The following is a 222,730-nucleotide window of genomic DNA, read 5'->3' on the forward strand; positions in this document are numbered from 1 at the left end:
GCGAAATGCGGCTGATAGACGATGGCGATGGCGATCATCGCATTGGTCAGACCGGGGCCGAGGATGGCCACCAGCACCAGCGCCAGCAGCAGCGACGGGAAGGCGAGGATCACGTCCATCACCCGCATGATGACGCTGTCGACCCAACCACCGAAGAAGCCCGCAAGCAGGCCGACGACGATGCCGCCCACCAGCGCGATCGACACCACGACGATGCCGATGAACAGCGAATACTGTGCGCCATAGATCAGTCGCGAAAGCATGTCGCGTCCGACGGCATCGGTGCCCAGAAGGAACTCGGCCCGACCACCCTCTTGCCAGACCGGCGGCACCAGCAGGGCGTCGCGGTATTGCGCAGTCGGGTCATGGGGCGCCAGCACCGCAGCAAAGACCGCGATCAGCACGAGCAGGATGAAAACCACAAGTCCGGCTACAGCGCCGCGGTTCTGGCTGAAGTAGAACCAGAAATCGGCCAGCATGCGGCGACGGATCGCGGCGTCGGAAAGTTTGACGACTTGTTCGCTCATTTGTGGCGGATCCTTGGATTGATCAGGCCATAGGTCAGATCGACGATCAGGTTCACCATCATGACAAGGCCTGCGATCAGCAAAAGCCCTGACTGCACGACCGGATAGTCACGGCGCGAGATGGAATCGATCATCCACTTGCCGATGCCGGGCCAGCTGAAGATCGTCTCGGTCAGAATGGCGCCTGCCATCAGCACACCGATCTGCAGACCGATGGTGGTGATGACCGGAATCATCGCATTGCGCAGCGCATGCACCCCCACGACGCGCGAGGGCGGCAGGCCCTTGGCGCGGGCGGTGCGGACATAATCCTCGCCCATCACCTCCAGCATGGCCGACCGGGTCTGGCGCGCAATCACCGCAAGCGGGATGGTGGCCAGAACGATGGACGGCAGGATCAGGTGTGAGAGCGCCGAGGTGAACGCGCCCTTTTGCCCCGAGATCAGGCTGTCGATCAGCATGAAGCCCGTGACCTGCGGGAAGAAATAAAGCAGCGAGATCCGCCCTGACACCGGCGTCCATTGCAGGATACCCGAAAACAGGATGATCAGCAGCAGACCCCACCAGAAGATCGGCATCGAAAAGCCGACCAGCGCGGCCGTCATCGAGAACTGGTCAAACCACGATCCGCGCTTGATTGCGGCGATGACGCCCACCGGCACACCGATCACCGTGGCGATGATGATGGCCACAAGACCAAGCTCGACCGTCGCCGGAAACAGCGCCAGGAACTCGGTCAGGACCGGCTTCTTGGTGACCAGCGAATTGCCGAGGTCTCCTTGCAGCAGCCGCCCCATGAAATCCAGATATTGCTGCCATATCGGCTTGTCGAAGCCGAATTGGGCGGCAAGCTCGGCATGGCGTTCGGCCGAGACGCCGCGTTCGCCCGCCATCAGAAGAACCGGATCGCCGGGCAGGACCCGCACGAAGCCGAAGGCGATGATGGTGATCCCGATAAAGGTCGGGACCAGATAAAGCAGTTTGCCGAGTATGAACCGGATCATGCGCTATCCCATGAAAGGACGCGCGGGGATTGCCCGCGCGTCCGGTTGCCCCAACGGGGATTATTCGGCGATGTCGACGCTCTCGAAGGTGAAGTCGCCAAGCGGGCTCATGGTGAAGCCCGAAACCTTGGCCGACATCGGCACGAACTGGGTCGAGTGCGCGATGGTTGCCCAAGGGGCCTGATCCTTGAAGATCATCTGGGCCTCTTCATAAAGCTTGGTGCGTTCGGCTACATCGGTGGTCTGCTTGGCTTTCGACAGCAGCGCCGAGAAGTCTTCGTTGCACCATTGCGCGCGGTTCGCACCACCCTCGCCGGTGGCAGCGCAAGAGAGCAGCACGCCCATGAAGTTGTCCGGGTCGCCATTGTCGCCGGTCCAGCCCAGGATCACCGCGCCGTCGCGGCCCACCTCGGTCGACTTCTTCAGATACTCGCCCCATTCGTAGCTGACGATCTCGACCTTGACGCCGATCTTGGCGAAGTCTTCCTGCATCAGTTCCGCCGTGCGGCGCGCGTTCGGCATGTAGGGACGCTGCACCGGCATCGCCCAGACCTTCATCGACAGATCCTTGACGCCCTCGGCCTCAAGCGCGGCCTTGGCGGCTTCCGGATCATAGGCGTCGTCCTGCACCGCATCGTTGTAGGACCACATGGTCGGCGGGATCGGGTTCTTGGCAGCCTGACCTGCACCCTGGAACACGGCGTCGATGATGGCGTCCTTGTTGATCGCCATGTTCAGCGCCTTGCGGACCTTCGGATTGTCAAAGGGCGCAACGGTCGTGTTGTAGGCGAGGTAGGCCACGTTCAGGCCGGGCTGTTCGTCGAGCTTGAGCGTGCTGTCCGCGCGGATCGCCTCAAGGTCGGCCGGGGCGGGATAGGGCATCAGGTGGCACTCGCCAGCTTTCAGCTTTTGCAGGCGCACGGCCGCATCCGGGGTGATCGCGAAGATCAGATCGTCGATCTTGGGGGCCTCGCCCCAATAGTCGGCGTTCTTGGCATAGCGGATGACGGCATCCTTCTGATAGGCCACGAACTTGAAGGGGCCAGTACCGATCGGCAGGTTGTTGAAGTCTTCCTTGGTCCCTGCGGCTTCCAGCGTATCGGCATATTCCTTCGACACGATCGAGGCGAAAGGCATCGCGATATTGGCCAGGAACGGGGCCTCAGGACGGGTCAGCACGAACTTGACGGTGTGGTCGTCAACCTTGACCACTTCCTTGATCAGCGAGGGCATCTCCATCGAGTTGTAATACTCGTAGGTGATGCCAGCGATATACTGGTTCCAGGGGTTGCCGGTGTTGCCCTGACGGTCAAAGCTGAAGATCACGTCATCGGCGTTGAAGTCACGGCTGGGGGTGAACTTCTCGTTCGAATGCCACTTCACGCCCTGACGCAGCTTGAAGGTGTATTCCAGACCGTCAGCCGACACTTCCCAGCTTTCTGCCAGACCGGGGACGACCTCGGTCGTGCCCTTCTTGAACTGGACCAGGCGGTTGAAGATCGGGTGGGCCGAGGCGTCGAAGGTGCCGCCAGCGGTGTAGGGCGCGGGATCGAAGCCCTCGGGCGAGGCTTCCGAGCAGTAGACAAAGGTTTTTGCCAGTGCAGGCACTGCCGAAACCATTGCCAGTGCCGAAGCGGCGATCAGGCTGCGGGTCAGGATCTTCATGTCTCCAGTCCTTTCAGTCTTGGTTGAACTCTGTTCCGGCCTTGGGCGGGCCGGTGCGCCATGGGCCGGGTAGACCGCCCGGCCTCGGTATTGCTTGTCCGGGCGGGATCAGCCCGGCGCGGGGGCAAAGGGATCGTCGGGTCGCGTGGCAGGCGCGGTGAACCAGCGCGGGCCGTCCTCGGACATCCAGACGATGTCCTCGAGCCGCACGCCGCATTCCCCGTAGACGCACAGCATGGGCTCGATCGAAAAGCACATGCCGGGGGCAAGCAATGTCGAATTGCCTGCAACGATATAGGGTTCCTCGTGGATGTCGAGGCCAAGCCCGTGTCCGGTGCGGTGCGGCAGGCCCGGAACGGCGTAGCCGGGGCCATAACCCGCGTCTGTCAGGGTGTTGCGCGCCGCCGCATCCACGTCGGCGCAGGGCGCCCCGATCCGGGCAGCGGCAAAGGCTGCGGCCTGGGCGCGCTGTTCCAGATACCAAAGCGCGCTCTGGCGGGCAGTCGGGGTGCCGAACACATAGGTGCGGGTGATGTCCGACCGGTAGCCCTGCAGGGTGCCGCCCAGATCAACCAGAACCATATCCCCTTGCGACAATGTCTGCGGATAGGGGACGCCATGGGGATAGGCGGTCGCTTCGCCGAACTGCACCGCGACGAACAGGGGATCAAGCCCAAGCGCCCGGTGCGCGGCGTTGACAAAAGCGCTGACCTCGGTGGTGGAAATTCCAGGGCGCAAACCTGCGTGGACGGCCTTGTGCACTTCAAGGCTTGCATCCATCGCGGTCTGGATCAGTGCGAGTTCGGCGCGCGACTTGATTTGGCGCCCGGCCACGATCAGCGGCTGTGCTGGCACCACTTGGGCACCCGCCGCCATCAGGCCGGTAACAAAGCGGAACGGGGTCAACGGATCAACGGCCAGCGTGCCGCCTGCCAGACCGGTGATCAGGGCGAAGGGGTCCTCGTCCTCTTCCCATTGCGCGATTGCGCCGGGGATTCGCAGCAGCGTGCGCAGTTTCGGCACCTCGAACGTGGGCGAGACATAGGTGATCTCGCCCCGAGCCGGGATCAAAGCCCCATGGATGCGCTCGGACAAACCCAGCGACAGACCGGTGAAATAGGCAAGCGAGGAGGAGGCATCGAGCCACAATGCGGAAATCGCTGCGCGCTGCATGCGGCCCTGAAGGCTGGCAATCCTTGTCCGAAGCTCAGCATCGGTGATCGGCGCGGCCTCGACCGGGGTGAAACGCGCGAGGGCGGTATCCAGGCTGGTCATGCGCGGCCAAAGGGGCGCGCGCCTGCGCGGCAAGCCGTGGAATCGCTCATGTCTTCCCCCCAGAAGTGAACAGCCACTTTGGTAACGCAGATAGGATACAATATACAACATGGAATCTTGCGCGGGCTTCGTCCATGATGGCCCCGACGGGGAGAGGGAACGGAATGGCGCTGACCGGAATTGACGTTTCGCAAACGGCCTCGGCCGCGCGCATCGTGTTTGAGGCCTTGCGCAAGGCCATCGTGACGGGAGAGTTGAAGGACGGCGATCCGCTGCGGCAGGATGCGATTGCACAAGTCTTCAATACCAGCCGAATCCCGGTGCGCGAGGCGCTGGCGATGCTTGAACAACAGGGCCTCGTGCGGAACCAGCGCTACAAGGGTGCGGTCGTAACGGGCCTCTCCATCGAAGAGGCCGGCGAGATCTTTGAGTTCCGCTGCCTGGTCGAGGCACATGTGATGCGTGCCGCAGTGCCGCGCATGACGCCCGAGATTATCGCCACAGCGCATGCGATTTGCGAGGAATTCGCAGTCGAGCAAGACCCGATGCGGTGGGGTGATCTGAACCGGGCCTTTCACGGCACGCTTCTCGCGGCGAGCGGACTTCCGTTCCATGTGTCTACCCTCGACAGCGCGATGGACCGGCTTGACCGCTATCTTCGGGCACAACTGCTGCTCACCGATGGCCAGAACCGGGCAAATGGCGAACATCGGGCGATTCTCGCGGCTTGCGCGCGGGGCGATGCGGATGCTGCGGCAGAGCTTGCCGTGGCCCATGTGCGCGGCGCAAACGCTGCCTTGCGCGTGCATCTGGCGCGCATCAAGGCGGGCTTCGGCCAAAGCTGACGGCAAGGCCCCGGCGCATCTGCATCAGGCCTGTTCTCCGCCCGCGCACATCAGGACGGCCCAGAGCCTTGGCATCGGATGCGCGTCAGCCCCAATCCAGTTCCGAAGGGCCGCGAAGCGGCGATCGCATTTCCGGGCGTGGTTCTGCGCAATCACTGCGATACGGTGGTCGAGGAACAGGTTTCCGAAACGATCCAGCGGGGTGGCAAGATAGGCCTCGACCGCCGGTTCCATCCCCTTGGACGCAAATCCGGGTAGAACCTCCTCGGTGTAGATCTGGCGCAAGGTCTCGCCGTCGCGCCCGGCCATCGCCTCGCGCACCAGCGCCCTCGGTCGCGCCCCGAGCGTGGCGGGCGGCAGATGAAAGAGCGTTGCCGGAAAGCTTGTGGCCTGTCGGGGGGCGACAGGTCGACCGTCTGTGCCTGCCCGCCTGCGTCTGAGGTAAACGAGATCAACACCTTAACCGCTTCGCTGAAGATGCGCGCCGATCACCAGACGATCGATCATCGGCGCAGCCTGTGGTGTCAGGCCGTGCGCGGAATAAAGGTTCCCCGTCGGGCGCCACGATCTTGCGCACATTCCGCCGTCGGTGTGCTCGCCCAGAACGGCGATCCGCACGCGAATATTGCCGGGACGGCCCTCGGGGCGCGGGCGCTTGGCGTGCTCGAAACGGCTGGGTTCGACGCAGGCCAGGGCTTCCATCGTGCGCATCGACTACCCTTTGAATGTGACGGCTGTGCCGTGGCACGGCAAGGTGCTCACACCTTTCCGCTAGCTATGCTCTTTTCTATAGAGGATGGCTTTGGTCCATTCCTTTGCGAGGGGCGCAAGGGAAGACCATGGCATCAGCGTCAAGTTCCAGAGCAATCAGCTTGGTGGCCACAAGTCGCTGAAATGATGCAATGGGCCATGGCCGTGCCCCACATCCAGCCGGTCAGCGGCGGCGATTGCGGCAAGGGTGTAGTCGCGTGCCATGGAAGCCGCGATCTGCAGATCAGCCGACTGTGCCAGACGGGTGGCAAGCGCCGACGAAAGGGTGCAGCCGGTGCCGTGTGTGTTGCGGGTGGGCAGTCGCCGCCCTTCGAACCAGGCCTCTGCCGTGGGGGTGACCAACAGGTCGGGACTGTCGTTTCCGCCCAGATGCCCGCCCTTCAGATAGACCGCCCCACAGCCCGAGGCCAAAAGCGCGTGGGCTTGTGCCCGCATCTCGGACCGGGATGCGGCGTGGTCCATCTCCAGCAGGTCCGCCGACTCGGGCAGATTGGGGGTGATGATGGTGGCAAGGGGCAGAAGCTCGGCGCGCAATGCCTCTACCGCTTCGGCCAGCAGCAGCCGGTCACCCGCCTTGGCGACCATGACAGGGTCAAGCACGATGGGCGCATCAAGACCGCGCAGCGCGCCCGCCACGGCCGTGACCGTTTCGGCATTTCCCAGCATGCCGATCTTGACGGCATCGATGCGGATATCTTCGCGGATCGCGGTGATCTGTGCCGCGACGAAATCTGGCCGGATGAACTCGACCCCGGTAACTCCGATCGTGTTTTGCGCCGTAAGCGCAGTCAACGCCGCCATGGCATAGCCGCCATTGGCCGCAATTGCCTTGATGTCTGCCTGTATGCCCGCCCCGCCCGAGGGGTCAGAGCCGGCGATGGTCAGGATATTGCGGATCATGCCTGTTCCCGTCGCGGACAGTGCGGTTGAGCGGGGAAAAGGTGGTGTCCGAAAGCTCTCATGTTGCCTCCCGTGACGTGAGAGGCCGAAGACCGGTGGGCGTTAAGTCGATACCCCAGTACCGGTTCGCGGACTTCCTACGCCAGCATGATCTGGTTCAGGTTCAAAGGGTGCTTCTCAGCCCGCCGGATGCGGACGCCCCTGTCGCCACGGCACCTGATCACGGAGCCCCGCGCTTGTCCAGTCCGGGTCTGCCGGATTTGTCGAAGGCGCAGGGGTGGATCGCAGAATGGGCAAGTGCCCTGAAAATAATCATTACTGGCTGGGTGGCGCACGGCAATTGCGCGAACGGAAAATCTGTGCTTCCATCAGAGCATGTGCCAAACACGCAGTTTTTCGGCCGGAGTGCCGGGGCGTGACGCCTAAGCGTCACGGACGGTTTTCTGTTTCCGACGAAATGCTCCCAATGTGAAGGAAGGTGACCGATGGCAGAGCGCCCGGCCCCACCCAGCAAGGCAGAGGAACGCAACACATTCCTGTTTCTCGCGGTTTTCCTCGCCCCGGCGCTGGCCGTGGCGGGGGTGGGCTCCCTTGGGCTCGGGATCTGGATCTGGCAGATGATCTTCGGACCCCCGACGGGTTGAGGGGGGCATCCGATGGCACAGGACCACGCACCGTCGCGGCGGCAATTCCTGACCGCTCGCCCGAGCCGTCCCGCCGCCGAGTTCCGCCCACCCTGGACGGATGAGCGGTTGCTCGCCAGCCGTTGCACTGGCTGTGGTGATTGCATTGCCGCATGCGGGGAACGCATCCTTGAGCCCGGGCCGGGCGGCTTGCCGCGCGTGAGCTTCAATGGGGGCGAATGCACCTTTTGCGGGGCCTGCGCGGCGGCATGTGATGAAGGCGCATTCCTTGTGGATCTGGCCAAGCCGTGGCCGGTGACAGTCGTCATGGCGAACCCGTGCCTCTTGTCGGCAGGCATCGCCTGTGGGCTCTGCACCGATGCCTGCGCCCAAACGGCGCTGCGCCTTGACCTGAGCGTGCGTCCTGTGGGCGCCATCCACATCGACGCCGATGCCTGCACCGGCTGTGGCGCCTGCCTTTCGGCCTGCCCGAACCAAAGCCTTGCGCTGCATGACCCCAGACGGGGGGGCGCATGACGACCGAACTGCATATCGCAAGCCTTGTCGTGCGCATCGACCCGGCCCGCATGGCCGAGGTGCTGCCACGCCTGAATGCCCTCCCGCAAATTGAGGTCGCCCTTCACGACCCTTCGGGAAAACTGGTCCTGATGATGGAGACGACCGATGAGGCCGCCATCGCCGGGACCCTGACCCGCATCCAACTGATGGACGGCGTGGCCAGTGCCGCGCTGGTCTATCACCACAATCTTGAGCCCGATGAAGCCGCACAAACGGAAGGAAACGCGCGATGACCGATCTTACCCGGCGTGACGTGATCAAGGCGCAGGCGTTGATTGCCGCGGCAACGGCCGCTGGCCTGCCGATCCCGGCAGCCGCGCAGAACCTTGTAACCGAGGCGGACCTTACGCAGCTCACCTGGACCAAGGCTCCCTGCCGTTTCTGTGGCACCGGCTGCTCGATCATGGTCGCGACCAAGGCGGGCCGGGTTGTCGCCACCCACGGCGACAGCAAGTCCGAGGTCAATCGCGGCCTGAACTGCGTGAAGGGCTATTTCCTGTCGAAGATCATGTATGGCGAGGACCGTCTGACCACGCCCCTGCTGCGCAAGCGCGACGGCCAGTACCACAAGGATGGGACCTTCGAGCCGGTCACCTGGGACGAAGCCTTCGACATCATGGCCGAGAAATGGAAGAAAACCCTGGCCGAAAAAGGGCCCAAGGCCATCGGCATGTTCGGTTCCGGCCAGTGGACGGTCTGGGAGGGCTATGCCGCCGCCAAGCTGATGAAGGCAGGCTTCCGGTCGAACAACATCGACCCCAATGCGCGGCATTGCATGGCCAGTGCGGTTGCGGGCTTCATGCGCACCTTCGGCATCGACGAGCCGATGGGCTGCTATGACGATTTCGAGGCCGCCGACGCTTTTGTGCTGTGGGGCTCCAACATGGCCGAGATGCACCCGATCCTGTGGACGCGCGTCTCGGACCGCCGCTTCAGCCATCCGCATGTGAAGGTGGCGGTGCTGTCCACCTTTACGCACCGCAGCTTTGATCTGGCAGACATCCCGATCATCTTTACCCCGCAGACCGACCTCGCGATCCTCAACTACATCGCGAACTACATCATCCAGAACAACGCGGTGAATCAGGATTTCGTGGCGCAGCATGTGAACTTCAAGCGCGGCGTCACCGACATCGGCTATGGCCTGCGCCCAGAAGACCCGCGTGAGGCAAATGCCGCCAATACCGAAGACCCGAACGCGGCTGAGCCGATGAGCTTTGACGAGTTTGCGGCATTCGTGGCGGAGTACACGCTGGAAAAGACCGCCGCCCTTTCGGGGGTCCCGGCCTCGCGGCTTGAGGAGCTGGCGAAGCTCTATGCAGATCCGAACGTCAAGGTCATGTCGCTCTGGACCATGGGGTTCAACCAGCACACCCGCGGGGTCTGGGCGAACAACATGATCTACAACATCCACCTGCTGACCGGAAAAATCGCGACGCCCGGCAACTCGCCCTTCTCGCTGACGGGGCAGCCCTCAGCCTGCGGTACTGCCCGAGAGGTGGGGACCTTCTCGCACCGCCTGCCCGCCGACCTGGTGGTGACGAACCCCGAACACCGCGCCCATGCCGAAGAGCTGTGGAAGCTGCCGGCCGGCACGATCCCTGATTGGCTGGGCTCGCATGCCGTAAAGCAGAACCGTGACCTGAAGGACGGCAAGATCAACGTCTATTGGGTGCAGGTGAACAACAACATGCAGGCTGCCCCGAACATGATGCAGGAGGGGCTGCCAGGTTACCGTAACCCCGACAACTTCATCGTCGTGTCGGATGCCTATCCGACCGTCACCTGCGAGGCAGCGGACCTTGTCCTGCCCTCGGCCATGTGGGTGGAGAAAGAGGGCGCCTATGGCAATGCCGAACGGCGCACGCAGTTCTGGCATCAACTGGTCGATGCCCCCGGCGAGGCGCGGTCGGACCTGTGGCAAGTCGTGGAGTTCTCGAAACGCTTCACCACCGACGAGATTTGGCCGCCTGAACTGCTGGAGGCCAATCCCGACTACAAGGGCAAGACGCTGTTCGACGTGCTCTTTGCCAACGGTCAGGTGAACCGGTTCGGGCTCGAAGACATCAGCCCCGATCACAACAACCCGGAAGCACAGGATTTCGGCTTCTACATCCAGAAAGGCCTGTTCGAGGAATACGCCAGCTTCGGGCGCGGCCATGGCCACGATCTTGCGCCGTTCGACACCTATCACGAGGTGCGCGGCCTGCGCTGGCCCGTGGTCAATGGTCAGGAAACCCGCTGGCGCTTTAACGGCGAGCATGACCCCTATGTGGCCGAGGGCCGGGATTTCCAGTTCTACGGCAACAAGGACGGCCGGGCGAACATCTTCGCACTGCCCTATGAGCCTGCCGCAGAGTCACCCGACGAGGAATATCCGTTCTGGCTATCCACCGGCCGCGTGCTGGAGCACTGGCACTCGGGGTCGATGACGCAACGCGTGCCGGAACTCTATCGCGCGGTGCCAGATGCGCTGTGTTACATGCACCCCGACGATGCCCAGGCGATGAACCTGCGGCGGGGGTCAGAGGTGAAGATCATCTCGCGGCGCGGCGAGATGCGGGTGCGGGTGGAAACGCGCGGGCGCAACAAGCCTCCGCGCGGGTTGGTGTTCGTGCCGTGGTTCGACGCCCGCCGCCTGATCAACAAGGTGACGCTGGACGCCACCGACCCGATCTCGAAACAGGCGGATTTCAAGAAATGCGCCGTCCGCATCGAAGCCGTGTGAAGGGGGCCACGACCATGAAACGCATCCTTCTTGCCGCCAGCCTGATGCTCGCCGGAAGTCTGGCCCTTGCCGAGAACCAGCTGGGGGGCATTCGCCCCGTCACGCCGCTTGACGAGGAATCAGAGGCGAGGCAGATCCCGAATGTGGTCAATTCCGACGTCAGACAGGTGCGCAACTACCCCGACCAGCCACCGGTCATTCCGCACAAGATCGACAACTACCAGCTGGATCTGAACGCCAACAAATGCCTGACCTGCCACAGCCGCACCGCGGTAGAGGTGAGCCAGGCGCCGATGATCTCGGTCACGCATTTCATGGACCGCGAGGGGCAGACGCTCGCCTCGGTCAGCCCGCGCCGCTACTTCTGCACCCAATGCCATGTGGTCCAGCATGACGTGGAGCCCGTCGTGGTGAACGGGTTTGTCGATGTGGACCGCGTGCTCGATTTCATGCGCGGCAAGAAGGAGGGGGGGCAGTAATGCTGAACTTCCTCAAGCGGCTGTGGTTCATCATCCGGCAACCGGCCACCCATTACAGCCTTGGGTTCCTGACGATGGGCGGCTTCATCATGGGCATCATTTTCTGGGGTGGCTTCAACACCGCGCTGGAGGTGACAAATACCGAAGCCTTCTGCACCAGCTGCCACGAGATGCGCGACAACGTCTATCAGGAGCTGAAGCCTACGATCCACTACACCAACCGGTCCGGCGTGCGCGCGACCTGCCCGGATTGCCATGTGCCGCATGACTGGACCGACAAGATCGCCCGGAAAATGCAGGCCAGCAAAGAGGTCTGGGGCAAGATCTTCGGCACGATCAACACGCGCGAGAAGTTCCTCGAAAAGCGGCTGGAACTCGCCCAGCATGAATGGGCACGGCTAGAGGCGAATGACAGCCTGGAATGCCGCAACTGCCATTCGGCTGAATCGATGGACGTCACACGGCAAAGCAAGCGCGCGGCCGAGGCGCATGAACGCTTCCTCTTTACCGGCGAGCGGACATGCATCAATTGCCACAAGGGCATCGCCCACCACCTGCCCGACATGTCGCAGCAGGCCTTCGTTGAACCACTGACGCCCACCACTGGCCAGATCGCGCGCGGCCCGGTCAGATTGGCCGAGATCGAGGCCTATCTGCAGTCAGCCCGACCCTGATGGTGTCGCGCCGGGGTGAACCGGCGCGCATCAGACGATCCGCAGCACAGGCTGATCGGTCGGGTCCAGCACCCGCCCGACGGTTGCGGCCCCGGAAAATCCCTGCGCCTTGAAGATATCCAGCACCTGATCCACAGCCTCTGGGGCGCAGGCGACCAGCAGGCCGCCGCTCGTCTGCGGATCTGTCAGCAGCGCGCGGTCGACATGTGCGAAGCCATCGGGCAAGACGATTTCGGCACCGTAGCTCTCCCAATTGCGGCCAGAGGCGCCGGTGACGCGGCCTGCCTCTGCAAGATCGCGGGCCCCTGCCAGAAGCGGGACCCGGGGCCAGCGAATCTCCACATCGCAACCGGCGCCGCGCGCCATTTCCAGACCGTGTCCGCCAAGGCCAAAGCCGGTCACATCGGTCATCGCGTGAACGCCCGGCAATGCGGCGAGCGCCGCACCTGGCGTGTTCAGGCGCGTGACCGTATCGATCATCCGCCCGTAGCCTTGCGCGTCCAGATCGCCTGCCTTCAATGCGGCCGACAGGACGCCCACACCAAGCGGTTTGCCCAGCACTAGTGCGTCGCCGGGCCGTGCGCCGGCGTTTGTCTTGATCTGATCGGGATGCACCAGACCCAGGACCACCAGCCCATAGATCGGCTCGACCGAGTCGATGGTGTGCCCGCCCGCAATCGGAATACCGGCCGACGCGCAGACCTCGGCGCCGCCGGCAAGGATCGAGGCGATGGTCGTCTCGGACAAAACCTTGACCGGCATGCCCACCAGCGCCAGCGCCATGATCGGCCGCCCTCCCATGGCATAGACGTCACTGATCGCATTGGTCGCGGCGATGCGCCCGAAATCGCGCGGATCATCGACGATCGGCATGAAGAAGTCGGTGGTCGCAACAAGCGCCTGTGTGTCGTTCAGCCGCCAGACGGCCGCGTCATCGGCTGTCGCGGTGCCCACCAGCAGCTCTGGCGGAACCGGCAGGGCAGGGGCTTGCGCCAGCAGGCGTGAGAGCACGCCGGGGGCAATCTTGCAGCCACAGCCGCCGCCATGCGACAGCGAGGTCAGGCGGGGTTCGGTCTGGGTCATCCGTTGGCTCCGTTCAAAGTGGCAAAGGGCGGATCGTCAGGCTTGAAACCAGCCCTTGTAGGTGTCGCGCAGCACGTTCTTTTGCACCTTGCCCATGGTGTTGCGCGGCAGGCTTTCAACCACCACGGCGGCCTTGGGCTGCTTGAATCTGGCCAGCTTGTCGCGGATCACCTCAAGCACGGCGCCAGCATCGAGCGTGCGTCCCTTCTGTGGCACCAGAACGGCCAGCACCGCCTCGCCGAAATCAGGGTGGGGCACGCCGATCACAGCGCTTTCCAGAACGCCCGGCACCTCGTCGAGCAGCAGTTCAACCTCTTTCGGATAGACGTTGAACCCGCCCGAGATCACCAGATCCTTGGCACGGCCCACGATGGTCACATATCCGTCGGCATCAACGAACCCCACATCGCCGGTGATGAACCAGCCATCCTCGCGCAGTTCCTCACGCGTCTTTTCGGGCATCTGCCAGTATCCCTTGAAGACGTTGGGGCCGCGCACCTCGATGACCCCCACCTCTCCCTGCGCCACCTCGGCGCCCTCGGCCATGATGCGCAACTCGACCCCCGGCAGGGGCAGACCCACGGTGCCCGCACGTCGGTCACCCTCATAGGGGTTGGAGGTGTTCATATTGGTTTCGGTCATGCCGTAGCGTTCGAGGATGCGATGGCCCGTGCGCTCTTCAAAGCTGCGGTGGGTTTCCGCAAGCAGGGGGGCCGAGCCCGAAACAAGGAGCCGCATCCCCGCCACCAGATCGCGGGTGAGCCGCGCATCGTCCAGAAGGCGGGTATAGAAGGTAGGCACGCCCATCATCGTCGTGGCCTGCGGCAGGGCGCGGATCACGGCCTCAAGATCAAAGCCCGGCAGGAAGATCATCTGCCCGCCAGTCAGCAGGCTGATGTTCGAGGCGACAAACAGGCCGTGTGTGTGAAAGATCGGCAGCGCGTGCAGCAGTACATCCCGCGCGTCAAAGCGCCAGAGGTCTGCCAGCACCTCGGCGTTGGACAGAAGGTTGCGATGCGTCAGCATCGCGCCCTTCGACCGGCCCGTTGTGCCCGAGGTGTAGAGGATCGCCGCAATGTCATCCGGGCCGCGATCCGCGGGTGTGATCGTGCCCGGCTGGCCAGCCGCCGCATCCGTCAGGCTGCCTGATCCATCGCCATTCAGCGTCAGCACTTGCGCGTGGTTTTTCGATGCCACCCCGGCCAGTTCAATTTGGCGAGCGCCGTCACAGAGGAAGATCCGGGGGGTGGCGTTGCCAAGGAAATAGTCCACCTCGTCGGCGGTATAGGCCGTATTCAGCGGCAGGAAGATCGCGCCCAGTGCCACCGCTGCGCCATAGACCGCCAGCGCCTCAGGGCTTTTTGCGACCTGCGCGGCGATGCGGTCACCGGGGGTCAGACCATGCGCGCGCAGGGCATGCGCCTGACGCGCGACCAGCGCAACGAACGCCTTCCCGCTGATCGATCCTCCGTCAGCCAGATTCAGGAATGGGCCCGTGCGGTCTGCGAGCGGGGCGAAGAGCGAGTCAAACAGCAAGTTGGGCATTTCTGGCACCTTTTCCACGGATACTGGGCAATTCCTGCCATGAAAGCTCATTGTCCCTCAACTGGTAACGGGCTGGTAAGACATGCGGCCTATACGCTTCAAAATGCCCCGAAACGGTGCGCCATGCGACTCGACACTGCCGCATTTTCGCCCCGCTTGAAGGACAACCTGAACATGTAGCCAAGAAGAGGGGATCCTCCGATGACGTTCCTGAAAACGCTGATCGCACGTCTCAACAAGTCGTCGGTCGAAGCCGGCCCGAAGGCCGAAGTCGAAGACATCTTCACCGCCCGCCTGCGCAAGATGCAGGGGCGTCAGCGTCAGGCTGCGCAGACCACGCCGTTCAAAAGCTCACGGCAACAGCAGGCAGCTTGAGTTCGGCGATCAAGTCCCGAACCTCTTGCCGCGCGGCAATGTTTGACATGTTCAACTGATCGACGCCGGTATCTTTAAGGTCCAGCAGGGTCAGGCCGCGCGGAAACAATTCGCGAAAGATCACGCGCTCGGTAAAACCGGGCGCCACGCGAAAGCCGATGCGGCGGGACAATTCCTCCAGCGCGGCCCCCACCTTTTTCTTGTTGTGCATCTGCTGGGCACCAAGGCGGTTGCGCAGGACGATCCAGTCGATGGGCTTGAGCCCGGCCTGCGCCCGCAGTTGCCGCGCGCTCCACACCATTTCGGAATAGATTGAGGGGCCCTTTACCTTGTTGGTTTCCGGATCGATCCGGGCCAGAAGGTCAAAGTCCACGAAACTGTCGTTCAGCGGCGTGATCAGCGTGTCGGCGAGGCTGTGCGCCACCTGGCTGAGCCGGGTGTGCGAGCCGGGGCAGTCGATCACGATAAAGTCGCTGACCGGCTCCAGCGCCGAGACGGCCGCCGAGAGGCGCGCATCAAAAGCGTTCTCGCCGGGCTGCAGGGTTGCCGGATCCACTTCGGGCAGTTCGCGGTAATCGGGGGAGGGCAGGTCTTTCCCGGCCTTCGCCATCCAGGCGCGACGGTTCTCGACATAACGGCCAAAGCTGCGCTGCCGCAAGTCAAGATCCAGCGCGCCGACGCGGTGCCCCATGCGGGCCAGCGCGGTTGCGACATGCATGCAGGTGGTCGATTTGCCCGATCCACCCTTCTCGTTGCCGACAACGATGATATGCGCCATGCCTGATGTCCCCGGATGCCTTGTCTTCTGGCCTTCATAAGCGGCGATCCGCGCAGAGGGAAGCCGGAACGCGCGGGTCGGCGCGTGCCGTGGCGATCAGGCGGGGGTGTGGCGCCTAGCTTCCGCAAAAGCGGCGGCGGGCTTCCTGCTCCATGTCGAGCCGCAGCTGCAGGTCGGCCAGTTTCGCCGTTTCCCGCCTGCGGGCTTCGTCGCCATTGGTCTTGCGCAGGATTTCGGTCTGCGCCTCGATCGCCTTGCGCAGGGCGATTTCGCGCGGCACCACGCCTGCTTCGGCCATGATCCGAAAACCGACAGCATCCGTGCTGCCATCGCCGCTAAGGTCCAACGGCTTGCCCGCGCCCTTGAGGTTGTCGAACTGGCCCTCGGCCTGCGCCTTCCGGATCTGTCGTTCGGAAAGTTCAGAGAACTTCATTGCCAGCCTCCCCGGCTGTTGGGAATGCAAGGAGAGCCTAGCAGGGATCGCAAAGTTTGTCCTCTGTCGCGCAAAGAAAAAGCCCCGCCGGTGGCGGGGCTTTCCTCGAACCTTGTGGTTTGGATCAGAAACCCAGACCAGCGTATTTGTTCTTGAACTTCGACACGCGGCCGCCGGTGTCCATCAGCTTGGCGGTCTGGCCGGTCCAGGCGGGATGCGAAAGCGGATCGATGTCGAGCGACAGCGTGTCGCCTTCCTTGCCCCAGGTGGTGCGGGTGCGGAAGGTGGTGCCGTCGGTCATCTTCACTTCGACGAAGTGATAATCGGGGTGGATGCCTTGTTTCATGGCGCCAGTCCTCACACAGCTTTTTCTTTGTAGTTGGTGACTTCCGCGATACGGGCCGATTTGCCGCGACGCGAGCGGAGGTAGTACAGCTTGGCGCGACGGACGCGGCCACGACGGACGACCTCGATCGAATCGATGTTGGTCGAATACAGCGGGAACACACGCTCCACGCCTTCGCCGAAGGAAATCTTGCGCACGGTGAACGAGGCCGAGATGGTCGCGCCGCCCTTGCGGCTGATGCAGACGCCTTCATAGGCCTGCACGCGCGAACGGGTGCCTTCGGTCACTTTGTAGCCAACGCGAATGGTGTCGCCGGCCTTGAAGTCGGGAATGTTCTTGCCAAGCGCAGCGATCTGCTCGGCTTCCAGTTGTGCGATCAGGTTCATCGCCAGTCTCCTGTCTGCCTGCGGTGTTCCGCAGAGGTGATGTCGTCTCAGAGCTTCTGGTCTTCAACCGGGTCCGCGCCGGATGCGCGCCCGCCAGAGATGAACCGACGTTTTTCGAGGCCTCTTTCCTTCGTCATCGGCCCGACGAAGAAAACCGGGCGCAAAACAAAGGGAATCGGGTCCAGATGGCCATAGCCCCGGACAGGCGGCGTATAGGCGCAGCGGCGGTCCCGGTCAAGGGGCCGCCGCCGTGTTGACGGTTATGGACGTGCCGGCACGTTCAACCCGCGCTGTACCGCCGGGCGGGCGAGGAAGCGGTCGACATAGGCGGGCAGGTTGCTCAGATCAGCCCAGCCGACCTGATCGCCCGCCTTGTAGCGATTGATCAGGTTGTTAAGCCAGGGCGCAATCGCCATGTCGGCGATCGAATAGTCGCCCGCGATCCAGTCCTGCCCGGCCAGTGCGTTGTCGAGCACCTTCAATAGACGCGCGCTTTCGGCCCGGTAGCGTTCTTTCGGGCGCTGATCTTCGATCTCCTTGCCCGCAAAGACGTGGAAGTAGCCGAGCTGCCCCAGCATCGGGCCAAGACCACCCATCTGGAACATCAACCACTGAAGCACCTGATAGCGGTTCTCTTGCGGCAGAAAGCGGCCAGTCTTCTCGGCAAGGTAGATCAGGATCGCCCCGCTTTCGAACAGGGGCAGCGCCTTGCCGCCCGGGCCGTTCGGATCGATCATCGCCGGGATCTTGTTGTTGGGGTTCAGGCTCAGAAACTCGGGCGTGAACTGGTCATCCTTCGAGATGTCAACCAGATGAGCCTCGTAAGGCAGACCCATCTCCTCAAGTGCCACCGAGACCTTCACGCCGTTCGGCGTCGGCAGCGAGTAGAGCTGGATCACATCAGGCCGTGTGGCCGGCCAGCGATGGGTGATGGGATGGGTGGACAGGTCGAACATGCGCGAACTCCGGTTCTGTATCCTTGAAAGCTAGTTGCGTTTTCCCCGTCACAAAAGGTGCTGATATGTGCGATAGTGACTCCGCGTCTGTGCACGCATGGGCGGTGGACTTCCGCGGCAGACGGTGCCCCCGCCAATGGGACATGTTAAAAGGAAGTCTAAATGCTGAATGAATTCAAGGCGTTTATCGCCAGGGGGAATGTTGTTGATCTGGCGGTCGGTATCATCATCGGCGCGTCATTCACGGCGATTGTCAACTCGCTGGTGGCTGATCTGGTGAACCCGCTGATCGGCGTGGTGACCGGCGGTATCGACTTTTCGAACCTCTTCATCAATCTGGGTGAGGGCGACTTCACCTCTCTGGCCGCCGCCCGTGCGGCTGGCGCGCCGGTCTTTGCCTATGGGTCTTTCATTACCGCAGTGATCAACTTCCTGATCATCGCCTGGGTGGTGTTCCTGCTGGTGAAGGCGGTCAACAAACTGCAGGAGACCCTGAAGAAGAAGGAAGAGGCTGCCGCAGCTGCCGCTGGTCCGACCGAACTGGATGTCCTGAAGGAAATCCGTGACGCCCTGAAGAAGTGATCTGAAGCCGGATGTAGAAAAGGCCCCCGAGACGTTCGGGGGCCTTTGTCTTTTCGGGGGTGCTGCTGTCAGAGTTGCAGCGCATCCGCCGCCGCAATGGTCGGCAGACCAAGGGCTGCGCCGACGGCTGCGTAGGTCAGTTTGCCGCGATGGGTGTTGAGCCCCGCCAGCAGATGCTTGTCCTCGGCGCAGGCGCGTTTCCAGCCTTTGTCGGCCAGCGCCAGCATGAAGGGCATGGTCGCATTGCCAAGCGCGAGCGTCGAGGTGCGGGCCACCGCGCCCGGCATGTTCGCCACGCAGTAATGCATGATGCCGTCAACCTCGTAGACCGGGTCCTGGTGGGTGGTCGCGCGCGAGGTCTCGAAACAGCCGCCCTGATCGATCGCCACATCAACCAAGGCCGCGCCGGGCTTCAACTCTGCCAGTTGCGCCCGGCTGATCAGCTTGGGTGCAGCCGCGCCGGGAATCAGCACGGCACCGATGATCATGTCAGCCTCGCGGGCAAGCGCGATGGTGTTGCCGGCGCTGGCATAGGCGTTCTTGAAGTCGCGCCCGAAGACGTCATCCAGATAGCGCAGACGGTTGATCGAGCGGTCGATCACGGTGACATCGGCGCCCATGCCGGCTGCGACCTTGGCCGCATGCGTGCCGACCACGCCGCCGCCGATCACCAGAACCTTGGCCGGTGCCACGCCTGGCACGCCGCCCAGCAGTACACCGCGACCACCATTGGCCTTCTGCAGCGTCCAAGCGCCGACCTGCGGAGCCAGGCGGCCCGCGACTTCGGACATCGGCGCAAGCAGCGGCAGGCCGCCGCGATCATCGGTCACCGTTTCATAGGCAATCGCCGTCACGCCCGAATCGAGCAGATCACGCGTCTGCTCCGGATCGGGGGCAAGGTGCAGATAGGTGAACAGCACCTGACCTTCGCGCAGGCGCTTGCGCTCTACCGCCTGCGGCTCCTTGACCTTGACGATCATCTCGGCGGTCTCAAACACCTCTTCGGCGGTGCCGAGGATCTTGGCGCCCGCCGCGACATAGTCATCATCAGAAAAACCCGCGCCAGCGCCGGCACGGGTTTCAACGAATACCTGATGGCCATGACCAGTGGCCTCTCGCACCGCGTCGGGGGTCATCCCGACGCGAAATTCCTGCGGTTTGATTTCTTTCGGGCATCCGATCTTCATGTCTCTCTCCCTTGCGGCCGCGGCTTTCTTGCGCGGCTTGTGAGACCAGCCTGAGGCAGAATCGATGGCAGCTTTTCGATTTCTGTGGCGGTGCTGTGGCGCTGAATGGTAGAAATCACCAAAGAAGCGCAACTTGTTCGAAGATTTCATCGCCGCAATGCAGCTAGACGCAACAGACCGCCGTATCCTTACCGTGTTGCAGAAGCATGGCCGTATCACCAATGCCGAACTGTCGGAACAGGTGAACCTGTCCGCATCCGCCTGCCACCGACGCGTTCAGCGTCTGGAAGAAGAGGGGTTCATCGCAGGCTACGTCGCCCTGCTGGACCCGCGCCGCCTTGGTCGGCAGACGACGGTCTTTGTCGAGATCACTCTGCAGGGGCAGGCGGATGAACTGCTCGACGCCTTTGAACGCGAGGTCGCGCGCGTGCCTGATGTTCTTGAATGTCATCTGATGGCGGGCAGTGCCGACTATCTGCTGAAGGTCATGGCCGAGAATACCGAGGACTTTGCGCGCATCCACCGTCAGTACCTGAGTCGTCTGCCCGGTGTCGCGCAGATGCAAAGCTCTTTCGCGCTGCGTACTGTCGTCAAGACGACTGCGCTGCAGGTCTGACCAAAGAAAAACCCCCGACCGGAAGGGCGGGGGTTGATCTTGTCAGGCGGGTTGCCCCGCCCAGCTTTCAGACACGTCTTAAAGACCGCCTTCACGCTGCGCCTTTTTACGCGCGAGTTTGCGCGCACGGCGGACAGCTTCGGCTTGCTCACGGGCTTTTTTGACCGACGGCTTCTCGAAATGTTGCTTGAGCTTCATTTCGCGGAACACGCCTTCGCGCTGGAGCTTCTTCTTCAGGGCGCGGAGCGCCTGTTCGACGTTATTGTCACGAACGCTGACCTGCATGTGGTTGTCACCACCTTCCTAAGCTAGAGTTGCACTGATGTGCAGGCTCGCGCCCCATAGCAAAGCGCGCCGCAGTTGTCTAGCATCAGCCAGGAAAGGAGACCGCAATGCCCAAAGCAAATCCAAAGGCAGCGCCGATTTCTGCCGCAACCGACGCTGTACTTGATGCCGCGCTGCCGCATGTACCCTTCGATGGCTGGACGGACCGCACGCTGCAGGCGGCGCTGGCTGATTCGGGCACTGCATCCTCGCTGGGCCCCGTCCTCTTTCCACGGGGGGCGCTCGATCTGGCGCTGGCCTATCACCGCCGGGGCGATCGGCGCATGGCCGAGCGGCTGGCGGCGATGAACCTTGGCGACTTGCGTTTCCGCGACCGGGTGGCGGCCGCGATCATGGCACGCCTCGATCTGGTCGAGGACAAAGAGCTCGTCCGCCGTGGCATGGCCTTCTTTGCGCTGCCGCAGAACGCGGTCGAAGGCACGAAGGCCTTGTGGGGGACAGCGGATGCGATCTGGACCGCACTTGGCGATACCTCGGACGATCTCAACTGGTACACCAAGCGCGCCACGCTCTCGGCGGTTTATTCGGCGACGGTGCTCTATTGGCTGGGAGACGACAGCCCCGGCCATGAGCGCACGCGCGATTTTCTCGACCGCCGCATCGCCGAGGTGATGGAGTTCGAGAAGTTCAAGGCCTCGGTCCGGCAGAACCCGCTGGGCCGGGTGTTGACCAGCCCGCTCCGGCTGCTCGATGGCATCCGGGCGCCGAAACGACCCGACGATCTTCCCGGAACGCTGAAGGACCCTGCATGACACTTCCCCCGCCCCATGTGATGACGGCCATCGAGATTTCCGAACCCGGTGGCCCCGAGGTGCTGCGCCCGGTCGAGGTGACGGTCCCCGTTCCCAAGCATGGCGAAATCCTGATCCGTGTCGCCTATGCCGGGGTCAACCGCCCCGATGCGCTGCAGCGGGCAGGACTTTATGCACCGCCCCCCACCGCCTCGCCCCTGCCGGGGCTTGAGGCTTCGGGCTGGGTTGCCGCCGTTGGCCCGGGTGTAACGCGTTGGCGTGAGGGCGATGAGGTGACGGCACTTCTTCCCGGCGGCGGATATGCCGAATATGCGATCACCCCCGAAGATCATGCCCTGCCGCTGCCCGAGGGGATCGGGTTGCGCGAGGCCGCCTGCCTGCCCGAGACCTGCTTTACGGTCTGGTCGAACGTGATGCTGCGCGGCGGGCTGCGTGCGGGCGAGCGGTTTCTGGTGCATGGCGGTGCCTCTGGCATCGGCACGACCGCAATCCAGATGGCCCGCGCCCTTGGCGCCCGCGTCTTTGCGACCGCCGGTTCGGCCGAAAAATGCGCGGCCTGCGAGGCCCTTGGGGCCGAGCGCGCAATCAACTACCACACCGAGGATTTCGTCCCCCTGATGCGTGCCGAGGGCGGGGCGCATGTGATCCTCGACATGGTGGGCGGCGACTATATGCCCCGCAACGTCAAGGCGTTGGCAGATGAGGGGCGCCTGGTGCAGATCGCATTCCTGAAAGGCACAAAGGCCGAACTGAACTTTGCCGAAGTGATGATGCGCCGCCTGACGATCACCGGATCAACCCTGCGCCCGCAAAGCGATCTGGCCAAGGCACGCTATGCCCGGCACCTTGCCAAGCACGTCTGGCCCATGGTCGAACGCGGCACGCTGCGCCCGGTCATTGACAGCGAATTCTCCCTGGTCGATGCTGCCAAGGCGCATTGGCGCATCGAAAGCAACGGCCATATCGGCAAGATCGTGATGAAGGTGGCCTGACGGGCGGCGACGATCAGTCGCCCAGCTTGGCGTGGATCTCGTCGAGGTCCACTTCACCCTTGGGCATCTTGTTCCCCGGATTGTCGAAATCATAGCGGAAGAGCTGAAAGTCCTTGCGGTAGATTTCCCACATCAGGTGACGTGACAGGTCGTCGAAATAGTCTTCGACCGGGTGGGCGCGTGTAGGGCCGTGGCCCTCGCTTTCGTTGAAGCGCGGGATTTCGGCCAGATTTACGGCGTGCGGTGTCTCGATCCGGTCCAGCACCGTCTGCATGCCTTCGTTGAACCTTTCGGTGAAGACGACATGGTCGTAGCGCCCGCCGTTCACGATAAAGGTCGAGACATGGCCAGACATGGCCGACCAATGGATGTCAGGCTCCATCGGTTTGCGAAAGCGGATGCTGTCGCGCGCGAACAGCAGGAAACGGCGGAAGCTTGCGATCTGATCGAAGTCCTGCTTGCCGTCGTCGCCACCGACCTCAATCCCGTACTTCTGGATCAGCAGCGGCACCATATTGCCGCGATACCGACGTCCGTTGCGCTGGATGCCGCAAATCTTGTCGAAGAAACTGGAGAGGATGCGCGTGTAAGGGTTGCGCACACAGGTAAAGGCAAAGGACCGGTGCGCCCGGACATTGGCATGGATCAGGGGCTGGCTCACGTCCTGGCTCCACTTGTGCAGGCCGGTGGTGGAATCGTGGATGTCACCGTCGAAGAAGCGCCCATGGTCCGAATAGTACATGATCTGGCCGATGGTCGAGCAGGCGCATTTCGGGACTACCCGATACACCACGCTTTCGCTCTCGGTCATCCATGTTCCGGGAAATCCCATAGGTTACACTCCACCAGTATCTGCGGCCAAAATCTGCGGCACGAACGCCACGGGACGGATCATCGCGGTAAAAGTCAAACAAAGTCTGTCTTTTCAACGACCCGCATTGCACTTTATTCAGGCCGCAGTTGCAAGGGGGCGTCGGCTGCACGGGCATGGCAAGAATTGCCTACATACTTCTGTGCCACAAGGATCCGGCCGGCATCATCGCCCAGGCCGAACGTCTTGTGTCGGGTGGGGACTATGTCTCGATCCATTTCGACGCCCGCGCGCCGCGCGCCGATTATGATCGCATCCGCGAGGTGCTTGGGGCAAACCCCTCAGTGACATTCGCGCGGCGACGGCTGAAATGCGGGTGGGGGGAATGGAGCCTCGTCGATGCCTCGCTCTCCGCCATCCGCGCGGCGGTCGAGGCGTTTCCCCATGCCAGCCATTTCTACATGCTGTCCGGCGACTGCATGCCGATCAAGTCAGCCGAATATGTGCATGACTATCTTGACCGCCACGATGCCGACTTCATCGAAGCCTTCGACTTTTTCGCATCCGACTGGATCAAGACCGGCATCAAGGAAGAGCGGCTGATCTATCGCCACTGGTTCAATGAGCGCACGCAGAAGGGGCTCTTCTACGCCTCGATGGCGCTGCAGGCCCGGCTGGGGTTGAAGCGCCCGGTGCCAGCCGATCTGTCGGTCCAGATCGGCTCGCAGTGGTGGTGTCTCAGGCGAAGCACTGTGGAATCAGTGATTGCCTTCTGCGATCGGCGCCCAGATGTGCTGCGGTTCTTCCGCACGACATGGATCCCGGACGAGACCTTCTTCCAGACCCTGGTGCGGCATCTGGTGCCGCAGATCGAGATCCGCACCCGGCCCCTGACGTTCCTGATGTTCACCGACTACGGCATGCCGGTGACCTTCTATAACGACCACTACGACCTGCTGCTGGCACAGGACTATCTCTTTGCGCGCAAGATCTCGGCCGACGCGATCGAGCTGAAGCAGAAACTGGGCGAGCTTTACACAGAGGTCGGGCGCAGCTTTACCATTTCGGACGAGGGCCGTGGCCTGTTCCGTTTTCTGACAGGGCGGGGCAGGGTCGGGCGCCGCTTTGCCCCCCGCTTCTGGGAGACCGAAACCAGCCTCGGGCGCGAGCGCACATTGCTCATCGTCATCTGCAAGAAATGGCACGTTGCCAAGCGTCTGGCCGAGAGGGTGCGGCAGGTGACCGGGATCGCGGCAGTTGACTATCTGTTTGATGAGGACGCGACACCGCTGCCCGATCTGGGCGGGATCCAGTCCTCGGTTGAAAAGCGAACCCGGCATCGGCGCGCTCTTCTTCGCATGCTGTTCGATGTCTGGCAGACCGACCGGCTGCTTCTATGCGTCGATCCTGCGCATGTCGATCTGATCCACGATCTGTGCAGCGACCGCGCCAGCGTCCGGTTGCTGGAGATCGGCTGCGACTTCTCTGATGACTATCTGGTGGGCCATGCACGGCGGGTAGGGCTTGCGCGCGAGAACACCTCGGCCGAGACGCTGGCCCGGCTTCTGCCGACCATCCGCTTTGACATACGCTTTGAAAGCGACCGGCTGCGCGATTCCGATTTCGAGAACTTCCATCGCATTCGGCAATCTGCCACCGTGGCGCAGAACACCGAGCCGCTCGCGGCGTTTCTTGGGGTTGCCGCTGATGCGGCCGAAGAGATCGCAGCAACGCATTACCTTTTCGTGGATTGAGACGGGATTGACCGATGCCCTATGCCTATGACCCGCAGAACATTTTCGCCCGCATCCTGCGCGGCGAGATCCCCAACAAGACGCTTCTGGAAACCGAGCATACGCTGGCGTTTCACGACATCGCGCCACAGGCCCCGGTGCATGTGCTGGTGATCCCGAAAGGGGCCTATGTCACCTACGACCATTTCGCGCGTGACGCCTCGGATGCCGAGATTGCAGACTTCCATCGTGCAGTGGCAAAGGTCTGCGAGCTGACCGGTGTGCAGCCGGGCGAGGGGGGAGAGGGTTTCCGCGCCATCACCAATGCGGGCGACCATGGCGCGCAAGAGGTGCCGCATTTCCACCTTCACATCCTTGGCGGTCGCCCGCTGGGCCGCATGCTGGCGCGCGCCGAATAAGGTTTGCGCAGGTTTCGGGTCGTGAGGACGTCGCCGCACATCGCATGATGCACCCAAACGGAGGTGCATCATGTCGATCAACTACACAGCGATACCAACGGCAGAGGCGCGGCACTATCAGGCGGGCGGCGCAGATGCCTATGGCCTGCCACCTGAACGGGCGGTTGCGGATGGCGAGGGCAATCCCTGCCGCCATTGTCTGGGCATGATCCCGAAGGGTGCGGGGATGCTGATCCTGGCGCATCGCCCGTTTCCGGCACCGCAGCCCTATGCCGAGACCGGACCGATCTTCCTTTGTGCCGATCAGTGCGCACAAGGGGCAGGGACGGCGACCCCCGCGATGCTCGGCTCACCCGAGTACATTCTGCGCGGCTATTCTGCGGATCATCGCATTGTCTACGGCACCGGTGCCGTCGTGCCGACGGACCGACTGGCCGATGAGGCCGAGGCGCGGTTCCGCGACCCGCGCGTGGCCTATCTTCACGTCCGGTCCGCCCGGAACAATTGCTACCAGTGCCGGATCGACCGCGCCTGAACGGCGGGACAGGGCAGATACAAACCGGGGCAGGCGGTCAGTGTGCCGCCGCCCAGTTCAGCCCACGCCCGGCATCGGCCACAAGGTGCACGTCGAGTTTGACGGCGGGTTCGGCTGCGCTCTCCATCACGTCGCGCGCGGTCTCGATCAGGCGGTCAACATCACGTTCGGCCACCTCGAACAGCAGTTCGTCATGCACCTGCAGAAGCATCTTCGCATCGATCCCCGCGATGGCCTTCGGCATGCGGATCATCGCGCGCCGGATGACATCGGCGGCCGTGCCCTGAATAGGCGCATTGATCGCCGCGCGCTTGGCAAAGCCCGCACCGGGGCCCTTGGCGTTGATCTCGGGCGTGTTGATCTTGCGCCCGAACAGGGTTTGCACAAAGCCGTTCGCCTTGGCGAAGCTTACCGTGTCGTCCATATAGGCGCGAATGCCCGGGAAGCGCTCGAAGTAGCGGTCGATGAAGCCCTGCGCCTCGGCCCGCGGGATGCGCAGGTTGCGCGCAAGACCAAAGCCTGAGATGCCGTAGATCACACCAAAGTTGATGGCCTTGGCCTGCCGCCGCACCATCGGGTCCATCCCCTCGACCGGCACGCCGAACATCTCGGATGCGGTCATGGCGTGGATGTCCTTCCCCTCACGAAACGCCTGCTTCAGGGCGGGGATATCCGCGATATGTGCAAGGATGCGCAGCTCGATCTGGCTGTAGTCGAGGCTGACCATCACCCGCCCCTCGGGCGCGACAAAGGCCTCGCGGATGCGGCGCCCCTCGTCGCTGCGCACGGGGATGTTCTGCAGGTTCGGGTCCGTCGAGGCAAGCCGGCCCGTATTGGCGCCCGCGATGGAATAGGAGGTATGCACCCGCCCGGTTTCCGGGTTGATATGGTCCTGCAACGAGTCCGTATAGGTCGATTTCAGCTTGGCGATCTGGCGCCAGTCCAGAACCCGCGCGGCAAGCTTCGCGCCCTGCGGATGGCTGTCCTCCAGCGTGGTCACATCCTCCAGCACATCCGCGCCGGTGGCATAGGCGCCGGTCTTGCCCTTTTCGCCGCCGGGCACCTGCAACTGGTCAAACAGCACCTCGCCCAACTGCTTGGGGCTGCCCACGTTGAATTTGGTGCCCGCAAGCCCGTGGATCTCTTCCTCAAGCTGGACCAGCTTCTGGGCAAAGGCGTTCGACATGCGCGAGAGCACGTCGCGATCGACCTTGACGCCCGCCATCTCCATCTCGGCCAGCACCGGAACAAGCGGGCGTTCAAGTGTCTCATAGACCGTGGTCACCCGCGCCCGGTGCAGTTGCGGCTTGAACAATTGCCACAGGCGCAACGTCACATCGGCGTCCTCGGCCGCATAGCGCACAGCATCGGGGATGGCGACGCGATCAAAGGTCACCTGCGTCTTGCCTGAGCCGATCATCTCTTTGATCGGGATCGGACGGTGGTTCAGATAGCGCTCTGACAGCTCGTCCATGCCGTGGCTGTGCAGCCCCGCATGCATCGCGTAGCTCAAGAGCATCGTGTCCTCGATCGGTGCCAGGCGGATACCGTGGCGGGCCATGATCTTGAGGTCGTATTTGATGTTCTGGCCGATCTTCAGGATGGCGTCATCCTCAAGCACCGGCTTCAGCGCGGCGAGCGCCAGATCCATCGGCAACTGTCCCTCGACCAACGTATCGCTGGCGAAGAGATCGCCGCCCCCCTGCCGATGGCCCAGCGGGATATAGCAGGCCTTGCCCGGATCGACGGCCAGCGAGATGCCCACCAGATCGGCGCGCATCTCGTCCAGGCTCGTCGTTTCGGTATCGAAGGCCACATGACCCACTTCGCGGATACGGGCAATCCAGCGGTCAAGATCTGCGGCGGTGGTAACGGCCTCGTATCCAGCATGGTCGAAGGGCAGCGCTGCGGGTTGGGGGGCGGCGCTTTGCGACGGGGCGGATGCAGGCCCGTGTACCGGATCGGGCAGGGGGGCTGCGATCTTCAGCTTGTCCGCGACCCGCTTTGTCAGGGTGCGGAATTCCATCCCGTTCAGAAATCCCATCAGCGCCTCGGGATCAGGCTCTCGCACTTCGAGGCTGTCGAGCGTGAAGTCGAGCGGCGTGTCGCATTTCAGCGTGACAAGCTGTTTCGATACGCGGATCTGGTCGGCGAAATTCACCAGCGTTTCCCGTCGCTTGGGCTGCTTGATCTCGTCCGCGCGCGCGAGCAGCGTTTCCAGATCACCGTATTCCTGGATCAGCAGGGCCGCCGTCTTGATGCCGATGCCCGGCGCACCCGGCACATTGTCGACGCTGTCGCCCGCAAGGCTTTGTACATCGACCACCCGTTCGGGACCAACGCCGAACTTTTCCATCACTTCGTCGCGGTCGATGGTCTTTTTCTTGATCTCGTCATACATCACGACGCCATCGCCGATCAGCTGCATCAGATCCTTGTCGGATGAGATGATGGTGACCCGCCCGCCTGCGTCACGCGCCTGGCACGACAGGGTTGCGATGATGTCGTCGGCCTCAAACCCTTCGGTTTCGATGCTGGCGATGTTGAAGGCGCGGGTCGCTTCGCGCGTCAGGGGGAACTGCGGGCGCAGATCCTCGGGCAGTTCGGGACGGTTGGCCTTGTAGGCGGGGAACAGCTCGTTCCGGAAGGTCTTGGAAGAGTGGTCAAAAATCACCGCGACATGGGTGGGCATGTCGCCGTTCTTTGCCCCCTCGATGTAGCGGAACAGCATGTTGCAAAAGCCCGCGACCGCGCCCACGGGCAGGCCGTCGGATTTGCGGGTCAGGGGCGGAAGCGCGTGATAGGCGCGAAAGATGAAGGCCGATCCGTCGATCAGATGCAGGTGGCAGCCCTTGCCGAATGTCATGTCGTTCCTCCGCGCGTCATGGCAGAGGTATGGCATGAAGTGCCGCCGGGTGCTACCCGATGAAGAAGGCCGGGCCGATGCAGCAGGTTGGGCCGGTGCCCCAGATCAGGACGGGCGTCCCGGCTTGCCCGGCGGGGTCAGCACCGGCTCGATCGGCTCTTCGGTCAGATCAAGCGTGGCCCAGGTGCGGTGCGTGCCGGTGGGCGGCAGGATCGCCGGGTCTGCGTTGCGTGCAATCCAAGCCTTCGCGATGAAGTTGCAGGTGATCGGCGCCGTCAGAAACAGAAAGAGCGTGATCAGCAACTCATGCCAGCTCAGGCTGCCCTGTTTCAGCGCAAGCCCCATCGAGGCGAGCAGCGCCCCCCCCACCCCAAGGGTGGATGCCTTGGTCGGCGCGTGCAGGCGCGTCATGAGGTCAGGAAGCTTCACCAGCCCATAAGAGCCCACGAGGCCAAAGATGCCTGCGATGACCAGAAAGACAGAGATGATCAGGTCGAAAATCATGGGCCTACTCGATGATGTCGCCGCGCAAGAGGAACTTGGCATAAGCCACCGACGATACGAAACCGGTCATCGCAAACAGCATCGCCGCCTCGAAATAGAGCGCCGATCCGTGATACATGCCGAAGAGCACGATGATCGCGATCATGTTCACCACCAACGTATCCAGCGCGAGGATCCGGTCGGGCAGGGTAGGGGAGAAGGTGACGCGCCACATGCAGAGCAGCGCACCGATCCCGAAGCAGAGGAAGGCAAAGGCCAGGGCATAGTCGATCATGCGAAGATCCTTTTCAGCCGCGCCTCGTACCGGGCCTTGATGTCGTCGCGGACGGCATCAGGGTCGGGCGCATCAAGGCAATGGATCAGCAGCGCGCGCCCGTCGGCGGCGATATCGGCGGTGACAGTACCGGGCGTCATGGTGATGGTCCCGGCAAGCACGGTGATCGCCTCGGGGCTTGTCAGCTCGACCGGGACCGTGATCCAGGCGGGACGCAGGCCCGCACGCGGGCGGAACAGCACGATCATCGCCACGGTGATGTTCGACTTGATGATGTCCCAGATGACGATCAGCACATATTCGATGGCCGCAGGCCAGTTGCGGATCACGGGCCGGTCGGGCCAGTAAGGGGCGGTCAACAGCGGCAGGATCACCCCGAGCATGGTGCCAAACACCAGACTGCCCCACTTGAATTCATTCACCAGCATCAGCCAGGTCAGAATCAGCAGGACCGTCAGCCCCGGATGGGGAAGCAGCTTCCTCATTCCATGCCCTCCAGCCGGTTGGCGGCGATATAGGCCGCAGGATCTTGCAGCGCGGCGGCCGTATCGGCAAGCCAGCCTGTGATCGGCCCGGCAGCAACGGTCAGCAGGACAAGGCCGGCGAGCAGCGCGCCCACCGCGACAAAGGCCAGCGGCTGCGCGTCATGCGGCGCCGGGCGCGCGCCGTCTGCATGCGACTTCCAGAACAAGGTTGAGCCCGCCCGCGCCAGCCCGAGGATCATCACAAAGGACGACAGAAGGATTGCGGCCCAGACCAGCGTCTCGCCTCGGGACGCCGACAGGATCATCAGCTTGCCCAGAAATCCCGACAAGGGCGGCATCCCTGCGATGGCGATGGCACCCAGCATGAACAGCGCAGCGATCAGCCCTTGGTGCGCGATCGGAGCACGGGCCGATCCCAGATCGCCGCTGCCGCGCCGGTCGACCGTCAGGTCGGCGATCAGAAAAAGTGCCGCCGCCGCCAGCGTGGAATGCAGCGCATAGTAAAGCGCGGCCGAGATCGCCTCGGGCGTGAACTGCGCCACCGCCGCAAACAGCGTGCCCATCGACGTCACCGCAGCAAATGCGACCATGCCTTGCAGGCTGCGCGCGCCCATCACCCCCACAGCCCCGACGGCAAGTGTGATGACCGCCGCGGGCAGCAGCATATCGGCGAACAACGCACCCGTGGCGGGCAGGCTGATCGGAAAGATCAGCGTGAACACCCGGATCACCGCATAGGCGCCCACCTTGGTCATCACGGCAAACAGCGCCGACACCGGCCCCGGCGCCTCGGCATAGGTGGCAGGCAGCCAGAAGTGCAGGGGCACCAGCGCCCCCTTGATGGCAAAGACCATCAAGAGCATCGCCCCGGCAACCCGCATCAGGGCCATGTCACCCTGCGGCAGCATGGGCAGTTTGACCGCCAGATCCGCCATGTTCAGCGTGCCGGTCACCGAATAGACGGTGGCCAGCGCAAACAGGAACAGCGTCGAGCCGACCAGGTTGAAGACCACATATTGCACGCCTGCCTTCAGCCGGTCCCGACCCCCGGCATGGATCATCAGACCGTAGGAGGCGATCAGCAGCACCTCGAAGAAGACGAAAAGGTTGAAGGCGTCGCCCGTCAGGAAAGCCCCGCAAACGCCCATCAACTGGAACTGCCACAGCGCATGGAAATGCCGCCCGCGCAGGTCCCACCCTGTGCCGATGGCGTAAAGCTGCACCACCAGCGCCAGAGCGGCCGTCAGCGTGACCATCAGCGCCGACAGGCGGTCCAGCACCAGAACAATCCCAAAGGGCGCGGGCCAGTTGCCAAGGAAATAGGCCTCGGCCCCATGAACCGTGGCGCCGTGCAGCAGCCACAGCGAAATCGCCAGCAGAAGTGCGGTCGCCGCGGTCGAGATGCTGCGCGCCACCATGGGGGCGTCGCGCAAGGCGAGCAGCGTGAAAGCCCCCGTCACCGCCGGCAGGACAACCGGCGCGATGATCCAGTGCCCCATCATTCTGCCGAATCCCTTGCCGTGTCCGCCTTGAGGTCGATCCGGTCATCCCCGGCCTCGAAAAAGGCGCCAAGCGCCATCATCACCAGAACCGCAGTCATGCCGAACGAAATCACGATCGCCGTCAGCACCAGCGCCTGCGGCACCGGATCAGTATAGCCCGTTGCTGTCTTGGACAGGATCGGCGGCAGCCCCGCCACGATCCGGCCTGATGCAAAGATGAACACGTTGCAGGCGTAAGAGATCATGGTCAGGCCCACGATCACCGGAAAGCTGCGCATCCGCAGGATCAGATAGATCCCCACCGCCGTCATCAGGCCGACGCTGGATGCCACCAAAAGCTCCATCACCTGTCCTCCTTGACTGCTGCGGGTTCAAACTTGTCTTCCATGTCATAGGCCTCGACGTTGATGGTCTGGCCTGCGCGCACCGCGATGCGGGTCAGGGACGACAGCGCCAGCATCACCGCGCCCAGCACGGTCAGGAAGACGCCAAGGTCAAAGAGTGCGGCCGTGGCAAGCTCGAATTCCTCCAGCGGCCAGATGCGGAAGTAGCCGTAGTTCGAGGTCATGAATGGGCGCCCCGCCAGCCACGAACCTACGCCCGTCGCTGCCGCGACCAGAACGCCCGCGCCGATCAATCCGTGATAATCGATGCGCTGGCGGGCCTCGGTCCAGCCGAAGCCCGAGGCCATGTATTGCATCACCAGCGTGATCGCCACCACAAGCCCTGCGATGAAGCCGCCGCCCGGCACGTTATGCCCGCGCAGGAAGATGTAGATGCCGACCATCAGCGCGATGGGCAGCATGATCCGGGTCGCCACGACCATCATCAGCGGGTGCCGGTCGCCCGCATCCTGCGTGTCGCCCGTCCAGGTGCGCAGCCGGTCATTCGCCGGGCCTGGGCGCAACAGCGTTTCGGTCAGCGCAAAGATCAGCGTGGCGGCGATGCCCAGCACCGTGATCTCGCCAAAGGTATCGTAGCCGCGGAAGTCCACGAGGATGACGTTCACCACATTCGTGCCGCCACCCAACGTCTTGGCATTGGCGAGGTGATAGTCGGCAATCGTCGGAAAGGCGAAATCGCGCGTCATCAGCGCATAGATCAGGCCTCCCACGGCCAGCCCGCCAACACCCGCGATGGCCGCATCCCCGACCCGGCGCAGGCTTGTGCTTTCAATCGGCGTGACCTTGGGCAGGAAGTTCAGCGACAGAAGCATCAGGATCACCGTCGCCACCTCGACCGAGATTTGCGTCAGGGCGAGGTCAGGGGCCGAGAGATAGGCAAAGCCGACAGAGACGACCAGCCCGACCACACCCACAAGGATCAGCGTCAAGAGGCGCTGGCGGTGCAGCACCGCGATGGCAAGCGATGCGATCATCAGCGACATCCAGCCCACGGCGGCCACAGGCTCGATCGGTTGCAGCGCGCGGGTGCCGGGCAGATGGCTGCCGCTGCGGAAGGCATACCATCCCACGGCCAGAAGGGTCGCGACCGTGATCCACAGGTAGCGTCCCAGCGATCCGCCATGCAGTGCCTCGGTCACACGGGCAAAGAGGGCAGCCAGCCCCTCGATCACGGCGTCGAAAATGCGCTTTGCTTCTGGGCGCGGCGTGGCAAGCCAGATGCGGTCCAGACTGCCATGCAGGCCCAGCAGGACCAGACCCCCACCCACAGCAAAGACTGACATCCACAGCGCCGGGCTGTGCGCGCCATGCCAGTGCACGATATGGGCATGCACCGCCGCGCCGGTCACCGCGCCTGCCGCGGCATCGACCAGCCAGCCGGCAAAGGTCATCGGCATCAGGCCAATCAGCACCACGAGCGTCGCAAGCAGTGCCGGGGACGACCACATGCCAAAGCCCGGATCATGCGGATGATGCGGATAGTCGTTGCGCTCTGCCCCAAGGAAGGTGTGCGCGATCAGCCGGAAGGAGTACGCGACAGAGAAGGTCGCACCGATCACCACCAGCAGGGGGATGACCCAGGGTGCGGTATGGGCGGCCTGCTCGAGCATCATCTCTTTCGAGAGGTACCCGTTCAGGGGGGCAATCCCCGCCATCGACAGGCCTGCAATGGTGGTGATGATGAATGTCACCGGCATCAGACGGCGCAAGCCACCAAGGCGCTTGATGTCGCGTGTATGCGCCTCGTGGTCGACAATGCCCGCGCACATGAAGAGGGCGGCCTTGAAGGTGGCATGGTTGATGATGTGGAACACCGCCACCGTCGCCGCAGCCTTGGTGCCAAAGCCCAGAAGCATGGTGATCAGACCCAGATGGCTGACCGTCGAAAAGGCGAGAAGCGCCTTCAGATCATCCTTGAAGAAGGCGATCTTGGCCGCCATGACCATGGTGATCAGCCCTGCCGAGGTGACGATCCAGAACCATTCGGGTGTCCCCGCCAGCACCGGCCACATCCGCGCCATCAGGAAGATGCCCGCCTTCACCATTGTCGCCGAGTGCAGGTAGGCCGAGACCGGGGTGGGCGCTGCCATGGCATGGGGTAGCCAGAAGTGGAACGGAAACTGCGCTGACTTGGTAAAGCATCCGGCAAGGATCAGGATCAGCGCCGGCAGATAAAGCGGGCTTGACTGGATCGCCTCACGCGATTGCAGGATGATGGTCAGGTCATAGCTGCCCGCGATATGGCCCAGGATCAGCATGCCCGCGATCATCGCAAGCCCGCCGCCGCCGGTGACAGCCAGTGCCATGCGCGCGCCTTGTCGCCCCTCGGGCAGGTGTTTCCAGTAGCCGATCAGCAGAAACGACGACAGCGATGTCAGCTCCCAGAACACCAGCAGCAGCAGGATGTTGTCAGACAGCACGATCCCCACCATCGCGCCCTGAAAGAGCATGAGGTAGGTGTAAAACTGTCCCATCGGATCGCGCTCCGACAGATAGAAGCGGGCGTAAACGATGATCAGAAGCCCGATCCCAAGGATCAGCCCGGCGAACAGCAGGCCCAGCCCGTCGATGAAGAAGTTGGCGTTCAGGCCAAGCGCGGGCATCCAGTTGATCTGCGCCGTGACCACCTCGTCCCGCAGGATCGCCGGGATATGCAGTCCCAATCCAACCAGCGCCATCAGCGAGAAGAACCCCGCCATCACCGCGCAGGCATTGCGTCCGACCCGGATCATCAGACCGGGAAACAGGGCGCCGATGAAGGGCAGCGCGGCGATCAGGGCTGGGGACATTCCGTATGCGGTTCCGTTCTTCTGGCCGATGGGCAATCGCGGGCAAGCCCCTGACGGGGCGCCGAACCTTAGTCGGCCAAAGCTTCCGGCCCTGTCAAGGCCTTGGCGCCCGCAAGGGGATCACCCGTCCGTCAGAACGGCGCCCTGTTCCAGAAGAAATCTCTGCGCCAGCGGGATCGCCGCCGCACCCAGGGTACGGGCTGCAGAACCCACCGTCCCTTCGCGGATCACCGGCGGATCAATCCCCGCCAGATCCAGCCGGTGCAGGGCGGCATGGATCCGTGCCGTCAACTCTGCCCGCATTTCGGGTGGCATCCAGCCATCGATCAGCACCGCCCCGAGTTCGAGAAGCGAGGAGGCCGACAGGATGGCCGCCGCAATGCCTTCGGCCGCCTCATCATACCAGCGGTTAAGCACGGCTGCGCTGATCGTCCAGGGTCCGGGCCGCTCCCACAGGTCATCCGAATGCTCGCCCGCAGCCTCCATCGCGGCGGCGAGGGTTGACAGTGAGGCCACGGTCATCAGGCGCCGCATCCGGCCATCGGGGCCGGGCACCAGCATCGGACCCACGCCTGCTGCGTTGCCCGTCCGTCCCGTGAACAGCTGCCCGTTCAGAACCAGCCCACCGCCAATAAAGGTGCCGAAGTAGAAGTAGAGAAAATCCTTGGGCTTTTCGCCGGTTCCGAACACAAGCTCCGCGCCGCAGGCGGCGGTCGCGTCGTTCTGGATGGTGACCGGCATACCCGCGACGGCCGAAAGCTCGGCCTGGATATCACGCTTGCGCCAGGCGTCCATCTCTGCCTGCGGCGCGCCGATGTACTGCACCCAGCTCCACAGCTGAAACGGCATGGCGACCCCCATGCCCGCGATACGCGCCGCCTGATCCGCGCCGATCTCTGACGTGATCGCGGGCAGCGATTCCGAGACAAAGGCGATGACGGCGTCCGGCGTCGGGTAACGGTAGACGCGGCGCCGGGTCTGGCGGATCTGTCCGGTGAAATCGACAAAGCTGAGGTCAGCCGACCGCCGCCCGATCTTGAGGCCGAGGAAGAACGCGCCATCAGGGGCGAGTGACATCGGGACCGAGGGCTGTCCGATCCGCCCGCGCACAGGCTCGCCCCGCATCAGAAGCCCGTCCTGCTCAAGCGCGCGCATGATGACCGAGACGGTTTGCGCAGACAGGCCCGTCATCCGGGCAATATCGGATTTCGCCAAGGCGCCATGCTGGCGCAACAAGCTCAGGACGAGGCGTTCATTGTGGGCGCGCATGCCAGACTGGTTCGATCCGCGTGCCGACCCTGCGGGCAGCACCTCGGCCATTGTCCGGTCCTGTGTGTCGTCTGCGTTGCGCAACTCCTCCTCCCTTCGTCGCGCCGAGCCATGGCCGCAAACCGCGGCCATCGCAAGTGTCAGTGTGGCGTATCCGGCCGGACAACCCCCTTGCGCAGGATGACATTGGCAAAAAGCGCGCCTTCGGTCGTGGCAATGATCGTATGGGCAGCACGGATGCGCGGATACAGCTCGGCACCGGCGAGAGGCTGCACCTTCACCCCGGCCTCAACCCCAATGGCGTCAATCCGGTCGTGGAACGGGCCTCGTTGCGCGGGGTCGTTGTTCAGGCTTGCGCGCAGGATTGGTGCGGGCACGTCCGAATCCAGAGGCATCACGGCAAGGATTGCGCGCAGCACCGCCTCCACCCCATGCCCATCGGCCCGGATCAGACGTTGTGCATGGGCCTGTGCAGGATAGTTTCCGTCGACCAGCGCGATCTCGTCCCCGTGGCCCATGGCGCGCAAGGTAAAGAGCATTTCGGGCCCAAGCAGGGGTGGAATGCCGATAAGCATCGTCTTTGCCTTTCTTGCGGCAGCGGCGCCTTGTTTCTGGGCGACGCGGGAATTGGATCATGCCAGACTGCGACCGGGCGACGAGTCTGTCAATATTAATTCAGACTGATTTATTTATATTGACGGAAGGTCGAGAATCAGGCTTTCTTATCTCGATCGCGACGAGAGAGGCGGCGCGGTTCACTTGCACAAAAGGGGCTTGTCCCCGGTTTCCCTGGGAGGAACAGATGAAGATGAAAGCGAAAGCCCTTGTGGGCGTAGCGGCGCTTGCGCTGATGTCGGCGGCCCCTGCCATGGCCGAAGGCGTATCGGCCTGCCTCATCACCAAAACCGACACCAACCCCTTCTTCGTGAAGATGAAAGAGGGCGCCGAGGCGAAGGCCGCTGAACTGGGTGTGACGCTGAAGTCCTATGCCGGCAAGATCGACGGCGACCACGAAAGCCAGGTCGCAGCCATCGAGGCCTGCATTGCCGACGGCGCCAAAGGTATCCTGCTGACCGCCTCGGACACCAAGGCTATCGTCGATTCGGTCAAGGCTGCCCGCGACGCCGGTCTGCTGGTGATCGCGCTCGACACTCCGCTTGACCCGGTTGACGCAGCTGATGCGACCTTCGCGACCGACAACTTCCAGGCTGGTCTGCTGATCGGCCAGTGGGCGAAAGCCACGATGGGTGACAAGGCCGCTGACGCCAAGATCGCGCTTCTGGACCTTGCTATCTCGCAGCCGTCGGTTGACGTTCTGCGCGACCAGGGCTTCCTGCAGGGCTTTGGCGTCGATCTGGCCGACCCGAACAAATGGGGCGACGAAAGCGATCCGCGTATCGTGGGCAACGAAGTCACCTCGGGCAACGAGGAAGGCGGCCTGAAGGCGATGGAAACCCTGCTGGCCAAAGACCCGGACATCAACGTGGTCTACACGATCAACGAACCCTCTGCCGCCGGTGCCTATGAGGCGCTCAAGGCCGTTGGCCGTGAAAAGGACGTGCTGATCGTTTCGGTTGACGGCGGCTGCCCGGGCGTTGCGAACGTCAAGGACGGCATCATCGGCGCGACCTCGCAGCAGTATCCGCTGCTGATGGCCTCGCTGGGCATCGAGGCGATCGCCAAGTTCGCCGCCGATGGCACCAAGCCTGCCCCGACCGAAGGCAAGAGCTTCTTCGACACGGGCGTTGCGCTGATCACCGACAAGCCTGCCGCCGGGGTCGAGTCGATCGACACCGCCAAGGGCACGGAACTGTGCTGGGGCTGATCTGCCTTTGACCGAATCCCGGTCCTGATTGAAACTAACCCAAGGGCGGCCGTTCCAAGGTGCGGGCCGCCCTTGTCACAAGCAGCGGCGCCTTTGGGCGCGCGGGCATAGGGGGAATGTGACCATGGCATCCGACGCAAAGTCGGCGACGAGTTTCGAAGAGGGCCTTAAGGGCGCATCCGAGAAAGTTGCTGAATTCCACGAAGAGAAAAGCGCGCTGAAGCGCTTGCAACATTGGCTGCACCAGACGCCATCGGCCGTGCCGATGATCGTGCTGGTCGTGGCACTTATCATCTTTGGCTTCCTGTCAGAGAACTTTTTCAAGGCGACGACGCTTTCGACCATTCTGCAGCAGATCGCCATTGTGGGGATCATCGGCTGCGCACAATCACTGGTCGTTCTGACGGCCGGGATCGACCTGTCTGTCGGTGCCATCGCGGTGTTTTCCTCGGTCCTGATGGGGCAGTTCACCTTCCGCTACGGAATTCCCGCGCCGATGGCGATTGGGCTTGGCCTGGCACTTGGCACCCTGATGGGGTTCGTCAATGGCTGGCTGGTCGCCAAGATCAAGCTGCCGCCCTTCATCGTGACGCTGGGCACCTGGCAGATCCTTCTGGCATCGAACTTCATCTTCTCGGCCAACGAAACGATCCGGTCGTCCGACATCGCAGCCCAGGCACCGTCCCTGCAGTTCTGGGGGCAGTCGATCCAGCCGGGTGGGGTCAAGGTGCTTTACGCCGTGTTCCTGATGGTCGCGCTGGTTGCCATCATGGCCTACGTCCTGCGTCAGACGGCTTGGGGTCGCCATGTCTATGCCGTGGGCGACGACCCCGATGCGGCGGAACTGGCGGGCGTGCAGACGAAACGCGTGCTGATCCAGGTTTATGCGCTGGCGGGCTTTTTCTGCGCCATCGCTGGCTGGGTGATGATCGGCCGGTTCGGCTCTGTCTCGCCCACGGCCTCGACCGGTCAGCTTGGCAATATCCAGTCCATCACCGCCGTCGTGATCGGGGGCATCTCGCTCTTCGGGGGGCGTGGTTCGATCGTCGGCATGTTCTTCGGCGCGCTGATCGTCGGCGTGTTCGAGATGGGGCTGAAGATGGTCGGCACCGACCCGCAATGGACGTTCTTCCTTATCGGCCTGCTTATCATCCTCGCCGTGGCGGTGGATCAGTGGATCAGAAAGGCATCAGCATGACCGGACAAACCTCTGTGGAACCCATCCTCAAGGCGCGCGGACTGGTAAAGCGCTATGGCAAGGTGACCGCTCTCGATCATTGCGACTTCGAGCTTTACCCGGGCGAGATCCTCGCGGTGATTGGCGACAACGGTGCGGGGAAATCCTCGTTGATCAAGGCGCTGTCGGGGGCCGTTCAGCCGGATGAGGGTGAGATTACCCTCGAAGGCAAACCGGTCCACTTTTCCAGCCCGCTGGAGGCGCGTGGCCATGGCATCGAATGCGTCTATCAGACGCTTGCGATGTCACCGGCGCTGTCGATTGCCGACAACATGTTCATGGGGCGCGAACTTCGCAAGCCGGGGATCATGGGCAGCCTCTTCCGCCAGCTTGATCGTCCGGCGATGGAATCCTTCGCTCGCCAGAAGCTGAACGAACTGGGCCTGATGACCATCCAGAACATCAACCAGCCGGTCGAGACGCTTTCGGGCGGCCAGCGGCAGGGTGTGGCTGTGGCGCGTGCGGCGGCGTTCGGATCAAAGGTTGTGATCCTCGACGAGCCGACCGCCGCGCTTGGCGTGAAGGAAAGCCGCCGGGTGCTGGAACTGATCCGCGACGTGCGCAGCCGTGGCATTCCGATCATCCTGATCAGCCACAACATGCCGCATGTGTTTGAGGTGGCCGACCGGATCCACATCCACCGTCTGGGCAAGCGTCTCTGCGTCATCAAGCCCGGCGACTATACGATGTCGGATGCGGTGGCCTTCATGACCGGTGCCAAACTGCCCGAAGGCGTGACCGAGGCCGCATGACGCCCGTCGAGCTGGCGCAGGAGATCCGTCGCAGGGCGGATCCGATCATCAAAGGGGGAGGGCGGTTCATCACCGCCCTCGCCGGCGCACCGGGCGCGGGGAAATCAACCCTTGCGACCGATCTGGTGGCAGCACTTGGCACAGGCGCGCGCGTCGTGCCGATGGACGGCTTCCATCTGGACAATCCGGTGTTGGTCGCGCGCGGTCTTCTGCCGCGCAAGGGCTGCCCGGAAAGCTTCGATGCCTTGGGCTTCGTGCATCTCGTGCAGCGCCTCAGGGTCGAGACGGAGGTGGTGATCCCGGTGTTCGACCGCCATCTCGACCTTGCCCGTGCAGGCGGCGATGTGGTGGGGGCCGACGACCGGCTGCTGATCGTTGAGGGCAACTACCTTCTGCTCGATGCAGACCCCTGGGCCCTGGCCCGACCGATCTATGACCTGACCGTCGCGCTGGATGTCCCCGAGGCCGAGCTTGAACGCCGCCTGATCGCGCGCTGGCTCGAGCATGGTCATGATGCTGATGCGGCGCGGGCGCGGGCGCTGTCGAACGACATTCCCAACGCCCGCCGCGTGGTGCGGGAAAGCGTCCCGGCCCAGATCGTGATCCATCAGCCGGGCTAGGGGGGCAGTCGCCCCCTTTGGTTTCAGGCCGCGTCGAGCAGCCCGCGCCCCTTCAGCAGCGCCTCAACCCCCGGCATGCGGCCACGGAACTCCAGATATAGCTCTTCGGCCGGACGTGAGCCGCCTGCCGACAGGATGAACTGTTCAAGCCGCGCCGCGGTGGCAGGATCGAAGGGATTGCCTGTCTCCTCAAAAGCCGCAAAGGCATCGGCATCCATCACCTCCGACCACATGTAGCTGTAATAGCCCGAGGAATAGCCGTCGCCCGAGAACACATGGGCGAAATGGGGCGTCGCGTGGCGCATGCGGATGGCGCGGGGCATGCCGATGCCCTCCAGAACTTCGGCCTGCTTCTGCATCGGATCGGCGGGCGCGGCCCCCTCATGGAAGGCCAGATCGACCAGTGCCGAGGCGACGAATTCGACCGTGGCAAAGCCCTGGTCATATGTACCCGCATCCAGAAGTCGCTTGAGCATGTCAGAGGGCATCGCCTCACCGGTCTGCCAGTGCCGCGCATGCGTTTCAAGCACCTCGGGCACCTCAAGCCAGTGTTCGTAAAGCTGGCTCGGCAGTTCCACAAAGTCCCGCGCAACCGAGGTGCCCGAGATAAAGCCATAGGTCACATCGCTCAGCATCTGGTGCAGCGCATGGCCGAACTCGTGAAACAGCGTGCGCGCGTCGTCGTAGGACAGAAGGCAAGGCTCGGCCTTGGCAAAGTTGCAGATGTTGACGACCACGGGTCGCACATCCCGCCCGAGCTTTTTCTGTGACCGCATGGCCGAACACCACGCACCCGACCGCTTTGATCCGCGCGCAAAGTAGTCGCCGATAAAGACGGCGACATGCTGGCCCTTCCGGGTCACCTCCCATGCGCGGGCATCAGGGTGATAAAGCGGCACATCAAGCGGCCGGAACTCCAGCCCGAACAGACGGTTCGCGCAATCGAACTGCGCCGCGATCATCGCGTCGAGGCTGAGATAGGGCTTCAGCGCCGCCTCATCCAGATCATGCTCGGCCTTGCGCCGCTTCTCGGAATAGTAGCGCCAGTCCCAAGGTTCCAGCGGGCCGGCAATGCCATCTGCCCGCAGCATCGCCTCAAGCACGCTGGCATCCGCTTCGGCCTTGGCGCGGGCGGGCGTCCAGACCCGCATCAGCAGGTCGCGCACCGCATCAGGGGTCTTTGCCATCTCGGGCTCAAGCTTGAAGGCCGCAAAGCTTGGGTATCCCAGCAGGGCGGCCCGTTCGGCCCTGAGCTTCAGGATCTCGGCGGCAATGGTGCGATTGTCCTGCGCGTTCCCGTTCGCCCCGCGCGCCACCCAGGCCTCATAGGCTTTTTCGCGCAAGGCCCGGCGCGGCGAGAATTGCAGGAACGGCACGATCAACGACCGGCTGGTGGTGATCACCGGGCCCGCGCGTCCCTTCTCGGCCCCCGCCGCCCGCGCGGCATCGATCAGGAATTGCGGCAAGCCTTCCAGCTCATCCTCGGCAAGGTCCATGAACCAGCCGCGCTCTTCAGCCAGAATGTTCTGCGAGAACTCGGTGCCCAGTACGGCAAGGCGTGCCTTCACTTCGGTCAGCCGGGCGGCGGCCTCCCCCTCAAGCTGCGCGCCAGATCGGACGAACATCTGCCGATAGAGTTCCAGCACCCGTGCCTGTTCGGGGGAAAGGTCCAGGGTCTCGCGGTCCTGCCAAAGTGTCTCGATCCGGGCGAAGAGGGCCTTGTTGTTGGTCACTTCGGAGGAGAAGGCCGACATCTTCGGGGCCAGATCGCGCATCAGCGCCTCGCGTGCGTCCGTGCTGTCAGCGCCGGCCAGGTTGTAGAACACCCCCGCCACCCGATCGAGCGTCGCCTCGGCCAGCTCCAGTGCCTCGATCGTGTTGGCAAATGTCGGGGCATCGGCGTTCCCGGCAATGGCTGCGATGGCGGTGCGCGCCTCGGTCAGCCCGGCGTCAAAGGCCGGGGCAAAATCCTCATCCCCTATGGCCGCGAAGGGGGGCAGTTCGAACGGGGTATCCCATTGGGCAAGCAGCGGATTGGTCATCGGAGGTCTCCTTTGCGCCGACCCTAGCAAGCCGATGGCCGAGGTCCAGCCCCTTGCCCTTCATTCTGGTTCAAATACCTCGGGCACGGGGTGCGGGGTGCGGGGTGCGGGGGGCAGAGGCCCCGTTACCGGCTCTCCACCTGACGAAGCCGCCGTTCCAGTGCCCGTAGCGCGATCGACAGGCCAATCGTCAGCGTCAGATAGATCAAGGCCGCGATATTGTAGGTCTCGAAGTAGCGGAAGTTCCCGGCTGCCGTCACCTTGGCCAGCTGCGTCACATCGGCGACGCCCAGGACGCTGACGAGGCTCGAATCCTTTACCATCGCGACGAAATCATTGCCGAGGGGGGGCAGGATCGTCCGAAAGGCCTGCGGGAAGACGATCAACCGGAACCTTTGCCAGGGCGTCAGGCCAAGGGCCATCGCCGCCTCGATCTGCCCCCGGTCGACAGAGGCAAGCCCCGCGCGAAACACCTCGGCCAGAAAGGCGGAATAGGCAATGGTCAGGGCGATCACCGCGCGCCAGAGCAGCGGCACATCGCGCGCCCGCAACTCGGGCAGGCCCAGCCAGTTCCAGGCGAAGACCACTGCGGGCACGGCGGCGAAGGCGACATAGAGCAGCAGCACGATGATTGGCACGCCGCGCACGACCTCGGTGTAGAGGCGGACGCCCTGCCGGATCCAGATCCGCTTTGATCCTGCCCCCACGGCCAGCCCGAGGCCCAGCACGGCCGCCGCAGAAAAGCTCGTCAAGGTGACCAGAAGCGTGATCCAGACGCCCTTGGCCAGCGTGGCCATGATCTTGGCGTAGACCGGGCTTGACCAGACCTCGATGCACAGCCAGAGGCCGGCCGCGCCAAGCACGACCAGCCACCATGGAAAGTCCGGTTGTTCAGATCTGGCCGTCATGGGCGGATCAGCACGCCCGCTCTGGCGTCACGGATCCAACTTTCACTGGCCCATCTTGAAGTCGAGGAACCACTTCTTGTCCAGCGCAGCCAACGTGCCGTCTGCCTTCATCTCCGCAATGGCGGCGTTGATCGGGGCCACGAGGTCAGACCCCTTGGGGAAGATGAAGCCGAAATCCTCGGCCCCGAGCTTGTCGCCCACAACCTTCAGCTTGCCTTCGGAGGCCGCGACATAGCCCGCGCCCGAGGTGCCGTCCGTCAGCACAAGATCGACATCGCCTGCCTTCAGCGCCTCGACCCCGGCGCCGAAGGTTTCGAACATCTTGATGCGCGGATTGGCCTCGTTGCCATCCAGCACCTCATAGACGCCGACGTAGAAGGGGGTGGTCCCCGGCTGGGCCGCCATCAGAAGGTCGGCATTGGCTGCAAAGCTCTTGGCGTCGGTGAACCGGCTCTCGTCGCCGCGCACCATCATCACCATTTCCGACCGCATATAGGGATCCGAGAAATCGACCTGTTCCTTGCGGTCATCCCGGATGGTGATGCCGGTCATGCCCATGTCATACTGCCCGCCTGAAACGGCGGGGATCATTGCGTCCCAGCTGGTGTTCTCATAGGCGATGGTCATGTTCAGCCGCTTCGCGATCTCGGCCACGGCATCATATTCCCAGCCGATGGCCTTGCCCTCGGCGTCAAGGAACTGAAGCGGCGGGTAGGCGTTCTCGGTCACGACCGTCACCGCGCGCCCTTTCAGGTCAGGCAAGCCCTCGGCGGCTGCGATCGAGGCGGTGGCAGCCAGCGCAAGCGCGGCCAAGGTGGCGGTCAGCTTCATCGTGAACTCCCTGTCACAGAGCGGTTGGCGAACTATGGCCGCGCCTTTCGTGCCGCGCAAGTGCTTGCAAAACCGCCATTCACGCCTGTGACCCACCGCCACAGACGGCGCAGCCCGCACGAGGCCGCACGGTGATGGTGCGGGTCTCGGCGTAAAGCGCGTCATGGATCATCAGGCGGCCCGCAAGCGTCTCGCCCGCGCCGGTCAGATATTTGACCGCCTCCATCGCCATGATCGAGCCGATCACGCCGGGCAGGGGGGCAGCGACGCCCGCCTCGGCGCAGGTCGGCACCATGCCGGGGGCCGGGCGTTCGGGAAAGATGCAGGCGTAGCAGGGGCCACCCTTTGCGGGATCGCAGAGCGTGACTTGTCCCTCCCATTGGGTGATCGCGCCCGAAAGGAGCGGAATGCCCAGCCGGGTCGCGGTCTGGTTCACCAGATAGCGCGTGTCAAAATTGTCGGTGCCGTCGATGATCAGGTCATGGCCCGCAAGTGTTGCTTCGGCGTTGTCCTCCGTCAGCCGGGTCAGCAGCGCGCGCGTCTCGATAAACGGGTTCAGCGCGCGCATCGCCGCCGCCGCGGATTGCGCCTTGGGCAGGCCGATGTCCTGATCGCGGTGAATGATCTGGCGCTGCAGGTTGGAGCTTTCGACCCGGTCATCGTCGATCACGCTGATCTGCCCCACGCCTGCCGCGGCTAGATAGAGGCAGACGGGGCTTCCAAGGCCGCCCGCGCCCACGACCAGCACCCGCGCCGCTTGCAGTCGCCGCTGCCCCGGCCCGCCGATCTCGCGCAGCATGATGTGGCGTGCGTAACGGTCAAGCTCGGCCGGACGCAGACGGCTGCCTTTGGCGGCAGGTTCGGCCGGGGCGACACGCGCAGCACTGCGCCGCCGCAAGGCGCCCAAGCCCAGCCGATAGGCCAGCACCAGCGCAACCAGCCCACCCAGCACCAGCCAGACGCGGGGATCGCCGTCCGTCGCCTGCGCAAGCGCGCTTTCGGGCAATGCGAACTGGACGAGGACCACGCTGGCCCAAAGCGCCGCCATTGCCGCCAGACGCCGTGGCGCCGCAATGCCGAATACCCGGCCGAACAGCCAGATCGCGGCAAGGGCGGCCAGCACCGGCACCATCAGTGCCGCCCGGTCGATCCGAACCCGCCCTCGCCGCGTTCGGTGTGTTCCAGATGATCGACGACGGCAAAGCGCACCTGCACCACCGGCGCCACGATCATCTGCGCGATGCGGTCGCCATGCTGGACGGTGTAGGGCTCTGCCCCAAGGTTCACCAGAAGCACGCCCAGCGGGCCGCGATAGTCGCTGTCTATGGTGCCGGGCGTGTTGGGCAGCGTGATCCCATGCTTGAGCGCAAGGCCCGAGCGCGGGCGGATCTGCGCCTCAAAGCCTGCAGGGATCTCCACTCGGAACCCGGTGGGCACGACCAGCCGCTGCATGGGTTGCAGCGTGATGCCGGCGCTGCGTGCCTCTTCGGGAAGGTTGGCGCGTATGTCAGCCCCCGCAGCCCCCGCCGTTTCATACGAAGGGGCCGGCAGGCTGCGGTCAGCCCAGCTTTCCCACATGATCCGCAATTCTGGCGTCATCGCGTTCTCCATCGCTGCTGTCTTTCATGGGGCGCAAACCCTGTCGATGCAACCCGCCTTCGCGGGGTGGCGCCGCGGGACGCCATCGCCTATCGTCGCAGTCGTGCCGATCAGAGCAGGAGTTCGCCCCGTGACCAGCCCGCACCGCCCCGCTATCACGCTGACCTATTGCACCCAGTGCAACTGGCTTTTGCGCAGTGGCTGGATGGCGCAAGAGCTGCTCTCCACCTTCGGGCAGGATCTGGCATCGGTGACGCTCGTCCCCTCGACCGGTGGGGTGTTCCGGGTGGAGATTGACGGAACCTGTGTCTGGGACCGCGTGGAGCAGGGCGGCTTTCCCGATGCAAAGACGCTGAAACGACTTGTCCGCGATGTCGTCTGGCCCGAGCGCGATCTGGGCCATGTCGACCGTGTGACCGCGCCGAAGGAGCAGGGCTGATGACACATGACTATACCTCGCACGTTGTCTGGACGGGTAACCGAGGCGAGGGCACCGCGCATTACCGCGCCTATGACCGCACATGGGACGTGGCTGTGCCCGGCAAGGCGGTGATCCACTGCTCGAACGACCCGCTTCTGGGCGGCGATCCGGGCAAGATGAACCCTGAGGATCTGCTTCTCTCCGCGCTCGCGGCCTGCCATATGCTCTGGTATCTGCACTATGCCAGTGATGCGGGCATCACCGTCACGGGGTATGAGGACAGTCCCATTGGCCGGGGCGAAGTAGGCCGCGGCGGGGCGGGGCGCTTTGTCGGGGCCACCTTGCGCCCAGTGATCCGGGTCAAGGCGGGCACCGATCTGGCGCTGGCGGCCGAGATCCACCACCGTATCCCCGAGGTCTGCTTCATCGCCCGTTCGGTGAATTTCCCGGTCGATCACGCCCCGCGCTTCATCGTCGAGGATTAGGCGTTACCCTGTTCACTCAGGGCGCGCGGTCCACTTGGGCCGTGTCATCTCGAACGTGTCGTGGCTGCGGATATAGGTGGTGCCGAAGCCGCGACCCAGCATGCCCAAAGCAGGGGCATCAACATGGCCGCGCTCGGCATTCAGCACATACTGGTCCGCGACATGGATCGCGAGCACCCGCCCGATGGCGATCAACTGACTGGGGCCAGTCACCAGCGAGGCATGGGTCACGCATTCAAAGCTGACGGGGCTTTCCGCGATCCGGGGCGGCGCGACATGGGTCGATGGCGCGGGGGTCAGGCCGGCCAGCGCGAATTCGCTTGTTCCGCGCGGTGCGTCGATCGAGGTTGTGTTCATCACCTCGGCCAGCGCCTCGGGGACAAGGTTCACCACGAATTCGCCGGTTTCTTCGATATTGCGCGCGGTATCCTTCATGCCCTGCCGCCCGCGTGTGATGCCAATCGCAAGGATGGGCGGGTCGTCACCCATGACGTTGAAAAAACTGAACGGGGCCGCGTTCAGCGTGCCATCAAGCGACTTTGTGCTGACCCAGGCAATCGGGCGCGGCACCACAGTCGCGGCAAGAAGGCGGTAAAGCACGTCGGGATGAGTTTCGTGGCTGTCAAAACGCATGGGTCACGCCGTTTGCGTGGCGACGGGGGCCACGTCCTTGTGAATGATGACATCGGTTTGCGGATAGGCAAGCAGGATGGTTCGGCGCAGGCCTGCCCCGATATCATGCGCCTCACGCAGGGTCAGGTCGCCATCCAGCTCGATATGCAGGTGAACGAATATCCGGCTTCCGGCGGTCCGGGTTTTCAGGTCATGATAGCCGCGCACTCCCGGCCAGTTGCGGGCCAGCGTCTCGATCCCCTCGATCACGTCGGGCGGGGCGGTCCGGTCCATCAAGGCGTCCCAGGCGCCGCGGAAGATGCGCAGCGCACCGGCAAGCAGAACGGCAGCGGCCACAAGCGCCACAATGCTGTCGATCTGGATAATGCCAAAGCGGCGCGCAGCCCATAGCGAGACGATGGCCCCGGCCGCAGGCAACAGATCTCCGATATAGTGCAGCCGGTCGGCCGCCACGACACGGCTGCCGGTGCGCTTGGCGACCCGGCCCTGCCACCAGACAAGGCCCAGCGTCAGCACCATCGAAATGGCCATGACGGTGATGCCCGCGCCCTCTTCGCGGATGGAACCGCGCACCGGATGGATCAGCCTGTCCACGGCAGTCCAGCCGATCACCGCGCCCGAGATGCCCACCACAAGCGCCTGTGCGAGTGCCGCCAGATCCTCGACCGAGGTGTGTCCGAAGTTGTGGTCATCATCGGCGGGTTTGGCGGCGTAGATCAGCGCGGCCATGGCGCCCACGCTCATCACAAGGTCGGTGGCGCTGTCGGCCAGCGACGCCGCGACCGAAAGCGAGCCGGTCACGCCAAGCGCCCACAACTTCAACACAACCAGCGTGCCGGCCACCAATACCGAGGCCACCCCGGCCGATATCTTCATCCCGGTCTGGGTATCAAGTGCCATGGGCCATCTCCGTTCGTCCCGCCTTGCTGGGGTCGCGTCGGTTATTCCAGAATCTCGCCAGGTTCTACCCCCCAAAGGGCGGCTTTGGACACCCAACCGCGCTCTCCGCCCGAGACGAAGCGGCACCAGTCGGGCGTGCATTCCTGAATCCGGCCGATCACGCCACGTTCTGCGCGGGCGATCACTTCGGCATTGCTGTCGGGACCCGACCGAAGATCGGCCATTTCGGCAATGATCAGCGCCGAGCGTACGCCAGAGAGCAGCGAGTAGTGGACCCAACCGCCCAGGCCCTCCTGGTCCTCGACCCGGCGCCAGTTTTCATACTCGGCAGTGATCTTCAGCGGCATCCCGGCACGGCGAAACACCCAGTCGATGCGGTGCGACAGGCCGGGGCCGCGCCGCGCGTTCCCCTCATCGGTCTTCAGTGTCACGAATCGCGGCAGGGGCAGGCTGGTCACCTGACCCTTTGACGGGTCGCGCGTCACCGGCGGTGCGGCGACTGCCTGATTGCCGCCGGTATCTTCTGCGCTGACCGGTGGGTCGGTCTGCGCAAGTCCTGCTGTCGCAAGGACCAACGCAACAAAGGATGCCTGAAAAACTTGCCCGAAACGCCTGTTCATCTCGTTCCTCATTTGCCGTACGAGGGAAATGGCCCTGCTGCGGCAGTTTGCGCGCAATAAAATTGCGTCAGGGTCTTGTGCCTTGCCCCTCAACCCGGCACTTTGCCAGCAACGCGACCGATTTGGAAGCACCGGACCCGAAATTCCCCCGGAGGATGGCCATGCCCGCACAGCGCCTTGACGTGATCGTGACCCGTCGCCTGCCCGAGGTGGTGGAAACACGGATGAAAGAGCTTTTCAATGTTGAGCTTCGCGACCCCGACGTGCGCATGTCGCGCGATGAACTGGTCGACGCGGTCAAGCGCTGCGATGTTCTTGTGCCCTGCGTCACCGATCAGATCGACGGCGGTATCATCAGCCAGGCAGGCGAGCGGCTGAAGCTGATTGCAAATTACGGAGCCGGGGTCGACCACATCGATGTCTCTACCGCCAGGGCGCGCGGTATTCTGGTGTCGAACACGCCGGGCGTCGGGGCCGAAGATACGGCCGACATGGTCATGGCACTGATCCTTGGTGTCGTGCGCCGCATCCCCGAGGGGATGGCCGAGATGCAGGCGGGCCGCTGGTCTGGCTGGGCGCCGATGGACCATCTGGGCGGTCGCATCGGCGGTCGTCGTCTGGGGATCCTCGGAATGGGGCGGATCGGGCAGGCCGTGGCGCGCCGCGCCGGTGCCTTCGGGATGCAGATCCACTATCACAACCGTCGGCGCGTGCATGACAGCATCGAGCAGGACCTTGATGCCACCTATTGGGAGAGCCTTGACCAGATGATTGCGCGGATGGACATCATCTCGGTCAACTGCCCGCACACGCCGTCGACCTTCCATCTGCTGAATGCCCGGAGGCTGAAACTTCTGAAGCCTTCGGCCGTCGTGATCAACACCTCGCGCGGCGAGGTGATCGACGAGAACGCCCTGACGCGCGGCCTGCGCGCGGGCGAGATCGCGGGCGCCGGGCTTGATGTGTACGAGCACGGGCACGAGGTGAACCCGCGGTTGCGCGAGTTGTCGAACGTCGTCCTGCTGCCCCATATGGGCTCGGCCACCCATGAGGGCCGGATCGAGATGGGTGAGAAGGTCATCATCAACATCAAGACCTTTGCCGACGGACATCGTCCGCCGGATCAGGTGGTGCCGGGGATGCTGTAAGTCGGGGTCATCAGACCGCGTAATAGTCCCGATACCAGTCGACAAAGCGTTGCACACCCACGCCGATATCGGTGCGGGGCAGGGCGCCTGTCAGGGCCTCGATCAAGGTGGCATCGGCCCATGTTGCGGGTACATCGCCCGGCTGCATGGGCAGCATGTTCTTTTGTGCCACGCGACCCGTCGCCGCCTCGATCGCGGCCACGAAATCCATCAACTGCACCGGCGCGCCGTTGCCGATGTTGACCACGCGCCATGGCGCCACGGGCGATAGGCTGTCAAAGCTGCCCGCCGCCTGCCTGCCCGGAACGGCATCGATCAGCCGCACGATCCCTTCGACAAGGTCATCGATATAGGTAAAGTCGCGCCGCATGTCGCCATGGTTATAAACGTCGATCGGCTCGCCATTCAGGATCGCGCGGGTAAATTTGAAGAGCGCCATGTCGGGGCGTCCCCACGGCCCATAGACCGTGAAGAAGCGGAACATGCTGGTCGGCAGATCATAGAGGTGGGCATAGCTATGCGCCATCGCCTCGGTCGCCTTCTTGGTCGCGGCGTAGAAGCTCATCTGGTGATCGGCCTTGTGCACCTCGGCATAGGGCATTTCGGTGTTCGCGCCATAGGCCGATGAGGTGGAGGCGAGAAGCATATGCTGCGGCGGCACGGCGCGCGCGGCCTCCAGCACCTCGAACGTGCCGATCAGGTTGGCATCCACATAGGATCGTGGCGCGTCGATCGAATAGCGCACGCCCGCCTGCGCTGCCAGATGCACGATCACATCGGGGCAGAACTCCTCGACCAGTCCGCGCACCAGACCGGGCGCCTCGAGCAGACCTTCGACCGCGCGAAAGCCGGGCGACTGGCTGAGCATCGCGTGTCGGCGCTGCTTCAACCGGATGTCGTAATAGTCGCTGATCGAATCCAGTCCCAGCACCTGCCAGCCGTCTGCCAGCAAACGCTGGCATAGGTGATAGCCGATAAACCCCGCCGAACCGGTGACAAATGCCTTGCGTCCCACGTTTGCCTCTTCAATGCGCCCTTGCCCCCCGGGCTGAAGATCAGAACCGGGTCACGGCATAGGGCGCAAGGTCGATCCCGGTCTGGCGCCCGGCCGTGATATCGGCGACGATCCGTGCCGTGATGGGCGCCAATGTCAAGCCGATATGACCATGTCCATAGGCGTGGATCACGTCACTGCCCGCGCGTGAGGCAGATATGACGGGTAGGCTGTCAGGTATGGACGGACGAAACCCCATCCAGTCGCGGCTTGGGGCGCCCAGATCGGGAAAGATCGCCCTCGCCCCTTCGATTAGCCGGGCCACTCGATGGGGCGAGGGGGGTGCCGTCAGCCCGCCCAGCTCGACCGTACCCGCAACCCGCAGCCGTCCCGCCATCGGGCAGAGGTAAAACCCCCGCGTTGTGGGGCAGGACGGGCGCGTAAGGCGCGGCGCGGGCATGTCCCATTCCACATGGTAGCCGCGCTCGGTGTCCAGCGGAACGCGGTCGCCCGCCTGTGCGGCAAGCCTGCGGGAATGCGCGCCCGCGGCGAGGATCACGGTCCGGGCCCGGATGCTGGTCTGTGCGGTTCCCAGCCTGACACCGCCGGGGGTGCGCGTCAGCCGGTCAACGCGCTGCGCGATATGGCGGACGCCCACGGCCTGCAGCCGGGCCGCCAGCCTACGCATCATCTGGCCGGGGTCCGCAAGGAAGGTGGCCTTGGGGAAGAAGGCCGCGCCGCCCTCCACCCCGGGCAGGCCGGGCTCCATGGCGGCAAGCGTCGAGGGATCGATCAACTCGACCGCGATGCCAAGGCTGCGACGATGGGTCATGTCGCGCTCTGCCGCGGCAAAGGCCTTGCGTGTTTCGTACAGATACAGGCAGCCGCGGTGCTGCAGGATGCCCGCGCCGCCGATCTCGGTTGCCAATTCCTGCCATTCGGCATTGGCCGATGCGACCAGCGCCGCAATCGCGCGTGCATTGGCGGCGGCCGCGCCGGGCAGGCTTTGGCGCGCAAAGCGCAAAAGCCAAGGTGCCAGTGCGGGCAGCGCCGCCTGCCGGATCGCCAGCGGCGAGTTGCGGTCGAAGAGTAGCGAGGGCAGGTTTTTCAGCACCTCGGGTGTGCCGACTGGCTGCACGGCATAGTCGGCGATGGTCCCGGCGTTGCCGTAGGATGCGCCCATCCCCGGCTCGGCAGGATCGAGGATCACGACCTCTCGCCCCTCGGCTGCCAGCCGAAGGGCGCAGGCCATGCCGATCACGCCTGCGCCGATCACGGCGATTTCGGTGTCGATTTCCTCTGCCATCGGCCTGCGCGGGCGCATCTGCGCCCGCGTTTTCCTACATGCAGGCGTCGAACAGCGCGCGGGTATTCTCGCGCGTCATGGCGATCGGGTTGCCACCGCAGGAAGGATCCTCCAGCGCCATCTCGGTCAACTCGTCCAGCCGCGCGGGATCAACGCCCATCGCGGTCAGATTGGCCGGGATCGCAAGCTTCTCGCGCAGCGCCATGATCGCGGCGCGGAAGCCATCAAACCCGCCCGCGATGCCCAGATAGGCTGCCGCACGCTCGATCCGCTCTTCAATCGCCGGGCGGTTGAAATCCAGCACCATGGGCATCACGACGGCATTGGTGGTGCCATGGTGGGTGTTGTAGACCGCGCCGATCGGGTGGCTCAGGCTGTGGATCGCCCCCAGACCTTTCTGGAAGGCCACGGCGCCCATGGCGGCCGCGCTCATCATATGGGCGCGGGCGTCGAGGTCGTTCGGATCGTCATAGACCTTGGGCAGGTTTTCAAACACCAGCCGCATCCCCTCCAGCGCGATGCCCTGGCTCATGGGGTGGTAGAACGGGCTGCAATAGGCCTCAAGGCAATGCGCCAGCGCGTCCATTCCCGTCCCGGCGGTGATGAAGCGCGGCATGCCGACGGTCAGGGCCGGATCGCAGATGGTGACGACTGGCATCAGTTTGGGGTGGAAGATGATCTTTTTCTTGTGGGTGGCCGAATTCGTCAGAACGCCTGCCCGGCCCACTTCAGACCCGGTTCCGGCGGTGGTGGGCACCGCGATGATCGGCGCGATCTTGTCGGCATCGGCGCGGGTGTACCAGTCGTCGATATCCTCAAGATCCCAGACCGAGAGATCGGCACGCTGATGGGCCATCAGCGCAATCATCTTGCCCAGATCCAGCGCCGAGCCGCCCCCGAAGGCCACCACACCGTCGTGGCCGCCAGCGAGATAGGCCTTGATCCCCTCTGCCATGTTGATCTCGTTGGGGTTGGGGTCAACTTCCGAGAACACGGCATCGCCAAGCCCTGCGGCCTTCAGCACAGCCACCGCATCGGCCGTGATCGGCAGGGCCGCCAGCGCCCGGTCGGTCACCAGGAGCGGGTTGGTGATGCCGCTGGCCATGCAATGCCCGGCCAGCTCGGAAATCCGGCCCACGCCAAACTTGATTGCGGTCGGGTAAGACCAGTTCCGGTTCGGAACGTTGTGGGTCATTTCGTCACCTTCTTCAGATGGTAGGATTTCGGGCGGGTGACCGAATGGAAGCCGAGATAGGACAGCGAGCCACCGCGCCCGGTATCCTTGCAGCCGGTCCAGCACAGCGCCGGGTCGAGATAGTCGCAGCGGTTCATGAACACCGTACCGGTTTCGATCTGCGCGCCGATCGCGGCGGCGGCCTCGGGGTCGGCGGTCCAGATCGAGCAGGTCAGCCCATAGGGGCTGTCGTTCATCAGCTTGATCGCTTCGTCGTCGCCCGACACCTTCATGATGCCGACGACAGGGCCGAAGCTTTCCTCCATCATCACGCGCATGCTGTGATCGACGTTCACAAGGATCTGTGGCGCAAGATAGGCGCCGCCATCATCGGCGGGGAAGTTCGCAGGGTCGATCAGGGCCTTTGCGCCTGCGGCCACCGCCTCGGCGATCTGGCCACGCACCACGGCGGCGAAACGCTTGTTGGCCATCGGACCAAGGGTCGAAGAGGCATCAAAGGGGTTGCCCAGCTTCAGGGTGTTGACCCATGCGACGGCCTTTTCGACAAAGGCATCGTAGAGGGATTCGTGCACATAGATCCGCTCGATCCCGCAGCAGCACTGGCCCGCATTGTACATCGCGCCATCCATCAGGCTGTCCACCGCCGCATCCAGATCGGCGTCGGCACGGACATAGCCGGGGTCCTTGCCGCCAAGTTCCAGCCCGGTTGCGGTAAAGGTGCCGGCGGCGGCCTTTTCAATGGCCGCGCCCCCGCCGACCGATCCGGTGAAGTTCACAAAGCCGAACGAGCGCGCGCCGATCAGCGCCTCGGTCGTGGCGTGATCGAGGACGACGTTCTGGAATACATCCTCGGGGATGCCAGCGGCATGGAAGGCTTCGGCTAGGCGCTCACCCACCTTCAGGGTCTGGCTCGCGTGCTTCAGGATCACGGTGTTGCCGGCAATCAGCGCAGGCGCCAGCGTGTTGATCGTGGTGAGGTAGGGGTAGTTCCAAGGTGCGATGATGAAGACCACGCCCACGGCCTCACGCGCCAGATAGCGGGTGAAGCGGTCGCTGTCCTCGACCATGTCGGGGGCAAGCGTTTCAGCGGCGATCGAGGCCATATAGTTGGTGCGGTCATTGACGCCGCCCCATTCGCCGCCAAAGCGGGTCGGGCGACCCATCTGCCAGGCCAGTTCCTCGACCAGCGTCTCCTTGATCTCCATGAGCTTCGCGACACCGGCCTTGACCAGCGCGATACGCTCTTCCAGCGGGCGGGCGGCCCAGCCTTTTTGCGCGGCCTTGGCCCGTGCGGCGGCGGCAAAGGCGTCCTCGCGAGAAAGCGGCATGCGCTCCAGCCAGACCGAGCCATCGACCGGCGAAATCAGTTGAATGGGTTTCATGGTATTCGTCCTCAATGGGCGGGCTGTCCCGCCGATCCCGTAGGGCGGGGCGATGCCCCGCCGCATTTGTCACGCCCGGTCAAAACCGCGGCTGCGTTCCCAATCGGTCACGACGCGATTCTGTTCGTGCAACTCCCACTCGGCGGCGTGGGCGTAATGCTCGACCACCCCGTCGCCAAAGGCTGCGCGCAGCATGGCTGACCCCTTCAGTGCTGCGGCAGCCGCGCCAAGTGTCTTGGGGATTTCGCGCACGCCCTCGGCGCCGTACATGTCGCCTTTCATCTCGGGCTCAAGCGCCAGTTTCCGCTCGATCCCGTCAAGACCCGCCGCCAGAAGGGCCGCGCAAGCCAGATAGGGGTTCAGGTCCGCCCCGCCGATCCGGCATTCCACGCGCACGGCTTTTGTTCCCTCGCCGCAGACGCGGAAGCCTGCGGTGCGGTTGTCGCAAGACCAGACGGCCTTGGTGGGGGCGAACATGCCGACCACGAAGCGTTTGTAGCTGTTGACGAATGGCGCGAGGAAATAGGTGATTTCCTCGGCATGGGCCAGTTGCCCCGCCATGTAGTGCTTCATCAGGTCGCTCATTCCGTGCGGGTCGGCGGTGTCAAGGAAGGCGGGCTGGCCGTCCTTCCAGAGAGACTGATGGATATGGCTGGAGGAGCCGGCCTTGCGATGATCATACTTGGCCATGAAGGTGACCGATGCGCCATGCGCCTGCGCGATCTGCTTGACGCCCAGCTTGATGATCGAATGCATGTCCGACGTATCCATTGCGTCGGAATACTTGGCATTCACCTCTTCCTGGCCAGCGTCAGCCTCGCCCTTCGAGCATTCGATCGGAATACCCGCATCCCACAGCTTGTTGCGGATGTCGCGCATGATCGGCTCATCGGCGCTGGTGCCCCAGATCGAATAGTCGACGTTGTGGCGCGCCTTGGGCGTGGGCAGCGGGAAGCCGCGGTCAAAGAGGTCGGCAAAGCTTTCGTCGAACAGGAAGAACTCGAGCTCGGTCGCCATCATGGGCTCGTACCCCATGGCGCGGGCGCGCTCGACCTGGCGCTTCAGAATGGTGCGCGGCGCGTGGGGGACGGGTTCATGGGTATGATGATCCAGAACATCGCACATCACCATTGCGGTCCCGGGGGCCCAGGGCAGGCGGCGCAGCGTCGACAGGTCAGGCTTCATCACATAATCGCCATAGCCCGCAGCCCATGACGTGCTCTTGTAGCCGGGCACCGTGTACATCTCCATGTCGGTGGCCAGCAGGTAGTTGCAGCAATGAGTTTCGTCATGGGCGCCGTCCACAAAGTGCTGGGCAACGAAACGCTTGCCCATAAGGCGGCCTTGCATGTCAACAAGGCAGACGGCGACGGTGTCGATCTCGCCTGCGGCAACGGCAGCTTTCAGGGCATCAAAGGTCAGATTGGCGGGCATGTTTGCCTCTCGGTCAAAGGGGAAGGGAAGGGTTCAGAGCGATGCACAAAGCTCCGCCGCCGAACTCGGGCTTTCTGGGCCAGCAGCAGGGGCGCGCGACCGTTGCCATCTTCCTCTCCACCGGCTGCATCGGGCAGCCATTAATTTGATCATATCCGGGTTTGCCGAGAGGCGCAATGTGGCGCCTCTCGGCCGTTCGTCGCATCAGAAGCGGTAGGGCGGGCCTGCCTTCACCATGGTGTCGTTGTACTTCTTGATGACCTCGACAACCTTGGCCTTGACCTCGCTTTCGGCCGCGATCTCGTCCCAGAACTTCACAGCGGCGTCCTCGACCGTCTTCCATTCCTCGTCGGGGATGGTGGTCAGCTTCAGCTTGCCGCCGTTGATGCGCAGGTCCGCCTCACCGGCCCAGTACCAGTGCTGGCGATAGTAGTGCGATTGCTCGAAGCAGGTTTCCAGAAGCTTCTGCAGATGCGGAGGAACGGCGTTCCAGCGCTCCATATTGGCGAAGAAGTGCCCGATCCAGGCGCCCGAGATGTTGTTGGTCAGGAAATAGTCGGTGACGTTGGCCCAACCCACGGTGTAAACCTCGGTGATGCCCGACCATGCCAGACCATCAAGCTCGCCCGTTTGCAGCGCGACCTCGACATCCTCCCAGGGCAGGGTGACCGGAACCACGCCAAACTGCGTCAGGAACCGTCCTGCGGTGGGGAAGGTGAAGACGCGCAGACCTTCCAGATCCTTCAGGCTGTTCAGGGGTTTCTTGGTCGAGAAGTTGCACGGGTCCCATGACCCGGCCGAGATGTGCTTGACGCCTACCGCAGCATATTCTTCTTCCCAGATCTGCTTCAGACCGTATTTGTTGAACAGCGCCGGCACATCCAGCGAGTAGCGCAGCGCCAGCGGGAAGTAGCCGCCGAACACCGTGACCTCGGTGGGCGAGGCCATGCTGTCGTCATCGGACTGCACGCAGTCGATGGTTCCGGCCTGCATCGCCTGGAACAATTCGGCCGTGGGCACCAGCTGGTCCGAATAGAACAGCTCGATCTCCATCTGGCCTTGCGCAATGGTGTTGAAGGCCTCGACGGCGGGCTTGACCACATGCTCGCCAAGCGCCGCGCCCGCATAGGTCTGCATCCGCCATTTGATCGGCGCCTGTGCGCGCACTACTGCGGGCGCTGCAAGGGCCGCGGCGCCGCCAAGGGCGCCGGTCGTCAGGAACTTGCGTCTTGTCGTCATCTTGAACCTCCGGGGGTTGTTGGGGGGCGGGGGCGGTTCGGCCGCCCCTCGTCAGGTCACTTTACGGATAGGCTTGTGGGCAACCACAGTGCGATCTGCGGGAACACCATCACGAGAATGAGCGAGATCACCATCAGCACGACGAACGGACCGACCGAGCGGTAGATGTCGGCCATCGAGATTTCGGGCGGCGCGAAGGCGCGCATCAGGAAGAGGTTGTAGCCGAAGGGGGGCGTCAGATAGGCGATCTGGCAGGTGATGGTGTAGAGCACGCCATACCAGATCAGCACCTGATCGGGCGGCAACCCAAGATCGAGCCGCGCCACCAGCGGCACATAGAGCGGTGCGACGATCACCAGCATCGCGGTATCGTCGAGGAACATCCCCATCACCAGGAACGACAGCTGCATCAGGATCAGGATGGTCCAGGGGTTGAGGTGCAGCTGATCGACAAACAGCCCCTCGATGGCCTTCACCGCGCCAAGCCCGTCGAACACCGCCCCGAAGCTGAGCGCGGCAAGGATGATCCACATGAACATGCAGGAAATGCCCAGTGTCTCACGCGTGGCAACCTCGAACACCTGCCGCGTGAAGCGGCCTTTCAGAAGCGCCGCCAGCACCGTGACAGCCACCCCGATCACGGAAGCTTCGACCAGTGACGTATAGCCCATGATGAAGGGCCCCATCATCGACGCGAAGATCAGAAGCGGAAGCACCCCGGCGCCCAGCAGGCGCATCTTGTCGGCGGTCGAATAGCCCGCGCGCTCTTCGCGGCTGAGCGGGGGAGCAAGGCTCGGGTTCAGCCAGCTGCGGATCGCGATGTAGAGGATGAACACACCCGCCATCACCAGCCCCGGCACCACCCCCGCAAGCCACAGCTGGCTTACCGGCGCGCGGGCGATCATGGCATAGAGCACCAGCACGACCGAGGGCGGGATCAGGATCCCAAGGCTCGATCCCGCCTGAATGACGCCTGTCACCATGCGTTTATCGTAACCGCGGCGGAGCAACTCTGGCAGGGCGATGGTCGATCCAATCGCCATTCCCGCAACGGAAAGCCCGTTCATGGCCGAGATCAGCACCATCAGAAGGATCGTCCCGATGGCCAGCCCGCCGGGCACAGGGCCGAACCAGACGTGGAACATCTTGTAGAGGTCTTCGGCGAGGCGTGTCTCGCTCATGACGTAGCCCATGAAGACGAACATGGGCAGTGTCAGCATCGGATACCACTTCATCAGCTTCATCGATGCCGAAAAGCCCATGGCCTGCCCGCCGGTGCCCCAAAGGGCCAGTGCGGCCACCACGGCCACAACCCCGATGACCCCGAACACACGTTGGCCCGTGATCATCAGGACCAGCATGGTCGAGAACATCAGAAGGGCGATCATCTCTTGCGGCATCAGAAATCCTTTCCGCGGATGATGGCAATATCGCGGATGAGGTAGGCGATCGATTGCAGAAGCATCAGCAGGAAGCCTATGAAAAGGACCATCTTGATCGGCCAAAGGTGGGGCCGCCATGCGGTCGGGCTGCGTTCAAGCCGGCCGATTTCGGGCAGAAGGCTGCCGTCGGGCCATTTCAGGCCCAGCGAATAGCTCAGGCTGTCAGACGCCCCCCACAGCATGACACCCAGATAGATGATCAGCGCGAATACGGTGAAGGCATCGGTCCATGCCTTGCGGCGCATATCCCAGCGGGCATAGATCAGATCCATCCGCACATGGCTGCCCATCTGCATCGAGTAGGGCCCGCCAAGAATGTAATAGGCGACCATCACGAACTGCGCCATTTCCAGCGTCCAGAGCGATGGCGTGGAGACCGCCTTGGTCACGGTGGACCACATCAGGATCGCCATCAGCACGAACAGAAGATACATGGCAAAGCGGCCGACCCGATAATTCAGGCGGTCGATAAATCGGACAAAGGCGATGCTCCAGCGCGGCATCGGTCAACACTCCTTCATGCGGGCTAACGCGGCGGCAAGCACGGGGGCAAGGCGGTCGGCCATCGCGGCCTCGGTGGCGGGGGTGGCGATCAGGTCGTTGCGGATTTCCAGCATCGCATTGGCCAGCCCATAGGGTGTGGCCTGCAAGCGCAGGGTGTGGGTGACATCATCGGCCGCAGAATAGGGCGCGTTCAGCCCGCAGGAGAGGTCGGTTCGCGCCTCGGCCTCAGCCAGTATCGCGCGGGCCAGACGGTCGTCGGCATCGTGGATGACGCCGAACTCAACATCTCGCGGCTGGCCAAAGTAGACGGGCGTAAAGCTGTGCACGGTAATCACCGCCGGGCGGCGCCCGAGCGCGATACGCTCGGCGATCAGCTCATGCACGGCGGTCTGGAAGGGCAGATAGACGGCGCGGGTGCGGGCCAGACGCTCCGTGGAGCTGATATCTGTGTTGCCCGGCACCTCATGCACCTCAGACCGGGCGGGCATCGCACCGACCATGTCGGGCGCGCGGTTGCAGTCATAGATCAACCGGCTGACCGTGGCGGCAACACAGGCCGCATCCAGCCGCGCGGCAAGCCCCCGCATCAGGCCGAGTGCGCCCGGATCCCAAGCGATATGCGCCTGGCGCTGATCCGGCGAAAGGCCAAGATCGCCCCAAGGCGCCGGAAAGGCGTTCGAGGCATGGTCGCAAAGCAGGATCAGGTCCCCGCCGCGGTCACGCCCCTCTACCACGGGGGCGAAGCGCCCCATGCTGTCGGCTGTCGGTGCAGTCATTGCTGCGATTCATCCCTGTTGTGGCGTTAGCGTCCTTCGCCACGGGTGCTCTTGTCAAGAAAATTTCTGCACGGAATTTTCTGTTACAAAGTTTTCCAAATCGATGCACAGTCATCAGGCGCCGACGGGAGATTCGACATGGAACTGACCATCGAAGAGCAGTTGCGCGCGGCCCTGCCAGACCTGACACGGGCCGAGCGCCAACTTGCCACCCATGTGCTGACCCACTATCCGGTGGCGGCTCTGGGCTCGATCACAGTGCTCGCACGCTCGGCCGAAGTTTCTACGCCTACGGTCGTGCGCCTGTGTCAGAAACTCGGATTCAAGGGCTATCCCGACCTTCAGTCAAGCCTGCGGACAGAGGTCGAGGCCATGCTGGTCTCGCCCTTGGCCAAGCACGATCGCTGGGCGGGTGGGGCGCCCGATACGCATATCCTGAACCGCTTTGCCGATGCGGTGGTCCAGAACCTGCAGGCGACGCTGCGCCAGATCGATCATGCCGAGTTTGACGCGGCCGCGCGCCTGCTCGCCGATCCTGGCCGCGCGGTCTATGTGATCGGTGGCCGGATCACCCATGCGCTTGCCGACTACTTTGTCACGCTGATGAAGGTCGTGCGCCCGCAGGTGACGTTGCTTTCGGGCCTGTCAAACACCTGGCCGCCTGCGCTTCTGGACATGAAGGCCGGCGATGTCCTGGTCGTCTTCGATATCCGCCGCTACGAAAACTCGGTCCTGCAACTCGTCGAACTGGCGGTAGAGCAGGGGGCCGAGGTGATCCTTGTGACGGACCGCTGGGTCAGCCCTGCGGCCGTTCACGCCCGCCATACGCTCGTCGCCCATATAGAGGCCCCGAGCGCATGGGACAGCACGGTGTCGATCACGGTGCTGGTGGAGACCCTGCTCGCCTCGGTCCAGACCCTGACCTGGGCCGAGACCGAGGCGCGATTGAAGCGGCTTGAGGCGCTATATGACCGATCACGCTTTTTCCGCCGCAGCAGGTAGGTGCTCAGTACCCTCGCGCGCGATCCACCTGATGCTTGAGCGGCTCGCCTGCCAGCGCCCGGCCGATGTTTTCGACGATGACGCGCGACGCGGATGATGCCCGCGTGTCGGCCGCGATATGCGGCGTGACCGTGACGCGCGGATGGCTGCGGAACGGGTGGTCGTCGGGCAGCGGCTCGACGCGGAAGACATCAAGCGTCGCATGACCCACGGCCCCGGACTCCAGCGCAGCCAGCAGGGCGGCATCGTCGATCAGCGCGCCGCGGCCAGGGTTTATGATCACCGCGCCCGATGGCAGCCAGCCCAGTCTGCGGGCATCGAGCAGGTTCTCGGTTTCCGCCGTGCGCGGCAGCAGGGTGACGACGATCTCTGACCGGCGCAATACGGCCTCCAGCCCCGCATCCCCATGATGGGCCGGGATCTCCAGCCCGGACTTCGCGCTGCGGCTCCATCCGGCCACGTCAAAGTTCAGCGCCTTCAGCGCGCGGGCACAGGCCAGCCCCAACTCTCCCAATCCGAGCAGGCCGACGCGGCGCTCGCGGGCCAGCGGGGGCACGATCTGTTCCCATCCCGTCGCGCCCTTGATCCAGCGGTCCATGCCCAGATGGTGGCGCAGCACATGTCCCACGACATATTCGACCATCCCCTCGGTCAGCCCCGGATCGACCATCCGGCACAGCGGTTGCGTCAGGGACTGGTTGCCCACGATCCGCTCGACGCCGGCCCACAGGCTAAGAACCGCGCGGCACCGGGTGTAAGGGGTGAAGTCCTGCAAGGGGCTCGACGGCGCATAGACGATGAAATCCACCGTCTCTGGCCGCGCTTCCGTCACCAGATCGGCCGCGATGCCCGCCTCGGCCAGCGCATGACGCAAGTGTGGCGCATACTCAACCCAGGCCGCGTCGCCTGCGGCAAACAGAACTGTCGTCATGCTTCCTCTTGGTTCAAATACCCAAATCCGCCCGCTGCCCGTCAGCGCGGCCGGTGGACGTGGGCGCTTTGCACCAGACCAAAGCCCACCAGCAGAACCAGCATGGCCGAGCCGCCGTAGGACAGCAAGGGCAGCGGCACGCCCACAACAGGCGCCATGCCCATCACCATCGACAGGTTCACCGCAATGTAGAAGAACAGGTTGGCGGCCACCCCCAGGATCAGAAGCTGGGAATACCGATCGCGGTTCTGCAGCGCCGAGATGACGCAGAAGCCGATGATGCCTGCATAAAGCAGCAGCAGCGAGAAGGCGCCGATATAGCCGAATTCCTCGGCCAGCGTGGTGAAGATGAAGTCGGTATGCTTTTCCGGCAGGAAGTTCAGCCGTGACTGCGTGCCCTGCATGAAGCCTTTGCCGGCCCATCCACCCGACCCAAGCGCGATCTGCGCCTGAATGATATTGTAGCCTGCGCCAAGCGGGTCGGCGGTCGGGTCGAGAAATGTATCGATCCGGCGATACTGGTAGTCGTGCAAGAACTGCCAGGGCGTGCCGCGAAAGGCAAAGACCCCATAGATCGCCCCCCCCACCAGCGCGGCCACACCGCCGAAATACCACCAGCTGACGCCCGCGCAGAACATCACCGCCGCGCCTGCAGCCAGCAGCATGACCGATGTCCCGAGGTTGGGCTGCATCAGAACAAGCACTGTGGGCAGCACGATCAGGATGACAGGCACCAGTACCCACAAAGGGCGCGAGACTTTCTTCGGGTCCAGCCAGTCGTAATAGGCGGCCAGCATCATCACGAGCGTGAACTTCATCATCTCGGACGGCTGCAGCACAATCGGCCCCAGTTCGATCCAGCGCTGTGCGCCCATCCCCACCCGGCCGAAGAATTCGACCACCAGAAGCAGGGCGACGGAAACGAGATAGGCCAGAACCGACATGTTGCGCCAGAACCAGATCGGAGTGAAGGCGACGATGAACATCAGCACCATGCCCACGCCGAACCGCTTCATCTGCGGCTCAGCCCAGGTTTCCATGTTTCCGCCGGCCACGGAATACAGCATCAGGAACCCGACCGAGGCGACTGCCGAGAGCAGCAGTACCAGCGGCCAGTTGATGTAGAACACCTTGCGCAGCCCGGTTGGGGCGGTCTTGATGCGATACTCAAGAAAGCTCATCCCTGCGCCCCCTTACGCCCGCGACTTGGCTGTGCCGGCGCCAGAGATGTCACGCAGCTTCATCTCCTTGAAGCGGGTTTCGATCGTGCCGCGCTGCGACGCGGGATAGGCCGACAGCGGCGGAATCCCTCCGGTCAGGCAGAACAGCAAGAGATCACGCGCCAGCGGGGCCGCGACTGCCGAGCCGCCGCCGCCATGTTCCACCACGACCGAGACCGCCACCTTGGGCCGGTCATAGGGGGCGTAGCAGACAAACAGGGCATGGTCGCGCAGGCGCCATGCGAGGTTCTTGTTGTCGATCACCCCGCTCGCGCGCTCGGCGGCCGAGATGATACGAACCTGCGCGGTGCCGGTCTTGCCAGCCATCAGCATCGTCTCGTCCGCGACCTTGGAGGCCTTGGCGGTGCCGCGTGGGCTGTTCATCACCTCGAACATGCCCTGCCGCACTGCGGCCAGATATTCGGGCGTGATCTCCAGTTGCGGCGCATCCGGAACCGGCAGTTCCTCGCTCCCGATGGCCTTCACAAGTCGCGGCGCGATGGCCCGGCCGCTGGCGATGCGTGCCGTCATCACCGCAAGCTGCAGCGGAGAGGCCAGCACATAGCCCTGACCGATCGAGGCGTTGATCGTGTCGCCGATGCGCCAATCCTGCCCGTAGCGCTGCGCGAGCCAGGCCTTGTCCGGCATCACCCCTTCGGTGATGGCCGACATCGGCAGGTCCATGCGCTGTCCGAGACCCAGTTTGCGGCCCACCTCGGCGATGCGGTCGATGCCGATCTTCTGGGCGATATCGTAGAAATAGACGTCACAGCTTTCAGCCAGTGCCGAATGCAGCGACACGGTGCCATGGCCGCCCCGCTTCCAGCAGTGGAACCGCCGCGTGCCCACCTCATAGTGGCCCGGACAGTAGACGCCGGTCTGTGCATTGATCAGCCCTGATTCCAGCGCGGCCAGTGCCGTGACCATCTTGAAGGTCGATCCCGGCGGGTAGGCGCCCGCAACGGCCTTGTTCGACAATGGCCGGTGGTCGTTTTCCATCAGGGTCGAATAGTCTTTCTGGCTGATCCCGCGCACGAACAGGTTGGGATCGAAGGACGGGGCCGAGGCGCAGGCCAGAATGTCGCCGGTCTCGACATCCATCGCGACCATGGCGGCGCTTTCCTCGCCCATGCGGACCTGTGCAAAATTCTGGGCCTCGGCGTCGATGGTCAGGCGGATGTCATCCCCCGGAGAGCCTTCGATGCGCTCAAGCTCACGCATGACCCGGCCCACGTGGTTCACCTCGATCCGCTTCTGGCCGGCGCGTCCGCGCAGGTTGTCCTCGATCCAGCGCTCGACGCCGATCTTGCCGATCTGGAACTTGGGGATCTGCAGCAGCGGATCGGGGCTTTCGATCTCGGCAAGGTCCTTTTCGGAAACGGGACCGACATAGCCCACCACATGCGCGAAATCGGTGTCCAGCGGATAGCTGCGGCTCAGGCCGACCTCGGGCGTCACGCCGGGCAAGGACGGGGCATTCAGCGCGATCTTGGAAAAGTCGGTCCAGCTTAGCCGGTCGGCTACTGTGATCGGCACGAATGGCGAGCGTCGCTCCACCTCTTTCAGGGTCTTTTCGATATCCTCGGGTGTCAGCGGCACGATCGAGGCCAGCCGGTTTAGAACCTGCGGCACATCGCCCGCGTCCTCACGCGTGATGACGACGCGGTAGTTCTGTTCGTTGCCGGCGATCAGCTTTCCGTTGCGGTCAAGGATAAGGCCACGGGCAGGCGGGATAAGGCGGATGTTCACCCGGTTCTCTTCAGCCAGCAGTCGAAACTCATCGGCCTGCTCGACCGAGAGATATCGCATCCGCGCGCCAAGGACGGCCACAAAGGCCCCCATCGCGCCCCCCATCAGCACGGCGCGGCGGCGCACCTTGCGGGCGCTGTCCTCGGTATCTTTCGGCGTCCGTCTCACAACCTGCGTCCCATGTCGTCGACCTCGCCCATGCCGGGTTTGTGCACACCCAGCGTGACGTGTGAAAGCCACACCACCACAGGATAGACCAGAATCGAGGCCAGCACCTGCACCATTGCATAGCCGAAACCGACTTGCGGCAGCATCACCAGCGAAAAGGTCAGACGATAGCCTAGGAAAAGGGCAATCATCATCAGGCCGATAAATAGCCATTCCACCAGAAAACTCAATTCACGGGTCAGTGCGATGCGGGATCTCAGGATCTCGGTTCCCAGAACGACCAGCGCGGCCCAGAGGCCCGGCGGACGCAGCAGAAGCAGGTCCTCAAGGAAGAAGACCGCGGCAATCAGCAGGACCGGTAGATAGTCGGGGCGCCGCAGAAGCCAGGCCAGCGTCAGGCACAGCAGCAGATCAGGTCCGGGCAGGCTGCCCGCCTTGGTGCCCAGAGGAAGCAGCCGAAAGAAGATCAGCGTCAATGCAACAAGGACATAGATGCCGCGGTGCAACAGAACGTCGCGGCGCAGCGGATCAACCATTGCTATCCCCGGTGGGCAAAGGGGCATCGGCATCCACCTGCGCCTCGGCGGCGGGCGGCGGGCCAATGAACTCTCGGTTCACCGGTGGCGACACGAGGCCACCCGGATCGGTGATGGGTTCAAGGTCGTGGCTGCGCAGCACGCGCAGGAACTCCAGCCGCTCATAGTCGGCGGCAAGCAGCACGCGCAGGCGCCGGTCAGGGCCCTGCGCCACCTGACCCACCAGCAGCCCGGCCGGGAATACTCCGCCATCGCCCGATGTCACGACCTGATCGCCGGGGCGCACCAGATCGGGCTTTTCGACGAATTCAAGCGGTGGCACCGCGCTGTTGTCGCCCGAAAGCAGCGCCTTCTGGCCCGAGGGCTGAACAACAACCGGGATGCGGCTGTTCGTATCGGTCAGAAGGATGACCCGAGCCGTCCGCCGCCCGACGCCCGAGATGCGCCCGACCAGCCCCACGCCATCCATCGCGGCCCAGCCGTCGCGGATCCCGTCACGGGCGCCCACATTCAGCAGCACCGATTGGCGGAACGGGCTGCCGCTGTCGGCCAGAACGACACCGGTGATATGGGTCAGCTTCGGGTCCAGCCGCACCTGATTGAGATCAAGAAGCTTGGCGTTCTGTTGCTCAAGCCGAAGTGCTGCCTCTTTCCAGACGCGCATCTGCTGCAGTTCTTGCCGCAGGTCCTGGTTCTGTTCGTAGAGCTTCTGGTAAGACTGAAAGCCCTGCGCCATCTCGGTGGCCTTCGACACGGGCAACAACACCCAGTCGAAATTCGGCACGAAACGGTCGATCAGAGCCGTCCGAAAACGCTCGACGCGCGGACTGTCAATCCGCCAGATCAGGAAGAGCGCGAGCAGAAGCATGACCAGAAGCCCGACCAGGATCCGGCGGATCGGTCGGGTGAACTCTTCCGGTGATGTGCGGTTGCGTGCCACGGGCGGGCCTCAAACGCGGGATTAGCTGTCGTAGTCGATGACGTGCCGCAGTTGCTTTTCGTACTCCAGCGCCTTGCCGGTGCCAAGCGCCACACAGTTGAGCGACTCGTTCGCGACCGAGATCGAAAGGCCGGTCTGTTCGCGCAGGGCGAGGTCGAGATCGCCCAGAAGCGCGCCGCCCCCGGTCAGCATCACGCCACGGTCGACGATATCAGCGGCAAGGTCCGGCGGCGTGGTTTCCAGCGCCTGCATCACCGCGTCGCAGATCTGCTGTACGGGCTCGGCCAGCGCTTCTGCCACCTGGGCCTGGCTGATCTCGGTTTCCTTCGGCACGCCGTTCAGCAGGTCGCGCCCACGGATCGCCATGGTGGACCCGCGCCCATCATCGGGCATGCGCGCCGTGCCGATCGAGGTCTTGATACGTTCGGCCGTGGTTTCGCCGATCAGCAGGTTCTGATGGCGGCGCAGATAGCTGATGATTGCCTCATCCATCCGGTCACCGCCGACGCGGACCGAACGGGCATAGACGATGTCGCCCAGCGAGAGAACCGCAACCTCGGTCGTGCCGCCGCCGATATCGACGACCATGCTGCCAGTCGGTTCGGTGATCGGCATCCCCGCCCCAATGGCCGCGGCGATCGGCTCGGCGATCAGGCCTGCGCGACGGGCGCCCGCCTGCAGCACGGAATTGCGGATGGCGCGCTTTTCTACCGGAGTTGCGCCATAGGGCACGCAGACGATGATCTTGGGCTTCGAAAAGGTCGTGCGCTTGTGAACCTTGCGGATGAAATGCTTGATCATCTCTTCCGCGCTGTCGAAGTCGGCGATGACGCCGTCGCGCATCGGACGGATCGCCTCAATGCTGCCGGGTGTGCGGCCCAGCATGAGCTTGGCATCCTCGCCTACCGCCAGCACCTGCTTCTTGCCATCCTTCACGTGATACGCCACCACCGAAGGCTCGTTCAGAACGATCCCCTTGCCGCGGATATAGACCAGCGTGTTCGCGGTGCCGAGGTCGATCGCCATATCCGACGAGAAGATGCCGGTGAGTGACATGCGGGCTGCGTCCTTCGTTCAAGGGTCAGGGCCGGGTGCGGGCCGGCCAAAAAAGTTAGAATGCCCGCGACTCGGGTGCCACGGGCAGGGGCGCCTTCATATAAAGTCACCTATTGGGCGGCGAAACCCCGGAGTCGCTGTTGCGGCACAATTCCGCGTGTGCCGTCAAGTCTTTCCATAAACGAATATTCGCGGTGCCCGCGTCTGGGTGATCTGGTCCGATACCTGTCAAATCGCGACAATCAGCCCCCTGAACCCATCGCGTGTGCAGACTATGGACGCGCAGGTTTCGCTGCGTTACCTCGGTTTCATGCCAAGATACGCGTTGAAAATCGAATATGATGGTGGCCCCTTTGCTGGCTGGCAGCGCCAGGCGCAGGGTCAGAAATCCGTGCAGGGCGCGGTGGAGGCTGCGCTCGCGCGGCTGGAACCCCGGGCGCATACCATTGCCGCAGCGGGCCGAACCGATGCGGGCGTGCACGCAACAGGGCAGGTGGCCCATTGTGATCTGGAGCGGGACTGGGATCCCTTCCGCCTGACAGAGGCGCTGAACTTCCACCTCAAGCCCGCGCCGGTTGCAGTGGTGCAGGTGGCTCGGGTTCCCGACGACTTCCATGCCCGCTTTTCGGCAGTCGAGCGGCGCTACACCTTCCGGCTGGTCAGTCGCCGGGCGCCGGTGGTGCATGACCGGGGGCTGGTCTGGCAGGTGCTGAACCGGCTCGATCTGGTGGCGATGCAGGCGGGTGCGGCCTATCTGGTCGGGCACCATGATTTCACCACCTTCCGCTCGTCGATCTGCCAGGCCAAGTCGCCGGTCAAGACCATCGACGAAATCCGGATCGAGGAGCTGCCCTATCATGGCGGCACAGAGATCCGTTTCCACCTGCGCGCGCGCAGCTTCCTGCACAATCAGGTGCGATCAATCGTTGGCACCCTGGAACGGGTCGGGGCGGGGGGCTGGTCACCCGAGGAGGTCAGGGACGCGCTCGCGGCCCGTGACCGCGCGGCCTGCGGCCCGGTTTGCCCGCCGCAGGGGCTCTATCTGACCGGAGTGGGCTACCCCACCGATCCGTTCGCGGGCTGATCGGTCGGACGGGGGCTGTCTGCCCCCGCGCGCCTGCGGCGCTTCTCCCGAGGATACTTTTGAAAAGAAGAAGGCTCAGCAGGCTCTTTCTTCTTTTCTCAAATATCCTCAGGGGGTGAATTGCCGTCAGGCAAGAGGGGGCGCGAGCGCCCCCTGTCTTGTTTCAGCGCACGAGTTCACCAGCGAGGGCGCGGTCGAGCAGGGCGATGGTCTCGCTCACGCCGTAAAGGGCGATGAAACCGCCAAAACGCGGGCCGTCCGAGGCACCAAGCAGCACTTCGTAAAGCGCCTTGAACCAGTCGCGCAGCGGTTCAAACCCGTGATCCTTGCCAACGGCAAAGACCATGCTCTGCAGCGCCTCTTCATCAAGGCCACCGTCCCAGGCGGCAAGGCGCGTACGCAGGTCGACCATCGCCGCGCGTTCCTGATCGGTCGGCAGGCGGAAGACGCGCGTGGGCGCAATGCGGTCGGCAAAGTAGCGCACGGCAAAGCCCGCCGCAGCATCGAGATCGGGGTTCGCTTCCGGCGAGGCGTCCGGTGCATAGCGTTTGATGAAGCCCCACAGGCCCTTTGCATCCGTGGCCCCTGCCACGCTGGCAAGGTTCAGAAGCATCCCGAAGGGTACCACCATATGCGATTGCGGCGGGATGCCGCCATGGATGTGCCAGACCGGGTTGTTCACCTGTGCGTCCAGATCCTGCGTGGGATAGGCGCGGAGCTGCTGGTGATATTCGTCCACCGCGCGCGGAATCACGTCGAAATGCATCCGCTTGGCCGTCTTGGGCTTTTGGTACATGAAGTACGACAGGCTTTCGGTCGCGGCATAGGTCAGCCATTCGTCAATGGTCAGACCATTGCCCTTGGACTTCGAGATCTTCTGGCCCAGATCGTCAAGGAACAGCTCATAGGTGAAATGCTCGGGCTTCTTGCCGCCCAGCACCTCGCAGATGCCGTCATAGATCGGCGTGTTGGTCGAGTGGTCCTTGCCATACATCTCGAAGTCAACACCAAGCGCGGCCCAGCGGGCGCCGAAATCGGGCTTCCATTGCAGCTTGACGTTGCCGCCGGTCACCGGGAGCGTCCACTCGCGCCCGTCCTCGTCGTCGAAGGTGATGGTGTGGTTCACCGCATCGACGTTCTTCATCGGCACATAGAGCACGCGGCCCGTTTCCGGATGGATCGGCAGGAAGCAGGAATAGGTCTGCTGGCGTTCCTCGCGCAGCGATTTCAGCATGATGGCCATGATCGCGTCATAGCGTTCGGTCGCTAGGCGCAGCGTGTCGTCGAACTGGCCCGAGCGGTAGAACTCGGTCGCCGAGTAGAATTCGTATTCGAACCCGAAGGTATCGAGAAAGCGGCGCAGCATGGCGTTGTTGTGATCGCCAAAGCTCGGGTATTCCCCGAAAGGATCGGGAACCGAGGTCAGCGGGCGCTGCAGATGTTCGCGCAGCATCTCGGGCTGGGGGACGTTGTCGGGCACCTTGCGCATGCCGTCGAGGTCGTCGGAGAAGCAGATCAGGCGCGTCGGGATGTCGCTGATCACCTCGAACGCGCGGCGGATCATCGTCGTGCGCGCGACCTCGCCAAAGGTGCCGATATGCGGCAGGCCCGAGGGGCCGTAGCCGGTCTCGAACAGCACATGGCCCTTTTCCGGTGCCTTCTTCTCGTACCGCTTCAGAATCTTGCGGGCCTCTTCAAAGGGCCAGGCTTTCGATTTCATCGCGGCGTCACGAAGGGCGGACATCGGCGCATCCTCATGCTGGCGCAGGCCCCATGCCCGCGCAGAACCTGCCTCTCCTATTGCTGGCCCCGGCGCGCGTCAATATTGTCTGGTCGCAGAACACCAAAGGAAGGACATGCCAAGTGACTGATACCACCCCCTCGCTTTCGCCCCAGGACGCGCTGGTCGCCGTAATGGTCGCCGCCTCCGCCTCGGACGAGAATATGCGCACGGCGGAACTGGTGGCGATCAGCCGCATGGTGAACCACATGCCCGTCTTCGCGGCCTATGACCCGGATCGCATCCGGCGCGTGAGCCGCACAGTCTTTGATCTTTTTGAGGTCGAGGACGGGCTCGATGCGCTCTTTGGCCTGATCCGCGAGGCTTTGCCCGAGCGGCTTTATGAGACGGCCTATGCGCTGGCCTGCGATGTGGTGACGGCGGATGGCAAGCACAACCAGATCGAACTGCGGATGCTGGAAGAAATCCGCGACGAGCTGAACATCGATCGCCTGCATGCCGCGGCGATCGAGTGGGGCGCGCGGGTGCGTCACCTGACGCCATAAGGCATCAGGCGTAAAGCTGCGCCCAGCGGGCCAGAAGATTGCCCTGAAGGGTTCTGGCGCGCCGGTTCCAGGCGTCGCCTCCCGGCGGATCTTCGCGTTCAGCGAGGGTCAGGCGGGCACGGCGTTCGGGATCGGCGGCAAAGATGGCGAAGGCCATCTGCCGCCCGCCCGGCGGCTGCACATAGCCCGCCAGCGCCGAGACGAAGTTCAGTGTGCCGGTCTTGGCGCGGATCTGCACCGGGTGATCCTTCACCGGCTTGCCCTTTGAATCCTGCATCGGGTGCAGCTTCAAAAGCGCGGGAAGTCCACCCTGATGCGTGTCGGTCAGCACCTTCACCATCTCGACCGCCGAGATGCGCGATGCGCCGCCAAGCCCGGAGTGGTCGGCGATGCGGGGGGCAATGCCGTGGCGGATGCGCGCCCATTCGCGCATCGCCGTGACGGAGCCCAGATGGGTGGCCGCCTGTGAGGCCGAAAGCCCCATCACCTCGGCCGTCAGGTTTGTCGAATGCTTAAGCATGTCGCGCAACAGGATGTCGAGCGGCGCACTGTCGTTGCGCGCAAGCTCTGTTCCCTGAGGCAGGGTATCGACAAAGCGCGGCGCGGGCAGCTTGATGCCTTGCGCGGCGCAAAGGGTCTGGAACACCTCGGCGGTATACAGACCGGGGTGGCGCACTGGCAGCCAGCGTGCGCCGCCCTTGCCAAGTGCTGCAGAGGCGACGGTCCAGTCTTCGGTGCTGCCCTTCTGCTCAAAGGTAAAGAGCGGCGTTTCACGTTGTGCCACGCGGACCCGCGCCATTCTGACCGCCGGAGTGAACCGCTCGGCCCGGGCGTCCATCGTCAGGTTCCAGTCGCCGCCGCGCTTGCGCCACTCAAAATGAACCCGGTTGAAGTTCAGGTTCAACCCACCGATGGCCGGGTTGTAGCCGACAAAGTCAGGCTGTTCATCATCGATCCGGTCCATGCGGGGCAGGGCCGCATCCCAGATCAGGTAGTCGCCGGTTGCGCCTGTGACGCCCGCGGCGCGCAGTCTGGCCGCCAGATCGCCCAGCATGTCGGTATCAAGCGCGGGATCGCCCCCGCCGGCCAGCACCAGATCCCCCTGTACCACGCCGCCCGACACCGGGCCTGTGGCCAGAACGCGGGTGGTAAAGCCGCGGGCAGGGCCCATCCGGTCCAGCGCATAGGCGGCGGTCAGCGCCTTCATCACGCTGGCGGGGGGCAGTTGCCGCGAGGGTTCGACGGCCTCGAGGATCGTCCCTGTCCGTGCATCGGCCACGACAAAGCCGACTGCCCCGCCAAGCTCGGCACCCGCGATGAGGCTCTCGGCGCTGGTGGGCGTGCTGCGCTCCGCCGATCCGTCACCGCGGCGACGCGGCAGAAGCGAGACCGCCGGTGCCTCGGCAAATGCCGGGGCCGCGGCTGATGCCAGAAACCCCGCCAGAACTGCGCGTCGAGACCATGCCATGCCAGACTCACCCTTGTTTTCTTGACACTGGCATAGCGGCCCTGTCGCCGTGGGGAAACCCCACCGCGCAGGGATGTGATGCGGTGGCGGCTTTCTTTTGCACACATTGCCTGCTAAGGGCGCGGCCTTGCCGCCGCCAACCGGATCTACCATGACCGCTGACCGTACACCGCCCTCTGCCGCCCTGACGCGCGTCGCTGACCTTGTGGCCGAGGGGCTGGTGTCTGCGGGAAACGCAGAAGGGCTGGAGGCCGTAGCGGAACGGTTTCGCATCCGTCTGTCGCCTGCCATGCGTGATCAGGCGGCATCGCAAGGGATCGCAGCGCAGTTCGTGCCCACCCTGGCCGAGGCGATCACCCGGCCGGAAGAGCTGGTCGATCCGATTGGTGACCGCGCCTACAGCCCTGCGCCGGGGCTGACGCATCGCTACCCTGACCGGGTCATTCTGGCTGTCACGCAGGTGTGCGAGGTTTACTGCCGGTTCTGTTTCCGCCGCGAGACGGTTGGAGCGACGGGGGTGCTGCCCGAGGGCGATCTGTCGCAGGCTATCGACTATATCGCCCGTACGCCCGCGATCCGCGAGGTGATCCTGACGGGCGGCGATCCGATGTCGCTCTCGGCCCGGCGTCTGGCGGCGGTCCTCGATCTGCTGGAGGCCGTGCCGCATGTCGAGACGCTGCGCATTCACAGCCGCGTGCCGGTTGTCGCGCCCGAGCGGGTCGATGCCGCCATGATTGCCGCGCTGGACCGGGAAAAGCCCGTGCATCTGGTGATCCACACGAACCACCCCGACGAGCTGACCCCGGATGCCGCTGCCGCGATGCGCCGGCTGAACCGGGCGGGGGTCGCGATGTTCTCGCAATCGGTCTTGCTGCGCGGTGTGAACGACGATGCGGATGTGCTTGAGGCGCTGTTTCGCGGCCTGCTGCGCAACCGGGTCAAGCCCTACTACCTGCACCATTGCGACCTGGCCGAGGGCACCAGCCATTTCCGCACCACGATTGCCGAGGGGCGGGCGATCATGGCCGAACTCAAGCGCCGCCTGTCGGGACTCGCGCTGCCGTCCTATGTGCTCGATATCCCCGGCGGGGCGGGGAAGGTTATGCTGACCTCGGCCCATGTGCAGCCCGACGGGGATGGGCGCTGGCAGGTGACCGACCGGCTTGGGCGCGTGCATGCCTACGCCGACCCGGCGCGAGCCTAAGGGTCACGCGCGACGCCCCCTGAGCAGCGGCAGCAAGCCAAAGACGATCTGACCGGCAAGCCCCAGTTGAGGGGCAGGGGTTGCGTAGCTTTGCAGATACTGGATCAGGGTTTGGCCGAAGGCCAGTGCCAACGCCAATTCGGCCAGCATCAGAAACGCGAATGCCGTGCCGCCCATGACCGCACGCGCGCCCGTGGTCAGATCGTGCCCCCGCACGAGCCGCCCGCAGATGACCCAGGCCGCGCCCAGCATCACCGGCAGCTCCAGCGCGACCGCAGGCAGGGCGCCGATCCGCGGCTCCAGCAGCAGCGTTCTGACCGTGCCCAGCAGAAAGCCCAGGCCAAAGATCGCGGCGAAGTAGGCAAGGCCAAGCCGTGACGCATGCCGCATCCCCATGTCATTTCCCCTCTTTTCTTTCGCGCTTTGCCCGTTATAGTCCGGCGCCATGACCACGGGGCAACATATCGCATTTCCGCGCATCGGCGCATCGGCCAGCCGTGGCCTGCTTCTCCTTAGCTGCCTCTGAGCGTGCCTTCGGGTGCGACCGCTCGGAGGTGACCAGCACCCAGGGATCGAAGCATCAGAATTCAAGGACAGAGCCATGACCGACACCAGCGCCCAACCCCGCGTCGTTATTTTTGACACCACCCTGCGTGACGGCGAGCAATCGCCCGGCGCGACCATGACCCATGAGGAGAAGCTGGAGATTGCCGGCCTCCTGGATGAAATGGGCGTGGATGTGATCGAGGCGGGTTTCCCCATCGCCTCCGAGGGGGACTTTGCGGCCGTCAGCGAGATTGCGAAGCGCGCGAAGAACAGCACCATCTGCGGGCTGAGCCGCGCGAACTTCAAGGACATCGACCGCTGCTGGGAAGCGGTGAAGCATGCGAAATCGCCGCGCATCCACACCTTCATCGGCACCTCGCCGCTGCACCGCGCCATCCCCAACCTGACCATGGATGAGATGGCGGACCGCATCCACCAGACCGTGACCCATGCGCGCAACCTGTGTGATAACGTGCAATGGTCGGCCATGGATGCCACACGCACCGAGCATGACTATCTGTGCCGCGTGGTGGAGATCGCGATCAAGGCAGGCGCCACCACGATCAACATCCCCGACACCGTGGGCTACACCGCGCCGCGCGAATCGGCTGACCTGATCCGCATGCTGCTGGAACGGGTACCGGGCGCGGATGAGGTGATCTTCTCGACCCACTGCCACAACGATCTGGGCATGGCCACGGCCAACAGCCTGGCTGCCGTTGAGGCGGGGGCGCGTCAGATCGAATGCACGATCAATGGCCTGGGTGAACGCGCGGGCAATGCCGCGCTCGAAGAGGTGGTGATGGCGCTGAAGGTCAGAAATGACATCATGCCCTTTGCGACCGGCATCGACACCACCAAGATCATGCATCTGAGCCGCCGGGTCGCGACCGTCTCGGGTTTTCCGGTGCAGTTCAACAAGGCAATCGTCGGCAAGAACGCGTTCCTGCACGAATCCGGCATCCATCAGGACGGCGTGCTGAAGAACGTCGAAACCTTCGAGATCATGCGCCCCGAAACCATTGGCCTGACGGCGAAGAACATCGCCATGGGCAAGCATTCGGGCCGCGCCGCGCTGCGCGCAAAGATGAAGGAACTGGGGGTAGAGCTGGGTGACAACCAGCTGAACGACCTGTTCGTACGCTTCAAGGCCTTGGCCGACCGCAAGAAAGAGGTCTATGACGACGACCTGCTGGCGCTGGTCAGCGACAGCGACACGCACGAGGCACATGATACGCTGCAGGTTCGCCGCCTGCGCGTGATTTGTGGCACCGAAGGACCGCAGGAAGCTGAACTGACCCTGGCGATTGATGGCGTCGAGCACAGCATCGACGCCACCGGCGACGGCCCGGTGGATGCGGCCTTCAACGCGGTCAAGATGCTGTGGCCCCACAAGGTGAACCTGCAACTCTATCAGGTGCATGCCGTGACCGAGGGCACTGACGCCCAGGCCACTGTCAGTGTCCGGATCGAGGAGGACGGTCGCATCGCAACCGGCCAGTCGGCCGATACCGACACGATCGTAGCCAGCGTGAAGGCCTATGTGAATGCGTTGAACCGCCTGATCGAGCGGCGGAAGAAATCGAACCCAGGTGATGACGTGAAAACCGTCGATTACCGCGACGCGGGCTAAGAGGAAACGGGGGGCGGCCAAACGGCCGCCCTTTCTCTTGGCGCGTGGCATATCGAATTCGCGACTACACAAATGCCCGTCGCTGCTTATGTTGAGGGGCGAAACATCAACGACCGGGCAAAACGCGGTGGCGATCAGTGACTTGACCGAACAGTTGGGACGCAGCCTTGAGGGGCTGGTCGCGACCGTCACGGAACCTTTCAGCGACACCGTCGTTCGCCTTGGGGTGACGGGGCTGTCGCGTGCAGGCAAAACGGTGTTCATCAGCGGGCTGGTTGCGAACCTGCTGGACCGGGGGCGGATGCCGCAGCTTTCGGCAGAAGCGTCGCGGCGGATCGAGGCGGCCTATCTGCAACCTCAACCCGATGACACCATCCCACGCTTTGACTTTGAGGGCCATCTGGCCGCGCTGACCGGTGACGCTCCGCATTGGCCCGACAGCACGCGCGCCGTATCCGAATTGCGCCTGTCGTTCCGGGTCAAGCCTGCGGGGCTGATGGCCGCAATCACCGGGTCGCAAACCGTTCATCTGGATATCGTCGACTATCCCGGCGAATGGTTGCTGGATCTGGCACTGCTGGACAAAAGCTATGCCCGCTGGGCCGAGGACACGCTGACCCGCATGGCCCGGCGCCCCGAAGGTGCGGCCTATCTCGCGACGGCCCGTGCCGAGGATGGGTCGCTGCGGTTTGATGAGATGCGCGCTCAAGGGCTTGCGCAGTCCTTCACTGAATATCTGCAGGCCGCGCGCGCGGCGGGCTGGTCAGATTGCACGCCGGGCCGGTTCCTCTTGCCGGGTGAGCTCGCCGGCAGCCCGGTGCTGACCTTTGCGCCGATCCCCGAACCGGCAAGCGCCAGCCGCAGCAGCCTGTGGCACGAGATGGAACGGCGGTTCGAGGCCTACAAGTCCAAGGTGGTAAAGCCCTTCTTCAGCGCGCATTTTGCCCGGATCGACCGGCAGGTGGTGCTGGTCGATGTGCTGGGCGCGATCCATGCCGGGCCGCAGGCGCTGGAGGACTTGCGCCAGACCATGGCCGAGATCCTCTCGGCCTTCCGTCCGGGGCGGAACGGCTTTCTCTCCAGCATCCTGCTGGGGCGCCGGGTGGAAAAGATCCTGTTCGCCGCGACCAAGGCCGACCATCTGCACCAGAGCCAGCACGCTGCGCTGACGGCAATCACCGAGGCGCTGGTGCGCGAGGCGCGTGACCGTGCCGCCTTTTCGGGGGCCGAGGTGGCCGCGATGTCACTGGCCGGATTGCGCGCCACGGTGGAGGAGATGGTCGAGCGCGACGGCGAGGCCTTGCCGATGGTGCGGGGCAGGCTGCTTTCAACCGGCAAGCAGGCGGCCATGTATCCGGGCGAGCTGCCCTCTGACCCCGCGCGGCTGCTCTCGCCTGCCCGCAAGGGGGCTGACCGCTGGCTGGACGCCGACTTTGCCTTGATGGCCTTTGCGCCCGCGCGGCTGAACCTGCGGCCCGGCGAGGGCCCACCGCATATCCGGCTGGACCGCGCGGCCGAGTTTCTGATCGGAGACCGGTTGTGACCGACGACGAAACCCGTCCCTTGCGTGGCCCCGTGCTGATCGACCGGCAGGATGATGCAGACCCTGGCGCCGCGCCACCCGTGCTTGATGCCCCGGCCGAGGGGCGCGCGATGCAGACGGCGGCACGTCTTGCGGCCCGCCGTGCCTCGCCCCTTGCCCGCGCGACGTTCTGGGCTTTTGGCGCACTGTTCAGCTTTGTTCTGTCGGTCGCGGCATGGGATTTCATCGCGACACTCTTTGCGCGCAACCCGATACTGGGCAGCATCGCGCTTGTGCTGACGGCCGTGGCGGTGGGGCTGGCGCTGATCCTCGGTCTGCGCGAGTGGGGTGCCTACCTGCGTCTTGCCCGACTGGACAGCCTGCGCCATCAGGCGGCGTCCGCCCGCGCATCGGCCGATGCAAAGGCCGCGCGCAAGGCGGTAGAGCAGGTGACGGCGCTTTATGCGCACCGGCCCGAGATGAATGGCGCGCGCCTTGAACTGGCTGCCGCACATGATGACCTGTTCGACGCAGATGCGCTGATCGACCATGCCGAGCGGGTGCTGATCCTTCCGCTCGATGCGCTGGCCCGCCGCGAGATCGAGGCCGCGGCGCGGCAGGTCGCGACGGTAACGGCGCTTGTTCCCATGGCTCTGGCCGATGTGGCGACCGCGCTCTTTGCCAACCTGCGGATGATCCGCCGCATTGCCGAAATCTATGGGGGCCGGTCCGGCGGCTTTGCCTCGCTGGGCCTTTTGCGCCGGGTCTTCACCTATCTGGTGGCGACGGGGGCAGTGGCGCTGACCGATGATCTGATTGGCTCTGTCGCGGGCGGGGGCGTCCTGTCGAAACTCTCGCGCCGCTTTGGCGAAGGCGTGGTGAACGGGGCGCTGACTGCCCGTGTCGGCGTAGCCGCGATGGAACTGTGCCGCCCTTTGCCCTTCCACGTCGCCGGACGACCGGGTGTGTCGATGCTTGTCTCGCGCGCGCTGGCGGGCCTTTTTGACCGCGGGGGCAGGTCAGAGGGCGGGGAATCCTGACTCGTCACCGCCGCCGCAGGTGATAACGTGGCCACAGGTTGCGGAGAGAGAGTGAATGGACGGGTTGCTTGCCTTGCTGGCAATTGTAGTGCTGGCGATCCCGGTCGGGGTCATCGTTCTGTTCGTGATGGTGGCCCGACTGCGGGCGCGCACATCGGTGCTTGAGGCCGAGGTCGCGCGCCTGCGGGCAGGATCACAAAGCCCGATCACCCCGGACCTGGCACCAGCCGCGCCTGCTCCCGCTTCCCCTCCCATGCTGGCCGACGAGCCCATCGTCCTGGAAGAGGCAACCATCAAAGAAGCAGGCCCCGCGCCCGCAGTGCTTGGCGCCCGCGTCGTGGTTGCCGAACCAGAGGCCGCGCCGATAACTGAACAGGACCGCCCGTTGGTGATCCGACGGGATCGTCTGGCCGCATTGGTGCGCTGGCTGCGTGAGAACTGGGTGATCGCAGTCGCCGCGGCCTCACTTGCGCTGGCGGGCGTGTTTTTCGTGCAGTACGGCATCGAAAAGGGCCTGCTGCCCCCGCCTGCGCGGGTTGCTGCCGCCATCCTGTTCGGCCTTTCGCTGATTGGCGGGGGAGAGTGGCTGCGCAGGCGCGATGCGGGCGCGGTCGACACGCCGTCGAGCCCGATCGCCGCTGCGCTTTGCGGAGCAGGAGTTGTGGCAGTCTTTGCCGGCGTGGCTGCCGGGCGGCTGATGTACGGGCTTTACGGTCCGGGCGTCACTTTCGCGGGCCTTGGGCTTGCCGCTGCCGGCGCGATCTTTCTCGGCTGGCGCCATGGCCCGCTGCTGGTTGCTGTGGGTCTGATCGGCGGTGCAGCCACACCCTTTTTGCTGGATGGCGGGACAAATGCGCCGGACTGGCTCTATGTTCATTACTTGCTGCTCGTCATGGTGGGCCTTGCGGTCGACAGTTTCCGCCGCTGGGCATGGGTCTCTGTTCTGGCGCTGGTGCTGGGACATCTGGGGCTCAACGCCATGTTCAGCTCCGGCGCCTCGCTTTCGGGCTGGTTGGTCAGCCTGTCGGTCAGCACCTTCCTTGCCATCATTCTGCCCGAACGGACCCTGATCCCCGCGCATGACGGGCCGGGCGTTCTGCGCGCACTTTGGCGGCGCGACGGACGGTGGCCCAACTTCCCGGTGCGACTTGCAGTGGGGAACCTGATCTTTGTCGTCCTAAGCCTTGTGTGGTTTGCCAACTTCGGCACCGACGGCACACTCGCCTTCATCCTTCTCGCGGGTCTTGCGGTCGGGCTTCTTGTCTGGGCCGAGCGTGCCGACGGGCTTGAGGATCTCGCCCTGATCGCCGCTCTCGGGTTTCTGGCCAAGCTCGCACTGGCCCGACCGATGATCTGGACATTTGCCGAGCAAGCCATCGCGCTGCGCCCGCCCGAGACATCGGCGCCGGGGACGGTCACATTCCTTCTGGTGCTTGCGGCCCTGATCAGTGCGGCTTCGGCATGGCGCAGCCTTCGTTCCAGGGCGCTGCCTTATGCGCTTGGCGCGGTCATGGTCGCACCGCTTGCGGTGGCGACGCTTGAGTTCCTGTGGCAACCGGCTCCGGTTCTGGGGGACTTCGGCTGGGCGCTGCATGTCATGGCCGTGGCCGCGGGCATGGTCGGCCTTGCCGTGGCCTTTGCGCGCGCCGACGCTAAGCCCGGTCGGCGCAGCGCATGGGCGACCTTGTCGGCGCTGTCATTGATTGCGCTTGCGCTTTTCCTGCTGACATCGGCGGCGGCGCTGACGCTGGCACTCGCCGTGCTGCTGGTTACGGCAACCGCGCTTGACCGCCGGTTCGAGCTGCCGGAAATGGGCTGGTTCGTGCAACTTGGGGCTGCGGTCCTGTCGTGGCGTCTGGTTGCGGATCCGGGTATCAATTGGGCCGAGGTTGCGCCTACTGCTGCGGTACTCGCCGCCTATCTGGGTGTTGCAGCCGCCTGCTGGGCCGGGCTGCGCTTGCTGCCAGAGACGCGAGTGATGCCGCGTGCGGTTCTGGAAAGCCTGGGGCTGGCGGCGCTTGCGCTTTTGGTGAACGTGCTTGTCCTGCGGCTACTTCGTCCCGCTGGTGAGGCTGTTGATCCGGCCAATACCTGGATCGACCTCAATCAGACACACTGGGGATCAAGTCTGCACGCCTTGCCGTGGATTATTCTGGGGGCGACCCAACTCTGGCGCGCGGGTGCGGTGCAGGGTTTCAATCGCACGCTCAGACTGGGCATCGCGGCACTGGCGGGGCTGGTGGCCGCGCTTGGCCTGCTTGCGGCACTGGTGCCCTACAATCCGCTGATCAGCCCCTCGCCAGAGTATCGCGGCGGCCTCGTTCTGGGGCCCGCGATACTTGACAGCCTTGCGCTGGCCTATGCCCTGCCGGGGCTGTTGGCTCTGGTGCTGGCCGGTGTGCTGAAGGTCTTGCCGCCACAGGTCCGGCGTGCCCTGCGGCTTGCCGGGATCGTGCTCTGCATCACTTATGTCGGGCTCGAGATTCGCCGCCTGTGGCATGGTCCCTGGATCGGTGGCAGCGATGTCCTTCCGGCCGAGCTCTACAGCTACACCCTCGCCATGTTGCTTGCAGGGGCGGTTCTGCTCTGGCAGGCGCTCGCGCGGCGTTCGGTGCCGCTGCGCCGGATTGCCATGGCGGTCATTGGCCTGACGGTGGTCAAGGTGTTCCTGTGGGATGCCGCCGGGCTGACCGGCCTTCTGCGGGTGGTCAGTTTCGCGGGCCTTGGTCTGGGACTCGCCGGCCTCGCCTGGCTTAATCGCTGGGCGGCGCAGAGCGTTTCAGAGCCGCGGGACGGTGTCTGACGGGCGCTCGGCATCGGCCAGCCCCATCGACAGGGCCCGACCGATGCGATGGGCAACCGTCGACCAGGGGCGCGCGACCTCGGGTGGCAGGGTGCGGGCCAGCACCTCGTCAAAAAGCGCGAGCCAGATCGGGAAATGCGCGGCCTCAACATTCCCGGCCTGTCTGTGCACCATCAGGGGCGAGCCGTGATAGTTCCGTTCGTGCAGGATCGCATTGCGCCAGAAGCGACCGATCTTGGCCTCATGGGCGGGCCAGTCCTGCACATGCGTGGCAAACACCGGTCCCAGCACCGGATGCGCCCGCACCGCCGCATAGAAGGCCGCAACCTGCGTATCGATCTGCGCGGGCGTCACGGGAAAGGCAGGCGGAAAGGCTGACATTGACGAACTCCTCGGGCTCTATCGCAGATGCTGCTTTCGGCTGCCGGCGCCAAGGCGACCGATCGCCGCGCCTTCTTTCCTTTTCCAAGTATCCTCAGGGGGTGAATTGCCGAAAGGCAAGAGGGGGCGCGAGCGCCCCCTCCCTGTTTCTTGCAGGCGCTGCCGCCTCAGCCGTTGATGCGGATACGCTCGTTCTTCGGGTCGAAGGGGCTGTCCTCGACAACCACGGCGTCCCATTCCTTGAGTTGCATCTTGATCTTGAGCTTCGTGCCGACGGCCGCCAGTTCGGGGCTGACATAGCCCATGCCGATCTGCTTGCCGAAGGCCACCGAATAGCCGCCCGAGGTCAGACGGCCGACCTTGACGCCATCCTTCAGGATCGCCTCCTTGCCCCACGGGTCTGCATCCGCCGGCCCGTCAATCAGAAGCGTTACGCAGAGCGAGCGGATGCCCTTGTCGAGCATCGCCTGCTTGCCACGGAAGTCTTTCGAAAGGTCCACAAAACGGTCCAGCGCGGCTTCCAGGGGCGTTGCGTCACGACCCAGCTCGTTGCCGAAGGCGCGGTAGCTTTTCTCTTGGCGCAGCCAGTTCTGGGCGCGGGCGCCAACGCCCTTGAGCCCGTGCTTTTCACCCACCGACCAGAGCAGATCCCACAGGTAGCGGCCGAACTCGATCGGGTAGTGGAGCTCCCAGCCCAGCTCGCCCGTATAGGCCACGCGCACCGCCCGGACCGGGCACATGCCCAGTTCGATGTCACGGTAGCTCAGCCACGGGAAGCGCTTGTTCGAAAGGACCGTCTCAGGCTCGGCATCCTTGACGATCTCTTTCAGCAAGGCCCGCGCATTCGGCCCGGCGAGGGCGAAGACGCCCCATTGGGTCGTCACGTCGTGGATGTCGATGTATCCGCCGCCTGCCGCCATGAAGTCTTCGGCCGATTTCTGCAGGAAGTCAGCGTCATAGGCGGTCCATGCGCCAGCAGAGATCAGATAGTACTCGTTCTCTTTCAGCCGGACGATGGTGTATTCCGTGCGGGTGGTCCCCGCATCGGTCAGGGCGTAGGTCAGGTTGATACGGCCAACCGCCGGCAGCTTGTTGCAGGTGAAGTGATCCAGGAAGGCGGTGGCGCCGGGGCCGCGGACCAGATGCTTGGTAAAGGCCGAGGCATCGATGATGCCCACGGTATTGCGGATCGCCTCGGCTTCGGCCTTGGCATAGGGCCACCACGCGCCGCGCCGGAAGCTGCGGCTGTCATGGTCGAAATCGGCGGGCGCGTCTTTGGGCCCGTAGTAGTTCGGGCGTTCCCAGCCGTTCACCTGCCCCATCTGCGCGCCCATCTCGATCTGGCGGTCATAGGCCGGGGCGGTGCGCAGCGGGCGGCAGGCTTCACGCTCTTCGTCGGGGTGGTGCAGGATGAAGACGTGCTCGTAGCACTCTTCGTTCTTGCGCGCGGCATACTCGGTGGTCATCCAGTTGCCGTAGCGCTTGGGGTCGAGGCTCGCCATGTCGATCTCGGCTTCGCCATCGACCATCATCTGGGCGAGGTAGTAGCCCGTGCCGCCCGCCGCGGTGATGCCGAAGCTGAAGCCTTCGGCGATCCACATGTTGCGCAGGCCCGGCACCGGTCCGACCAGCGGGTTGCCATCGGGGGTGTAGCAGATCGGGCCGTTGAAATCGTCCTTCAGACCCACGGTTTCCGAGGTCGGGATGCGGTGGATCATCGACATGTATTCCGCCTCGATCCGCTCCAGATCCAGCGGGAACAGGTCGGCGCGGAAGGCCTCTGGCACGTCATAGAGGAAGCGGGCAGGGGCATTGCGCTCATAGGGGCCAAGGATCCAGCCGCCGCGTTCCTCGCGGACATACCATTTGGCATCGGCGTCGCGCAGCACCGGGTGTTCGGGGTTGCCGGCCTTGCGCCATGCGACCAGCGCCGGGTCGGGCTCGGTCACGATATACTGGTGCTCGACCGGGATCGCCGGGATCTTGACGCCCAGAAGGCGCGCGGTGCGCTGTGCATGGTTGCCGGTCGCGGTGACGACATGTTCGGCCACGATCTCGAAATGGTCGTCCGAGGCGACCAGCATCCCGCCCTTTTCCACCATGCGGGTGCAAGAGACGACCCATTCGCTGCCGGTCCAGCGATAGCCGTTGACCTGCACCTTGCGCTCGATATGGGCGCCATGCTGACGGGCGCCCTTGGCCATGGCCTGCGTCACGTCGGCGGGGTTGATATAGCCGTCCTGCGGGTGGAAGAGCGCGCCCTTCAGATCCTCGGTGCGTACCAGCGGCCAGCGCTCCTTGATCTGCGCGGGCGTCAGGAACTCGTGATAGACCCCGGCGGTTTCCGCGACCGAGGAATAGAGCATGTATTCATCCATCCGCGCGTCGGTCTGCGCCATGCGCAGGTTGCCGCAGATGGAGAAGCCAGCGTTCAGGCCCGTTTCCGCCTCGAGCGATTTGTAGAAATCGACCGAGTACTTGTGGATGTGGGTGGTGGCGAAAGACATGTTGAACAGCGGCAGAAGGCCAGCGGCGTGCCAGGTCGAGCCGCTGGTCAGTTCGTCGCGTTCCACGAGCATGGTGTCCCAGCCCGCTTTGGCCAGATGATAGGCGATGCCGTTCCCGACGGCACCGCCGCCGACGACAAGGGCTTTGACATGGGTTTTCATGGGCGCGACTCCGTTAGCGCTGCAATCCTTGCCCCATGAATGCCACGGACAGCACTTTGCGACCAAGGCTGTCCGACCTGTTGTGGCGAAAAACGACATGCACCTCTGATGGCGACGGTTGGCGCGACCTTGACGATTCCTCAATCCGAAGGCATGCCGGTGCGATGACTGCCCGCCTTTTGTGCCTGCATTGCCTTGCGCGGATCGCCAGCCTGATGCTGGTGATGCCGTTTGTCATGCTTTCGCTGGTGGCGCAGGGCTACATGCCTGTGCAGGGGGCTGGTGGCGGTATCACGATGGTCATCTGCTCGGTTGATGGGCCGGTCAGCATGTCCATTGATCCTGTCACCGGTGAAGAGCTTGGCCACAAGGCGCCCAAGGACGGGCGGTGTTCCTGGGCGCAGATGACGTCGGCAGTTGTGATTGCCGACATGCCGATGGTGTCTCCACCCGTCATGCTGAGCCGCGCGGTGGTGCCCGCGAGCCCGGATAATCTTTGGCGTCCGGCGTTTGATCCGCGCGGCCTATTTGCGCGCGGGCCCCCTGCAACCGTCTGATCTGAAAATCCAATCGCAAATTCAGACGGAGTATCCGCATGTCTACCCAAACGCCCGGCCAGACGGCCGAAGGCGGCGCAAGCCGCATCAACAAGCTCTATTTCGCAGTCTGGCGCTGGCATTTCTATGCCGGGCTGTTCGTGATTCCCTTCATCGTGCTTCTTTCGGTGACGGGGATCATCATGGTCTGGTTCAGCGCAATCTCGCCCGAGTATGGCGAGCGGTTGCATGTAAGCGCGGGCGCCGAAATGCCGATCATCGCGCAGGCCGAGGCGGCAGCCGCCCATGCCGGCGGCACGGTCGATCAATACATTGCCCCCTACAGCGCCGAAAATCCGGCCCTGTTCCGGGTGCAGACCGAAGCGGGCGCGCGCATCCTTGCGCTTGACCCGGCGACCGGCACGGTTCTGCGCGACACGGCAGAAGGCGATACCTGGGAGGAATGGGCCAATCATCTGCATGGCGAGTTGATGCAGGTTGGCGAGGCGAAATTCTACGGCGATCTGCTGGTCGAGATTGCGGCCTCGGTCGCGCTTCTGCTGGTGGTGACCGGGCTCTACCTTGCCTGGCCGCGGGGCGGGCGTGGCTTTTCCTCGATGCTGGTGCCTGATCTGCGTGCGCAGGGGCGGGCATTCTGGAAGTCGCTCCACCTGAGTATCGGTACCTGGGTCAGCGTGTTCCTGATCATCTTCCTGATCTCGGGCCTGTCGTGGGCGGGGATATGGGGGGGCAAGTTCGTGCAGGCCTGGTCGACCTTCCCGGCCGAAAAATGGGACGCCGTCCCCTTGTCGGATGCCACCCATGCCAGCATGAACCACACCGCAAGCGAAACCGTGCCGTGGGCGCTGGAGCAGACCCCGATGCCGGCTTCGGGGTCGGACGCGGGCGTGGCGGGAACTGCCGAAGGCGCGCCGGTCGATCTGGCCTCGGTCACGGCTCTGGCGCGGGAGCTTGGCTTCGACGGGCGGTTCCAACTGGCCTTCCCTGCCGATGAGTCCGGCGTGTGGACGATCAGCCGCGACAGCATGTCGAACGACAGCCCCGATCCGACCAGCGACCGCACGGTGCATGTTGATCGCTACACCGGTCATATCCTCGCCGATGTCAAATTTGCCGACTACGGCCTTGCCGGCAAGGCGATGGCGGTGGGTATTCCGTTCCACATGGGGCTGATGGGCTGGTGGAGTGCAGCGCTGAACATCGCGCTCTGCCTGATCTTCATCGGACTGGCGGTCTCGTCTGTCATCGTGTGGGTCAAGCGCCGCCCCTCGGGTGCTGCCCGCCTTGCAGCACCTCCGCGTCCCGATCTGGTGCCTTTGACCAAAGGGGTGGTGCTGATCGCGCTGGTGATGGCGATGGCCTTCCCGGTGCTGGGCCTGACGCTGCTGGCAGTGCTGGCCTTTGACCTGATCGTGCTGGGCACCGTACCGCCGCTGCGTCGGGCGCTGTCCTGACAGACCCCAGTCGTTTTGACGATTGGCCGGGTGCCCGATGGGTGCCCGGCCTTTCTCCTATCCACGCCGCCGCGACAAACCTGCGACCAGCGCAAAGGCCACGGCCGCCACCGCCACGATCGACGGGCCCGCCGGCGTATCCATGTGCAGCGAGAGGCCCAGCCCCCCCGCAACGGCCGCTGCCCCCACGACCGAGGCAAGCACCGCCATCGCCTCGGGGCTGCGCGCAAGCCCGCGCGCTGCGGCCGCCGGGATGATGAGCATGGCCGCGATCAGAAGCGCCCCCACCACCTTCAGCGCCACTGCGACGGTCAAGGCCAGCGCGAGCGTCAGGACAAGCCGTTCACGGTCGGGGTTGATGCCCGAAGCCGCCGCCAGATCCTCGTTCAGCGTCGCCGTAAGCAGGGCCGACCAACGCCAGACCAGCAGCGCCACAACTGCCAGCGCGCCCAGCCAGATGAAGGCCAGATCGGTGCGCGATACGGCAAGGATATCGCCGAACAGATAGGCCGACAGATCTGTCCGCGCCTCGGGCACGAAGCTTGCGGCAAGCAGGCCAAAGGCCAGCGCCGAATGGGCCAGCACGCCCAAGGTGGTATCCATCGCCCAGCCCCGTGCGGCAAGCGTTGCCACCGCCACCGCGACCCCCAGTGACACAACCAACGTGCCAAGCCCGATCGGTAGATCAAGCGCCAGCGCCAGCGCCACCCCCAGAATCGCGGCATGCGCGGTTGAATCGCCGAAATACGCCATGCGCCGCCAGACGACGAAAGCGCCAAGCGGACCCGTGGCCAGCGCAACGCCGACGCCGGCCAGCAGCGCGCGGAACAGAAAATCATCCAGCATGATGATGGTGCCCATGCTTGTCATCGTGCGCATGCGCATGATCGTGATCATGCGTATGATCATCGTGGGTATGGTCGTGGTCATGGACGTGCTGATAGAGCGCGAGCGCCCCTTGCGTGCCCAGACCGAACAGGGCCCGATACTCTGGCGCGTTGGAAACAACACGCGGCGTGCCCTCGCAGCAGATATGGCCGTTCAGGCAGATGACGCGGTCAGATGCGCTCATCACCACATGCAGGTCATGGCTGACCATCAGCACAGCCGCACCCGTCTCGTCCCGGACCTCATCAATCAGCCGGTAGAAGGCCGCCTCACCGGGCTGATCAAGGCCTTGCGTCGGCTCGTCCAGCACCAGAAGCTCTGGCCGGGTCAACAGCGCGCGCGCCAGAAGAACCCGCTGGAACTGCCCGCCCGAAAGTCCGGTCATCGGCCGGTCTGCCACCTCGGGCACACCAACGCGGGTCAGCATCGCCTGCGTTTCCGCCTGAGTGTGGCGACCGGGAAGCGACAGGAACCGGCTCGCCGAAAGCGGCATGGTGCGGTCGATGTGCAGCTTTTGTGGCATATAGCCGATCCGCAGGCCCGGCCGCTGGCTGACCGCGCCATGGCTGACCGGCAGGATGCCCAGAAGGGCGCGTAGAAGCGTAGACTTGCCAGAGCCATTCGGGCCGAGGATCGTTACGATCTCACGCGGGGCGATTTGCATCGACACGTCATGCAGCACCTCTTGCCCGCCAACGCGGACACAGATGTTGCGGGCCTCGATCAGCGCGGTCATGCCGTGTCCCCACAGTTTGGGCAAAGCCCGATGGCCTCGATACTGGCGCGCTCGACCGTGAAGCCGAGCGCTGCGGCTGTTTCGTCCAGCGCGGCGCGGATCGGGGTCACCGGGGCCTCGGCAACCGTGTCGCAGACGCGGCAGATCAAAAAAGCCGGGGCATGTGCCTCGCCCGCATGCATGCAGGCGGTAAAGGCGTTCAGGCGCTGAATCCGGTGTGCGAGACCCTGCTCGACAAGGAAATCCAGCGCGCGATAGGCGACGGGGGGCTGATTGCCGAACCCCTCGGCGGCAAGGCGCTGCAGCACGTCATAGGCCCCCATCGCCCGATGCGCCTCCAGCAGAATCTCCAGCACCCGACGCCGCACCGGGGTCAGTCGCGCGCCATTCGCGGCGGTGATCGCCTCGGCCCGGGCCATCACATCGCCAGTGCAATGCGCGTGGTCATGCGCGTGGAAGGTCGGATGCATCGCGGCCTCTTGACGTGTTATAGTATTACATACATAGATGCCCGGCCGCAGATGCGAAAGGGGACACGATGCGTTATATCATATCCGTTGCGATTGCCAGTATGGCTGCAACCGCCGCCACGGCCGAGGTTCCGCGCGTGGTGACCGATTTCGCTCCGGCGCAGGGCCTTGTCGCGATGGTCATGGGTGGCCTCGGCTCTCCGGAAATGCTGCTGGAGCAGGGGGCGAACGCACATGACTTCCAGTTGCGCCCCTCGCAGGCGGCGGCACTGGCCGATGCCGATCTGGTGGTCTGGATGGGCCCCGAGATGTCGCCGTGGCTTGACCGCTCACTTGATGGCCTCGACGGCGGGGCAGAGCTGCGCCTGCTGGCGGTAGAGGGCACGCACCTGCAGCCCTTTGGGGACAGTGCCCCGCATGACCATACTGATCATGACGATCACACGGATCACGCCGAGCATGAAGATCATGACGGCCACGGCACCGAAGCGGTTGATGATCATGACCACGACGGCATGGACCCGCACGCGTGGCTAGACCCTGCGAACGGGATGCATTGGCTGGACGCAATCGCCGCCGAACTTGCCCGCCTTGATCCCGAGAACGCCGCGACTTATGCCGCCAATGCCGCCTCTGGCAAGACGCGCATCACCGAGGCGGATGCTGACCTTGCCCAACAGCTTGCCCCGCTTCACGACCGCCCGTTCGTGGTGTTTCATGACGCATATGGATACTTCACCGCGCATTATGGGCTGACATTGGCAGGTTCAGTTGCTGCTGGCGATGCAACATCCCCCGGTGCCGCGCATCTGAAGGAGTTGCAAGAGGCCGCCGGATCGACCGCTCTTTGCCTGTTCCCCGAAGCGGGCCATGACCCGAAGCTGCTGGCACAGATGGCCGAGTTGACCGGTGTCAAACTGGGCGGGGCGCTTGACCCCGAAGGCGTAACGGTTGCGCCGGATGCGGGGGCTTATCTGGCGGTCTTGAACGGAGTGGCCGACACGCTGCTCGCCTGTCTGGCCGAGGGCTGAGACGCGCGGGGCTTGACTGCACACCCCGACCGCCTGTTGATAGCGCAAACGGAACGGGAGGGGTGCATGATCCGCGATTTTGGCCGAACAGAGGCCGGAGACATGGTGCAAGCCATCACGCTACGGGCGGGGGGCCTCTCGGCCACGGTGCTGACGCTGGGTGCGATCCTGCAGGATGTCCGGCTCGATGGCGTTGGCTACGGCCTTACGCTTGGCTCCGACAATGTGGCCGACTATCAGGGGCCGATGCGGCACCACGGATCGCTTGTCGGACCGGTCGCCAACCGCATCGGCGGCGCGCGGGCTCAGGTGGGCGGCAAGGAATGCCGGTTTCCGGCCAATCAGGCTGACCGGCATACCCTGCATTCCGGTGGGGCGGGCACGCAGTTCAAACTGTGGAAGATCGGATCGGCCAGCGAGACGCGGCTGGTGCTGACGTTGGACCTGCCCGATGGCGAGGGCGGATTTCCGGGCAACCGGCATGTCACGGCCGAATGGCAGATCGAGGCCCCGGCAACCTTGCGCCTGACGGTGACCACGACGACCGACGCCGAGACCATCGTGAACTTCACCAACCATTCCTACTGGAATCTTGACGGCAGTGCCGAATGGGCGGGCCATACCCTGCGCATCGCAGCCGATCATGTGACCGAGGTGGACGAGGACCTGATCCCGACGGGACGGCTTCTTGCACTGACCGACACCGATCTCGATTTGCGACAAGGGCGCATCATCAGCCCGCAGTCGCCGTCGCTCGATACTAACTTCTGCCTGTCGGATGCGCCCACATCGATGCGCGACGTGCTGTGGTTGACCGGCCCAAGCGGTGTGACGATGGTTGTCGCCACGACCGAACCCGGCATTCAGGTCTATGACAACCGCAAGCCCGGTCGTCCCGGTCGCCCCGCATGGGAAGGTCTGGCGATCGAGCCGCAGCACTGGCCGGACAGCCCGAACCAACCCGCCTTTCCAACGGTCACGGTGCCGGCAGGCGGCAGCAAGGTTCAGGCGATGGAGTGGCGCTTCTCGGTCTGAGGTTGGCGCAGGGCGAACTGCGCCCTCGGCGAAGGGTACGGCGAGGGGACAAAAAGGCAGTCCCGCTCTCTTTCCTTTCTCCAAATATCCTCGGGGGGTGAGCCCGAAGGGCGAGGGGGGCAGACAGCCCCCCTTTCTCGTCAGATGCCGGGGGCTGACCCGTCGGCACCTTCGAACCATTGTACGATGGCCTGCCGCTCGGCGGGCTCGATATAGCTCAGGTTCGCGGGCGGCATGGCATGGGTGATGCCTGCTTGCAGGTAGATGCGCTTCGCCTCATGTGCGATCTGTTCGGGCGTTTCCAGAACGACGCCCTTGGGCGCCCAGTAGAGGCCCTCCCATGAGGGCTCGGCCGCGTGGCACATCGAACAACGCCCCTGCACGATCGAGGTGACATCCTCAAACCCCGGAGCCGACGCGTAGACCAGAGCTTGCGGGCCCAGCGTGGCCTGCTGCTCTGCCTCGGGCGCCTCATGCCGGATCGAGGACAGCCAGGCGATGACCAGCATCAGAAGCACGGTAACAGCCCAGGTCCAGTGCGGATTGCCCTGACGCGCATGGTGGGTGTTGAACCAGTGCCGGATCGAGACACCCATCAGGAACACGAGGCAGGCAATCACCCAGTTCCATGGCGTGGCAAAAGCCAGCGGATAGTGGTTCGACAGCATGAGGAAAATGACCGGCAGCGTCAGGTAGTTGTTGTGGGTCGAACGCTGCTTGGCAATCTTGCCGTACTTCGGATCGGGCTTCCGGCCGGCCTTGAGGTCGGCCACCACGATGCGCTGGTTCGGCATGATGATGAAGAAGACGTTGGCCGACATGATGGTGGCGGTGAACGCACCCAGATGAAGCAGCGCCGCGCGGCCCGAAAAGACCGATGTGTAGAAGTAGCTCATGCCCACCAGCACCACGAAAAGCGCAAGCATGACCGCCGTCTGGTTGGCATTCACAAAGGTCTTGCAGATCGTGTTGTAGGCGATCCAGCCAAAGGCGAGCGAGGCGACAGAGATACCGATGGCCTGCCAGATCTCCAACTCCATGACATTGGGATCGACAAGATAGAATTCGGCGCCGAGGTAGTAGACCAGCACCAGCATAAGAAAGCCGGTGATCCAGGTCATGTAGCTTTCCCATTTGAACCATACGAGGTGGTCGGGCATCGACGCAGGCGCGACGAGATACTTCTGGATATGGTAGAATCCACCACCGTGGACTTGCCATTCCTCGCCATCGGCGCCGCTGGCGAGGTTGCGGTCGCGGTGAAGCCCAAGGTCCAGCGCGATGAAGTAGAAGCTCGACCCGATCCAGGCGATGGCCGTGATCACATGGGTCCAGCGGACGGCGAACTCGATCCATTCTCCGATCACGGCAAAATCATACATCGACCGACCTCTCTGATGGCTGTTGAAAAAGGTATACCGACGCGCATCTTTTCGGATAATTCCATCAAATACGGGATCACTTTCAAAAGCTCGAAGAAAATGGCGGGGCGCGCGCATGTCCTATGTGAACAACGTCAAGATGTTCGTCCGTGTCTATGAATTGGGCAGCATGAGTGCGGCAGCCCGGGATCAGCGGACCTCTCCGGCCGTGGCCTCGTCGCGGATAACCGAGCTTGAAAAGCATCTTGGCGTGCGGCTTTTCAACCGCACGACGCGAAGCCTCCAGCCAACAGAGAATGGTCGCATCTTCTATGACGGGGCGCGCAAAGTGCTCGAGGCGATCGACGAGGCCGAGGCGGCGGTGGTCGATGTCACCCAGAATCCGCGTGGCACGATCTTTGTCGCCGCCCCCCTCGGGATCGGGCGCCGGTTCATCGGGCCGCAGGTGCCCGCCTTCAAGGATCACTACCCGCAGATCGATGTGCGTCTGCGCCTGTCGGACCGGAATGTCGATGTCACGGCCGAGGGGCTGGACGTGGCCTTCCATCTGGGCATCCTCGAGGATTCGACGCTGAAGGTGCGTCTGGTTGCCGATTGCCCCCGCGTGCTGTGCGCCTCGCCGGCCTATATTGCGCGGCGGGGCAATCCGGTCGATGGCGCGGCGCTGGTCGAGGATCGGCACGAATGCCTGAACCTGCGTTTTCCTGGCGCGCGTGAATTCCAGTGGACCTTGCAGACACCCGAAGGGCCGCGCCGTTTTGAGATCGCGGGCCCGTTTGAGACGGACGATGGCGATGTGCTGACCGGTTGGGCACTGGACGGGCGCGGCATCGTGATGAAGCCGATCTTCGAGGTGGCCGAGTATCTGCGCGACGGGCGGCTTGTGCCGGTTGCCACGGCCACGCCGCCGCTTGCAACGCAACTCTCATGCCTCAGCCAGCACCGGCGGTTTCGTGATCCGAAAATCCGGCTCTTCGTGGATTTCATGATTGCGCGGATCAAGGCCGACATGGCGCAGCGGATGCAGGAGTTGCGAACCGGGGCGCCTGATACAGGACCCACGCATGCCGATTGACCCGAACAGTATCTGCGTGGTGGCCAATCCGGGTTCCGGGCGCAACAGCCGCGACGCCGCCGCCATCGAGCGCGCAATGGCGGCCTTTGGTCCTGGCGTCGAGTTGCGGCGCTGGCGCAAGGGCGATGATCTGGATGCCTTCGTTCGCATGGCGGTTGCGGATGGCCATTCGACCATCGTGGCTGCCGGGGGCGATGGGACGGTGATGGGGGTCGCGCATGCGCTGCTTGGCACCAATGTAAACCTCGGTGTGCTGCCGCTTGGGACCTTCAACTACTTTGCCCGCGGCCTCAGCCTGCCGCAGGAGCCAGAGGCCGCGGCCCGTGCCATTCTGGGCGGGCACACCCGGCGTATCTCGGCCGGTACGGTGAACGGGCAGCTTTTCCTGAACAACGCAAGCCTTGGGATCTATCCCACGATCCTGCAGGCGCGCGAGGACATCTACGCGCGTTGGGGCCGTTCGCGTATCATGGCGCATTGGTCGGTGGCGCGCACCCTCGTGCGGTTTCAGCGCCCGATGCGGATGCGCCTGACAGCCGACGGACACCTGCAGGACCTGCGCACGCCGCTCGTGTTCGTGGCGCGATCCGCCTATCAGCTGGAGCGCTTTGGCCTTCAGGGCGCGCAGGCGATCAGCGATGACAAGTTCGCGGTCTTTGTCGTTCACGGGGGCACGCGGTGGGACCTGTTCAAGCTTGCGATGCGTCTGGCATTGCGCCGGGTGCAGGTGGGGCGGGATGTCGATCTGATCTACGCGCATGACCTGACGGTCGAGACCGGCCGCACCCGCCCGCGCGTTGCTTTCGATGGCGAAAAGCGTCGCATGTCTGACCCGCTGGAGTTCCGGATCGAGCCGATGGCGCTGTCGATCATCGTGCCCGACGCGGCCGACAAGGTTGCCGTATGACGCGAATCGTTCATGTGTCGGACCTGCATTTCGGGGCAACATCCGAAGGGCTTCTGGCGCCGCTTTGTTCCCGTATCGCCGATCTTTCGCCTGACCTTGTGGTCATCTCGGGCGATCTGACCCAGCGGGCGCAGTCACATCAATTCGCCGAGGCGCGCGACTTCATCGACCGGCTTGGTGTGCCGGTGCTGTGCATTCCGGGCAACCACGATATCCCGTTATGGAACATCGCCGCCCGCCTGATCTGTCCCTGGCGCGCGTGGCGCCAGGGCCTTGCGCGCGATCTGGAAGGCGTTTGGCAGGATGCGCAGGTGATCGTCGCGGGGATCAACACCGCCAATCCGCTGGCCTGGAAGCAGGGCCGCATCACCGCGGCGATGCTCGATCGGTTGGAGGCGTTGTTTGCCACTGCCGGAGACAGGTTGCGGATCGTGGCGATGCATCACCCGCTTGAACACCTGCCGGGAGAGGAGCAATGGCTGATGCAGGGGGCTGAACTCGCGCTGCGCCGCTTGCCGGAGATGGGGGTGCGGATGGTGCTGTCGGGACATATCCATGTCAGTCATGCAGGGCCTTTTACCGCAGCACCGGGGCTTTTGTTCGTGCAGGCCGGGACGGGGCTTTCCTGGCGCCGCCGGGCCGAGGCCAATGCCTTCAATCTGCTCGACATTCGCGACAAGGCGATCGAGGTGCAGACAATCCTCGCGGATGAGACGGGAGCCTTTGCCGCCGTCGGGCGGGCGCATAGCTTTCCGCATGTCGTCGCTTGAACCCGTACTGGTGCCGCTGCCCTTTGCCGTGGACTATGCCCCCGGCGTGGGCGGCACACTGGTCATGGTGTTTTCGAGCATAGGCCACGATCCTGACCGCATGCCGGAACCAGAGTTCAGGCAGATGGCTGTGCGCGGCGGGCGTGGTGCGCTGTTCATCCGCGACGCAAGCCGCAGTTGGGCCAATGCGCCCGAGTTCGACAGCGTCGTACGGTCTGCCCTGCACCATGCCATGTCGCGCCAGAAGTTGACGCGGATCGTGGCGATTGGTGTCTCGATGGGTGCGTTTTCGGCGCTGGTCGCAGCGTCCCTGCTGCCCATCGATGCGGTTCTGGCGATAGGCCCGCAGTTCAGCATCGACCCGGCCGTCCTTGACGAGCCGCGCTGGCGCGACCATGCGCAGCGCGTGGGCATGTTCCGCCGGCCCGTCTGCCCGCTGCCCGCGCGTCCATGGATTTGCCTGATGCATGGACTTGCCGATGATGGGGTGCAGGCCATGTCCTTCCCGCTTCAACGGGGCGTCGACCATATCCTGTTTGATGGCATCACGCATGGCAGGCTTGGTCCGCACCTGAAGCAGACGGGCCTTCAGGGGCTTGTCGATGCGCTGGTCACAGGCGATCGTCGGAGGCTTTTGCGCATCGCCAGAGCAGCGGGCGGCAGGCGCCGTCAGCTTCCACGATAGGTGGAATAGGCGAAAGGCGAGATCAGCAGCGGCACATGGTAGTGCTGGCTTGGGTCGGGGATGCCAAAGCGTATCGGGATCTCGTCCAGAAACAACGTGCCCTCAGCCGCTTGTCCGCTGGCGCGCAGATAGTCGCCTGCACAGAACACCAGTTCATAGCTGCCCTCGGTCAGCTTGTCGCCCGCCAGCATGGGCGCATCGGTCCGGCCGTCGGCATTGGTCACCGTCTCGGCAATCTTGCGGTGACTGTTGCCGCTGATCCGGTAGAGCATGATCTTGACCCCTGCCGCAGGCTTGCCCCGCGCTGTATCCAGAACATGTGTCGTCAGCCGGCCCTCTGCCATGGTGCTTCCTTCCTTGATGAACCCGGGCGCAGTTTGCAGCCAAACCGCCCGTCTGGCGATCACGCAGTTGCTGAATAGGTCTTTAGTGGTTTTTTTGAAAAAAGTTTTCGTATCTGGCGCCTAATCTGTGCCCAAGACAGAGGTGATACATGGCAAATCGTTACCCCCGAGACTTCAGAGGCCACGGGCCGAATCCGCCAGATGCGGCATGGCCGGGCGGCGCAAGGATCGCCGTTTCCATCGTCCTGAACTATGAAGAGGGGGGCGAGAACAACCTGCTGCATGGTGATGCAGCCAGTGAGGCGTTCCTCTCTGACATCGCTGGTGCCGCGCCCTGGCCCGGTATGCGCCACTGGAACATGGAATCGATCTACGATTACGGCGCGCGCGCAGGCTTCTGGCGCCTGCACCGGCTGTTCACCGAACGCAGTATCCCGGTCACCATCTATGGCGTAACCTCCGCACTTGCGCGCAATCCCGAACAGGTCGCCGCGATGAAGGCCGCCGGGTGGGAGATCGCAAGCCACGGCCTGAAATGGGTCGATCACCGCGACATGCCGGAAGAGGAAGAGGCCCGCCAGATCGCCGAAAGCTTCCGCCTGCATGAAGAGGTGGTCGGCACGCCGCCGCGCGGCTGGTACACCGGGCGCTGCTCGATGAACACCGTGCGCCTGACGGCCGAAACCCGGCAGCTTGACTGGATCTCCGACACCTATGACGATGATCTGCCCTATTGGCGCGAAGTGGGCGATCACGATCAACTGGTGATCCCCTACACGCTTGAAGCCAATGACATGCGGTTTGCGACGGCGCCCGGATACATCACCGGCGAGCAGTTCTATCAGTATCTGAAAGACAGCTTCGACGTGCTCTATGCCGAGGGGCAGGCCGGGCAGGCGAAGATGTTCTCCATCGGCCTGCACAATCGTCTGATCGGGCGGCCGGGCAAGATCGCTGGGCTCATCCGGTTCCTTGACTATGCACAATCGCACGAAGGCGTCTGGTTTCCGCGCCGGATCGACATTGCCGATCACTGGCGAAAGACCCATCCGCACAAGCGGTTCGAGCGGCCTTCTCAGATGACGCGCGACCGCTTTGTCGAACGCTTTGGTTCAATTTTCGAACATTCGCCCTGGATCGCCGAACGCGCCTTTGATCTTGAGCTTGGCCCGGCGCATGACACAGCCACGGGTCTGCACAATGCGCTGGCGCGGATGTTCCGCGCGGCGAGTGCGGACGAGCGGCTTGGCGTCCTGCGCGCCCACCCCGACCTTGCGGGAAAACTCGCACAGGCCAAACGCCTGACGGCTGAAAGCACCGCCGAGCAGGCCAGCGCCGCGCTGGATGCGCTGACAGATGAAGAGCGCGCAACCTTCCAGCGGTTGAATGACGACTACGTCGCGCGTCACGGCTTTCCGTTCATCATCGCCGTGCGCGACAATACCAAGGCCTCGATCCTCGCGGCGTTCAACGCGCGCATCGCCAATGACAACGCCACCGAGTTCGCGACCGCCTGCGCTCAGGTCGAGCGCATCGCGGAACTGCGGCTGAAGGACATTCTGCCATGACCACCTACTACGCCCCTCCCGGTGGCCTGCCGCCGCAATCTGCGCTGATGACGCAACGCGCGGTCTTTACGCCTGCCTATGCCTTCATCCCGAAGGGCTGCTTTTCAGACATCGTCACCAGCGCACTGCCGGGCTGGACCAACACGCGCCTCTGGCTGATTGCCCGCCCGATGTCGGGGTTTTCGGAAACCTTTAGCCAATATGTGATGGAGGTCGGCCCCGGTGGCGGCTCCACCGCGCCCGAGCCCGAAAGCGGCGCCGAGGGCGTGATCTTCATGACCGAGGGCGAGATCTGGCTCTCGATCGACGGGAAAGAGCATGACCTTGGCCCGGGCGGCTATGCCTACCTGCCGGCAGGTTGCGTCTGGCAAGTGCGGAACGCCAGGTCCGCGCCCGCGCGCTTTCACTGGGTCCGCAAGCTCTATGAAGCTGCCCCCGGTGTCCCCGCGCCCGAGGCATTCGTGACGAATGAGCAAAACATCGCCCCCAATGCCATGCCGGAAACGCAGGGAAAATGGGCCACCACCCGCTTTGTCGAGCCTGACGATCTGCGTCACGACATGCATGTGAACATCGTGACCTTCCAGCCCGGTGGCCTGATCCCGTTCGAGGAAACCCATGTGATGGAGCACGGCCTTTACGTGCTTGAAGGCAAGGCGGTCTACAAGCTCAATCAAGACTGGGTCGAGGTCGAGGCCGGCGATTTCATGTGGCTGCGCGCCTTCTGCCCGCAGGCCTGCTATGCGGCTGGTCCGGGTCGCTTCCGCTATCTGCTCTACAAGGACGTGAACCGCCACGCAAAGCTGCGCGGCACCGGGGCGTTTGGCCGATGATCCGGGTGGCCGCCCCAATCTTCTTTTTCAAAGTATCCTCTGGGGGTCCGGGGGGCGAAGCGCCCCCGGCGTGGGCCGCTCCGCGCAGGTATCCATAATGCGCCAGATCCGCACCGAATTGCTGACACAAGCCGAATTCGCCCCTTTCGGCGATGTTCTGGACGCAACCGGCGCACCTGACCGCCTGATCAACCAGGGCTTTTGCGGGCGTTTCCACGATCGGGCGCGCCTCGATTTCGGGCCAGAGGGGCGGGCGGGGCTGTCGATCTTCAAGGCGATCCCGCGCCAGTTTCCCTACCGGCTCGAGATGGTCGAGCGGCATCCCGAAGGCTCACAGGCCTTCGTGCCGATGAGCGCCGATCCCTTCCTCGTCATCGTGGCCCCCGATGTGGGTGGCACACCCGGCACCCCGCGCGCCTTTGTGACTGACGGCGAGCAGGCGATCAACCTGTACCGCGGCACCTGGCATGGCGTGCTGACTCCGCTGGCCGAGCCCGGCCTTTTCGCGGTGATCGACCGCATCGGCACCACGCCCAACCTTGAGGAGCATTGGTTCCCCGAACCCTACACCATTCTTCCCGGCTGAACGGCCGGGAACCTAACCGGACCGTGACCTTCGGGGGAGGCGCGGAGACGGCGCGAAAAATCAACATCCCCCGCAGGAAAGGGAAGACCATGACAACCTCCTCGGTCCATCCGGTGGATGAATTTCTGCCGCCCCCGAAGCTTTTTGCACTCGGGCTTCAGCATGTTCTGGTGATGTATGCCGGTGCCGTCGCCGTGCCGCTGATCGTCGGGCGGGCGCTCAAGCTTGATCCGGCCGATGTCGCTTTTCTGATCTCGGCTGACCTCTTCGTCTGCGGCATCGCAACCTTGATCCAGAGCCTTGGTGCGACCCAGTGGTTCGGCATCAAACTGCCCGTGATGATGGGTGTGACCTTCGCCGCCGTCGGCCCGATGGTCGCTATGGCCAACGCGAACGGCGGGCCAGAGGGTGCGCGGGGCATCTTCGGCGCCATCATCGCGGCGGGCATCATCTCCATGCTCATTGCGCCGCTGGTCTCGCGCATGCTGCGGTTCTTTCCGCCGGTTGTGACGGGCACGATCATTCTGGTGATCGGGGTCAGCCTGATGCGCATCGGCATCAACTGGATCTTCGGAAACCCCGTCGGCCCCACCGCGCCGATGATGGTTGATCCTGCCCATGCCGAATGGCTGAAAGCGGCGGGCGAGGGCGCGGTTGCCGCTGGCCTGCCCGAAATGCCCGCAAAGCTGGCGGCTGCGGCAACGGTGCCAAACCCGGCCTATGCGCCCTTGGGCAATATCGCGGTATCGGCCGTCGTGCTGCTGTCGATCCTGATGATCGCGCGATTTGCGCGCGGGTTCATCGCCAATATCTCGGTCCTGCTGGGTATCGTGATCGGCGCGGTGATTGCTGTGGCCATCGAGGCCATGAACTTCTCCAAGGTGGGCGAGGCTGCCTGGTTCGGCCTGATCACGCCCTTCCACTTTGGCATGCCCACCTTTGATCCGGTGATGATCCTGACCATGACGCTGGTCATGATTGTCGTGATGATAGAATCGACGGGCATGTTCCTTGCGCTTGGCGACATGACCGGTAAGCAGGTTGACCAGAAGATGCTTTCGGCTGGCCTGCGCACCGATGGTCTTGGCACCCTGATCGGTGGCATCTTCAACACCTTCCCCTATACCTCATTCAGCCAGAACGTGGGCCTTGTGGGCGTCACCGGCATCAAGAGCCGTTTTGTCTGCGTGGCAGGCGGCATCATCCTGATCGTGCTGGGCCTTGTGCCAAAGATGGGGGCGCTTGTCGAAAGCGTGCCGACGATGGTGCTGGGCGGGGCAGGGCTCGTGATGTTCGGGATGGTCGCGGCGACCGGTATCCGGATCCTCTCGGGCGTGAATTTCTCCAGCAATCGCAACAACCTCTTTGTTGTGGCGGTCAGCCTCGGCATGGGGATGATCCCGCTGGTTGCGCCGAACTTCAAGCAATGGATGCCCCATGGCCTGCATCCGCTGATCGAAAGCGGCATCCTGCTCGCCTCGATCGCGGCCGTCGCCCTGAACGCCTTCTTCAATGGTGCCAAGGGCAGCGTCGAAGATGTGAAGGCGGCGGCTTCGGTCGCAGATCACTGATTGCCGACACTGAATGTCGCCCCCGGCCTTGCCGCCGGGGGCGTTTTCCTGTTCGCTGCGCGCATGACTGGCGATACCCCCCTTGGCTCCAGCCTGAACACTGCCCCGCCTGACCTGTCAGAGCGGGAGAGCCTCGATCTGCTTGTCCGCCACTGGGGCATCGAGGGTCGGCTTGATCGCCTGACCTCTGAACGAGACCTCAACTGGCGGGTGTCATCGGAACGCGGGCGATATGTCCTCAAGTTCGCCAACCGGCAGGAAGATCCTGAGATTACCCGGTTCCAGAACCTCGCCCTGCAGCATATAGCTGCAAAAGACCCGAGCCTGCCGGTGCCGCGCGTCATTCCGGCAGCCGATGGCGCAACCGAGGTGCCTTTGGTCGACGGCAGCCTGATGCGGTTGCTCAGCTGGGTCGAGGGGCGGCCTGCCCATCTTGCCCCACCGTCTTCGCCGCTGCGGCGCGGGGTGGGCGCCATGGCCGGCCGGCTGACACGGGCGCTGGAGGGGTTCGATCATCCCGCCGCCGGGCATCATCTGCAATGGGACATCAAGCAGGCATCTAGCCTGCGCGCCCTGGTGCCCGATATCGCGGATGATGCGTTGCGCCAGTTGTGCGCGCAATGGCTCGACTGGTTCGATGCCATACGACCCGGTCTTGATGCCCTGCCGTGGCAGGTTGTGCATGCCGATCTCAATCCGCACAACCTGTTGACCGCCGAGGATGACGCGACCGTTGTCGCCGGTGTGCTGGACTTTGGCGACATGGTGCGCACGCCGCGCATCTGCGATCTGGCCGTGGCCGCGTCCTACCAGATCGACCCTGCCGCGCCGCTGGCGAGCCTTGCCGAGGTTGCAGAGGGCTGGGCAGATTCCCTGCCTTTGTTGCCGAAAGAAAGCGCCCTTCTGCCGGGCCTGACCGCGATCCGTATGGTCACGACCATCGCCATCACCAGCCACCGCGCGGCCCGCTGGCCCGACAACGCCACCTATATCCTGCGCAATTTCCCATCCGCCAAGGCAGGCATCCTGGCCCTGCCACGTCCATGAGGCCCGCCATGCAAGATCCGATGCCCAATGCCTTCCGTCCCGGCGCAACGGCCCTGCCCGAGGGTGAGGCCGCGCTGGTTGCGCGTCGTCAGGCAGCGCTTGGTCCAGCCTATCGGCTGTTCTACGAACATCCGCTGCATCTGGTGCGGGGCGAGGGCGTCTGGCTCTACGATGCTGGGGGGCGCGCCTATCTCGACACCTACAACAACGTGGCGTCCTGCGGGCATTGTCATCCGCGCATCGTGGCGGCGATGGCCGAACAGGCGGGCCTGTTTGCCAGCCACACCCGCTATCTGCATGACCGGGTGCTGACACTGGCGGAACGGCTGCTTGGCACCATGCCAGCAGAGATGGGTCATGTGATGTTCACCTGCACCGGATCCGAGGCGAATGACCTCGCGCTGCGCATCGCCCGTGCGGCGACCGGCGGCACCGGCGTGATCGTCACCGAAAACGCCTACCACGGCGTGACGGCTTCGGTTGCTGAATTCTCGCCCTCGCTCGGGTCCGGGGTGCCGCTCGGCCCCCATGTGCGGACGGTTCCGCCGCCCGATCCGCGCCGCTTCGCAGGCGACTCGGCCCAAGGTTTTGCCGATGCGGTGCAGGCGGCCATCGATGATCTGAACCGCCATGGCATCCGCCCGGCGGTGCTGATCGTCGACACGATCTTTTCCTCGGACGGTGTCTTTGCTGATCCGACAGGGGTTCTGGGACCGGCCGTTGCCGCAATTCGGGCGGCCGGTGGGATCTTCATCGCCGATGAGGTGCAGCCGGGCTTTGGGCGCACCGGGGCCGGCATGTGGGGCTTTTCCCGCCACGGGATCGTGCCCGACATGATCTCGATGGGCAAGCCGATGGGCAATGGCTATCCGCTGGCCGCGCTTGCCCTGCGGCCCGAGGTGATTGCCGAGTTCGGCCAGAATGCGCGCTATTTCAACACCTTCGGCGGGAATGCCGTGGCCGCCGCCGTGGGCAACGCAGTGCTCGATGTCATCGCGGATGAAGGGTTGATCGAGAATGCCCGCACAGTGGGCGCAGGTTTTGCCGATACCTTGCGCGACCTTGCGCGCCAGTATGCGGGGCTGGGTCAGGTGCGTGCCGCGGGCCTCTTCCTCGGGGTTGATGTCGAGACCGATGGCCACCCGGATGGCGCCCGCGCGGGCCGTCTGGTGAACGGTCTAAGGGAGGAAGGCGTGCTGATCTCTGCCACCGGACCCAAGGGTCATGTGCTGAAAATCCGCCCGCCATTGACCTTCAGCGCCGACAACGTGGCTTTCTTTGCCGAGAGGCTTGAACGGGTTCTGCGGCGCGGCTGACGGTCAGCCCATCCGCAGGGCTACGTCCAGCATGCGGTTGGAAAAACCCCATTCGTTGTCATACCAACCGAACACCCGCAGCAGGCCACCTTTGGTGACGCGGGTTTCCGGGCAGGCCATCACGATGCTTTCAGGACGCGCGCGCAGATCGGTCGAGACCAGTGGTCGGTCCGTCCAACCAATAACCCCGCTGACTGCGCGAAAGGCCTCGTTCACCGCCGCCGTGGTCGCGGGCCGTTCGGTCATCACGCAGAGATCGACCGCCGAGACCGATGCGGTGGGCACCCGCACGGCCGAGCCCTCCAGCCGCCCCGCGATCTCGGGCAGGACTACATCAACCAGACGCTGCGCCGAGGTGGTCGTGGGCACCATCGACAGCGCCGCCGCGCGCGAGCGGGCATAGTCCGCCGCAGGGGCATCCACCGTGGGCTGGCTGCCGGTATAGCAATGGATCGTTGTCATCGAGCCGGTCACAACGCCCCATTCCGCGTGAATAAGCCGCGCAAGCGGCGCCAAGGCATTGGTCGTGCATGAGGCGTTCGATACAATGGGCTGATCCTTCAACCGCCCCTCATTCGCTCCTAGAACAACGGTCAGATCGGCGGCTTGCGACGGGCCTGAAATCAGCACGCGCCGCGCCCCCGCCCGCAAGCCCCGCGCTGCGACATCGCGCTGGTCGGCGCGACCGGTGCATTCCATCACCACATCAACATCCGAAAGATCGAGGGTCGAGATATCCGGTGTCCGATGCAGTGGAATAGCGGTTCCGTTCACCACCAGCGCACCCTGATCCAGCACGACGCTGCCCGAAAACGGACCAAAGACGCTATCATATTCAAAGAGATAGGCGCACATCTCGGCGGCGGCGATATCATTGATGCCGACGACCTGCACACCTTTGCCGGCGCCGCCCGCCCATGCGCGCAACACCGATCTGCCGATCCGTCCGAAGCCGTTGATGAAGACCCGCATCGCTGCCCCCCGCCCTTGCTGCCTGCAGAATGAGCACGCGCAAGGCGTCGATGCAACCGCTTCGTATGATCAAATTGTGGCCGATACAATGCGCGCGAGCCCAGCACTCTCCTTTGGAAAATATCCTCGGGGGAAGGCCCGGCACGGGCCGCGGGGGCAGACAGCCCCCGGCCTCGGCTGGGCCTTGACCCTAAACTGCGTTCAGCGCGATCAGGTGGTTGTCCCATTGCACAGAATGCGCCTTCATAGGGTGCAGCCCATCGGCATCGAGACGGGAAATGGCGCCGTTCCCATCCGTCACGACGAACCCACCGGAAGCCGCCGCGATCCCACAGACATCGGCGCGCCGGTGGGTTGCCTGGAAAACCCCGTCCATGCCAAAGACCTGAACGGCCCCGCCCTTGGGCGAGGTGATGGCGATTTGCCGGGTGGCATGGTTGCAGGCGATAGAGCCTGCGTAATTCGCCATGGTGAACGCCTCTTCCAGGGGCGGCTCGCAAAGCGCCAGCGCGCCTTCGGACCAGAGCGCCAGCAGAGGCGGCGCCTCGGCCGGGTCGCCCTCCCACTGCAGCGCGCAGGCGGCATTGCCATCGGGCAAGAGCGCCAGATGCCGGGTGGAGTTCTGGTGCATCCCCTCTGGCGGCTCGGCCAGCGACACAAGGCTGCCACCTGGCGTGACGCGGGCCAGGTTCGGGCGCATCCGGTCGATGTTCAGCTTGGTCCGGTCGGTCGGATCGGTCGCGATCCCTCCATTTGCAACCAGCAGATCATCCGACATCGGCAGGCGCCGGATCTCGTGCGGGCCGGTGCCATGGCTGGGAATTTCGCCCAGACGGCGATAGCCGGGCACTGACCACAGCCCGATGCGGCCCTCGGATGTCTCCGCCACCTGTTCCGAGGTGTACAGCACCGAACCATCCGCAGAGAATGCGCCGTGGCCGTTGAGCTGCCGCCCTTGGGGCGGGGTGAGGCGGGCAAGCTCCAACCCGCGCGCGCAGTCGATCACTAGGGCGAAGGTGCCCGGGCGCCGGGCAAAGGCGACTGCATGGGGCAGGCTGGGATGGGCGGTTGCGGCATGTCCCCGTGCGGGCAGGGGCAGGCGAAAGATGCTGTCCCCGGTCTGGGTCAGCCCGTGCAGTTCGTACGTGCCCGTGGCCGTCTGCGCGGCCGCAAGATACGAAGGACTTCCCGCATCCGCCCAACCCAGACGGGGGGCCATGGTTGTTGCTGCGAGTGAGGCCAGAAATCCCCGTCGCTGCATCGTTAGTCCCCGTCCGCTGCGTTGAACCCGACCCCCACCTGCAAGGCGGGCGCAATCTCGGCCATGGCGGCATCGCGGATCGCGCGGATGCTTTGCCCGAGGATCTCGGCCTTGAGCCAGACCTGCGGATCATCCAGGCCTGCCAGATCGACGCCTTCGGCCTGCGCGATGGCCCGGTCAAAGGCTGCATCGGTTTGTGGGATCTGACCATGAAGCGCATGGGCCATCGCGCGCAATGCGGTCAGCGAGCGGATGATGTTGTGCTGCGAGCGGCCCGATGCCCGTGCCTCGGCCCGTTCGGGGCGGGGCTTGTCGAAGGTGCCCAAGGGGCGCCCCACTCGGGTATCGGCGTTGAACTCGATCCCCGTGATCAGGGCCGTCATCAGCGCCTGCCGCGTTTCGGTGTCGTTCAGATAGCGCTGACCCGGTCCGGGTGAGGTCAGTGCTGCGGCAAACCCCTCTTGCCAGCCCCGTTCGATCTCGGACGCCATGCGGGCGAGGTCATCGGCAAGCGCATGTGTCAACGCGCAGGCATAGGCATCGGGCAGGGCCGGGTCGGCATAGAGCAGGCGTTCCATCCCGAAAAGCCCCCGCACCGCGACGGAAAGTTCGGCCACATGGTCGGGCTTCAGCGCCGCAGGATCGGCGTCCTTCAGCAATTGGGTCATCTGCCGTGCACCGATCCCCTTGGGGTCGGGCCAGAAGGCAATGGCCAGCACCCGCCCGTCATCTTCAACCGGGCCAAGGCGCAGGTGTGCGACATCGAGCCAGGCATCAAAAGCGTCGTTCCAGGCAGATCGAAGCGGACCTGCGGCGCAGCTATCAATTCCGGCAAGCGCCGCGGTTGCGCCGGTCAGCCGGTGGTATCCGGGCAGCGCATGATCCTGCACCACATCCGCCACGTCAGCCGCACCCGGACCCGCCAATGTCGGGGTCAAGCAAAGCGCTGCGAGCAGGCGGCGCAGTTTCAGGGGGCTTCGGGTGGTCGCCATGGCTAGAGGCTCTCCAGATAGGCAATAAGGGCCGCGCGATCATCGGCAGGCATGGTCGCCACAGTGTCACGCCCGGGCTGAGCCTCGCCACCGTGCCAGAGGATCGCCTCAAGAATGGACCGCGCCCGCCCGTCATGCAGGAACTGCTGATGGCCGGTCACCTGTTCCGTCATTCCTATGCCCCACAGCGGCGCCGTGCGCCATTCGCGCCCTGATGCGCGCCCTTCCGGGCGGTTGTCGGCGAGCCCTTCACCCATGTCGTGCAACAGAAGGTCGGTATAGGGCCAGATCAGCTGAAAGCTCTGCTCGGGCTGGTCCTTCAGGCGATGGGTCACGAACTTTGGCACGTGGCAGGCCGGACAGCCCGCAGAATAGAAGAGCGTCTTGCCCTGCAAAACCTGGGGGTCTTCGGCGTTCCGGCGGGCGGGAACGGCCAGATTGCGCGCGTAGAACGTCACAAGATCGAGGCTTTGGCTATCGACCTCAAGCCCGTCGCGGGCGTCAGGCTCCTGCCCATGCGGCGCCTCGCGGCATGCAACCTGCGCTTCGGTGCATTCGCCCCAGGGCGCGGGATGCAGCGGGGTGGAAAGCCCCATATCGCCCGAAAATGCCCCGGCGCTTTGCTCCTTGATGGTCGGGTTACCTGCCTTGTGGCCGAACCGGCCCAGCATCGGCACGCCATATTCCGCGCTGACGACAACATTCGCCCGGCCTGAAATCCCGTCCCCATCCGCATCCTCGGGATCGGCATGGGCAAGGATGTCGGCCGCCGGGATCGCCTCCAGAAGCCCAAGGCCGATCATCTGCGGCGCCACACGTGGGGAAAGCTGGGTTTCGGGGTGCAACGGCCCGTAGGACGGATCCGCGACCGAATACTCCGGCCGGCGCAACGATACGGTGGTCCCGTCGGCGAGCGTCACCGGAACCTCGGTCCACCTGATCGCCATTTGTCCCTCGGGGGCGAGACCATTGGCTGCGAAGTCCTGCAACTGGCCGCCATAGGTCGGCTCGGGCAGGGTGGGGATATGGCCGGGAATCCCGTCAGGCGCCGTCCCGCCGGGCACCGAAAGACGCAGGAAGATCGACACTCTTGGTTCGTCTGCCGTCTCGGGCGTGTGGCCGCGCCCGTCCTTGATGTGGCAGTCCTGACAGGCGCGGGCGTTGTAATAGGGGCCAAGCCCGTCCGAGGCGCGCGTCGATGCAGGAGAGGCAACCCAAGTCTTGCGGAAAAGCCCATTGCCCAGCTTGAAATCCATCTCGCGGTCGAAGGGCATGTTTTCAGAGGATTGCGAGAACGCGTCAGCCGTGTCGATTGCCCGCGTCGTTGCCGCGCCACCCGGATTGGCCTCGAATGGTTCGGACTTTGCAGGATCGTCGGGACGGTTCAGCGCCTGTGCGATGCGCGCGGACTCTGCGTCTGTGCGCGGGATCACATGCAGATGCCGGTCGTCGAGCGGGGGCAAGGCGTCCTCGGCCAGCGCAGGCGTCAGGGCGGCGCAGTGCAACACGAGCAAGAACAACGGAAGAGTGGTGGGAGCGTGCATCGATCTACCTGGGGCGTTTGGGTCGCCGTTTCCGACTGTTTCAATCGGATATTTCTGCCCCGGGTGCAACGGATGATTTCGCGGGTCCGGTGGTACATTGCCGCACCGGACCCGCAGTTGGGTTGATCACTCGGCCTCGTTCGCCGGCTTGGCATTCAGCATGCCATAGCGGGCCTCGCCCAGCTTCTCGAAGAGCCCGAGCTGGGTTTCCAGAAAGTCGATGTGGCCTTCTTCATCGGCGATCAGTTCATCAAACAGCTTCCGGGTGACGTAGTCGCCCTTCTTGTCGCAGTATTCGCGCGCCTCGATATAGAGCTTGCGGGCGTCATGCTCAGCGGCCAGATCGGCCTCGAGCGTCTCCTTGATGTTCTGCCCAATGCGCAGCGGATCAAGTTTCTGCAGATTTGGGTGGCCTTCCAGAAAGATGATCCGCGCAATCAGCCTGTCGGCATGGTGCATCTCTTCGATGCTCTCGGCGCGCGACTTGTCTGCCAGACGCCCGAACCCCCAATCCTCTTGCAAGCGATAGTGCAGCCAGTACTGGCTGACTGCGGTCAGTTCAGACCGCAGCGCCGCGTTGAGATACTCGATGACCTTGGCGTCGCCCTTCATGTTCAACTTTCCCTGTGACTGAGGCGCGACTCGTCAGGCCGCGCAGATGCATGGGTACCTCGAAACTGTCACATCCGCGCATCGTTGCAAGGAAAAGTGGCATGCAGCCACCACAATCTGCGCGCTTGCCAAGCGCGTGATAAATCTTCCCTGGGGTGATGATCGTCTCGCCATCAGACGCGCGCATCCAGTCCACGGCGGCGCGGATTTCGTGATCGGTGATGTTCATGCAATGGCAGACGATCATGGCGCAGGGCTTCCGTAATGTGCCGGCCCCGCGTGGGGGCCGGCCTGTCAGATCACTGAAAAACGGCCGATGGGTTGTCGAGGCTGTCCGAGCCTTCGAAGGCGATCCCGGCAACGCCAAGCGTGGCGACCGCGCGTTCGATCGAGGCGGTCTGTGTCACCAGCGCATTCACCGCGCCCATGATCAGGGCCTCACCCTCTTTGTTGCCTGCGGCCAGCATCTGGTCATAGGCGAGACCACCCTCAGCTGCCGACTTCAACGCCTGAAGCGCCGCGACCGAGGCGTCGAGTTCCGCCCGAAGCTGGGTGTCGACCGCGCCATCCTTGGCAGCGACCAACTCCGACAAGGACGGGCCGGAGACCACGCTGCCATCGGGGCGGGTATAGCTGCCCAGATAGACGTTGCGGATGCCGAGGCCGTCATAGAAGTGGCTGTTGTGGGTGTTGTCCGAGAAGCAGTCGTGTTCTTCTTCGGGGTCGTTCAGCATCAGGCCCAGCTTCATCCGCTCGCCCGCCTGCTCGCCGTAGGAGAGACTGCCCATGCCGGTCAGAATGGCCTGCACGCCCTTGGCTGGGTCCTCGCTGACCGCCTTGCGCGCGGCGCCATCGGCGGTCCAGTTGGCCGCCATTTCTTCAAGATCCGCGACCAGAAGATCGGTTGCCGCCTTCAGATAGGCCGCGCGACGGTCGCAGTTGCCACCTGTGCAGCCGTCACCTTGCAGATAATCGGTGTAGGGACGGGCGCCGGCACCCTTGTCGGTGCCATTCAGGTCTTGTCCCCACAGCAGGAACTCGATCGCATGATAGCCAGAGGCCACGTTCGCTTCGATCCCGTCGGCCTCATGCAGGGTGTCCTTGATCAGCGCGGGCGTGATGGTCGAGGCATCGACCTCGGTGCCGCCGATGCTGATCTTGGGAGAGGCGATCACATTCAGCACCGACAGCGGGTTCTCTTCCGACTCGCCATAGCCCGCATCGACATAATCGATCAGCCCTTCATCCAGCGGCCAGGCGTTCACGCGGCCTTCCCAGTCGTCGACGATGGCATTGCCAAAGCGGAAGACCTCGGTCTGCTGATAGGGCACGCGCGCGGCAAGCCATGCGGCCTTCGCGGCCTCCAGCGACTCGGCCGAGGGGGTAGCGATCAGGGCGTCAACCGCCGCCTGCAGCGCCTTGGCCGTCGCCAAACTGTCGGCATAGCCCGCCTCGGCGATATCGGCATAGGTCTTGACGACCTCGGCTTCGGTCACGGCGAAGGCCGGCAGGGCGGCGGAGGAAAGCAGGGCGGCGATCAGCAGGTGTTTCATCGTGCGTCCGTTACTTGGTGAGGATCAGTTTTCCCGCCCGGGTGATCCGCAGCGAATAGACCTGATCGTTCAGCACGATGCGCGCCAGATTACCGCCTTCGGTCAGCAGCATGGCATCGTGGCAGGGGGTCTGATCAGCGGCGAGTGTCATCATGGAACGAGGGTCGAGGGGCATGTTCATCGGGGCATCTCCATCCGGTCGAGAAGGGCCGAGAGGTCCGGAGATGCAGGCAGAAGCCCGGCCATCGCCTGGCGGAGTAGCTCCGTCAGGCTGGGTTCCGGGCAGGGTTGGGCCAAAGGGCCGAGTGGGCTCGCTTTCATCTGGTACCTCGGGTGCGCTGTGCGATCCGGGCTGACCCGAGGTGGGTTGGCTTGGATGGAGGGAAAGGTGACAAAAAGACTTGGACTTGTAAAGCCCGATTCTTTTGCTTGGGATTTCTTGCCGGTGGCCGCCGCTGCGCCGGGACCTGCCTGTCGATCTGCTGTTGACTCGGACCGGGCGGTGGCTATAAGCGCGCCTGTCCCCGGAACCTGCTCCGGGGCTTTTCATTGGTGTTGGTGGCCCCCGCAAGGGGATGCCTGTCGCCCCCGCAGCCTGCAAGGGTCGGGGGAAAGGACAACGCCCTTCTGGCCCAAGGCACTGCCGGTTTCCGGTGGGGTTGAGGGAGACAAAACGAAAGAAGGAGATCAGCGATGACCAAACGCACCGCTGCCAAGTACAAGATCGACCGCCGCATGGGCGAAAACATCTGGGGTCGCGCCAAGTCGCCGCTCAACAAGCGCGAATACGGCCCCGGCCAGCACGGCCAGCGTCGCAAGAACAAGCTGTCGGACTTCGGTACGCAGTTGCGCGCCAAGCAGAAGCTGAAAGGCTACTACGGCGACCTGACCGAAAAGCAGTTCCGCAAGATCTACGGCGAAGCTGAACGCGTGAAGGGCGATACCGGCGAGATGCTGATCGGCCTGCTGGAGCGCCGCCTGGACGCGGTGATCTACCGCGCCAAGTTCGTTCCGACCGTGTTCGCCGCCCGCCAGTTCGTGAACCACGGCCACGTGACCGTGAACGGCCAGCGCGTGAACATCGCCTCGTACCGCGTCAAGGAAGGCGACGTCATCGAAGTGCGTCAGAAGTCGAAGCAACTGGCCATCGTGCTGGAAGCCGTGGCGCTGACCGAGCGTGACGTGCCGGACTACCTTGAGGTTGACCACTCCAAGATGACCGCCAAGTTCGTGCGCACCCCCGGCCTGTCGGACGTGCCCTACCCGGTCGTCATGGAACCGAACCTCGTCGTCGAATACTACGCGAAGAACTGATCCTGACGGATCGGCTCGGGGGCAACCCCTGCGTATCTTGTGCTTCGGAAGGGGCTCGCGAAAGCGGGCCCTTTTTGGTTTTGGGGGGGCGGTATCCTCACTTGGTCGTTTCATTGGTTCTTTAGGGGAGCAGCGGGATATGCCGCTATGAGCCCGAAGCGGACATTCGTTACACCATTGCCGCCGATTCAGTTATAGGTGACTGTGCACTACACACAGCTTCGAAGTATGGTGCGATAGGCAAATGCTCAACCGCGTGAAAGAACGTTTTGCACTGCATGAGTTGTGGGTGCTCGACAAGTCCGAATCCTTCCCGTTTTTTGCTCCCATTTTCGTCTTCACCTTTTGGATTTGGTCTCTACCACTTCTTCCAATACTGATTTTCTATTCGTTTCTTATGGTTACGTTTCCCCTGTTAACATTCCTTCCAAGCATTGTGCTTGGAATGGCTCTGGCATTTTTCGTGGCCCCGTGGTTTTTCCGATGGTTTTTCATCTCTGTCGGCCTGCGTTTTGGAAAGAATGGGATGGCCTCAGAAAAACGAAAGGAGATCGAAAAACGTCTGATGCAGTAGTCGCGGTTACTCACGATACTTGGCCATTTTGAAAACGGCAGAAAGCCCCGCCTTGCGTCCTCATCGGGCGCCCCGAATGTATGGTTGGTTTCGCCTCGCCCCCCTTCCCATCCGCGCCTCCGCACCCTATCTCGCATGCGCAGCGAACAGGAAAGGATCAGGCATGGGTGCCGACAAGAACAGCATAGAGGCACGGTTCGAGCAGGGGCTCTTTGCCTCGCGCTGGTTGATGGCGCCGATGTATCTGGGGCTGGTCGTCAGCCTTGGCATGCTGACGGTCGTCTTCACCAAGGAGCTTGTCTATTACGCCTCCAAGACCTTCTCGATGACGGCCGATCAGGGGATCCTCGCGATCCTGACGCTGATCGACCTGTCGCTGGCGGCGAACCTTCTGCTGATCGTGCTCTTCTCGGGGTATGAGAACTTCGTCTCCAAACTCGACCTGGGCGATCAGCGTGACCGGCCGTCGTGGATGGGCAAGGTCGACTTCTCGGGCCTCAAGATGAAGCTGATCGCCTCGATCGTCGCGATCTCGGGGATCCATCTGCTCAAGGTGTTCATGGAGGTGGGCAAACAGGCCGCCGATGCACCGGTGAACGGCGAGCGGATGCTGTGGCTGGTGATCATCCATCTGACCTTCGTTCTGTCGGGTGTGCTGCTGGCATTGATGGACTGGCTGTCGGCGCGCACGTCGAAACACTAGGCCGAAAGGTCGGAAATGCAGGAAGGGGGCCGCAATCGCGGCCCTTTCTTCCATGCTGTGCCAATTGCCTACTGGCAAAGGAGGCGGGGCAGGGCTAAACCCGGCGCGGACACGTCATGGAGAATGTGATGAACGACGCCATCCGCCCGCAGCCCGGCATCATGGACATTGCGCTCTATCAGGGCGGCAAGTCCAATGTGGCCGGCGTGAGCAACGTGGTGAAGCTCAGCTCGAACGAGAACCCGTTCGGCCCGTCGGACAAGGCGAAGGACGCCTTTGCCAAATCGGTGCACCAGCTGCACCGCTACCCCTCGACCGACCACGCCTCGTTGCGCGGGGCGATTGCCGAGGTGCATGGTCTTGATGCCGATCGCATCATCTGTGGCGTGGGCTCGGACGAGATCATCCACTTTCTGTGCCAGGCCTACGCCGGGCCGGGGGACGAGGTGCTTTATACCGAGCACGGGTTCCTCATGTACAAGATCTCTGCCATGGCGGCGGGGGCAACGCCGATCGAAGTGCCCGAGCGCGAGCGCGTGACAGATGTGGACGCGCTGCTTGCCGCCTGCACCGAGCGCACGAAACTTGTGTTCATCGCCAATCCGAACAACCCCACCGGCACGATGATCTCGGCCGGAGAGGTGGCACGGCTGGCGCGCGGCCTGCCGCCGCAGGCCATTCTGGTGCTGGACGGCGCCTATGCCGAATATGTGGAAGGGTTCGACGCGGGCCTGTCGCTGATCGAAGCGATGCAGAACGTGGTCATGACGCGGACCTTTTCCAAGATATACGGTCTGGGCGGGCTCAGGATCGGCTGGGGCTATGGTCCCCGCGACATCATCGATGTGCTGAACCGCATCCGCGGCCCCTTCAACCTGTCGAACACCCAGCTTGAGACGGCCGAAGCCGCCGTACGGGATCAGGAGTTCGTCACCCGGTGCCGGGCCGAGAACGCGCGGATGCGTCATTGGCTGGCCGAGGCGCTGGCGGCGGTGGGCGTGCCCTCGGATACCTCTATGGCAAACTTTGTTCTGGCGCGCTTTGCCAGCGAGGCCGAGGCGGCCGCCTGTGACGAATACCTGCAGGCGCAAGGCCTGATCGTGCGCCGCGTCACGGGCTACAAGCTGCCCAACTGCCTGCGCATCACCGTGGGTGATGAGCCGTCCTGCCGCCGCGTGGCGCATGCCATCGGTCAGTTCAAGGGCCTGAAGTAAGGGGGGCGCCATGACGGTGATCTACAACCGCGTCGCCCTGATCGGGCTGGGGCTGATCGCCTCGTCCATGGCCCATGCCATGAAGGCCGAGGGGCTCGCCGGTGAAATCGTGGGCTTTGCCAAGTCTGCCGAAACCCGGCAAGTCGCGCGTGAGATCGGCTTTATCGATCATGCCGCCGACACCGCGGCCGAGGCGGTGCGCGATGCCGATCTGGTTGTGCTGGCCGTACCGGTGGGCGCGATGGGCGATATTGCCGCCGAGATCGGCCCGCATCTGAAGCCCGGCGCGACGGTGACCGATGTGGGTTCGGTCAAGCAGGCGGTCATTGATGCGGTGGCGCCCCATATTCCAAAGGGTGTGCATTTCATCCCCGGCCACCCGATGGCGGGCACGGAATATTCGGGGCCCCGGTCGGGCTTTGCCACGCTCTTTCAGAACCGCTGGTGGCTTCTGACCCCGCTTGCCGGGCACGATCCCGCGGCGCTTGCGCGGTTTCGCAGCCTCGTCGAGGGATTCGGTGCCAAGGTCGATTCGATGGATGCGCCGCACCATGATGTCGTTCTGGCCGTGGTCAGTCACACACCGCATCTGATCGCCTACACCATGGTTGGGGTGGCCGATGACCTCGCGCGGGTCACGGATAGCGAGGTTATCCAGTATTCAGCGGCGGGTTTCCGCGACTTTACGCGGATTGCCGCCAGTGACCCCACCATGTGGCGCGATGTGTTCTTGACGAACAAGGATGCGACGTTGGAAATATTGGGCCGGTTCACCGAGGAGCTTTTTGCGCTTCAAAGGGCGATCCGTCTGGGGGATGGCGACCATCTGCACGCCTATTTCACCCGGACGCGCGCCATACGGCGGGGGATCATCGAGGCGGGACAGGATACCGCGGCCCCTGACTTTGGCCGAGGCCAGCCCCCTGCCGCCAAAGGCTGAACGATAACCGGCACTGCCATGCCAGGGGATGATGCAATGAAGACTGCAACAAGACTTGCACGACTGATGACGCTTTGCGCGGTGGCAGGACTTGTGACAGTGACAACGACATCCGCCTGGGCCGAAGGGCAGGGCAAGTCGCTCTTGCCGAAGCCGCGCCCGGCGCAGGTTGCCGCGACGGTTGCCGATGCGCCGGTGGCGGCAGAGATCACCGTCTCATCTTCAAACGCCCTGCCGACGTCCAAGCGGCCGCTGCCGCGCCCTGCCGGTCTGGTTGCCAATGCAACCCCTGACATGACGAAGATCGATCCGGCCAGCGTGCAGCAAGTGGCGCTGGTGACCCCGCGCGCGACCATGAAGCGCCCGTTGCCGCGGCCTGATGATCTGGATACCGCAGCACCCGGCCAGAAGAAGGACTGGAGCGTGTTCAAGGCCGCAGCCGTCCGCACGGTTCCGGGCAAGGCGGCCGTCCTGCCCAAGAAGGGCTCGGTCTGCGGAGATGCCTCGATCCGGGGCAAGGCGCTTGCGCCGATCACCAGCCGCGTGAAGGGGTGCGGTGTCGAAGATCCCGTCGAAGTGACCGAAATCGCCGGGGTCGCGCTGTCGCCCGCCGCGACCATCACATGCGAAACGGCAGTTGCCGCGAAACGCTGGATCGAACGCGGCGTGCAGCCGGCCTTCGACAATCAGGTGGCCAAGCTGCAAATCGCTGGCAGCTATGTCTGCCGTCCGCGCAACGGGATCCGTGGCAACAAGGTCAGCGAGCATGGCCGGGGCCGGGCGCTGGATATCTCGGCCATCGTGCTGAAAAGCGGTGATGCTGTCTCGGTTGCGGGCGATTACCGCAAGTCCAAAGCGCTGAAGGCCGCGCACAAAGCCGCCTGCGGGCCATTCGGCACGACGCTTGGGCCGGGTTCGGACGGACATCACGAAGATCACCTGCACGTCGATATCGTCAGCTACCGCAACGGCACCTACTGCCGCTAAGACGGGAAAGGGGGCTGTCTGCCCCCTCTTGCCTGCGGCTAATTCCCCCCGAGGATACTTGGAAAAGTAAAGCGCAGGCTGATCGTCTGGCTGATCTCTTCTTTTCACAAATATCCTCGGGGGGAGCGCGCTTGCGCGCTTGGGGGGCAGACAGCCCCCCTTCTTGCCCCCCCCGTCAGCGGTCTGTCAGTTTCAACTCGATCCGGCGGTTCTGGGCGCGGGCCTCGACACTGTCGCCGCTCGCGACGGGCTGCCATTCACCAAAACCCGTTGCGGCAAGGCGTTGCGGTGGGAAGCCCAGTTCGTCCTGCATGTAACGCACCACCGAAAGCGCGCGGGCCTGAGAAAGCTCCCAGTTGTCGCGGAAGATCCCGGTACCCAGCAGGGGCACGTTGTCTGTATGGCCGTCGACGCGCAGCACCCAATCAATATTCGCGGGGATGTCATCGATGATCTCGTCAAGAATACTGACAACGCCGGCAAGCTGCGCGCGACCTTCGGGGGCGAGGTCGGCCGAGCCCGGTGTGAACAGCACCTCGGAAGAAAATACGAAGCGGTCGCCCACGATGCGCACGCCCTCGCGCCCGGCAAGCAACTGACGCAACTGGCCAAAGAACTCAGAGCGGTATTTCTCGAGGTTCTCCTTCTCGGCCTCAAGGCGTTTGCGCTCGGTCTCTTCAAGTTCGGCGCGGCGTTTCTGTTCGGACGCCACTTGGGCAAGGGCCGAGTTCAACTGCCCCCCGAGATTCTCGATCTGCACCTGCGCCTCGGCATCGCGGCCTTGTGCGGCATCAAGCAGCGCCTGCAGGCTTCCCAACTGCCCGCGCAGGGCGGCGATCTGCTGATTGAGCAGCGCGACGCGCCGTTCGGCTTCGGCCGACTGGCCCTTCTGCTTCTCCAGCAGGGCGCGCGCCGTTTCTACCAGATCGGTCTCGGGTGCCTCGACACCCTGGGCTGCGGCAAGCAGGGTCAACGTCTCTTCCGCGCGCTTGCGCTGTTCTTCCAGTGAAAGCGTCAGGGCGGCAAGCTCGGTATCGGACGATTTCAGCTTGTTCCGCAGCTCTTCCAGCGCGGCCTGATCGACAAGACGCGCGGCCTCGGCGTCCGAGAGCTTTACCCCCTGCGCGGCATTGTCGGCGCGCAGCTTGTCGGCCAGCGCCTGCACTGCATCGGCTCGCGCGGCCGCAAGACGGGCGGCCTCGGTCTGGGCGTCAATCTCTTGCCGCGCCTTGGCGAGGGCAAGGTTCAGCGCCTCTTGCTCGGTCATCAGCCGTGTCTGCGCGGCCGTCAGCTCATCGACGGAGGCAGTAAGCCGGGTTGCCTCGCCCCTTGCGCTGTCGCGTTCGGCGATCAGGCTTGCCACCTGCGCCTCGAATGAGGCGATGCGCCCTTGCGCGGTGGCAAGCTCGTCCTCACGCGTGGACAGCGTCGCGCTCAGGGCCGCGATCTCTGCGGCCTGCGCCTCGCCCCGCGCTTGCGCGGCGCCAAGGCTTGACCGCAGGGTGCCAATCTCGGATTGCAGCCCCTCAACGCGCTGGCGTTCCAGCCCGAGCGCATCAGCGAGGCCCGCGACCTGTGCGGTCAGCGCGTCAAGCTCGTTTCCCTGTGTGGTGATGGTGTCGCGCAGGACTGACTGCATGACGGTAAAGATGGTCAGTACGAACATCAGCACCATCAGCAGCGTGGTGACCGCGTCGACAAAGCCCGGCCAGGCCATGTCATTCGATCGGGAGGAGCCGCGCCGTGACAGGCCCATCTTACGTCCTCGCCCGCAGCAGTTGGCGCACCGCCTGCGTCAGCGCCGACAGATCGCCGCGCAGGTCGGCCATGGTTTCTTGCCGCCCGGCGGAGATCTCTTCGAGGATGCGCAGCAGCTGAACGTCGATTGAACGCAGACGCATCCTGCTTTCCGCATCGATATGCGGCCCGCCAGCCTCGCCCGTCAGTGCCTCGATCAGTCGTTCTTGCCCTTCGGCGATGCGGGTCAGAACGGCGGTCTGGCCTGCTTCGCTATCCAGCCGCGCGGCGAGCTTAGCCAGAGAGGTGGACAGATCGGCCAGCCGCTCATCAACCATGGTCATGCCGACGTCGGACTGGGTGTACATGACCTGCAGGTTGTCGATCTGCGTGCCCAGATTGTCGAGCACCTGCGCCAGTTGCGCCATGCCTCCCCCGTCGCCCTCGGTGCTGTCGAGGCCGATGCGGGTGATAGACGACAGCCATTCCTCCAACTCGCGGAAGAAGCGGTTCTGGCCATGGCCGGCGAAAAGTTCCAGCAGACCTATGACCAGCGACCCGGCAAGGCCCAGAAGCGAGGAAGAAAAGGCCGTGCCCATCCCGCCCAACTGCGCCTCAAGCCCGCCCATCAGGCGGGTGAAGATATCAAGCCCGCTCTCACCGTTGCTGGGGGCCAGCGAGCGGATTGTCTCGACGATGGCAGGGACCGTGGTGGCAAGGCCGTAGAAGGTGCCCAGAAGCCCCAGAAAGATGAGCAGGTTGGCAAGATAGCGCGTGATGTCGCGCTGTTCGTCGATCCGGGTGGCGACAGAATCGAGAATCGTGCGCGAGGACGAGGACGAGATCTGCATCCGCGCCGTGCGGGCGCCCAGCAGGGCGGCGAGGGGGGCGAGGATCAGGGGCGCGCGCGTCGTCTCGGTTCCGGGCCGGTCCTGCACGAAGGCGTCAATCCAGCTGACGGCCTGCACAAGCTGCCAGACCTGCCAGAAACAGGTCAGCACCCCAAGGCCAAAGACGCCAAGGATGAAGAAGGCGAGTCCCTCGTTCGCCGCAAAGATATGGACCAGCGCCGGATACATTAACCATGCGGTGGCCCCTACAAGGCCGATCGAGATCAGCATCAAGAGGATCTGCCGGATGGGCTGGCTGAAAACGGGTCGGGCGCCTTGGGCCAGTCGGGTCATGCAACGTCCAGTCTGCTCGGTGTTTTGGCGGCAGGATAGGCTTCTGCCCGCGCTCTGCCAAGCGCTCAGGTGGATAGGGTACGCACGCGGGCGGCAAGCCATTCCAGATCAGGATCGGCAATCCCGAGATCGGCCAGATGCGCGGCGGTATTCCACAGGTAATCGCGGTTCGGCCCACGCTCGCCACAGGCGCGCGCGATGATCCCTGCTTGGGTTTCCAGATCCAGACCGCCGCAGTACTGCGCATGGCCTGGGTCGATCACATAGGTCAGGCAATCCAGCGGTCCGAAGGCGCAGTCCACCTGCACGGTATGTTCCAGATAGGCCGATGAGATCAGCTCGCGTTCGCGCAGCTCGGCCAAGGTGCGATCTTCGGCGCCTGCGGCCACCTCGAACGCAAGGCCGAGGCAGCTGGCGCCGGGCTGCGCGTCAAGTGCCAGAACCAGGCCCGGATCCTCGACCGTGCCGCGATAATGGATGGACCGCATGCAAAAGCTGCGATGCCAGCCGTCAAGGCGTGCAACGCATTGACGGGCGACCGGAAAACCGGGGTTCCAGATCAACGATCCATATCCGAAGACCCACATCTCTGGTTCTCCTTTCATGACCGCTGTAAACTGCACGGCGGACAAGGTGAAGGGGTGGATGATGCGGGCTTTGACCTGGATCGTGCTGATCGTCGGGGTGCTCTATTGCGGCTACTGGTTCGTCGCGGCCCGGCAGGCCGAAACCGCCACCCTGCAGGCGCTGGCCGAGGCCGAGGCGCGCGGGCTTGAGGTTCGCCATCAGGGGCTGTCGATCGCCGGTTTCCCCAACAGGTTTGACCTGACGCTGACCGAACCTGACGTCTATCACATGCAAAGTGGCACAGGCTGGCGCGCGCCGTTCCTGCAGGTCTTTGCGCTGAGCTATGCGCCCTGGAACCTGATCGCGGCCCTTCCGAACGAACAAGTGCTGTCCCTGCAAGGCCAGAGCGTCACGGTCAATTCGACACGGATGCAGGCCTCGCTGTTCCTGCGCCCGCGACCCAGCCTGCCGGTGCGCGACGTGAAATGGGTGGCCGAGGGCGCGAGCCTGCGGTCGGATGCCGGCTGGTCGATGGGCTTTGCGTCGGCCAACCTCTCGCTGGTCGGGACCGAACCGGGGGCCGAGGTTGCGTTCCGCGTGCTGGATCTGGTGCCGGATCAGCAGATCTCGGCGCAGCTCTCGTCAGCTGGCCTGCCCGCCGCTATCGGTCGGATTGATGCGCTGGCCGATCTGACGCTGGATCGGCCTGTCACGCTGCGCGAGACGCCGCCCGCCGTGCAGGCAATCGCTGTGCGCGAGGCGCATCTTGACTGGGGCCCGGTGAAGGTGACCGGCAAGGGCGAGGTTCATGCAGATGCGCTCGGGTTTGCCGAAGGGACAATCGAACTGCGCATCGCGGGCTGGCGCACGGCTTATGACGCCGCGCGTGCGGCCGGGCTTCTGCCCGAGCGTATGGCGATTGCCGTGGGATCGGTTCTGGAACATCTGGCCAGCCGCTCGGGCGAGCCGGACTCGATTGATCTTCCGCTGGTCATGCAGCAGGGGCGGATGATGCTTGGGCCCATGCCGCTCGGTCCGGCGCCGCGCCTAAGGTAGCGAAAACCTTGCCTCAAACCGGTCGATCAGGGTGCCATCACGGCGCAGGTCCGCCGTGCCAACGTATGAGCCTGAAGGCCAGCGGTCGCCGCGCAACTTGCGGCCGATGGCGCGGAAGCTTTGCGCCTGCGTGCGCTCCAGCGTGACACTGTCCTGCACGACGGTGCCCTCTGGTCCGGTCAGGTCAAGGTGCAGCACGTCGTCCGCTCGCGTGCCAAACAGATAGACCCAGAACACTAGGCCGGGGGCGGTCTTATCGGGTGAGGGGACGTCGCCCGCTTTTACCGCCGCGTATTCTGGAACGCGGTCGGCAAAGCCTGCCGTGATGATCCCGCCCGGATCGGCCTTCACATCACCCGCCCAGAGATCACTTTCGGCAGGCCCGCAAGCGGCATCCGGTTCAGGGGACCATGGATCGACCCACTGACCATCCTGCCGCAAGGTCAGATGCAGATGCGGAAATTCGGTATTCCCCGAGAGACCGATCTGGCCAAGCCGGTCACCGGCCCGAACCCGGTCCCCCGTCTTCACCGCAATCGACCCCAGCTTCAGATGGCAATACTGTGTTTCCCACCCGCCATCATGGGTGATTGCGATGCCATTGCCGCAGTCGCGCCCGTCAAGCGGTGGGGCGGCGGGGTCCGACACGATGATATCGGGCATACCGTCGCGCGCGCCGCGCACCACGCCATCCGCCGCTGCCAGCACATCGACACCGGCCTCCATCGCCGAAAGCGAGGACAAGGCGATGTCGGTGCCGTCATGTCCGTCATAGGTCAGCGTGCCGCAGGCAAAGTCGCGGCGTTCCGGCCCCGGATCGCGGTCAGGCAAATGCTGGATGTGGCAATTCTGGCCCGGCACGCAGGCCACGGGAAACTGCAATTCAAAGGCCCCCGCCGAAGCGGGGGCCAGAAGTCCAAGCGCCAGCAGCGCCGGGCGCATCACTCGGCGGTCAAGAGCGGCGGCTTTTGCCCCGTCAGGCGCGGCTTGCCCGGCTCTTCAATGACCAGATCGATCTTGTCGTCCTTCACGCCGACGCGCACGACGCCACCCTTTTGCAGCTTGCCGAACAGCAACTCTTCGGCCAGCGGCTTTTTCAGATGCTCCTGAATGACGCGGCCCAAGGGACGGGCGCCCATCTTGTCGTCATAGCCCTTATCGCCCAGCCAATGCGCGGCTTCGGGGCTGAGTTCGATGTGCACGTTGCGGTCCATCAGTTGCGCCTCAAGCTGCAGGACGAACTTCTCGACCACCTGCATGATCGTGTCCTTGGTCAGCGCCGCGAAGGAAACGACCGCATCCAGACGGTTGCGGAACTCGGGCGTAAAGGTCCGCTCGATTGCCGCCGTATCTTCGCCCTCGCGCTTGTCGCGGCCGAAACCGATTGCAGCCTTTTGCATGTCCGACGCGCCCGCGTTGGTGGTCATGATCAGGATCACGTTGCGGAAATCCACCTGCCGGCCGTTATGGTCGGTCAGCTTGCCGTGGTCCATCACCTGCAGCAGGATGTTGTAGACATCCGGGTGCGCCTTCTCGATCTCATCGAGCAGCAGCACGCAATGCGGGTGCTGATCGACGCCATCGGTCAGCATGCCGCCCTGATCGAAACCCACATAGCCGGGAGGGGCGCCGATCAGGCGCGAGACGGCGTGTTTCTCCATATATTCCGACATGTCGAAGCGCAGGAGTTCCACCCCAAGCGTGCTGGCAAGCTGCTTGGCCACCTCGGTCTTGCCGACGCCGGTGGGGCCGGCAAACAGGTAGTTGCCGATGGGCTTTTCGGGCTCGCGCAGGCCGGCACGGGCCAGCTTGATCGAAGCCGACAGGGCCTCGATCGCCTTGTCCTGACCAAAGACCACACGTTTGAGCGACTTTTCCAGATCGCGCAGAATCTCGGCGTCGTCCTTCGAGACGGTCTTGGGGGGGATGCGCGCAATCTTGGCCACCACCGCCTCGATCTCACGGATACCGATCATCTTGCGGCGCTTGGCAGCGGGCAGCAGGTGCTGCGCGGCGCCGGCCTCGTCGATCACGTCGATCGCGCTGTCGGGCAGCTTGCGGTCATGGATGTAGCGCGCGGCCAGTTCAACCGCAGCCTTGATCGCCTCGGCCGTATAGCGCAGATCGTGATGCTCTTCGAAATTCGGCTTCAGCCCGGCCAGAATCTTGATCGTGTCGGGGACCGAGGGTTCGTTCACATCGATCTTCTGGAACCGGCGTGACAGCGCACGATCCTTTTCAAAGTGCTGGCGGAACTCCTTGTAAGTGGTCGAGCCCATGCAGCGCAGCTTGCCGCCCTGCAGCGCAGGCTTCAGCAGATTCGAGGCATCCATCGCCCCGCCCGAGGTGGCGCCCGCGCCGATCACGGTGTGGATCTCGTCGATGAAGAGGATCGCATCGGGGTGATCCTCCATCTCTTTTACCACGGCTTTCAGGCGTTCCTCGAAATCGCCGCGATAGCGGGTTCCAGCCAGAAGCGCGCCCATGTCGAGACTGTAGATCGTGGCGCCTGCCAGAATCTCGGGCGTTTCGCCATCGACGATCTTCTTGGCCAGGCCTTCGGCGATGGCGGTCTTGCCCACGCCGGGATCACCCACCAGAAGCGGGTTGTTCTTGCGGCGGCGGCAGAGAACCTGAATGCAGCGCTCAACCTCTGACTCGCGGCCGATCAGCGGATCGACCTCACCCTTGCGGGCCTTCACGTTCAGATCGACGCAGTATTTGGAAAGTGCCGATTCCTTGGCCTCGCCCGCCTCACCCTTGGGGGTTTCGTGCTGATGCTCTTCGGCGCCGGTGATGGGGCGGGTTTCACCAAAGGACGGGTCCTTGGCAACACCGTGGGCGATGAAGTTCACCGCGTCATAACGCGTCATATCCTGCTCTTGAAGGAAATAGGCCGCGTTCGATTCTCGTTCGGCAAAGATCGCGACCAGCACATTCGCGCCCGTCACCTCGGTGCGGCCCGACGACTGGACATGGATCGCGGCGCGTTGGATCACGCGCTGGAAGGCGGCGGTCGGCACAGCCTCTGACCCTTCGACCTCGGTGACGAGGGTGGAGAGATCATCGTCGATGAACTCGGTCAGGGTCTTGCGCAACTCGTCAAGGTCAACCGAGCACGCCCGCATCACCCGCGCGGCATCGGGTTCATCAATCAGCGCCAGCAACAGGTGTTCCAGCGTCGCCAGTTCATGCCGCCGCGCGTTGGCAAATGCCAGTGCCGCGTGGATGGCCTGTTCGAGTGTGGTCGAAAACGATGGCACGATCGGGCGCTCCTTCCTTCGGGTCTCGAGGGCCAGACGCTGACGGCGAAAGCCCCGCCTTCAGCCTGGCCTCATAAGTTTAAAGTTCGGTTTTCTGCGCCCGGCTTCAAGCCCCAATTCGCAGATTTGCCCATTTCTCAGGCGATGGTCACAAAATGTGATCCTTCGGATTCAGCAAAACCTCAGAAATTGTCCTTGCGTGCGCGGATCGTGGCGAAAACTTCGGCATCTGACGCATCGCTCAGGTCGAGGGTTTTCTTCATCGCCGGGTCCGAGGCGCGCAGGAACGGGTTGGTCGCGCGCTCCTCGGCCAGGGTTGATGGAACCGTCGGAAGGCCCGAGGCGCGTGCGCGGGCGATACGGTCCATCCGCTCGATCAGCGCGGGCGGCTCATCCAGCGTGCGGGCAAAGCGGGCGTTGCCTTCGGTGTATTCATGCCCCGAGCAGACCAGCGTCGTTCCGGGCAAGGCAGCCAGCTTCGACAGGCTCTGCCACATCTGGGCAGGGGTTCCTTCAAAGAGACGCCCGCATCCCATGGCCATCAGGCTGTCACCGGTGAAAAGCAGCGCCGACTCCGGAAACCAGAAGGCGATATGGCCGACCGTGTGTCCCGACACGTCAAAGATCTGCGCTTGGGCATCGCCGACGTGAATCGTGTCTCCCTCGGCCACGGCCTGCGTGAGGGGCGGCAGGCGATGGGCATCGGCCGCCGCACCGATCACCGCCACCTCGGGGCCGATCCTCAGGCCGGAGAGGCCGTCGATATGGTCCCAATGGTGGTGGGTCAGCAGCACATGGGTCAGCGTCCAGCCCCGCGCGTCCAGCGCATCGAGGATCGGCCCGGCCTCTGGCACATCGACGACCGCCGTAGCCCCGCTGGACGCGTCATGGATCAGGAAGGCGTAATTGTCCTTAAGGCAGGGGATCGTGACCAGTTCCAGCATGGAGTTTCCCGTCAGTTCGGCTAAGTTGCCCTGAATTTGGTGGCATCCGGGCCCGTCTGCAATGCATCTCGACGTCCTTGACCTGCGAAACTTCTACTATCGCACGCAGCTTGGCCGCGTGGCGCAGCGGGCGATCAGGGATCAGGTCGTGTCCATGTGGCCGCCCGCGCCGGGCATGACGGTGGCTGGATTCGGCTTTGCCGTGCCGCTGCTGCGCCCCTACCTGCCTGAGGCGCGTCGTGTGATCGGACTGATGCCGGGCCCGCAAGGTGTGATGCCTTGGCCTGCGGGCATGGAGAATGTCAGCGTCCTGTGCGAGGAGACCGCCTGGCCCCTCTCGACCGGATTTGTGGACCGGCTGGTGCTGATGCACGGGCTGGAAACCTCGGAGCAGCCTTCGGCGGTGCTGGAGGAATGCCAGCGTGTCCTCGGTCCGGGTGGCAAGGCGCTGTTCATCGTGCCGAACCGGTCCGGGCTTTGGGCGCGGGGCGACGGCACGCCCTTCGGCTTTGGCCGCCCCTATTCGTTGCGCCAGCTTGAGGCGCAGTTGAAGCGCCACGGCTTCACCCCCGAGCGTCATGTCGCGGCGCTGTATGCCCCGCCCTCGGCGCGGCGCTTCTGGCTGCGTACCGCCGCGTTCTGGGAGGGGGCAGGGCGCCGCTTTGCGCCATGGATGGCAGGCGGCGTCCTGATGGTCGAGGCGTCAAAGCAGGTCTATGCCCCGACGCGCGGCGGCCTTGGTGCCGTCGTGCGAAAACCGCTGAAGGTGTGGGAGGGCGTGGGGCAGCCCGCGCCAGAACCCGTCATGGGCCGCAGTCCCGCCCCAAGGGTGCCCTCGCCCCAAGGTATCAGATGACGCGCACCTGCGTCCCGATCGGGCAGAGATCGAAAAGTTCGGCGATCATCTCGTTGTAAAGGCCAATGCAGCCGTCCGAGGATTTGCGCCCGATCTTGCGGGTGTCATGGGTCCCGTGGATGATATAGGCGGGCCATCCCAGATACATCGCATGGGTGCCCAGCGGGTTCTGCGGGCCGGGGCCGATCGGCTTCCAGTCAGGGTAGCGCTGCATCTGCGACGGGGTCGGCGTCCACGAGGGGCCGACTTTCTTGCGCACGATGGTGGTGTAGCCGCGCTTTGTCAGCTCATCCGTCAGCGGAACAGAGGTGGGATAGATCCGGTAGTCGGCGCCATCCGCGCTCCAGAAATGCAGGGCACGCGACACGGTATCGGCCACGATCGCGCCTTTGCCGAGGCTGTCGAAGTGGTCGCGCCAGTTCTGCATCACAAAACTCGACAGGTTGTTACGCACATTCTCGTCCGACGAGGCCAGTGCGCGTCCGGCGACGCTGGTCGCAAGCGTGGCTGCCAGCCCCTGTGAAAGTACGGCGCGGCGCGAGAACTTGGAAAGCATGCGGTATCTCCGGTAGGTGCGGCGCAGAGGTGGGCGCCGACAGTCTGTTCGCGGGCAGCATCGTATAGGCCACGACGCGGTGCGCAACCGGGGGTGGCGGCATCTGACGGGAAGTTGAAGCACGGTCGGCGGCATTCCGTGGCAGCCGGACGCCCGGTCTTCCCGAAGGTCGGGCGCGCCGGGCGTTGTCAGAAATCCGGTCGATTCTGCGGCATCGCGCCCCTCGCTGATGCAGGGCGTGCATCTTGATAAGACCCGTGGCGGGCAGGCGCGCGATGTTTGCGTCAAACAAGCCCGATTCAGCACCTGTTCACGGTTGCGGCATTGGTATGCGTCTGCTAGAGACGCCTCGAATTTGAGACGCATGATCATCATGCGCCAACAATAGCCTCTGGCCTGAGCGGCGCCTGTCGCCGGCTCGCGCGGGTCAGGGGCAAGCAGCGGAAGGGTTGTCGTGTCCGAAACAGCTTCGATCTCCTCCGGCATTGCCGCGCGCTACGCAACTGCCCTGTTCGACCTTGCTAAGGACGACAAGGGCCTGAAGGCACTGGAAGGGGATGTCGATGCGATCGACGCTGCCCTGAGTGCCTCGGCCGACCTGCGCGATCTGATCTCCTCGCCGATCTATTCCCGGGAAGATCAGTCCAATGCCATCGCGGCCATCGCCGCCAAGGCGGGCCTCTCGGCCCTGACCTCGAACACACTGGCCCTTATGGCCTCCAAGCGCCGCCTGTTCGTGCTGCCGCAACTGGTAGCCGACCTGCGTGCCCGCATCGCGGCCGAGAAGGGCGAGGTGACCGCCGAGGTGACCGCCGCCGCCGCGCTGAGCACGGAACAGACCGAAAAGCTGGCTGCGACGCTGAAGGCGCGCGTCGGCAAGGATGTCAAAGTGAAGCTGGCCGTCGATGAAAGCCTCATCGGTGGTCTTGTCGTCAAGCTGGGCTCGACCATGATCGACACGTCGATCAAGTCCAAGCTCGCGGCTCTCCAGAATGCAATGAAAGAGGTTGGGTGAGATGGGAATCCAGGCTGCTGAGATCTCTGCGATCCTCAAGGAGCAGATCAAGAACTTCGGCAAGGACGCCGCTGTTGCCGAAGTCGGCCGCGTGCTGTCGGTCGGTGACGGTATTGCGCGCGTTCACGGGCTGGACAACGTCCAGGCCGGCGAGATGGTGGAATTCCCCGGCGGTATCCGTGGGATGGCGCTGAACCTCGAAGTTGACAACGTCGGTATCGTTATCTTCGGTTCGGACCAGGACATCAAGGAAGGCGACACCGTCAAGCGCACCAAGTCCATCGTGGACGTGCCGGCCGGTAACGCGCTTCTGGGCCGTGTTGTGGACGGTCTGGGCAACCCGATCGACGGCAAAGGCCCGATCGCGGCCACCGAGCGTCGCGTGGCCGACGTGAAGGCCCCCGGCATCATCCCGCGCAAATCGGTGCACGAGCCGATGGCGACCGGCCTCAAGGCCATCGACGCCATGATCCCCGTTGGCCGCGGCCAGCGCGAACTGATCATCGGCGACCGTCAGACCGGCAAGACCGCCGTGGCGCTCGACACCATCCTGAACCAGAAGGCCTATAACGACGCCGCTGGCTCGGATGAATCGAAGAAGCTCTACTGCATCTATGTCGCCATCGGGCAAAAGCGCTCGACCGTGGCGCAGCTGGTGAAGAAGCTGGAAGAGACCGGCGCCATCGACTACACGATTGTCGTTGCCGCCACCGCCTCGGACCCCGCGCCGATGCAGTTCCTCGCGCCCTATTCGGCGACCGCGATGGCGGAGTTCTTCCGCGACAACGGCCGTCACGCCCTGATCATCTATGATGACCTGTCGAAACAGGCCGTCGCCTACCGCCAGATGTCGCTCTTGCTGCGCCGTCCGCCGGGGCGTGAAGCCTATCCGGGCGACGTGTTCTACCTCCACTCGCGTCTGCTGGAGCGTTCGGCCAAGCTGAACGAGGATTTCGGCGCCGGCTCGCTGACCGCGCTGCCGATCATCGAAACCCAGGGCGGCGACGTGTCGGCCTTTATTCCGACGAACGTGATCTCGATCACCGACGGCCAGATCTTCCTAGAAACCGAACTGTTCTACCAGGGCATCCGTCCGGCAGTGAACACCGGTCTGTCCGTGAGCCGCGTGGGTTCGTCGGCCCAGACCAACTCGATGAAGACCGTGGCCGGCCCGGTGAAACTGTCGCTCGCCCAGTACCGCGAGATGGCGGCCTTTGCCCAGTTCGGTTCGGACCTCGACGCCTCGACCCAGGCCCTGCTGAACCGTGGCGCGCGCCTGACCGAGCTCATGAAGCAGCCGCAATACTCGCCGCTGACCAACGCGGAAATCGTCTGCGTGATCTACGCAGGCACCGCGGGCTTCCTCGACCGCGTTGCTGTCAAGGACGTGGGCCGCTTTGAAGCGGGTCTGCTTGCCTATCTGCGCAACCAGCGCAAGGACATCCTCGAGTGGCTGACCAACAGCGACCCGAAGATCAAGGGCGCTGATGAAGAGAAACTGAAGGCTGCGATCGCTGATTTCGCCAAGACCTTCGCTTGATCGGTCTGAGGGGACAGGGACATGCCCAGCCTTAAGGACCTGAAAAACCGGATCGGAAGCGTCAAGAACACGCGGAAGATCACGAAGGCCATGCAGATGGTGGCGGCGGCGAAACTTCGCCGCGCCCAGGATGCTGCCGAAGCGGCCCGCCCCTATGCGGAACGGATGAACTCCGTGATCGCGGGGCTGGCCTCGTCGGTCGGCGGTTCGGACGGGGCGCCGCGCCTGCTTGCGGGCACCGGCGACGACCGTGTGCATCTGCTGGTGGTGATGACAGCGGAACGCGGCCTCTGCGGCGGCTTCAACTCGACGATCGTGCGTCTGGCCCGTGCCCATGCCAACCAGCTTCTGGCGCATGGCAAGGTGGTCAAGATCCTGACCGTAGGCAAGAAAGGCCGCGAGCAGCTGCGCCGCGATCTGGGCGACAAGTTCGTCGGCCATGTCGATCTGGCCGAGGTCAAGCGCGTGGGCTATGCCAACGCGCAAGACATCGCGCGCGACATCCTCTCCCGCTTTGAAGGCGGCGAGTTTGACGTGGCGACGATCTTCTTCAACCGCTTCCAGTCGGTGATCAGCCAGATCCCGACGGCACAGCAGATCATCCCGGCCCAGCCGGGCGAGGCGACCACGACCGCGCTCTATGACTATGAGCCGGGCGAAGAGGCGATCCTTGCAGACCTGCTGCCGCGCGGTGTGGCCACGCAGATCTTCACCGCACTGCTTGAGAACGGGGCGTCCGAACAGGGTGCCCGGATGAGCGCGATGGACAACGCGACCCGCAACGCGGGCGACATGATCAACAAGCTGACGATCCAGTACAACCGGAGCCGTCAGGCCGCGATCACCAAAGAGCTTATCGAAATCATCTCGGGCGCCGAGGCGCTCTGACGACCCGAACGGAGAAACGAAATGGCACAAGCACAAGGCAAAGTGACCCAGGTCATCGGCGCCGTCGTGGACGTTCAGTTCGATGGCGCGCTGCCGGCGATTCTGAATGCACTGATCACCGACAACAACGGCAAGAAACTGGTTCTGGAAGTCGCCCAGCATCTGGGTGAGAACACCGTCCGCACCATCGCCATGGACGCGACCGAAGGTCTGGTCCGTGGGGCTCCGGTGTCTGACACCGGCGCGCCGATCTCGGTGCCGGTGGGCGACGCGACGCTGGGCCGCATCCTGAACGTCATCGGCGAGCCGGTGGACGAAAAGGGTCCGGTCGTGGCGAAGGAAACCCGCGCCATCCACCAGCCCGCCCCGGACTTCGCCTCGCAGGCAACCGAGAGCCAGGTCCTCGTGACCGGCATCAAGGTCATCGATCTGCTGGCCCCCTACGCCAAAGGCGGCAAGATCGGCCTCTTCGGCGGCGCCGGTGTGGGCAAGACGGTTCTGATCATGGAACTGATCAACAACATCGCCAAGGTGCACTCGGGCTTCTCGGTGTTCGCCGGCGTGGGTGAACGGACCCGTGAAGGCAACGACCTGTATCACGAGATGATCGAATCGGGCGTTATCAAGACCGACAATCTGGCGGAATCGAAAGTGGCGCTGGTGTACGGTCAGATGAACGAACCGCCGGGCGCGCGTGCCCGCGTGGCGCTGACCGGCCTGACGCTGGCCGAGCAGTTCCGCGACCAGTCGGGTACGGACGTGCTGTTCTTCGTGGACAACATCTTCCGCTTTACCCAGGCCGGTTCGGAAGTGTCCGCTCTGCTGGGCCGTATTCCTTCGGCCGTGGGCTACCAGCCGACGCTGGCGACCGACATGGGCGCGCTGCAAGAGCGCATCACCTCGACCAAGAACGGCTCGATCACCTCGGTGCAGGCGATCTACGTTCCGGCCGACGACCTGACCGACCCGGCGCCCGCCACCTCGTTCGCCCACCTCGACGCTACGACCGTTCTGTCGCGTGCGATCTCGGAACTCGGGATCTACCCGGCCGTGGACCCGCTCGACTCGACTTCGCGTCTGCTGGACCCCGCCGTCATCGGGCAAGAGCACTATGACGTGGCCCGTCAGGTTCAGGGCATCCTTCAGCGCTACAAGTCGCTGCAGGACATCATCGCCATCCTCGGCATGGACGAACTGAGCGAAGAGGACAAGCTGACCGTGGCCCGCGCCCGGAAGATCCAGCGTTTCCTGTCGCAGCCCTTCGACGTGGCGAAGGTCTTCACCGGTTCGGACGGCGTTCAGGTTCCGCTGGAAAAAACCATCGCCTCGTTCAAGGCAGTGGTGAACGGCGAATATGACCACCTGCCGGAAGCCGCCTTCTATATGGTTGGCGACATCGAGGAAGTGAAAGCCAAGGCCCAGAAACTCGCTGCGGCTGCGGCGTAAGGGGGCTTGAGAATGGCCAACACCCTGCAATTCGACCTGGTGTCGCCCGAACGGAAGCTTGCTTCCGTTCAGGCCACCGAGGTGCAGATCCCGGGGACCGACGGCGACATGACGGCGATGGAGGGCCACGCGGCCACCATCACCACCCTGCGCCCCGGCATCCTGAAGGTGATCGGCCCGCAAGGGACGCAGGCTTTCGCCGTGACTGGCGGCTTTGCCGAGATTGGCGCCTCTGCTGTGACTGTTCTGGCCGAGCGTGCGATCCCGACCGAGGAATTGACCGGAGCGGTGGTCGACGATCTGGTTGCCGAAGCGCGTTCGCTGGTGGCGAAGGCGCCTGCCGACCAGAAAGATGCGGCGGAAAAGCTGGTCAATGACCTGCTGGCCCTGCGCGGCACCGGACATCACTGACGGCAAGCACCGTTGATCTAAGAGAAAGGCCCCGCATTGCCGGGGCCTTGATCATTTTGTAGGCTTTGTAAAAACGAACTGTTCAGGGCCATTTCAGGCCGCACCAACCGGGCGATTGATGAAGCGTTTCAATACGACTGCCTTTGGCATCTTGCAGGGAAGCCGCGTGCTGTTTGCCGATTTTGCGAATGGTGGCGTCATGTGGACGGGGAAGGGGCCGCGCGAAAGTCGGGTCTCGGTGACCTTCGATGAGCCGTTCATCGCCCCACCCGCCGTGATGGTCGGCATCTCGATGTGGGATATCGACCACCGACAGAACTCACGCGCCGATATCAGCGCCGAAAGCATCACCACCGAGGGGTTCGAGATCGTCTTCCGCACATGGGAGGATACGCGCGTCGCCCGTATCCGCGCCGACTGGACTGCGATCGGGCCCTTGCGCGACGACGATCAATGGGACGTGCATTAGGGGGCAGCGGATCCGCTGCCCACCGTAAGCGGGGTTCAGCTGCGCTGATAGATGCCCTCATAGATCGGCACCAGCGTATCGGTTTCAAACAGCGACGACACCGAAGTGCCGTGCCATGTGTTCAGGATCGCCTGTGCAAACATCGGCGCGGTCGGCACGATACGGATATTGGGGCAGTTCTTCACGGCCTCGGTCGGCTCGATGGAGTCGGTGATCACCAGCGACTTCATGACCGAGTTCTGAACGCGCTCAACAGCGGGGCCCGACAGCACGCCATGGGTGATATAGCTGTGAACCTCGGTTGCGCCAGCTTCGATCAGCGTCTCGGCCGCCTTGCAGAGCGTGCCTGCCGTGTCACAGATGTCATCGACGATGATGCACTTGCGCCCACGAACGTCGCCGATCACTGTCATGCCTGCAACCTCGCCGGCCTTTTCGCGGCGCTTGTCGACGATGGCGAGGGGGGCGTTGATGCGCTTGGCGATGTCACGCGCGCGGGCCACACCACCCACATCGGGCGAGACGACCATCAGATCATCCATCTGGCCCTTGAAATTGTGTTCGATATCGAGGCTGAAGACCGGGCTTGCGTAGAGGTTGTCGACGGGGATGTCGAAGAAGCCCTGGATCTGGGCGGCGTGCAGATCCAGCGTCAGGACGCGGTCGATGCCGGCCTCGGTCAGCAGGTTTGCCACCAGCTTGGCCGAAATGGGCGTGCGCGCCTTGGCGCGGCGATCCTGACGGGCGTAACCGAAATAGGGGATCACAGCAGTGATGCGGTCGGCCGATGAACGGCGCAAGGCATCGGTGATGATCAGAAGTTCCATCAGGTTGTCGTTCGCCGGGCGCGAGGTCGACTGGATGATGTACATATCCTCGCCACGCACATTCTCGAACACTTCAACGAAGATTTCCTGATCGTTGAACCGCTCTACGCGGGCATCCACCAGTCCCACCTGCATGCCCCGATGCATCGACATGCGACGCGCGATCGAATTGGCAAGGCTTCGGTTCGCGTTGCCCGAGATGAGCTTCGGTTCGGTCATGGCAGCCATGTTTCTGGGTCCTGTAATCCGTGGGCCTTGGGATTCGCGCGGTGGCGCGCGGTTGACACCGCTTATCACCGGGCTAGGCTCGGCGCAAATCGCGAGACAGGAAAGGACGCCATCAATGCGCCGGATTACCTATTATTTTTCACCCGTTTCGCCCTTTGTCTATCTGGCGGGCAACCGGCTGGAAGAGGTCGCCGCCCGCCACGGTGCGCAGATCGACTATCGCCCGGTTGATCCAACTGCGCTTTTCGCCCGCACGGGTGGAGTGCCGCTTGCCGAAAGGCATGAAAGCCGCAAGGCCTATCGCCTGCAAGAGCTGCGCCGGCAGGCGAAGAAACTGGGGGTGCCCATCAACGTGCAGCCCGTTTTCTGGCCGGTCAACCCTGCGCCTGCGGCCTATGCGATCATTGCGGCCGACCGGGCAGGGGGCGGCGATACCGGGGCACTGGCGCAATCGCTTGCACGCGCCTGCTGGGCCGAGGATCGCAATATTGCCGACGACGCAGTGATTCATGAGCTTCTGGCGAAGGCCGGCTTCGATCCCAAGGTTGCCGACCGTGGCATCCTGACCGCGGCTGAAACCTATGCCGACAACCTTGAGGACGCGGTGGCGCAAGGCGCCTTCGGCGTGCCCTTCTATATCACGGGCGACGAACGGTTCTGGGGGCAGGACCATATCGAGGATCTGGACCTGCATCTGTCCGGCACGCTTTAAGCGAAAATGGGGCGGAAAATACCCCGCCCCGCTCGCCTTACGCCACGATCTTCTGCGGGCGTGTCAGTTCCTCGGGCCGCAGGACGCGGTCCAGCCGGGCCTGGCTCATCAAACCTTTTTCCAGAACCAGCTCATAGACGCCGCGACCTGTACGGTGTGCCTCCATCGCGACATCGGTTGCCGCCGCATAGCCAATATAGGGGTTTAGGGCGGTAACAAGGCCGATCGACTGCTCCACGCTTTCGCGCAGGCGCTCGCGGTTTGCGGTGATGCCGCGCACGCAGTTTTCTTCCAGCGTCTTGCAGGCCGCAGTCAGATGGCCGACCGAGCGGAAAAGGCTGTAGGCGATCACGGGCTCAAAGGCATTGAGCTGCAACTGGCCGCCCTCTGCTGCCATGGTGATGGTCATATCATTGCCGATCACCTCGAAGGCGACCTGGTTGACCACCTCGGGGATGACAGGGTTCACCTTGCCCGGCATGATCGACGATCCGGCCTGTTTGGCGGGCAGGTTGATCTCGTTAAAACCGGCGCGCGGGCCAGACGACAGAAGCCGCAGGTCGTTGCAGGTCTTGGACAGCTTCACCGCAACCCGTTTGAGCACACCCGACACCTGCACGAAGGCGCCGCAGTCCTGCGTGGCTTCCACAAGGTCGGCGGCCGTCACGACCGGAATGCCCGTCACCTCGGCCAGCCGCGCCCGGACGCGTTCGGCATAGTCGGGATGGGCGGTGATGCCGGTGCCGATCGCGGTGGCGCCCAGGTTGATCTCGCGGATCAGTTGGGCGGCTTCGGCAAGGCGGGCCTCATCCTCACCCAGCATGATGGCATAGGTGTTGAACTCTTGCCCCAGGGTCATCGGGACGGCTTCCTGCAATTGGGTGCGGCCCATCTTCAGCACGTCCGAGAATTCGGCCGCCTTCTCGGCAAAGGCGCCGCGCAGCGATGCCATCGCCGCAATCAGGCGGTGCATTCCGGCCCAGGCTGCAAGGCGCAGCGCGGTCGGGTAGACGTCGTTGGTCGACTGGCTGAGATTCACATGCTCGTTGGGGTGCAGGAAGCGGTACTCGCCCTTGCGGTGGCCAAGGATTTCCAGCGCGCGGTTGGCGATCACCTCGTTGGCGTTCATGTTGGTCGAGGTGCCGGCCCCGCCCTGGATCTGGTCCACGATGAACTGATCGTGCAGCTTGCCCGCGCGGATTTCCTCGCAGGCGGCGACAATGGCGTCGCGGCGATCGGCAGAAAGCAGGCCCAGATCGGCATTGGCCAGCGCCGCGGCCTGCTTGATCGCGGCCAGCGCCTCGATCAGGTCAGGGGCCTGCCCGATGGTCTGGCCCGAGATCGCAAAGTTTTCCACCGCCCGCAGGGTATGCACGCCCCAATAAGCCGTCATCGGCACGTCGCGGTCGCCAAGAAGGTCGTGTTCGCTGCGGGTTCTTTTCATGGTCTCTTTCACATGCAGGGGCCTGGGCCGCTCAAGGGGGATGCCCTGGCGGTCATGCAGGCTTGGACTGAGTTATGATCGTCAGGCACCCTCCCCGGCGCCTGAGGCATGAGATACGCGTGATTATTCCGCATATCCAATGCCGATATTGCTATGGTTATTCCGTTTTGGAATAACTTTGTACGACAGCCTCGGCGGCCTGCCAGACCCGGTTCGTCAAACCGCGCCCACGTGCGGCGTTGCGATAGAGCCGGATCTCCATGGGTAACTCGGGTCCGACAACGGCAAGCCGCCCGTCCGCCAGTTCGGGGGCCACCATCCGCCGGGGCAGCCAGACGATGCCGTGCCCCTCGACCGCCATGCTTTTCATGGCTTCGGCCATGCTGGCCTCGTTGGTATGCGCAACATAGACACGCGGCGCGCCGGGCTGGGCCTGCGCGATGGCGGCAAGGGTTCCAAGGAACGATCCCCGCGAATATTGCAATAGCGGCATCGCCTCGCCCTCGGTCGCCCATAGGGCCGGGCGGTTGGGTTTCGCCACGGCAACCAGCGTGTCCTGACCCACCGCCAGATGCGGATAGAGCCGCGGGTCCAGTGGCGTGGGCACGGCATCATGGTGGAAGGTCAGGAAGAAGTCGTAGCCACCTTCCGTCAGTGCCTCGATACAGCGGTCATAGTTCTCGGGCTTCACGCGGCTGGCGATGGGTCCAAGCGCGTCGCGCAACTGCGTGAGCCAGGTGGGCAGGAAGGTCACAGTCAGGCTGTGCAGCGCGACAAGGGCGATGACGGGGCCGCTGTCCTTCTGGTGGCGGAACTCGGCCCTGCGCGCCTGGATCATCCGCACCGCCTCTTCGGCGGTTTCGCGGAAGAGCTTGCCTTCGGGCGTCAGCGTCACGGGAAAGCTGTCGCGGTTCAGAAGCTCGGCCCCCAGCCAGTCCTCCAGCGCGCGGATCCGGCGAGAGAAGGCGCTTTGCGTCACGCCCCGCTGCTCGGCCGAGCGCGAAAAGCTGTGCGTCTCGCAAAGCGACAGAAAATCCTCAAGCCATTTGAAATCCATGCAGGCCTCCTGCGGTTCATGCTATCGCTGGGCGCAAGCGGGGGAAAGCACCGCTGAAGGGAAGGGGGCAGCATGGCACGGATCGATCTGAACAGTGATCTGGGCGAAGGGTATGGCGCCTGGACGATGGGCGACGATGCGGCGATGCTAGCGGTGGTGAGTTCCGCCAATGTGGCCTGTGGCTTTCATGCGGGCGATCCTGCCGGGATCCTTTCTACCTTGCGCGAGGCGGCGGCGCGCGGGGTCGCGGTCGGTGCCCATGTGGGTTACCCGGACCGCGTTGGATTTGGCCGGCGCCCTATGGATGTGGCGCCAGCCGATCTTGAGGCGGATGTGATCTATCAGATCGGTGCGCTGCAGGGGTTGGCGCGGGCGGCTGGCACGCGGGTCAGCTATGTGAAACCGCATGGCGCGCTCTACAACACCATCGCCCATGATGCACGGCAGGCGGCGGCGGTGATCGCCGGGGTGCGCGCTGTCGATCCCTCGCTTGTGCTGATGGGGCTGGCCGGGGCGCCGGTGCTGGCGCAGGCGCAGGCGGCGGGTCTTGCCGTCATGGCCGAGGCCTTTGCCGACCGGGCCTACCAGCCCGACGGCCAGCTCGTTTCCCGGCGCGAGGCGGGCGCGGTTTTGCACGATCCAGATATGGTTGCGGCGCGCATGCTGCGGCTGGCGACCGAAGGCGTGATCGAAGCTGTCGATGGCTCTTTCCTGCGGCTGGAGGCCGGCAGCATCTGCGTGCATGGCGACAGCCCCGGCGCCGTCGCCATGGCGCGCCAGATCCGCGAGACGCTGGTTCAGGCGGGCGTCACCATAGCGCCCTTCACGGGCGGGGCCTGATGCGGCCCCGCGCCGGTGATCAGACCTCGACGCTGACTGCGCCCATGGGATGCGAACAGCAGGCAAGAATGTAGCCCGCCGCGATATCGTCCTCGCTGATGCCACCGTTGTGCACCATATGCACCTCGCCCGAGGTCTTTTTGACCTTGCAGGTCCCGCAAAGGCCGAAGGTGCAGCCCGACGGGATGTTCAGCCCCGACCGCTTGGCGACGGCAAGAACAGTGTCGGTCTCGGCGCAGGTGGTTGTCACGCCCGAGGCTGCGAAGGTGATCGCCGCGCCCGCATCGCTGGGGATGACATCGGCCAGCACCGGAGCCTCGGATTCATTGGCCACGGCCAGACCGAAGCTTTCCTGATGATAGCGGCTCATGTCATAGCCGAGGGCGTTCAGCATGTCGCGCACGGCCTGCATGAAGGGCTCGGGCCCGCAGCAAAAGACCTCTCGGTCCAGATAATCGGGTGCCATCAGACCCAGCATGATCTGATTGAGCCGCCCGCGATAGCCGGGCCAGGTGCGGAAGGGGTCAGGCTGGCCCACCGTGAAGCGCAACTGCAATCCCGGCACCCGGTTGGCGAACTGCTCCAACCGTTCGCGGAACAGGATCTCGGACGGCCTCTTGGCGGAATGGACAAAGACGATGTCCGGCATTTCGCCCGAATCCCAGGCCCAGGTCGTCATCGACATCATGGGCGTGATGCCCGTTCCGGCCGAGATGAAGAGGTATTTCCTGGCCTTGTGCTTGTGCGACGTGAAGATGCCATTGGGGCCGTAAGCCTTGATCTTCATTCCCGGCTTCAGGTGATCCAACATCCAGCGCGTGCCGATCGATCCCGTCTGCGCCTTGGCCGTGATCGAGATCGACAGCGGGCGCGAGGGGCTGGACGAGATGGTGTAGGTGCGCTGCACGTTGCCGCCCGGAACCGGAAGATCCAGCGTCAAGAACTGGCCAGGCTGATAGTCGAACCACGCGCCCGAAGGCGCGCGGAAGGTGAAGGTGGCGGTGTCGGTGGTTTCCGGCACGATCATGGCACATTCCAGCAACTCGCTGTCGTTCCATGGCTCAGCCGACCAGTTGGCGCGTGTCTGTCCCATGGCTTACTCCGCAGCGACGGCGGGCTGGGGTGCCAGCCGGTCTGTCATCGTTCCGCAATACCAGTCGACGAACTGGATCACGCCCTCTTCCTGAATGGTCGAATAGGGGCCGGGCTCATAGGCGGGCGAGAGGATGCCCTTCTGGTTCTCTTCAACGACCTGACGATCCTCGTCATTGGTGTTCATCCAGACCTCGGTCAGGTTCGGGATGTCATAGTCAACGCCCTCGACCGCATCCTTGTGCACCAGCCATTTCGTGGTCACCTCGGTTTCGGTCGGGCTGATCGGCAGGATGCGGAAGACGATCGCGTGATCGGCGAGGAAGTGGTTCCAGGTGTTCGGGTAATGGAAGAACAGCAGGCTTCCCGCATCGCTGAAGGGCATCTGTCCCATGCGGCGCGCCACGGCTGCCTTTGTGGACATCGTATAGCTTTCGGCGTTGTTCAGCAGCGGGATGCGCGCCAGCCGCCATTGCATGCGGGGATGATTGGTAAAGCGTGACGGCAGACCTGCGGCCTCGCAGCGCTGCCAATGCGCCAGAATGTCAGGGCTGGCGGCGTCGGGGCCTTCCATCGCAGTCATGCGCGGGTTGTCGGAATAGGTCCGGCACAGCGAGGGGTGCGAGCCACCGCAGTGATAGCATTCGCGGTTGTTCTCGATCACCAGCTTCCAGTTGCCCTTCTCGATGATGGTCGAGGAATGGGCGACCTTGGCATCCTTGAGGCCCGAGGGCGCGAGATAGGTCATCAGCTTGGGCGCAAGTTCGCTGATCGGCGGCGGCACTTCTGCAAGGCAGATGAAGACCATGCCGCCCAGATCGACGCAGTGCACCTTTTTCAGCCCATGCGCGGCCAGATCGAAGCTGTCCTGCATGTCGCGGGCATAGACGAGCTTGCCATCCAGATCGTAGGTCCACTGGTGATAGGGGCACACGAGCTTGGGCGTACTGCCTGTTTCCTTGGCGCACAGGCGCTGGCCGCGGTGACGGCAGACGTTGTGGAAAGCGCGGATCATGCCATCGGCAGCGCGGGTAATGACCACCGGATAGGCGCCCACCTGCAGCGTGGCAAAGTTCCCGGTTTTCGGGATTTCGCAGGACGGAATGGCAAACAGCCATTCGCGGTAGAACACATGCTCCAGATCCATCTGGAACACACCGTCATCGCAATAAAGGTCGCGGTCGAGCGAATAATTCTGACGGCGCGCGCCAAGGCGCGCCAGCATGTCGGGCTGGCTGAGCATCTGATCCTCGCTGACCCTGCGCCTCCCCGCGCCGGGCGTTCCTGTTGGTCGGCAGGCAGCGACCGGGGGACCGCCTCCACGCGGGTCCGGCCACGGGCCCTGCCGTGGTTGATGTCGGGCTGGTTTCCGGGCTGGGGAAGCGGCCTGGCAGGCCACCTGAGGCACCTTCCCGGGTTGCCCCAGTGGCTTTTGCCGCAGTCTTCCGTCACCGTTGCGGGGGCAGCGCCGGTCTTGCACCGGCTTCCCAATTCTCCGCCTGATGGGCGGCACCTGACGCCCTGACCGTAAGACGAAAGCGACATGCGTGATGTGCGTTTTGCGACATTGCGGGCAGCAAATGCGGTGCGGGCGAAATCAGCGGCGCGGGAAGGGGCGTGACAGGCTGGCGGCACCCTCGGCGCCGAAACGCCATGGCCAGTCGGTCGCGCGCGAGATGCCGATGCGCGGCCCGACAAGCAGGGGCAGGCGCTGGCCAGTGACGATCTGGAAGTCCTCTGCGCCAAACGGCCGCCCGTCATCTGCGCCAGTGATCCCCATAGCCTGAGCAAGCCGCCCCGGACCAGCTGCGATCCTTGGCCCGGTCTGGCCCCGGCGGCTTTCCATCAGCGCCTGCCCTTCGACCGGGGCGAGCGCCCGCAAAAGAACCGCCTCGCCACGCTGGCAGACCACGTTCAGGCACCAGTGGATGCCGTAGCTTCGATAGACATAGGCGTAGCCGGCGGGGCCGAACATCGTGGCGTTGCGTGGCCGTGGGCCTGAAAAGCTGTGCGAGGCGGGATCATCGCGGCCATAGGCCTCGGTTTCGGTGATGATGCCCGTGCAGGGGCCGATCCGTAGCTGTGCGCCGATCAACTCTGGTGCGACGGCAAGGGCTGGCCTGTCAAAGTAGTCCGCCTGCAATGGCGGCTCTCTGGTCAGATCAGCGTCGCGATCAGCGTGGCCCAAAGGCATCCTCCGAGCAGTATGGCCGGGAGGATCCACCATCCGGCCATCATCCAGACTGTTGTCGTAACATGTGCAATGTTTCTGGACATCGGTAGGGGCCAAAGTTTGGGACTTTGATTCAGAGTCCGCTCGATTGTCCGATTTCGTCAACAATGCATCGTCGCTTCCGGCGATTTTATGCCGCTTGAGAAAGAAAGATCTTCAATGGGTTACCGGAAGTTTCTCACCCATTTTGCAGCTGCGAAAGGTCGGCGGGGGCATTGTGTGCATTTTGAAGGTTTAAAATAATGCTGTACCGTGTGGTGCCTGCGGGTGCGCTTGCATAGATATAGTGGCACTTTTTCCATTTTGGAAACGAATGCCCCGACTCTCGTCCTGCAACCTACCTTCGGTGCTGCGGTGCGGCATGGGGTGGGGTGCATGTGCGACCTGTGCGGGGTGATGCAGGATTGCCGCGGTGCAACTGCCCGTAAATCGGGCGTCGCGCGGATATGGGCCGAATCGACGGCGATGCACGGGGCTGGACGCCGGCCTGCCGCGCAGGGATGATGCCAAGATAACGAACGGGGGGCAGCATGTTGGCAGGCGCGACATTTCCGGATCTGCGGGGCAGGTCTGTTCTGATCACCGGGGGCGGATCGGGGATCGGCGCCGCCCTGACCGAGGGTTTTTTACGGCAGGGCGCCCGGGTGGCCTTTGTGCAGCGCCGCGATGGCGCGGCCTTTTGCGATGCGATGCAAGAGGCAACCGGCGTGCGCCCGCTGTTCCTGCGCTGCGATATCACCCAGACCGGGGCGCTGCGCGATGCGGTGGCCGAAGCGGCGCGCCTTCATGGCCCGATTGGCATTCTGGTGAACAATGCCGCCAATGACGAACGCCATGCCAGCCTCGATGTGACCGAGGCCTATTGGGATCAGGCTATGGCCGTGAACCTGCGCAGCTACTTTTTTGCGGCGCAGGCCGTGATCCCCGGCATGCGCGCCGCCGGGGGTGGGGCGATCGTCAATTTCTCGTCGATCAGCTATATGATGGGGCAGGCGGGTTATGCGGCCTATACGACGGCCAACTCTGGCATCAACGGCCTGACCCGCAGTCTTGCACGTGAGTTCGGGCCTGACCGGATCCGCGTGAATGCGCTCGCACCGGGCTGGGTGCTGACACAGCGGCAAAAGGATCTCTGGGCCACGCCCGAGGCGCTGGCTGGCCATCTGGCGCGCCAGTGCCTGCCCGATCCGCTGATGCCCGAGGATGTGGTGGGCGGCTGCCTGTTTCTTGCCTCTGACATCTCGCGCGCGATGACCGGGCAGGCGCTGGTGATAGATGGTGGCGTGGTCGTGACCGGCTGAGTCCTTTGCCACGGCGAATGTTCGCGCTATGTTCCGATCATGGCCAGTGCGATCGACCCCGCGATTCCCACCCTGCGCCCTGCCCGTGTGCATGAGGTGACCGGGCCGGGGGCTGTGGTCTTTGCGCTATGTCAGGCGGCGGGGCTGAAGGGTCCTGTCCTGTGGCTGACCCCTGATCACTGGCCCGAAGCGCTGTTTCCCACCGGGGTGGCCCGCCTGCTGCCGCCTGGGCGGCTGATCACCGCGACCGCACCCTCCGAGGTGGAACTGCTGTGGGCGGTGGAAGAGGGGCTGCGCTCGGGCGCGGTCGGGCTGGTCGTGGCGCGGCTGGACCGGCCCCTTGGTTTGACGGCGGGGCGGCGGCTGCAACTGGCCGCCGAGTCGGGCCGGGTAACCGGGCTGATGATCGTGCGTGAGGGTGCGGGCAGCCCGGCTGCGGAAACGCGCTGGACCTGCACGCCCGAGGCGGCAGAGGACTCGACTCGGATGCGTTGGTCGCGTATCAAGAACAAAAAGGGAACATGTGGGGAATGGCAGGTGAGTCTGCATGGGACGTCGCATTCTGTCACTGTGGTTTCCGCGACTGGCCAGCGAGCGGTCGCTGCGCGAGAGGGGGGCTGAGGGGCCCTTCGCGCTGGTGCTGCGCGCGGGCAACCGGGACCATCTGCATTGCCTGAACCCGGCGGCCGAGGCGCGGGGGCTGCAACGTGGGCTGGCGTTGGCCGATGCGCGGGCCTTTTGCCCTGATCTGGTGACCCGGCCGGCCGATCTGGCAGCCGAGGCGGGGTTTCTACGCGCGCTCTGCCGCTGGATGGAACGCTATGCACCCTTTGTGGCCCGCGAAGGCGCAGATGGGCTGGTGGCCGACATCACCGGGGTGGCGCATCTCTTTGGCGGCGAGGCTGCGCTGCGCGCCGATCTGACGGCACGGCTGGCGCGGGCGGGGCTGACGGTGACGGCTGGTATCGCGGGCACCCGTGGTGCGGCGCATGCGCTGGCCCGCCATGGCGGCGGGATCGCCGCAGCAGGGGCCGAGGGGGCGGCCTTGCGTCCGCTTCCCGTATCGGCGCTGCGGCTGGACCATGATACGGTCGAGGGCTTGGGCCGGCTTGGGCTGAAGCGCATCGGCGATCTGATGGGCCTGCCACGCGGTCCGGTTGCGCGGCGCTTTGGGCAGGGGGTATTCCTGCGGCTGGATCAGGCGCTTGGCGCCTCGGCCGAGCCCCTGTCGCCTGACCGGGCCGAGCCGCATTTCGGCGTGCGCATGGCCCTGCCCGAGCCGATCGGGCTGCTGCGCGATGTCGAGGCGGGGCTGCTGCGCCTGCTGGTCCGGCTGTGCGCGGCGCTGGCCCGGCATGAGGCAGGCGCGCGCCGCCTGCGACTGGAGATGCGGCGGGTCGACAGTTCCGACGCAGTGGTCGAGATCGGGCTGGCCCGGCCGATGCGTGATCCGCAGCGTATTCTCGCCCTGTTCCGCAAGGGCATCGACGAGGTGGATTCGGGCTTCGGGATCGAGCGGCTGCGCCTGACCGCCCCGCTGGTCGAGCCGCTGCCGCCTGAACAATATGGCCGGCCCCGTCCCGCCGGGGATGAACCTCTGGCTGATCTGGTCACCCGGCTGGGCAACCGGCTGGGCTTTGGCCGCATCCGTGTCTTTCACCCCGAAGACAGCCATATCCCCGAGCGCAGCTTTTCCAGCCGCCCTTTCGCCAGCCTGTCGGCGGCAACGGCACAGCCGGGCGCCCCATGGCCCGTGGGGGCAGAGCGTCCGGTCACGATTTTTGCGCCCGAGCCCGTCTTTCCCGCGCCCGAGATTGCGGAAGGGCCGGTCACCCCGCCTGCGCGCTTTGTCTGGCGCCGGATGCAGATGGCGACCGCCCGCGCCACGGGGCCAGAGCGTATCGCACCCGAATGGTGGAGCGATGATCCGGCCTGGCGCGGCGGCCTGCGCGACTACTGGAAGGTAGAGACGCGGCAGGGGCGGCGGTTGTGGATGTTCCACACGCCACAGGCGCCGGGCTGGCATGTGCAGGGGGAATTTGCATGAAACCGGGCTATGCCGAGCTTTGCGTCACCTCGAACTTCACCTTCCTGACCGGGGCCTCGCACCCGGAAGAACTGGTGGCGCGCGCGGCCGAACTGGGGCTTGCCGCCATCGCCATTACCGACCGGAACTCACTGGCCGGGGTGGTCCGGGCGCATGTGGCATTGCGTGAACTGGCCCGCGCGCAGGCCGAGAATGCGGCGACCGGAGGAGCAGAGGTGCGTGGACAAAAGCGGCAGGACCCCTCCAGCCGCCAGATCTCGGGCGGGGTGCGGCTGCCTGTGCCCGAGGCGCCCCTGCCACGGCTGATCATCGGCGCGCGACTCGTGCTGCGCGACACGCCAGTCGAATGGCTGGCCCTGCCCACGGATCGCCCGGCCTATGCCCGGCTGTCGCGGCTGATCACGCTTGGCCGGCGGCGCGCGGCCAAGGGCGATTGCGAGTTGCGACTGGCCGATCTGCTTGAGGGGGGCGAGGGGCTGGTCTTCATCGCCCTGCCGCCCGACCCGCTGGTGGGTCAGGTCAAGGGCGACCCCGGAGCCATATCCCGCATGGCGCGGACCTTTCCGGGGCGGCTCTATCTTGGGGCAGTGCCGCGCTATGACGGGCAAGACCAGCACCGTCTGGCCGCATTGGCGCAGATGGCCGACCGGGCGGGCCTGCCCATGGTCGCGGCGGGCGATGTGCTGATGCACCGGGCCGCCCGCCGGGCGCTGGCCGATGTGCTGACCTGCCTGCGTGAAGGCTGCACCCTGGCTGAACTGGGCCGCCGCGCCCTGCCCAATGCCGAGCGCCGCCTGAAGACGGCGGCCGAGATGACCCGGCTCTTCCGCCATTACCCCGAGGCGGTGGCCCGCACGCTGGAGGTGGCGGCGCGGTGCCGGTTCAGTCTGGACGAGCTGAGCTATGAATACCCCGATGAGGCGGGCGATGGTGGTGCCGAACCCGCCCAAGCCCGGCTGGAGCGACTGGTGGCCGAGGGGCTGGAAGACCCCGCACGCTATCCAGACGGGGTGGATGGGGCGATCCGGGCACGGGCGGCGCATGAGCTCGATCTGATCCGCCGCATGAACTATGCACCCTATTTTCTGACGGTGCATGATCTGGTGGTCTTTGCCCGCGGGCGCGGCATCCTGTGTCAGGGGCGCGGTTCGGCGGCCAATTCGCTGGTCTGCTATACGCTGGGTGTGACCGAGGTGCCGCCCGGAACCACGCTGATGGTGTTTGAGCGTTTCATCTCGGAAGAACGCGGCGAGCCGCCCGACATCGATGTGGATTTTGAGCATGAGCGGCGCGAGGAGGTGATCCAGCACATCTATGACCGCTATGGCCGCGACCGGGCCGGGCTCACGGCGACGGTGATCCATTTCCGCGGCCGGGCGGCGGTGCGCGAGGTGGGCAAGGTCATGGGTCTTAGTCAGGATGTGCTGGCTGCCATTGCGGGGCAAAGCTGGGGCTGGTCGTCCAGCCCGCCCGATCCGGGACGGTTGCGCGAACTGGGGCTTGATCCCGCCGACCGGCGGCTGGCGCTGACCCTGCGGCTGATCGCCGAGATCATCGGCTTTCCGCGGCATCTGTCGCAGCATGTGGGTGGCTTTGTCATCACCCGTGGCCGTCTGGACGAGCTTTGCCCGATCGAAAACGCCACGATGGAGGGGCGCACGGTCATTGAATGGGACAAGGATGATATCGATGCGCTGGGCATCCTGAAGGTGGATGTGCTGGCGCTTGGCATGCTGACCTGCCTGCGCAAGGCGTTCGACCTGCTGGCCGCGCATGAACGCCGGCAGGTCAGCCTGTCCGCCATGCGCGATGAGGACCCGCGCGTCTATGACATGCTCTGCCGGGCCGATGCGGTGGGGGTCTTTCAGGTGGAAAGCCGGGCACAGATGAATTTTCTGCCCCGGATGCGGCCACGCTGCTTTTACGATCTGGTGATCGAGGTGGCGATCGTGCGCCCCGGCCCGATTCAGGGCGGGATGGTCCATCCCTTCATCCGCCGCCGCAACGGGCAAGAGGCGGTGGAATGGCCGTCCGAGGCCTTGCGTGGCGTGCTGGGGCGCACGCTTGGGGTGCCCTTGTTTCAGGAGCAGGCCCTGCAGATCGCAGTGGTGGCCGCGGGCTTTTCTCCGGGCGAGGCGGACCGGTTGCGCCGCAGCCTTGCCACCTTCCGACGTATGGGCACCATCGGCGGCTTCCGCGACAGGTTCATCGACGGGATGCTGGCCAATGGCTATGACGCCGATTTCGCAGCCCGCTGCTTTGCCCAGATCGAGGGGTTTGGCGAATACGGCTTTCCCGAAAGCCATGCCGCGAGCTTTGCCATTCTGGTCTATGCCTCGGCCTGGATGAAGTGCCACTACCCGGCGGTCTTTGCCTGCGCGCTGCTCAACAGCCAGCCCATGGGGTTTTATGCCCCCGCGCAGATCGTGCGCGACGCGCGCGAGCATGGGGTGGAGGTGCGGCCCGTCTCGGTCAACCACTCGTTCTGGGACAACACGCTGGAGCGGCGGGGGGACGGGGCGCTGGCACTTCGGCTTGGTTTCCGGCAGGTCAAGGGCATCGGGGCCGAGGATGGGGCCTGGATTGCCGCGGCGCGGGGCAACGGCTGGCCTGACGTCGAAAGCCTGTGGCGCCGGGGCGGCATCCGCGCCGAGGTGCTGGAACGGCTGGCCGAGGCGGATGCCTTTTCCTGCATGGGGCTGGGTCGCCGCGCGGCCCTGTGGGAGGTGCGGGCCCTGCGCGCGCCCCGTCCGCTGCCGCTGTTCGAGCCTGCCGATGGCGAGGGGCTGGCAGAACCCGCCGTCGCCCTGCCCGCCATGTCGCAGGGAGAGCAGGTGGTCGAGGACTATCTGTCCACCCGGCTCAGCCTGCGGGCCCATCCGCTGGCCTTGATGCGTGCAGGCTTGCCGGGCGTTCTGCCGCATGACCGGCTGGGGGCTGCGCGCGGACGTGTCACGGTCTGCGGGCTGGTCATCACCCGGCAGAGGCCTGGAACGGCCTCGGGCGTGATCTTCCTGACACTGGAGGATGAGACCGGCGTTTCAAACATCGTGGTCTGGCCCAAGGTCTATGAACGCTTCCGCCGCGCGGTGATCGGCGGGCGGCTGCTGCGCGTCACGGGCCAGATCCAGCGCGAGGGCGAGGTGATCCACCTGATCGCCTGGCAGATCGAGGATATGTCGGAACGGCTGTCTGACCTTGGCGCCCCGCCGGGGGGCGGCCTTGACCCGGCCCGCGGTCGCGCCGATGAGGCCCGCCCGCCGATCATCGCGCGCGGCACCCCGACCCGCGCGCGGCACCCGCGCGATCAGGCAAAGGTGCTGTTTCCAAGCCGGGACTTTCACTAGGCGGCCATTGGGTGGCAAGGCGTTGCTCACAGTTTCGCGTGCAAGCCGCGCGGGGGGTGCAGCCCACGCGGGATGCGCTTATATAGGGCGCATGAACCGTCGCACCGCGCTTGCCGCCCCGTTCGCCCTGTTTGCGCTTGCGCTGCCCGCGCAGGCCGAGAAACTGTCGCTTGCCACCATCTCCAACTATCTGAACAGTCTGACCACCGCCGAGGCGGACTTCCGTCAGATCAACAGCGATGGATCAGTGTCGAAGGGCAAGCTGTTCATCAAGCGACCGAACCGTGTGCGCTTTGAATATGCCCCGCCCGACCGCAACCTTGTGCTGGCAAGTGGCGGGCAGGTCGCGGTCTTCGATGGCAAGTCGAACCAGCCACCCGAGCAGTATCCGCTGAAGCGCACGCCGCTGAACCTGATCCTGGGCCAGAATATCGACCTTGGCAAAGCGCGCATGGTGGTGGGCCATGCCGAGGTCGCCGGAACCACCCGCGTGATCGCGCAGGATCCGCAGAACCCCGAATACGGCACGATCGAGATGGTGTTCTCGGCCAAACCAGTGGCGCTGCGTCAATGGATCATCACCGACAATGCCGGTGGCCAGACCGTGGTGGAACTGGGTCCACTTGTGACCGGGCTGGATTATCCGCCGTCAACCTTCAACATCGAGGTCGAACTCGGTCGTCGCAAGAACTAACGACGAAACGCGAAACGGGGGGCAGGGCCCCCCCGTTTGGGTATCGGTTCCGGTCAGTTCATGCCGCATTGCGACAGTTGCGCCGAATAGGTCACGGAGCGGCTCTGCACGCGATCGGCCACGTCGACCAGCCAGCTCTTTTCGTTGTAGCTGCCCCGCGCATAGCCGCTGCGCCCTTCGTGATAGGCGAGGTATTGCGCGCGGGCGTCCCATTTCGGCACACCCAGGGCCTGCGAGGTGCCATCCATGTACCAGCCCATGAAATCGGTCGCGTCATCGATCCGGTCCCGCTGGGCGCGGCGATTGCCTGTCTCGTCCTGATACTCTTCCCAGGTGCCATCCAGCGCCTGGCTGTATCCATATGCCGTGCTTTGCCGACCCATCGGAATGATGCCCAGCACATAGCGATGCGGGGTCTTGGCGTTGCCGATGAACTTGCTTTCCTGATGGATGGTCGCCATCTGCACCGGCACCGGAACGCCCCACCGGCTTTCGGTCTTCTTCATCGCGCGGAAATACTCCGGCCGTTCACGAAGGATCGCGCAGGCATCGTCAAGGTTGTGCGGCGCCGAAAACTTTCCACCGCCGCCACAGGACGCCAGCAACAAAAGTAGGATCGACGCACGGAGAAGTCTGCTCATCTGCCCCTCGCGTGTCTTGTTATTGGCGCGAAGAATAGGGCAATTCCCGGTCAAGGGAAATGGGGATGGAATCAGAAATCCGCGATCTGGGCACGGATCGCCTTGCCGCGATGGTTCGCATCTGCTGGACAAGCGCCACAGTTTGTTTCCCACGAATCGCCGTGCGGCTGATGGACGCAAAGCCACGAAAGGTTTACTTCTTTTGACAGGGGATGTGTGAATGCTGAAAACGCAGGCCAAATATCATCTCGGTCAGGTGCTGCGGCATCGGAAGCACCCTTTCCGGGGGGTGGTTTTTGACGTGGACGCCATGTTCTCGAATACCGAGGAGTGGTACGACGCCATCCCCGAGGACAGCCGACCCGATCGGGACCAGCCGTACTATCACCTGCTGGCCGAAAACGACCAAAGCTATTACGTCGCCTACGTCTCGGAACAGAACCTCGTGCCGGATGATACGGGTGAACCGGTAGACCATCCCGACCTGCCCGACCTGTTTGGCGATTTCGAGGATGGCCGCTATCCGCTGCAGTTCAACCTGAACTGAGCCCCCTAATATCCAAGGGCGCAGCCGTCCTTGCGCGGGTCTGAGCCCGCCTCAAGCACTCCCGAGGGATGCAGAATGATCGCCTGTGCCCCGCCCAGAGGTTCATCCGACAGCCGCAGCCGATGGCCAAGTGCTGCCAGCTGATCGCGCACACCCGCATCATACCCGGTCTCGATGCGCAGCCCGTCTGCATCGGCAAAGCAGCGGGGGGCGTCGATTGCGGTCTGCAGATCCATGCCGAAGTCACGCAGGTTGGTCACCAGCCGGGCATGGCCACAGGGCTGGAACGAGCCGCCCATGACGCCAAAGGGCATGGTGACCCGCCCGCCCTCGGCCAGCATGCCGGGAATGATCGTGTGCATCGGACGCTTGCAGCCGCCTGCCTCGTTCGGGTGGCCGGGAACAAGCGAGAAGCCTGCCCCCCGGTTCTGGAAGTTGATTCCGAACCGCGCCGAGGCGAGACCCGCGCCGAAACCCCAGAAGATTGAATAGATCAGCGAGACGGCCATCCGGTCGCGGTCGACCACGGTGATATAGACGGTGTCGCGATGCACCGCCTCGGCCGTGCGGGACGGATCGGGCAGGGCGCGTCGTGGGTCGATCAGGGCGGCAAGCCGGCTCGCCGTTTCGGGCGCAAGCATGTGATCCATCCGTGCCGCCGGATCGGCAATAAAGCGGTCGCGCGCGTCATATGCGAGTTTCGCGGCCTCGGCCTCCAGATGCGCGCGCTCGGCACCCAGCGGGTCAAGGCGGCCAAGGTCGAAATGCCCAAGGATGTTGAGTAGCAGCAGTGCCGTTGCGCCCTGACCGTTCGGTGGATGTTCCAGCAGATCGACCCCGCGGTATCCCGTCGAAATCGGCGCGGTCCAGTCGGCGGATGTGGCGGTCAGGTCATCATGGGTGTGGCACCCGCCGAGGGCGCGCAGCGACGCGATGATGTCCTCGGCCACCTCGCCGCCATAGAACCCTTCGCGTCCCTCGCGCGCGATTCGGCGCAGCACCTCCGCCTGGCCCGGAGCGCGGAAGATCTGTCCCACCTGCGGTGCCGCGCCATCAAACAGATAGTAACGCCGCGCATCACCACGCAGGTCGTGCCCGTCGGTTGCCCAGTCAAAGGCCACGCGTGGTGCGACGGGCACCCCCTCGTCGGCGTAATGGATTGCCGGTGCCAGCACATCGGCGAGCGGAAGGCGGCCATGGGCATCATGCAGCTTGCAAAAGGCATCGACCGCACCGGGCAGGGTGACGGTCTCAATCCCATGGGTGGGCATGCGCGCATGACCTTTGGCGCGCAATTCATCAGCCCGCAAGGCGGCAGGGGCGCGGCCCGACCCGTTCAACCCGACCACCTCCTCAGAGCCTGCGGGTTTCAGCAGAACAAAACAGTCGCCGCCAATGCCGGTCATCTGCGGCTCACAGATCCCCAGCAAGACCGCCCCGGCGATGGCGGCATCCACCGCATTGCCACCCCGCTTCAGCGTTTCGATGGCGACCTGCGCTGCCAGAGGGTGTGAGGTGGCACAGGCCCCGTTGCTGGCAAAAACCGCAGATCGTCCGGGCTTCTGGAAGTCGCGCATGTCTCTGGGCCTCGCTGGCAGGGCGGTGCTTTCCCGCTTTGGGCCAACCCTATGTTCCGCCCGTCAGCTTGGGAAGGGGCCGCGCCAGGTCAGTTCAGGTCGATGCGAAAGCGCAATTCGTTGCACATGCCCTGTCGTCGATAGTGCAGGCCGCTGGTCAACTGCCGGATCAGAAACCAACCAAATCCGCCCTCGGGTGGCTCTCCCTCCGACCAGTCGGGCAGCGCCCCTGTGGGAGGTCGCCCATCCGGCATGGGGCAGCCCGAATCGCAGACGCAACATTCAATCCCCGCGGGCTGGACGGTTACCGAAACGCGGATGCGCCCTGCGTTCAGCACATAGGCATGTTCGACCACGTTGTTCAGTACTTCGGCCAGAACCAGTTGCAAACGCGCGGAAAGATCTGGGGCTAGCCGCAGGACCGGCCCACTTGCCATGACCTGTTCAAGGGCACATCTGATGGCTGCGGCATCGCTTGATAACTCGACGCACAGCCCCTCGCAGAAGCCGCTGTCACCCTGCATTCCGCTGTCCGTGTGGAATGTCTGTATGAATGGTGAAGACGCTGTCCATCCGGGTCAGGCGAAAGACCTTGTCCACATTGGGGGTCAGGCCTGCCAGCTCCAGCTTGCGGTTCGGCCCGATCAGCTTCATCACCGCGACCACCGCACCAAGGCCCGAGCTGTCGAGGAACCCGACCCGGGACAGATCAAGCACGACCGGCCCCCGTCCGACGCTGGCCAGGGGGCGCAGCGTTTCCTTGAACTGAATGGCGCTTGCGGCGTCGATGCGCGGCTCAAGCACCGTGACCACCAGGCAATCCGCCGTTTCCTGCACTGAAACTTCCATGACCTGCTCCTTCCCGCTGACAGCTTTGCAGGCTAAGGGCAGTCCGTTAGCATTTGGTAAGCGGCAACCCACGCCCGCCGCGCAGCAAAGGACCTGCCAATGACCGTCGACTATTCAGATCTCGCCGCCCGGATCGATGCGCTCTGCCATGGCGAGACGGACGCCGTTGCGCTGATGGCGACCGTGGTGTGTGAGCTGCACCACGCCCATCCCATGTCGGACTGGACCGGATTCTACCGTGTGGTTGGGCCGGAACTGTTGAAGATCGGGCCTTATCAGGGCGGGCACGGCTGTTTGGTGATCCCGTTCTCGCGCGGGGTTTGCGGTGCGGCTGCGCGCACGGGCGAAGTGCAGCTGGTGCCGGATGTCGAAGCCTTTGCGGATCACATCGCCTGCTCCTCGACCACCCGGTCGGAACTGGTGCTGCCGGTCTGGAACGGCGCGGGCACGCTTTTGGGGGTCCTTGACCTCGACAGCAATACCGAAGCCGCCTTTACCGAGACCGATGTGCGCGAGCTTGCGGCGATTCTGGCACGGGTCTTTCACGACGCGCGCTAGGCGCTGTTCACTTCGGCCACCTGCGCCCTTACATCGGGCATAGGGTAACAGGCCCGCATTCGGGGGTACGAAATGGCACGGATTACGCTGCTGGACGGCGGCATGGGACAGGAACTCGTCAACCGGTCGGGCGACGAGCCGACGAACCTGTGGGCCACGCGGGTCATGATCGATCACCCGGATCTGGTCCGGGCGGTGCATGACGACTATTTCGCCGCCGGTGCCACGATTGCGACCACGAACACCTATGCGATCCACCATGATCGTCTGAGCCGCTTTGGCCTTGATGACCGATTTTCCGAGCTGCATCACGCGGCAATTGCGGCGGCCGTTCAGGCGCGCGCGGCCCATGGATCGGGGCGTGTCGCAGGGTCCATCGGCCCGCTGGTCGCCAGCTACCGTGACGACGTGGTGCTGCCTGTCGATGAGGCCGCGCCAAAGGTGGCAGAGATCGCGCAGCTTCTGGCCCCTGAGGTTGATTTCATCCTGCTGGAAACGCTCTCCACCCTCGCGCAGGCCGAAGGTGCGCTGAAGGGGGCCGTCACGGCGGGGCGGCCGGTCTGGCTTTCGGTCTCGGTGCATGATCGCAAGGGGCACCTGCTGCGATCGGGCGAACCGCTTGAAGACCTGCGCCCGCTGGTCGAGGCCTATCAGCCCGCCGCCGTGCTGGCCAACTGTTCGGTGCCCGAGGCGATGGGCGATGCGCTGGCGGTTCTGAGCGGCTTCGGGCGACCCTATGGGGCCTATGCCAATGGGTTCACCCATATCTCCGACGGATTTCTGGAGGATGCGGCGACTGTGCGCGAACTGACGCACCGCCATGACCTGACGCCCGAGAAATACGCAGATTTCGCCATGGGCTGGGTTGCGCAAGGGGCCAGCATCGTCGGCGGCTGTTGCGAGGTCGGTCCTGCCCATATCGCCGAGTTGGCGCGCCGCCTGCGCGCCGAAGGACACGAGATCGTCTGATGCCCGACTACGCCTATAATCCGCCTGACGTGCCGCTTGCGATCCTGCATCATGACAGCGCGCTTCTGGTGGTGAACAAGCCTGCGGGCCTGTTGTCGGTGCCGGGCAAGGATCCGGGCAAGGAAGATTGCCTGATCGACCGCCTGCGCCGTGTGTTCCCCGAGGTTCTGCTGGTGCATCGGCTGGATTGCGACACCTCGGGCGTGATGGTCTTTGCGCTGACCAAGGCCGCGCAGGGAAACCTTGGCCAGCAGTTCGAAAAACGGCAGACGAAAAAGGTCTATGTGGCGCGCCTCTCGGGGCTTCTTGAGCCGAAGGAGGGCACCGTCGATTTGCCGCTATGCGTCGATTGGCCCAACCGTCCGCGCCAGCATGTCAATCACGAACAGGGCAAGCCTGCCCAGACCGACTGGCGTGTGATCCGGCATGACGGGAAGACGACGCGGGTGCGTCTGATGCCCTTGACCGGGCGCAGCCATCAGTTGCGGGTGCATATGCTCTCGCTCGGCCATCCCATTCTGGGCGATCCGATCTATGCCGAGGGGCCCGCGCGCACCGACTATCCGCGCATGATGCTGCATGCCGAAAGCCTGCGCCTTCGGCATCCGGAACTGGGCAAGACCATGACCTTTTCCGCCCCGGTTCCGTTCTGATGCCAGCCTAACGGCGCAGCCGCAGCGCGAGGATCAGGCCGCCCGCAAAGGCCGCCGCCAGCGCGCCCACCGGATTGCGCCCCACAACACCCGGCACGGCCGAAAGCGCGGCCATCGCCTCGGCGCGTGCACGGTTGGCCTCGGCCTCAAGCCGGGCAAGCTCGGCGCTTCGGCGGGTGGGGGCGCGGGCAACCAGTATCAGGATCAGCGCGACCCCGAGGAACACCCCGGCAAGGATCAGTGCCGCCGTCAGGGGCGACCAGTGATCGGCCAGTGCGATGAACGCGGCAGCCGTCAGAAACCCTGCCGCCACCAGCGCAAACACTGCACCAACTGCCAAAAGCACCGCACGACGTGCTGCGTTTGAGGCACTGCGCGCCGCCTCGCCGGCCATCACACCCAAGATCAGCCGCAGCATCAGCGGCGCCCGAAGATCAGGCCGAAGATCAGGCCGGCCACCGCCGCGATGCCGATGGCGGTCAGCGGATTGGCACGGACGCAGGCGCGCGCCTCTTCTGCCTGCGCATCGAGGCGTGCGCGGGCAGCCGCGGCCGCCGCTTCGGCTTCGGTTTTCAGATGCTCTGCCTCGGCACCCACCTTTTCGGCAAAGGCGGCGCTGCGGTTGCCAGCCTCATGGGCCAGCGCCTCAACAATGCCGGACAACTCTCGGCGCAGTTCGGCGATCTGTGCGGCCAGATCCGGGGCGGCGGCCTCGGGCGTCTCTTCGGTGGTTCGGGGTTGGCGGGCCATCGGGCAGGCTCCTTTCTTCCTAGGCAGGTTCAGGCGGGTTTGCGGGATGCGGCGCGGCGACTGCGTGCCGGGCGCGCGAGCGTTTGCTGGGGCAGGGCGCGGGGCTCTGCATCCGAAAGCGCCTCGGTCAGCGCCGCGTCAAGGTCGGTCACGACGAAATCGGCACCCATTGCCTCGGCCTCCTGAACTTTTGCAGGATCAACGACGGGCAAGGTCTTGCTGCCGTCGTCTTCGGCCAGCGCTTCGGGCGCCTGCCAGATCACGACCCCCACCCTAAGATGCGGCATGGCGCGTTTCAGCCGGCGCACATGCAGAAGCGAGGTGCGCGAAGGTGAGGGGTCAAGAAAGCTGATCACCGCGCAGGTGCGGTTTGCGAGGTCAAGTGCTGCGATCCGCGAAGGCGCAAGGTCGGTATGCGGATGGCTCGCCACATCGGCGCCATCGGCGGACAGCGCCTGCCCAAGCATGGCGGCGGCCACATCATCAAGCCCGGACCGGCCACCGATACAGAGCACGCGCCGCCCTTGACCCGCGGCCTCATCGACGTTTTCGTCGTCCTCCAACTCATCCTCGACCACCGCCTGCAGGTCGGCCACCATTGCGAGGGCTGTCGTGGCCAGGCGCTCTTCTTGTGCGGTCGTCAGGACACCGCGCGACCAGTCGGACTGCGCAAGCAGCAGGGCGGGCAGGCCGGTGTCGCGATAGTAGTCGGCAAGCCAGGCCTCTTCCAGCGCCTCTTCGGCGCGGAAGGTGCTTTCGATCGTGTCGCCTGCCAGCCAGCGTTGGTAAAGTCGGGCATGGGGAGCCAGCACCGGCTCATCCCCGAAGAGGATGTCGAACAGCTCAAACTGCGGAATGTGGCGGCCCAGCACCACAAGGCAGACGGTCAGCGGGGTCGAGAGCACCAGCCCGAGCGGCCCCCAGATCCATGTCCAGAAGATGGCTGCCACGATGATCGCCAGCGGCGATACCCCGGTGCGAGAGCCATAGAGCCAAGGCTCCACCACGTTGGAGGTGATCAGTTCAACCGCCACGAAAAGGGCCGCTGTCCACAGAAGCGCCGACCATTCCGGACTGACGGCAAAGGCCAGAAACATCGGGAAGACCGCCGACAGAAGTGACCCGATATAGGGCACAAAGCGCAGAACCAGTGTCAGCATTCCCCACAGGGGCGCGTTGGGCACTCCGATCAACCACAGGCCGATGCCGATGGGAATGGCGTAGATCACGTTCACCAGAAGCTGGATCAGCAGATAATTCCCGACCCGCGCGCCCGCGTCCTCAAGGACCTGCGTGGTGCGGTGCAGGTCGCTTGCCCCGGTCAGCCGGATGAAGCGGTCCCGCAGTTCCTCGCGCTCCAGCAGCATGAAGATGACCACCACGACCACAAGGCCCGTGGTTGCGATGGGGCTGACCAAGGGCATGACCAGACCGACCAGCGCGTCGAGCGGGCTCATCCGCTCCACCACCTCGACCTTCATCGGGGCTCCGGACGGTTGCGCCGCATCCTCTGACGGGAATACCTGTCCAATCTCGGCGCTGATGGCGCCTGCCATGTCGACAAGACGCGCGACTAGGCCGCTGTCCCCGCCCTGTTCGCGCAGGTCATCCAGCTTTGTGAGGATGTTTTCCTGAAATTTCGGCAGTTCTGTTGCCAGAGAAGACAATTGTCCCGCAACGATCAGCGAAAAGGCCGCAATTGCGCTGAAGGCCAGAAAGGCAGTGATCAGCACCGAAGCCGTCATCGGCACGCCATGCCGCCGGAACCGCGTGACCAGTGGCGACAGCGCGAATGTCAGCAGCATGGCGATCGCAAGCGGCAGGAAGACCTCTTGCCCCAGATAGAGCACGCCAGCGACGCCCGCTATGGCGGCAAGACGCGGCAGCGTGATGCGTCGAGACTGCGGCCCGGCGAGGTCGGATGCCAGAACGGGCAGGGCGGTGGTCGCAAGGCGCTGGTTCGGGGATACGGGCATGCCTTCAACCTGAACTGGGCCGGGGCAAGCCGGTTCAACGCCCCCGAAGTCTTGGTACGCCGGGGCCGGGGTTCCGGCCTCAGGCGCTGTCGTGTCAGGCCCCGTAGGGCAGCCAGATCGTCTTCACCTGTGTGGCGCGGCGCAGATATTCGACTCCTTGCCCTTGCATGGGGTCCAGCCAGTCACGAATGTGCCCAGAATCTGCCCAGACAGGCTTGAGGTTCCCGGCCGAGGCGGTCTCCATCATGGCAGCCCCCTCGGCGCTGCCGCAATACCAAAGTGCCGCCACATCGTCATGTTCGGCCAAGGTCTTGCCAAGCGCGTCCCGTTCGCCAGTCAAAAGGTTCACGACGCCTGCCGGAATGTCCGAGGTCTCAAACACCTGATAGAGCCGCGCCGCGATCAGCGGATGGCTCTGGCTCGCCACGGCGACGACCCGGTTGCCCATGGCGATGGTGGGCAGGATCAGTGACATCAGCGACAGAAGCGGGGCCTCGTCCGGGGCGATCAGGCCCATGGTGCCGAAGGGTTCGTTCACCGTCATCGTCACATGTCTGGTCTTGGTCGCGGTCACGCGGCCGTCGAACTTGTCGGCCTGTGCTGCGTACCAGAAGGCGCGACGGATCGTGGCGTCTACCTCAAGCGCGGGTTTCGGGCTGGCGCCGGTGGCAAACAGGGCTGCGGCGAACTCATCTGCCCGCTGTGACAGGTTCTCGGCCAGAAAATAGAGAACCTGCGCGCGGTTATGCGCGGTCACCCCACCCCAGCCAGATGCCTTGCCGGCAGCCTCGACCGCGTTGCGCACATCCTTGCGGTTGGCAAGTGCCGCCTGACCGATCGCGATGCCGCCCTTGCCATGCACGGTGTAGCTTTGCCCGCCGTCGGCGCGGGCCTGCTTGCCCCCGATATAGAGCTTGGCGGTCAGGTCGATGCCGGGGCGATCCGCGCGGCCGGGCTGTGGTGCGACCTCGGTCGCCGCAGTGGGGGCAGGGCGCGGCTTGCCCGGCTTGGCGACAGCAGACGCAAGGTATTCCGCCATACCTGCGCGCCCGCCTTCACGCCCGAAGCCGCTTTCGCGATAGCCGCCAAACGGGGCGCCTGCGTCGAAGATATTGGTTGCGTTGATCCAGACGACCCCCGCCTTGACCTGCGAGGCGACCTCGATCGCCCGATTGAGGTTTTCCGACCAGACCGAGGCGGCAAGGCCATAGCGCGAGTCGTTGGCCAGCGTGATTGCCTCATCGGGGGTGCGGAAGGTCAGCGTCGTGGCGACCGGCCCGAAGATTTCTGTCTGGCTGACGGTGTGGGCGGGGGCTGTGCCGATGAAGAAGCCCGGCGCACTGAAGGCGCCTTTCGCGGGCAGGGCAACCGGCGCGCGGTGCAGAACCGCCCCTTCGGCCACACCCTGCGCAAGCAGCGCATCGATCCGCGCCAGTTGCTTGCGTGAGACGACCGCGCCCATGTCCATGGTTTTGTCGAGGGGATCACCCACCCGCAAGGTGGCCATCCGTGCGGTCAGCTTGGCAAAGAAGCGATCGGCCACGCCCTCCTGGACCAGAAGGCGCGAGCCTGCGCAGCAAACCTCGCCCTGATTGAACCAGATCGCATCGACCACGCCTTCGACCGCGGCATCGAGATCGGCGTCCTCAAGCACGATGAAGGGGGACTTGCCGCCCAGCTCAAGGCTGAGCTTCTTGCCCGATCCCGCGATCTGGCGACGGATGACGCGACCGACCTCGGTCGATCCGGTGAAGGCCACCTTGTTGACCTCGGGGTGGCCCGCCACGGCGGCGCCGGTCGCACCGTCCCCCTGCACGATGTTCACCACGCCCGGCGGCAGGCCCACCTCGGCGCAGATCCCGGCAAAGGCATGGGCAGTCAACGGCGTCAGGTCGGCAGGCTTGAGCACCACCGTATTGCCTGCGGCAAGTGCCGGGGCCACCTTCCACGCCAGCATCAACAGCGGGAAGTTCCACGGGATGATCTGCCCGCAAACACCGAGCGGCGCATGGCCCGGAAACTCGGTCTCGACCAGTTCGGCCCAGCCGGCATGGTGGTAGAAGTGCCGCGCGACCAGTGGCACGTCGATATCGCGCGTCTCGCGGATCGTCTTGCCATTGTCGAGGGTTTCCAGCACCGACAGGAAACGCTCGCGCTTCTGGATGTGGCGGGCAATGGCGTAAAGGTACTTGGCGCGCGCGTGCCCCGGCAATGCCGCCCATTTGGGAAAGGCCGCGCGGGCGGCGCGGGCTGCGGCATCCACCTCGGCCGCGGAGCCGATGGCAACGCGGGTGAGCACCTCGTCGGTCGCCGGGTTCAGCACCTCAACAGTGTGACCTGCTGGCGCAACAAAGGCGCCGTTGATGTAATGGCCGATAGCGCCTTGCGCGGCGATCCAGGCGCGGGCCTCGGTGCTGGCTTCGGGGGCAGGGCCGTATTCCATGGTTTTCATCAGATCCTTGATGCGGGACATGCCGGTTCTCCTCAGGCCAGCGCGTGGCGGTTGGCGGCCGAGTAGCGGCCCGTGACGTGGTGCTCCAGCTGCCGCTCGATATCGCCCAGCATGGATGAGGCCCCGATGCGGAAGAGGTCAGGCATCATCCAGCGCGTTCCCGCCTCTTCCTTCATCAGGATCAGCCAGTTCATCGCATCCTTGGCCGTTTTCAGCCCGCCTGCGGGTTTGAAGCCAACCCATTGCCCGGTCAGATCGCGAAAATCGCGCAGCGCCCGCACCATGGTCAGCGAGACGGGAAGGGTGGCGTTGACCTCTTCCTTACCGGTCGAGGTCTTGATGAAATCGGCGCCTGCCTGCATCGCGACCATCGAGGCGCAATAGACATTGGTCAGCGTCTTCAGATCGCCCGTCGCGAGGATCGCTTTCATATGGGCAGGCCCGCAGGCCTCGCGCATCTGGGCGATCTCGTCATAAAGCGCGGCCCAGTTGCCGGTCAGCGCATGTTCGCGGGTGATGACGATGTCAATCTCGGCGGCCCCCTGATCGACAGCATAGCGGATCTCGGCCAGGCGCAGCGGCAGGGGCGTCAGGCCGGCCGGAAAGCCGGTCGCGACCGAGGCGACAGGAATACCCGAGCCTTCAAGCGCCTTGACGGCGTGGGGCACCATGGTCGGATAGACGCAGACCGCCCCGACGGTGATCCCCTCAAGCCCGAGCGCTGCGGCAAGGTCGGGGCGCAGGGGCGCGCGCGCCTTGGCACAGAGCCGTTGAACCCGGCCCGCCGTGTCATCCCCCGCCAGCGTGGTCAGGTCGATGCAGGTGATCGCGCGGGCCAGCCACGCCGCCTGCCAATCCTTCTTGACGGTGCGGCGGGTGGTCAGCGTCGCCGCCCGCCGTTCCGCCGCGGGGGTGTTGATGCTGACCTTTTCGAACCATTCAGGGGTAAAACTTGTGCCCTGAACCCGTGGGAAACTATCATTTTCGATCATTCATGGCTCCAGCAGGCTGCGGGCGGTTGTATCGTCGGTCACAAGGACAGAGATCAGGCGGGCGGTCAGGGCGGCGCGGGCGACGGCGTGCTTTTCCGGACCTGCGACAAGGGCCAGCGTGACGGGCGAACCGGCAAGGTGCTCCAACGGCAGGCCAAGCGTACGCGCATCAAGGTCTGGGTCGGCAATGCGGCCGTCTGCCGTTACGAAGCGGCCAAGGATATCCCCTACCGCCCCTTTGGCGCGCAGCGAGGCAAGCTCGGCGGGCGTCAGGTAGCCCTGCGCGCAGAGGATCGAGCGGTCGGTCACCCCGCCCATTGAAAAGGCCAGAAGTGGTGCAGCCTTGGCGCGGGCGAGGGCGCGGGCGATGACCGGGTCGGCCTCTAGTGCGGCACGTGTCGAGGCTTGGCCGAGGATCGCAGGCACGGGCAACAGCGCGGCGCTGCCCGGCGCGGTCTGGGCCATCGCCTCTGCCACTGCGGCCGAGCGTGTGTCGGCAAGTTGCAACGCGGCGGCACCATTGATCTGCACCACCTCAAGCCCCGGTGCCCAGCCATGCGGCAGGGCACGGACCAGCGCGGCCATGCTGCGCCCCCAGCTGACACCTATCATCGAGGGTTTCGCGGCAAGCGCCGTCAGCCAGGATGCCGCCGCGCGGGCGATGCCATCGTTCAAAAGGTCGGGGTCCGTCACGCCGCCCATCGGCACCACAATCGCCTCACGCAGACCCCAGCGGGTTTGCAAGGCGCTTTCCAGCCCGGCGGCGCGATTGGACCTGGGCGCGATCTCGATCCGCACCACGCCTTCGGCGCGCGCCTCTGTCAGCAGGCGGCCCACCTGCCAGCGCGTCAGCCCAAGGTCGGTCGCGATCTCGGCCTGGGTGCGCCCGATGTCATAGTAAAGCTTCGCCACCTGAACCATCAGGTGATCGCGGCTGTCATCCGCCGGCAGGCGTGAGGCATAGGCGCTGCGGTCGTTCATGCAGCATATGTAGCATTAACCTGCATATGCTGCAATTGAGTCGTTTTCTGCGGCCGACAGCCAAGGTGATGGCTTTCTGCCGATGGGTGCACAATCCGGTTATCCCGGCTTTCCCCTGCCGCACGGCGGGCTTATCCTGACGGCATGGAAATCGTTCTGCTTGTCTCGGCACTTGCCATCCTGTTCATCGTGATCGCCCTGGCCGAGCCTGTGGCAGACCGTCTGCGCCTTCCGTACTCGGTGGTCCTCGCCGTTCTTGGCGCCACATTGGGTGCAGCCTCGGTCGGTCTGTCCACCACCTATGGCGACCAGCTGTCGACCGAAGTTCAGGCCCTGCTGGCGCTGCCGATCAAATCCAGCGTGTTCCTGTACATCTTCCTGCCGACACTGGTGTTTCAGGTGGCACTCGGGCTTGATTTGCGGCGGATGCTGGACGACTGGGTGCCGATCCTTGTCATGGCCGTTCTGGCGGTGATCGTGGCCACGGCCTTTGTGGGCATTGCCCTTGTGCCCTTCAGCCCGATGCCGGCGATTGCCTGCCTGCTCTTGGGCGCCATCGTCTCAACCACGGATCCATCGGCGGTGGTCTCGATCTTTCGCAGCCTGTCGGCGCCGCAACGGCTCGCGCGGATCGTCGAGGGGGAGAGCCTGCTGAATGACGCGGCCGCCATCGCGCTTTTCGGCTTCTTCCTGTCCTTCGTCATGGCAGGCGTCCCGAACCCCACGCTGCGCGATGCGCTGGTGGGGTTGCCGACGATCATCCTGATGGGGATCGCGATCGGCTGGATCATGGCGCGCGCCGCGCTGACCTGCATGCGGTTGATGGACGCCTGGCCGATGGCGCAGCTGTCGTTCTCGATCGCGGTTCCCTATGCGACCTACGTTCTGGCCGACCACGTGTTTCATGCCTCGGGCGTTGTCGCGGTGGTCGTGGCGGGCATTACTCTGAACTGGGTGGGGCCGGGGCGATTGGCGCCGGCCGTCTGGACCAACCTGCGAGAGGTCTGGGATCTGCTCGCCCATTGGGCGGGCGCGCTGATCTTCGTTATGGCCTCGCTGCTCATTCCGCGGCTGCTGGCGGATGCGCGATGGACCGATTTCCTGCTGATCCTTGTGGTTGTGGTCGCGGCCACCGCCGCACGCATGGTGATGCTGTGGGGCGTCTTGCCGCTTCTGTCGCATTTCAAGCTGTCCCCAAAGGTTGAGCGTCCGTATCGCATCACGATCCTCTGGGGGGGCTTGCGCGGCGCCGTCACGCTGGCGCTGGCGCTGGCGGTAACCGAAAACTGGCGCGTGCCCGCTGACATCCGGCGCGAGGTGGGTATTCTGGCCACGGGGTTCACGCTGTTCACACTGTTCGTTCAGGGCACCACGCTGCGCAGGGTCATCCGTCGTCTGGGCCTGACGCGGCTGTCGCCCTTGGATCTGGCGCTGTCGCGTCAGGTCGTGGCTGTGGCTCTGCAAAACGTGCGCGAAGAGGTGGCCGAACGGGTACGCGACCATGCGCTGACGCGCGAGATTGTGCGGTCTGAGGCGAAGTCCTTTGCGGGGCGGCTGGATCAGGCAGTGACGCAGGCCGAAGTTGACAGCGGCATCCGGCAGAAGGATCGCATTCCCCTTGGCCTGATCGCCATGTCGGGATTTGAGCGCGACCTGATCCTCGACGCCTTCCACGAACAGGAACTTGCCCCGGCCGAGGCCGAGCAGATGCTGACCAACGTCGACAACCTGATCGAAGCGACAAGGATCGGCGGCCGGGCGGGCTATATGGCGGCCGGACGGCGGGCGCTTGGGGCCGGGAGGCGGCTGCGCTTTGCGGTATGGTTGCACAACCGGCTGCGACTCTCGTGGCCGCTCGCGCCGATGACGGCCAGCCGGTTCGAGATCCTGCTCAACCAGCGCCGTGTGCTTGACGAGTTGCATGGCTTCATCGACGGCAAGATCCGCCGGATCCACGGTCGCCGCGTGGCCGAACTGCTGCACGAGGTTCTGAAGGTTCGGCAGGGGGACAATGAAAAGGCGCTCGAGGCCCTGCGCTTGCAGTATCCGGGCTATGCCGAAGAGTTGGAGCGGCGGTTCATTCGTCGCCTGTCCTTGCGGCTGGAAGAGCGGGAATATGACACGCTTCTGAAGGATGGGCTGATCGGGAAAGAACTGCACGCGGCGCTGCGCCAATCGCTGACAGATGCGCGCAAGCGTGTGGTGCAGCGGCCGCCCTTGGATCTGACCGTGCAGAAGTCTGAGATGCTGCGCCAGTTGCCGGCGCTGGCTGGACTTGATGCCGCGCAGTTGCGGATGGTGCAGCGGCGGATCTCGACCGTCTATGTCCCGCCGGGCGAGGTGCTGATCCGCCTTGGCGATCCGGCGCGGCATGTGTTTTTCATCGCCTCGGGCGCGGTTGAGGTTGAATTCGCAGGACAACGCCAGCGCCTTGGCCGTGGAGAGTTGTTCGGGCAACTGGGCATCCTGACGCGCCGCCCGCGCCGTGCGCAGGTCACCGCGCTGACCCATTGCACCTTGCTTCGGCTGGATGAGACGCGGTTTCTGGATCTGTTGGCGCGGAATGATACGCTGCGGCAGGCCGTGGCAGAAAGCACCAAGCGACGCGGCTTGCTGGACCCGATTGCCAGAACGGTCGTGGAGAGCCCCGACGCCGAGGCGCCGGTGCTTGACCTGACCCAGCAAGAACCGCTGGATCTGAGCCCGCCGGAAGACCCGCCAGGTGCAGCAAAACCTGTGACTCAATAGAAAATGCCGGGCATTGGCCCGGCATTTCAGATTGTGGATGGTGCCCGCGCTCAGCCCTGCAGGGTGCGCACGCCGTAGCCTTCGCTTCGGGCCTTCATGGCCGCGACGGCGGCAATGCTGGCCGCGGCAGTGGTGAAGTAGGGGATCTTGTCCATCAGCGCGACGCGCCGGATGTCACGGCTGTCGGCAAGGGCCTGCGTGCCTTCTGTCGTGTTCATGACCAGCGCGATCTCGTTGTTCTTCAGGCTGTCGACGATGTTCGGGCGCCCCTCATAGACCTTGTTCACGAGGGTTGCCTTGATCCCTTCCGAGCCAAGCCAGCTTGCGGTGCCCCGCGTCGCCACGATCTCGAAGCCAAGCGCGATCAGGCCGCGTGCGGCCTCGGCCATGGCCTCGGACTTGTCCATGTCCTTGACCGACAGGAACACACGGCCGGAATCCGGCAGGATCATGCCCGCGCCCATCTGCGCCTTGAGGAAGGCCAGCGCAAAGCTGCGGTCCCAGCCCATGACTTCGCCTGTCGAGCGCATCTCGGGCCCGAGCAGCGGGTCAACGCCGGGGAAGCGGGCAAAGGGCAGCACCGCCTCTTTCACGCTGAACCAGGGCGTGATCGGGTTTGCCAGAGTCATCGGATCGGCCAGCGGCAACACGCTGTCAGGCCCCACGCCCGCGTCATAGGGTGCGCGCTCGGGGAAGTTCGACAGCTTCTCGCCGGCCATCAGGCGGGCCGCGATCGAGGCAATCGCGCTGTCGGTCGCCTTGGCAACGAACGGCACGGTGCGCGAGGCGCGGGGGTTCACCTCAAGGACATAGATCACCCCGTCCTTGATGGCGAATTGCACGTTCATCAGGCCTACAACGTTCAGAGCGCGGGCCATCAGCACGGTCTGGCGCTTCAACTCCTCGACGATCTCGGTCGAGAGCGAGTGTGGCGGCAGACAGCAGGCCGAGTCGCCCGAATGGACGCCCGCCTCTTCGATATGCTCCATGATCCCCGCGACATGCACGGCATGACCATCGCAGAGCGCGTCGACATCGACCTCGATTGCGCCCGAAAGGTAGCTGTCCAGCAGCACCGGGTTATCGCCCGAGACCTGCACGGCGGTCGCGATGTAGCGGTCAAGATGTTCATCCGAACGCACGATTTCCATCGCACGACCGCCCAGAACGAAGGAGGGGCGGATCACCAGCGGATAGCCCACGTTCTTGGCGACGGCGAAAGCCTCATCTCGCGAGCGTGCGGTGCCGTTGACGGGCTGCTTCAGGCCAAGCTCTTTCAGCAGCTTCTGGAACCGCTCGCGGTCTTCGGCCAGATCGATCGCATCGGGCGTGGTGCCAAGGATCGGGATGCCTTCCTCGTGCAGCGCGTTCGCAAGCTTGAGTGGCGTCTGGCCGCCGAACTGGACGATCACGCCATGCAGGGTGCCATTCTCTTGCTCGACCCGCAGGATCTCCAGCACATGCTCAAGCGTCAGCGGCTCGAAATACAGACGGTCCGACGTGTCATAGTCGGTCGAAACCGTTTCCGGGTTGCAGTTGACCATGATGGTCTCATAGCCTTGCGCGGTCAGCGCAAAGCAGGCGTGGCAGCAGCAGTAGTCAAACTCGATCCCTTGGCCGATCCGGTTCGGACCACCGCCAAGGATCACCACCTTTTTCGCATTGGACGGCCGGCTTTCGCATTCCACGTCGCCCATCGCAGGCGCCTCGTAGGTGGAATACATGTAGGGCGTCTGTGCCTCGAACTCGGCGGCGCAGGTGTCGATACGCTTGAAGACGGCTTTCACACCCAGATTGCGGCGGGCGCGGCGAACCTGCGCCTCATCCCGGCCGGTCAGCTTGGCAAGACGCGCGTCCGTGAAGCCCATCATCTTCAGCGCGCGCAGGCCATCCTCGGTGACAGGCAGGCCCTCGGCGCGGATCTTGGCCTCGGTCTCGATGATCTCGCGGATGCGCGACAGGAACCACGGGTCAAAGCTGGTCGCCTGCTGGATCTCGTCATTGCTCAGCCCATGGCGCATCGCCTGGGCGATCACGCGCAGCCGGTCAGGCGTCTGCTGGCCAAGCGCCTTGAAGAGCGACGCCTTGTCGGGGGCACCCGGAATGGCGATTTCGTCAAAGCCGGAAAGACCGGTCTCAAGGCTCGCCAGCGCTTTTTGCAGCGATTCATGGATGGTGCGGCCGATGGCCATGACCTCGCCCACCGATTTCATCGCGGTGGTCAGGTGCGGCTCGCTGCCGGGGAACTTCTCGAACGCAAAGCGCGGGATCTTGGTCACGACATAGTCGATCGAGGGTTCAAACGACGCGGGCGTGACCTTGGTGATGTCGTTGTCCAATTCATCGAGCGTATAGCCCACGGCGAGCTTTGCCGCGATCTTGGCAATCGGGAAGCCGGTCGCTTTCGACGCCAGCGCCGAAGACCGCGACACACGCGGGTTCATCTCGATCACGACCATCCGGCCGTCCTTGGGGTTGATCGCCCATTGAACGTTCGACCCACCGGTTTCGACCCCGATTTCGCGCAGCACGGCGATCGAGCCGTTGCGCATGATCTGGTATTCCTTGTCGGTCAGCGTCAGCGCCGGGGCCACGGTGATGGAATCGCCCGTGTGGACGCCCATCGGATCGATGTTCTCGATCGAGCAGACGATGATGGCGTTGTCCTTGCGGTCGCGCACCACCTCCATCTCATACTCTTTCCAGCCGAGAAGCGATTCATCGACCAGAACCTGCGCGACGGGCGAAGCTTCAAGCCCCGACTTCACGATGGCCTCATAGTCGTCGCGGTTGTAGGCCACGCCGCCCCCGGTGCCGCCGAGCGTAAAGGCCGGGCGAATGATCGCGGGCAGGCCCACATATTCCAGCGCCTTCATCGCCTCGGAGATGCCGGCAGCGATGTCGAACTTGCCGTTCACCTTCGGGGCGGCGATGATGGTTGCTTTCGGGTTTTCAAGGCCCAGACGGTCCATCGCTTCGCGGAAGAGCTTGCGATCTTCTGCCATTTCGATGGCCGCGCGATTGGCGCCGATCAGCTTGACGTTGTACTTTTCCAACACGCCCATATCATCAAGTGCGAGCGTCGTGTTGAGACCGGTCTGCCCGCCCATCGTCGGCAGGATGGCGTCAGGGCGTTCCTTCTCGATGATCTTGGCGACAACCTCGGGCGTGATCGGCTCGATATAGGTTGCGTCCGCCAGCCCCGGGTCGGTCATGATGGTTGCGGGGTTCGAGTTGACGAGGATCACCCGATACCCTTCCTCGCGCAGTGCCTTGCAGGCCTGTGCGCCGGAATAGTCGAACTCGCAGGCCTGCCCAATGACAATGGGGCCTGCACCGATGATCATGATGGAGGAGATATCGGTTCTTTTCGGCATGTCGGACCCCGTGTGTGTCTTTTCCCCGCGCTTCGGCTGAAGGGCGGCAATCTGGATTCTCTGGCGAAGCGCAAATTGTCGGGGGTTATAGTCAGCCGGGGGCGCGGCGCAAGGGCGAATGCGTGCGGTCTGGCCAATCGGATGCCGCCCGGCGGACAGGGGCGGTCGCTGCCGGGCTGGTCGGGCGCGGCTGCGGATGCTAGATCGCTGCCAAAGGATGGAGATTGCGCGCGTGATCCTTCTGGAACATGGACCCGGTGCCCGCCCGGTGGCCTTCCGCGAACCCCACGCGGTCGTCGTGGCATGGACGCCAGAGGAGGTAGCCCCGGCGCTGGCGCGGCTGGACGAGGCGCGGGCGACTGGGCGTTGGGTTGCGGGCTATCTGTCCTATGAGGCGGGCTATGCGCTTGAGCCCCGCTTGTTGTCGCTTTTGCCCGAAGGGCGCGTCCACCCGTTGCTGTCCTTCGGCGTCTACGACCGTCCCGAGCCTGCGCAGGCTGACCTGCAAAAGCCGGTGGATGAGGTTCAGCTTGGCCCCTTCGTGCCGCTGGTGACGCAGCAGGACTATGGAGCGGCCTTTGACAAGGTGGCGGCCTATATCCGTGCCGGCGACTGCTATCAGATCAACCTGACCTTCCCGATGCAGGCAAGTTTCACCGGCACGCCTGCGGGCCTTCTGGCGGCACTTCGGGCGCGTCAGTCGGTGGGCTTTGGCGCGCTGGTCGATCTGGGCGCAGGGCCCGCGCTCGTCTCGCGCTCGCCGGAGCTCTTCTTCTCGGTCACCCAGGGCGGGCGGATCGAGGCGCGACCGATGAAGGGCACCGCCCCGCGCGGCGCCGATCCCGAGGAAGATGCGGCACTTGCTGCCGAGCTTTACCACAGCGAGAAGGCGCGCGCCGAGAACCTGATGATCGTCGATCTGCTGCGGAACGACATCTCGCGACTGGCCGAGGTGGGCTCGGTGCGGGTGCCGGAACTGTTCGCGGTCGATACCTTTGCCACGGTGCATCAGATGTCGTCGCGTGTCGTCGGGCAACTGACCGATCCGCCTGCGCTTTCGCGATTGATGCCTGCGCTCTTTCCCTGCGGATCAATCACCGGGGCGCCCAAGATCCGCGCGATGGAGATCATCCGCGAGGTCGAACCACACCCGCGCGGCGCCTATTGCGGGGCGATCGGATGGATGGCACCCGATGGGGCGGCGGCCTTCAATGTCGCGATCCGCACCATATCGGTCTTTGAGGGCCGGGTCGTGCTGAATGTCGGCGGCGGCGTTGTTTACGATTCGACCGCTGAAGGCGAATGGGAGGAAGCACATTGGAAAGCCCGCTACGCCACAGCCCTGAGCCGGATCTGAAGCTGATCGAGACCTTGCTCTGGGATGGCATGAGCTATCCCCGGTTGGGCGGACATCTGGCGCGGCTGACGCGATCTGCGGAAGAGCTGGGGTTTCGCTGCGACCCTGAGGCCGCGCAGGCTGTGTTGCCAAAGCCTGCGGGACCCGCCCGTGTGCGCCTGACGCTTGATGGGGCTGGGCAGATCGAGGTGACTGAGGCGCCGCTGCCCCCCGCCGCCGCCGTGTGGCGCGTCAGGCTGGCAGATGCGCGGCTGGACAGTGCCGACCCATGGCTGCGCCACAAGACCACGCGACGCGCGCTCTATGACGGGGTGCGCGCGACGCTTCCCGACGCGGTGGACGAGGCTCTGTTCCTGAACGAACGGGATGAGGTTTGTGAGGGCACGATCACCAATCTCTTCTTCGACCGGGGGCAGGGGCTGCGAACCCCGCCACTGGGTTGCGGCCTGTTGCCAGGCGTGTTGCGGGCCGAACTGTCCTGCCCGGAAGAGGTGCTTCTGGCCAAGGATCTGGGGCTGGTGCAGCTTTGGGTTGGTAACGCACTGCGCGGGCTGATCCCTGCACGACTGACGTAGAAGGGGGCTTCCGCCCCCCTGCGGGGCCTGTGGCCCCTCTCCCCCCGAGGGTATTTCGGCCAAGAGGAATTTCGGCCGACCGGAATACTGGGCGCGGGGTTGACTTGGCCCGTTGCCCGGTGTGTATCGGCGCATCAGGATGAAAGCCTCGGAAAAGGGGAGCGTGATGCACGCCTATCGCAGCCATACTTGTGCGCAACTCAACAAGGACCACGTCGGCCAGGATGTCCGGCTGGCAGGTTGGGTGCATCGCGTACGAGATCACGGGGGCGTGCTGTTCATCGATCTGCGCGACCACTATGGCGTGACGCAGGTACTGGCCGACAGCGACAGCCCGGCCTTTGCCGAGATCGAGAAGCTGCGCGCCGAATGGGTGGTGTCGATCGACGGGGTCGTGAAGGCCCGTGATGCAAGCCTTGTGAACCCCAAGCTCGCGACGGGCGAGATTGAGGTCTATATCAAGGGCGTGCGCGTTCTGGGTGCCGTCGATGGCGACCTGCCGCTGCCGGTGTTCGGCGATCAGGAGTACCCCGAGGAGACGCGCCTGACCTATCGCTTCCTCGACCTGCGTCGTGAAAAGCTGCACAACAACATGATGCTGCGCTCGAACGTCGTGCGCTCGATCCGCAACCGGATGTGGGATCAGGGCTTCAACGAGTTCCAGACGCCGATCATCACCGCATCAAGCCCCGAAGGCGCGCGCGACTTCCTCGTGCCGTCGCGCCTGCATCCGGGCAAGTTCTATGCGCTGCCGCAGGCGCCCCAGCAGTTCAAGCAGCTGATCATGGTTGCGGGTTTCGACCGCTACTTCCAGATCGCGCCCTGCTTCCGTGACGAAGACCCGCGCGCCGACCGCTCTCCCACCGACTTCTACCAGCTTGATATCGAGATGTCGTTTGTCGAGCAGGAGGACGTGTTCGGCGCCGTCCAGCCGGTGATCCAGGGCCTGTTCGAGGAATTCCGCCCCGATTGCAAGGTGCCCGCCGAATGGCCGCGCATTGCCTATCGGGATTCGATGCTGTGGTATGGATCGGACAAGCCTGACCTGCGCAACCCGATCAAGATGCAGGTGGTGTCAGAGCACTTCCGGGGGTCGGGCTTTGCAGTGTTCGCAAAGCTCTTGGAGAACGAAGGCACCGAGATCCGCGCCATTCCCGCGCCGACCGGTGGCAGCCGCAAGTTCTGCGACCGCATGAACGCCTATGCCCAGAAAGAGGGTCTGCCCGGCATGGGCTATATCTTCTGGCGTGAGGCCGAAGCCGGGGGCGGCATGGAAGCCGCTGGACCTCTGGCCAAGAACATCGGACCGGAGCGGACCGAGGCGATCCGTCAGCAGCTTGGCCTTGGTCTTGGCGATGCGGCCTTCTTCCTTGGTGGCAAGCCCGAGCAGTTCGAGGGGTTTGCCGGCCGCGCGCGCAACGAAATCGGGCGCGAGCTGGGCTTGGCCGAGACGGATACCTTCCGCTTTGCATGGATCGTCGACTTCCCGATGTATGAGAAGACCGACGACGGCAAGATCGACTTCAGCCACAACCCCTTCTCGATGCCGCAGGGCGGGATGGAGGCGCTGATGGGCGATCCGCTGTCGGTGCACGCCTATCAGTATGACCTTGCCTGCAACGGCTATGAGCTGATCTCGGGCGGGATCCGCAACCACAAGCCGGAAATCATGTACAAGGCGTTCGAGCTGGCGGGCTATCCCAACAGCGAGGTGGACAAGCGCTTCGGCGGCATGGTCAAGGCGTTCAAATACGGCGCCCCGCCGCATGGTGGCTGCGCCATGGGCATCGACCGCGCCGTGATGCTGCTGGCCGATGAGATGAACATCCGCGAGGTCATCATGTTCCCGATGAACCAGCGCGCCGAGGATCTGCTGATGAACGCACCCTCGGAGCCGACCAACGAACAGCTGCGCGAGCTGCGCCTGCGCGTGGTGCCGAAAGAGGCGTAAGGCGCCCCTTCGCATCGCCGGACAAGGGCCCGCTCCGCCATCAGGTGGGGCGGGTTTTTTCTTGGAGTGTCATGATGTCTGCTGATCTTTATTCCGCCTCGGTCCCGGTATTCTCGCACTATCTGGGCCAGCTGGCGAACCTGGTCGAACGCACCGCCGGGCGCGAACAGGTGCTTGCCGCGCGCCTTGCACCCGACATGTTCACTGCCGCGCAGCAGGTGGCGACGGCGGTGGGCTTTGCGCTGCGCGTGGCCTATCCGCTGGCCGGGCGCGAGGTGCCGCCCTCGGCCGATCTTGGGCTGGACCGGATCGGGCTGGGCCGGCGGATTGCGGCGGCGCGCACTTCGCTTGCAGCACTTGACCGATCAGAGTTCGCCGGCGCGGCGTCGCGGCGCATCCGTCACCGCGCGGGCTTTGCCGAACTTGACCAGTCAGGAGACGACTATCTGCATCTGTTTGGCATGCCGAACTTCATGTTCCATGTATCTATGACCTTTGCGGTGCTGCGCGCCGAGGGGCTGGAAATCGGCAAGGCAGAATTCGACGGGCTGCATGATTATCCGCACGGCTTTCGTTTCTGACCACGCAGGCAGCGGAATGCCGCCACAATTTTCCGTATGTCATCGCGCGCGGGGCTGTATCGTAACGCGCGGATGGCTATCTTGACCTGTAAGCACTGACTGATGGACGATATGCCAGACCCGACAGCCATACTCGCAACCCGTTTCGGTTTTGGCCTGCCTGATGCCACTGCGCAGTCCGGCGGTGTTGCCGGCATGCTCGACGCTCTGTCCGGCGAGGACGCGGGTGCCGCACTTTGGCCGGGTCCTCGCTTGGGCGGCGTTCTGCAGGTCACGGAATCCTACAGAATGGCGCGCCGCAACTACAGGCTTAACAACACGCCCGAGGCGCGACATGCCAAGGACGAATGGAATGCCCGTTTCAACGCCGATGCCGACGCTTACCTGCGGCGCACGCTGGCGCGGGCGATTGACAGCCCCGACGGGTTTCGCGAGCGGTTGGTATGGTTCTGGCAGGACCACTTCACCACCACGCCGCGCCGAGTGGAAGAGACGCTGATTTCGGCCAGCCGCACCGACCATGCGATCCGTCCGCATGTGGCGGGCCGCTTCGCCGATTTGTTGCGCGCGGCAATCCTGCATCCTTCGATGCTGCTCTATCTCGATCAGGTGTTTTCGGTGGGCCCTGACTCTGACGTGGCGCAGACCAAGTCAATTGGATTGAACGAAAATCTCGCGCGAGAGTTGATGGAACTTCATACGCTCGGCGTCTCGGGCGGGTACACGCAGGGCGATGTTCGGCAGCTGGCCGAGTTGCTCACGGGGCTCGTGCTTACCGGTCGGGGACGCACAGGATTTCTGCAGCGCCGGGCCGAGCCAGGTGCAGAACAGGTGCTGGGCCGCAGCTATGACGGTGAGGGGATCGATCCGATCCATGCGGTGCTGAATGATCTGGCGCGGCATCCCGATACTGCGCGGCACCTGTCGCGCAAACTTGCGATCCACTTCCTGTCGGATACACCGGATGAGGCTGTGATTGACCGGATGGCCGCTGCCTATCTTGCCAATGATACGGCCCTTTTGCCGGTCTACGCCGAGATGCTTGGTGATCCTGCGGCCCTGTCGACGACCTTTGGCAAGGTTCGCCCCCCGATGGAAATCATCGCTGCAGGGATGCGCGCCATCGGCATGCGCGGGTCGGATGTTATGGCGCTGGAGCCTCGCCTTCTGCGCCGCCATGTCCGCGTCCCATTGATCGCAATGGGGCAGGGCTGGGAAGACGCGAACGGCCCCGATGGCTGGCCCGAAGATGCCGAAACCTGGATGACCGCGCAGCGCGTGGCCGCGCGGATCAGTTGGGCCATGCAGGCACCGACAGCGCTATGGGCCGCACGGGGGGGGAAGCAGCGTCTGCCTGATCCGCGACGGGTGCTGGTCCGCTCTTTGGGGCCCGTCGCAAGTCCCGTTTTGCAGCAGGCTGTCACGCGGGCAGAAACCGCGCGCGACGGGGTGGGGATCGTGATCGCCTCGCCTGAATTCAACCGGAGATAGGAAGCCCATGGCTGACATGAACCGCAGAGTCTTCCTGCACCGGGGCACCGCCGCGCTGATCGGCTGCTCTGCCGCAGCCAGCCCATGGCTGACAACCGTAACGCTGGCTCAAGGGGCCGAGGTACTTGGGGATCAGCGTCTGGTTGTGGTGATCCTGCGTGGGGCGATGGACGGGCTTGATGTCGTCCGCCCCGAGGGGGACGCGCTCTACCGCAGCTATCGGCCCAATCTGCTGGGTGAGCCGGGCCTGCCACTGGATGGGTTCTTCACCCTTCATCCGAGGCTCGGCGGGCTGATGCCGCTGTGGCAGGCGGGGGAGCTGGCCTTTGTTCATGCGACATCGACCCCTTATCGCGACAAGCGTAGCCATTTCGACGGGCAGGATATTCTTGAGGCCGGGACCGGCCTTGATGTGCTGCAACCCGAGGTGCGTGACGGCTGGCTGAACCGCATGTTGCAGACGGTGCCCGGCCTGTCGTCGGAAACCGCCTATGCGGTCGGGCGCGATGCACTGCCGCTGCTGCATGGCGCGGCAGGGGTGCGCAGCTGGATTCCCGATCAGAAGCTTGCGATTTCGGCGCAGGGTCGCCGCCTGTTGGAAGAGGTCTATGCCCAGGACCCGCTGTTCCATGCGGCCGCGATGCAAGCGATGGATCTGGCGCAAAGCCAGGCGTTCGAGGCCGAGATCCATCGTCAGGTCGAAGCGGACATCGCCATGCAAGAGCAGGATGCAGGCATGCAGGCCGAAGGGCAGATGTCCGATGCGCCCGCCCGGACCAAGCGGGAAAGCGAGAGTGAGGATCTGGCCGCCTTCGCCGCCGGGCGTTTGCGAGGAAACACCCGCATCGCCGCCTTCTCGTTGTCGGGCTGGGATTCGCATCGCAATCAGGCGCAGGTCATCGGCGGCAGCCTGCAGGCATTGGAGCAACTGATCCTGCGACTTCGGCAGGATCTGGGCGATGTCTGGTCCAACACCACCGTGCTTGCCATGACCGAATTTGGCCGCACCGCGCGCGAAAATGGCAACAAGGGCACCGATCATGGCACGGGTGGTGCCATGCTGATGGCCGGAGGGGCGATCCGGGGCGGAAAAGTCCATGGCCGCTGGCCGGGCCTCGATGAGGCCGCGCTTTATGACCGTCGCGACCTGATGCCGACAACCGATGTTCGGTCATGGGCGGCATGGACGATGCGCGGTCTTTACGGGCTTGATCGGTCGGTGCTTGAACAGGCGGTCTTTCCGGGGCTTCAGATGGGTGACAATCCGGGACTCTTGCGATGAGCGCCACCCCGCGCCAGCTTGGGCCCGAGGTGCAGGGCTTTGTGCCCCCGCCGCATCCGGCAGGGCTGCACCAGAGCGGGGCATATGTGGCGCTTGAACCGCTGTCGGCTGATCTGCATGCCGCAGACCTGCACCGCGCCTTTTCGGTGGATGACGCGCTTTGGGACTACCTCGGCTATGGCCCCTTTGCTGGTGCCGCAGCCTATCACCGTTGGGTGAAGGAGCGCGAGACTAGCCTGGACCCGGTGTTTTTCGCCCTGAGGGACCGGGTCACAGGGCATGCCTGCGGGGTCGCCTCATTCCTCAGGATCGATCAGGCCAATGGTGTGCTGGAGACCGGCCATATTTGCCTGTCGCCTGAATTGCAACGCAGTCGCGCGGCGACCGAGGCGATGTTCCTGATGCTTGATTGGTCCTTCTCGGCGGGCTACCGGCGGCATGAATGGAAATGTGATGCGCTGAATGCCCCCTCGCGCAATGCCGCTGCACGGCTGGGCTATACTTTCGAGGGGATCTTCCGCCAGCACATGATCGTAAAAGGTCGCAACCGCGATACCGCCTGGTTTTCGGTCATCGACAGTGAATGGCAAGTGCTGCGCCCTGCCTTTGTCGCCTGGCTCGACGCCCGCAATTTTACCGATGACGGCCGCCAGATCCAACGTCTGTCAGATCTGGTCGCCGCCGCCCGCGAGGGCACCGATATCTCTTTGTTGTAGCTGGAGCCTGTGATGATCCTGCGCCCGATGCTGACCGCCGCTGCCGTGACTGTGATCCCCATTGCCGCCCTGGCCCAATCACCCGTGGCCGAGGTGACGACGCAGACCTACGCATGCGAGCGCGGCGCGCAGGTCAGCGCGACCTATATCAACGTGGGCGACCAGAGCTTTGCTGTCGTGACATTCGAGGGGCGGCAGATCGGATTTGCGATCGACACCAGCGCATCGGGCGCGCGCTACGTCAGCGTCGATCCGGCGCAACCCTTCGTCTGGTGGACCAAGGGCGACACGGCGATGCTGATGCATGGGACCGGCGATGCCGAGATGATGGTCTACGCTTCTTGCGCCGTCGCGTCCTGATCGGACAAACGGTCGCGGTACCGCACCGCGAGGCTTGCGCGACCGACAGCTCCACCGCATAAGCGCCTTGGTGCGGCTGCGGGATTGGCCCCCTGTGGTGCGGGCACCTTGGTTCTGGAATGGAGAGCAGGATGATCGGACGTTTGAACCATGTCGCCATCGCGGTGCCGGATCTGGCGGCGGCGGTGGCGCAATACCGTGACACATTGGGCGCCGAGGTGCGCGCGCCGCAGGATGAGCCCGATCACGGTGTGACAGTCGTTTTCATCGATCTGCCGAATACCAAGATCGAACTGCTTTATCCGTTGGGCGAGAATTCTCCCATCGCCGGCTTTCTGGAAAAGAACCCCGCCGGAGGTATTCATCACATCTGCTACGAGGTCGAGGATATCCTTGCCGCGCGGGACCGCCTGAAGGCGTCTGGCGCGCGGGTTCTGGGTTCGGGTGAGCCGAAGATCGGCGCCCATGGCAAGCCTGTGCTGTTTCTGCACCCCAAGGATTTCAACGGCTGTCTGGTCGAACTGGAGCAAGTCTGACACATGACCATCACCGCCGCGCTGATCGTCTTTGCCATCACCTGGTTCATGGTGTTCTTCGTCGTGCTGCCCATCCGCTTCACCTCGCAGTCCGAGGCGGGCGAAGTTGTGCCCGGCACGCCGCAATCGGCACCGGCCGATTATCTGGTGAAGAAAAAGGCCCTGATCACGACGGCGATCACGGTGGTCCTGTGGGGGCTGATCGTCTGGTTCATCACCAGCGGTCTCGTCTCCATCGCGGACCTGGAGCGGTGGACCCCCGGCGCACCGCCGGGGGCCAATCCCTGATCCGCCGGGAGCGGCTCTCAGGCGGGTTGGCGGTTGCCTGACAGGCGGTGGAACATGTGGGTAAAGGTGGCCACGCCCAGAACCGGCACGACAAGGTTCAGGATCGGGACCGAAAGCGGCGCGGCCATCAGGGCGCCCGCAAGCCAGATCTGCGCCGCATGGCGCGCCCGCAGGGCCTTGGCACCCTGACGCCCCAGCCGTCGCATGGCGACCAGCCCGAAGTATTCCCGCCCCAGAAGCAGCCCGTTCACCGCCCAGAACACCAGCGGAATGAACGGCCCGGCAAAGAAATAGAGGATCAGCGCAAAGAGGTTGGCAACGATCACCAACCCAAGGAAGTTCAGCGCATCTACAAGGTTATCTGCAAGGCCGGGTGGCTGGGCCGGGGGCAGGTGGGGGTAATGGGCATCTTCGACGGCCTCTGCGACACTGTCCAGAAAGAAGCCCGAGAACAGCACCGCCACAGGCACCATCAGAAAGACCGAGAGCCCGATAACGATCGGGATCGAGCCGACCGAGAGGATCGTGTCGATCCCCGCCACATCGCCAACCCATGGCAATGTCAGGCTTTCCGGCGCAAACCACTGGATCAGGACGACGATCCCCGCATAAAGACCGACCAGCAGCGCCAGCGACAACAGAAGCCCCAGCCCCACGACGCGCAGGAAACGCGGATCGCTGAGCTGTCCGAGCGCTTTCATGAAATCCTGAAAGATCATCGTGTCACTCGGCCAGCCACTGGGTCAGTGCGCCCAGATCCGGGCGCGGGCGGTCGGCCACTGGGGTTGTCGGTGTTCCGATATGGATGATTCCTGCCACAGTTTCATGTGCTGCAAGCCCATAGGCACGCTCGACAAAGGTACGGTCATGGTTGGGCCAGCCCGACAGCCAGCAGGCGCCCCAGCCTGCCGCAATCGCCGCATTGACCAGCGACAGGCAGACGCAACCGGCGGATAGCAACTGTTCGGACGCCGGGATCTTCGGGTTCTCCTTGGGCGAGGCGACCACGACCACCGCAAGATGACCCTGATCATACTGCCCACGCCCCTTGGCGATCATCTCGGCATCACCGCCACGCTCGACCGCGCGCGCCTCGGCCAGATCGGCCATGCGGACCATGGCCGGACGGGACAGCACGATCAGCCGCCAGGGCTCCAGCTTGCCGTGATCGGGCACACGCACCGCTGCCTGCAACAGGGGGGCAAGCTCTTCTGCCGATGGCACCGGTAACGACATGAGCTTGGGCGGCGTCGAGCGGCGGGTCGACAGAAACTCGAGGGCAGCGGGATTGGGTGTGGGCATGGTTCTTTCCGGGGTAAGGCAGCCCGCAAGATAGGTGTCCATGCGCGGAACCGAAAGGGCAACGCGCCTCGCAAGGGGCGAAAATCAGCGCCCAGAAGATTGCGGCGGTTGCAAGGGGCTTCCCCGACAGTTCCCAAGCCGGTATCACGTCAACACCCTTGGACGGAGCGACACGACATGACCCCGATCTCTCGCCGCGCGACGCTGGCCATGCTCTTTGCGGTGCCGCTGGCTGCCTGCGGCGGAAAAAAGAGCCGCAAAGCCGCGACGCCCACCGGTCCGGCCGAGATCAATGCGCTTATCGCCAAGTACGCGGATGTCTATGACGTTCCGGAAGAGTTGATCCATCGGGTTGTGAAACGAGAGAGCAACTATAACCCGGCTGCACGCAACGGGCCCTACTATGGGCTGATGCAGATCCTGCCACAGACGGCATCCACCATGGGCTACCGCGGGTCTGCGTCGGGGTTGCTGGATGCTGACACCAACCTGAAATATGGCGTAAAATATCTGCGCGGCGCTTATCTGGTGGCACGTGGCCATCATGACCGGACGATCCACTGGTATTCCCGTGGGTACTACTACGAGGCAAAGCGCATGGGTCTTCTGGAAGAAACAGGTCTGCGCAGCTAAGCGATGGCACGCCCGCGTGGCCCAGATCTGACGGCGCGCGCGATCCCGGGGGCAGAGTTTGCCTTGCGGGTGACTCCGCGCGCATCGCGCAACCAGTTGACGGAAGAGGATGGTCAGTTGCGGGCGCAAGTCACAGCCGTGCCCGAGGATGGACGCGCCAACAAGGCGGTGTCCGAGTTGCTGGCCGAGGCTTTGGGGGTGGCGAAAACCCGCCTGACGCTGGTCCGCGGCGCCACATCCCGCGAAAAGGTGTTCAGACTCGACTAATCGCGGCGGAACTCTGCCCTCGGGCGCTTGTATCTGCGGCGGGGGCGGGTAAAATGCGGCCTTCCCCGGCAGGCCAGTGCCATGATCGGGTTTCGTGAACCGGAGTGAAGCATGTCCTGGACCGATGAGCGCGTCGAGACGCTCAAGAAAATGTGGGCCGAAGGTCAAAGCGCCAGCCAGATCGCCAAGGAACTTGGCGGCGTCACGCGCAATGCCGTGATCGGCAAGGTGCATCGGCTTGGCCTGTCGAACCGGGTTGGCGGCAATGGCGACAAACCCGAGGAAGAGGCGGTGGCCGAGGCGCCCGCCGCTCGGGTAGAGCCCGTGCGCGCTGCGGCTCCCGAGGCACCCGCCGCTCCGGCGGCGCCTGTCCAGCCGGTGCGTGCGCCGGCCGAGCCGCGCGCGGCCGAGCGCCCGCAGCCTGCGGCTCCGGTTTCGAATGGTGGGAACAACGTGACCCCGCTGCCGCTGCGCAAGGCGATCGTTCCGGCAGGTCAGCCCCTGCCGCCGCAGCCTTCGATCAACGAGATCAGCCCCGAGACGTTGGCATCGGCCCGCGAGGTGGAAAAGCGCGCCCGGAAGCTGACGCTGATGGAACTGACCGAGCGGACCTGTAAATGGCCGGTGGGTGACCCCGCGACCGAGGATTTCTGGTTCTGCGGTCTGCCCTCGCAGCCGGGCAAGCCTTATTGCGATGCCCATGTCGGCGTGGCCTTCCAGCCGATGAGCGCACGCCGCGACCGGCGCCGCTGATCATCAACCCTGCGCATCCCGACGCCCGCCCCTTTGGCGGGCGTTTCCATTTCCGGAGGTAACGATGCCCGCATCCCCCGAGAAGGTCGCCCGCATCATCGACGACATGTCGAACTTTGGCCGCGTTCTGGGCCTCAGGATCACGGTGGCGGATGACGACCGGGTTGAGGCCGAGCTGGAGGTGACGACGGCGCTTCTCAACCGCAACGGCATGATCCATGGCGGGGCAATCATGGCTTTCGCCGATACGCTGGGTGGCACCGGAACTTTCCTGAACCTCGCCGATGGCGAGGGGACGGTAACGGTAGAAAGCAAGACCAACTTCTTTCGCGCCGTCGCCGAAGGCCAGATGCTGCGCGCCGTCTGCCTGCCGCTGCATCGCGGGCGGCGGACGCAGGTCTGGCAGACCACGCTGACCGGACCCGACGGTAAGCTGGTTGCGCAGGTCACGCAGACCCAGATGGTGCTCACCAAGGACTGAACGCCGGTCATGCAAAAGGCCCGCCTTTCAGCGGGCCTTTTCGGTATCGGAAAGCCAGATCACTTGACAGGCGAGCGATAGGTCATGCGACGGACAGAGCCCGTCTTCGACCGCATCAGCAGCGTTTCGGTGGTCACCCAGCCGGGTTCGCGCTTGATCCCCGCCAGAAGCGATCCGCTGGTGACGCCGGTGGCCGCAAAGATCACCTCACCACGCACCAGATCATCACGAGTGTACACGCGGTCAAAGTTGTTGATGCCAGCCTTGCGGGCGCGGGCCTTTTCGTCATCGTTGCGGAACAGCAGTTTGCCGAAGAACTGACCGCCCATGCATTTCAGCGCGGCCGCGGCTAGCACGCCCTCGGGCGCACCGCCCGATCCCATGTACATGTCGATGCCGGTCACCTCGGGCTCTGCGCAATGCATGACACCCGCCACGTCGCCGTCAGTGATCAGGCGGATCGAGGCGCCGGTCGAGCGGATTTCCTTGATCATCTCCTCGTGCCGCGGACGTTCGAGGACGCAGACGGTGATGTTCTCGGTCGAGACGCCCTTGGCCGCTGCCAAAGCCGAGACACGCTCGGACGGCGACATGGTCATGGTGACAGTTCCGGGCTTGTAGCCGGGGCCGATGGCGAGTTTCTCCATATAGACGTCGGGCGCGTGCAGGAGCGTGCCGCGCGGGGCCATGGCGATCACGGTCAGTGCGTTCGGCATGTCCTTGGCGGTCAGTGTGGTGCCTTCCAGCGGGTCGAGCGCGATGTCCACGGCAGGGCCTTTGCCGGTGCCGACCTCTTCACCGATGAAGAGCATCGGGGCCTCGTCCCGCTCGCCTTCGCCGATCACCACGACGCCCGCGATGTCGAGAAGATTCAGCTGGTCGCGCATCGCATTAACAGCCGCCTGATCGGCAGCCTTTTCGTCGCCGCGCCCGATCAGCGCCGCCGAGGCAAGTGCCGCGGCTTCGGAAACACGGGCAAGGCCCAATGAAAGCAGGCGGTCATGGAATTGGTTGGCGTCGGCCATGTCTGTCCCCTGTGGAAAAAGGCTTTGCCCTGTCCTAGCCGTGGGAGGCAGGGCGGGCAAGTTCGGTTTCGCTAACAGTCCGAAACCGAACCGGTTTGGATCGATCCTGCCCATGAGAGGGGGCTTTCCGCCCCCTCTTGGCCTGCGGCCAATTCACCCCCTGAGGATATTTTGAAAAGGAAAGAGCGCATCCGACACCCCGTTCTTTCCTTTCGCAAATATCCTCGGGGGAATGTCCCGCAGGGACATCGGGGGCAGACAGCCCCCGTTCCATGCCGTCACATGCAGGCATTGCGCCCGTCAGATCTCTTCGATGCGGATCGCGACAGGGGTATCGACCAGAACGCCCGTATTGCCAAATCGCGTCATCGCATGGTCGATGTCGGCAGGGGCGGCCTTGTGGGTCACGAAGATCACGATCGCATCGTCATCTTCTTCGCCCGGCTGGTTGATCTGGCGCATCTGGTCGATCGAGATACCGGCCTCGCCCAGGCAGGTCGCAATCTTTGCAAGCGCTCCGGGTTTGTCGAGCAGTGTCATGCGCAGGTAATAGGGAGCGGGCGTCGCCGAGCGGGCAGGGGTCGCCTCGGCCAGAGTGGATGCGGGCTGGCCGAACGTCGGCAACCGCAGCCCGCGCGCGATATCAAGCACGTCGGCCATGACGGCCGAGGCAGTCGGCCCCTCGCCGGCGCCGGGTCCGCGCAGAACGATCTGGCCCACGCTGTCGCCTTCGAGCATCACCATGTTGGTTCCGCCCTGCAACTGACCGAACGGGCTGTCAGCGGGCACAAGGCAGGGCGTCATGCGCTGTTCCAGCCCACGGCCCGAGATCTGAGCTACACCCAAAAGCTTGATGTGATACCCCATCTCGTCAGCGAGGTTGATATCCTCGATCGAGACATTGCCGATGCCTTCCAGCTCGACATGGTTGAAGGCGACCTTGGTGCCGAAGGCGATGGAGGCCAGAAGCGACAACTTGTGGCCCGCGTCGATCCCGCCCACGTCGAGCGTGGGGTCAGCCTCGAGATAACCAAGCTGGCGCGCCTCTTCGAAGACAGTCTCATAGGGCAGGCCCGCGTTCTGCATCCGGGTGAGGATGTAGTTGCAGGTGCCGTTCATCACGCCCATGACGCGTTTGATGCGGTTGCCCGCCAGCCCTTCGGTCAGGGCCTTGATGACCGGGATGCCCCCTGCAACTGCGGCCTCGAACCGGATCACCCGGCCTGCGGCCTCGGCCATCTCGGCCAGCGCCTGACCGTGATGGGCAAGCAGGGCCTTGTTGGCGGTGACAACATCCTTGCCGGCAGCAAGTGCGGCTTCAGTCGCGGCCTTCGCCGCCCCTTCGTGCCCGCCCATCACCTCGACAAACACATCCACGTCATCGCGACGCGCCAGAGCAACGGGATCAACTTCCCAAGCATAGCCCGAAAGATCGGCATCGCGGTTCTTCGTACGGTCGCGCGCCGAGACCGCGGTAATGGTGACGGGCCGACCGGTTCGCGCGGTGATCAGATCCGCATGACGCTGGACGATCTTGACCACTCCGATGCCGACGGTCCCCAGACCGGCGAGACCGAGACGCAGGGGCTGAACCATGATGTGCTCCGTTCGATATGCCGGCTGTCTGTTAGCCCGTTCGACGCCGCCGTGCAACGCGGCTCAGCGTCAGGGCGTGGCAATCGGTGCGCGTGTTGCAGGATCGGCAACTGGCACGCGCAATGCTTCGGCCCGCGCGCGCAAGGCGTCGGCGCGGGGGACCAGCCCATCTGGATCGACAGACTGCATCGATCCGGGGGCGGGCGCGAGGCTGATCAGTGCATCAATCGGCGCAATGGTCGGCTCGGGGCCCGGGGCGGGCGTGGGCGCGTTGACCTTTGGAACGTCGCCGCAGGCCGCCAGAGCAAGGCAGAACAGCAAGGCGGTGGCGGGTGGCATCGGGGTCTTCAAGCGTGATCTGCCCATGTGATCCATGATCGCGCGACCATATCTGGCGGCGCTTGCGGCGACAAGCGCGCCATGGCCTGCTTGAAGCGGGCGGGGCTTTGGCTATGGTGGCCGCATGGCAAGAAAGACCGGCTCGCATTCCGATATCACCGGCCCGAAGATCCGCGCGGCGGCCGAGCGGCTGTTCGCACGCCATGGCTATGCAGCGGTCTCGATGCGGCAGATCGCGGCCGAGGTGGGCGTGCAGGCCGGGGCGCTCTATCTCTATACGCCCGACAAGCAGAGCCTTCTTGCCGGTCTGATGCGCGACCATCTTGAGGCGCTTATCGCCAGCTGGAAGACACAAACCCCCGCCAGCCATCCACATGATCGGTTGCGTCAGTTCGTGCGTTTCCACATCGGCTATCACATCGACCGGCCCGACGCGGTTTTCATCGCCTATATGGAGCTGCGCAATCTGGAACCCGATCGCTTTGCAGAGATCGAGGCCCTGCGCCGCAGCTATGAAGCCGAACTTGAGGCGATCCTGCGCGACGGTCAGGCGGCGGGCGTATTCGAGCTTGCGGACCCTCGGCTCGCCAGCATGGCGCTGATCGCGATGCTGACAGGGGTGACCAACTGGTACCGGGAAGGCGGGCGCCTGTCGCGCGCCGAGGTTGAAGAGCTTTACGCCGACATGGCGTTGAAATCGGTGGGCCGGGTGGCCTGAAGCCACCCGGCCGCGCCGTCAATGTGCGGGCTTGATGAAGGTGCCGTTGCGCAGATCGGCCATGGCCTGACGGATCTCGGCCTGCGTGTTCATCACGATCGGGCCGTGCCAAGCCACGGGTTCCTGAATCGGCGCGCCCGAGATCAGCAGGAAGCGGATGCCTTGCGGCCCCGCGGTCACCGTCACCTCGTCACCCGCGCCGAAACGCACCAGCGTCCGGTTGCCCGACAGGTCGCGGATATTGACCTCTTCGCCCTTCACCTCTTTTTCCAGCAGCACGCCCTGCGGCTTGCCTGCGTCGCGGAAGTTGCCTGCCCCTTCGAACACATAGGCAAAGGCGCGGCGGCGCGTGTCGATGCGGAAGGTCTTGCGCCGCCCCGCCGGGACGAAAATGTCGAGGTATTGCGGCTCTGCCGCGATGCCGTCGACCGGACCGCGTTTGCCCCAGAACTCACCCACGATGACCTTGACGATGGTGCCGTCATCATCCTGGATCAGCGGGATATCGGCTGACGTGACGTCCTGATAGCGCGGCGCGGTCATCTTCAGTTGCGAGGGCAGATTGGCCCAGAGCTGAAAGCCGTGCATCCGGCCCTGCGCGTCGCCGCGCGGCATTTCCTGGTGCAGGATGCCTGAGCCTGCGGTCATCCACTGGACATCGCCACCCGACAGGATGCCACGATTACCAAGGCTGTCGCCATGCTCGACCGAGCCCGATAGCACATAGGTGATCGTCTCGATCCCGCGATGCGGATGCCACGGAAAGCCGCGCTGATAGTGGCGCGGATCATCGTTGCGGAAATCGTCAAACATGAGGAACGGGTCAAAGGCCTCGGGCTCGGTAAAGCCGAAGGCGCGGTGCAGATGGACGCCTGCGCCCTCCATCGTGGGTTGGGCGCGCGATTCCGACAGGACAGGGCGGATGGACATGGGATGATCCTCTGGCTGAGGCAGGGTGTCCCTGCGTTTGACCAGAGTTAGGCCCTGCAAGTCTGTGCGGCAATTCCCGCGTTCCGCAGGGCCATTGTGCGCAGGCGATCAGTTACAGTTTTGGGGATCGGTGAAGTTGACCGCCTCAAACCGTGGGCGAACGGGCACGAACTCACGGAAGGTCATCGCCTCGATCCCGTTATCGAAAAGCGGCGCGAAGTCGTATTCCGATTCGACAATGATCTGTGTTCCGCCATCGGCAGTTTCGGGGATTCGATCCGCCACCAGTTGCAGCGTGGCCGTGGTGTAGGCGGGCAACGGCACCGGGTCCATGGAGCAGGACCAGCGCACTTCAAATCGGTTCCGCGCTTCGACCCAGATCACGCTGGTTACGCGCAGGCGCGGCTCATCGCCCTCGCTGATCATGTATTCCATCAGGTTCTGCATCCCGCGCACGTCAGACGCGGCAAGGGGCACTGCCTGCCAGCGCGAGGCGATGTCGGCGACGGTGTAGCTGGCCTTCTGCAACTTGTTCGAGACCTTATAGCCGTCCCAGAAGACATAAAGCCCGAAAGCCGCCCACAGCAGAAGCGGCAGCAAGAGCACGCTTTCGATGACCGCGTTACCTCCCTCACGTCGCACAAAGCGGCGTGCAGGGCGGAATACGCTGGAAATCGGGCGGGCCGGGCTCATGGCGTTCAAAGCGATCAGGGTTCGTTCAGGAAGGCAGAGACCGCAGCAAGCCGGTAACCGCCCTTTCCGTCAAGCGGCAATGCGGCCGCCACGCCGATCGACGGGAAGAGCGCATCGGCAATCAGGCAACCACGCATGATCATAAGGACCTTGCGCTCGGTCGGGTTGGGGTCAAGCGCGGTCACGGGTTCCACCTCGTCAGAGCGGTTGATGCAGACCGTCTCGGTCGCCGGCATCGTCCAGTTGGTCGTAGCGACACGTTCCAGGCTGAGCTTCAGGGTGGTCATGCAGTTGGGCACAATGCTGGCGTTCTGACAGATCATCGCCTTGATATTCGCGGGCGAGGGATCTTCGAGGTTGCCGAGCCGGATCTCCCGCGCGGTGATGTCAATCGCGCGGTCGAGAAGGGTCAGGCGGGTCATGTAGAGACCGATCTCGAATGCCGCCATGAAGACATAGAGAAACATTGGCAGCATCAGCACAAGGCCAACCGCAGCGCCGCCCTCTTCGCGCCGCAGAAGGCGCGCAAGGGGCGCCATTCTGTTGCGAAGCGTCGTCACAGTGTCAGCCTCAGGTAAGAGATCTGGTTGGCGATGGTCTGGAAGATCGAGCCGATGGTGGCAGGGTCACCTTCGAAGAAGTGGTTGGCATCGGTTGCGCAGTTGGCAAGGGGGACCGCGCCGGTTCCGGCTTGGAACGAGATGGAGAAGATCACAATACCCTTTGCCTTGGCGGCCGAGCAGGCTTGGCTCAAACGCGTGTTTTTCGTTGTATCAACAACTGCCTCTCGCATGTTCCCGAGAACAGTGTTGAACGCGTTGTTGCTAGTCTGGCCCAAGGGTTGTGCGATGAATTTATACGCAGCCGACCGGAGCGTATAGGTCTTGAATACTTCCTGCCAGGTCAGGTTCGTCACCGACGAAGGTTTGGTGCTCCAGCCGCTACCTGCTGTGACGTTGAAATAGTCGTCCGTCCTATTGGCGCGATCATGATAGGCGTAAAGCGTTCCATCGCTCTTGCGCCAGACGTTCGAGTTCCCGGTCCGATATGCGGGTTTGAGACGATATTCCGTGGTGTTCGCGCCATCGGACATGACGACCAAGACCTTGATCGTTTCCTGAGGATCATAGTCGAGCGGTCGGGTATCAAATGTTGCGGCAACGTCGCCGGTGCCGACGAGCGCCGTCGTCACATTGCGCGTACCCGGATCAAGAAATGCCGACCCCCACTTGACGCCAATCTCGACCGACGTATTGCCGCCCACATGCAGCGCATTGATCTTGTTCTTGAGCGCTGTCGCGTTGCCGCTTAGCACCAGCATCTGGTTTGCCGAACTGCGTGCGGTGATATTCGAGGCGCTCGAACTATCGGTATAGACGCAGTTGAATGTCGATGGAGTTGTCAGGCTGGTGTTTGTGTTGAACGGATCAAAATGGCCATTGTGATCCATCGCCAACGTCGTGGGCAGTGCAACCGATGCGTACGAGGACGCGGGAAATTCGACGCAAGAGTTGTAGGTCTGGGTTGGAATGCGCGGGGCGTTGTATTGCGCCATGACGTTCGCGCCCGCGTTCACTTGCGTCGAGAACGGCACGATGGAAATGGACGCCTTGCCAGCCTCGGAGTTCTGCAGGATCGTATCGACAAAGTTCCTTGCGGCGGGGCGGAGGGTGTTGATCTTGGTCCCGTCCATCGAGCCCGAGATATCGAGCACCAAGGAAACCTCGACGTTCGAGATCTTTTCCTCGGCAGCGCTGTCGGCGTTGACGTAGAATTCGTTGATCCCCATCAGCGACATGAAGAATGGGCGGGTGTCCGCCTTGGCATCGGCAAACACAGACCGGAAGTTCAGGCCCTGTTCGACGTTTACCGACATCAGGTATTCAGACAGGCCCGCTTTCTCGAAGTAGTCCTCGACCACATGTTCGGGGTCCAGCGTCTGCGAGCGTGCGGCGGCGGCCAGAACGCTGTTGTCCAGCGTCTGTTGCAGGCGAACCCGCGTGCGTTCGTGCCGCATCACATCGACGGCAAGCCCGCCGATGAGCAGCATGAGGAAAAATATCATCATCGTGAACGGCGTCAGGCTGCCGCTCTCGTCACGGGTGAAATTCACCAGGCACGCCTTCCGGAACCGCATTCGCTGCGTCGTCATCGCGCTGCGCATTGTCGCCCTCATCCCGAACCAAGACCCAACAAGAACTAAAAACTCTATCGCCCCCGAGAACCAAGCGGCATGCATTGATGCCCACTCTGCGGTGCGCCGACACATAACCCGTCGGAGCCCAGCTTGATCCAACGGTCATCTAGCTTTGGACTTCGGGCGGAAATAAGGCGAACCAACTTGTGTTGACAGGAAAATCCGACTCGGGCGTTGACGCTGCAGGTTGAATCCGGGTGATTGTGTGCCGTAGTGAAACAGATCGACGCGTTCGCGCCACGGTTGCGCCCAGATCCCGCCACACTTCGCCATCGCTGAGCGGGTTTTCACACCCCATTTACGAATCACTGGCAGTTTGGCGCAGGCGTTGAAGACCGGTGACCTGCGCGGCATTTCGCGTCTAGACTGGCTTGCAGCCGCAGTTTGCGGGCAGCACCAATCGTGGGAGGACGATCATGCTGATGCAGAACGAGCCGAGCTTTCGGGAATCCGTCGATCTGATGTTCGACAGGGCGGTCAAGTTCATGGACCTTGGCCCGGGCCTTCGGGAAAAGATCAAGGTCTGCAACTCGACCTACACTGTGCGCTTCGGCGTGCGCTTGCGTGGCAAGATCGAGACCTTCGTGGGGTACAGATCCGTCCATTCAGAGCATATGGAGCCCGTCAAGGGCGGTATCCGCTATGCCACATCGGTCAATCAGGATGAGGTAGAGGCGCTGGCGGCGCTGATGACCTATAAGTGCGCGCTGGTCGAGACGCCCTTCGGCGGGTCGAAGGGCGGTCTGTGCATCGACCCCCGCGCCTGGGACGAGCATGAACTTGAACAGATAACCCGCCGCTTTGCCTATGAACTTATCAAACGCGACCTGATCAACCCGGCGCAGAACGTGCCCGCCCCCGACATGGGCACAGGTGAGCGCGAGATGGCCTGGATCGCCGACCAATATGCGCGGATGAACACGACTGACATCAACGCCAAGGCCTGCGTCACGGGCAAGCCACCCCATGCGGGGGGCATTCAGGGTCGGGTTGAGGCGACGGGTCGTGGCGTGCAGTTCGCGCTGCGCGAGTTCTTCCGCCACCCCGAAGACAAGGCCGCCGCGCGGCTGAGCGGCGATCTGGATGGCAAGCGCGTCATCGTGCAGGGTCTTGGCAACGTGGGATACCACGCCGCCAAATTCCTGAGCGAAGAGGACGGCGCCCTGATCATCGGCATCATCGAGCGTGACGGCGCAATCGTCAGCGATGCGGGGCTGGAGATCGAGGCGGTGAAGCACTGGATCGCGCAGACGGGTGGGGTCAAGGGTTTCCCCGGCGCGACCTATATCGAAGATGGCGCCAGTGTGCTTGAGCAGCCCTGCGACATCCTGATCCCCGCAGCGATGGAAGGGGTAATCAACCGCGGTAATGCCGAGCGCATCCAGGCCCCGTTGATCATCGAGGCGGCCAATGGCCCCGTCACCTTTGGCGCCGACGAGATCCTGCGCAAGAAGGGTACGCTGATCATTCCCGACATGTATGCCAACGCAGGCGGTGTGACGGTCAGTTATTTCGAATGGGTCAAGAACCTAAGCCACATCAGATTTGGCCGGATGCAACGCCGGGCCGAAGAGGCACGATCGCGCCTGATGGTGGAAGAGCTTGAGCGGCTAAGCGCCGACAAGGGGCTAGGATGGACGCTGTCGCCCGATTTCAAGGAAAAGTTCCTGACCGGTTCGGACGAACTGGCCCTTGTCCGCTCGGGCCTCGATGACACGATGCGCACGGCCTATCAGTCGATGAGGGACGTCTGGCATGGCCGCCCCGAAGTCGGCGACCTGCGTGTAGCCGCCTATATCGTCGCCATTGACCGGGTTGCAAAAACCTACAAGTCCAAAGGCCTCTAGGCGCAGCGGTGCGTTGACTTCCGGTCGGCGCAGGGGGTATCCCCGCGCCGACCGACAACTGAACGCAGAGCAGACCCATGACCGCCTCGCTTTCCGGGCTATTCCGCAGCCTGTTTCCGGCAATCGTCGCCCTGTTCGGTCTCGCCGTGCTCGGCGGGGCAGGGATGTATATGGCGCAGACGGGCGATGTGTTGGTGGCGCTCGTTCTGGTCTTTGCGGGGCTTGCGCTTGTGGTTGCGTTGTTCGGGCTGGTTGCTGTGCAGATCGAGAACAATGTGCTTCTTGAGCGTATCGCCTACGCGCTGGAAGAGGGGTTGATCGCAGGTGACATGCCGGACGCGCTCGACGCGCCCGCGCAGGTGATGCCGCAAGCCCGCCAGCCGCAGGTGCCTGTTGCGCCCGCCCGGCCTGTCGCGCCGGCTGCTCCGGCACCACGTGGCCGGGTTGAACCCGTCGTGACCATGCGTGCATCAGGTGTTGCGCAGCCCCGCTGAACGGCCGAACGGGCGTAAATCGACGAAAGGAGACGCGCCCATGACAACCGGACAGGATGAAATCACACAACTGGTCGCCTTCCGCCGTGCGTTGCACCGCATCCCCGAGCTTTCGGGCAATGAGGCGCGGACGGCCAGGGAGGTAGAGGCCTTCACGCAGGCGTCCCGCCCGGATCAGGTGATCCGGGCGCTTGGTGGCCACGGGCTTGCGCTGATCTATGCGGGGTCAGAGCCCGGACCAACCGTCATGATCCGCGCCGAACTCGACGCCCTTCCGATTGCCGAGACGGGACCGGTAGAATGGCGATCGGCCGTTCCGGGTAAGGGGCATCTTTGCGGCCATGACGGGCATATGGCGATCCTTGCGGGGCTTGCGCTTCGTCTTGGGTGGCAGCGCCCGTCCCGAGGCCGGGTGGTGCTAATGTTCCAACCCGCCGAAGAGGATGGATCGGGCGCTGCGGCGGTCATCGCGGATGCGCGTTTCCCTTCGATCAAGCCGGATTTCGCCTTTTCGCTGCACAACTTGCCGGGTCTGCCGTTGGGGCATGCGGTGATTGAGCCGGGGCCGGCCAACTGTGCATCGGTCGGGATGCGGCTGGCGTTTGCCGGGCGCACCGCCCACGCAGCCGAGCCGCACAAGGCCGTCAGCCCTGCGATGACCATCGCCCGACTGGTGCCCGCGCTCTCCGCGCTTGGAACTGGTGGCGCGCTGGACGAGAGCTTCCGTCTGGTCACCATCACCCACCTGTCGATGGGCGAGCCCGCCTTTGGCATAACGCCGGGGGCAGGCGAGGTCTGGGCGACGCTGCGCTGTTTGACGGATGATGGCATGTCTGCGCTGAAATCGGCTGCGCTGGCATTGGCCGAGGCTGAAGCGCAGGCGGCCGGCCTGAAGCTCTCGGTCAGTTGGCACGACGATTTCGCGGCCAGCCGCAATGACCCTGAGGCCACGGCCCTGATGCGCGCGGCCCTGATGGCGGCGGGCCTACCGGTCATTCCGGGCGAGCCGATGCGCGCCTCTGAGGATTTTGGCCGCTTTGGTGCAACGGCCAGGTCGGCGATGTTCTGGCTGGGCGCGGGCGAGACGCATCCCGCGCTGCACGCGCCGGACTATGATTTCCCCGACAGCCTGATTGCGCCAGGTCTTGCGGCCTTTGAACGTGTCATTCGCGATCTGCTGGGCTGACCTTGCCGTTGCGCGCTTGCGCCGACCTGCGGTCGCCCCCATGAGGGGCGCTTAAGCCTGCCTCGATAATCGTGCCCCACGGCGCGCCTTGCGCCATGGGAACACAAGCCGAGGGTCCGAACGATGAACATGGCGATTACCGATGGTCTGCAACTGATGCCGCCGCCCTTTGCGGATGGGCTGGGGAAGTGGTCGCGCGAGAACGGCACGCCGGGCACGACAAGCTATGCAGGCCAGCCCGATGCGGCGCTGGTGCCGTCGGATCAGGATTTCGGCGGCTGCCTCGAACTGCAGAAGACGGAAACCGTGCAACGTTTGCGCCACAAGGGCGAGACGCCGATCCGGCCGGGGCTTTACCTGCGTGTGACGGCGCGGGTCAAGGCGGTGGCGGGCAGCCTGCCGGATGTCCGCATTGCGGCCTATGCGGCGCGCGAAGACGGGTCCGCGGTCTCCGTTCCGCTGACCGCGCCCTCGGTGAGCCTGACCTCTTATGGCGAGGTCGTCACGATCAGCGCCATCATCGGCTCGGGCAATCGGCAAGGCGTCGATCTGGTCTGGGGCGTCCAGCCCGCCTATGGCCATTTCGGGCTGGACCTGACCGGCCCGAATGGTGGCGTCGTGCGCATCGACGATATCGAGATCGAGGATGTCACCGAGGTCTTTCACCGCAAGATGCTCGATGTGGTGGATGTGCGCGACTATGGCGCGCTTGGCGACGGCACGACCGATGACCGCGCGGCCTTTGCCGCCGCAGACGCCGCAGCCAGTGGCCGAACGGTTCTGGTCTCGGCCGGAACCTATCGGCTTGCGTCGGATTTTACCTTCAGCAACGCGGTCAGGTTTGAGGGCGCGCTGGTGATGCCTGCCTCGGCGCGCCTGACCTGCACCCGCAACTATGATCTGAACACCTATGCGGCGGCCTTCGGGTCCGAGCTGGAGGGGTTCCGGCGCGGCCTGCAGACGCTTTTCTACTTTACCGATCATGTGACCTTTGACCTGTCGGGCCGAAAGGTTGACCTGACCGCGCCGATCAACGTGGCCAACCTCTGCGGGCTCACGTCGCTCAGCAGCCGCCGGGTGCTGACGAACGGCCAGATCGGGGCCGGAGATTCGGCAGCCTGGGACGATGCCGAGGTCACATCCGTTGCCACATATTCTGCGGCGCAGCCCTATACGCTGACAGGCGTTGTCAATGTGGCGAACATCCCTGTTGGTGCGCGCATCTCGGGCCCGGGCGTCGGCCGCGAGGTCTATGTGCGTGCCAAGAACACAGCGGCCGGCACGCTGACGCTGAGCCGCCCGCTGTGGGGCGCGGCGGGGACGCGCACCTTCACCTTTACCCGCTACCGCTATCTGCTGGATTTCTCAGGCTTCGATTCCCTGTCGCGGTTCGAGATCACGGATATCGAGTTCAACTGCGCGGGGCGGGCGAGTGGTATCCTCTTGCCGGATTCAGGGCTGACCTTCCGCATCGCCGATTGCGTTTTCTCTGGCCCGAAAGACCGGGCAATCACCTCGATCGGCACGGGGTGTCAGGGGTTAATCGTCGATCAGTGCCAGTTCCTGTCGAACGAGCAATCGAAGGCCGCGCAGAACCGCACTTCTGTCGCGCTGAATGTGAACGCCAATGACGCGAAGCTGCGCGATAACCGGATTGTACGCTTTGCCCATTTCGCCGTGTTGTCGGGTGGCGGCAACCTTGTCATCGGCAACCACTTCTTTCAGGGCGACGACCAGACCGACGGCTTGCGTCAGGCGGGCCTTGTCTTCACCAGCCCGAACTGCCGCTCGATCGTGTCGGACAACTACATCGACAACTGCTGGATCGAATGGTCGAACGAGCATGACCCCGAGCCGGGGTTCGGCAGCGGCTTTTCCTTCGGGGGGCTGTCGATGACCTCGAACACGTTCATGGCGTCCAATGTTGCGCCCTCGTTCCGCTGGCTGGTGATCAAGCCGCGCGGGCCGGGGCATTTCCTGAACGGGCTGTCCGTCACGGGCAATGTGTTCCGGGCGATCGACGGGGCCGTGGACCGGATCGAAAAGGTGGATACCTCGCAGGCCGGACTGGACCACGGCCGGGCGCGCAACGTGCTCTTTCAGTCCAACGTGTTCCATGGCGTGTCCCAGATCTGCGTGAACCCGGTGACGGTCACCCATGAGCAGCCGACAACGGCGGCGACGTGGACGGTTGATGCGTCAGACCTGTTGCCCTTTGGCGGCAAGGCAATCACGGTTGTTTCTGTTGTCCCGGCAGGTGCGCTTCGAAATGCGGGAAATGCTGTGGCGCATGCCGCGCCCTATGCCGAGGCGATGCAGGGTGCGGGTGACGCCCGCATCGCCCTGAAATGGCCCGAGGCCCTGCGCGGGGCGGTGGTCGTCACCTTGCGCAGCGATACACCGCAGTAATGAAAGGGGCGCCCGCGGGCGCCCTTATCACATCAGGTCAGCGGGGACCAATCGATAGGCACTGGCAAAGCCGCCGTTCAGCAGCGCAGCGATCGGGCGCAGGCGGACAAAGATGAAATCCGGAAAGTCGATGTAAAGCTGCGCCTTGGGGTGATCTGCCAGCCACTTTTGGCGCAGGGCCAGATGTTCGGGGGCATCGCGAGAAACCGGCTCCGCTGCAACGCGCAGCATCAGGCGCGGATGGGTCAGCGGATCGCCCTTTTCCCCCGGCTCGCCCACCATGACGGCGGCCAGCGGGTGGGTCTCCAGCGCCCGGCGGTGCAGCGCGAGGCCCGAAACCAGGGTCAGCGGGCAGCCATCGGGATCAAGCCCAAAGGCGATGCGGCTGATCCCAGGCGTACCGGTGTCGGGGTCTGTGAAGGACAGGGCCGCATGGCGGGCCGCGCCCAGCAGGTCGCGCGCAAGTCTGCGGGCCGCATCATCGGCAGGCTGGACGGGGTCGGGGCGGCGGTCGGTCAAGGCGGTCACCCATGTTGACAAGCGGCTATCGCGGGCGTTTGCTGGCTGCAATCATCGCTACAGGCGCATCATGTCCGGCACAAGCCGATTGGCCGAAAAGGCCCACAGCCCATTCCTTCCCAAACTCGTGACCGTGCTGCGCGAAGGCTATGATGGACGCGCCTTGCGGTCCGATGCCATCGCGGGACTGACCGTGGCCATCGTCGCATTGCCGCTCTCGATGGCCATTGCGATCGCAAGCGGTGTCGGGCCCGAGCGGGGGCTCTATTCGGCAATCGTGGGTGGATTTCTCGTCTCTGCCCTTGGCGGATCGCGCTTTCAGATCGGCGGCCCCGCGGGGGCCTTCATCGTGCTGGTTTCGGCTTGTGTGGCGCAGATCGGGCTGCAGGGGTTGATCCTCGCCACGATCCTTTCAGGTGCGATGCTGATCCTGGCCGGTCTGTCGCGACTGGGCACTTATATCCGGTTCATTCCCTATCCGGTGACGCTGGGGTTCACTGCAGGCATTGCCGTCATCATCTTTGCAAGCCAGATCCGCGATCTGTTCGGCCTGGCCCTTGCGGGACCCGAGCCCGGCGCCTTGCCCGAAAAGATCCTCGCGCTGTGGGAGGCGCGGTCAACCCTGAGTCCCGCCGCCGCTGGAGTGAGCCTTGGGACCATTGCGCTGATCCTTGGTCTGCGCCGCTTTGTGCCCAAGGCGCCCGGCATGCTGATCGCGGTCGTGGCAATGAGCCTTCTGGCCGCCCTGGGCCTGCCGGTCGAAACCATCGGCAGCCGGTTTGGCGAGCTGCCCCGGATGCTTCCCGCGCCCGGCTTGCCCCCCTTGGGATGGGAGGCCGTTACGGCCGCGCTTCCCTGGGCCGTGAGTTTTACGCTTCTGGGCGCGATCGAGTCGCTGCTTTCGGCGGTCGTGGCCGATGGCATGACGGGCCGCCAGCATCGCGCCAACGCTGAACTGGTGGCGCAAGGCGTGGCGAACATCGGTGCCGGCGTCTTTGGTGGCTTCTGCGTGACCGGCACAATCGCGCGCACGGCAACCAATGTGCGGGCCGGTTCGCGCGGGCCGGTATCCGGCATGCTGCATGCCGTCTTTCTTGCGCTTGCCCTTCTGCTTGCAGCGCCGCTTGCCGCCTATATTCCGCTGGCGGCGCTCGCCGGTGTTCTGGCCATCGTTGCCTGGAACATGGCCGAACGGCATGAGATCGCGGCCCTCTTGCGCACCAGCCGGGCCGATGCGGTGGTGATGGTTGTGACCTTCCTTCTGGTGGTCTTCGAAGATCTGACAGCCGGCATCATCACAGGTTTTGCGCTGTCCGGGCTGGTCTTTGTCAAACGCATGTCCGATGCGGCGACGGTTGAGCCGCATGGTACGGCCTTTGACCAGCCGGGTCGCGATGACCGAGTGATCTACCGCCTTTCCGGGCCTTACTTCTTTGGCGCTGCCGCGCAGCTTGGGTCTGCGCTGGAACGGATTGCCGATCATCCAAAGGTGGTGATCGTCGATCTGACCGAGGTGCCGCTGGTCGATGCAACCGGCGTCCACAGCATCGACATGCTGGAGCGCAAGATCGTCAGGACCGGCGGGCGGCTCTGGTTCACCGGCGCCCGTCCACGGGTCGCGGCGGCTCTGCGCAAGGCCGGTCTGACAGAGCCGCGCATCCGCTACTGGCCCGATATCGCCACGGCGGAAGCGGCCATGCAACAAGAGCGCAAGTGATTCGCGCAGAAGCACGGCTCTCGCCCCGGTTGCCGAGTGTGCATTTCGGACAGTTTGGGAACGTTGCGTCACATCTCGCCTTCGGCAAGCTGTGCCTGACACCGCTAGCGCGTTGAAAACGCTTGCCTAACATTTCCGTGAGTTTTCAGAATTTACATCTTTCCACAATATTCAGTCAATGAATTTACAGAAAAAATCATGCAATAAAAGGACTTACATGGAATCGATGATATGGTTTACAATGAATGTAAGGATGGAGGACGTGCCCGGCCCGGCGCGTGGACGACAAGCAAGAGGGGGGAGAGCCCATGACCCAACAGCCGACCGAAATCGCACCCGAGGTGCGCGCGGTTCCCACCGGTTACGACAAGGCACATGCCGACATCGCCAAGTATCGTGCGATGTATTCCGAATCCATCGAGGACCCGGATGCCTTCTGGGGGCGCGAAGGGCAGCGGCTGGACTGGATCAAGCCCTATTCGCGCGTGAAGAACACCGACTTCACCTTTGGCAAGGTGTCGATCAAGTGGTTCGAGGACGGTGTGCTGAACGCCTCGGTCAACTGCATCGACCGCCATCTGAAAGACCGCTCGCTGCAGACTGCCATCATCTGGGAACCCGATGATCCGGCAACCCCCGCCCGCCACATCACCTACAAGGAACTGGCGGAAAAGGTGAACCGCATGGCGAACGTCCTGCTCTCGCAGGGTGTGATGCGGGGCGACCGGGTCGTGATCTATCTTCCGATGATCCCTGAAGCGGCCTATGCGATGCTGGCCTGTGCGCGGATCGGTGCAATCCATTCCATCGTTTTCGCGGGCTTCTCGCCCGACGCACTGGCCAACCGCATCAATGACTGCGGCGCCAAGCTGGTGATCACCGCCGATACCGCGCCGCGCGGTGGCAAGCGCACGCCGCTGAAGTCGAACACCGATGCCGCCTTGCTGCATTGCTCGGACAAGGTGCGCTGCCTTGTGGTCAAGCACACCGGCGACCAGACCTCGTGGATCCAGGGGCGCGACGTCGATGTGCTGGCGTTGATGGATATGGTCAGCCCCGAATGCCCGCCGCGCCCGATGGGGGCCGAGGATCCGCTGTTCATCCTTTATACTTCCGGCTCGACCGGCAAGCCCAAGGGCGTGGTGCACACGACCGGCGGTTATCTGGTCTATGCAGCGATGACCCATCAATACACCTTCGACTATCAGGAAGGTGACGTGTTCTGGTGCACCGCCGACGTGGGTTGGGTGACCGGGCACAGCTATATCATCTATGGCCCGCTGGCCAATGGCGCGACCACGCTGATGTTCGAGGGTGTGCCGACCTTCCCCGATGCCGGTCGCTTCTGGGAGGTTTGCGCCAAGCATGGCGTGACACAGTTCTACACGGCACCGACCGCCATCCGCTCGCTGATGGGGCAGGGGGCCGAGTGGGTCGAGAAGCACGATCTGTCGAAACTGCGCGTGCTTGGGTCGGTAGGTGAGCCGATCAACCCCGAAGCCTGGGTCTGGTATGACAAGCATGTCGGCAAGGGCAAATGCCCCATCGTTGACACCTTCTGGCAGACGGAAACGGGCGGCCACATGATCACGCCGCTGCCCTACGCCACGCCCACCAAGCCCGGCTCGGCCACGCTTCCCTTCTTTGGCGTGAAACCGGTCGTGCTGGACCCCGCCACTGCCAAGCGCCGCGACGAGGTGGAGACCGAGGGCGTGCTCTGCATTGCCGACAGCTGGCCGGGCCAGATGCGCACCCTTTGGGGCGATCATGACCGGTTCCAGGAAGCCTATTTCGCGCAGTACAAGGGCTATTACTTCACCGGTGACGGATGCCGCCGCGATCAGGACGGCTATCTTTGGATCACCGGTCGCGTCGATGACGTGATCAACGTCTCGGGCCACCGCATGGGCACGGCCGAGGTGGAGTCGGCTCTGGTTGCCCATGCCGCCGTGGCCGAGGCTGCCGTGGTCGGCTTCCCGCATGACATCAAGGGGCAGGGCATCTATGCCTATGTCACGCTGATGAATGACATCGAGCCGTCCGAGGACCTGCGCAAGGATCTGGTCAAGTGGGTTCGTACCGAGATCGGTCCGATCGCTTCGCCCGACGTGATCCAGTGGGCGCCGGGTCTGCCCAAGACCCGCTCGGGCAAGATCATGCGCCGCATCCTGCGCAAGATCGCCGAGAATGACTTTGGCAGCCTTGGCGATACGTCGACGCTGGCCGATCCGTCGGTCGTCGAGGATCTGATCGCCAACCGCGCAAGCAAGGGCTGAGGCAGAGCAATGAACGTGGTTGAGGCTGTCACCACCCCTGCCGTGCTGATCCTGCTGGGCCCTCCGGGGGCCGGCAAGGGCACCCAGGCCCGCATGCTGGAAGAGGACTTCGGTCTTGTGCAGCTTTCGACCGGCGATCTGTTGCGCGCGGCAGTGGCCCAGGGCACCGAGGCGGGGCGCAAGGCCAAGGCGGTGATGGAGGCGGGGCAGCTTGTCTCCGACGACATCGTGCTTGCGATCCTCAAGGACCGGATGGCCCAGCCCGACGTGGCCCGCGGCGTCATCCTCGACGGGTTCCCCCGCACGGCGGCCCAGGCCGAGGCGCTGGATGCGCTGCTGGCCACCGCCGGACAGAAAGTGACCGCCGCCGTCAGCCTTGAGGTTGACGACGAGGCAATGGTGGGCCGGGTGTCCGGCCGCTACACCTGCGCCGGATGCGGTGAAGGATATCATGACGAGTTCAAGGTGCCGGCCGTTGCCGGCACCTGCGACAAATGCGGCGGCACCGAGTTCAAGCGGCGTGCCGACGACAATGCCGAAACCGTGCGCGAACGGCTGAAAGCCTATCACGCGCAGACGGCACCGCTGATCGCCTATTACGACGGCAAGGGCGTGCTGGAGCGGATCGATGCGATGGGGGAAATCCCTGCGATCCGTGACGCGCTCTCTGCCATCGTCAAACGCGTATCGGCCTGACGGAAGACCACGTCCGGGAACGGAGGCCCGGTCGTGGAAACGAAGGAGGAGTTCCAGCCTGCGCAATTCCGCAGCACATCCCGGCCATGCCCGGATGTGAACGGAGAAGGCGTGCCCGGCAAGGAACCGTAAAACGCCGGCCGAAAGCCGGATGAACAGGAGGAGGCCACATGGCTTACACAACCCCCGACGCGACCACGCGCTCGCGTCCGATGACGGCGGAAGAGAGAAAGGTCATCATGGCCTCCTCGGCCGGGACGATCTTCGAATGGTATGACTTCTACCTCTATGGCTCGCTCGCCTCGATCATCGGCGCGCAGTTCTTCACGGCCTTCCCCGAAAGCACCCGCAACGTCTTTGCGCTTCTGGCTTTCGCGGCTGGCTTCCTTGTGCGCCCGTTCGGCGCGCTGGTGTTCGGTATGCTGGGTGACCTGATCGGCCGGAAGTACACCTTCCTTGCGACGATCCTGATCATGGGCTTCTCGACCTTCCTCGTGGGTCTGCTGCCCGGCTACCAGGCCTGGGGCATCGCGGCCCCGATCATCCTGATCGCGCTGCGCATGCTGCAGGGTCTGGCGCTTGGCGGTGAATATGGTGGCGCTGCGGTCTATGTGGCTGAGCACGCGCCTCCGGGCCAGCGCGGCTACTTCACCTCGTTCATCCAGACCACGGCGACTGTGGGTCTGTTGCTGTCGCTGGTCGTGATCCTGATGGTCACCTCATACGTGAACAACAACTACGACACCGTGGCGCAGTTCAACCTCGACGGCACCCCGCTGCTGGATGCCAAGGGCGCACAGGTCATGCTCGAGCCGTTCAAGGCCTGGGGCTGGCGGATCCCGTTCCTGGGCTCGATCGGTCTGCTTCTGATCTCGCTCTACATCCGTCTGCAGATGAACGAATCGCCTGCCTTCAAGAAAATGAAGGAAGAAGGCGCCCAGTCCAAAGCCCCGCTGCGCGAAGCTTTCGGCAACTGGAAAAACGGCAAGATCGCCCTGATCGCGCTGTTCGGTCTGACCGCTGGCCAGGCTGTGGTGTGGTACTCGGGTCAGTTCTATGCCCTGTTCTTCATGCAGAACGTCGTGAAGGTTGATCAGTTCTCGGCCAACGTCTTTGTGGCATGGTCGCTCATCCTCGGCACCGGTGGCTTCCTGTTCTTCGGCTCGCTGTCGGACCGCATCGGCCGCAAGCCGATCATCCTCGGCGGCTGTCTGCTCGCTGCCCTGACCTACATGACCGTGTTCCCGATGCTGACCCGCGTTGCGAACCCGGCCCTCTACAACGCGCAGCAAACCGAAGTCACCGTGACCGCTGATCCGGCCAACTGCTCGTTCCAGTTCAACCCGGTCGGTACCGCCAAGTTCAACAACAGCTGCGACATCGTGAAGGCGCTGCTGTCGAAGTCCTCGGTCAACGTGAAGACCATCGCTGCCGGCCCTGGCACCATCGCCTCGGTCAAGGTGGGTGACACGGAAATCCAGGCCTATGACGGCAACACCCTGACCGGTGACGAACTGAAGGCTGCCAAAGCCACCTTCGAAAAGTCGATGAACGATGCGCTGACCGCTGCGGGCTATCCGCTGGTCGCTGCCGACAACACCACGGTTGCAAAAGCGAACCACTTCTTCGACATCTTCAAGGCCCAGAACATCCAGATTGTTCTGATCCTGACCTACCTCATCATCCTGGTGACCATGGTCTACGGTCCGATCGCTGCGATGCTGGTTGAACTCTACCCGACCCGGATCCGCTACTCTGGCCTGTCGCTGCCCTACCACATCGGTAACGGCTGGTTCGGTGGCCTGCTGCCCGCGACCGCCTTCGCGATCTCGGCCCAGTCTGGCAACATCTATGCAGGTCTGTGGTACGCGATCGTCGTCGCCCTGATGACGGTGGTGATCGGTGCGATCTTCGTGCCCGGTGGCACCCACAAGAAAGACATCTTCGCGGACGAATAATCCGCGCAGATCAGGGCGGGCCGGTTTTCCGGCCCGCCCGCTTTTCATTCGTTAGTCCCTTTGCCCACGTGACAACTCCCGCCGCGCCCGCCTTGAGCACCGAGGCCCCATGCCAGCCAAACCTGCCCCCATCGGCCGCCGAGTGCTGATCGTCGAGGATGACGATCACATCGCCATGGCCATCGAATGGGTACTGGGGCGGGAAGGGCTGACGCATGATCGTGTTGCGACCGGACGCGATGCCCTGCCGCGGATCCGCGCGACGCATCCTGATCTGGTTCTGCTCGATGTGATGTTGCCCGAAATGTCGGGCCACGACATTTGCCGCGACCTGAGGCGCGACCCGAGCCTTGCCGATGTGCGCGTTCTGATGATGACCGCGCGCGGCTCGGCCCAGGATCGGCGCCGCGCGATCGATGAAGGCGCCGACGCCTTTGTGACAAAGCCCTTCGACGTCAAGGACCTGCGGGCCGAGGTGATCCGCCTGCTCAGCCTTTAGCGGCGCGCAGCTTCTCTACCAGGGTCCAGAGCACGAGGCCCACGCCCAGTAGGATCAGGTTGGCGATCACACCCGAGGCGACCTGCATCCAGAAAGGCGCGGCGACCGCCGTGGATGTCGTCAGCGGGATGATCGCTGCAATGAACACGACACCAGCGGCGAGGGGCAGGGCAATGCCGGTGACCGCACGCGTACGCGCGGCAGTGATGATCAACCCGATGATCAGGCCAATCCGAAACACATCCCCCAATTGCGCCTGCAAAAGTTCGGTCATTCTACCCCCCTCCAGATAGGTCCGCAAAAGACCATACCCGGCCCCCCGGCAAACCTCAAACCCCTGTTCTTTCCTTTGGAAAATATCCTCGGGGGGAAGGGGCCAGCGGCCCCGCGGGGGGCAGACAGCCCCCCGTCCTGCACAGGCGCCATGCGCAGCGCACTGGACTTCGCCCCCGCCTGCACCGATATAGAAAGCATGTCCCTGCCACCCGGATTCCTCGACGAGCTTCGCAATCGCGTCACGCTCTCCAGCGTTGTGGGGCGCAAGGTCGTCTGGGATATGCGCAAGTCGAACCAGGCCAAGGGCGACTTCTGGGCACCCTGTCCCTTCCATCAGGAAAAATCGGCCTCTTTCCACGTCGATGACCGCAAGGGCTTTTACTATTGCTTCGGCTGCCACGCGAAGGGCGATGCGCTGAGCTTTCTGAAAGAGTCCGAAAACCTGTCCTTCATGGAGGCGGTCGAAATGCTGGCGCGCGAGGCCGGCATGACCATGCCCGCGCGCGACCCGCAAGCCGCGCAAAAGGCTGATCGGCGCACCCAGTTGGCCGAGGTGATGGAAGAGGCCGTAAGGTTCTACCGACTGCAATTGCGCACGGCCGCCGCGCAGACCGCGCGTGACTATCTGGCCCAGAAGCGCCGCCTTGCACCCGAGGCGCAGGATCGCTGGGAAATTGGCTGGGCGCCCGACAGCCGTGTGGCGCTGCTCAATGCGTTGAAGGCCAAGGGGGTGGCGCCTGATCTGATGGTTGACACCGGGCTGATCGCCAGGGGTGATGACGGCAGTCTTTACGACCGGTTCCGAGGGCGGATCATCTTTCCGATCCGCGACGCGCGCGGACGTGCGATCAGCCTCGGCGGTCGTTCGCTCGATCCCAATGCCCGCGCGAAATACCTCAACGGCCCCGAGACCGAGCTGTTCGACAAGGGGCGCAACCTTTTCAACCACGCCCCCGCGCGCGAGGCTTCGGGTAAGGGCCGGCCGCTGATCGTGGCCGAAGGCTATATGGACGTGATCGCCATGGTCGAGGCCGGTTTTCCGGCATCGGTGGCCCCGCTTGGGACCGCGATTACCGAGGATCAGTTGCGCTTGATGTGGCGTCTGTCGCCAGAGCCGATCATCACGCTTGATGGAGACACCGCTGGCCAGCGCGCGGCGATGCGGGTGATCGATCTCGCGCTGCCCTTGCTGGAGGCGGGGCAGGGCTTGCGCTTTGCCGTGCTGCCGCAGGGCATGGACCCGGACGACCTGATCAAGGCCCGCGGAGCGGCTGCCCTGCAAGAGGTGCTTGATGCCGCCCAGCCCATGGTAAACCTTTTGTGGAAGCGCGAAACCGAGGGCCGTGTCTTTGACAGCCCGGAACGCAAGGCCGCGCTGGACAAAAGCTTGCGCGCCGCGCTGAAGACGATCCGCGACCCATCGATCCGCCAGCACTATGGCGAAGACATTAAGGAGCTGCGGTGGCAGCTTTTCCGTCAGGGGCGCCGCCCTGCGCGATCGCCCGACCGGCCCTTCGGCAGCCCCGCGCCGTTCCGGGGTGGCATGCGCGGGGGCAAGATGCAGGCGGTCGAACCCGTGGCCAGCACCCGAGCCTCGCTTCTGGCCACCGCGCCGGAGGAGGAGGCGACCATCTCTCTCAGGATCTCGGTCGTGCTGGCGACGCTGTGCCTGCATCCCCGGCTGATCGATCGCCACGAAAGCAAGATCGAGCGGATGCCGCTGTCTGACGACCTGCACATCCAGTTGCGGCAGGTGGTGCTGACGCATGCCCATGACGCCGATCCCGACACCTGCGGTGCCCGGCTGGCACGGGCGGCGGGGCCAGCCCTTGAAACACTGCTCCTGCATCCCCAAATCCGCATCCAGCCGCATGTGCGCCGTCCCGATGACGTCGACAGCGCCGAGAAATGCCTCGAGATGGAGTTTGCCAAGCTTGAGGCGCATTGGGGCGCCGAGCAGGAACTGCGGGAGGCCGTGGAAGACATCGAAGGCTTGGCCGATGAAGGGCTGACCTGGCGGGTAGGTCAGGCTGCCCGTGCGCGTGTCGAGGCTGATCGCGGCCCTGAAGCCGCCCGCGCCGAGGGGGTGATCGCCCCCAACGGCGTTGAACTAGACAGGGAAGAGCTAGACCATGCACAGAAAACTTGGGCCAGCATCGACTTTACCCGCGGTGGAAAGTCCCGCCACTAGGGCCTGTTGCACCCAAGGGCTGTGCAAAGTACGCACCCCCCTTGCCCTTCCTTGATTCGCAGGGTTGATTCGTAACCCGACCCGATTGATTCGGTCTTACTGATTCCGGCCCCAGGAGCACCCATGGTCAAAGACACCGACGACGGCAAACCCGAGGATCAGGAGGCCGATGTCTCGCTGGACATGAGCCAGGCTGCGGTCAAGCGCATGATCGCCGACGCGCGTGAGCGTGGCTACATTACCTATGACCAGCTGAACGCCGCCCTGCCGCCGGAGCAAGCCTCGTCCGAACAGATCGAGGATGTGATGGCGATGCTCTCGGAAATGGGCATCAACGTCGTCGACGGGGAAGAGGCCGAAGAGGGTGAGACGGGGGGCGAGCTTGTCGATACGTCCTCTGGCTCGCGCGAAGTGGCGATTGCGGGTGGCCCGGCGGAAACGCTCGACCGCACGGACGACCCCGTGCGCATGTACCTGCGCGAAATGGGCTCGGTGGAGCTTCTGTCGCGCGAGGGCGAGATTGCCATCGCCAAGCGCATCGAGGCCGGCCGGAACACGATGATTGCCGGGTTGTGCGAAAGCCCGCTGACATTTCAGGCTATCACCATCTGGCGCGAGGAACTTCTGAGCGAAGATATCCTGCTGCGTGACGTGATCGATCTGGAGGCCACCTTCGGCCGTTCGCTCGACGGCGATGACGAGTTGGGCGGTCTGGAAGAGGTCGACATTTCGGCGGCTGCACCGGCTGCCGCACCGCGCCGTGCGGCATCGTCCGAGCCAGAGCTTGACGCGGACGGCAACCCGATCTCGCGTGCCGAGGATGAGGACGAGGAAGACGACGGCGCCAGCATGTCGCTTGCCGCGATGGAAAACGCCCTGCGCCCGAAAGTGCTCGAGACGCTGGAGCGGATCGCGCATGACTACGAGATCCTGTCGGACATGCAGGACCGCCGGATGCACGCAACCATGAACGGCACCGCCGCGCGCTTCAGCGCCGATGAAGAGGCGACCTATCAGAAGCTGCGTTCCGAGGTTGTGCAGCTGGTGAACGAGCTTCACTTGCACAACAACCGGATCGAGGCGCTGATCGACCAGCTTTACGGCATCAACAAGCGGATCATGTCGATCAACTCGGGCATGGTGAAGCTGGCCGACGCGGCACGCATCAACCGCCGCGAGTTCATCGACGAGTATCAGGGCCGGGAGCTTGACCCGACCTGGATCGACAGCATGGCCGCGAAGGCGGGGCGTGGCTGGCAGACGCTGGTCGAAAAGAGCCGCGACAAGCTGGAAGAGCTGCGCGCCGACATGCAGCAGATCGGCCAATACGTCGGCGTGGACATCAGCGAATTCCGCCGCATCGTGAGCCAGGTCCAGAAGGGCGAAAAAGAGGCGCGTCAGGCCAAGAAGGAAATGGTCGAGGCCAACCTGCGTCTCGTGATCTCGATTGCCAAGAAATACACCAACCGCGGCCTGCAGTTCCTGGACCTGATCCAGGAAGGCAACATCGGTCTGATGAAGGCGGTCGACAAGTTCGAATACCGTCGCGGCTACAAGTTCTCGACCTATGCGACCTGGTGGATCCGTCAGGCCATCACCCGCTCGATCGCCGATCAGGCGCGCACCATCCGTATCCCGGTGCATATGATCGAAACGATCAACAAGCTGGTGCGTACCGGCCGCCAGATGCTGCATGAGATCGGCCGCGAGCCCACGCCGGAAGAGCTGGCCGAAAAGCTGCAGATGCCGCTGGAGAAGGTTCGCAAGGTGATGAAGATCGCCAAGGAACCCATCAGCCTTGAAACCCCGATCGGGGATGAAGAGGACAGCCAGCTGGGCGATTTCATCCAGGATACCAACGCGATCCTGCCGCTCGACAGCGCCATTCAGGAAAACCTGAAGGAAACCACGACCCGCGTTCTGGCCAGCCTGACCCCGCGCGAAGAGCGTGTGCTGCGCATGCGCTTTGGCATCGGCATGAACACCGACCACACGCTTGAAGAGGTGGGCCAGCAGTTCAGCGTTACGCGCGAACGGATCCGTCAGATTGAGGCCAAGGCCCTGCGCAAGCTGAAACACCCCAGTCGGTCGCGCAAGCTGCGCAGCTTCCTCGACCAGTGAACGAAAGGGCGCCCGGGAGGCGCCCTTTTCATATTCCGAACTGCCAGCGTGTCAGCGTGTCGGCACCAACGGGCGCCACGTCGATAAGGGTCAGGCGCGGTGCATCGGACAGGGCGCCAAGATCCAGACCACCAAGTGCTGCGCGCCCCTCGGCCCCGATCAGGGCGCCAGCGCCGAAATGCGCAAGTTCATCGACCAGATTCGCACGGATCAACGCGGCGGCAAGATCGGCGCCCCCTTCGCAGAAGATGCGGGTCAGCCCCTCAGCCGCGAGGTGCCGCAGAGCGGCGGTCAGGTCGGTATGACCCTCCCGCTCGGGCACTTCGATCAGGTGTGCTCCGGTGCTGGCCCAGTCTGTGCGGGCAGCGTCCGTTGCGGCAGCGGTATGGATCATCCAGACTGGCACCGCGCGGGCGGTGCGCCCGAGACGGCTGTCTGTACTGTGGCGCAGATGGCTGTCGATCACGATGCGGATGGGTTGGCGCGCCGCGCCCATGTCGCGCACCGTCAGGTCTGGGTCATCGGCGCGCGCCGTGCCAGAACCAACCATGACCGCGTCATGCCGCATCCGCATGGCGTGCACCGCGCGGCGCGCCTGCGGCCCGGTGATCCAGCGGCTTTCGCCGCTTGCTGTCGCGATACGCCCGTCGATGGTGGTGGCAAGCTTCAGCGTGACGAAGGGCAGGCCCCGCTCCACGCGTTTCAGAAAGCCTGCGTTCATGGCCCGTGCCTCGGGGCCGCAGACGCCCTCGATGACCTCGATCCCCGCCGCGCGCAGCATCTGGTGGCCACGCCCGGCAACCCGAGGGTCAGGGTCTGTCAGCGCAGTGACAACGCGCGCGACTCCCGCCTCGATCAACCCCTCGGCACAGGGGGGGGTGTGGCCATGATGGGCGCAGGGCTCCAACGTGACATAGGCTGTGGCACCGCGGGCGAGAGGGCCCGCCTGATCCAGCGCCCGACGTTCGGCGTGGGGGCGGCCACCCGGCTGGGTCCAGCCGCGCCCCACTATGCGGTCTCCAAAGGGACCGCGTGTCACGATGACACAACCCACCGCCGGGTTGGGCCATGTATTCCCAAGCCCCCGCGCCGCCAGCGCAAGGGCCGTTCGCATGTGGTCGTGATCACTCACTCTTCGGTCGTGCCCGGTGCCGGGCGCAGCTCGGAGACGAACTTGTCAAAGTCGTCCGCCGCCTGGAAATTCTTGTACACACTGGCGAAACGCACATAGGCCACGGTGTCGATCCGCGCGAGGCTTTCCATCACGATCTCGCCGATGGTGCGCGAGGGGATGTCGGTCTCTCCCAGACTCTCCAGCCGACGCACGATGCCGCTGATCATCTGGTCGATGCGTTCGGGGTCGATCGGGCGTTTCTGCATGGCGATGCGGATGGACCGTTCCAGCTTGTCCCGGTCAAAATCCTCGCGTTTGCCGCTGGATTTGATGACGACCAGATCGCGAAGCTGCACACGTTCATAGGTGGTGAAGCGGCCGCCACAGGCCGGGCAAAAGCGCCGGCGCCGGATCGAGACATGATCCTCGGCCGGTCGGCTGTCCTTCACCTGGGTGTCAATGTTGCCGCAGAATGGGCAGCGCATATGGCCGTCCCCCTTGTTCCTGACTGTCCTGCCTATCGTCCGGGGTTTCTTGGGTTCGGACCCCGGTTATCCACAGACCCTAGCGCAAGGCCGCAGGGCTCGCATAGCCGGAAAATCCGACCGCAGAATATAGCGCTTGCACTGTGGCCGCGCGGACTCAGACAGGCGTGGGCTTACGGTCAGTTGCTGCCGCCAAGCGCGTCGCGCAGCAGCCGTTCGGCCTCGGCGGCCACCGCCTCTTGCGCGCGGCGGCGGGCGGCGTCCTCAAGGCTTTCGTCCGCGTTCCGCTCTACCCCGAGCTTCTGGCGTGCGAGTTCCTCAAGCCGGGTCTTGGCGGCCTCTTCGGCGCGGCGGCGTTCGGTCCTGGCGCGTTCGCTGGCAAGCCATTCCAGATCGAGCCGCACGTTGGGTTGCCCCCATGGGCCCGAGATCAGGACAGGGACGGTCAAAGACTGCGTCTGCGACTGGCTGATGGTCAGACTGGGCAGCAGCCGGTAGTTCACCCGGCGCTCTCCCAGATCGACCTGACCCTTGCCCGTCGCGGCAAAGACATCGCCTGTCAGCACCAGATCGTCACTTTTCGCGACACCGTCCTTGATCGCCGCGCTGATCGTCAGCGCGCTGAACAGGGTCTTGCGCCCTTCGCCGACATAGCCGGGGTCCATGGTGCGCAGCATGCCCACCACGTCAAATCCCACCAACTCACCCTTGCCCATGCGCAGCGCCACGGTGCCCGACAAGTTGCGCATCAGCGCGGCAAGGGTCTGGCCCGAGGCCAGCAGATCGATCGTGGCATGCGCCTTTCCTGCCAGCCGCGCCGTGCCCACAACATCGGTCAGCAGGGGTTGAAGGTCTGCCCCGTCAAGCTGCAGCGCGGCGCTTGACGAAAGCCCCTTACGTGCGTTCACGACGATCTTGCCCGCCAGCGTACCGCCATAGAACTCGGCCTCATCAATGCCGATGACGGCGCGGGCGTTGTCGAGCGTCAGGCGCGCGCGCGTCGGACCAAGTCCCAGCCCGCCTGCGCGGATTGAACCTGCAGTCAGCGTCACCTCGGCATCCAGAAGCCCAAGCGCGCGACCGTCGATCTTGTCGGTGGACCAGCCCGTATCAGAGCCTGTGCCCGAACCGCCACCCGAGGCGCCAAGCGTCAGCGCATCAACGGCGACGGTCGCAACCAGTCGTGGGCGGCTCTGGCCGGGCTCCCACGTGCCATCCACCTGCCACGTCCGGTCGTCGGCCAGTATCTCGGCGTCGCGCAGACGGACTGTGCCATCAGGGCGCAGCGTGATCTGACCCTTTGCCGCAAGGCTGCGGGCGCCAAAGCCTTGCGGCAGATCGGGCAGGGCGGCGCCCGTCAGGCGGCCGAGCGTCTCGCGGTCATTGACCGACAGGTTCAGCGTGCCTTCTGCGGTTGTGGGGGCGGTGCCGGCCTTTCCCTTGAATGTCAGGGTGTTTCCACCGGTCTTGAGCGCCAGATCAAGAGCCACTGGATTGCCCTCAAGAAACCGAGACAGGGCATCGACCCCGGCTTCGGCATCAATCGTCTGGCCGCGGTATTCGGCCGAGCCTGCAATTTGCACGGGGCCTGCGAAATCCGGGATGGCGGTCGCGGCCTCGATCTTCTCAAGCGTGAAGGCATCCTTGGCGCCGCCGTCACGCAAGCGCAGCCGCCCGTCGCTGATCGTCATCGACCCAAGGGTGATCTTGCGATCGGGGCCGGCGGTCGCGCCTTGGGGGGCGTCTGACGGTGGCGCGAATTCCCAGTTCACCTTGCCATCACGCGTTCGTTCCAGCAGCACGTCGGGCCGGGTCAGGCTGATCTCGGTGATCTGCAGATGGCCTGAAAGCGCTGCCGCCACGTCAAGGCCGATGCTGATGCGGTCTGCCGTCAGCATCTGTGGCTCAGACCCCCAGTCGGCATTGCTGATACTGACCGGCCCGGCCGAGACGCCGAGCACAGGCCAGAGCGCCACCTTGGCGCCGCTGCCGATCTGGATCTTGCGGCCTGTGGCTTCGGCGAATCTGTTGGCGGCAAGGTTGAGGACGGCGTCCTTCGGCATCAGGATGACCATCCCGCCCAGAAGCACGACCAGAACCATCAGGGACATCGCTGCCCGAACAAGCCACCGCACCTGCCAGTCCTCCTGCCTGTTTTTCCAGAATCTAGGCGCTGCGCGGGGTTGCAGCAATCCCTTGGCGCAAGACAGGCGGTGCTTTGCTTGTATGCGTCGCCTGTATCCGGACAGGCAAAGCGGTAATGCAGCGCCCCTTTGCGCTTTGCACCGTGCATCGTTATATGGGGCGCATGTCGCAAAACCCGCCCAATCTTCGCCCCGACCTTGCCCGCGCCCATGTGCCGGATGAACGCCGTCCCGGTCAGCCGACCATCGGAATGGTCTCGCTTGGCTGTCCCAAAGCGTTGGTCGACAGCGAACGTATCCTGACGCGGCTTCGGGCCGAGGGCTATGCGATCAGCCCCGACTACAAGGGCGCCGATGCAGTGATCGTCAACACCTGCGGCTTCCTTGACAGTGCCAAGGCCGAAAGTCTGGACGCCATTGGCGAGGCCCTGCGCGAGAACGGCAAGGTCCTTGTGACCGGCTGTCTGGGGGCAGAGCCCGAATACATCACCGGCGCGCATCCCAAGGTTCTGGCCGTCACTGGCCCGCATCAGTATGAGGCCGTGCTGGATGCCGTGCATGCCGTGGTGCCGCCGTCACCGGACCCGTTCATCGACCTGCTGCCCGCCAGTGGCGTCAAGCTGACGCCGCGCCATTACAGCTATTTGAAGATTTCCGAGGGCTGCAACCACAAGTGCAAGTTCTGCATCATCCCCGACATGCGGGGCAAGCTGGTCAGCCGCCCGGCCCATGCCGTGCTGCGTGAGGCTGAAAAGCTGGCGGATGCGGGGGTGAAAGAGCTTCTGATCATCAGTCAGGACACCTCGGCCTATGGGCTGGATCGCAAGCACGATCTGTCACCGTGGAAGGGTGGCGAGGTGCGGGCGCATATCACCGATCTGGCGCGGGAGCTGGGCCAGCTTGGGGCAGGGCGCGAGCTGTGGGTGCGGATGCACTATGTCTATCCCTATCCGCATGTGCGCGACATGATCCCGTTGATGGCGGAGGGGCTGATCCTGCCCTATCTCGACATACCCTTCCAGCATGCCCACCCGGATACGCTCAAGCGCATGGCGCGGCCTGCTGCGGCGGCAAAGACGCTGGACGAGATTGCAGCCTGGCGCGCGATCTGCCCCGAAATCACGCTGCGCTCGACCTTCATCGTCGGCTACCCTGGCGAAACCGAGGCGGAATTCCAGACGCTGCTCGACTGGCTGGACGAGGCGCAACTCGACCGCGTGGGGTGCTTCCAGTACGAAAACGTCAAGGGCGCGCGGTCGAACGATCTGCCCGACCATGTGCCCGATGAGGTCAAACAGGATCGCTGGGAACGCTTCATGGAAAAGGCGCAGGCCATTTCCGAGGCAAAGCTTGCCGCCAAGGTCGGACAGCGCCTGCGCGTTCTGGTCGATGAGGTCGATGAAGAGGGCGCCACCTGCCGCACCATGGCCGATGCGCCCGAAATCGATGGAAACCTGTTCATCGACGAGGATTTCGAGGGTCTGAACCCCGGCGATTTCGTCACCGTCGAGGTGGAAGAGGCGGGCGAATACGATCTGTGGGGCAGGGTGGTCTGACGCAGACCGCCTAACCCAGCAGGATCACCAGCCAGGCAACGCCGCCCGCGATGGCCGCAACGGCCACTGCCGCGCTGCCCGCATCCTTGGCGCGGCCCGCGCGCGGGTCGTGTTCGGTCGAGATGTAGTCGATCGTCTCTTCAATTGCGGTGTTCACAAGCTCGGCCACGAGGATCATCAGGCCGAGTGCAAGGATCAGCGCCCGTTCCCCGCCGGTCAGCGGCACGGCGAATGCCAGCGCTGCGGACGCCAGATTCACGAGCGACCATTGCCGAATGGATTTCTCGTTGCGCCAGGCGCTGCACCAGCCTTGCCACGACCACAGGACTGTGTTGCGCAGCCGGCGAAGCTCGGCCCCTATCCATCCGTTCATCCCTGATCCCCGTTGGTTCCTCCGCCGGGCAATCTGGCATGGCGTGCGGGGGCAAGTCCACGGGTCAGTCCGTGGCAGCATCCTCAAGCCAGGCGCGCACGCAGGTCACCACATGGGCAAAGCGGTCGCCGCCCAGATGCACCCCGCCATACCAGCGGGTGACGACAATGATCGTGTCGGTCAACTCTGCGCGCTCCAGCATCCGCAGGATCACGGCGCCTGCGCCCGTCTCGCCATCATCGTCCTTGACCGGCCCGCCGTCCGACAGAATGCAGGCCCAGCTGTTGTGGGTGGCTTTGGCGTATTTCTTCTGCCGCTTCAGTTCCGTCAAAAAAGCCGCACATCCGGCGCGCCCCTGCACCGGGCCACCCGATACGGCGTATTTCGACCCCCGATCGCGCACCACGTTTTCAATCTGACGCATGGCTTCTCCTTCGGGCGGCAAAGCTAGTCGCCGGGCCACCCAAAGGCCAGACCCCGTCAACTGCGGGGCGACAGCGCCTCGATCTCATCCCCGATGCAGCACCAAGTGGGTGGGTGTGGGTCGGGCACCGCCTTCGACAGCCAGCCCATGCAGGCGTCCGACTTCCCGCAACTCTGGCAGCGTCCGACCATTGCGGCCAGTTCGCTGCGCTTCACTACCCCATCAAATACTGCCCGCGGCAGGTTCACCCCGACGGCGCGCGCCATGCCATTGGTCAACCACCACGCTTTTGGCGCCTCTACAAACCCGATCATTGCGGCCTCCGTCTGCTCACGCGATAGCCACATCATCCGCCGGATCGCGACGCGGAACCTTGATCAGGATCAAGGCGCTTTTGCCGTCACATCGGCTGGCCGCCTTGCAACTGCGCCACGACGGCCGCCACCTGCGCCTTGCGTCGCGCGTTGGGTGGATGGCTGCCGAGGAAGCTGTCGCCCGGATCGGGCAGGCGCAGGAAGAACCCGGTGCCCTTCACGGGATCGAAGCCCGCCCGCCACGCAATCTCCGCACCCAGGGCATCGGCCTCAAGTTCAAAGTTCTGCGAATAGCGGCGGGCGCCGATCTCTGCCCCGACGCGCTGCAGCTCTTGCAATGTTGCAGGGTCTGCGCCTGTTGCCTGACCAAAGACAGTGCCCAGCATCGCACCCTGCGCCGCCGTCTGCTGCCGGCGCGGGATATGGCCTAGGATGTGGTGCGCTGCCTCATGCCCCAGAACAAAGGCGATTTCATCGGCGTTGCGCGCATCGGCAATCAGCGAGAGGGTGAATACGATCAGCGGGCGTCCGCGCCGGTCCACAGTCTGAAAGGCGTTGGGATCAAGGCCGGGGCGCGTATCGACCGCGATATCCAGATCGCAGTTCGTACCGCGTGCCGCACGCTCCATGCAGACAGCCTCGGCCACCGGTTCAAGCCGCTCCACCACGTAGACAAAGTTGCGCGCGGCATCCCGTGGGCTCAGAACCCCGTCCGCAGTGGGCGCCGCGGGTTGGACAGGGGGCATCGGCGCCGGCATCGTTGGCCCGACACACCCCGCAAGCGCGGCTGCCATCGCCAGCGGCCCCAGAAATCGCGCGATACCCCGCATGCCTGCCCTGCCTCACGAACGCTCGTCTGTTTGTCGGGCAACCCTATTGCGATCCGCGTCGGTCGAAAAGGTGCCTTGCGGCACCGTTGACGGGTTCACGCCGATTTCATCACGCGCTGCGGGTTTCCCTTGCGCCGCCCCTTGTGCCTGCTAGGCTAGCCCCATGTTCACGATCGAGCACGACTTTGATGCAACGGTGATCACCCTGATTGATGAGGGTGGCCCCGCCTTGCAGGAAGACATCACCATCTCGGCCTTTGATGATTGCGTCACGCTGGAACAGCTGCACCCGATCACGCAAGAGCCGATGGTCATCACCCTCTCCATGGTGCAACTGCGCGACCTTGCGGCTGCGTTGAACCTGCCCGAAGGCAGCTACAGGCTGGAACAGCGAGAGGGCTAGGCGCGTGTCCCCGTTGCCACGCTTGACGCAAAGGCAAGGCAGATCAGTGATCCGCTGGAAGGAATCCGTTGCCATCCTGCAGATGAAAAGCTATGGCGCGAGCATGATCGCATGGACACGCCCCTTCCTGCTGCCCCGACGCCGACGCGCCAGCGTCTGACGATCGTGCACGCGCGCGATTTCGTCCGCGATCATCTCTGGCCAGCCCGGCCGCGCCTCACCCTCCGTTGACATGGCCCCGTGTGCTTGGCACCCTCCGGCCTCCTCATCCGTCAGGATACTTACATGATCAGCTCTGTCCTTCCGACCTACAACCGCGCACCGCTTGCCTTCGTCAAGGGCGAGGGGTCCTGGCTTATCGCCGAGGATGGCAGCCGATACCTTGATCTCGGCGCTGGGATCGCGGTGAATGCGCTTGGCCATGCCCATCCCGCCTTGGTTCAGACGATCAGCGAACAGGCAGCAAAGCTGTGGCATGTGTCGAACGTCTACCGCATCCCCGAGCAAGAGGCGCTTGCCGATCTGCTGGTGGAGCACACCTTTGCCGATACGGTGTTCTTTACCAACTCGGGCACCGAGGCTGCGGAACTGGCGATCAAAATGGCGCGCAAGTACTGGTACGAGAAAGGCCAGCCCCAGCGGACGGAAATCATCGCCTTTGAAGGCGCCTTCCATGGTCGCTCGACCGGGGCCATCGCGGCGGTCGGGTCGGAGAAGATGACCAAGGGTTTCGGCCCGCTTATGCCGGGTTTCCGTCAACTGCCGTTCGGGGACCACGACGCCCTGCGCTCGGCCATCGGTCCCAACACGGCGGCCGTGATTGTCGAGCCTGTGCAGGGTGAGGGGGGCATCCGCACGCTGCCCGACGCCTGCCTCAAAGGCCTCCGCGATCTGTGCGACGAAACCGGCACGCTCTTGATCCTTGATGAGGTGCAGTGCGGCATGGGGCGCACGGGCAAGCTTTTTGCCCATGAATGGTCGGGCATTACCCCGGACATCATGATGGTCGCCAAAGGGATTGGCGGTGGTTTCCCGCTTGGCGCCGTGCTTGCAACTGAAGAGGCGGCCTCGGGCATGACGGCGGGCACCCACGGGTCCACCTATGGCGGCAACCCGCTGGGATGCGCAGTCGGCGCGTCGGTCGTGCGCATCGTGTCGGATGACGCTTTTCTCGCCGATGTCAGCCGCAAAGGCGGGCTCTTCCGTCAGGGGCTGGAGGGTCTGGTCGCCGCCCATCCCACGGTCTTTGAATCCGTGCGGGGGCAGGGGCTTATGCTTGGCATAAAGTGCAAGGTAGAGCCGTCCGAGGTTGTGAAGGCCGGAATGGCCGAGCATGTGCTGACAATCGCCGCCTCGGACAATGTCGTGCGGCTGCTGCCTGCGCTGAACATCCCTGACGCCGATATCGCCGAGGCGCTGAAACGTCTGGACGCTGCCGCGACGAGGCTAGACCGGAATGCGGCCTGAAGCCCGGCCCTTTCCTCCGCGGGCCGTCGTTGCGCGTGACCCGTCGAACGAGCGCGATGTGCGCGCCTGGCGACGAGCCAACTGGTGCCACGCTTAGACCGCACCAGCGAAGGCCGCATGTGACATGAACCCTCACCGGCCTTCCCCTTGGTAAAATACCTTCGGGGGTCCGGGGGCAGACAGCCCCCGGCGATCCGCCAGAAAGCCGAACCGATGAAACATTTTCTTGATATCCATACGACCCCTGCCGCCGATCTGCGCGGCATGATTGACACCGCGCACCGCATGAAGGCCGCGCGTAATGGCCGCCCGCGCGGCACACCCGATGACGAGACGCCCCTGCAGGGCCGCATGGTCGCACTGATCTTCGAGAAGCCCTCCACCCGGACGCGCGTTTCCTTTGACGTCGGTGTGCGCCAGATGGGCGGCGAGACGATGGTGCTCTCGGGCAAGGAAATGCAGCTTGGCCATGGTGAAACCATCGCCGACACTGCACGCGTGCTCAGCCGCTATGTCGACCTGATCATGATCCGGACCTTTGAAGAGGCGACCCTGCAAGAGATGGCGGAACATGCTACGGTTCCCGTCATCAACGGGCTGACCAACCGCACCCATCCCTGCCAGATCATGGCAGACGTGATGACCTATGAAGAGCACCGCGGGCCGATTGCGGGCAAGAAGGTGGTCTGGTGCGGTGATGGCAACAACGTCTTTGCCTCATTCGCCCATGCGGCGGGGCAGTTTGGCTTCGATCTGTCCTTCACCGGCCCTGAGACGCTTGACCCTGAGCGGGTCTGGCTGGATTTCGCGGCCTCGAAAGGACATCCGATCACCATTGATCGCGATCCCGCACGCGCAGTTGCCGGCGCCGATCTCGTGGTGACGGACACCTGGGTCAGCATGCATGATCCCGAAAGCGCGAAAGAGCGCCGTCACAACCAGTTGCGGCCCTACCAGGTGAACGAGGCGCTGATGGCCCATGCCAAGCCGGATGCGCTGTTCATGCACTGCCTGCCTGCGCACCGGAATGACGAGGCGACCTCGGCGGTGATGGACGGCCCGCATTCAGTCATCTTCGACGAGGCCGAAAACCGCCTGCATGCGCAAAAGGCCGTCATGCGCTGGTGCCTCGGGCTCTAATGCGCGATCAGCGCCGGATCAGGTCGGCATCCCGCGCCAGACGTGCGAGGGATGCCACCACGATCAGGCAAAGCGCCAGACCTGCCCAGGTGAAACGAAATCCTGCGTGCTCGGCGATATAGCCGATGGTTGATGGCGCCACGAGGATACCGGCATAGCCCACCATGGTTACGGTCGCGAGCCCGGCGCCGGGGCTCATCCCCTGCAGGTTCCCTGCGGCTGAAAAGAGGATCGGCACGGTATTGGCGATCCCCAGACCCGCGACGGCAAAGGCCAGCATTGCGAGGTCCGGTGTCGGAGCAAGCGACGCGGCAATCATCGCAACTGCCGCGACAAGGGCTGAAACCCGCAGCGTTCGAACGGCGCCAAAGCGATTGCGCACCGCGTCGCCTGCGAAGCGCATGGTGGCCATCGCACCCGAAAAGAGCGCAAATCCAAGGCCGGCGGCGCCAGTGCCGATGCCCAGATCATCAATCAGATAGAGCGCCGACCAGTCCATGATCGCACCTTCCGGCGTCATGCACAGCAGCGCCGTCAGACCCAGCAACCAGACTCGCGGCGATCGAGGCAGGACAGACGGGCGTGGCGCCTCACCCCCCTCGGCCTCGGGCGTCTTTGGCGCATGGTAGAGAAACGGCACCGCCAAAGCGATGATCAGCGCCAGCGCGACAGAGACGAGAACCGCCTGTGTCACCGCCCCTGTCGCCGCAATAAGCCAGCCGCCGAGCGCGGCGCCGGCGAACCCGCCCAGGCTCCAGAACCCGTGGGACGAGGACATGATTGCCCGTCCAAGCGCCCGCTCCACCTCAACCGCATTGGCGTTCATCGCAACGTCCATGCAGCCTGCCGCAGCCCCAAGGGCGAACATCGAAAGCGCCAGCGTCGGGAGGGTAGGTGCAAGGGCAACCAGTGGAAACACCGCAATCATCGCCAAAGCAAATCCGAGAACGACGCGGACCGATCCGAAGCGATGGATCAAGCGGCCTGCAAAGAGCATTGCAGACACGGCACCCAGACCGAGGCCGAGCAGCAATAGCCCCATCACGGCTTCTTGAATGCCATGGCGCGGCAGGATCTGTGGGATCTGCGGGGCCCAGGCGCCCATGATGGCACCATTTACGAGGAAAAGTGACGCAACGGCCACACGGCCTTTTTGTGGAGAGCTCATGATCGCATCCAAAACGATTTGAATGCATGGATACCCGAGGCCATGCCGCGAGTGAAGCGAACTGGCTTCACTGATTGTTGCGATGGATTTCAGCGCAGCGGCCTATTTTCAATGCGCTTTGGGTACTGCGTGGGCGGTGTCTTTCTAAGTCCAATTTGCAATTTGCACGAAATTATCCACATTTGGCCTCTCCTGTGCCGTAGCTAAGCCATGCTAAAATGCACTGTGATTTGACGGAACTTTATTGAAACGGGGTTGCCGATGGGGACGATCAATACCGGACTGGGCGGGCCGCAAGGTGTTGGGGAGAACAGCTTCATCGGTTCAACTCTGACGGCAGGTAACCTTGATGACGGTTCAATCCGGGTCGATATCACCGGCGCTTTTCCCGAAGGCATCAACTATTTCGGAACGAACTACACGTCGATCTACATCAACACCAATGGTCTGATCACCTTCAACGCGCCAGTCACCACCTACGCTCCGACCAACATTGCAACGTTCAACCAGCCGGCAATTGCGGTATTCTGGTCGGATGTCGATATCCGTGCCGGGACAGCAACCGGGACGAACAATATCTACTGGGACATCGATCCAGACAGCGGCCGCGTGACAATTACCTGGCTGAACGTGCGTGGGTATTCGGGCAGCGGAAACAACCGCAATACGTTTCAACTGGTGCTCGATCATTCCGAGAACGGCAACTTCCGCATCGACATGATCTATCAGCAGGTGCAATGGGCCAACGGCGGCTCGGGCATCGCGCAGGTCGGCATGACCGATGGGGGAACCAACGATTTCGTCGTGCCCGGCTCTGGCACCACAACTGGTGTTCTGGGGCTTCCGAACGGCAACCTCGACCCCGGTCAGCCGCCCGGCGTATGGTCGACACCGTTCTGGAACGGTCAGGTCGTCTGCTTTGTGGCCGGCACTCGGATTGCCACGCCGAAGGGCCTGGTTCCGGTTGAGGCGCTTCGGGCCGGCGATCTGGTTCTGACCCGTAATGCTGGCGCGCAGCCGCTGCTCTGGTCTGGTGGTGAGCGTGCGATCGTCTGGGGGCAGCGCCTGCCTGTGTGGATCGAGCCTTTCGTGTTTGGCAACACAGCCCGTTTTGCCGTGTCGCCCAACCACCTGATCCTGCTGACCGACCCATTGTGCGAAGTCCTGTTCGGTGAGGCTGAAGTGTTCGCGGCAGCACAGGATCTGCTGACCCTTCCGGGCGTCTGGCAGGAACGCAAGGCGCGCGCGGTCAGCTATCACCATCTGCTGCTTGACGGTCACCATGTCATCCTCGCCGAAGGGGCCTCGACCGAAAGCCTTATGCCCGGCCCGATGGCACTCCAAAGCCTGCCTGCGGGATCGCGTGAGGCGCTGATGGCCAGCTTCTCATCAACCGATCTGCATGCGATCGCGCTGCGGCAAACCGCGTGCCGTGTCCTGAAGGCGCATGAGGCGCAGCTCTGGTGCGCACTTCAGGGCGACCGGCGCATTGTGGCGCCGAACATCCTCGTGCGGGCAGCCTGAATTCAGGTCCCGCGCGGTTTGGCGCGCGTCGTCGGATCGGCTTCGCGCGGGTCGTCTGGCCAGGGGTGGCGCGGGTAGCGCCCGCGCATGTCACGCCGCACATCGGCATAGCTGTTGGTCCAGAACCCCGGCAGGTCTGCCGTCACCTGCACCGGCTTGCCGCCGGGCGAGAGCAGCGTGATGCGCAGCGGCAGCCGCTTTGGCCCCACGGTCGGGTGGTTTGTCACGCCAAACAGTTCTTGCAGGCGCACCTCAATCCCCGGTGCCTCACCATCATAGTCAATGGGCACCTTGCGACCCAGGGGTGTCTCGAAATGCGAAGGCGCGAGCCTGTCGATCTCTTGCACCCCGTTCCAGCCAAGCAGGGCGCGGATCGGTTCGACCAGATCAACCGCCCTGAGATCGGCCTCGGTGCGCCGACCACCAAGGAAGGGCAGCAGCGCTTCCGTTTGTAGCAACGCTGTCTCCGAAACATCAGGCAGATCGGCCCCATCGCGGCGACACAGCTCGATCCTCCGCGCCAGCCGCAGTGCCGCGGGCGACCAGGTCAAGCCGATCTGGCGCAGCCCATCCAGCGCGGCCTGCGCCAGTGCTTCGGGTGGTGCGTCGCTCCAGTGCCGATCGTCTAGGACCAGCGCCCCAAAGCGTTCCTGTCGCCGTGCCTGCAAGCGGCCATCGCGCTTTGACCATTCACAAAGGGTGTGCCAGTGAATTGCCGGCCCGAACAGGTCGCGGACTTCGGCCTCGGTGATAGGTGCCGCCTGCCGGATCGTGGCCTCGCGCAGGTCGCCGTCCAGATCGGTCGCGACCAGCAACCGCGCCGAGGAGAGCGGCTGCCCCGCCGCCATCGCCGCCCCCTTGCCGCCCGACAGAATCCAGCGCGGCACCTCGGACTTGCGGCGCAGGCCCACGCGGTCGGGGTAGGCCAGCGCTGCCATTTGCGCGAGGCTGAGGCCCGCGGGCTTTTCCGGCACGGCACGCTGCAGACGCCGCGCCTCTGCCCGGATCCGTTCGACCGTGCCGCGATGAACGGGGTGGCCATCGCGCTCAACGCGGCCCGGATCGCGCACCGCTGCCATCCGCAAAGCAAGATCGGCCGGCGCATCGCGAACCGGATCGCGTTCCGCGAGCAGGGCGGCCAGCGTTGCAGCATCTGCGCCGCCGCCCGCACGCAAGAGCATATGGCCAAGGCGCGGATGCAGGGGCAGGGCGGTGAGCGCGCGCCCGTGGTCGGTGATGCGGCCCTGATCATCCAATGCGTCAAGCTGTGAAAGCAGCGCCCGCGCCTCGGTCAGGACTCCGGGGTGGGGGGGTGTCAGGAATGGCAGATCGTCTGATCCCCAGGCGGCCAGTTCCAGCGCAAGACCCGCCAGGTCTCCGGCCGCGATTTCGGGCGGCGGAAAGGGCAGAAGTCCACCTTCCTCTCCTTTTGACCACAGCCGGTAACAGACCCCTTCGGCCACGCGGCCCGCGCGGCCCCGGCGCTGTTCGGCCTCGGCCTTCGTCACGCGTTCCGTCACCAGCCGCGCCATGCCCGAGGGGGCATCGAACCGCGCCCGCCGCGCGCGACCGCCATCCACCACCACCCGGATATCCGGGATGGTGAGCGAGGTTTCGGCAATCGAGGTTGCCAGAACCACCTTGCGCATCCCCGGTGTCGCGGGGGCCAGCGCTGCGCGCTGTGCGGCAAACTCCATCGCGCCAAACAACGGGCGAATCTCGCAGCCCTTGAGGCCTTTCAGCAGCCCTTCGACGCGCCGGATTTCGCCCTCGCCTGGCAGAAAGACCAGAACGCCACCCTCGGGGCATTCCTCAATGGCGCGGATGACAAGCCCGGCGACAGCCTGATCAAATCGCGCCTTCGCCTCGAGCGGGCGCGGCAACCAGCGGGTTTCAACGGGAAAGGCGCGACCGGCCGAGGTGACAAGTGGCGCATCCCCCATCAGCGCGGCGACAGGTGCGGCATCCAGCGTCGCCGACATGACGACCAGCATCAGATCTTCGCGCAGGGCGGCACGGACCTCCAGCGCAAGGGCGAGGCCAAGATCGGCGTTCAGACTGCGTTCGTGAAATTCATCGAAGAGGATCGCGCCCACGCCTTCAAGCGACGGGTCGGTTTGCAGCATCCGGGTCAGGATACCCTCGGTCACCACTTCGATCACGGTGTCGCGGCTGACTTTCGCCTCGCCCCGGATGCGATAGCCAACGCGGCCGCCCACCGGCTCACCCAGCGTTTCGGCCATGCGTTCGGCTGCGGCGCGCGCGGCCAGCCGGCGGGGTTCCAGCATGATGATGCGCCCATTGACGAGCCCGGCATCCATGATGGCCAGCGGTACGCGGGTCGTCTTGCCCGCGCCGGGTGGCGCCTGCAGCACCGCCAACCCCCGCCCCTTCAGGGCAGAGATCAAGGCGGGCAACGCCTCATCGATGGGCAATGCTGTGGTCATTGGGCCCCCTTTTACGCGGCTCCTCTTTTCCGCAAGCCGGGCCGCGGCGCAAGCGGGAAGCGCGAAGGGGGTATTTTTGCCAAGAGTAAAGCGCGTGGTTGCTTCCTCTTGGCTCAAATACCCAACATCCGCCGGAGGGGCCGGGCGCGTCGTCAGACGGTGTGGAGGTAGAGGTCGAAGTCCACCTCGGACACCGTGCGCGCGACACGGCCGTACTCGGCGGCCTTGATCGCGGTGAAGGTGCGGTGCATATCCTCGCCCAAGGCATCCTTGAGGAAGGCAGAGCCCTTGGCCGCCTCGATGGCCGAGCGCCAGTCGACCGGGATCGGAGGGGCGTCCTGTCCGCCCTCATAGCCGTTGCCGGTGGTTTCAGGACCGGGATTGATCTTCTCGATCAGGCCTTTGCGGAGACCTGCCAGAACCGTTGCAGCAACGAGGTATGGGTTCGCGTCAACCCCGGCAGGGCGATGCTCGATCCGCCGGGCGCGGATGTCACCGGCCGGAATACGCAGCGCGACCGAGCGGTTGTTCACCCCCCAGGTCGGGCTGACCGGGGCGTAGCTTTGCGAGGAGAACCGCCGCCAGCTATTGGCGTGGGGGGCAAAGACCAGCATGGATTCGCCCATGGTCGCGCGCAGCCCGCCAAGCGCGTGCAGGATGGTATCGGACCATTGGCCCTCTTTCTCCTCCATGAATACGTTGTGGCCCTTGTCGTCTTGCAGCGACACGTGGAAATGCATGCCCGAGCCTGCGTAATCCTCGTTCGGCTTGGCCATGAAGCAGGCGGTCACGCCATGGGCGCGGGCCTGGGCGCGGACGATGCGCTTCAGGCGCATCAGGTCATCAGCGGCCTGCATCACGTCTTCGCGGTAATGCAGGGTCAGCTCATACTGGCCGGGGGCGTATTCCGAGATCATCGTCTCGGCGGTGATGCCCGATTTCCCGGCGGCGGCGTAGATATCAGAGAAAAGCGGCAGCATGCCGTGCAGGTGATCAACCGAATAGACCTCGGTCTTGGTCGAGGGGCGGCCATCCAGCACGTCGCGGGCGGGCACCATCTTGCCGCGCGCATCGCGTTCGTTCGACAGCAGGAAGAATTCAAGCTCGAAGGCCCCAGCCGGATGCAGGCCCATTTCGGCCAGCGCCTCGACCTGCCGTTGCAGGGCATGGCGCGGGTCCGAGGTCATCTTGTGACCATCAAGGTCATACATTGACATGAAGACCTCGCCCCGCGGCGGCGTGGTATTGTGCAGCGGCTTGAGACTGCCAGGGATGGGCCATGCGCGCAGGTCACCGTCGCCCTGATCCCAGATCAGCCCGGTCTCGTGCACGTCCTCACCGCAGATATCGAGGCCGAGGATCGAGATCGGCAGGTGGCGCCCGTTCTTGTAGAACGACAGCAGTTCATGCCGGCGGATGATCTTGCCACGACCAATGCCGTTGGCGTCGTGCAGCACGATGTCAAAGGCCTCGATCTCGGGATGGGCGGCCAGAAAGGCCTCGGCCTCGGCCAGGGTCGAACCGGAAGGGGAATGCGTGTCGGTCATGTTTCAGAACAGTTCGGTAAGGATTTCGTCAAAGGCGGCGATCAGGCGGTCGATCTGCTTTTTGCGCGTTGCGGGGCTGACGAGCATCATGTTGTGGAAGGGCGCGATCAGGCAGCCGCGGTTTAGAAGCGCGGTGTGAAGGACCGCCTCGACCGCATGCTGATGCGCGGCGGCGGCTTCGGTGCCGTTCTTCAGCGGGCCGGGGGCGCAGATGAATTCAACCCGCGCGCCCACACGCACTACATGCCAGGGGGCGCCGTGTTTCTCGATCACCTTCTGCAGGCCCCGGGCCAGCCGCTCGGCACCCTTTTCCATATGGGCATAGGCCTTGGGGGTCATCACTTCGGACAGGTTTGCCGTCAGGCAGGCAAACTGCATGGGGTTTGCCGAAAGCGTGGTCCCCATACCGGAATGGCCAGCGGCGCGCGTGGCGTCATAGGCAGCAAAGCGCTCGGCCACGGCCGGACGCAAACCCCAGAGGGCCGTGGGCATGCCACCCGCCACGCATTTGCCGACGACGAAGATATCGGGGTTCAGGCCATGAACGCGGGTATATCCGCCGTAACCGGAGGAAATGGTGTGGGTTTCGTCGATGATCAGCAGGGCGCCATATTGGCTGGCAAGCGCGCGCAGCCCGTCATGGAAGCCCGGATCTGGCAAGACCATGCAGGAATTGGTCATCACAGGCTCGGTCAGGATCGCGGCGATCTCGCCGGTCTTGAGCGCGGCCTCGACGCCCTTCAGATCGTTGAACTCGACGGCCGTCGCGCTCTGCGTCAGGTCGAAGGCCTGTCCGACCAGACCCCGGCGCGCCTGCGTCTTGCCGTCCTGCAACTCGACCATCGTGTCGTCCAGCGTGCCGTGGTAGCAGCCGTTGAACACCAGCACCTTGCGCCGTCCGGTGACCGCGCGGGCGACCTTGAGCGCGCAGCGGTTGGCGTCGGTCGCGGTGGTTGCGATCTGCCATTGGAAGTCGCCGAAGATCTCGGTCATCAGGGCCGCCGCCTGCAGCGCAGCCTCGGTCGGTAGCATGTAGGTCAGGCCGTTCCGGGCCTGTTGGCGAATGGCACGGGCGACCGGCTCGGGCGAATGGCCGAACATCGAGCCGGTATCGCCGAGGCAGAAATCGTCGATCTCGAACCCGTCGATATCCGTCAGGTGCGCGCCCTTGGCCTTTGCCACAAGCATCGGGAAGGGCATCGACCAGTCCTTCATCCAATG

The 222,730-nt window shown here is 64.2% G+C and carries 214 protein-coding genes and 2 riboswitches (2 of these 216 running past the window's edge); of the genes, 101 read left to right on the forward strand and 113 right to left on the reverse strand.

What is annotated here, in order from left to right:
* The 4 genes from FQU74_RS02540 to FQU74_RS02555 form a co-directional block, all read right to left on the reverse strand.
* On the reverse strand, positions 1 to 527 hold the 5' portion of the coding sequence (locus FQU74_RS02540; protein WP_146284869.1) for an ABC transporter permease subunit. Its footprint begins 376 nt before the window's first position; the window shows 527 of its 903 coding nt (coding positions 1-527); the start codon lies at positions 525 to 527; its stop codon lies beyond the left edge, outside the window.
* Positions 524 to 1,531: an ABC transporter permease subunit gene (locus FQU74_RS02545; RefSeq protein ID WP_146284870.1), complete on the reverse strand. Its 1,008-nt coding sequence runs from the start codon at positions 1,529 to 1,531 to the stop codon at positions 524 to 526. Before FQU74_RS02545 ends, FQU74_RS02540 begins: the two co-directional genes overlap by 4 nt.
* A 60-nt stretch (positions 1,532 to 1,591) precedes the next feature.
* Positions 1,592 to 3,196, reverse strand: coding sequence for an ABC transporter substrate-binding protein (locus tag FQU74_RS02550; protein ID WP_146284871.1), 1,605 nt, complete (start codon positions 3,194 to 3,196; stop codon positions 1,592 to 1,594).
* A gap of 108 nt (positions 3,197 to 3,304) precedes the next feature.
* Positions 3,305 to 4,471, reverse strand: a complete 1,167-nt coding sequence (locus FQU74_RS02555; protein ID WP_146284872.1) for a M24 family metallopeptidase — start codon at positions 4,469 to 4,471, stop codon at positions 3,305 to 3,307.
* A gap of 164 nt (positions 4,472 to 4,635) precedes the next feature.
* Here FQU74_RS02555 and FQU74_RS02560 point away from each other — a divergent pair, with 164 nt between their 5' ends.
* A complete protein-coding gene (locus tag FQU74_RS02560) occupies positions 4,636 to 5,316 on the forward strand; it encodes a GntR family transcriptional regulator (protein ID WP_146284873.1) in 681 nt (226 codons plus the stop codon).
* Between the two features lie 24 nt (positions 5,317 to 5,340).
* Here FQU74_RS02560 and FQU74_RS02565 read toward each other — a convergent pair whose 3' ends face one another.
* The 3 genes from FQU74_RS02565 to thiD form a co-directional block, all read right to left on the reverse strand.
* Entirely contained in the window at positions 5,341 to 5,637 is a 297-nt protein-coding gene (locus FQU74_RS02565; protein WP_146284874.1) for a hypothetical protein, read from the reverse strand.
* Between the two features lie 138 nt (positions 5,638 to 5,775).
* Positions 5,776 to 6,027 (reverse strand): hypothetical protein, encoded by a 252-nt coding sequence (locus FQU74_RS02570; RefSeq protein ID WP_146284875.1) that lies wholly within the window; start codon positions 6,025 to 6,027, stop codon positions 5,776 to 5,778.
* A 156-nt stretch (positions 6,028 to 6,183) separates the two neighbouring features.
* Positions 6,184 to 6,987, reverse strand: coding sequence for a bifunctional hydroxymethylpyrimidine kinase/phosphomethylpyrimidine kinase (gene thiD, locus FQU74_RS02575; RefSeq protein WP_146284876.1), 804 nt, complete (start codon positions 6,985 to 6,987; stop codon positions 6,184 to 6,186).
* Between the two features lie 116 nt (positions 6,988 to 7,103).
* Positions 7,104 to 7,200: riboswitch (TPP riboswitch) on the reverse strand.
* A 272-nt stretch (positions 7,201 to 7,472) separates the two neighbouring features.
* Between thiD and FQU74_RS02580 the strand changes: the two genes are divergently transcribed.
* The 6 genes from FQU74_RS02580 to FQU74_RS02605 are packed head-to-tail and all read left to right on the forward strand — an operon-like array spanning position 7,473 to position 12,070.
* The gene (locus FQU74_RS02580; protein ID WP_146284877.1) at positions 7,473 to 7,631 is read left to right on the forward strand and encodes a periplasmic nitrate reductase, NapE protein; all 159 of its coding nucleotides are present in this window, start codon (positions 7,473 to 7,475) and stop codon (positions 7,629 to 7,631) included.
* A gap of 12 nt (positions 7,632 to 7,643) precedes the next feature.
* On the forward strand, positions 7,644 to 8,147 hold the full coding sequence (locus FQU74_RS02585; protein WP_146284878.1) for a ferredoxin-type protein NapF: 504 nt from the start codon (positions 7,644 to 7,646) through the stop codon (positions 8,145 to 8,147).
* Complete coding sequence (locus tag FQU74_RS02590; protein ID WP_146284879.1) at positions 8,144 to 8,422, forward strand: chaperone NapD; 279 nt, start codon at positions 8,144 to 8,146, stop codon at positions 8,420 to 8,422. The genes FQU74_RS02585 and FQU74_RS02590 overlap by 4 nt, the downstream gene beginning before the upstream one ends.
* Entirely contained in the window at positions 8,419 to 10,917 is a 2,499-nt protein-coding gene (gene napA / locus FQU74_RS02595) for a periplasmic nitrate reductase subunit alpha (protein ID WP_146284880.1), read from the forward strand. Before FQU74_RS02590 ends, napA begins: the two co-directional genes overlap by 4 nt.
* A gap of 14 nt (positions 10,918 to 10,931) precedes the next feature.
* Positions 10,932 to 11,396 (forward strand): nitrate reductase cytochrome c-type subunit, encoded by a 465-nt coding sequence (locus FQU74_RS02600; RefSeq protein WP_146284881.1) that lies wholly within the window; start codon positions 10,932 to 10,934, stop codon positions 11,394 to 11,396.
* Positions 11,396 to 12,070, forward strand: a complete 675-nt coding sequence (locus FQU74_RS02605) for a cytochrome c3 family protein (protein WP_146284882.1) — start codon at positions 11,396 to 11,398, stop codon at positions 12,068 to 12,070. Before FQU74_RS02600 ends, FQU74_RS02605 begins: the two co-directional genes overlap by 1 nt.
* 30 nt (positions 12,071 to 12,100) lie before the next feature.
* Here the strand turns inward: FQU74_RS02605 and selD are convergent, their stop codons facing one another.
* On the reverse strand, positions 12,101 to 13,153 hold the full coding sequence (gene selD / locus FQU74_RS02610; RefSeq protein WP_146284883.1) for a selenide, water dikinase SelD: 1,053 nt from the start codon (positions 13,151 to 13,153) through the stop codon (positions 12,101 to 12,103).
* A gap of 36 nt (positions 13,154 to 13,189) precedes the next feature.
* Complete coding sequence (locus tag FQU74_RS02615) at positions 13,190 to 14,698, reverse strand: malonate--CoA ligase (protein WP_146284884.1); 1,509 nt, start codon at positions 14,696 to 14,698, stop codon at positions 13,190 to 13,192.
* Positions 14,699 to 14,899: 201 nt separating this feature from the next.
* On the opposite strand from FQU74_RS02615, the gene FQU74_RS19220 reads away from it, so the two are divergent.
* Positions 14,900 to 15,073 carry a hypothetical protein gene (locus FQU74_RS19220; RefSeq protein WP_158635518.1) on the forward strand — a complete coding sequence of 58 codons (174 nt, stop codon included), beginning with the start codon at positions 14,900 to 14,902 and terminating at the stop codon, positions 15,071 to 15,073.
* On the opposite strand, the gene FQU74_RS02620 is transcribed toward FQU74_RS19220, so the two are convergent.
* The 5 genes from FQU74_RS02620 to FQU74_RS02640 all read right to left on the reverse strand — a co-directional run bounded on the left by FQU74_RS02620 (position 15,042) and on the right by FQU74_RS02640 (position 17,972).
* On the reverse strand, positions 15,042 to 15,851 hold the full coding sequence (locus FQU74_RS02620; protein ID WP_146284885.1) for a division plane positioning ATPase MipZ: 810 nt from the start codon (positions 15,849 to 15,851) through the stop codon (positions 15,042 to 15,044). The two genes, FQU74_RS19220 and FQU74_RS02620, sit on opposite strands and share 32 nt — an antisense overlap.
* A 115-nt stretch (positions 15,852 to 15,966) precedes the next feature.
* On the reverse strand, positions 15,967 to 16,284 hold the full coding sequence (locus tag FQU74_RS02625) for a DnaJ family domain-containing protein (RefSeq protein WP_146284886.1): 318 nt from the start codon (positions 16,282 to 16,284) through the stop codon (positions 15,967 to 15,969).
* A 124-nt stretch (positions 16,285 to 16,408) separates the two neighbouring features.
* A complete protein-coding gene (rpmE, locus tag FQU74_RS02630) occupies positions 16,409 to 16,630 on the reverse strand; it encodes a 50S ribosomal protein L31 (RefSeq protein WP_146284887.1) in 222 nt (73 codons plus the stop codon).
* Between the two features lie 11 nt (positions 16,631 to 16,641).
* On the reverse strand, positions 16,642 to 17,016 hold the full coding sequence (gene rplS / locus FQU74_RS02635; protein ID WP_146284888.1) for a 50S ribosomal protein L19: 375 nt from the start codon (positions 17,014 to 17,016) through the stop codon (positions 16,642 to 16,644).
* A 260-nt stretch (positions 17,017 to 17,276) separates the two neighbouring features.
* Positions 17,277 to 17,972 (reverse strand): glutathione S-transferase N-terminal domain-containing protein, encoded by a 696-nt coding sequence (locus FQU74_RS02640; RefSeq protein WP_146284889.1) that lies wholly within the window; start codon positions 17,970 to 17,972, stop codon positions 17,277 to 17,279.
* A gap of 162 nt (positions 17,973 to 18,134) precedes the next feature.
* Here FQU74_RS02640 and mscL point away from each other — a divergent pair, with 162 nt between their 5' ends.
* Positions 18,135 to 18,554 (forward strand): large conductance mechanosensitive channel protein MscL, encoded by a 420-nt coding sequence (gene mscL, locus FQU74_RS02645; protein ID WP_146284890.1) that lies wholly within the window; start codon positions 18,135 to 18,137, stop codon positions 18,552 to 18,554.
* A 68-nt stretch (positions 18,555 to 18,622) separates the two neighbouring features.
* Here mscL and ald read toward each other — a convergent pair whose 3' ends face one another.
* Complete coding sequence (gene ald / locus FQU74_RS02650) at positions 18,623 to 19,741, reverse strand: alanine dehydrogenase (RefSeq protein ID WP_146284891.1); 1,119 nt, start codon at positions 19,739 to 19,741, stop codon at positions 18,623 to 18,625.
* Positions 19,742 to 19,898: 157 nt separating this feature from the next.
* Here ald and FQU74_RS02655 point away from each other — a divergent pair, with 157 nt between their 5' ends.
* Positions 19,899 to 20,357, forward strand: coding sequence for an Lrp/AsnC family transcriptional regulator (locus FQU74_RS02655; RefSeq protein WP_146286177.1), 459 nt, complete (start codon positions 19,899 to 19,901; stop codon positions 20,355 to 20,357).
* A 78-nt stretch (positions 20,358 to 20,435) separates the two neighbouring features.
* Here FQU74_RS02655 and rpsU read toward each other — a convergent pair whose 3' ends face one another.
* Entirely contained in the window at positions 20,436 to 20,642 is a 207-nt protein-coding gene (rpsU, locus tag FQU74_RS02660) for a 30S ribosomal protein S21 (RefSeq protein WP_091302652.1), read from the reverse strand.
* A 107-nt stretch (positions 20,643 to 20,749) separates the two neighbouring features.
* On the opposite strand from rpsU, the gene FQU74_RS02665 reads away from it, so the two are divergent.
* On the forward strand, positions 20,750 to 21,454 hold the full coding sequence (locus FQU74_RS02665; RefSeq protein ID WP_146284892.1) for a COQ9 family protein: 705 nt from the start codon (positions 20,750 to 20,752) through the stop codon (positions 21,452 to 21,454).
* Positions 21,451 to 22,446 (forward strand): NAD(P)H-quinone oxidoreductase, encoded by a 996-nt coding sequence (locus FQU74_RS02670; protein ID WP_170246189.1) that lies wholly within the window; start codon positions 21,451 to 21,453, stop codon positions 22,444 to 22,446. The genes FQU74_RS02665 and FQU74_RS02670 overlap by 4 nt, the downstream gene beginning before the upstream one ends.
* 13 nt (positions 22,447 to 22,459) lie before the next feature.
* On the opposite strand, the gene FQU74_RS02675 is transcribed toward FQU74_RS02670, so the two are convergent.
* The gene (locus FQU74_RS02675) at positions 22,460 to 23,278 is read right to left on the reverse strand and encodes a sulfotransferase family protein (RefSeq protein WP_146284893.1); all 819 of its coding nucleotides are present in this window, start codon (positions 23,276 to 23,278) and stop codon (positions 22,460 to 22,462) included.
* A 155-nt stretch (positions 23,279 to 23,433) separates the two neighbouring features.
* Between FQU74_RS02675 and FQU74_RS02680 the strand changes: the two genes are divergently transcribed.
* The 3 genes from FQU74_RS02680 to FQU74_RS02690 all read left to right on the forward strand — a co-directional run bounded on the left by FQU74_RS02680 (position 23,434) and on the right by FQU74_RS02690 (position 25,944).
* A complete protein-coding gene (locus FQU74_RS02680) occupies positions 23,434 to 25,011 on the forward strand; it encodes a DUF5928 domain-containing protein (protein WP_146284894.1) in 1,578 nt (525 codons plus the stop codon).
* A gap of 14 nt (positions 25,012 to 25,025) precedes the next feature.
* On the forward strand, positions 25,026 to 25,409 hold the full coding sequence (locus FQU74_RS02685; protein ID WP_146284895.1) for an HIT domain-containing protein: 384 nt from the start codon (positions 25,026 to 25,028) through the stop codon (positions 25,407 to 25,409).
* A 70-nt stretch (positions 25,410 to 25,479) separates the two neighbouring features.
* Positions 25,480 to 25,944: a DUF1203 domain-containing protein gene (locus FQU74_RS02690; RefSeq protein ID WP_146284896.1), complete on the forward strand. Its 465-nt coding sequence runs from the start codon at positions 25,480 to 25,482 to the stop codon at positions 25,942 to 25,944.
* 37 nt (positions 25,945 to 25,981) lie between these two features.
* Here FQU74_RS02690 and polA read toward each other — a convergent pair whose 3' ends face one another.
* From polA to FQU74_RS02735, 9 genes are all read right to left on the reverse strand, one after another.
* Positions 25,982 to 28,810 carry a DNA polymerase I gene (gene polA, locus FQU74_RS02695; protein WP_146284897.1) on the reverse strand — a complete coding sequence of 943 codons (2,829 nt, stop codon included), beginning with the start codon at positions 28,808 to 28,810 and terminating at the stop codon, positions 25,982 to 25,984.
* Between the two features lie 105 nt (positions 28,811 to 28,915).
* Positions 28,916 to 29,314, reverse strand: a complete 399-nt coding sequence (locus FQU74_RS02700; RefSeq protein WP_146284898.1) for a Na+/H+ antiporter subunit G — start codon at positions 29,312 to 29,314, stop codon at positions 28,916 to 28,918.
* A 4-nt stretch (positions 29,315 to 29,318) separates the two neighbouring features.
* On the reverse strand, positions 29,319 to 29,588 hold the full coding sequence (locus FQU74_RS02705; protein WP_146284899.1) for a K+/H+ antiporter subunit F: 270 nt from the start codon (positions 29,586 to 29,588) through the stop codon (positions 29,319 to 29,321).
* Positions 29,585 to 30,073, reverse strand: coding sequence for a Na+/H+ antiporter subunit E (locus tag FQU74_RS02710; RefSeq protein WP_146284900.1), 489 nt, complete (start codon positions 30,071 to 30,073; stop codon positions 29,585 to 29,587). Before FQU74_RS02710 ends, FQU74_RS02705 begins: the two co-directional genes overlap by 4 nt.
* Positions 30,070 to 31,572: a monovalent cation/H+ antiporter subunit D gene (locus FQU74_RS02715; RefSeq protein ID WP_146286179.1), complete on the reverse strand. Its 1,503-nt coding sequence runs from the start codon at positions 31,570 to 31,572 to the stop codon at positions 30,070 to 30,072. The genes FQU74_RS02710 and FQU74_RS02715 overlap by 4 nt, the downstream gene beginning before the upstream one ends.
* On the reverse strand, positions 31,572 to 31,919 hold the full coding sequence (locus FQU74_RS02720) for a Na+/H+ antiporter subunit C (protein ID WP_146284901.1): 348 nt from the start codon (positions 31,917 to 31,919) through the stop codon (positions 31,572 to 31,574). The genes FQU74_RS02715 and FQU74_RS02720 overlap by 1 nt, the downstream gene beginning before the upstream one ends.
* Positions 31,919 to 34,768, reverse strand: coding sequence for a monovalent cation/H+ antiporter subunit A (locus tag FQU74_RS02725; RefSeq protein WP_146284902.1), 2,850 nt, complete (start codon positions 34,766 to 34,768; stop codon positions 31,919 to 31,921). Before FQU74_RS02725 ends, FQU74_RS02720 begins: the two co-directional genes overlap by 1 nt.
* Positions 34,769 to 34,888: 120 nt before the next feature.
* Positions 34,889 to 36,121 (reverse strand): ROK family transcriptional regulator, encoded by a 1,233-nt coding sequence (locus FQU74_RS02730; protein WP_373289004.1) that lies wholly within the window; start codon positions 36,119 to 36,121, stop codon positions 34,889 to 34,891.
* A 56-nt stretch (positions 36,122 to 36,177) separates the two neighbouring features.
* The gene (locus FQU74_RS02735; RefSeq protein ID WP_146284903.1) at positions 36,178 to 36,612 is read right to left on the reverse strand and encodes an RbsD/FucU family protein; all 435 of its coding nucleotides are present in this window, start codon (positions 36,610 to 36,612) and stop codon (positions 36,178 to 36,180) included.
* Between the two features lie 233 nt (positions 36,613 to 36,845).
* Between FQU74_RS02735 and FQU74_RS02740 the strand changes: the two genes are divergently transcribed.
* From FQU74_RS02740 to FQU74_RS02755, 4 genes are all read left to right on the forward strand, one after another.
* Entirely contained in the window at positions 36,846 to 37,862 is a 1,017-nt protein-coding gene (locus FQU74_RS02740) for a sugar ABC transporter substrate-binding protein (protein WP_146286181.1), read from the forward strand.
* A gap of 124 nt (positions 37,863 to 37,986) precedes the next feature.
* Positions 37,987 to 39,060: an ABC transporter permease gene (locus tag FQU74_RS02745; RefSeq protein WP_146284904.1), complete on the forward strand. Its 1,074-nt coding sequence runs from the start codon at positions 37,987 to 37,989 to the stop codon at positions 39,058 to 39,060.
* Entirely contained in the window at positions 39,057 to 39,851 is a 795-nt protein-coding gene (locus FQU74_RS02750; RefSeq protein ID WP_206664993.1) for an ATP-binding cassette domain-containing protein, read from the forward strand. Before FQU74_RS02745 ends, FQU74_RS02750 begins: the two co-directional genes overlap by 4 nt.
* Positions 39,848 to 40,471: a nucleoside/nucleotide kinase family protein gene (locus tag FQU74_RS02755; RefSeq protein ID WP_146284906.1), complete on the forward strand. Its 624-nt coding sequence runs from the start codon at positions 39,848 to 39,850 to the stop codon at positions 40,469 to 40,471. The genes FQU74_RS02750 and FQU74_RS02755 overlap by 4 nt, the downstream gene beginning before the upstream one ends.
* A 23-nt stretch (positions 40,472 to 40,494) precedes the next feature.
* On the opposite strand, the gene FQU74_RS02760 is transcribed toward FQU74_RS02755, so the two are convergent.
* The 5 genes from FQU74_RS02760 to dut form a co-directional block, all read right to left on the reverse strand.
* Positions 40,495 to 42,513, reverse strand: a complete 2,019-nt coding sequence (locus tag FQU74_RS02760; protein ID WP_146284907.1) for a M3 family metallopeptidase — start codon at positions 42,511 to 42,513, stop codon at positions 40,495 to 40,497.
* A gap of 125 nt (positions 42,514 to 42,638) precedes the next feature.
* Positions 42,639 to 43,421: an amino acid ABC transporter permease gene (locus FQU74_RS02765; RefSeq protein ID WP_146284908.1), complete on the reverse strand. Its 783-nt coding sequence runs from the start codon at positions 43,419 to 43,421 to the stop codon at positions 42,639 to 42,641.
* Between the two features lie 42 nt (positions 43,422 to 43,463).
* Positions 43,464 to 44,252, reverse strand: a complete 789-nt coding sequence (locus FQU74_RS02770; protein ID WP_146284909.1) for a transporter substrate-binding domain-containing protein — start codon at positions 44,250 to 44,252, stop codon at positions 43,464 to 43,466.
* Between the two features lie 79 nt (positions 44,253 to 44,331).
* Complete coding sequence (locus FQU74_RS02775) at positions 44,332 to 45,384, reverse strand: HesA/MoeB/ThiF family protein (protein WP_146284910.1); 1,053 nt, start codon at positions 45,382 to 45,384, stop codon at positions 44,332 to 44,334.
* Positions 45,384 to 45,851 carry a dUTP diphosphatase gene (gene dut / locus FQU74_RS02780; protein WP_146284911.1) on the reverse strand — a complete coding sequence of 156 codons (468 nt, stop codon included), beginning with the start codon at positions 45,849 to 45,851 and terminating at the stop codon, positions 45,384 to 45,386. The genes FQU74_RS02775 and dut overlap by 1 nt, the downstream gene beginning before the upstream one ends.
* Before the next feature lie 130 nt (positions 45,852 to 45,981).
* On the opposite strand from dut, the gene FQU74_RS02785 reads away from it, so the two are divergent.
* The gene (locus FQU74_RS02785; protein ID WP_229704330.1) at positions 45,982 to 46,290 is read left to right on the forward strand and encodes an Rdx family protein; all 309 of its coding nucleotides are present in this window, start codon (positions 45,982 to 45,984) and stop codon (positions 46,288 to 46,290) included.
* Positions 46,290 to 46,757: an OsmC family protein gene (locus FQU74_RS02790; RefSeq protein WP_146284912.1), complete on the forward strand. Its 468-nt coding sequence runs from the start codon at positions 46,290 to 46,292 to the stop codon at positions 46,755 to 46,757. Before FQU74_RS02785 ends, FQU74_RS02790 begins: the two co-directional genes overlap by 1 nt.
* A 12-nt stretch (positions 46,758 to 46,769) precedes the next feature.
* On the opposite strand, the gene FQU74_RS02795 is transcribed toward FQU74_RS02790, so the two are convergent.
* From FQU74_RS02795 to FQU74_RS02805, 3 genes are read right to left on the reverse strand one after another with little or no spacing between them, the layout of a single operon-like run.
* Positions 46,770 to 47,390: a flavin reductase family protein gene (locus FQU74_RS02795; RefSeq protein WP_146284913.1), complete on the reverse strand. Its 621-nt coding sequence runs from the start codon at positions 47,388 to 47,390 to the stop codon at positions 46,770 to 46,772.
* A gap of 3 nt (positions 47,391 to 47,393) precedes the next feature.
* Positions 47,394 to 48,290 (reverse strand): cation diffusion facilitator family transporter, encoded by an 897-nt coding sequence (locus FQU74_RS02800; RefSeq protein WP_146284914.1) that lies wholly within the window; start codon positions 48,288 to 48,290, stop codon positions 47,394 to 47,396.
* A gap of 41 nt (positions 48,291 to 48,331) precedes the next feature.
* Complete coding sequence (locus tag FQU74_RS02805) at positions 48,332 to 48,910, reverse strand: SH3 domain-containing protein (protein WP_146284915.1); 579 nt, start codon at positions 48,908 to 48,910, stop codon at positions 48,332 to 48,334.
* A 161-nt stretch (positions 48,911 to 49,071) separates the two neighbouring features.
* Between FQU74_RS02805 and FQU74_RS02810 the strand changes: the two genes are divergently transcribed.
* Positions 49,072 to 50,058, forward strand: a complete 987-nt coding sequence (locus FQU74_RS02810; RefSeq protein ID WP_146284916.1) for a 2-hydroxyacid dehydrogenase — start codon at positions 49,072 to 49,074, stop codon at positions 50,056 to 50,058.
* A gap of 10 nt (positions 50,059 to 50,068) precedes the next feature.
* Here FQU74_RS02810 and FQU74_RS02815 read toward each other — a convergent pair whose 3' ends face one another.
* The 9 genes from FQU74_RS02815 to FQU74_RS02855 form a co-directional block, all read right to left on the reverse strand.
* Complete coding sequence (locus FQU74_RS02815; RefSeq protein WP_146284917.1) at positions 50,069 to 51,073, reverse strand: NAD-dependent epimerase/dehydratase family protein; 1,005 nt, start codon at positions 51,071 to 51,073, stop codon at positions 50,069 to 50,071.
* A 40-nt stretch (positions 51,074 to 51,113) separates the two neighbouring features.
* Positions 51,114 to 52,358 carry an NAD(P)/FAD-dependent oxidoreductase gene (locus tag FQU74_RS02820; protein WP_146286183.1) on the reverse strand — a complete coding sequence of 415 codons (1,245 nt, stop codon included), beginning with the start codon at positions 52,356 to 52,358 and terminating at the stop codon, positions 51,114 to 51,116.
* Between the two features lie 34 nt (positions 52,359 to 52,392).
* On the reverse strand, positions 52,393 to 53,553 hold the full coding sequence (locus FQU74_RS02825) for an iron-containing alcohol dehydrogenase (RefSeq protein ID WP_146284918.1): 1,161 nt from the start codon (positions 53,551 to 53,553) through the stop codon (positions 52,393 to 52,395).
* The gene (locus FQU74_RS02830; RefSeq protein ID WP_146284919.1) at positions 53,550 to 54,935 is read right to left on the reverse strand and encodes an aldehyde dehydrogenase family protein; all 1,386 of its coding nucleotides are present in this window, start codon (positions 54,933 to 54,935) and stop codon (positions 53,550 to 53,552) included. The genes FQU74_RS02825 and FQU74_RS02830 overlap by 4 nt, the downstream gene beginning before the upstream one ends.
* Before the next feature lie 69 nt (positions 54,936 to 55,004).
* The gene (locus FQU74_RS02835; RefSeq protein WP_146284920.1) at positions 55,005 to 56,369 is read right to left on the reverse strand and encodes a glutamine synthetase family protein; all 1,365 of its coding nucleotides are present in this window, start codon (positions 56,367 to 56,369) and stop codon (positions 55,005 to 55,007) included.
* 204 nt (positions 56,370 to 56,573) lie between these two features.
* The gene (locus FQU74_RS02840; RefSeq protein WP_146284921.1) at positions 56,574 to 57,608 is read right to left on the reverse strand and encodes a TRAP transporter substrate-binding protein; all 1,035 of its coding nucleotides are present in this window, start codon (positions 57,606 to 57,608) and stop codon (positions 56,574 to 56,576) included.
* Between the two features lie 56 nt (positions 57,609 to 57,664).
* Positions 57,665 to 59,008: a TRAP transporter large permease gene (locus FQU74_RS02845; RefSeq protein ID WP_146284922.1), complete on the reverse strand. Its 1,344-nt coding sequence runs from the start codon at positions 59,006 to 59,008 to the stop codon at positions 57,665 to 57,667.
* The gene (locus FQU74_RS02850) at positions 59,008 to 59,553 is read right to left on the reverse strand and encodes a TRAP transporter small permease subunit (RefSeq protein ID WP_146284923.1); all 546 of its coding nucleotides are present in this window, start codon (positions 59,551 to 59,553) and stop codon (positions 59,008 to 59,010) included. The genes FQU74_RS02845 and FQU74_RS02850 overlap by 1 nt, the downstream gene beginning before the upstream one ends.
* A 3-nt stretch (positions 59,554 to 59,556) precedes the next feature.
* The gene (locus tag FQU74_RS02855) at positions 59,557 to 60,330 is read right to left on the reverse strand and encodes an N-formylglutamate amidohydrolase (RefSeq protein WP_146284924.1); all 774 of its coding nucleotides are present in this window, start codon (positions 60,328 to 60,330) and stop codon (positions 59,557 to 59,559) included.
* Positions 60,331 to 60,468: 138 nt separating this feature from the next.
* On the opposite strand from FQU74_RS02855, the gene FQU74_RS02860 reads away from it, so the two are divergent.
* A complete protein-coding gene (locus FQU74_RS02860) occupies positions 60,469 to 61,332 on the forward strand; it encodes a MurR/RpiR family transcriptional regulator (protein WP_146284925.1) in 864 nt (287 codons plus the stop codon).
* 4 nt (positions 61,333 to 61,336) lie between these two features.
* Here the strand turns inward: FQU74_RS02860 and FQU74_RS02865 are convergent, their stop codons facing one another.
* The 6 genes from FQU74_RS02865 to FQU74_RS02890 are packed head-to-tail and all read right to left on the reverse strand — an operon-like array spanning position 61,337 to position 67,932.
* The gene (locus FQU74_RS02865) at positions 61,337 to 62,263 is read right to left on the reverse strand and encodes a 2-hydroxyacid dehydrogenase (RefSeq protein ID WP_146284926.1); all 927 of its coding nucleotides are present in this window, start codon (positions 62,261 to 62,263) and stop codon (positions 61,337 to 61,339) included.
* Positions 62,264 to 62,304: 41 nt separating this feature from the next.
* Positions 62,305 to 63,444 carry a rod shape-determining protein RodA gene (rodA, locus tag FQU74_RS02870; RefSeq protein WP_146284927.1) on the reverse strand — a complete coding sequence of 380 codons (1,140 nt, stop codon included), beginning with the start codon at positions 63,442 to 63,444 and terminating at the stop codon, positions 62,305 to 62,307.
* A gap of 12 nt (positions 63,445 to 63,456) precedes the next feature.
* Positions 63,457 to 65,400, reverse strand: a complete 1,944-nt coding sequence (mrdA, locus tag FQU74_RS02875) for a penicillin-binding protein 2 (protein ID WP_146284928.1) — start codon at positions 65,398 to 65,400, stop codon at positions 63,457 to 63,459.
* Positions 65,397 to 65,936: a rod shape-determining protein MreD gene (locus FQU74_RS02880; RefSeq protein ID WP_146284929.1), complete on the reverse strand. Its 540-nt coding sequence runs from the start codon at positions 65,934 to 65,936 to the stop codon at positions 65,397 to 65,399. The genes mrdA and FQU74_RS02880 overlap by 4 nt, the downstream gene beginning before the upstream one ends.
* Positions 65,929 to 66,876 carry a rod shape-determining protein MreC gene (gene mreC / locus FQU74_RS02885; protein ID WP_146284930.1) on the reverse strand — a complete coding sequence of 316 codons (948 nt, stop codon included), beginning with the start codon at positions 66,874 to 66,876 and terminating at the stop codon, positions 65,929 to 65,931. Before mreC ends, FQU74_RS02880 begins: the two co-directional genes overlap by 8 nt.
* Before the next feature lie 21 nt (positions 66,877 to 66,897).
* On the reverse strand, positions 66,898 to 67,932 hold the full coding sequence (locus FQU74_RS02890; RefSeq protein WP_146284931.1) for a rod shape-determining protein: 1,035 nt from the start codon (positions 67,930 to 67,932) through the stop codon (positions 66,898 to 66,900).
* A 310-nt stretch (positions 67,933 to 68,242) separates the two neighbouring features.
* Between FQU74_RS02890 and truA the strand changes: the two genes are divergently transcribed.
* Positions 68,243 to 69,016, forward strand: coding sequence for a tRNA pseudouridine(38-40) synthase TruA (truA, locus tag FQU74_RS02895; protein WP_146286184.1), 774 nt, complete (start codon positions 68,243 to 68,245; stop codon positions 69,014 to 69,016).
* 163 nt (positions 69,017 to 69,179) lie between these two features.
* Here the strand turns inward: truA and FQU74_RS02900 are convergent, their stop codons facing one another.
* A complete protein-coding gene (locus tag FQU74_RS02900) occupies positions 69,180 to 70,760 on the reverse strand; it encodes a lysine--tRNA ligase (RefSeq protein WP_146284932.1) in 1,581 nt (526 codons plus the stop codon).
* Between the two features lie 170 nt (positions 70,761 to 70,930).
* Between FQU74_RS02900 and FQU74_RS02905 the strand changes: the two genes are divergently transcribed.
* Positions 70,931 to 71,302, forward strand: coding sequence for a tellurite resistance TerB family protein (locus FQU74_RS02905; protein ID WP_229704358.1), 372 nt, complete (start codon positions 70,931 to 70,933; stop codon positions 71,300 to 71,302).
* A 4-nt stretch (positions 71,303 to 71,306) separates the two neighbouring features.
* On the opposite strand, the gene dacB is transcribed toward FQU74_RS02905, so the two are convergent.
* Entirely contained in the window at positions 71,307 to 72,770 is a 1,464-nt protein-coding gene (gene dacB / locus FQU74_RS02910) for a D-alanyl-D-alanine carboxypeptidase/D-alanyl-D-alanine endopeptidase (RefSeq protein ID WP_146284934.1), read from the reverse strand.
* 151 nt (positions 72,771 to 72,921) lie between these two features.
* Between dacB and FQU74_RS02915 the strand changes: the two genes are divergently transcribed.
* Complete coding sequence (locus FQU74_RS02915) at positions 72,922 to 73,974, forward strand: lysine-2,3-aminomutase-like protein (protein ID WP_146284935.1); 1,053 nt, start codon at positions 72,922 to 72,924, stop codon at positions 73,972 to 73,974.
* 3 nt (positions 73,975 to 73,977) lie between these two features.
* Here the strand turns inward: FQU74_RS02915 and FQU74_RS02920 are convergent, their stop codons facing one another.
* Complete coding sequence (locus FQU74_RS02920) at positions 73,978 to 74,370, reverse strand: hypothetical protein (protein ID WP_146284936.1); 393 nt, start codon at positions 74,368 to 74,370, stop codon at positions 73,978 to 73,980.
* A 205-nt stretch (positions 74,371 to 74,575) separates the two neighbouring features.
* On the opposite strand from FQU74_RS02920, the gene FQU74_RS02925 reads away from it, so the two are divergent.
* The 4 genes from FQU74_RS02925 to FQU74_RS02940 all read left to right on the forward strand — a co-directional run bounded on the left by FQU74_RS02925 (position 74,576) and on the right by FQU74_RS02940 (position 81,518).
* Positions 74,576 to 76,153 (forward strand): 2-isopropylmalate synthase, encoded by a 1,578-nt coding sequence (locus FQU74_RS02925; protein WP_146284937.1) that lies wholly within the window; start codon positions 74,576 to 74,578, stop codon positions 76,151 to 76,153.
* Between the two features lie 127 nt (positions 76,154 to 76,280).
* Complete coding sequence (locus FQU74_RS02930) at positions 76,281 to 77,696, forward strand: YcjX family GTP-binding protein (RefSeq protein WP_170246190.1); 1,416 nt, start codon at positions 76,281 to 76,283, stop codon at positions 77,694 to 77,696.
* Entirely contained in the window at positions 77,693 to 78,715 is a 1,023-nt protein-coding gene (locus tag FQU74_RS02935) for a YcjF family protein (RefSeq protein ID WP_146284939.1), read from the forward strand. Before FQU74_RS02930 ends, FQU74_RS02935 begins: the two co-directional genes overlap by 4 nt.
* 55 nt (positions 78,716 to 78,770) lie before the next feature.
* On the forward strand, positions 78,771 to 81,518 hold the full coding sequence (locus tag FQU74_RS02940; RefSeq protein ID WP_146284940.1) for a DUF2339 domain-containing protein: 2,748 nt from the start codon (positions 78,771 to 78,773) through the stop codon (positions 81,516 to 81,518).
* Here the strand turns inward: FQU74_RS02940 and FQU74_RS02945 are convergent.
* A complete protein-coding gene (locus tag FQU74_RS02945) occupies positions 81,495 to 81,899 on the reverse strand; it encodes a group III truncated hemoglobin (RefSeq protein ID WP_146284941.1) in 405 nt (134 codons plus the stop codon). The genes FQU74_RS02940 and FQU74_RS02945 overlap by 24 nt on opposite strands.
* Positions 81,900 to 82,066: 167 nt before the next feature.
* Positions 82,067 to 84,568 carry a GcvT family protein gene (locus tag FQU74_RS02950; RefSeq protein WP_146284942.1) on the reverse strand — a complete coding sequence of 834 codons (2,502 nt, stop codon included), beginning with the start codon at positions 84,566 to 84,568 and terminating at the stop codon, positions 82,067 to 82,069.
* A 164-nt stretch (positions 84,569 to 84,732) separates the two neighbouring features.
* On the opposite strand from FQU74_RS02950, the gene FQU74_RS02955 reads away from it, so the two are divergent.
* The gene (locus FQU74_RS02955) at positions 84,733 to 85,125 is read left to right on the forward strand and encodes a hypothetical protein (protein ID WP_146284943.1); all 393 of its coding nucleotides are present in this window, start codon (positions 84,733 to 84,735) and stop codon (positions 85,123 to 85,125) included.
* 38 nt (positions 85,126 to 85,163) lie between these two features.
* A complete protein-coding gene (locus FQU74_RS02960) occupies positions 85,164 to 86,579 on the forward strand; it encodes a PepSY-associated TM helix domain-containing protein (protein ID WP_146284944.1) in 1,416 nt (471 codons plus the stop codon).
* 57 nt (positions 86,580 to 86,636) lie between these two features.
* Here FQU74_RS02960 and FQU74_RS02965 read toward each other — a convergent pair whose 3' ends face one another.
* From FQU74_RS02965 to FQU74_RS02975, 3 genes are read right to left on the reverse strand one after another with little or no spacing between them, the layout of a single operon-like run.
* Positions 86,637 to 87,425: a metal ABC transporter permease gene (locus tag FQU74_RS02965; protein WP_146286185.1), complete on the reverse strand. Its 789-nt coding sequence runs from the start codon at positions 87,423 to 87,425 to the stop codon at positions 86,637 to 86,639.
* On the reverse strand, positions 87,415 to 88,203 hold the full coding sequence (locus tag FQU74_RS02970; RefSeq protein WP_146284945.1) for a metal ABC transporter ATP-binding protein: 789 nt from the start codon (positions 88,201 to 88,203) through the stop codon (positions 87,415 to 87,417). Before FQU74_RS02970 ends, FQU74_RS02965 begins: the two co-directional genes overlap by 11 nt.
* Positions 88,200 to 88,673 (reverse strand): Fur family transcriptional regulator, encoded by a 474-nt coding sequence (locus tag FQU74_RS02975; RefSeq protein WP_146284946.1) that lies wholly within the window; start codon positions 88,671 to 88,673, stop codon positions 88,200 to 88,202. The genes FQU74_RS02970 and FQU74_RS02975 overlap by 4 nt, the downstream gene beginning before the upstream one ends.
* 68 nt (positions 88,674 to 88,741) lie before the next feature.
* Between FQU74_RS02975 and FQU74_RS02980 the strand changes: the two genes are divergently transcribed.
* Positions 88,742 to 89,704 carry a zinc ABC transporter substrate-binding protein gene (locus FQU74_RS02980; RefSeq protein ID WP_146284947.1) on the forward strand — a complete coding sequence of 321 codons (963 nt, stop codon included), beginning with the start codon at positions 88,742 to 88,744 and terminating at the stop codon, positions 89,702 to 89,704.
* A 66-nt stretch (positions 89,705 to 89,770) separates the two neighbouring features.
* Positions 89,771 to 90,739, forward strand: coding sequence for an aldose epimerase family protein (locus FQU74_RS02985; protein WP_229704329.1), 969 nt, complete (start codon positions 89,771 to 89,773; stop codon positions 90,737 to 90,739).
* A gap of 140 nt (positions 90,740 to 90,879) precedes the next feature.
* Here the strand turns inward: FQU74_RS02985 and FQU74_RS02990 are convergent, their stop codons facing one another.
* Entirely contained in the window at positions 90,880 to 92,121 is a 1,242-nt protein-coding gene (locus FQU74_RS02990; protein WP_146284948.1) for a urate hydroxylase PuuD, read from the reverse strand.
* Positions 92,122 to 92,236: 115 nt separating this feature from the next.
* On the opposite strand from FQU74_RS02990, the gene FQU74_RS02995 reads away from it, so the two are divergent.
* The 4 genes from FQU74_RS02995 to FQU74_RS03010 are packed head-to-tail and all read left to right on the forward strand — an operon-like array spanning position 92,237 to position 95,558.
* Entirely contained in the window at positions 92,237 to 93,196 is a 960-nt protein-coding gene (locus FQU74_RS02995; protein ID WP_146284949.1) for a LysR family transcriptional regulator, read from the forward strand.
* Positions 93,186 to 94,103 carry a diacylglycerol/lipid kinase family protein gene (locus FQU74_RS03000; protein WP_146284950.1) on the forward strand — a complete coding sequence of 306 codons (918 nt, stop codon included), beginning with the start codon at positions 93,186 to 93,188 and terminating at the stop codon, positions 94,101 to 94,103. Before FQU74_RS02995 ends, FQU74_RS03000 begins: the two co-directional genes overlap by 11 nt.
* On the forward strand, positions 94,100 to 94,873 hold the full coding sequence (locus FQU74_RS03005) for a metallophosphoesterase family protein (RefSeq protein ID WP_146284951.1): 774 nt from the start codon (positions 94,100 to 94,102) through the stop codon (positions 94,871 to 94,873). The genes FQU74_RS03000 and FQU74_RS03005 overlap by 4 nt, the downstream gene beginning before the upstream one ends.
* Positions 94,860 to 95,558, forward strand: coding sequence for an alpha/beta fold hydrolase (locus FQU74_RS03010; protein WP_146284952.1), 699 nt, complete (start codon positions 94,860 to 94,862; stop codon positions 95,556 to 95,558). Before FQU74_RS03005 ends, FQU74_RS03010 begins: the two co-directional genes overlap by 14 nt.
* On the opposite strand, the gene uraH is transcribed toward FQU74_RS03010, so the two are convergent.
* Positions 95,543 to 95,902: a hydroxyisourate hydrolase gene (gene uraH / locus FQU74_RS03015; RefSeq protein WP_146284953.1), complete on the reverse strand. Its 360-nt coding sequence runs from the start codon at positions 95,900 to 95,902 to the stop codon at positions 95,543 to 95,545. The genes FQU74_RS03010 and uraH overlap by 16 nt on opposite strands.
* A gap of 149 nt (positions 95,903 to 96,051) precedes the next feature.
* Here uraH and puuE point away from each other — a divergent pair, with 149 nt between their 5' ends.
* The 6 genes from puuE (at position 96,052) to FQU74_RS03045 (ending at position 102,823) form a co-directional block, all read left to right on the forward strand.
* Positions 96,052 to 97,470, forward strand: coding sequence for an allantoinase PuuE (puuE, locus tag FQU74_RS03020; RefSeq protein ID WP_146284954.1), 1,419 nt, complete (start codon positions 96,052 to 96,054; stop codon positions 97,468 to 97,470).
* Positions 97,467 to 98,303, forward strand: coding sequence for a bifunctional allantoicase/(S)-ureidoglycine aminohydrolase (locus FQU74_RS03025; RefSeq protein WP_146284955.1), 837 nt, complete (start codon positions 97,467 to 97,469; stop codon positions 98,301 to 98,303). Before puuE ends, FQU74_RS03025 begins: the two co-directional genes overlap by 4 nt.
* Positions 98,304 to 98,400: 97 nt before the next feature.
* Positions 98,401 to 98,889, forward strand: a complete 489-nt coding sequence (locus FQU74_RS03030; RefSeq protein WP_146284956.1) for an ureidoglycolate lyase — start codon at positions 98,401 to 98,403, stop codon at positions 98,887 to 98,889.
* Between the two features lie 89 nt (positions 98,890 to 98,978).
* Entirely contained in the window at positions 98,979 to 100,460 is a 1,482-nt protein-coding gene (locus FQU74_RS03035) for a nucleobase:cation symporter-2 family protein (protein ID WP_146284957.1), read from the forward strand.
* A gap of 63 nt (positions 100,461 to 100,523) precedes the next feature.
* Complete coding sequence (locus tag FQU74_RS03040) at positions 100,524 to 101,507, forward strand: phosphotransferase (protein ID WP_146286187.1); 984 nt, start codon at positions 100,524 to 100,526, stop codon at positions 101,505 to 101,507.
* An 8-nt stretch (positions 101,508 to 101,515) separates the two neighbouring features.
* Entirely contained in the window at positions 101,516 to 102,823 is a 1,308-nt protein-coding gene (locus tag FQU74_RS03045) for an aspartate aminotransferase family protein (protein ID WP_146284958.1), read from the forward strand.
* A 3-nt stretch (positions 102,824 to 102,826) separates the two neighbouring features.
* On the opposite strand, the gene FQU74_RS03050 is transcribed toward FQU74_RS03045, so the two are convergent.
* The 8 genes from FQU74_RS03050 to hemP all read right to left on the reverse strand — a co-directional run bounded on the left by FQU74_RS03050 (position 102,827) and on the right by hemP (position 109,938).
* On the reverse strand, positions 102,827 to 103,795 hold the full coding sequence (locus tag FQU74_RS03050; protein ID WP_146284959.1) for a type I glyceraldehyde-3-phosphate dehydrogenase: 969 nt from the start codon (positions 103,793 to 103,795) through the stop codon (positions 102,827 to 102,829).
* Between the two features lie 190 nt (positions 103,796 to 103,985).
* Positions 103,986 to 105,056: a DUF1513 domain-containing protein gene (locus tag FQU74_RS03055; RefSeq protein WP_146284960.1), complete on the reverse strand. Its 1,071-nt coding sequence runs from the start codon at positions 105,054 to 105,056 to the stop codon at positions 103,986 to 103,988.
* 2 nt (positions 105,057 to 105,058) lie between these two features.
* Positions 105,059 to 106,048 carry an imelysin family protein gene (locus FQU74_RS03060; RefSeq protein ID WP_146284961.1) on the reverse strand — a complete coding sequence of 330 codons (990 nt, stop codon included), beginning with the start codon at positions 106,046 to 106,048 and terminating at the stop codon, positions 105,059 to 105,061.
* 2 nt (positions 106,049 to 106,050) lie between these two features.
* On the reverse strand, positions 106,051 to 107,592 hold the full coding sequence (locus tag FQU74_RS03065; RefSeq protein ID WP_146284962.1) for a di-heme oxidoreductase family protein: 1,542 nt from the start codon (positions 107,590 to 107,592) through the stop codon (positions 106,051 to 106,053).
* A 126-nt stretch (positions 107,593 to 107,718) separates the two neighbouring features.
* The gene (gene bfr / locus FQU74_RS03070; RefSeq protein WP_146284963.1) at positions 107,719 to 108,204 is read right to left on the reverse strand and encodes a bacterioferritin; all 486 of its coding nucleotides are present in this window, start codon (positions 108,202 to 108,204) and stop codon (positions 107,719 to 107,721) included.
* A complete protein-coding gene (locus tag FQU74_RS03075; protein ID WP_146284964.1) occupies positions 108,152 to 108,451 on the reverse strand; it encodes a (2Fe-2S)-binding protein in 300 nt (99 codons plus the stop codon). The genes bfr and FQU74_RS03075 overlap by 53 nt, the downstream gene beginning before the upstream one ends.
* A gap of 52 nt (positions 108,452 to 108,503) precedes the next feature.
* A complete protein-coding gene (locus FQU74_RS03080) occupies positions 108,504 to 109,757 on the reverse strand; it encodes an imelysin family protein (RefSeq protein ID WP_146284965.1) in 1,254 nt (417 codons plus the stop codon).
* A 10-nt stretch (positions 109,758 to 109,767) separates the two neighbouring features.
* A complete protein-coding gene (gene hemP / locus FQU74_RS03085) occupies positions 109,768 to 109,938 on the reverse strand; it encodes a hemin uptake protein HemP (protein ID WP_373289001.1) in 171 nt (56 codons plus the stop codon).
* Positions 109,939 to 110,450: 512 nt separating this feature from the next.
* On the opposite strand from hemP, the gene rpsD reads away from it, so the two are divergent.
* The 6 genes from rpsD (at position 110,451) to FQU74_RS03115 (ending at position 115,489) form a co-directional block, all read left to right on the forward strand.
* Complete coding sequence (gene rpsD, locus FQU74_RS03090) at positions 110,451 to 111,071, forward strand: 30S ribosomal protein S4 (RefSeq protein WP_146284966.1); 621 nt, start codon at positions 110,451 to 110,453, stop codon at positions 111,069 to 111,071.
* Positions 111,072 to 111,327: 256 nt separating this feature from the next.
* Positions 111,328 to 111,645, forward strand: coding sequence for a hypothetical protein (locus FQU74_RS03095; protein WP_158635519.1), 318 nt, complete (start codon positions 111,328 to 111,330; stop codon positions 111,643 to 111,645).
* A 163-nt stretch (positions 111,646 to 111,808) separates the two neighbouring features.
* Complete coding sequence (locus FQU74_RS03100) at positions 111,809 to 112,348, forward strand: TIGR00645 family protein (RefSeq protein WP_146284968.1); 540 nt, start codon at positions 111,809 to 111,811, stop codon at positions 112,346 to 112,348.
* A gap of 128 nt (positions 112,349 to 112,476) precedes the next feature.
* Positions 112,477 to 113,562 carry a histidinol-phosphate transaminase gene (hisC, locus tag FQU74_RS03105; RefSeq protein ID WP_146284969.1) on the forward strand — a complete coding sequence of 362 codons (1,086 nt, stop codon included), beginning with the start codon at positions 112,477 to 112,479 and terminating at the stop codon, positions 113,560 to 113,562.
* A 10-nt stretch (positions 113,563 to 113,572) separates the two neighbouring features.
* The gene (locus tag FQU74_RS03110) at positions 113,573 to 114,502 is read left to right on the forward strand and encodes a prephenate/arogenate dehydrogenase family protein (RefSeq protein WP_146284970.1); all 930 of its coding nucleotides are present in this window, start codon (positions 113,573 to 113,575) and stop codon (positions 114,500 to 114,502) included.
* A gap of 36 nt (positions 114,503 to 114,538) precedes the next feature.
* Positions 114,539 to 115,489, forward strand: a complete 951-nt coding sequence (locus tag FQU74_RS03115) for an extensin-like domain-containing protein (RefSeq protein WP_229704328.1) — start codon at positions 114,539 to 114,541, stop codon at positions 115,487 to 115,489.
* 175 nt (positions 115,490 to 115,664) lie between these two features.
* Here the strand turns inward: FQU74_RS03115 and FQU74_RS03120 are convergent, their stop codons facing one another.
* From FQU74_RS03120 to FQU74_RS03130, 3 genes are all read right to left on the reverse strand, one after another.
* Complete coding sequence (locus tag FQU74_RS03120; protein ID WP_146284971.1) at positions 115,665 to 117,245, reverse strand: peptidoglycan -binding protein; 1,581 nt, start codon at positions 117,243 to 117,245, stop codon at positions 115,665 to 115,667.
* Between the two features lies 1 nt (position 117,246).
* On the reverse strand, positions 117,247 to 118,410 hold the full coding sequence (locus tag FQU74_RS03125) for a biopolymer transporter ExbB (RefSeq protein WP_146284972.1): 1,164 nt from the start codon (positions 118,408 to 118,410) through the stop codon (positions 117,247 to 117,249).
* A gap of 65 nt (positions 118,411 to 118,475) precedes the next feature.
* Entirely contained in the window at positions 118,476 to 118,997 is a 522-nt protein-coding gene (locus tag FQU74_RS03130) for a gamma-glutamylcyclotransferase (protein WP_146284973.1), read from the reverse strand.
* Between the two features lie 16 nt (positions 118,998 to 119,013).
* On the opposite strand from FQU74_RS03130, the gene FQU74_RS03135 reads away from it, so the two are divergent.
* Positions 119,014 to 120,033: a DUF2125 domain-containing protein gene (locus tag FQU74_RS03135; RefSeq protein ID WP_146284974.1), complete on the forward strand. Its 1,020-nt coding sequence runs from the start codon at positions 119,014 to 119,016 to the stop codon at positions 120,031 to 120,033.
* Here FQU74_RS03135 and FQU74_RS03140 read toward each other — a convergent pair.
* From FQU74_RS03140 to gloB, 3 genes are all read right to left on the reverse strand, one after another.
* A complete protein-coding gene (locus tag FQU74_RS03140) occupies positions 120,025 to 120,975 on the reverse strand; it encodes a M23 family metallopeptidase (protein ID WP_146284975.1) in 951 nt (316 codons plus the stop codon). The two genes, FQU74_RS03135 and FQU74_RS03140, sit on opposite strands and share 9 nt — an antisense overlap.
* The gene (gene clpA / locus FQU74_RS03145; RefSeq protein WP_146284976.1) at positions 120,975 to 123,296 is read right to left on the reverse strand and encodes an ATP-dependent Clp protease ATP-binding subunit ClpA; all 2,322 of its coding nucleotides are present in this window, start codon (positions 123,294 to 123,296) and stop codon (positions 120,975 to 120,977) included. Before clpA ends, FQU74_RS03140 begins: the two co-directional genes overlap by 1 nt.
* 182 nt (positions 123,297 to 123,478) lie before the next feature.
* Positions 123,479 to 124,240 carry a hydroxyacylglutathione hydrolase gene (gene gloB / locus FQU74_RS03150; protein ID WP_146284977.1) on the reverse strand — a complete coding sequence of 254 codons (762 nt, stop codon included), beginning with the start codon at positions 124,238 to 124,240 and terminating at the stop codon, positions 123,479 to 123,481.
* Between the two features lie 61 nt (positions 124,241 to 124,301).
* Here gloB and FQU74_RS03155 point away from each other — a divergent pair, with 61 nt between their 5' ends.
* A complete protein-coding gene (locus tag FQU74_RS03155) occupies positions 124,302 to 125,096 on the forward strand; it encodes a class I SAM-dependent methyltransferase (protein WP_146284978.1) in 795 nt (264 codons plus the stop codon).
* Here FQU74_RS03155 and FQU74_RS03160 read toward each other — a convergent pair.
* A complete protein-coding gene (locus FQU74_RS03160) occupies positions 125,089 to 125,652 on the reverse strand; it encodes a L,D-transpeptidase (protein ID WP_146284979.1) in 564 nt (187 codons plus the stop codon). The genes FQU74_RS03155 and FQU74_RS03160 overlap by 8 nt on opposite strands.
* A gap of 454 nt (positions 125,653 to 126,106) precedes the next feature.
* Here FQU74_RS03160 and FQU74_RS03165 point away from each other — a divergent pair, with 454 nt between their 5' ends.
* The 6 genes from FQU74_RS03165 to FQU74_RS03190 all read left to right on the forward strand — a co-directional run bounded on the left by FQU74_RS03165 (position 126,107) and on the right by FQU74_RS03190 (position 131,421).
* Entirely contained in the window at positions 126,107 to 126,667 is a 561-nt protein-coding gene (locus FQU74_RS03165) for a F0F1 ATP synthase subunit delta (protein ID WP_146284980.1), read from the forward strand.
* 1 nt (position 126,668) lies between these two features.
* Positions 126,669 to 128,207: a F0F1 ATP synthase subunit alpha gene (atpA, locus tag FQU74_RS03170; protein ID WP_146284981.1), complete on the forward strand. Its 1,539-nt coding sequence runs from the start codon at positions 126,669 to 126,671 to the stop codon at positions 128,205 to 128,207.
* 21 nt (positions 128,208 to 128,228) lie between these two features.
* Positions 128,229 to 129,095, forward strand: coding sequence for a F0F1 ATP synthase subunit gamma (locus FQU74_RS03175; RefSeq protein ID WP_146284982.1), 867 nt, complete (start codon positions 128,229 to 128,231; stop codon positions 129,093 to 129,095).
* Positions 129,096 to 129,116: 21 nt separating this feature from the next.
* Entirely contained in the window at positions 129,117 to 130,541 is a 1,425-nt protein-coding gene (atpD, locus tag FQU74_RS03180; protein WP_146284983.1) for a F0F1 ATP synthase subunit beta, read from the forward strand.
* 12 nt (positions 130,542 to 130,553) lie between these two features.
* Positions 130,554 to 130,952, forward strand: a complete 399-nt coding sequence (locus tag FQU74_RS03185) for a F0F1 ATP synthase subunit epsilon (RefSeq protein ID WP_146284984.1) — start codon at positions 130,554 to 130,556, stop codon at positions 130,950 to 130,952.
* 118 nt (positions 130,953 to 131,070) lie between these two features.
* On the forward strand, positions 131,071 to 131,421 hold the full coding sequence (locus tag FQU74_RS03190) for an H-type lectin domain-containing protein (RefSeq protein WP_146284985.1): 351 nt from the start codon (positions 131,071 to 131,073) through the stop codon (positions 131,419 to 131,421).
* A 35-nt stretch (positions 131,422 to 131,456) separates the two neighbouring features.
* On the opposite strand, the gene FQU74_RS03195 is transcribed toward FQU74_RS03190, so the two are convergent.
* Positions 131,457 to 132,476, reverse strand: a complete 1,020-nt coding sequence (locus tag FQU74_RS03195; protein ID WP_146284986.1) for a ribose-phosphate pyrophosphokinase — start codon at positions 132,474 to 132,476, stop codon at positions 131,457 to 131,459.
* A gap of 115 nt (positions 132,477 to 132,591) precedes the next feature.
* On the opposite strand from FQU74_RS03195, the gene FQU74_RS03200 reads away from it, so the two are divergent.
* Positions 132,592 to 133,188: a 2-hydroxychromene-2-carboxylate isomerase gene (locus tag FQU74_RS03200; RefSeq protein ID WP_146284987.1), complete on the forward strand. Its 597-nt coding sequence runs from the start codon at positions 132,592 to 132,594 to the stop codon at positions 133,186 to 133,188.
* A 37-nt stretch (positions 133,189 to 133,225) separates the two neighbouring features.
* Here the strand turns inward: FQU74_RS03200 and aspA are convergent, their stop codons facing one another.
* Positions 133,226 to 134,632: an aspartate ammonia-lyase gene (gene aspA, locus FQU74_RS03205; RefSeq protein WP_146284988.1), complete on the reverse strand. Its 1,407-nt coding sequence runs from the start codon at positions 134,630 to 134,632 to the stop codon at positions 133,226 to 133,228.
* A 157-nt stretch (positions 134,633 to 134,789) separates the two neighbouring features.
* Positions 134,790 to 135,689, reverse strand: coding sequence for a LysR substrate-binding domain-containing protein (locus FQU74_RS03210; protein ID WP_146284989.1), 900 nt, complete (start codon positions 135,687 to 135,689; stop codon positions 134,790 to 134,792).
* Between the two features lie 72 nt (positions 135,690 to 135,761).
* Between FQU74_RS03210 and FQU74_RS03215 the strand changes: the two genes are divergently transcribed.
* Positions 135,762 to 136,529, forward strand: coding sequence for a LamB/YcsF family protein (locus FQU74_RS03215; RefSeq protein WP_146284990.1), 768 nt, complete (start codon positions 135,762 to 135,764; stop codon positions 136,527 to 136,529).
* Between the two features lie 19 nt (positions 136,530 to 136,548).
* Here FQU74_RS03215 and FQU74_RS03220 read toward each other — a convergent pair whose 3' ends face one another.
* The 3 genes from FQU74_RS03220 to FQU74_RS03230 form a co-directional block, all read right to left on the reverse strand.
* Positions 136,549 to 137,622: an FAD-binding oxidoreductase gene (locus tag FQU74_RS03220; RefSeq protein WP_146284991.1), complete on the reverse strand. Its 1,074-nt coding sequence runs from the start codon at positions 137,620 to 137,622 to the stop codon at positions 136,549 to 136,551.
* A 3-nt stretch (positions 137,623 to 137,625) separates the two neighbouring features.
* Positions 137,626 to 138,864: an aromatic ring-hydroxylating oxygenase subunit alpha gene (locus FQU74_RS03225; protein WP_146284992.1), complete on the reverse strand. Its 1,239-nt coding sequence runs from the start codon at positions 138,862 to 138,864 to the stop codon at positions 137,626 to 137,628.
* 100 nt (positions 138,865 to 138,964) lie between these two features.
* A riboswitch (cobalamin riboswitch) is annotated at positions 138,965 to 139,153 on the reverse strand.
* A 65-nt stretch (positions 139,154 to 139,218) separates the two neighbouring features.
* On the reverse strand, positions 139,219 to 139,809 hold the full coding sequence (locus tag FQU74_RS03230) for a DNA-3-methyladenine glycosylase (RefSeq protein WP_373288999.1): 591 nt from the start codon (positions 139,807 to 139,809) through the stop codon (positions 139,219 to 139,221).
* Positions 139,810 to 140,384: 575 nt separating this feature from the next.
* Between FQU74_RS03230 and FQU74_RS03235 the strand changes: the two genes are divergently transcribed.
* The 5 genes from FQU74_RS03235 to FQU74_RS03255 all read left to right on the forward strand — a co-directional run bounded on the left by FQU74_RS03235 (position 140,385) and on the right by FQU74_RS03255 (position 147,243).
* Positions 140,385 to 141,155: an SDR family NAD(P)-dependent oxidoreductase gene (locus FQU74_RS03235; protein WP_146284994.1), complete on the forward strand. Its 771-nt coding sequence runs from the start codon at positions 140,385 to 140,387 to the stop codon at positions 141,153 to 141,155.
* A 39-nt stretch (positions 141,156 to 141,194) separates the two neighbouring features.
* Positions 141,195 to 141,776 carry an ImuA family protein gene (locus FQU74_RS03240; RefSeq protein ID WP_146284995.1) on the forward strand — a complete coding sequence of 194 codons (582 nt, stop codon included), beginning with the start codon at positions 141,195 to 141,197 and terminating at the stop codon, positions 141,774 to 141,776.
* A complete protein-coding gene (locus FQU74_RS03245; RefSeq protein WP_146284996.1) occupies positions 141,703 to 143,202 on the forward strand; it encodes a Y-family DNA polymerase in 1,500 nt (499 codons plus the stop codon). The genes FQU74_RS03240 and FQU74_RS03245 overlap by 74 nt, the downstream gene beginning before the upstream one ends.
* A complete protein-coding gene (locus FQU74_RS03250; RefSeq protein WP_146284997.1) occupies positions 143,199 to 146,549 on the forward strand; it encodes an error-prone DNA polymerase in 3,351 nt (1,116 codons plus the stop codon). Before FQU74_RS03245 ends, FQU74_RS03250 begins: the two co-directional genes overlap by 4 nt.
* Positions 146,550 to 146,640: 91 nt before the next feature.
* Positions 146,641 to 147,243, forward strand: coding sequence for a LolA family protein (locus tag FQU74_RS03255; protein WP_146284998.1), 603 nt, complete (start codon positions 146,641 to 146,643; stop codon positions 147,241 to 147,243).
* A gap of 53 nt (positions 147,244 to 147,296) precedes the next feature.
* Here FQU74_RS03255 and FQU74_RS03260 read toward each other — a convergent pair whose 3' ends face one another.
* A complete protein-coding gene (locus FQU74_RS03260; protein WP_146284999.1) occupies positions 147,297 to 147,884 on the reverse strand; it encodes a transglycosylase SLT domain-containing protein in 588 nt (195 codons plus the stop codon).
* 220 nt (positions 147,885 to 148,104) lie between these two features.
* On the opposite strand from FQU74_RS03260, the gene hspQ reads away from it, so the two are divergent.
* A complete protein-coding gene (gene hspQ / locus FQU74_RS03265) occupies positions 148,105 to 148,431 on the forward strand; it encodes a heat shock protein HspQ (protein ID WP_146285000.1) in 327 nt (108 codons plus the stop codon).
* Positions 148,432 to 148,436: 5 nt separating this feature from the next.
* Here the strand turns inward: hspQ and FQU74_RS03270 are convergent, their stop codons facing one another.
* From FQU74_RS03270 to FQU74_RS03280, 3 genes are all read right to left on the reverse strand, one after another.
* Positions 148,437 to 150,008, reverse strand: coding sequence for a gamma-glutamyltransferase family protein (locus FQU74_RS03270; RefSeq protein ID WP_146285001.1), 1,572 nt, complete (start codon positions 150,006 to 150,008; stop codon positions 148,437 to 148,439).
* An 89-nt stretch (positions 150,009 to 150,097) separates the two neighbouring features.
* Positions 150,098 to 150,532: an ATP-binding protein gene (locus FQU74_RS03275; protein WP_146285002.1), complete on the reverse strand. Its 435-nt coding sequence runs from the start codon at positions 150,530 to 150,532 to the stop codon at positions 150,098 to 150,100.
* Positions 150,522 to 150,857: an STAS domain-containing protein gene (locus FQU74_RS03280; protein WP_146285003.1), complete on the reverse strand. Its 336-nt coding sequence runs from the start codon at positions 150,855 to 150,857 to the stop codon at positions 150,522 to 150,524. The genes FQU74_RS03275 and FQU74_RS03280 overlap by 11 nt, the downstream gene beginning before the upstream one ends.
* 99 nt (positions 150,858 to 150,956) lie before the next feature.
* On the opposite strand from FQU74_RS03280, the gene FQU74_RS03285 reads away from it, so the two are divergent.
* The 3 genes from FQU74_RS03285 to FQU74_RS03295 all read left to right on the forward strand — a co-directional run bounded on the left by FQU74_RS03285 (position 150,957) and on the right by FQU74_RS03295 (position 153,037).
* Positions 150,957 to 151,415: a GAF domain-containing protein gene (locus tag FQU74_RS03285; RefSeq protein WP_146285004.1), complete on the forward strand. Its 459-nt coding sequence runs from the start codon at positions 150,957 to 150,959 to the stop codon at positions 151,413 to 151,415.
* 72 nt (positions 151,416 to 151,487) lie between these two features.
* The gene (locus FQU74_RS03290) at positions 151,488 to 152,384 is read left to right on the forward strand and encodes a homocysteine S-methyltransferase family protein (RefSeq protein ID WP_146285005.1); all 897 of its coding nucleotides are present in this window, start codon (positions 151,488 to 151,490) and stop codon (positions 152,382 to 152,384) included.
* Positions 152,384 to 153,037 (forward strand): RluA family pseudouridine synthase, encoded by a 654-nt coding sequence (locus tag FQU74_RS03295; RefSeq protein ID WP_146285006.1) that lies wholly within the window; start codon positions 152,384 to 152,386, stop codon positions 153,035 to 153,037. The genes FQU74_RS03290 and FQU74_RS03295 overlap by 1 nt, the downstream gene beginning before the upstream one ends.
* A 7-nt stretch (positions 153,038 to 153,044) precedes the next feature.
* Here FQU74_RS03295 and FQU74_RS03300 read toward each other — a convergent pair whose 3' ends face one another.
* The 6 genes from FQU74_RS03300 to FQU74_RS03325 form a co-directional block, all read right to left on the reverse strand.
* Positions 153,045 to 153,455 (reverse strand): phage holin family protein, encoded by a 411-nt coding sequence (locus FQU74_RS03300; RefSeq protein ID WP_146285007.1) that lies wholly within the window; start codon positions 153,453 to 153,455, stop codon positions 153,045 to 153,047.
* Entirely contained in the window at positions 153,455 to 153,787 is a 333-nt protein-coding gene (locus tag FQU74_RS03305) for an ElaB/YgaM/YqjD family protein (RefSeq protein WP_146285008.1), read from the reverse strand. The genes FQU74_RS03300 and FQU74_RS03305 overlap by 1 nt, the downstream gene beginning before the upstream one ends.
* Before the next feature lie 29 nt (positions 153,788 to 153,816).
* On the reverse strand, positions 153,817 to 155,763 hold the full coding sequence (locus FQU74_RS03310) for an AI-2E family transporter (protein WP_146285009.1): 1,947 nt from the start codon (positions 155,761 to 155,763) through the stop codon (positions 153,817 to 153,819).
* Between the two features lie 94 nt (positions 155,764 to 155,857).
* Complete coding sequence (locus FQU74_RS03315; RefSeq protein WP_146285010.1) at positions 155,858 to 158,236, reverse strand: aldehyde dehydrogenase family protein; 2,379 nt, start codon at positions 158,234 to 158,236, stop codon at positions 155,858 to 155,860.
* A gap of 11 nt (positions 158,237 to 158,247) precedes the next feature.
* The gene (gene deoC / locus FQU74_RS03320; protein ID WP_146285011.1) at positions 158,248 to 159,207 is read right to left on the reverse strand and encodes a deoxyribose-phosphate aldolase; all 960 of its coding nucleotides are present in this window, start codon (positions 159,205 to 159,207) and stop codon (positions 158,248 to 158,250) included.
* Positions 159,208 to 160,188: a sugar-binding transcriptional regulator gene (locus FQU74_RS03325; RefSeq protein ID WP_146285012.1), complete on the reverse strand. Its 981-nt coding sequence runs from the start codon at positions 160,186 to 160,188 to the stop codon at positions 159,208 to 159,210.
* A 144-nt stretch (positions 160,189 to 160,332) separates the two neighbouring features.
* On the opposite strand from FQU74_RS03325, the gene FQU74_RS03330 reads away from it, so the two are divergent.
* Positions 160,333 to 162,936, forward strand: coding sequence for a cation:proton antiporter (locus FQU74_RS03330; RefSeq protein ID WP_146285013.1), 2,604 nt, complete (start codon positions 160,333 to 160,335; stop codon positions 162,934 to 162,936).
* A 50-nt stretch (positions 162,937 to 162,986) separates the two neighbouring features.
* On the opposite strand, the gene carB is transcribed toward FQU74_RS03330, so the two are convergent.
* Positions 162,987 to 166,313 (reverse strand): carbamoyl-phosphate synthase large subunit, encoded by a 3,327-nt coding sequence (gene carB, locus FQU74_RS03335; RefSeq protein ID WP_146285014.1) that lies wholly within the window; start codon positions 166,311 to 166,313, stop codon positions 162,987 to 162,989.
* Between the two features lie 217 nt (positions 166,314 to 166,530).
* Between carB and FQU74_RS03340 the strand changes: the two genes are divergently transcribed.
* From FQU74_RS03340 to FQU74_RS03385, 10 genes are all read left to right on the forward strand, one after another.
* Entirely contained in the window at positions 166,531 to 167,670 is a 1,140-nt protein-coding gene (locus FQU74_RS03340; protein ID WP_229704327.1) for an aminodeoxychorismate synthase component I, read from the forward strand.
* Complete coding sequence (locus FQU74_RS03345; RefSeq protein ID WP_188781568.1) at positions 167,631 to 168,245, forward strand: aminotransferase class IV family protein; 615 nt, start codon at positions 167,631 to 167,633, stop codon at positions 168,243 to 168,245. Before FQU74_RS03340 ends, FQU74_RS03345 begins: the two co-directional genes overlap by 40 nt.
* 166 nt (positions 168,246 to 168,411) lie before the next feature.
* The gene (gene aspS, locus FQU74_RS03350) at positions 168,412 to 170,196 is read left to right on the forward strand and encodes an aspartate--tRNA ligase (protein ID WP_146285017.1); all 1,785 of its coding nucleotides are present in this window, start codon (positions 168,412 to 168,414) and stop codon (positions 170,194 to 170,196) included.
* A 74-nt stretch (positions 170,197 to 170,270) separates the two neighbouring features.
* Positions 170,271 to 170,777: a DUF1993 family protein gene (locus tag FQU74_RS03355; protein ID WP_158635520.1), complete on the forward strand. Its 507-nt coding sequence runs from the start codon at positions 170,271 to 170,273 to the stop codon at positions 170,775 to 170,777.
* Between the two features lie 102 nt (positions 170,778 to 170,879).
* Positions 170,880 to 172,268: a DUF1800 domain-containing protein gene (locus FQU74_RS03360; RefSeq protein WP_146285019.1), complete on the forward strand. Its 1,389-nt coding sequence runs from the start codon at positions 170,880 to 170,882 to the stop codon at positions 172,266 to 172,268.
* A gap of 16 nt (positions 172,269 to 172,284) precedes the next feature.
* Positions 172,285 to 173,550, forward strand: coding sequence for a DUF1501 domain-containing protein (locus FQU74_RS03365; protein ID WP_146285020.1), 1,266 nt, complete (start codon positions 172,285 to 172,287; stop codon positions 173,548 to 173,550).
* On the forward strand, positions 173,547 to 174,266 hold the full coding sequence (locus tag FQU74_RS03370; protein ID WP_146285021.1) for a GNAT family N-acetyltransferase: 720 nt from the start codon (positions 173,547 to 173,549) through the stop codon (positions 174,264 to 174,266). The genes FQU74_RS03365 and FQU74_RS03370 overlap by 4 nt, the downstream gene beginning before the upstream one ends.
* A 12-nt stretch (positions 174,267 to 174,278) precedes the next feature.
* Positions 174,279 to 174,626 (forward strand): MliC family protein, encoded by a 348-nt coding sequence (locus FQU74_RS03375; protein WP_146285022.1) that lies wholly within the window; start codon positions 174,279 to 174,281, stop codon positions 174,624 to 174,626.
* Positions 174,627 to 174,757: 131 nt separating this feature from the next.
* Positions 174,758 to 175,162: a methylmalonyl-CoA epimerase gene (gene mce / locus FQU74_RS03380; RefSeq protein ID WP_146285023.1), complete on the forward strand. Its 405-nt coding sequence runs from the start codon at positions 174,758 to 174,760 to the stop codon at positions 175,160 to 175,162.
* Between the two features lie 3 nt (positions 175,163 to 175,165).
* Positions 175,166 to 175,450: a DUF1467 family protein gene (locus tag FQU74_RS03385; RefSeq protein ID WP_146285024.1), complete on the forward strand. Its 285-nt coding sequence runs from the start codon at positions 175,166 to 175,168 to the stop codon at positions 175,448 to 175,450.
* A 17-nt stretch (positions 175,451 to 175,467) separates the two neighbouring features.
* On the opposite strand, the gene FQU74_RS03390 is transcribed toward FQU74_RS03385, so the two are convergent.
* Together FQU74_RS03390 and FQU74_RS03395 are read right to left on the reverse strand one after the other, a co-directional pair.
* Entirely contained in the window at positions 175,468 to 176,166 is a 699-nt protein-coding gene (locus FQU74_RS03390; protein WP_146286190.1) for an EI24 domain-containing protein, read from the reverse strand.
* Between the two features lie 7 nt (positions 176,167 to 176,173).
* Positions 176,174 to 176,752 (reverse strand): nitroreductase family protein, encoded by a 579-nt coding sequence (locus FQU74_RS03395; RefSeq protein ID WP_146285025.1) that lies wholly within the window; start codon positions 176,750 to 176,752, stop codon positions 176,174 to 176,176.
* 177 nt (positions 176,753 to 176,929) lie between these two features.
* Here FQU74_RS03395 and FQU74_RS03400 point away from each other — a divergent pair, with 177 nt between their 5' ends.
* The 4 genes from FQU74_RS03400 (at position 176,930) to FQU74_RS03415 (ending at position 178,886) form a co-directional block, all read left to right on the forward strand.
* Positions 176,930 to 177,385 (forward strand): lytic transglycosylase domain-containing protein, encoded by a 456-nt coding sequence (locus FQU74_RS03400; RefSeq protein ID WP_146285026.1) that lies wholly within the window; start codon positions 176,930 to 176,932, stop codon positions 177,383 to 177,385.
* A gap of 3 nt (positions 177,386 to 177,388) precedes the next feature.
* Entirely contained in the window at positions 177,389 to 177,652 is a 264-nt protein-coding gene (locus tag FQU74_RS03405) for a DUF167 domain-containing protein (protein WP_146285027.1), read from the forward strand.
* A gap of 111 nt (positions 177,653 to 177,763) precedes the next feature.
* Positions 177,764 to 178,405 (forward strand): GcrA family cell cycle regulator, encoded by a 642-nt coding sequence (locus tag FQU74_RS03410; RefSeq protein ID WP_146285028.1) that lies wholly within the window; start codon positions 177,764 to 177,766, stop codon positions 178,403 to 178,405.
* A 64-nt stretch (positions 178,406 to 178,469) separates the two neighbouring features.
* On the forward strand, positions 178,470 to 178,886 hold the full coding sequence (locus tag FQU74_RS03415) for a PaaI family thioesterase (protein ID WP_206664994.1): 417 nt from the start codon (positions 178,470 to 178,472) through the stop codon (positions 178,884 to 178,886).
* A 59-nt stretch (positions 178,887 to 178,945) separates the two neighbouring features.
* Here the strand turns inward: FQU74_RS03415 and glpX are convergent, their stop codons facing one another.
* The 3 genes from glpX to FQU74_RS03430 all read right to left on the reverse strand — a co-directional run bounded on the left by glpX (position 178,946) and on the right by FQU74_RS03430 (position 181,846).
* Positions 178,946 to 179,911, reverse strand: coding sequence for a class II fructose-bisphosphatase (glpX, locus tag FQU74_RS03420; protein WP_146285029.1), 966 nt, complete (start codon positions 179,909 to 179,911; stop codon positions 178,946 to 178,948).
* Between the two features lie 300 nt (positions 179,912 to 180,211).
* Positions 180,212 to 181,507, reverse strand: coding sequence for a homoserine dehydrogenase (locus tag FQU74_RS03425; protein ID WP_146285030.1), 1,296 nt, complete (start codon positions 181,505 to 181,507; stop codon positions 180,212 to 180,214).
* A gap of 69 nt (positions 181,508 to 181,576) precedes the next feature.
* Entirely contained in the window at positions 181,577 to 181,846 is a 270-nt protein-coding gene (locus FQU74_RS03430; RefSeq protein WP_146285031.1) for a hypothetical protein, read from the reverse strand.
* 124 nt (positions 181,847 to 181,970) lie between these two features.
* On the opposite strand from FQU74_RS03430, the gene FQU74_RS03435 reads away from it, so the two are divergent.
* Positions 181,971 to 182,564: a TetR/AcrR family transcriptional regulator gene (locus tag FQU74_RS03435; protein WP_146285032.1), complete on the forward strand. Its 594-nt coding sequence runs from the start codon at positions 181,971 to 181,973 to the stop codon at positions 182,562 to 182,564.
* Positions 182,565 to 182,582: 18 nt separating this feature from the next.
* On the opposite strand, the gene FQU74_RS03440 is transcribed toward FQU74_RS03435, so the two are convergent.
* The 4 genes from FQU74_RS03440 to FQU74_RS03455 form a co-directional block, all read right to left on the reverse strand.
* The gene (locus FQU74_RS03440; RefSeq protein ID WP_146285033.1) at positions 182,583 to 183,494 is read right to left on the reverse strand and encodes a pirin family protein; all 912 of its coding nucleotides are present in this window, start codon (positions 183,492 to 183,494) and stop codon (positions 182,583 to 182,585) included.
* Positions 183,495 to 183,602: 108 nt separating this feature from the next.
* Positions 183,603 to 184,187 (reverse strand): TadE/TadG family type IV pilus assembly protein, encoded by a 585-nt coding sequence (locus tag FQU74_RS03445; protein ID WP_146285034.1) that lies wholly within the window; start codon positions 184,185 to 184,187, stop codon positions 183,603 to 183,605.
* A gap of 14 nt (positions 184,188 to 184,201) precedes the next feature.
* Positions 184,202 to 184,726 (reverse strand): TadE/TadG family type IV pilus assembly protein, encoded by a 525-nt coding sequence (locus FQU74_RS03450; RefSeq protein ID WP_158635521.1) that lies wholly within the window; start codon positions 184,724 to 184,726, stop codon positions 184,202 to 184,204.
* 17 nt (positions 184,727 to 184,743) lie between these two features.
* The gene (locus tag FQU74_RS03455; RefSeq protein WP_158635522.1) at positions 184,744 to 186,300 is read right to left on the reverse strand and encodes a VWA domain-containing protein; all 1,557 of its coding nucleotides are present in this window, start codon (positions 186,298 to 186,300) and stop codon (positions 184,744 to 184,746) included.
* Between the two features lie 500 nt (positions 186,301 to 186,800).
* On the opposite strand from FQU74_RS03455, the gene FQU74_RS03460 reads away from it, so the two are divergent.
* The 4 genes from FQU74_RS03460 to FQU74_RS03475 all read left to right on the forward strand — a co-directional run bounded on the left by FQU74_RS03460 (position 186,801) and on the right by FQU74_RS03475 (position 192,320).
* Positions 186,801 to 188,231 (forward strand): Glu/Leu/Phe/Val family dehydrogenase, encoded by a 1,431-nt coding sequence (locus FQU74_RS03460; protein ID WP_146285037.1) that lies wholly within the window; start codon positions 186,801 to 186,803, stop codon positions 188,229 to 188,231.
* 77 nt (positions 188,232 to 188,308) lie between these two features.
* A complete protein-coding gene (locus tag FQU74_RS03465) occupies positions 188,309 to 188,725 on the forward strand; it encodes a hypothetical protein (protein WP_146285038.1) in 417 nt (138 codons plus the stop codon).
* Positions 188,726 to 188,765: 40 nt separating this feature from the next.
* Positions 188,766 to 189,911: an amidohydrolase gene (locus tag FQU74_RS03470; RefSeq protein WP_146285039.1), complete on the forward strand. Its 1,146-nt coding sequence runs from the start codon at positions 188,766 to 188,768 to the stop codon at positions 189,909 to 189,911.
* Between the two features lie 123 nt (positions 189,912 to 190,034).
* Positions 190,035 to 192,320 carry a glycosyl hydrolase family 28-related protein gene (locus tag FQU74_RS03475; RefSeq protein ID WP_146285040.1) on the forward strand — a complete coding sequence of 762 codons (2,286 nt, stop codon included), beginning with the start codon at positions 190,035 to 190,037 and terminating at the stop codon, positions 192,318 to 192,320.
* A 27-nt stretch (positions 192,321 to 192,347) separates the two neighbouring features.
* Here FQU74_RS03475 and FQU74_RS03480 read toward each other — a convergent pair whose 3' ends face one another.
* Positions 192,348 to 192,839 carry a HugZ family pyridoxamine 5'-phosphate oxidase gene (locus tag FQU74_RS03480; RefSeq protein ID WP_146285041.1) on the reverse strand — a complete coding sequence of 164 codons (492 nt, stop codon included), beginning with the start codon at positions 192,837 to 192,839 and terminating at the stop codon, positions 192,348 to 192,350.
* 70 nt (positions 192,840 to 192,909) lie between these two features.
* Between FQU74_RS03480 and FQU74_RS03485 the strand changes: the two genes are divergently transcribed.
* From FQU74_RS03485 to FQU74_RS03505, 5 genes are all read left to right on the forward strand, one after another.
* Complete coding sequence (locus tag FQU74_RS03485; protein ID WP_146285042.1) at positions 192,910 to 194,556, forward strand: SulP family inorganic anion transporter; 1,647 nt, start codon at positions 192,910 to 192,912, stop codon at positions 194,554 to 194,556.
* A gap of 308 nt (positions 194,557 to 194,864) precedes the next feature.
* Positions 194,865 to 196,832 carry an acetate--CoA ligase gene (gene acs, locus FQU74_RS03490; RefSeq protein ID WP_146285043.1) on the forward strand — a complete coding sequence of 656 codons (1,968 nt, stop codon included), beginning with the start codon at positions 194,865 to 194,867 and terminating at the stop codon, positions 196,830 to 196,832.
* A 9-nt stretch (positions 196,833 to 196,841) separates the two neighbouring features.
* A complete protein-coding gene (locus FQU74_RS03495; protein WP_146285044.1) occupies positions 196,842 to 197,528 on the forward strand; it encodes an adenylate kinase in 687 nt (228 codons plus the stop codon).
* Positions 197,529 to 197,698: 170 nt separating this feature from the next.
* A complete protein-coding gene (locus tag FQU74_RS03500) occupies positions 197,699 to 199,486 on the forward strand; it encodes an MFS transporter (RefSeq protein WP_206664995.1) in 1,788 nt (595 codons plus the stop codon).
* A gap of 109 nt (positions 199,487 to 199,595) precedes the next feature.
* The gene (locus tag FQU74_RS03505; RefSeq protein ID WP_146285045.1) at positions 199,596 to 199,985 is read left to right on the forward strand and encodes a response regulator; all 390 of its coding nucleotides are present in this window, start codon (positions 199,596 to 199,598) and stop codon (positions 199,983 to 199,985) included.
* Here the strand turns inward: FQU74_RS03505 and FQU74_RS03510 are convergent.
* Positions 199,975 to 200,259: a hypothetical protein gene (locus tag FQU74_RS03510; protein WP_146285046.1), complete on the reverse strand. Its 285-nt coding sequence runs from the start codon at positions 200,257 to 200,259 to the stop codon at positions 199,975 to 199,977. The two genes, FQU74_RS03505 and FQU74_RS03510, sit on opposite strands and share 11 nt — an antisense overlap.
* 198 nt (positions 200,260 to 200,457) lie before the next feature.
* Between FQU74_RS03510 and dnaG the strand changes: the two genes are divergently transcribed.
* A complete protein-coding gene (gene dnaG, locus FQU74_RS03515) occupies positions 200,458 to 202,452 on the forward strand; it encodes a DNA primase (protein WP_146286193.1) in 1,995 nt (664 codons plus the stop codon).
* Between the two features lie 123 nt (positions 202,453 to 202,575).
* Positions 202,576 to 204,573, forward strand: coding sequence for an RNA polymerase sigma factor RpoD (rpoD, locus tag FQU74_RS03520; RefSeq protein WP_146285047.1), 1,998 nt, complete (start codon positions 202,576 to 202,578; stop codon positions 204,571 to 204,573).
* A 28-nt stretch (positions 204,574 to 204,601) separates the two neighbouring features.
* Here the strand turns inward: rpoD and ribD are convergent, their stop codons facing one another.
* From ribD to FQU74_RS03535, 3 genes are all read right to left on the reverse strand, one after another.
* Positions 204,602 to 205,705 carry a bifunctional diaminohydroxyphosphoribosylaminopyrimidine deaminase/5-amino-6-(5-phosphoribosylamino)uracil reductase RibD gene (gene ribD, locus FQU74_RS03525; RefSeq protein ID WP_338324178.1) on the reverse strand — a complete coding sequence of 368 codons (1,104 nt, stop codon included), beginning with the start codon at positions 205,703 to 205,705 and terminating at the stop codon, positions 204,602 to 204,604.
* Complete coding sequence (gene nrdR, locus FQU74_RS03530; RefSeq protein ID WP_146285048.1) at positions 205,702 to 206,172, reverse strand: transcriptional regulator NrdR; 471 nt, start codon at positions 206,170 to 206,172, stop codon at positions 205,702 to 205,704. Before nrdR ends, ribD begins: the two co-directional genes overlap by 4 nt.
* A 179-nt stretch (positions 206,173 to 206,351) precedes the next feature.
* Entirely contained in the window at positions 206,352 to 208,307 is a 1,956-nt protein-coding gene (locus FQU74_RS03535) for an AsmA family protein (protein WP_146285049.1), read from the reverse strand.
* 173 nt (positions 208,308 to 208,480) lie between these two features.
* Between FQU74_RS03535 and rimO the strand changes: the two genes are divergently transcribed.
* Positions 208,481 to 209,872 (forward strand): 30S ribosomal protein S12 methylthiotransferase RimO, encoded by a 1,392-nt coding sequence (gene rimO / locus FQU74_RS03540; protein WP_146286195.1) that lies wholly within the window; start codon positions 208,481 to 208,483, stop codon positions 209,870 to 209,872.
* 10 nt (positions 209,873 to 209,882) lie between these two features.
* On the opposite strand, the gene FQU74_RS03545 is transcribed toward rimO, so the two are convergent.
* From FQU74_RS03545 to FQU74_RS03560, 4 genes are all read right to left on the reverse strand, one after another.
* The gene (locus tag FQU74_RS03545) at positions 209,883 to 210,245 is read right to left on the reverse strand and encodes a diacylglycerol kinase (RefSeq protein WP_146285050.1); all 363 of its coding nucleotides are present in this window, start codon (positions 210,243 to 210,245) and stop codon (positions 209,883 to 209,885) included.
* Positions 210,246 to 210,309: 64 nt separating this feature from the next.
* A complete protein-coding gene (locus FQU74_RS03550; RefSeq protein ID WP_146285051.1) occupies positions 210,310 to 210,669 on the reverse strand; it encodes a YigZ family protein in 360 nt (119 codons plus the stop codon).
* 56 nt (positions 210,670 to 210,725) lie between these two features.
* Positions 210,726 to 210,983, reverse strand: coding sequence for a DUF6455 family protein (locus tag FQU74_RS03555; RefSeq protein ID WP_146285052.1), 258 nt, complete (start codon positions 210,981 to 210,983; stop codon positions 210,726 to 210,728).
* Between the two features lie 86 nt (positions 210,984 to 211,069).
* Entirely contained in the window at positions 211,070 to 211,804 is a 735-nt protein-coding gene (locus tag FQU74_RS03560) for a M48 family metallopeptidase (protein WP_373289010.1), read from the reverse strand.
* Positions 211,805 to 211,976: 172 nt separating this feature from the next.
* Between FQU74_RS03560 and FQU74_RS03565 the strand changes: the two genes are divergently transcribed.
* From FQU74_RS03565 to argF, 3 genes are all read left to right on the forward strand, one after another.
* The gene (locus tag FQU74_RS03565) at positions 211,977 to 212,216 is read left to right on the forward strand and encodes a hypothetical protein (RefSeq protein WP_146285054.1); all 240 of its coding nucleotides are present in this window, start codon (positions 211,977 to 211,979) and stop codon (positions 212,214 to 212,216) included.
* Positions 212,217 to 212,501: 285 nt separating this feature from the next.
* The gene (locus FQU74_RS03570; protein ID WP_146285055.1) at positions 212,502 to 213,683 is read left to right on the forward strand and encodes an aspartate aminotransferase family protein; all 1,182 of its coding nucleotides are present in this window, start codon (positions 212,502 to 212,504) and stop codon (positions 213,681 to 213,683) included.
* A 213-nt stretch (positions 213,684 to 213,896) separates the two neighbouring features.
* Complete coding sequence (gene argF / locus FQU74_RS03575) at positions 213,897 to 214,823, forward strand: ornithine carbamoyltransferase (RefSeq protein WP_146285056.1); 927 nt, start codon at positions 213,897 to 213,899, stop codon at positions 214,821 to 214,823.
* A gap of 7 nt (positions 214,824 to 214,830) precedes the next feature.
* Here argF and FQU74_RS03580 read toward each other — a convergent pair whose 3' ends face one another.
* Positions 214,831 to 215,991, reverse strand: coding sequence for an MFS transporter (locus FQU74_RS03580; RefSeq protein WP_146285057.1), 1,161 nt, complete (start codon positions 215,989 to 215,991; stop codon positions 214,831 to 214,833).
* Between the two features lie 261 nt (positions 215,992 to 216,252).
* Here FQU74_RS03580 and FQU74_RS03585 point away from each other — a divergent pair, with 261 nt between their 5' ends.
* Positions 216,253 to 217,515 (forward strand): Hint domain-containing protein, encoded by a 1,263-nt coding sequence (locus FQU74_RS03585; protein ID WP_146285058.1) that lies wholly within the window; start codon positions 216,253 to 216,255, stop codon positions 217,513 to 217,515.
* Between the two features lie 2 nt (positions 217,516 to 217,517).
* On the opposite strand, the gene hrpB is transcribed toward FQU74_RS03585, so the two are convergent.
* The 3 genes from hrpB to FQU74_RS03600 all read right to left on the reverse strand — a co-directional run.
* Positions 217,518 to 219,962 (reverse strand): ATP-dependent helicase HrpB, encoded by a 2,445-nt coding sequence (gene hrpB, locus FQU74_RS03590; RefSeq protein ID WP_146285059.1) that lies wholly within the window; start codon positions 219,960 to 219,962, stop codon positions 217,518 to 217,520.
* A 152-nt stretch (positions 219,963 to 220,114) separates the two neighbouring features.
* A complete protein-coding gene (locus FQU74_RS03595) occupies positions 220,115 to 221,509 on the reverse strand; it encodes a glutamine synthetase family protein (protein WP_146285060.1) in 1,395 nt (464 codons plus the stop codon).
* A 3-nt stretch (positions 221,510 to 221,512) separates the two neighbouring features.
* Positions 221,513 to 222,730: the 3' portion of an aspartate aminotransferase family protein gene (locus FQU74_RS03600; RefSeq protein WP_146285061.1), read on the reverse strand. 150 nt of this gene lie beyond the right edge of the window; only the last 1,218 of its 1,368 coding nucleotides appear in the window; the start codon falls outside the window, past its right edge; its stop codon occupies positions 221,513 to 221,515.

The sequence above is a fragment of the Gemmobacter aquaticus genome, assembly GCF_007859075.1.
Classification (GTDB): Bacteria; Pseudomonadota; Alphaproteobacteria; order Rhodobacterales; family Rhodobacteraceae; genus Gemmobacter; species Gemmobacter aquaticus.

Excerpts from the sequence above, each read along its gene's own strand:
- FQU74_RS02545 (WP_146284870.1), bottom strand. The coding sequence starts at position 1,531 with ATGATCCGGTTCATACTCGGCAAACTGCTTTATCTGGTCCCGACCTTT.
- FQU74_RS02550 (WP_146284871.1), bottom strand. The coding sequence starts at position 3,196 with ATGAAGATCCTGACCCGCAGCCTGATCGCCGCTTCGGCACTGGCAATG.
- FQU74_RS02555 (WP_146284872.1), bottom strand. The coding sequence starts at position 4,471 with ATGACCAGCCTGGATACCGCCCTCGCGCGTTTCACCCCGGTCGAGGCC.
- FQU74_RS02560 (WP_146284873.1), top strand. The coding sequence starts at position 4,636 with ATGGCGCTGACCGGAATTGACGTTTCGCAAACGGCCTCGGCCGCGCGC.
- FQU74_RS02570 (WP_146284875.1), bottom strand. The coding sequence starts at position 6,027 with ATGCGCACGATGGAAGCCCTGGCCTGCGTCGAACCCAGCCGTTTCGAG.
- thiD (WP_146284876.1), bottom strand. The coding sequence starts at position 6,987 with ATGATCCGCAATATCCTGACCATCGCCGGCTCTGACCCCTCGGGCGGG.
- FQU74_RS02580 (WP_146284877.1), top strand. The coding sequence starts at position 7,473 with ATGGCAGAGCGCCCGGCCCCACCCAGCAAGGCAGAGGAACGCAACACA.
- FQU74_RS02585 (WP_146284878.1), top strand. The coding sequence starts at position 7,644 with ATGGCACAGGACCACGCACCGTCGCGGCGGCAATTCCTGACCGCTCGC.
- FQU74_RS02590 (WP_146284879.1), top strand. The coding sequence starts at position 8,144 with ATGACGACCGAACTGCATATCGCAAGCCTTGTCGTGCGCATCGACCCG.
- napA (WP_146284880.1), top strand. The coding sequence starts at position 8,419 with ATGACCGATCTTACCCGGCGTGACGTGATCAAGGCGCAGGCGTTGATT.
- FQU74_RS02600 (WP_146284881.1), top strand. The coding sequence starts at position 10,932 with ATGAAACGCATCCTTCTTGCCGCCAGCCTGATGCTCGCCGGAAGTCTG.
- FQU74_RS02605 (WP_146284882.1), top strand. The coding sequence starts at position 11,396 with ATGCTGAACTTCCTCAAGCGGCTGTGGTTCATCATCCGGCAACCGGCC.
- selD (WP_146284883.1), bottom strand. The coding sequence starts at position 13,153 with ATGACCCAGACCGAACCCCGCCTGACCTCGCTGTCGCATGGCGGCGGC.
- FQU74_RS02615 (WP_146284884.1), bottom strand. The coding sequence starts at position 14,698 with ATGCCCAACTTGCTGTTTGACTCGCTCTTCGCCCCGCTCGCAGACCGC.
- FQU74_RS19220 (WP_158635518.1), top strand. The coding sequence starts at position 14,900 with ATGACGTTCCTGAAAACGCTGATCGCACGTCTCAACAAGTCGTCGGTC.
- FQU74_RS02620 (WP_146284885.1), bottom strand. The coding sequence starts at position 15,851 with ATGGCGCATATCATCGTTGTCGGCAACGAGAAGGGTGGATCGGGCAAA.
- FQU74_RS02625 (WP_146284886.1), bottom strand. The coding sequence starts at position 16,284 with ATGAAGTTCTCTGAACTTTCCGAACGACAGATCCGGAAGGCGCAGGCC.
- rpmE (WP_146284887.1), bottom strand. The coding sequence starts at position 16,630 with ATGAAACAAGGCATCCACCCCGATTATCACTTCGTCGAAGTGAAGATG.
- rplS (WP_146284888.1), bottom strand. The coding sequence starts at position 17,016 with ATGAACCTGATCGCACAACTGGAAGCCGAGCAGATCGCTGCGCTTGGC.
- FQU74_RS02640 (WP_146284889.1), bottom strand. The coding sequence starts at position 17,972 with ATGTTCGACCTGTCCACCCATCCCATCACCCATCGCTGGCCGGCCACA.
- mscL (WP_146284890.1), top strand. The coding sequence starts at position 18,135 with ATGCTGAATGAATTCAAGGCGTTTATCGCCAGGGGGAATGTTGTTGAT.
- ald (WP_146284891.1), bottom strand. The coding sequence starts at position 19,741 with ATGAAGATCGGATGCCCGAAAGAAATCAAACCGCAGGAATTTCGCGTC.
- FQU74_RS02655 (WP_146286177.1), top strand. The coding sequence starts at position 19,899 with ATGCAGCTAGACGCAACAGACCGCCGTATCCTTACCGTGTTGCAGAAG.
- rpsU (WP_091302652.1), bottom strand. The coding sequence starts at position 20,642 with ATGCAGGTCAGCGTTCGTGACAATAACGTCGAACAGGCGCTCCGCGCC.
- FQU74_RS02665 (WP_146284892.1), top strand. The coding sequence starts at position 20,750 with ATGCCCAAAGCAAATCCAAAGGCAGCGCCGATTTCTGCCGCAACCGAC.
- FQU74_RS02670 (WP_170246189.1), top strand. The coding sequence starts at position 21,451 with ATGACACTTCCCCCGCCCCATGTGATGACGGCCATCGAGATTTCCGAA.
- FQU74_RS02675 (WP_146284893.1), bottom strand. The coding sequence starts at position 23,278 with ATGGGATTTCCCGGAACATGGATGACCGAGAGCGAAAGCGTGGTGTAT.
- FQU74_RS02680 (WP_146284894.1), top strand. The coding sequence starts at position 23,434 with ATGGCAAGAATTGCCTACATACTTCTGTGCCACAAGGATCCGGCCGGC.
- FQU74_RS02685 (WP_146284895.1), top strand. The coding sequence starts at position 25,026 with ATGCCCTATGCCTATGACCCGCAGAACATTTTCGCCCGCATCCTGCGC.
- FQU74_RS02690 (WP_146284896.1), top strand. The coding sequence starts at position 25,480 with ATGTCGATCAACTACACAGCGATACCAACGGCAGAGGCGCGGCACTAT.
- polA (WP_146284897.1), bottom strand. The coding sequence starts at position 28,810 with ATGACATTCGGCAAGGGCTGCCACCTGCATCTGATCGACGGATCGGCC.
- FQU74_RS02700 (WP_146284898.1), bottom strand. The coding sequence starts at position 29,314 with ATGATTTTCGACCTGATCATCTCTGTCTTTCTGGTCATCGCAGGCATC.
- FQU74_RS02705 (WP_146284899.1), bottom strand. The coding sequence starts at position 29,588 with ATGATCGACTATGCCCTGGCCTTTGCCTTCCTCTGCTTCGGGATCGGT.
- FQU74_RS02710 (WP_146284900.1), bottom strand. The coding sequence starts at position 30,073 with ATGAGGAAGCTGCTTCCCCATCCGGGGCTGACGGTCCTGCTGATTCTG.
- FQU74_RS02715 (WP_146286179.1), bottom strand. The coding sequence starts at position 31,572 with ATGGGGCACTGGATCATCGCGCCGGTTGTCCTGCCGGCGGTGACGGGG.
- FQU74_RS02720 (WP_146284901.1), bottom strand. The coding sequence starts at position 31,919 with ATGGAGCTTTTGGTGGCATCCAGCGTCGGCCTGATGACGGCGGTGGGG.
- FQU74_RS02725 (WP_146284902.1), bottom strand. The coding sequence starts at position 34,768 with ATGTCCCCAGCCCTGATCGCCGCGCTGCCCTTCATCGGCGCCCTGTTT.
- FQU74_RS02735 (WP_146284903.1), bottom strand. The coding sequence starts at position 36,612 with ATGCTTATCGGCATTCCACCCCTGCTTGGGCCCGAAATGCTCTTTACC.
- FQU74_RS02740 (WP_146286181.1), top strand. The coding sequence starts at position 36,846 with ATGAAAGCGAAAGCCCTTGTGGGCGTAGCGGCGCTTGCGCTGATGTCG.
- FQU74_RS02745 (WP_146284904.1), top strand. The coding sequence starts at position 37,987 with ATGGCATCCGACGCAAAGTCGGCGACGAGTTTCGAAGAGGGCCTTAAG.
- FQU74_RS02750 (WP_206664993.1), top strand. The coding sequence starts at position 39,057 with ATGACCGGACAAACCTCTGTGGAACCCATCCTCAAGGCGCGCGGACTG.
- FQU74_RS02755 (WP_146284906.1), top strand. The coding sequence starts at position 39,848 with ATGACGCCCGTCGAGCTGGCGCAGGAGATCCGTCGCAGGGCGGATCCG.
- FQU74_RS02760 (WP_146284907.1), bottom strand. The coding sequence starts at position 42,513 with ATGACCAATCCGCTGCTTGCCCAATGGGATACCCCGTTCGAACTGCCC.
- FQU74_RS02765 (WP_146284908.1), bottom strand. The coding sequence starts at position 43,421 with ATGACGGCCAGATCTGAACAACCGGACTTTCCATGGTGGCTGGTCGTG.
- FQU74_RS02770 (WP_146284909.1), bottom strand. The coding sequence starts at position 44,252 with ATGAAGCTGACCGCCACCTTGGCCGCGCTTGCGCTGGCTGCCACCGCC.
- FQU74_RS02775 (WP_146284910.1), bottom strand. The coding sequence starts at position 45,384 with ATGGTGCCGGTGCTGGCCGCCCTTGCCGCGATCTGGCTGTTCGGCCGG.
- dut (WP_146284911.1), bottom strand. The coding sequence starts at position 45,851 with ATGACGCCAGAATTGCGGATCATGTGGGAAAGCTGGGCTGACCGCAGC.
- FQU74_RS02790 (WP_146284912.1), top strand. The coding sequence starts at position 46,290 with ATGACACATGACTATACCTCGCACGTTGTCTGGACGGGTAACCGAGGC.
- FQU74_RS02795 (WP_146284913.1), bottom strand. The coding sequence starts at position 47,390 with ATGCGTTTTGACAGCCACGAAACTCATCCCGACGTGCTTTACCGCCTT.
- FQU74_RS02800 (WP_146284914.1), bottom strand. The coding sequence starts at position 48,290 with ATGGCACTTGATACCCAGACCGGGATGAAGATATCGGCCGGGGTGGCC.
- FQU74_RS02805 (WP_146284915.1), bottom strand. The coding sequence starts at position 48,910 with ATGAACAGGCGTTTCGGGCAAGTTTTTCAGGCATCCTTTGTTGCGTTG.
- FQU74_RS02810 (WP_146284916.1), top strand. The coding sequence starts at position 49,072 with ATGCCCGCACAGCGCCTTGACGTGATCGTGACCCGTCGCCTGCCCGAG.
- FQU74_RS02820 (WP_146286183.1), bottom strand. The coding sequence starts at position 52,358 with ATGGCAGAGGAAATCGACACCGAAATCGCCGTGATCGGCGCAGGCGTG.
- FQU74_RS02825 (WP_146284918.1), bottom strand. The coding sequence starts at position 53,553 with ATGACCCACAACGTTCCGAACCGGAACTGGTCTTACCCGACCGCAATC.
- FQU74_RS02830 (WP_146284919.1), bottom strand. The coding sequence starts at position 54,935 with ATGAAACCCATTCAACTGATTTCGCCGGTCGATGGCTCGGTCTGGCTG.
- FQU74_RS02835 (WP_146284920.1), bottom strand. The coding sequence starts at position 56,369 with ATGCCCGCCAATCTGACCTTTGATGCCCTGAAAGCTGCCGTTGCCGCA.
- FQU74_RS02840 (WP_146284921.1), bottom strand. The coding sequence starts at position 57,608 with ATGACGACAAGACGCAAGTTCCTGACGACCGGCGCCCTTGGCGGCGCC.
- FQU74_RS02845 (WP_146284922.1), bottom strand. The coding sequence starts at position 59,008 with ATGCCGCAAGAGATGATCGCCCTTCTGATGTTCTCGACCATGCTGGTC.
- FQU74_RS02850 (WP_146284923.1), bottom strand. The coding sequence starts at position 59,553 with ATGCCGCGCTGGAGCATCGCCTTTGTCCGATTTATCGACCGCCTGAAT.
- FQU74_RS02855 (WP_146284924.1), bottom strand. The coding sequence starts at position 60,330 with ATGACTGCACCGACAGCCGACAGCATGGGGCGCTTCGCCCCCGTGGTA.
- FQU74_RS02860 (WP_146284925.1), top strand. The coding sequence starts at position 60,469 with ATGGAACTGACCATCGAAGAGCAGTTGCGCGCGGCCCTGCCAGACCTG.
- FQU74_RS02865 (WP_146284926.1), bottom strand. The coding sequence starts at position 62,263 with ATGACGACAGTTCTGTTTGCCGCAGGCGACGCGGCCTGGGTTGAGTAT.
- rodA (WP_146284927.1), bottom strand. The coding sequence starts at position 63,444 with ATGAGCTTTCTTGAGTATCGCATCAAGACCGCCCCAACCGGGCTGCGC.
- FQU74_RS02880 (WP_146284929.1), bottom strand. The coding sequence starts at position 65,936 with ATGGTTGATCCGCTGCGCCGCGACGTTCTGTTGCACCGCGGCATCTAT.
- FQU74_RS02890 (WP_146284931.1), bottom strand. The coding sequence starts at position 67,932 with ATGTCACTCACCGGCATCTTCTCGTCGGATATGGCGATCGACCTCGGC.
- truA (WP_146286184.1), top strand. The coding sequence starts at position 68,243 with ATGCCAAGATACGCGTTGAAAATCGAATATGATGGTGGCCCCTTTGCT.
- FQU74_RS02900 (WP_146284932.1), bottom strand. The coding sequence starts at position 70,760 with ATGTCCGCCCTTCGTGACGCCGCGATGAAATCGAAAGCCTGGCCCTTT.
- FQU74_RS02905 (WP_229704358.1), top strand. The coding sequence starts at position 70,931 with ATGGTCGCCGCCTCCGCCTCGGACGAGAATATGCGCACGGCGGAACTG.
- dacB (WP_146284934.1), bottom strand. The coding sequence starts at position 72,770 with ATGGCATGGTCTCGACGCGCAGTTCTGGCGGGGTTTCTGGCATCAGCC.
- FQU74_RS02915 (WP_146284935.1), top strand. The coding sequence starts at position 72,922 with ATGACCGCTGACCGTACACCGCCCTCTGCCGCCCTGACGCGCGTCGCT.
- FQU74_RS02920 (WP_146284936.1), bottom strand. The coding sequence starts at position 74,370 with ATGGGGATGCGGCATGCGTCACGGCTTGGCCTTGCCTACTTCGCCGCG.
- FQU74_RS02925 (WP_146284937.1), top strand. The coding sequence starts at position 74,576 with ATGACCGACACCAGCGCCCAACCCCGCGTCGTTATTTTTGACACCACC.
- FQU74_RS02940 (WP_146284940.1), top strand. The coding sequence starts at position 78,771 with ATGGACGGGTTGCTTGCCTTGCTGGCAATTGTAGTGCTGGCGATCCCG.
- FQU74_RS02945 (WP_146284941.1), bottom strand. The coding sequence starts at position 81,899 with ATGTCAGCCTTTCCGCCTGCCTTTCCCGTGACGCCCGCGCAGATCGAT.
- FQU74_RS02950 (WP_146284942.1), bottom strand. The coding sequence starts at position 84,568 with ATGAAAACCCATGTCAAAGCCCTTGTCGTCGGCGGCGGTGCCGTCGGG.
- FQU74_RS02955 (WP_146284943.1), top strand. The coding sequence starts at position 84,733 with ATGACTGCCCGCCTTTTGTGCCTGCATTGCCTTGCGCGGATCGCCAGC.
- FQU74_RS02960 (WP_146284944.1), top strand. The coding sequence starts at position 85,164 with ATGTCTACCCAAACGCCCGGCCAGACGGCCGAAGGCGGCGCAAGCCGC.
- FQU74_RS02965 (WP_146286185.1), bottom strand. The coding sequence starts at position 87,425 with ATGCTGGATGATTTTCTGTTCCGCGCGCTGCTGGCCGGCGTCGGCGTT.
- FQU74_RS02970 (WP_146284945.1), bottom strand. The coding sequence starts at position 88,203 with ATGACCGCGCTGATCGAGGCCCGCAACATCTGTGTCCGCGTTGGCGGG.
- FQU74_RS02975 (WP_146284946.1), bottom strand. The coding sequence starts at position 88,673 with ATGCATCCGACCTTCCACGCGCATGACCACGCGCATTGCACTGGCGAT.
- FQU74_RS02980 (WP_146284947.1), top strand. The coding sequence starts at position 88,742 with ATGCGTTATATCATATCCGTTGCGATTGCCAGTATGGCTGCAACCGCC.
- FQU74_RS02985 (WP_229704329.1), top strand. The coding sequence starts at position 89,771 with ATGATCCGCGATTTTGGCCGAACAGAGGCCGGAGACATGGTGCAAGCC.
- FQU74_RS02990 (WP_146284948.1), bottom strand. The coding sequence starts at position 92,121 with ATGTATGATTTTGCCGTGATCGGAGAATGGATCGAGTTCGCCGTCCGC.
- FQU74_RS02995 (WP_146284949.1), top strand. The coding sequence starts at position 92,237 with ATGTCCTATGTGAACAACGTCAAGATGTTCGTCCGTGTCTATGAATTG.
- FQU74_RS03000 (WP_146284950.1), top strand. The coding sequence starts at position 93,186 with ATGCCGATTGACCCGAACAGTATCTGCGTGGTGGCCAATCCGGGTTCC.
- FQU74_RS03005 (WP_146284951.1), top strand. The coding sequence starts at position 94,100 with ATGACGCGAATCGTTCATGTGTCGGACCTGCATTTCGGGGCAACATCC.
- FQU74_RS03010 (WP_146284952.1), top strand. The coding sequence starts at position 94,860 with ATGTCGTCGCTTGAACCCGTACTGGTGCCGCTGCCCTTTGCCGTGGAC.
- uraH (WP_146284953.1), bottom strand. The coding sequence starts at position 95,902 with ATGGCAGAGGGCCGGCTGACGACACATGTTCTGGATACAGCGCGGGGC.
- puuE (WP_146284954.1), top strand. The coding sequence starts at position 96,052 with ATGGCAAATCGTTACCCCCGAGACTTCAGAGGCCACGGGCCGAATCCG.
- FQU74_RS03025 (WP_146284955.1), top strand. The coding sequence starts at position 97,467 with ATGACCACCTACTACGCCCCTCCCGGTGGCCTGCCGCCGCAATCTGCG.
- FQU74_RS03030 (WP_146284956.1), top strand. The coding sequence starts at position 98,401 with ATGCGCCAGATCCGCACCGAATTGCTGACACAAGCCGAATTCGCCCCT.
- FQU74_RS03035 (WP_146284957.1), top strand. The coding sequence starts at position 98,979 with ATGACAACCTCCTCGGTCCATCCGGTGGATGAATTTCTGCCGCCCCCG.
- FQU74_RS03040 (WP_146286187.1), top strand. The coding sequence starts at position 100,524 with ATGACTGGCGATACCCCCCTTGGCTCCAGCCTGAACACTGCCCCGCCT.
- FQU74_RS03045 (WP_146284958.1), top strand. The coding sequence starts at position 101,516 with ATGCAAGATCCGATGCCCAATGCCTTCCGTCCCGGCGCAACGGCCCTG.
- FQU74_RS03050 (WP_146284959.1), bottom strand. The coding sequence starts at position 103,795 with ATGCGGGTCTTCATCAACGGCTTCGGACGGATCGGCAGATCGGTGTTG.
- FQU74_RS03055 (WP_146284960.1), bottom strand. The coding sequence starts at position 105,056 with ATGCAGCGACGGGGATTTCTGGCCTCACTCGCAGCAACAACCATGGCC.
- FQU74_RS03060 (WP_146284961.1), bottom strand. The coding sequence starts at position 106,048 with ATGGCGACCACCCGAAGCCCCCTGAAACTGCGCCGCCTGCTCGCAGCG.
- FQU74_RS03065 (WP_146284962.1), bottom strand. The coding sequence starts at position 107,592 with ATGCACGCTCCCACCACTCTTCCGTTGTTCTTGCTCGTGTTGCACTGC.
- bfr (WP_146284963.1), bottom strand. The coding sequence starts at position 108,204 with ATGAAGGGCGACGCCAAGGTCATCGAGTATCTCAACGCGGCGCTGCGG.
- FQU74_RS03075 (WP_146284964.1), bottom strand. The coding sequence starts at position 108,451 with ATGATCGTCTGCCATTGCATGAACATCACCGATCACGAAATCCGCGCC.
- FQU74_RS03080 (WP_146284965.1), bottom strand. The coding sequence starts at position 109,757 with ATGAAACACCTGCTGATCGCCGCCCTGCTTTCCTCCGCCGCCCTGCCG.
- hemP (WP_373289001.1), bottom strand. The coding sequence starts at position 109,938 with ATGAACATGCCCCTCGACCCTCGTTCCATGATGACACTCGCCGCTGAT.
- rpsD (WP_146284966.1), top strand. The coding sequence starts at position 110,451 with ATGACCAAACGCACCGCTGCCAAGTACAAGATCGACCGCCGCATGGGC.
- FQU74_RS03100 (WP_146284968.1), top strand. The coding sequence starts at position 111,809 with ATGGGTGCCGACAAGAACAGCATAGAGGCACGGTTCGAGCAGGGGCTC.
- hisC (WP_146284969.1), top strand. The coding sequence starts at position 112,477 with ATGAACGACGCCATCCGCCCGCAGCCCGGCATCATGGACATTGCGCTC.
- FQU74_RS03110 (WP_146284970.1), top strand. The coding sequence starts at position 113,573 with ATGACGGTGATCTACAACCGCGTCGCCCTGATCGGGCTGGGGCTGATC.
- FQU74_RS03115 (WP_229704328.1), top strand. The coding sequence starts at position 114,539 with ATGAAGACTGCAACAAGACTTGCACGACTGATGACGCTTTGCGCGGTG.
- FQU74_RS03120 (WP_146284971.1), bottom strand. The coding sequence starts at position 117,245 with ATGGGCCTGTCACGGCGCGGCTCCTCCCGATCGAATGACATGGCCTGG.
- FQU74_RS03125 (WP_146284972.1), bottom strand. The coding sequence starts at position 118,410 with ATGACCCGACTGGCCCAAGGCGCCCGACCCGTTTTCAGCCAGCCCATC.
- FQU74_RS03130 (WP_146284973.1), bottom strand. The coding sequence starts at position 118,997 with ATGTGGGTCTTCGGATATGGATCGTTGATCTGGAACCCCGGTTTTCCG.
- FQU74_RS03135 (WP_146284974.1), top strand. The coding sequence starts at position 119,014 with ATGACCGCTGTAAACTGCACGGCGGACAAGGTGAAGGGGTGGATGATG.
- FQU74_RS03140 (WP_146284975.1), bottom strand. The coding sequence starts at position 120,975 with ATGCGCCCGGCGCTGCTGGCGCTTGGACTTCTGGCCCCCGCTTCGGCG.
- gloB (WP_146284977.1), bottom strand. The coding sequence starts at position 124,240 with ATGCTGGAACTGGTCACGATCCCCTGCCTTAAGGACAATTACGCCTTC.
- FQU74_RS03155 (WP_146284978.1), top strand. The coding sequence starts at position 124,302 with ATGCATCTCGACGTCCTTGACCTGCGAAACTTCTACTATCGCACGCAG.
- FQU74_RS03160 (WP_146284979.1), bottom strand. The coding sequence starts at position 125,652 with ATGCTTTCCAAGTTCTCGCGCCGCGCCGTACTTTCACAGGGGCTGGCA.
- atpA (WP_146284981.1), top strand. The coding sequence starts at position 126,669 with ATGGGAATCCAGGCTGCTGAGATCTCTGCGATCCTCAAGGAGCAGATC.
- FQU74_RS03175 (WP_146284982.1), top strand. The coding sequence starts at position 128,229 with ATGCCCAGCCTTAAGGACCTGAAAAACCGGATCGGAAGCGTCAAGAAC.
- atpD (WP_146284983.1), top strand. The coding sequence starts at position 129,117 with ATGGCACAAGCACAAGGCAAAGTGACCCAGGTCATCGGCGCCGTCGTG.
- FQU74_RS03185 (WP_146284984.1), top strand. The coding sequence starts at position 130,554 with ATGGCCAACACCCTGCAATTCGACCTGGTGTCGCCCGAACGGAAGCTT.
- FQU74_RS03190 (WP_146284985.1), top strand. The coding sequence starts at position 131,071 with ATGAAGCGTTTCAATACGACTGCCTTTGGCATCTTGCAGGGAAGCCGC.
- FQU74_RS03195 (WP_146284986.1), bottom strand. The coding sequence starts at position 132,476 with ATGGCTGCCATGACCGAACCGAAGCTCATCTCGGGCAACGCGAACCGA.
- FQU74_RS03200 (WP_146284987.1), top strand. The coding sequence starts at position 132,592 with ATGCGCCGGATTACCTATTATTTTTCACCCGTTTCGCCCTTTGTCTAT.
- aspA (WP_146284988.1), bottom strand. The coding sequence starts at position 134,632 with ATGAAAAGAACCCGCAGCGAACACGACCTTCTTGGCGACCGCGACGTG.
- FQU74_RS03210 (WP_146284989.1), bottom strand. The coding sequence starts at position 135,689 with ATGGATTTCAAATGGCTTGAGGATTTTCTGTCGCTTTGCGAGACGCAC.
- FQU74_RS03215 (WP_146284990.1), top strand. The coding sequence starts at position 135,762 with ATGGCACGGATCGATCTGAACAGTGATCTGGGCGAAGGGTATGGCGCC.
- FQU74_RS03220 (WP_146284991.1), bottom strand. The coding sequence starts at position 137,622 with ATGGGACAGACACGCGCCAACTGGTCGGCTGAGCCATGGAACGACAGC.
- FQU74_RS03225 (WP_146284992.1), bottom strand. The coding sequence starts at position 138,864 with ATGCTCAGCCAGCCCGACATGCTGGCGCGCCTTGGCGCGCGCCGTCAG.
- FQU74_RS03235 (WP_146284994.1), top strand. The coding sequence starts at position 140,385 with ATGTTGGCAGGCGCGACATTTCCGGATCTGCGGGGCAGGTCTGTTCTG.
- FQU74_RS03240 (WP_146284995.1), top strand. The coding sequence starts at position 141,195 with ATGGCCAGTGCGATCGACCCCGCGATTCCCACCCTGCGCCCTGCCCGT.
- FQU74_RS03245 (WP_146284996.1), top strand. The coding sequence starts at position 141,703 with ATGGGACGTCGCATTCTGTCACTGTGGTTTCCGCGACTGGCCAGCGAG.
- FQU74_RS03250 (WP_146284997.1), top strand. The coding sequence starts at position 143,199 with ATGAAACCGGGCTATGCCGAGCTTTGCGTCACCTCGAACTTCACCTTC.
- FQU74_RS03255 (WP_146284998.1), top strand. The coding sequence starts at position 146,641 with ATGAACCGTCGCACCGCGCTTGCCGCCCCGTTCGCCCTGTTTGCGCTT.
- FQU74_RS03260 (WP_146284999.1), bottom strand. The coding sequence starts at position 147,884 with ATGAGCAGACTTCTCCGTGCGTCGATCCTACTTTTGTTGCTGGCGTCC.
- hspQ (WP_146285000.1), top strand. The coding sequence starts at position 148,105 with ATGCTGAAAACGCAGGCCAAATATCATCTCGGTCAGGTGCTGCGGCAT.
- FQU74_RS03270 (WP_146285001.1), bottom strand. The coding sequence starts at position 150,008 with ATGCGCGACTTCCAGAAGCCCGGACGATCTGCGGTTTTTGCCAGCAAC.
- FQU74_RS03275 (WP_146285002.1), bottom strand. The coding sequence starts at position 150,532 with ATGCAGGGTGACAGCGGCTTCTGCGAGGGGCTGTGCGTCGAGTTATCA.
- FQU74_RS03280 (WP_146285003.1), bottom strand. The coding sequence starts at position 150,857 with ATGGAAGTTTCAGTGCAGGAAACGGCGGATTGCCTGGTGGTCACGGTG.
- FQU74_RS03285 (WP_146285004.1), top strand. The coding sequence starts at position 150,957 with ATGACCGTCGACTATTCAGATCTCGCCGCCCGGATCGATGCGCTCTGC.
- FQU74_RS03290 (WP_146285005.1), top strand. The coding sequence starts at position 151,488 with ATGGCACGGATTACGCTGCTGGACGGCGGCATGGGACAGGAACTCGTC.
- FQU74_RS03295 (WP_146285006.1), top strand. The coding sequence starts at position 152,384 with ATGCCCGACTACGCCTATAATCCGCCTGACGTGCCGCTTGCGATCCTG.
- FQU74_RS03300 (WP_146285007.1), bottom strand. The coding sequence starts at position 153,455 with ATGCTGCGGCTGATCTTGGGTGTGATGGCCGGCGAGGCGGCGCGCAGT.
- FQU74_RS03305 (WP_146285008.1), bottom strand. The coding sequence starts at position 153,787 with ATGGCCCGCCAACCCCGAACCACCGAAGAGACGCCCGAGGCCGCCGCC.
- FQU74_RS03310 (WP_146285009.1), bottom strand. The coding sequence starts at position 155,763 with ATGCCCGTATCCCCGAACCAGCGCCTTGCGACCACCGCCCTGCCCGTT.
- FQU74_RS03315 (WP_146285010.1), bottom strand. The coding sequence starts at position 158,236 with ATGTCCCGCATCAAGGATCTGATGAAAACCATGGAATACGGCCCTGCC.
- deoC (WP_146285011.1), bottom strand. The coding sequence starts at position 159,207 with ATGATCGAAAATGATAGTTTCCCACGGGTTCAGGGCACAAGTTTTACC.
- FQU74_RS03325 (WP_146285012.1), bottom strand. The coding sequence starts at position 160,188 with ATGAACGACCGCAGCGCCTATGCCTCACGCCTGCCGGCGGATGACAGC.
- FQU74_RS03330 (WP_146285013.1), top strand. The coding sequence starts at position 160,333 with ATGGAAATCGTTCTGCTTGTCTCGGCACTTGCCATCCTGTTCATCGTG.
- carB (WP_146285014.1), bottom strand. The coding sequence starts at position 166,313 with ATGCCGAAAAGAACCGATATCTCCTCCATCATGATCATCGGTGCAGGC.
- FQU74_RS03340 (WP_229704327.1), top strand. The coding sequence starts at position 166,531 with ATGGAGATTGCGCGCGTGATCCTTCTGGAACATGGACCCGGTGCCCGC.
- aspS (WP_146285017.1), top strand. The coding sequence starts at position 168,412 with ATGCACGCCTATCGCAGCCATACTTGTGCGCAACTCAACAAGGACCAC.
- FQU74_RS03355 (WP_158635520.1), top strand. The coding sequence starts at position 170,271 with ATGTCTGCTGATCTTTATTCCGCCTCGGTCCCGGTATTCTCGCACTAT.
- FQU74_RS03360 (WP_146285019.1), top strand. The coding sequence starts at position 170,880 with ATGGACGATATGCCAGACCCGACAGCCATACTCGCAACCCGTTTCGGT.
- FQU74_RS03365 (WP_146285020.1), top strand. The coding sequence starts at position 172,285 with ATGAACCGCAGAGTCTTCCTGCACCGGGGCACCGCCGCGCTGATCGGC.
- FQU74_RS03370 (WP_146285021.1), top strand. The coding sequence starts at position 173,547 with ATGAGCGCCACCCCGCGCCAGCTTGGGCCCGAGGTGCAGGGCTTTGTG.
- FQU74_RS03375 (WP_146285022.1), top strand. The coding sequence starts at position 174,279 with ATGATCCTGCGCCCGATGCTGACCGCCGCTGCCGTGACTGTGATCCCC.
- mce (WP_146285023.1), top strand. The coding sequence starts at position 174,758 with ATGATCGGACGTTTGAACCATGTCGCCATCGCGGTGCCGGATCTGGCG.
- FQU74_RS03385 (WP_146285024.1), top strand. The coding sequence starts at position 175,166 with ATGACCATCACCGCCGCGCTGATCGTCTTTGCCATCACCTGGTTCATG.
- FQU74_RS03395 (WP_146285025.1), bottom strand. The coding sequence starts at position 176,752 with ATGCCCACACCCAATCCCGCTGCCCTCGAGTTTCTGTCGACCCGCCGC.
- FQU74_RS03400 (WP_146285026.1), top strand. The coding sequence starts at position 176,930 with ATGACCCCGATCTCTCGCCGCGCGACGCTGGCCATGCTCTTTGCGGTG.
- FQU74_RS03405 (WP_146285027.1), top strand. The coding sequence starts at position 177,389 with ATGGCACGCCCGCGTGGCCCAGATCTGACGGCGCGCGCGATCCCGGGG.
- FQU74_RS03410 (WP_146285028.1), top strand. The coding sequence starts at position 177,764 with ATGTCCTGGACCGATGAGCGCGTCGAGACGCTCAAGAAAATGTGGGCC.
- FQU74_RS03415 (WP_206664994.1), top strand. The coding sequence starts at position 178,470 with ATGCCCGCATCCCCCGAGAAGGTCGCCCGCATCATCGACGACATGTCG.
- glpX (WP_146285029.1), bottom strand. The coding sequence starts at position 179,911 with ATGGCCGACGCCAACCAATTCCATGACCGCCTGCTTTCATTGGGCCTT.
- FQU74_RS03425 (WP_146285030.1), bottom strand. The coding sequence starts at position 181,507 with ATGGTTCAGCCCCTGCGTCTCGGTCTCGCCGGTCTGGGGACCGTCGGC.
- FQU74_RS03430 (WP_146285031.1), bottom strand. The coding sequence starts at position 181,846 with ATGCCACCCGCCACCGCCTTGCTGTTCTGCCTTGCTCTGGCGGCCTGC.
- FQU74_RS03435 (WP_146285032.1), top strand. The coding sequence starts at position 181,971 with ATGGCAAGAAAGACCGGCTCGCATTCCGATATCACCGGCCCGAAGATC.
- FQU74_RS03440 (WP_146285033.1), bottom strand. The coding sequence starts at position 183,494 with ATGTCCATCCGCCCTGTCCTGTCGGAATCGCGCGCCCAACCCACGATG.
- FQU74_RS03445 (WP_146285034.1), bottom strand. The coding sequence starts at position 184,187 with ATGAGCCCGGCCCGCCCGATTTCCAGCGTATTCCGCCCTGCACGCCGC.
- FQU74_RS03450 (WP_158635521.1), bottom strand. The coding sequence starts at position 184,726 with ATGGCGCCCCTTGCGCGCCTTCTGCGGCGCGAAGAGGGCGGCGCTGCG.
- FQU74_RS03460 (WP_146285037.1), top strand. The coding sequence starts at position 186,801 with ATGCTGATGCAGAACGAGCCGAGCTTTCGGGAATCCGTCGATCTGATG.
- FQU74_RS03465 (WP_146285038.1), top strand. The coding sequence starts at position 188,309 with ATGACCGCCTCGCTTTCCGGGCTATTCCGCAGCCTGTTTCCGGCAATC.
- FQU74_RS03470 (WP_146285039.1), top strand. The coding sequence starts at position 188,766 with ATGACAACCGGACAGGATGAAATCACACAACTGGTCGCCTTCCGCCGT.
- FQU74_RS03475 (WP_146285040.1), top strand. The coding sequence starts at position 190,035 with ATGAACATGGCGATTACCGATGGTCTGCAACTGATGCCGCCGCCCTTT.
- FQU74_RS03485 (WP_146285042.1), top strand. The coding sequence starts at position 192,910 with ATGTCCGGCACAAGCCGATTGGCCGAAAAGGCCCACAGCCCATTCCTT.
- acs (WP_146285043.1), top strand. The coding sequence starts at position 194,865 with ATGACCCAACAGCCGACCGAAATCGCACCCGAGGTGCGCGCGGTTCCC.
- FQU74_RS03495 (WP_146285044.1), top strand. The coding sequence starts at position 196,842 with ATGAACGTGGTTGAGGCTGTCACCACCCCTGCCGTGCTGATCCTGCTG.
- FQU74_RS03500 (WP_206664995.1), top strand. The coding sequence starts at position 197,699 with ATGGCTTACACAACCCCCGACGCGACCACGCGCTCGCGTCCGATGACG.
- FQU74_RS03505 (WP_146285045.1), top strand. The coding sequence starts at position 199,596 with ATGCCAGCCAAACCTGCCCCCATCGGCCGCCGAGTGCTGATCGTCGAG.
- FQU74_RS03510 (WP_146285046.1), bottom strand. The coding sequence starts at position 200,259 with ATGACCGAACTTTTGCAGGCGCAATTGGGGGATGTGTTTCGGATTGGC.
- dnaG (WP_146286193.1), top strand. The coding sequence starts at position 200,458 with ATGTCCCTGCCACCCGGATTCCTCGACGAGCTTCGCAATCGCGTCACG.
- rpoD (WP_146285047.1), top strand. The coding sequence starts at position 202,576 with ATGGTCAAAGACACCGACGACGGCAAACCCGAGGATCAGGAGGCCGAT.
- nrdR (WP_146285048.1), bottom strand. The coding sequence starts at position 206,172 with ATGCGCTGCCCATTCTGCGGCAACATTGACACCCAGGTGAAGGACAGC.
- rimO (WP_146286195.1), top strand. The coding sequence starts at position 208,481 with ATGTCGCAAAACCCGCCCAATCTTCGCCCCGACCTTGCCCGCGCCCAT.
- FQU74_RS03545 (WP_146285050.1), bottom strand. The coding sequence starts at position 210,245 with ATGAACGGATGGATAGGGGCCGAGCTTCGCCGGCTGCGCAACACAGTC.
- FQU74_RS03550 (WP_146285051.1), bottom strand. The coding sequence starts at position 210,669 with ATGCGTCAGATTGAAAACGTGGTGCGCGATCGGGGGTCGAAATACGCC.
- FQU74_RS03555 (WP_146285052.1), bottom strand. The coding sequence starts at position 210,983 with ATGATCGGGTTTGTAGAGGCGCCAAAAGCGTGGTGGTTGACCAATGGC.
- FQU74_RS03565 (WP_146285054.1), top strand. The coding sequence starts at position 211,977 with ATGTTCACGATCGAGCACGACTTTGATGCAACGGTGATCACCCTGATT.
- FQU74_RS03570 (WP_146285055.1), top strand. The coding sequence starts at position 212,502 with ATGATCAGCTCTGTCCTTCCGACCTACAACCGCGCACCGCTTGCCTTC.
- argF (WP_146285056.1), top strand. The coding sequence starts at position 213,897 with ATGAAACATTTTCTTGATATCCATACGACCCCTGCCGCCGATCTGCGC.
- FQU74_RS03580 (WP_146285057.1), bottom strand. The coding sequence starts at position 215,991 with ATGAGCTCTCCACAAAAAGGCCGTGTGGCCGTTGCGTCACTTTTCCTC.
- FQU74_RS03585 (WP_146285058.1), top strand. The coding sequence starts at position 216,253 with ATGGGGACGATCAATACCGGACTGGGCGGGCCGCAAGGTGTTGGGGAG.
- hrpB (WP_146285059.1), bottom strand. The coding sequence starts at position 219,962 with ATGACCACAGCATTGCCCATCGATGAGGCGTTGCCCGCCTTGATCTCT.
- FQU74_RS03595 (WP_146285060.1), bottom strand. The coding sequence starts at position 221,509 with ATGACCGACACGCATTCCCCTTCCGGTTCGACCCTGGCCGAGGCCGAG.